Annotated in this window: 174 protein-coding genes and 1 pseudogene (2 of these 175 only partly in view); 98 read left to right on the top strand and 77 right to left on the bottom strand. The window is 50.0% G+C overall.

Features of this window, described 5'->3' with window-relative positions; genetic code table 11:
• Positions 1–671: the 5' portion of a DUF1571 domain-containing protein gene (locus tag ACN0YR_RS04305; RefSeq protein WP_417847958.1), read on the bottom strand. It extends 94 nt beyond the left edge of the window; the window shows 671 of its 765 coding nt (coding positions 1–671); its start codon is at positions 669–671; the stop codon falls past the left edge of the window.
• A gap of 996 nt (positions 672–1,667) precedes the next feature.
• Here ACN0YR_RS04305 and ACN0YR_RS04300 point away from each other — a divergent pair.
• A complete protein-coding gene (locus ACN0YR_RS04300) occupies positions 1,668–4,604 on the top strand; it encodes a hypothetical protein (protein ID WP_417847957.1) in 2,937 nt (978 codons plus the stop codon).
• A 202-nt stretch (positions 4,605–4,806) separates the two neighbouring features.
• Here ACN0YR_RS04300 and ACN0YR_RS04295 read toward each other — a convergent pair whose 3' ends face one another.
• From ACN0YR_RS04295 to ACN0YR_RS04285, 3 genes and pseudogenes are all read right to left on the bottom strand, one after another.
• A complete protein-coding gene (locus tag ACN0YR_RS04295; RefSeq protein WP_417847956.1) occupies positions 4,807–5,031 on the bottom strand; it encodes a hypothetical protein in 225 nt (74 codons plus the stop codon).
• Positions 5,028–5,399 (bottom strand): annotated as a pseudogene (locus tag ACN0YR_RS04290) (DUF6932 family protein); the annotation flags it as partial. The pseudogene ACN0YR_RS04290 and the gene ACN0YR_RS04295, both read right to left, overlap by 4 nt.
• A gap of 248 nt (positions 5,400–5,647) precedes the next feature.
• Complete coding sequence (locus tag ACN0YR_RS04285) at positions 5,648–5,899, bottom strand: hypothetical protein (RefSeq protein WP_417847955.1); 252 nt, start codon at positions 5,897–5,899, stop codon at positions 5,648–5,650.
• A 226-nt stretch (positions 5,900–6,125) separates the two neighbouring features.
• Between ACN0YR_RS04285 and ACN0YR_RS04280 the strand changes: the two genes are divergently transcribed.
• Entirely contained in the window at positions 6,126–7,268 is a 1,143-nt protein-coding gene (locus ACN0YR_RS04280) for a Gfo/Idh/MocA family protein (RefSeq protein WP_417847954.1), read from the top strand.
• A 63-nt stretch (positions 7,269–7,331) separates the two neighbouring features.
• On the opposite strand, the gene lysA is transcribed toward ACN0YR_RS04280, so the two are convergent.
• A complete protein-coding gene (gene lysA / locus ACN0YR_RS04275; RefSeq protein ID WP_417847953.1) occupies positions 7,332–8,603 on the bottom strand; it encodes a diaminopimelate decarboxylase in 1,272 nt (423 codons plus the stop codon).
• Between the two features lie 322 nt (positions 8,604–8,925).
• On the opposite strand from lysA, the gene ACN0YR_RS04270 reads away from it, so the two are divergent.
• The 5 genes from ACN0YR_RS04270 to ACN0YR_RS04250 all read left to right on the top strand — a co-directional run bounded on the left by ACN0YR_RS04270 (position 8,926) and on the right by ACN0YR_RS04250 (position 16,001).
• Positions 8,926–10,674 (top strand): SpoIIE family protein phosphatase, encoded by a 1,749-nt coding sequence (locus tag ACN0YR_RS04270; RefSeq protein ID WP_417847952.1) that lies wholly within the window; start codon positions 8,926–8,928, stop codon positions 10,672–10,674.
• Positions 10,671–12,632, top strand: a complete 1,962-nt coding sequence (locus tag ACN0YR_RS04265; RefSeq protein WP_417847951.1) for an ATP-dependent DNA helicase — start codon at positions 10,671–10,673, stop codon at positions 12,630–12,632. Before ACN0YR_RS04270 ends, ACN0YR_RS04265 begins: the two co-directional genes overlap by 4 nt.
• A gap of 656 nt (positions 12,633–13,288) precedes the next feature.
• Positions 13,289–13,693 (top strand): hypothetical protein, encoded by a 405-nt coding sequence (locus tag ACN0YR_RS04260; protein WP_417847950.1) that lies wholly within the window; start codon positions 13,289–13,291, stop codon positions 13,691–13,693.
• A 245-nt stretch (positions 13,694–13,938) separates the two neighbouring features.
• Entirely contained in the window at positions 13,939–14,841 is a 903-nt protein-coding gene (locus ACN0YR_RS04255) for a hypothetical protein (RefSeq protein WP_417847949.1), read from the top strand.
• Positions 14,838–16,001: a hypothetical protein gene (locus ACN0YR_RS04250; protein ID WP_417847948.1), complete on the top strand. Its 1,164-nt coding sequence runs from the start codon at positions 14,838–14,840 to the stop codon at positions 15,999–16,001. The genes ACN0YR_RS04255 and ACN0YR_RS04250 overlap by 4 nt, the downstream gene beginning before the upstream one ends.
• Positions 16,002–16,013: 12 nt before the next feature.
• Here ACN0YR_RS04250 and ACN0YR_RS04245 read toward each other — a convergent pair whose 3' ends face one another.
• Both ACN0YR_RS04245 and ACN0YR_RS04240 read right to left on the bottom strand, forming a co-directional pair.
• Positions 16,014–17,714 carry a GntP family permease gene (locus ACN0YR_RS04245; RefSeq protein WP_417847947.1) on the bottom strand — a complete coding sequence of 567 codons (1,701 nt, stop codon included), beginning with the start codon at positions 17,712–17,714 and terminating at the stop codon, positions 16,014–16,016.
• Positions 17,715–18,013: 299 nt separating this feature from the next.
• A complete protein-coding gene (locus ACN0YR_RS04240; protein WP_417847946.1) occupies positions 18,014–19,000 on the bottom strand; it encodes a hypothetical protein in 987 nt (328 codons plus the stop codon).
• A 544-nt stretch (positions 19,001–19,544) separates the two neighbouring features.
• On the opposite strand from ACN0YR_RS04240, the gene ACN0YR_RS04235 reads away from it, so the two are divergent.
• The gene (locus ACN0YR_RS04235) at positions 19,545–20,813 is read left to right on the top strand and encodes a PP2C family protein-serine/threonine phosphatase (RefSeq protein ID WP_417847945.1); all 1,269 of its coding nucleotides are present in this window, start codon (positions 19,545–19,547) and stop codon (positions 20,811–20,813) included.
• Positions 20,814–20,979: 166 nt separating this feature from the next.
• On the opposite strand, the gene hemB is transcribed toward ACN0YR_RS04235, so the two are convergent.
• Both hemB and ACN0YR_RS04225 read right to left on the bottom strand, forming a co-directional pair.
• Positions 20,980–21,966, bottom strand: coding sequence for a porphobilinogen synthase (hemB, locus tag ACN0YR_RS04230; protein WP_417847944.1), 987 nt, complete (start codon positions 21,964–21,966; stop codon positions 20,980–20,982).
• Positions 21,967–22,320: 354 nt separating this feature from the next.
• A complete protein-coding gene (locus tag ACN0YR_RS04225) occupies positions 22,321–24,933 on the bottom strand; it encodes a tetratricopeptide repeat protein (RefSeq protein WP_417847943.1) in 2,613 nt (870 codons plus the stop codon).
• Positions 24,934–25,205: 272 nt separating this feature from the next.
• Here ACN0YR_RS04225 and ACN0YR_RS04220 point away from each other — a divergent pair, with 272 nt between their 5' ends.
• From ACN0YR_RS04220 to ACN0YR_RS04195, 6 genes are all read left to right on the top strand, one after another.
• Complete coding sequence (locus ACN0YR_RS04220) at positions 25,206–25,994, top strand: SDR family oxidoreductase (protein ID WP_417847942.1); 789 nt, start codon at positions 25,206–25,208, stop codon at positions 25,992–25,994.
• 1,037 nt (positions 25,995–27,031) lie between these two features.
• Positions 27,032–28,660, top strand: a complete 1,629-nt coding sequence (locus ACN0YR_RS04215; RefSeq protein WP_417847941.1) for a S41 family peptidase — start codon at positions 27,032–27,034, stop codon at positions 28,658–28,660.
• A 3-nt stretch (positions 28,661–28,663) separates the two neighbouring features.
• Positions 28,664–29,578: a hypothetical protein gene (locus ACN0YR_RS04210; protein WP_417847940.1), complete on the top strand. Its 915-nt coding sequence runs from the start codon at positions 28,664–28,666 to the stop codon at positions 29,576–29,578.
• 345 nt (positions 29,579–29,923) lie between these two features.
• On the top strand, positions 29,924–30,856 hold the full coding sequence (locus tag ACN0YR_RS04205; RefSeq protein ID WP_417847939.1) for an alpha/beta hydrolase: 933 nt from the start codon (positions 29,924–29,926) through the stop codon (positions 30,854–30,856).
• A gap of 102 nt (positions 30,857–30,958) precedes the next feature.
• Positions 30,959–31,756 carry a HEAT repeat domain-containing protein gene (locus ACN0YR_RS04200; protein WP_417847938.1) on the top strand — a complete coding sequence of 266 codons (798 nt, stop codon included), beginning with the start codon at positions 30,959–30,961 and terminating at the stop codon, positions 31,754–31,756.
• A gap of 567 nt (positions 31,757–32,323) precedes the next feature.
• Entirely contained in the window at positions 32,324–33,367 is a 1,044-nt protein-coding gene (locus ACN0YR_RS04195; protein ID WP_417847937.1) for a hypothetical protein, read from the top strand.
• Positions 33,368–33,609: 242 nt separating this feature from the next.
• On the opposite strand, the gene ACN0YR_RS04190 is transcribed toward ACN0YR_RS04195, so the two are convergent.
• The 5 genes from ACN0YR_RS04190 to ACN0YR_RS04170 form a co-directional block, all read right to left on the bottom strand.
• Positions 33,610–33,930: a hypothetical protein gene (locus ACN0YR_RS04190; protein ID WP_417847936.1), complete on the bottom strand. Its 321-nt coding sequence runs from the start codon at positions 33,928–33,930 to the stop codon at positions 33,610–33,612.
• Between the two features lie 228 nt (positions 33,931–34,158).
• Complete coding sequence (locus tag ACN0YR_RS04185; RefSeq protein WP_417847935.1) at positions 34,159–34,719, bottom strand: REP-associated tyrosine transposase; 561 nt, start codon at positions 34,717–34,719, stop codon at positions 34,159–34,161.
• A gap of 78 nt (positions 34,720–34,797) precedes the next feature.
• Positions 34,798–36,876, bottom strand: coding sequence for an FAD-dependent oxidoreductase (locus tag ACN0YR_RS04180; protein ID WP_417847934.1), 2,079 nt, complete (start codon positions 36,874–36,876; stop codon positions 34,798–34,800).
• Between the two features lie 420 nt (positions 36,877–37,296).
• Positions 37,297–37,581, bottom strand: coding sequence for a hypothetical protein (locus ACN0YR_RS04175; protein WP_417847933.1), 285 nt, complete (start codon positions 37,579–37,581; stop codon positions 37,297–37,299).
• A gap of 301 nt (positions 37,582–37,882) precedes the next feature.
• On the bottom strand, positions 37,883–39,031 hold the full coding sequence (locus ACN0YR_RS04170) for an N-acetylglucosamine-6-phosphate deacetylase (RefSeq protein WP_417847932.1): 1,149 nt from the start codon (positions 39,029–39,031) through the stop codon (positions 37,883–37,885).
• A 33-nt stretch (positions 39,032–39,064) separates the two neighbouring features.
• Here ACN0YR_RS04170 and ACN0YR_RS04165 point away from each other — a divergent pair, with 33 nt between their 5' ends.
• The 3 genes from ACN0YR_RS04165 (at position 39,065) to ACN0YR_RS04155 (ending at position 42,420) form a co-directional block, all read left to right on the top strand.
• Complete coding sequence (locus tag ACN0YR_RS04165) at positions 39,065–40,258, top strand: DUF1559 domain-containing protein (RefSeq protein WP_417847931.1); 1,194 nt, start codon at positions 39,065–39,067, stop codon at positions 40,256–40,258.
• A gap of 627 nt (positions 40,259–40,885) precedes the next feature.
• Entirely contained in the window at positions 40,886–41,326 is a 441-nt protein-coding gene (gene arfB, locus ACN0YR_RS04160) for an alternative ribosome rescue aminoacyl-tRNA hydrolase ArfB (RefSeq protein WP_417847930.1), read from the top strand.
• Positions 41,327–41,331: 5 nt separating this feature from the next.
• Positions 41,332–42,420: a phosphatidate phosphatase App1 family protein gene (locus ACN0YR_RS04155; protein ID WP_417847929.1), complete on the top strand. Its 1,089-nt coding sequence runs from the start codon at positions 41,332–41,334 to the stop codon at positions 42,418–42,420.
• A 33-nt stretch (positions 42,421–42,453) separates the two neighbouring features.
• On the opposite strand, the gene ACN0YR_RS04150 is transcribed toward ACN0YR_RS04155, so the two are convergent.
• The 5 genes from ACN0YR_RS04150 to ACN0YR_RS04130 all read right to left on the bottom strand — a co-directional run bounded on the left by ACN0YR_RS04150 (position 42,454) and on the right by ACN0YR_RS04130 (position 48,368).
• Complete coding sequence (locus ACN0YR_RS04150; protein WP_417847928.1) at positions 42,454–43,539, bottom strand: hypothetical protein; 1,086 nt, start codon at positions 43,537–43,539, stop codon at positions 42,454–42,456.
• Positions 43,540–43,669: 130 nt separating this feature from the next.
• Positions 43,670–43,906 carry a DNA gyrase inhibitor YacG gene (yacG, locus tag ACN0YR_RS04145; protein ID WP_417847927.1) on the bottom strand — a complete coding sequence of 79 codons (237 nt, stop codon included), beginning with the start codon at positions 43,904–43,906 and terminating at the stop codon, positions 43,670–43,672.
• A gap of 274 nt (positions 43,907–44,180) precedes the next feature.
• Positions 44,181–45,569, bottom strand: a complete 1,389-nt coding sequence (gene asnS / locus ACN0YR_RS04140; protein ID WP_417847926.1) for an asparagine--tRNA ligase — start codon at positions 45,567–45,569, stop codon at positions 44,181–44,183.
• 73 nt (positions 45,570–45,642) lie between these two features.
• Positions 45,643–46,992, bottom strand: coding sequence for a ribosome biogenesis GTPase Der (gene der / locus ACN0YR_RS04135; protein ID WP_417847925.1), 1,350 nt, complete (start codon positions 46,990–46,992; stop codon positions 45,643–45,645).
• A 434-nt stretch (positions 46,993–47,426) separates the two neighbouring features.
• Positions 47,427–48,368, bottom strand: coding sequence for a LysM peptidoglycan-binding domain-containing protein (locus ACN0YR_RS04130; RefSeq protein WP_417847924.1), 942 nt, complete (start codon positions 48,366–48,368; stop codon positions 47,427–47,429).
• A gap of 742 nt (positions 48,369–49,110) precedes the next feature.
• Here ACN0YR_RS04130 and ACN0YR_RS04125 point away from each other — a divergent pair.
• On the top strand, positions 49,111–50,415 hold the full coding sequence (locus ACN0YR_RS04125; RefSeq protein WP_417847923.1) for a sensor histidine kinase: 1,305 nt from the start codon (positions 49,111–49,113) through the stop codon (positions 50,413–50,415).
• Between the two features lie 121 nt (positions 50,416–50,536).
• On the opposite strand, the gene ACN0YR_RS04120 is transcribed toward ACN0YR_RS04125, so the two are convergent.
• The 4 genes from ACN0YR_RS04120 to ACN0YR_RS04105 all read right to left on the bottom strand — a co-directional run bounded on the left by ACN0YR_RS04120 (position 50,537) and on the right by ACN0YR_RS04105 (position 56,187).
• Complete coding sequence (locus ACN0YR_RS04120) at positions 50,537–51,847, bottom strand: beta-ketoacyl-[acyl-carrier-protein] synthase family protein (protein ID WP_417847922.1); 1,311 nt, start codon at positions 51,845–51,847, stop codon at positions 50,537–50,539.
• 278 nt (positions 51,848–52,125) lie between these two features.
• Positions 52,126–53,223, bottom strand: coding sequence for an ABC transporter permease (locus tag ACN0YR_RS04115; protein WP_417847921.1), 1,098 nt, complete (start codon positions 53,221–53,223; stop codon positions 52,126–52,128).
• On the bottom strand, positions 53,220–54,209 hold the full coding sequence (locus tag ACN0YR_RS04110; protein WP_145202025.1) for an ABC transporter permease: 990 nt from the start codon (positions 54,207–54,209) through the stop codon (positions 53,220–53,222). The genes ACN0YR_RS04115 and ACN0YR_RS04110 overlap by 4 nt, the downstream gene beginning before the upstream one ends.
• Positions 54,210–54,264: 55 nt before the next feature.
• Complete coding sequence (locus ACN0YR_RS04105) at positions 54,265–56,187, bottom strand: ABC transporter substrate-binding protein (RefSeq protein ID WP_417847920.1); 1,923 nt, start codon at positions 56,185–56,187, stop codon at positions 54,265–54,267.
• Positions 56,188–56,622: 435 nt separating this feature from the next.
• Here ACN0YR_RS04105 and ACN0YR_RS04100 point away from each other — a divergent pair, with 435 nt between their 5' ends.
• The 4 genes from ACN0YR_RS04100 to ACN0YR_RS04085 all read left to right on the top strand — a co-directional run bounded on the left by ACN0YR_RS04100 (position 56,623) and on the right by ACN0YR_RS04085 (position 61,221).
• The gene (locus ACN0YR_RS04100; protein ID WP_417847919.1) at positions 56,623–58,008 is read left to right on the top strand and encodes a vWA domain-containing protein; all 1,386 of its coding nucleotides are present in this window, start codon (positions 56,623–56,625) and stop codon (positions 58,006–58,008) included.
• A gap of 213 nt (positions 58,009–58,221) precedes the next feature.
• The gene (locus ACN0YR_RS04095; protein WP_417847918.1) at positions 58,222–59,868 is read left to right on the top strand and encodes a sensor histidine kinase; all 1,647 of its coding nucleotides are present in this window, start codon (positions 58,222–58,224) and stop codon (positions 59,866–59,868) included.
• Complete coding sequence (locus ACN0YR_RS04090) at positions 59,865–60,569, top strand: response regulator transcription factor (RefSeq protein WP_417847917.1); 705 nt, start codon at positions 59,865–59,867, stop codon at positions 60,567–60,569. The genes ACN0YR_RS04095 and ACN0YR_RS04090 overlap by 4 nt, the downstream gene beginning before the upstream one ends.
• 169 nt (positions 60,570–60,738) lie before the next feature.
• Complete coding sequence (locus tag ACN0YR_RS04085) at positions 60,739–61,221, top strand: PGPGW domain-containing protein (RefSeq protein ID WP_417847916.1); 483 nt, start codon at positions 60,739–60,741, stop codon at positions 61,219–61,221.
• Here the strand turns inward: ACN0YR_RS04085 and miaB are convergent.
• Positions 61,153–62,733 (bottom strand): tRNA (N6-isopentenyl adenosine(37)-C2)-methylthiotransferase MiaB, encoded by a 1,581-nt coding sequence (gene miaB / locus ACN0YR_RS04080; protein WP_417847915.1) that lies wholly within the window; start codon positions 62,731–62,733, stop codon positions 61,153–61,155. The two genes, ACN0YR_RS04085 and miaB, sit on opposite strands and share 69 nt — an antisense overlap.
• A gap of 609 nt (positions 62,734–63,342) precedes the next feature.
• On the opposite strand from miaB, the gene larB reads away from it, so the two are divergent.
• On the top strand, positions 63,343–64,119 hold the full coding sequence (gene larB, locus ACN0YR_RS04075) for a nickel pincer cofactor biosynthesis protein LarB (RefSeq protein ID WP_417847914.1): 777 nt from the start codon (positions 63,343–63,345) through the stop codon (positions 64,117–64,119).
• A gap of 161 nt (positions 64,120–64,280) precedes the next feature.
• On the opposite strand, the gene ACN0YR_RS04070 is transcribed toward larB, so the two are convergent.
• The 3 genes from ACN0YR_RS04070 to ACN0YR_RS04060 form a co-directional block, all read right to left on the bottom strand.
• Complete coding sequence (locus ACN0YR_RS04070; protein ID WP_417847913.1) at positions 64,281–64,748, bottom strand: carboxypeptidase-like regulatory domain-containing protein; 468 nt, start codon at positions 64,746–64,748, stop codon at positions 64,281–64,283.
• Between the two features lie 408 nt (positions 64,749–65,156).
• Positions 65,157–66,155, bottom strand: a complete 999-nt coding sequence (locus ACN0YR_RS04065; protein WP_417847912.1) for a DUF1559 domain-containing protein — start codon at positions 66,153–66,155, stop codon at positions 65,157–65,159.
• An 873-nt stretch (positions 66,156–67,028) separates the two neighbouring features.
• Positions 67,029–67,196 (bottom strand): hypothetical protein, encoded by a 168-nt coding sequence (locus ACN0YR_RS04060; RefSeq protein ID WP_417847911.1) that lies wholly within the window; start codon positions 67,194–67,196, stop codon positions 67,029–67,031.
• Between ACN0YR_RS04060 and ACN0YR_RS04055 the strand changes: the two genes are divergently transcribed.
• The 5 genes from ACN0YR_RS04055 to ACN0YR_RS04035 all read left to right on the top strand — a co-directional run bounded on the left by ACN0YR_RS04055 (position 67,195) and on the right by ACN0YR_RS04035 (position 78,863).
• Entirely contained in the window at positions 67,195–68,196 is a 1,002-nt protein-coding gene (locus tag ACN0YR_RS04055) for a D-2-hydroxyacid dehydrogenase (protein ID WP_417847910.1), read from the top strand. The genes ACN0YR_RS04060 and ACN0YR_RS04055 overlap by 2 nt on opposite strands.
• Positions 68,197–68,486: 290 nt before the next feature.
• A complete protein-coding gene (locus ACN0YR_RS04050) occupies positions 68,487–70,988 on the top strand; it encodes a DUF1549 and DUF1553 domain-containing protein (RefSeq protein WP_417847909.1) in 2,502 nt (833 codons plus the stop codon).
• Between the two features lie 135 nt (positions 70,989–71,123).
• Positions 71,124–74,870: a hypothetical protein gene (locus ACN0YR_RS04045; RefSeq protein WP_417847908.1), complete on the top strand. Its 3,747-nt coding sequence runs from the start codon at positions 71,124–71,126 to the stop codon at positions 74,868–74,870.
• Positions 74,871–74,940: 70 nt separating this feature from the next.
• The gene (locus ACN0YR_RS04040) at positions 74,941–77,790 is read left to right on the top strand and encodes a c-type cytochrome domain-containing protein (protein WP_417847907.1); all 2,850 of its coding nucleotides are present in this window, start codon (positions 74,941–74,943) and stop codon (positions 77,788–77,790) included.
• Positions 77,790–78,863, top strand: a complete 1,074-nt coding sequence (locus ACN0YR_RS04035) for a mandelate racemase/muconate lactonizing enzyme family protein (protein WP_417847906.1) — start codon at positions 77,790–77,792, stop codon at positions 78,861–78,863. Before ACN0YR_RS04040 ends, ACN0YR_RS04035 begins: the two co-directional genes overlap by 1 nt.
• A gap of 32 nt (positions 78,864–78,895) precedes the next feature.
• Here ACN0YR_RS04035 and ACN0YR_RS04030 read toward each other — a convergent pair whose 3' ends face one another.
• The gene (locus ACN0YR_RS04030) at positions 78,896–79,162 is read right to left on the bottom strand and encodes a hypothetical protein (RefSeq protein WP_417847905.1); all 267 of its coding nucleotides are present in this window, start codon (positions 79,160–79,162) and stop codon (positions 78,896–78,898) included.
• Between the two features lie 38 nt (positions 79,163–79,200).
• Positions 79,201–80,532 carry an FG-GAP repeat domain-containing protein gene (locus tag ACN0YR_RS04025; protein ID WP_417848012.1) on the bottom strand — a complete coding sequence of 444 codons (1,332 nt, stop codon included), beginning with the start codon at positions 80,530–80,532 and terminating at the stop codon, positions 79,201–79,203.
• 408 nt (positions 80,533–80,940) lie between these two features.
• Here ACN0YR_RS04025 and ACN0YR_RS04020 point away from each other — a divergent pair, with 408 nt between their 5' ends.
• The 3 genes from ACN0YR_RS04020 to ACN0YR_RS04010 all read left to right on the top strand — a co-directional run bounded on the left by ACN0YR_RS04020 (position 80,941) and on the right by ACN0YR_RS04010 (position 84,533).
• Positions 80,941–81,150: a hypothetical protein gene (locus ACN0YR_RS04020; RefSeq protein WP_417847904.1), complete on the top strand. Its 210-nt coding sequence runs from the start codon at positions 80,941–80,943 to the stop codon at positions 81,148–81,150.
• Between the two features lie 118 nt (positions 81,151–81,268).
• Positions 81,269–82,699 (top strand): N,N-dimethylformamidase beta subunit family domain-containing protein, encoded by a 1,431-nt coding sequence (locus tag ACN0YR_RS04015; protein WP_417847903.1) that lies wholly within the window; start codon positions 81,269–81,271, stop codon positions 82,697–82,699.
• A gap of 103 nt (positions 82,700–82,802) precedes the next feature.
• On the top strand, positions 82,803–84,533 hold the full coding sequence (locus ACN0YR_RS04010) for an SMP-30/gluconolactonase/LRE family protein (RefSeq protein ID WP_417847902.1): 1,731 nt from the start codon (positions 82,803–82,805) through the stop codon (positions 84,531–84,533).
• A gap of 178 nt (positions 84,534–84,711) precedes the next feature.
• Here ACN0YR_RS04010 and ACN0YR_RS04005 read toward each other — a convergent pair whose 3' ends face one another.
• The 7 genes from ACN0YR_RS04005 to ACN0YR_RS03975 all read right to left on the bottom strand — a co-directional run bounded on the left by ACN0YR_RS04005 (position 84,712) and on the right by ACN0YR_RS03975 (position 91,674).
• Positions 84,712–85,149 (bottom strand): molybdenum cofactor biosynthesis protein MoaE, encoded by a 438-nt coding sequence (locus tag ACN0YR_RS04005; protein ID WP_417847901.1) that lies wholly within the window; start codon positions 85,147–85,149, stop codon positions 84,712–84,714.
• A 97-nt stretch (positions 85,150–85,246) separates the two neighbouring features.
• Complete coding sequence (locus ACN0YR_RS04000) at positions 85,247–85,492, bottom strand: MoaD/ThiS family protein (RefSeq protein WP_417847900.1); 246 nt, start codon at positions 85,490–85,492, stop codon at positions 85,247–85,249.
• Between the two features lie 127 nt (positions 85,493–85,619).
• Positions 85,620–88,610, bottom strand: coding sequence for an anaerobic glycerol-3-phosphate dehydrogenase subunit C (locus ACN0YR_RS03995; protein WP_417847899.1), 2,991 nt, complete (start codon positions 88,608–88,610; stop codon positions 85,620–85,622).
• Positions 88,611–88,746: 136 nt separating this feature from the next.
• On the bottom strand, positions 88,747–89,088 hold the full coding sequence (locus ACN0YR_RS03990; protein ID WP_417847898.1) for a hypothetical protein: 342 nt from the start codon (positions 89,086–89,088) through the stop codon (positions 88,747–88,749).
• A gap of 237 nt (positions 89,089–89,325) precedes the next feature.
• Positions 89,326–90,114, bottom strand: a complete 789-nt coding sequence (locus ACN0YR_RS03985) for a hypothetical protein (protein WP_417847897.1) — start codon at positions 90,112–90,114, stop codon at positions 89,326–89,328.
• Positions 90,111–90,716, bottom strand: a complete 606-nt coding sequence (folE, locus tag ACN0YR_RS03980) for a GTP cyclohydrolase I FolE (RefSeq protein ID WP_417848011.1) — start codon at positions 90,714–90,716, stop codon at positions 90,111–90,113. The genes ACN0YR_RS03985 and folE overlap by 4 nt, the downstream gene beginning before the upstream one ends.
• An 85-nt stretch (positions 90,717–90,801) precedes the next feature.
• Positions 90,802–91,674 carry a DUF4912 domain-containing protein gene (locus ACN0YR_RS03975; RefSeq protein WP_417847896.1) on the bottom strand — a complete coding sequence of 291 codons (873 nt, stop codon included), beginning with the start codon at positions 91,672–91,674 and terminating at the stop codon, positions 90,802–90,804.
• A 325-nt stretch (positions 91,675–91,999) separates the two neighbouring features.
• Here ACN0YR_RS03975 and ACN0YR_RS03970 point away from each other — a divergent pair, with 325 nt between their 5' ends.
• The 12 genes from ACN0YR_RS03970 to ACN0YR_RS03915 all read left to right on the top strand — a co-directional run bounded on the left by ACN0YR_RS03970 (position 92,000) and on the right by ACN0YR_RS03915 (position 101,116).
• Complete coding sequence (locus ACN0YR_RS03970; protein ID WP_417847895.1) at positions 92,000–92,221, top strand: AtpZ/AtpI family protein; 222 nt, start codon at positions 92,000–92,002, stop codon at positions 92,219–92,221.
• A 113-nt stretch (positions 92,222–92,334) separates the two neighbouring features.
• Entirely contained in the window at positions 92,335–92,721 is a 387-nt protein-coding gene (locus tag ACN0YR_RS03965; protein WP_417847894.1) for a hypothetical protein, read from the top strand.
• Positions 92,722–92,749: 28 nt separating this feature from the next.
• Complete coding sequence (gene atpB, locus ACN0YR_RS03960) at positions 92,750–93,649, top strand: F0F1 ATP synthase subunit A (protein WP_417847893.1); 900 nt, start codon at positions 92,750–92,752, stop codon at positions 93,647–93,649.
• A gap of 101 nt (positions 93,650–93,750) precedes the next feature.
• Positions 93,751–94,047, top strand: coding sequence for an ATP synthase F0 subunit C (locus tag ACN0YR_RS03955; RefSeq protein ID WP_417847892.1), 297 nt, complete (start codon positions 93,751–93,753; stop codon positions 94,045–94,047).
• A gap of 56 nt (positions 94,048–94,103) precedes the next feature.
• Entirely contained in the window at positions 94,104–94,754 is a 651-nt protein-coding gene (locus tag ACN0YR_RS03950; RefSeq protein WP_417847891.1) for an ATP synthase F0 subunit B, read from the top strand.
• A gap of 129 nt (positions 94,755–94,883) precedes the next feature.
• Positions 94,884–95,597 carry a hypothetical protein gene (locus tag ACN0YR_RS03945; protein WP_417847890.1) on the top strand — a complete coding sequence of 238 codons (714 nt, stop codon included), beginning with the start codon at positions 94,884–94,886 and terminating at the stop codon, positions 95,595–95,597.
• A gap of 33 nt (positions 95,598–95,630) precedes the next feature.
• Positions 95,631–96,272: an ATP synthase F1 subunit delta gene (gene atpH / locus ACN0YR_RS03940; protein ID WP_417847889.1), complete on the top strand. Its 642-nt coding sequence runs from the start codon at positions 95,631–95,633 to the stop codon at positions 96,270–96,272.
• On the top strand, positions 96,223–97,758 hold the full coding sequence (gene atpA, locus ACN0YR_RS03935) for a F0F1 ATP synthase subunit alpha (protein ID WP_417847888.1): 1,536 nt from the start codon (positions 96,223–96,225) through the stop codon (positions 97,756–97,758). Before atpH ends, atpA begins: the two co-directional genes overlap by 50 nt.
• Positions 97,759–97,843: 85 nt before the next feature.
• Positions 97,844–98,713, top strand: coding sequence for an ATP synthase F1 subunit gamma (gene atpG, locus ACN0YR_RS03930; protein WP_417847887.1), 870 nt, complete (start codon positions 97,844–97,846; stop codon positions 98,711–98,713).
• A gap of 77 nt (positions 98,714–98,790) precedes the next feature.
• A complete protein-coding gene (locus ACN0YR_RS03925; protein WP_417848010.1) occupies positions 98,791–99,117 on the top strand; it encodes a four helix bundle protein in 327 nt (108 codons plus the stop codon).
• Between the two features lie 55 nt (positions 99,118–99,172).
• A complete protein-coding gene (atpD, locus tag ACN0YR_RS03920; protein WP_417847886.1) occupies positions 99,173–100,627 on the top strand; it encodes a F0F1 ATP synthase subunit beta in 1,455 nt (484 codons plus the stop codon).
• An 87-nt stretch (positions 100,628–100,714) separates the two neighbouring features.
• A complete protein-coding gene (locus tag ACN0YR_RS03915) occupies positions 100,715–101,116 on the top strand; it encodes a F0F1 ATP synthase subunit epsilon (protein WP_417847885.1) in 402 nt (133 codons plus the stop codon).
• Between the two features lie 156 nt (positions 101,117–101,272).
• Here the strand turns inward: ACN0YR_RS03915 and ACN0YR_RS03910 are convergent, their stop codons facing one another.
• Positions 101,273–102,523, bottom strand: a complete 1,251-nt coding sequence (locus tag ACN0YR_RS03910) for a lactate racemase domain-containing protein (protein ID WP_417847884.1) — start codon at positions 102,521–102,523, stop codon at positions 101,273–101,275.
• 127 nt (positions 102,524–102,650) lie between these two features.
• On the opposite strand from ACN0YR_RS03910, the gene ACN0YR_RS03905 reads away from it, so the two are divergent.
• The 4 genes from ACN0YR_RS03905 to queG all read left to right on the top strand — a co-directional run bounded on the left by ACN0YR_RS03905 (position 102,651) and on the right by queG (position 107,719).
• A complete protein-coding gene (locus tag ACN0YR_RS03905; protein WP_417847883.1) occupies positions 102,651–103,517 on the top strand; it encodes a fumarylacetoacetate hydrolase family protein in 867 nt (288 codons plus the stop codon).
• A gap of 108 nt (positions 103,518–103,625) precedes the next feature.
• Entirely contained in the window at positions 103,626–105,617 is a 1,992-nt protein-coding gene (locus tag ACN0YR_RS03900) for a carbon starvation protein A (RefSeq protein ID WP_417847882.1), read from the top strand.
• 123 nt (positions 105,618–105,740) lie between these two features.
• Positions 105,741–106,589 (top strand): ABC transporter permease, encoded by an 849-nt coding sequence (locus tag ACN0YR_RS03895; protein ID WP_417847881.1) that lies wholly within the window; start codon positions 105,741–105,743, stop codon positions 106,587–106,589.
• Complete coding sequence (queG, locus tag ACN0YR_RS03890) at positions 106,586–107,719, top strand: tRNA epoxyqueuosine(34) reductase QueG (protein ID WP_417847880.1); 1,134 nt, start codon at positions 106,586–106,588, stop codon at positions 107,717–107,719. The genes ACN0YR_RS03895 and queG overlap by 4 nt, the downstream gene beginning before the upstream one ends.
• Here queG and ACN0YR_RS03885 read toward each other — a convergent pair.
• Complete coding sequence (locus ACN0YR_RS03885) at positions 107,708–107,896, bottom strand: hypothetical protein (RefSeq protein ID WP_417847879.1); 189 nt, start codon at positions 107,894–107,896, stop codon at positions 107,708–107,710. The two genes, queG and ACN0YR_RS03885, sit on opposite strands and share 12 nt — an antisense overlap.
• Before the next feature lie 34 nt (positions 107,897–107,930).
• Here ACN0YR_RS03885 and ACN0YR_RS03880 point away from each other — a divergent pair, with 34 nt between their 5' ends.
• The 17 genes from ACN0YR_RS03880 to ACN0YR_RS03800 all read left to right on the top strand — a co-directional run bounded on the left by ACN0YR_RS03880 (position 107,931) and on the right by ACN0YR_RS03800 (position 129,086).
• Positions 107,931–109,028 (top strand): ubiquinol-cytochrome c reductase iron-sulfur subunit, encoded by a 1,098-nt coding sequence (locus tag ACN0YR_RS03880; RefSeq protein ID WP_417847878.1) that lies wholly within the window; start codon positions 107,931–107,933, stop codon positions 109,026–109,028.
• A gap of 76 nt (positions 109,029–109,104) precedes the next feature.
• Positions 109,105–109,878, top strand: coding sequence for a cytochrome b N-terminal domain-containing protein (locus ACN0YR_RS03875; RefSeq protein WP_145202146.1), 774 nt, complete (start codon positions 109,105–109,107; stop codon positions 109,876–109,878).
• A 64-nt stretch (positions 109,879–109,942) separates the two neighbouring features.
• A complete protein-coding gene (locus ACN0YR_RS03870; protein ID WP_417847877.1) occupies positions 109,943–111,307 on the top strand; it encodes a hypothetical protein in 1,365 nt (454 codons plus the stop codon).
• Positions 111,308–111,413: 106 nt separating this feature from the next.
• A complete protein-coding gene (locus ACN0YR_RS03865; protein WP_417847876.1) occupies positions 111,414–115,538 on the top strand; it encodes a PDZ domain-containing protein in 4,125 nt (1,374 codons plus the stop codon).
• The gene (locus tag ACN0YR_RS03860) at positions 115,535–116,404 is read left to right on the top strand and encodes a cupredoxin domain-containing protein (RefSeq protein WP_417847875.1); all 870 of its coding nucleotides are present in this window, start codon (positions 115,535–115,537) and stop codon (positions 116,402–116,404) included. Before ACN0YR_RS03865 ends, ACN0YR_RS03860 begins: the two co-directional genes overlap by 4 nt.
• Positions 116,405–116,433: 29 nt before the next feature.
• Positions 116,434–117,420 (top strand): carboxypeptidase-like regulatory domain-containing protein, encoded by a 987-nt coding sequence (locus ACN0YR_RS03855; RefSeq protein WP_417847874.1) that lies wholly within the window; start codon positions 116,434–116,436, stop codon positions 117,418–117,420.
• 46 nt (positions 117,421–117,466) lie between these two features.
• Complete coding sequence (locus ACN0YR_RS03850; protein WP_417847873.1) at positions 117,467–118,879, top strand: c-type cytochrome; 1,413 nt, start codon at positions 117,467–117,469, stop codon at positions 118,877–118,879.
• Between the two features lie 47 nt (positions 118,880–118,926).
• Complete coding sequence (locus ACN0YR_RS03845) at positions 118,927–119,805, top strand: cytochrome c oxidase subunit II (RefSeq protein WP_417847872.1); 879 nt, start codon at positions 118,927–118,929, stop codon at positions 119,803–119,805.
• 105 nt (positions 119,806–119,910) lie between these two features.
• Positions 119,911–121,764: a cytochrome c oxidase subunit I gene (locus ACN0YR_RS03840; RefSeq protein WP_417847871.1), complete on the top strand. Its 1,854-nt coding sequence runs from the start codon at positions 119,911–119,913 to the stop codon at positions 121,762–121,764.
• Between the two features lie 143 nt (positions 121,765–121,907).
• Positions 121,908–122,819: a COX15/CtaA family protein gene (locus tag ACN0YR_RS03835; RefSeq protein WP_417847870.1), complete on the top strand. Its 912-nt coding sequence runs from the start codon at positions 121,908–121,910 to the stop codon at positions 122,817–122,819.
• Positions 122,816–123,760, top strand: a complete 945-nt coding sequence (cyoE, locus tag ACN0YR_RS03830) for a heme o synthase (RefSeq protein WP_417847869.1) — start codon at positions 122,816–122,818, stop codon at positions 123,758–123,760. Before ACN0YR_RS03835 ends, cyoE begins: the two co-directional genes overlap by 4 nt.
• 40 nt (positions 123,761–123,800) lie before the next feature.
• Positions 123,801–124,796, top strand: coding sequence for a cytochrome c oxidase subunit 3 (locus ACN0YR_RS03825; protein WP_417847868.1), 996 nt, complete (start codon positions 123,801–123,803; stop codon positions 124,794–124,796).
• Between the two features lie 218 nt (positions 124,797–125,014).
• Positions 125,015–125,449 carry a cytochrome C oxidase subunit IV family protein gene (locus ACN0YR_RS03820; RefSeq protein WP_417847867.1) on the top strand — a complete coding sequence of 145 codons (435 nt, stop codon included), beginning with the start codon at positions 125,015–125,017 and terminating at the stop codon, positions 125,447–125,449.
• Positions 125,450–125,703: 254 nt separating this feature from the next.
• Positions 125,704–126,633, top strand: coding sequence for an ATP-binding cassette domain-containing protein (locus ACN0YR_RS03815; RefSeq protein ID WP_417847866.1), 930 nt, complete (start codon positions 125,704–125,706; stop codon positions 126,631–126,633).
• Positions 126,630–127,472 carry an ABC transporter permease gene (locus ACN0YR_RS03810; RefSeq protein WP_417847865.1) on the top strand — a complete coding sequence of 281 codons (843 nt, stop codon included), beginning with the start codon at positions 126,630–126,632 and terminating at the stop codon, positions 127,470–127,472. Before ACN0YR_RS03815 ends, ACN0YR_RS03810 begins: the two co-directional genes overlap by 4 nt.
• A gap of 29 nt (positions 127,473–127,501) precedes the next feature.
• Positions 127,502–128,731, top strand: a complete 1,230-nt coding sequence (locus ACN0YR_RS03805) for a DUF420 domain-containing protein (protein ID WP_417847864.1) — start codon at positions 127,502–127,504, stop codon at positions 128,729–128,731.
• Positions 128,732–128,768: 37 nt separating this feature from the next.
• Positions 128,769–129,086 (top strand): hypothetical protein, encoded by a 318-nt coding sequence (locus tag ACN0YR_RS03800; protein WP_417847863.1) that lies wholly within the window; start codon positions 128,769–128,771, stop codon positions 129,084–129,086.
• Between the two features lie 178 nt (positions 129,087–129,264).
• Here the strand turns inward: ACN0YR_RS03800 and ACN0YR_RS03795 are convergent, their stop codons facing one another.
• The 3 genes from ACN0YR_RS03795 to ACN0YR_RS03785 all read right to left on the bottom strand — a co-directional run bounded on the left by ACN0YR_RS03795 (position 129,265) and on the right by ACN0YR_RS03785 (position 132,287).
• Positions 129,265–129,420: a hypothetical protein gene (locus tag ACN0YR_RS03795; protein WP_417847862.1), complete on the bottom strand. Its 156-nt coding sequence runs from the start codon at positions 129,418–129,420 to the stop codon at positions 129,265–129,267.
• Between the two features lie 265 nt (positions 129,421–129,685).
• Complete coding sequence (locus tag ACN0YR_RS03790; RefSeq protein ID WP_417847861.1) at positions 129,686–131,032, bottom strand: excinuclease ABC subunit UvrC; 1,347 nt, start codon at positions 131,030–131,032, stop codon at positions 129,686–129,688.
• Positions 131,033–131,108: 76 nt separating this feature from the next.
• Entirely contained in the window at positions 131,109–132,287 is a 1,179-nt protein-coding gene (locus tag ACN0YR_RS03785; RefSeq protein ID WP_417847860.1) for a formylglycine-generating enzyme family protein, read from the bottom strand.
• Positions 132,288–132,666: 379 nt separating this feature from the next.
• Here ACN0YR_RS03785 and ACN0YR_RS03780 point away from each other — a divergent pair, with 379 nt between their 5' ends.
• Positions 132,667–133,386 (top strand): sulfite oxidase-like oxidoreductase, encoded by a 720-nt coding sequence (locus ACN0YR_RS03780; RefSeq protein ID WP_417847859.1) that lies wholly within the window; start codon positions 132,667–132,669, stop codon positions 133,384–133,386.
• A gap of 111 nt (positions 133,387–133,497) precedes the next feature.
• Here the strand turns inward: ACN0YR_RS03780 and ACN0YR_RS03775 are convergent, their stop codons facing one another.
• Together ACN0YR_RS03775 and ACN0YR_RS03770 are read right to left on the bottom strand one after the other, a co-directional pair.
• Complete coding sequence (locus tag ACN0YR_RS03775; protein ID WP_145202201.1) at positions 133,498–133,854, bottom strand: PilZ domain-containing protein; 357 nt, start codon at positions 133,852–133,854, stop codon at positions 133,498–133,500.
• Positions 133,855–134,116: 262 nt separating this feature from the next.
• Entirely contained in the window at positions 134,117–136,654 is a 2,538-nt protein-coding gene (locus ACN0YR_RS03770; RefSeq protein WP_417847858.1) for a tetratricopeptide repeat protein, read from the bottom strand.
• Between the two features lie 270 nt (positions 136,655–136,924).
• Here ACN0YR_RS03770 and recG point away from each other — a divergent pair, with 270 nt between their 5' ends.
• Positions 136,925–138,997 (top strand): ATP-dependent DNA helicase RecG, encoded by a 2,073-nt coding sequence (gene recG, locus ACN0YR_RS03765; protein WP_417847857.1) that lies wholly within the window; start codon positions 136,925–136,927, stop codon positions 138,995–138,997.
• Positions 138,998–139,045: 48 nt separating this feature from the next.
• Here recG and ACN0YR_RS03760 read toward each other — a convergent pair whose 3' ends face one another.
• Positions 139,046–140,089 carry a dihydrodipicolinate synthase family protein gene (locus ACN0YR_RS03760; protein ID WP_417847856.1) on the bottom strand — a complete coding sequence of 348 codons (1,044 nt, stop codon included), beginning with the start codon at positions 140,087–140,089 and terminating at the stop codon, positions 139,046–139,048.
• Between the two features lie 398 nt (positions 140,090–140,487).
• Here ACN0YR_RS03760 and ACN0YR_RS03755 point away from each other — a divergent pair, with 398 nt between their 5' ends.
• Together ACN0YR_RS03755 and deoC are read left to right on the top strand one after the other, a co-directional pair.
• Positions 140,488–141,411, top strand: a complete 924-nt coding sequence (locus tag ACN0YR_RS03755; protein WP_417848009.1) for a sugar phosphate isomerase/epimerase family protein — start codon at positions 140,488–140,490, stop codon at positions 141,409–141,411.
• Positions 141,412–141,461: 50 nt separating this feature from the next.
• Positions 141,462–142,184, top strand: coding sequence for a deoxyribose-phosphate aldolase (gene deoC, locus ACN0YR_RS03750; RefSeq protein WP_417847855.1), 723 nt, complete (start codon positions 141,462–141,464; stop codon positions 142,182–142,184).
• A 27-nt stretch (positions 142,185–142,211) separates the two neighbouring features.
• On the opposite strand, the gene ACN0YR_RS03745 is transcribed toward deoC, so the two are convergent.
• The 5 genes from ACN0YR_RS03745 to hslV form a co-directional block, all read right to left on the bottom strand.
• Positions 142,212–143,585: a DUF1501 domain-containing protein gene (locus ACN0YR_RS03745; RefSeq protein WP_417847854.1), complete on the bottom strand. Its 1,374-nt coding sequence runs from the start codon at positions 143,583–143,585 to the stop codon at positions 142,212–142,214.
• A gap of 181 nt (positions 143,586–143,766) precedes the next feature.
• On the bottom strand, positions 143,767–146,613 hold the full coding sequence (locus tag ACN0YR_RS03740; protein WP_417847853.1) for a DUF1553 domain-containing protein: 2,847 nt from the start codon (positions 146,611–146,613) through the stop codon (positions 143,767–143,769).
• Between the two features lie 500 nt (positions 146,614–147,113).
• Complete coding sequence (locus tag ACN0YR_RS03735; protein ID WP_417847852.1) at positions 147,114–147,425, bottom strand: hypothetical protein; 312 nt, start codon at positions 147,423–147,425, stop codon at positions 147,114–147,116.
• 268 nt (positions 147,426–147,693) lie between these two features.
• Entirely contained in the window at positions 147,694–149,034 is a 1,341-nt protein-coding gene (gene hslU / locus ACN0YR_RS03730; RefSeq protein WP_417847851.1) for an ATP-dependent protease ATPase subunit HslU, read from the bottom strand.
• Entirely contained in the window at positions 149,022–149,576 is a 555-nt protein-coding gene (gene hslV, locus ACN0YR_RS03725; protein WP_417847850.1) for an ATP-dependent protease subunit HslV, read from the bottom strand. The genes hslU and hslV overlap by 13 nt, the downstream gene beginning before the upstream one ends.
• Positions 149,577–150,460: 884 nt before the next feature.
• Here hslV and ACN0YR_RS03720 point away from each other — a divergent pair.
• On the top strand, positions 150,461–151,639 hold the full coding sequence (locus tag ACN0YR_RS03720; RefSeq protein WP_417847849.1) for a PQQ-binding-like beta-propeller repeat protein: 1,179 nt from the start codon (positions 150,461–150,463) through the stop codon (positions 151,637–151,639).
• Positions 151,640–152,003: 364 nt separating this feature from the next.
• On the opposite strand, the gene dnaB is transcribed toward ACN0YR_RS03720, so the two are convergent.
• The 6 genes from dnaB to ACN0YR_RS03690 all read right to left on the bottom strand — a co-directional run bounded on the left by dnaB (position 152,004) and on the right by ACN0YR_RS03690 (position 157,041).
• A complete protein-coding gene (dnaB, locus tag ACN0YR_RS03715) occupies positions 152,004–153,398 on the bottom strand; it encodes a replicative DNA helicase (RefSeq protein ID WP_417847848.1) in 1,395 nt (464 codons plus the stop codon).
• 668 nt (positions 153,399–154,066) lie between these two features.
• The gene (gene rplI, locus ACN0YR_RS03710; protein ID WP_417847847.1) at positions 154,067–154,579 is read right to left on the bottom strand and encodes a 50S ribosomal protein L9; all 513 of its coding nucleotides are present in this window, start codon (positions 154,577–154,579) and stop codon (positions 154,067–154,069) included.
• A gap of 139 nt (positions 154,580–154,718) precedes the next feature.
• The gene (locus ACN0YR_RS03705) at positions 154,719–155,201 is read right to left on the bottom strand and encodes a single-stranded DNA-binding protein (protein ID WP_417847846.1); all 483 of its coding nucleotides are present in this window, start codon (positions 155,199–155,201) and stop codon (positions 154,719–154,721) included.
• A 33-nt stretch (positions 155,202–155,234) separates the two neighbouring features.
• On the bottom strand, positions 155,235–155,828 hold the full coding sequence (gene rpsF / locus ACN0YR_RS03700) for a 30S ribosomal protein S6 (protein ID WP_417847845.1): 594 nt from the start codon (positions 155,826–155,828) through the stop codon (positions 155,235–155,237).
• The gene (pth, locus tag ACN0YR_RS03695; RefSeq protein ID WP_417847844.1) at positions 155,785–156,372 is read right to left on the bottom strand and encodes an aminoacyl-tRNA hydrolase; all 588 of its coding nucleotides are present in this window, start codon (positions 156,370–156,372) and stop codon (positions 155,785–155,787) included. Before pth ends, rpsF begins: the two co-directional genes overlap by 44 nt.
• A 33-nt stretch (positions 156,373–156,405) precedes the next feature.
• Positions 156,406–157,041 (bottom strand): 50S ribosomal protein L25, encoded by a 636-nt coding sequence (locus ACN0YR_RS03690; protein WP_417847843.1) that lies wholly within the window; start codon positions 157,039–157,041, stop codon positions 156,406–156,408.
• Between the two features lie 506 nt (positions 157,042–157,547).
• Between ACN0YR_RS03690 and ACN0YR_RS03685 the strand changes: the two genes are divergently transcribed.
• From ACN0YR_RS03685 to ACN0YR_RS03665, 5 genes are all read left to right on the top strand, one after another.
• Complete coding sequence (locus ACN0YR_RS03685; protein ID WP_417847842.1) at positions 157,548–158,330, top strand: DUF480 domain-containing protein; 783 nt, start codon at positions 157,548–157,550, stop codon at positions 158,328–158,330.
• 1 nt (position 158,331) lies between these two features.
• Positions 158,332–162,546 carry a PQQ-binding-like beta-propeller repeat protein gene (locus ACN0YR_RS03680; protein WP_417847841.1) on the top strand — a complete coding sequence of 1,405 codons (4,215 nt, stop codon included), beginning with the start codon at positions 158,332–158,334 and terminating at the stop codon, positions 162,544–162,546.
• Positions 162,543–163,847: a Trx7/PDZ domain-containing (seleno)protein gene (locus tag ACN0YR_RS03675; RefSeq protein ID WP_417847840.1), complete on the top strand. Its 1,305-nt coding sequence runs from the start codon at positions 162,543–162,545 to the stop codon at positions 163,845–163,847. The genes ACN0YR_RS03680 and ACN0YR_RS03675 overlap by 4 nt, the downstream gene beginning before the upstream one ends.
• Before the next feature lie 357 nt (positions 163,848–164,204).
• Positions 164,205–167,675: a mechanosensitive ion channel domain-containing protein gene (locus ACN0YR_RS03670; RefSeq protein WP_417847839.1), complete on the top strand. Its 3,471-nt coding sequence runs from the start codon at positions 164,205–164,207 to the stop codon at positions 167,673–167,675.
• Between the two features lie 4 nt (positions 167,676–167,679).
• Positions 167,680–168,525, top strand: a complete 846-nt coding sequence (locus ACN0YR_RS03665) for a formylglycine-generating enzyme family protein (RefSeq protein ID WP_417847838.1) — start codon at positions 167,680–167,682, stop codon at positions 168,523–168,525.
• Between the two features lie 142 nt (positions 168,526–168,667).
• Here the strand turns inward: ACN0YR_RS03665 and ACN0YR_RS03660 are convergent, their stop codons facing one another.
• From ACN0YR_RS03660 to ACN0YR_RS03625, 8 genes are all read right to left on the bottom strand, one after another.
• The gene (locus ACN0YR_RS03660; RefSeq protein WP_417847837.1) at positions 168,668–169,282 is read right to left on the bottom strand and encodes a hypothetical protein; all 615 of its coding nucleotides are present in this window, start codon (positions 169,280–169,282) and stop codon (positions 168,668–168,670) included.
• Positions 169,283–169,513: 231 nt separating this feature from the next.
• Positions 169,514–170,575 carry a ComEC/Rec2 family competence protein gene (locus ACN0YR_RS03655; RefSeq protein ID WP_417847836.1) on the bottom strand — a complete coding sequence of 354 codons (1,062 nt, stop codon included), beginning with the start codon at positions 170,573–170,575 and terminating at the stop codon, positions 169,514–169,516.
• A gap of 337 nt (positions 170,576–170,912) precedes the next feature.
• Positions 170,913–171,209 (bottom strand): hypothetical protein, encoded by a 297-nt coding sequence (locus ACN0YR_RS03650; RefSeq protein ID WP_417847835.1) that lies wholly within the window; start codon positions 171,207–171,209, stop codon positions 170,913–170,915.
• A 227-nt stretch (positions 171,210–171,436) separates the two neighbouring features.
• Positions 171,437–172,738 (bottom strand): DUF1501 domain-containing protein, encoded by a 1,302-nt coding sequence (locus ACN0YR_RS03645; protein ID WP_417847834.1) that lies wholly within the window; start codon positions 172,736–172,738, stop codon positions 171,437–171,439.
• Between the two features lie 73 nt (positions 172,739–172,811).
• Positions 172,812–175,490: a DUF1549 and DUF1553 domain-containing protein gene (locus tag ACN0YR_RS03640; RefSeq protein WP_417847833.1), complete on the bottom strand. Its 2,679-nt coding sequence runs from the start codon at positions 175,488–175,490 to the stop codon at positions 172,812–172,814.
• Positions 175,491–175,544: 54 nt separating this feature from the next.
• Entirely contained in the window at positions 175,545–176,261 is a 717-nt protein-coding gene (locus tag ACN0YR_RS03635; RefSeq protein WP_417847832.1) for a hypothetical protein, read from the bottom strand.
• A complete protein-coding gene (locus ACN0YR_RS03630) occupies positions 176,258–176,854 on the bottom strand; it encodes a hypothetical protein (protein ID WP_417847831.1) in 597 nt (198 codons plus the stop codon). The genes ACN0YR_RS03635 and ACN0YR_RS03630 overlap by 4 nt, the downstream gene beginning before the upstream one ends.
• A 50-nt stretch (positions 176,855–176,904) precedes the next feature.
• Entirely contained in the window at positions 176,905–177,453 is a 549-nt protein-coding gene (locus tag ACN0YR_RS03625) for an RNA polymerase sigma factor (RefSeq protein ID WP_417847830.1), read from the bottom strand.
• Between the two features lie 579 nt (positions 177,454–178,032).
• Here ACN0YR_RS03625 and ACN0YR_RS03620 point away from each other — a divergent pair.
• From ACN0YR_RS03620 to ACN0YR_RS03605, 4 genes are all read left to right on the top strand, one after another.
• Positions 178,033–180,375, top strand: a complete 2,343-nt coding sequence (locus tag ACN0YR_RS03620) for an alpha/beta hydrolase-fold protein (RefSeq protein WP_417847829.1) — start codon at positions 178,033–178,035, stop codon at positions 180,373–180,375.
• A gap of 431 nt (positions 180,376–180,806) precedes the next feature.
• Positions 180,807–182,420, top strand: coding sequence for an ArnT family glycosyltransferase (locus ACN0YR_RS03615; RefSeq protein WP_417847828.1), 1,614 nt, complete (start codon positions 180,807–180,809; stop codon positions 182,418–182,420).
• 994 nt (positions 182,421–183,414) lie between these two features.
• Entirely contained in the window at positions 183,415–184,542 is a 1,128-nt protein-coding gene (locus ACN0YR_RS03610; RefSeq protein WP_417847827.1) for an acyltransferase family protein, read from the top strand.
• A 160-nt stretch (positions 184,543–184,702) separates the two neighbouring features.
• On the top strand, positions 184,703–185,257 hold the full coding sequence (locus tag ACN0YR_RS03605; protein WP_417847826.1) for a transposase: 555 nt from the start codon (positions 184,703–184,705) through the stop codon (positions 185,255–185,257).
• A gap of 1,322 nt (positions 185,258–186,579) precedes the next feature.
• Here the strand turns inward: ACN0YR_RS03605 and metK are convergent.
• Together metK and rpsT are read right to left on the bottom strand one after the other, a co-directional pair.
• Positions 186,580–187,722: a methionine adenosyltransferase gene (gene metK, locus ACN0YR_RS03600; RefSeq protein WP_417847825.1), complete on the bottom strand. Its 1,143-nt coding sequence runs from the start codon at positions 187,720–187,722 to the stop codon at positions 186,580–186,582.
• Between the two features lie 377 nt (positions 187,723–188,099).
• Positions 188,100–188,369, bottom strand: coding sequence for a 30S ribosomal protein S20 (gene rpsT, locus ACN0YR_RS03595; RefSeq protein ID WP_145202300.1), 270 nt, complete (start codon positions 188,367–188,369; stop codon positions 188,100–188,102).
• Between the two features lie 222 nt (positions 188,370–188,591).
• Here rpsT and ACN0YR_RS03590 point away from each other — a divergent pair, with 222 nt between their 5' ends.
• The 3 genes from ACN0YR_RS03590 to ACN0YR_RS03580 all read left to right on the top strand — a co-directional run bounded on the left by ACN0YR_RS03590 (position 188,592) and on the right by ACN0YR_RS03580 (position 192,332).
• Entirely contained in the window at positions 188,592–189,503 is a 912-nt protein-coding gene (locus ACN0YR_RS03590; protein WP_417847824.1) for an alpha/beta fold hydrolase, read from the top strand.
• On the top strand, positions 189,500–190,234 hold the full coding sequence (locus ACN0YR_RS03585) for a PIG-L family deacetylase (protein ID WP_417847823.1): 735 nt from the start codon (positions 189,500–189,502) through the stop codon (positions 190,232–190,234). Before ACN0YR_RS03590 ends, ACN0YR_RS03585 begins: the two co-directional genes overlap by 4 nt.
• 139 nt (positions 190,235–190,373) lie before the next feature.
• A complete protein-coding gene (locus tag ACN0YR_RS03580) occupies positions 190,374–192,332 on the top strand; it encodes a redoxin domain-containing protein (protein WP_417847822.1) in 1,959 nt (652 codons plus the stop codon).
• 196 nt (positions 192,333–192,528) lie between these two features.
• Here the strand turns inward: ACN0YR_RS03580 and ACN0YR_RS03575 are convergent, their stop codons facing one another.
• From ACN0YR_RS03575 to mgtE, 4 genes are all read right to left on the bottom strand, one after another.
• On the bottom strand, positions 192,529–193,068 hold the full coding sequence (locus ACN0YR_RS03575; RefSeq protein ID WP_417847821.1) for a hypothetical protein: 540 nt from the start codon (positions 193,066–193,068) through the stop codon (positions 192,529–192,531).
• 79 nt (positions 193,069–193,147) lie between these two features.
• A complete protein-coding gene (locus ACN0YR_RS03570; protein WP_417847820.1) occupies positions 193,148–193,957 on the bottom strand; it encodes a metallophosphoesterase in 810 nt (269 codons plus the stop codon).
• Positions 193,958–194,086: 129 nt separating this feature from the next.
• Positions 194,087–194,770, bottom strand: a complete 684-nt coding sequence (locus ACN0YR_RS03565; RefSeq protein WP_417847819.1) for a tetratricopeptide repeat protein — start codon at positions 194,768–194,770, stop codon at positions 194,087–194,089.
• A gap of 105 nt (positions 194,771–194,875) precedes the next feature.
• On the bottom strand, positions 194,876–196,201 hold the full coding sequence (gene mgtE, locus ACN0YR_RS03560) for a magnesium transporter (RefSeq protein ID WP_417847818.1): 1,326 nt from the start codon (positions 196,199–196,201) through the stop codon (positions 194,876–194,878).
• Positions 196,202–196,785: 584 nt separating this feature from the next.
• Between mgtE and rpsL the strand changes: the two genes are divergently transcribed.
• The 11 genes from rpsL to ACN0YR_RS03505 all read left to right on the top strand — a co-directional run bounded on the left by rpsL (position 196,786) and on the right by ACN0YR_RS03505 (position 211,490).
• Entirely contained in the window at positions 196,786–197,157 is a 372-nt protein-coding gene (gene rpsL / locus ACN0YR_RS03555) for a 30S ribosomal protein S12 (protein WP_145202325.1), read from the top strand.
• 122 nt (positions 197,158–197,279) lie between these two features.
• Entirely contained in the window at positions 197,280–197,753 is a 474-nt protein-coding gene (rpsG, locus tag ACN0YR_RS03550) for a 30S ribosomal protein S7 (RefSeq protein ID WP_417847817.1), read from the top strand.
• A gap of 167 nt (positions 197,754–197,920) precedes the next feature.
• Positions 197,921–199,996 (top strand): elongation factor G, encoded by a 2,076-nt coding sequence (gene fusA / locus ACN0YR_RS03545; RefSeq protein ID WP_417847816.1) that lies wholly within the window; start codon positions 197,921–197,923, stop codon positions 199,994–199,996.
• Between the two features lie 105 nt (positions 199,997–200,101).
• Positions 200,102–201,220 (top strand): tRNA guanosine(34) transglycosylase Tgt, encoded by a 1,119-nt coding sequence (gene tgt / locus ACN0YR_RS03540; protein WP_417847815.1) that lies wholly within the window; start codon positions 200,102–200,104, stop codon positions 201,218–201,220.
• 447 nt (positions 201,221–201,667) lie between these two features.
• Positions 201,668–202,036, top strand: coding sequence for a preprotein translocase subunit YajC (yajC, locus tag ACN0YR_RS03535; RefSeq protein ID WP_417847814.1), 369 nt, complete (start codon positions 201,668–201,670; stop codon positions 202,034–202,036).
• 179 nt (positions 202,037–202,215) lie between these two features.
• Positions 202,216–205,155 (top strand): protein translocase subunit SecD, encoded by a 2,940-nt coding sequence (gene secD / locus ACN0YR_RS03530; RefSeq protein ID WP_417847813.1) that lies wholly within the window; start codon positions 202,216–202,218, stop codon positions 205,153–205,155.
• A gap of 217 nt (positions 205,156–205,372) precedes the next feature.
• Positions 205,373–205,819 (top strand): ASCH domain-containing protein, encoded by a 447-nt coding sequence (locus ACN0YR_RS03525; protein WP_417847812.1) that lies wholly within the window; start codon positions 205,373–205,375, stop codon positions 205,817–205,819.
• Positions 205,794–207,062: a THUMP domain-containing class I SAM-dependent RNA methyltransferase gene (locus tag ACN0YR_RS03520; protein ID WP_417847811.1), complete on the top strand. Its 1,269-nt coding sequence runs from the start codon at positions 205,794–205,796 to the stop codon at positions 207,060–207,062. The genes ACN0YR_RS03525 and ACN0YR_RS03520 overlap by 26 nt, the downstream gene beginning before the upstream one ends.
• 245 nt (positions 207,063–207,307) lie before the next feature.
• Positions 207,308–208,669, top strand: coding sequence for a DUF58 domain-containing protein (locus ACN0YR_RS03515; protein WP_417847810.1), 1,362 nt, complete (start codon positions 207,308–207,310; stop codon positions 208,667–208,669).
• A complete protein-coding gene (locus tag ACN0YR_RS03510; RefSeq protein ID WP_417847809.1) occupies positions 208,666–210,912 on the top strand; it encodes a transglutaminase TgpA family protein in 2,247 nt (748 codons plus the stop codon). Before ACN0YR_RS03515 ends, ACN0YR_RS03510 begins: the two co-directional genes overlap by 4 nt.
• Positions 210,909–211,490: a CPBP family intramembrane glutamic endopeptidase gene (locus ACN0YR_RS03505; protein WP_417847808.1), complete on the top strand. Its 582-nt coding sequence runs from the start codon at positions 210,909–210,911 to the stop codon at positions 211,488–211,490. Before ACN0YR_RS03510 ends, ACN0YR_RS03505 begins: the two co-directional genes overlap by 4 nt.
• 193 nt (positions 211,491–211,683) lie before the next feature.
• Here ACN0YR_RS03505 and ACN0YR_RS03500 read toward each other — a convergent pair whose 3' ends face one another.
• From ACN0YR_RS03500 to ACN0YR_RS03485, 4 genes are all read right to left on the bottom strand, one after another.
• Positions 211,684–212,109: an acyl-CoA thioesterase gene (locus tag ACN0YR_RS03500; RefSeq protein ID WP_417847807.1), complete on the bottom strand. Its 426-nt coding sequence runs from the start codon at positions 212,107–212,109 to the stop codon at positions 211,684–211,686.
• Between the two features lie 437 nt (positions 212,110–212,546).
• Positions 212,547–214,214, bottom strand: coding sequence for a sigma-70 family RNA polymerase sigma factor (locus tag ACN0YR_RS03495; protein WP_417847806.1), 1,668 nt, complete (start codon positions 214,212–214,214; stop codon positions 212,547–212,549).
• Positions 214,215–215,062: 848 nt separating this feature from the next.
• Positions 215,063–217,921, bottom strand: coding sequence for a trypsin-like peptidase domain-containing protein (locus tag ACN0YR_RS03490; RefSeq protein WP_417847805.1), 2,859 nt, complete (start codon positions 217,919–217,921; stop codon positions 215,063–215,065).
• 404 nt (positions 217,922–218,325) lie between these two features.
• Positions 218,326–219,699 carry an anaerobic sulfatase maturase gene (locus tag ACN0YR_RS03485; RefSeq protein ID WP_417847804.1) on the bottom strand — a complete coding sequence of 458 codons (1,374 nt, stop codon included), beginning with the start codon at positions 219,697–219,699 and terminating at the stop codon, positions 218,326–218,328.
• Positions 219,700–220,143: 444 nt separating this feature from the next.
• Here ACN0YR_RS03485 and ACN0YR_RS03480 point away from each other — a divergent pair, with 444 nt between their 5' ends.
• Complete coding sequence (locus ACN0YR_RS03480) at positions 220,144–220,965, top strand: hypothetical protein (protein WP_417847803.1); 822 nt, start codon at positions 220,144–220,146, stop codon at positions 220,963–220,965.
• A 14-nt stretch (positions 220,966–220,979) separates the two neighbouring features.
• Here the strand turns inward: ACN0YR_RS03480 and ACN0YR_RS03475 are convergent, their stop codons facing one another.
• The gene (locus ACN0YR_RS03475; RefSeq protein WP_417848008.1) at positions 220,980–222,290 is read right to left on the bottom strand and encodes a glucose-1-phosphate adenylyltransferase; all 1,311 of its coding nucleotides are present in this window, start codon (positions 222,288–222,290) and stop codon (positions 220,980–220,982) included.
• A 206-nt stretch (positions 222,291–222,496) separates the two neighbouring features.
• Here ACN0YR_RS03475 and ACN0YR_RS03470 point away from each other — a divergent pair, with 206 nt between their 5' ends.
• A complete protein-coding gene (locus ACN0YR_RS03470) occupies positions 222,497–223,921 on the top strand; it encodes a dicarboxylate/amino acid:cation symporter (RefSeq protein WP_417847802.1) in 1,425 nt (474 codons plus the stop codon).
• A gap of 24 nt (positions 223,922–223,945) precedes the next feature.
• The gene (gene opgC / locus ACN0YR_RS03465; RefSeq protein WP_417847801.1) at positions 223,946–225,019 is read left to right on the top strand and encodes an OpgC domain-containing protein; all 1,074 of its coding nucleotides are present in this window, start codon (positions 223,946–223,948) and stop codon (positions 225,017–225,019) included.
• 136 nt (positions 225,020–225,155) lie between these two features.
• On the opposite strand, the gene ACN0YR_RS03460 is transcribed toward opgC, so the two are convergent.
• The gene (locus tag ACN0YR_RS03460) at positions 225,156–225,956 is read right to left on the bottom strand and encodes an alpha/beta fold hydrolase (RefSeq protein WP_417847800.1); all 801 of its coding nucleotides are present in this window, start codon (positions 225,954–225,956) and stop codon (positions 225,156–225,158) included.
• A 152-nt stretch (positions 225,957–226,108) separates the two neighbouring features.
• On the opposite strand from ACN0YR_RS03460, the gene ACN0YR_RS03455 reads away from it, so the two are divergent.
• Together ACN0YR_RS03455 and ACN0YR_RS03450 are read left to right on the top strand one after the other, a co-directional pair.
• Positions 226,109–226,867 (top strand): PP2C family protein-serine/threonine phosphatase, encoded by a 759-nt coding sequence (locus tag ACN0YR_RS03455; RefSeq protein ID WP_417847799.1) that lies wholly within the window; start codon positions 226,109–226,111, stop codon positions 226,865–226,867.
• A 14-nt stretch (positions 226,868–226,881) separates the two neighbouring features.
• Positions 226,882–227,568 carry a Maf family protein gene (locus tag ACN0YR_RS03450; protein WP_417847798.1) on the top strand — a complete coding sequence of 229 codons (687 nt, stop codon included), beginning with the start codon at positions 226,882–226,884 and terminating at the stop codon, positions 227,566–227,568.
• A gap of 8 nt (positions 227,569–227,576) precedes the next feature.
• Here the strand turns inward: ACN0YR_RS03450 and ACN0YR_RS03445 are convergent, their stop codons facing one another.
• Positions 227,577–228,479: a metallophosphoesterase family protein gene (locus ACN0YR_RS03445; RefSeq protein ID WP_417847797.1), complete on the bottom strand. Its 903-nt coding sequence runs from the start codon at positions 228,477–228,479 to the stop codon at positions 227,577–227,579.
• 181 nt (positions 228,480–228,660) lie between these two features.
• Positions 228,661–230,127, bottom strand: coding sequence for a prenyltransferase/squalene oxidase repeat-containing protein (locus tag ACN0YR_RS03440; protein WP_417847796.1), 1,467 nt, complete (start codon positions 230,125–230,127; stop codon positions 228,661–228,663).
• 378 nt (positions 230,128–230,505) lie between these two features.
• On the opposite strand from ACN0YR_RS03440, the gene ACN0YR_RS03435 reads away from it, so the two are divergent.
• Positions 230,506–230,686: the beginning of an NAD+ synthase gene (locus tag ACN0YR_RS03435; protein WP_417847795.1), read on the top strand. It continues 1,487 nt past the right edge of the window; 181 of the gene's 1,668 nt are visible here — the first part of the coding sequence; the start codon lies at positions 230,506–230,508; its stop codon lies off the right edge, out of view.

Genomic DNA, 230,686 nt, shown 5'->3' with positions numbered 1-230,686 from the left:
GGGGCTTTTTGTCCCGGGGCCGCCGGGAATCCATAGTTCTCTACACGAACCGGCAAGCGTGTTGTTTTCTCAAAGAATACACGAGTGAGATGATACGGAAACTGTTTTCTGGGACGCGGGTGTGACACTTCCACCACCTCGCAATCTGCCCCGCCAATCTTCGCGTTCGGGTAAAATTTGACGTCAACCTCACCATATTTGGACTCGAGTTCCCATTGAGCAATGACGAGTTGGATGAGGTTCTTCATCCCCGCTTGAGTAATGGGATGCCGTGTTTCTGCCATCACTTTGGGGCTATTCACCGCAAGTGAAACTGTCCCAACCAGTGACGAAAGCCCACTTGCTTCATGAGCGAGCAGCTTTCCCTGATTCTGCCCAGCGACATATAACACTTCGCGTCCGGGAGCGGGATCAATGAATTTCAAGTACACGCTAAACGGCTGATGCCGCAACCGAAAGACTGTCTGTTGAGTCACAAGTTTATTGTTGACGAACTCACGCCGAGTGAATTGACACTCGTAATCCTGGACACGATTCAGAACGGCGAGAGATTCGTTCGCCATCTTAAGCGCTGGTGCGAGTGGGTGTTCTTTGGATTGCTCCTGCCCGAAAGCAGGGCTGTTCAGAAACAAGCTGCACACAAAAATTGTCTTCAGGCTTGATTGAAGCACGTTGGGCAATCTCCTCATGGTCGCACTCTTTAACGTTTCAGTCATGAAGTCCATGTCATTCAGCTCCAGCGATGCTCTTTCTGTGATCTGTCCTTAATCACACGTAAGTCAGGATCGACTGCTCTTCAGAGCACTTTCAATGTTTGTCGCGCCTATGAAGATCACTTGAATCACTTCACAGACTGCCCGCCACGAGGCATAACACAAAGACCAATACTGGATTTGCTTTAGAGTCCTTGAGAACTTGTCCGCAAACCTGAACTTGGCTTCTCAAACTTGGTTTCTCAAACACCGAGAAAATTCTTCACCATAAAAGTCTCCGGCAAGAAACTCCTTCGCTCTCGCCAAACCTGCTGAATCGATCTCAAACTTCCAGTGAATCAAAGTCGCATCAGGAGTCGTGCAAGGGGTATTTCGAATCCGCTCACACTCTTTCTGAAAGCGCTGTGATTAACTGGAACAACGAGAACTTCGTCAGGTTCAGTTCGACCTCTATGCCTCAGCACTCGATTTGCAGAGACTTTGCTTCAGCCAGAATCTTCATTGGTGCGGTGTATCCTACAGATTTTCGCTCCAAGCGGGAGAGGAATATCGACAATTCGCCCCCTCAATCAGTCTGATCTGAAAGATTATTGGTTCCGTCATCTGTTTAAATCGCATGTCAAGATCTCTTTCAGCCAGAAACCTGGACCGCCACAGAGACTTATTGACTCAATTTTCGAAACCGCCGTATACTCCGCGCCTGTCTTCATGATTCAGAATCGACTCGGCGACCCCTTTGGTTTCCGTATCTTTTTTGAATCCCTCCAGTTACGACGATTCGTCGTGTCCATTTCCCCATCCTGACCTCAACTCGCGAACGGATTCCGAGTGTCCCCCACCCGACCGCATTCCGCTGGATGCGTATTGGTGATGCTTTGCTGCTGGCTAAGCATCTCGGGATCGTTGTCTGCCCAGACATCACCGGCTGGACACTCTCTTGGTTCGCAACCCTCTATGAATTCAGAGGTTCAGCAGATTGGAACATCGAACCCATTACTGGAGCCGATTGAAATTCATGTTTCAATCGCGAGCCAGATTCCCAGTGACAAAGAAAAAATTCTGCTTCTACGTGGTCCCTGTCAAATTACAAAAGGGACGCAAACCTGGTCATCTCCACAAGCAGTCATTTGGCAGATTCCAAACGCCTCGGGAAAAGGGGGGCGGATCATTGCTTATCTCGATCACACTCCCGAAGTCTCACCTGTCATGCAGGAACATGGGCATCGAGAAACACGACCTTCGTTCTTTCTTGAACTCGAAACGGATGTCTCGATTGCTTATTCCGGTCCAAATCCGGTTACTGTTCCGGGAGCGAAAAATGATCCGGTTTATCTGAGAGCGGTTGAGCATCGCAAAAAATCGACTGGATCAATTCAACAAGTGCAGAACACAACCCTGGCTCAAGCTCAGTCGGGGCCTGCATTGCCAATGCTTGGCTCACCATATCGCCGTCGAGTTACAATTGGCCCACGATTCCTTGGTGAACGTTTCCAGGCGAAAGCGGACTTCATTGAGAGTTCGGTTCAGCCAGAATATGTGATCACAGTCACGGGCGGAGTCAATATTGTCATTGACAATGTTCCGTTGACGATCAACGGTCAAACGTTTTTGACACGCATCGACTTGAGCGCAGACCGGGCTGTGGTCTGGACTGACGCCGATCGAATTGGCGACCTTGAAGGCTTTGAGATTGACGAGAACACCCCGTTCGAAGTCTTCCTGGAAGGAGATATTGTTGTTCGCCAGGGGGCGAGTAAAATCAAAGCTTCCCGTGCGTTTTACGACATCAGCCAGCGACGTGGTCTGCTAGTCGATGCGGAAATCCGTACGCAAGTCCCAGAATACGATGGGTCAATCCGTTTGCGAGCAGCGGAAGTTCGCCAATTTTCCGCAATGAATTTCCATGCTCGGAATGCATACTTTACGACAAGCGAGTTCGGACAACCGAAGTACCGTATCGAGTCGAGCGACATCTTCCTCGAAGAACGACCTTCGATCTTTCCGAATGCTATCGACCCGGCAACGGGTCTGCCTGATCCCAGCACGCTCTGGATCACCAGCCACAACAATCGACTCTTCATTGAAAATGTGCCAGTCTTCAATTCTCCATATTTGACTGGACCAGCTGAAGATCCGCGTATCCCGATCACCGAACTCAATTTCGGATACTCCGGTGTGTTTGGAGCCGAACTCGAAACTGCGTGGAACCTTGAAGGACTTCTCGGTCTGGAGTTACCTGAGGGGACCGATCTCAACCTGGAGGTCGATTACTTTTCAGAGCGAGGACCAGCAGCCGGGCTTCAATCAGAGTACGATTCGTATGCAACATTGTTTGGTGCACCCGCGCATCACTCCGGGATGAGTCACTTCTATTACATCAATGATGGTGGAGTCGACAACCTGGGGCTGGGGCGTAGAAGCCTCGCACCTCCAAATGAAAACCGAGGCCGTATTCTGTGGAGAAACGAAACGGAACTGACCCCGTTCACTTCGATCTTCGCTGAGGTGGGGCACGTCTTCAACAACGACAGAAACTTCCAGGAGCAATGGTACGAAGAAGAGTGGGATCGAGACAAAGACCTGGAGAACAAGATTTCTCTGGAACATCAATACGACAATCTCACGACGAGCATCACCGGAGCGATTCGGTCAAATGACTTTGCGAATCAGACCGACTGGCTACCGAGGGCAGACATTACTCTTCTCGGACAACCGATTTTCAATTCTCCGATCAACTGGAGCATGCACTCCGCAATTGGATATGGAAGATTACACCAGGCATCTCCACCCCCAGATCCTGCTGCTGACCCATTCGTTCCTCTGGACTACTTCGCAGATTCCGAAGGACTCGTCGCCCATTCACGTCATGAATTAACCCTGCCCTTCAATGCTGGACCTGTGAAAGTTGTCCCATATGCGTTAGGCGAAGTGGCCCACTGGCAAGAGGATCTCACCGGTCAAGACCTGACGCGCTGGTATGGAAGTGCCGGAGTTCGAGCAAGCATTCAGTTTGCCAAGTACATGCCACACGTGCAAAGCTCAATCCTCGGGCTGAACGGTCTCGCACACAAAGTGACGTATGATCTCGACTACTACTTCGCAGAAGCGTCGGAAGACCTTGATCGAATTCCACAATACAATACGTTCGATGAAAACGCCCAAGAGAGATTCCGGTCTCGCTTCCAGGTACTCGAATTCGGGGGAGTCTTACCAGATGTCTATGATCCCCGATTGTATGCCGTTCGATCAGGTGCAGGACGATCTGTCACTGCCCCCTATAATGAACTCGTCGACGATCAGCATGCATTGCGATTAGGAATGCATCATCGCTGGCAAACTAAAGTTGGTCCACCAGAGAACCCACGGATTGTAGACTGGATGGAACTGGACCTGGGGCTGACTTATTTCCCCGATGCCGAAGAAGATAACTTTGGGGAAGACTTCGGATTACTGACCAGCCGCTACGCCTGGCACGTTGGTCCCCGGACATCTGTTCTGGCAAGTGGAGCGTTTGACTTCTTTGACATGGGTCAGCGAGTTTGGAATGTCGGACTCCTCAGCCAGCGTTCTGAGCGAGGAAGCATTTACTTCGGATACCGAAATCTGGAAGCTGGCCCAGTCGAAAGCCAACTTCTCACAAGTAGTCTTTCTTACGTCATGAGCCCGAATCTCTATGTCGCAACTTTTGGAGCTTCGTATGATATCGCCGAAGGGATTGACCGGGGTCAATCGCTAACGGTCACCCGCATCAGTGAGAACTTTCTGCTCCACTTCGGTCTCGGGTACGATCGCAGTAAAGACAACGTTGGTGTCGCTCTTTCTCTCGAACCAAAGTTCGGAAGTTTCGGTCGAGGATCGATGCAGCTCAACTCCCTGCTCGGGATCGACTAAAGCAACTTGCTCGACAGCGAGCCCTGTCGAACGTGGCTCACCAGCATCCTGGCTGCATCATGAAGCCGCACGAAAACACCAGCATGGGAATTGTTCCCAGAGCATTTCCAACACAGGTCGTACCTGTGATGTTCGCCTCATGACTTCGTAGACCACTCTTCACGAGACAAAACAGAACGTAAAGTTCCGGAAGAGACCAGCGTTATTTTCGCTTCGCTTCAGCCTCATCATCTTTTGCAACGTTGGCGTCGAAGAGACGGGCACACTGGTACTGGAACGCATCGTCATGAAGCAAGGAGAGTTTTTTGTGCGAGTTGATGATGTCGAAGCCATTAGGGCTCTTAGATTCTGTAAGCTCAGTCAATCGCTTCACTTCATCGTGGATTTGCTCGAGGATCGCATCGTACTCAGCATCTGAATTAATCATAGCACCACCTCGACAACTCCTGTGTATTCAACACCTGGAGCGTAAAATCCAATCTCTTTAGGGCGGGAGTAATCGTGAAATGCTCGCCAGAAACTTTTCAAGTTATCCACCAGGAACAGGTGGACTCCCTTTGCTTTCCAATCATTCGAGAAAGAGTAGTCTTCAATCAGGATCCGATTTTCGATGGACTGGTTGATGTGGAAGTCCTGATCAACCAGAACCGTGAGGTCAACGTCGTTTGGTGAGTCTCTGTTTGTAATGAAGCTTCCACCAAGAATGACCCGCTTCGTTTGTGCAGATCGACAGTGATCAAATACTTCTTGGAGTTCCTTCATCAGGTGGCTCCGTCTCGGGGTCCCCTCTCCAAAACGTTCTCGAAACTACTCAATTGAACACTTTAGAGTCGCTGGAAGGTAACCACCCTCCTCAAATTCTGGTAACGAGCCTTCAAAGTCTCTGGGCGATACAAGCGCTGTTCGAATTTCGGAACATGCTTTTTCAATTGACTGCCGTGCGCTCCAGCCTTTGGCCCGAAACTCGGAGATCAGCGACAGAAAAGCATTGTCGATGTCAGTACGCGATTCTGCTAGAGCCCTCTGGTCAAGTTCGTCCATCTTTACGCTGCTTGCCGTTCCTCAGGCTCATTCAGGTCAGCGACATCCTTCTGGGTCATGACATTTAGTTCTCTCAAGAATTCCTGCAAGTCACTGACCTTCAAGTTTGCACAAACTTGCTCGAAGTCAGTGGGTGTGATGTATTCAAGAAGTATTCCAGACTCTGAGATCTTCCCTACAAGCCAAGCTTCAAACCGAACACCAGCCTGTACCAACAACTGTCTCGATTCTTCGGGTAATTTCAAACGTTCCATACTTGACCTGCGTCTTGGTTGTGTGAGGTTCCGTTCACATTAGAAATGATACGTGCAGTGAAGAGGTTCCAGCAAGGTGGATTTCACCCGTGACGTTTCACGTGAAACGGCTGCAATCTTGGGATTCTGTGTCGGGTTTGCTAGAGTCCGGACTGAAAATTTCAGCGAACGGTCGTCGGAAGATGGCATCACAATCTTGGATTAGGCTTCAAAAAGGAGACAAGAGATGGCAACACCTGTGAATGTGGGAATGATTGGCTACGGGTTCATGGGACGTGCCCATACGAACGGCTACAAACGCTGCCCGGACTTCTTTCCCGAATTGGGGCATCAACCTGTCTTAAAAGCAGCTTGTGCTCGAAGCGAAGAAAAGATCCAGGCTTTCGCTGACCAGTGGGGGTATGAGTCCATCGAAACAGACTGGCGAAAGCTCATCGCTCGCGATGACATCGACGCCATCGATATTTGCGTGCCGAACAATCTGCACAAAGAAATTGCCATTGCTTGTGCCGAAGCTGGAAAAATGATCCTTTGCGAAAAGCCACTCGCGATGAACGTCGCTGAGGGTGAAGAAATGTGCAAAGCGGTTGAGAAGGCAGGAGTCGCTCATACCGTATGGTACAACTACCGCCGTGTTCCCGCTGTCACCCTGGCGAAGCAGATCATCGAGTCAGGTGCCTTGGGGCGGGTCTTCCACTACCGGGCAAACTTCCTGCAGGATTGGACAATCTCTGAAGATCTTCCACAGGGAGGGGAAGCACTTTGGCGCCTCGATGCTGAAGCAGCTGGTTCCGGAGTGACAGGCGATTTGCTCGCTCATTGTATTGATACAGCGATCTGGTTAAACGGAACCGTCAGCGATGTTTCCGCGATGACAGAAACATTCATCAAAGAGCGAGTGCATCAGGCAACTGGTGAGAAAACCAAAGTGACCATCGACGATGCCTGTGCCTTCATGTGCCACTTCTCGAATGGGTCATTAGGGCTGTTCGAATCGACCCGATACGCTCGGGGACACAAGGCGTTGTACACGCTTGAAATCAACGGCTCGGAGATGTCGCTTCGCTGGGATCTTGAAGATCTGCACCGTCTGGAAGTCTTTGATCACAAAGACGAAGGAGCACTCCGTGGCTGGAAGAGTGTGCATGTGACTGACCATGGAGGCGAACATCCCTACATGGACAAGTGGTGGGTTCCCGGTTTGCAGATCGGTTACGAACACTCGTTCGTGCATCATGTCGCAGACTTCATGAAGAGTCTCGATGAAGGAAAACCTTGCGGACCGACGTTCCGCGATGCACTCGAAACGCAAAAAGTTTGCGATGCCGTTCTCGCAAGCGCGAAAGCCCGCTCCTGGGAAAACGTGTAGTTCTTGATATTGCCGCTTTGCCTCACACTTCGAAGTGTGAGGCAAATGGCGAAATTGCTTTGATCAGACTCGTTCGTGTGCGATCAAATCTTCATAGGTTTCTTTTCGGCGAATAACTTTGTATTCGCTTCCGTCGACCAGAACTTCAGTCCCGCGGCGACGTGAATTATAGTTACTGCTCATCACGGTCCCGTAAGCTCCGGCACTGAACGTCGCAAGCAAGTCACCACGCTGGACTTCTGGGAACGGTCGAGATTTTGCCAAATAATCGCACGACTCGCAAACCGGACCAACAATATCGGCAGGTGGGCAGCCTTCGAGTTCTGCTTCGAAATCTTCTGGAGGGTCGACGGAGGGTTTGACTGGCCAGATTTTATGGAAGGAATCGTACATCGCCGGACGAACGAGGTCGTTCATCGCAGCATCCTGAATCACAAATCTTTTGCCCCCTTCGTGCTTCACGAAGACCACTTCGCTAACGAGGATTCCCGCGTTCCCAGCGATGGAGCGTCCCGGTTCTAATGCCAGACGACATTCTGCTTCTTGAACAAATGGAACAATGACTTCCGCGTATTCCTGAGCGGTCGCTGCTTCGTCCCCTCGATAATTCAAACCGAATCCGCCTCCCAGGTTAATCCAGTTTGTTTGATGCCCCTTCTTTCGGAGCTCGCGAACGATATTGAGGGCTTTCTCAGCTGACTGCCGGTATGGGTCTGTCGTGTTAATCGGCGAACCGATGTGCATATGAATTCCGCGCAACTCCAGATGAGGGTCGGCAAGGACCTTGTCTGCGAGTTCGTTATGTCGTTCGAAGTCCATCCCGAACTTGTTGCCCTTCTTGCCAGTCGTGGTTTTCGCGTGCGTCTTCCCATCGACATCCGGGTTGAGCCGCAATGCGACAGGGGCCACTTTTCCCATCTCGGCAGCGATTCTTGAGATCGCATCGAGCTCGGGTTCACTCTCTACGTTAAACATGAGAATGTCGTTTTCGAGAGCGAAGCGGATTTCTTCATCCGTCTTCCCGACACCCGCAAAGGCAACCTTGGTTGTATCTGCTCCAGCTTCTCGGACACGAAAGAGTTCGCCACCACTCACGACGTCGAAGCTGCAACCTTCTTCGTTGAGAAGTTTGAGGATGCTGAGATTGGAATTCGCCTTGACGGAATAGCAGATTACGGGGTCAACTGCTGCGAAGGCTTCTTGGATTTGACGGTATTCATTGACCAATTTAGATTTAGAATAAATCCACAATGGGGTTCCAAATTCCTGACTCAAGGCAGAAACTGAAACTTGTTCACAAAAGAGTTCGCCGTTTTGATACTGAAAAGGGTCCATTTTTCTACTTCATTTCGAGAGTTTTGATCTGCCTGCCAGATCATAGCAGTCTGGAGTTTGTCCTCAATGGAGAAGGAATCCCGGATTGAACCGCAGGGGGTTTGACCGCAGAGGATTTGTCTCTGTAAACTTTACTTTTGAACACCTAGAGCAGCTTTCGAATTGGTCTTCAGTGTCAATTTAGCCCCCGGTGAGTCACTGGGTGAGGTAATCGAGCACTCAAGATACAGCGATATGACTGCAGACCAATCATGAATTTCCTCTAAAACCTGCATCAAATTGCTATGATGTGAAATTGGCGAGTCAATTTTAAGGAGACCTCTTGGCTGTCTTACAGCTCATCAGTGACGGAAAAGAGAAAACACAGTACGTGCTCGAAGGCGAGCAAATCGTACTGGGGCGGCATCCCAATTGTGAGATTGTTCTGCAATCCGGAGTTGTGAGCCGTCGGCATGCTCAAATTCTTGTAAGCCATGGAACGTATTACCTCGAAGACTTGCGAAGTCGTAACGGGACCTACGTTAACGAGCAAGTCATCTCTGGCCGACACGAACTGCAGGAAGGAGACCAACTCCGCTTGTGCGACGTTGTTCTCACGTTTGCTTTTACTCCTTCTGCACTCATCACTGCCACAAATCGGGTTGGAGCTGATGGAGTCGGTAAAACATTAGAGGTGAGCAATTCCGAAATTTTGAACCTTTCCAGTTCCGTCGAAGAGAGTCGGATGTACCTCCCTCAAGAAGTGGAGGCCGAAGAAAGCTTCGACAGTTCGACCTCTATTCGCAAAGTGGCTTCGTTCAATAACGAAGAATCTCTGGTTGACCCGAGCGTCAAGCTCCGTGCAATTTTAGAAATCACCCAGGCGATCGGACGCGAACTCAAGGTCGAAAAAGTTCTTCCGAAGATGCTCTCGACGCTGTTTAATATTTTCCCACAGGCTGAGCAGGGATTCGTATTGCTGCGGGACAATGAGTTGAGCAAACTCAAGGTCAAAGCAAGCCGTGCTCGCGGGCAGCAAACTGTCGATAATGTTGCGGTTAGCATGACAGTCGTTCGCCATGCGATGCAAACTCGTGAAGCGATTCTCAGCAAGAATGTCTCGGATGATTCGCGGTTCAAAAAGAGTACCGCACTTTCTCGCATGCAGATTCGTTCGATCATGTGCGTTCCCATGGTCACGCCTGAAGATGAGGGAATTGGCGTCATCCAAATCGTCACTCGCGACGAGCAGCAGGCGTTCTCCGAAGAGGATTTGGACTTGCTTGTCAGTTTGGCATCACAAGCATCTCTGGCTGTTGCCAACGCCAGACTGCACGAAGAAGATCTCGTTCGTCGCGAAATTGAACGTGATATGGAATTCGCCACACAGGTCCAACTTGGGTTTCTCCCCAAGTCACGGCCGAAAGTCGACGGTTACACGTTCAGCGATTTCTATGAAGCAGCGTTGAGTGTGGGGGGTGATTACTTCGACTACATCAAGCTCCCTGACGGGAGGCTTGCGATGGCAATTGGCGATGTCGCCGGGAAAGGTATTCCCGCAGCGTTGTTGATGGCTCGGCTCTATTCTTCGACACGCTTTCAATTGCTGACCTGCCCGACTGTTGCCGATGCCGTCTCTGGATTGAATGAAGAGATTTCTTCGAGCGGGCTGGGGCATCGATTTATCACCTTTTTAATCATGGTGATCAATCCAGAAACTCACACAATGGAAATCGTCAACGCAGGGCATTTGACTCCACTGGTGCGGAGTGCCGATGGGTCAGTCAAAGCGGTGGGCAAAGACGATTCCAACTTGCCTTTGGGGATCGTTCCAGATTTAAAATATACATCCTCCACTCGTTCAATTGCCGTGGGCGAAACTTTAATCGCCTTCACCGATGGGGTGACCGAGGCAATGAACAAGAAAAAGGAAATCTTTGGAACCAAGCGACTTGAAGAACTTTTCAAGACGTTGCCCGAAGAGATTCAACTTGTCATTGATGGTGTCGTCAACGCATCGGAAGCTTTTGCAGATGGCATGAATGCACGTGATGATACCTGCCTGATTGGGGTACACAGGGCTGCTCAATGACACTCTCTGTGAATGATGTGCTCGCTGACGATGGGTACATTTCAAGGCGACTGCCGGGGTACGAACTTCGACAGGAGCAACTGGAAATGTCATCTGCTGTCGCGAATGCGATTCAGAACGGGGAGCATCTTGTCGCCGAGGCGGGTACGGGTGTCGGAAAAAGTTTCGCTTACCTGGTGCCGAGTATTCTCGCAGCCACACAGCGAAAGAAAGATGAACCACGCTGCCGTATCGTTATCAGTACACATACGATCAGCTTGCAAGAGCAACTGTTTCAGCGAGATATCCCGTTTTTAAACGCGATTTTGCCGGTGGAATTCTCAGCGGTTTTAGTCAAAGGGCGAGGGAATTACGTCAGTTTGCGACGTCTCAAGGGCGCCTACGAACGAAGTACGTCGCTGTTCGAAACAGAGGAGATGCAACAGCTTCAACAGATCCATCAATGGTCACAGCATACCGACGATGGATCCCGTTCTGACTTGGGGTTTTCTCCGCTGGCAACCGTTTGGGATGAAGTGCGAAGTGACCATGGAAACTGTCTGGGACGACGTTGCCCGACTTATGATGACTGCCACTACTACAAAGCTCGAAAGCGGATTTGGAATGCCGATATCCTGGTCGTCAATCACGCCCTGTTTTTCTCCGATTTAGCGTTACGACGGGAAGGAGCCAGCCTGCTCCCCGAGTATCAAGTCGCAATTATGGACGAAGCCCACACTCTGGAAGATGTGGCTGCTTCGCACTTGGGATTGGCGGTCACAAATGGACAATTCAGCTATCTGTTTGGCAAGCTTTATAATGACCGTACACAAAAAGGAATTCTACTCGAACACAACTTGATCGAATGCCAGCAGCTTGTCAGTCGTTTGCGATTCCTGGTTGATGACTTATTCGACCGTATCGATGTCTGGAGAAATGAATCGGGCCATTCGAATGGTCGAGTTCGACGACCACTCGAGTTCGAAAACCCCGTCAGCACCGATGCGAGCGAACTCGCAATGATGATTCGTCAATACGCCTCGAAACTGGAATCCGAGGAACAGCGAATCAACCTCACTTCCAATGCCGACCGTCTAGACGGATTGGCAATATCACTTCAGAGTTGGCTCAAACAAACCGAAGACGAAGCTGTCTACTGGGTAGAGACATCGGCCGGTCGGAACCGAAACGTCAAGTTGCTTTCATCGCCGATTCAAGTGGGCGCGACATTGCGAGATGAACTCTTTTCGCAGACGAAATCTGTCATTTTGACGAGTGCGACTCTTTCTGTCGGAAAACAAGACTTCAGTTTCTATCGAGACCGAATCGGGCTCAGCAAAGCGAATGAACTCAAACTGGGATCTCCGTTTAATTACAAGAAGCAAGTCAAGTTGATCCTTGCCGAAAACATGCCTGAGCCGGGAGAGAACCCTGGAAAATATGAGCAGGCAGTTGCCTCGAGAATTCAGCAGCACCTCGAAGAACTCGATGGTGGAGCGTTTGTTCTATTCACCAGTTATCGAATGTTGCGAAGTTGCTCGCAAAAATTGAATCGCTGGATGGTAGAGCAAAATCGCATGTTGCTCTGTCAGGGGGATGGAGTTCCGAGAACAACCTTACTCGAACGATTTCGAAAAGATGGGAATGCGGTTCTATTTGGAACTGAATCATTCTGGCAAGGGGTCGATGTTCCGGGGGATGCGTTGAAAATGGTTATCATCACCAAGTTGCCGTTCAGCGTTCCGGATCATCCTTTGCTCGAAGCACGCGTTGAAAAAATTCGCGAGAATGGCGGGAATCCTTTTACTGAGTATCAGGTTCCAGAAGCAGCGATCAAACTTCGCCAGGGATTTGGACGGTTGATTCGCACAGCCAGCGACTCTGGGACCGTTGTAATTCTGGACCCCAGAATTCGTACTAAAGCATACGGCCGGATCTTTATTGAAAGTCTGCCAGAGTGCGACCTTGTGATTAGCTAGAGCAGATTGCTCAACCGTGTGCCTGTGAAGAACTCAATTCTCTAACGAAAATGCAGTTTGCCACGAGGCAGATCCTGCAAGCCAATTCGAAAGATGCTCTAGCAAGATTGAAGAAGTGGCACAGAGCAGTGACTACAAAGCAATGACTCCAAAGTAATGGGAGCCAGCTCATGCGGATTCGGTCCTTCAAAGAATGATCTTCACGATCTGAACCAGTTCAGCGCCACGATTTCGAAGTGAATTGCTCGGTGTTAATTCAGAGAACATTGAAAAGCAGCTTCGCGATTTTGTTACCCGCAATGAAACAGTACTCTGAAGAACAAACACTTTAGGGTTGATACAAAAAAAGAGAGACCGGAATCCGAAGATTCCGGTCTCTCATAATCTTAGCAGGCGTTTTTGTAACTACTCAACATGGGGACGAAGAGTTCGTCAACTTTGCCTGTTTTGATCATACTTAGTTGCAAGCTCCGAGTGGAGCAGCACAGTTTGGAGCACATGCTGCTGGAGCAGCACAGGCTGGCTCACAAGCTGGTGCACATCCTGTGTGAACAGGTGCACAGCAGCCTTTGTCGCGACGGAGGCAGCTACCGAGGTTGCTGCATCGATCTCGCATGCTCTTTGCCCAGCCCATGATACGTCGTTGACGACGTGGCTTGTTGCACTTTGTTACAGGTGCACAGCAAGCTTCTGGAGCTGGAGCACAGCAAGCTGCAGCGGCAGGTGCTGCACAAGCTGGTGCACATGCAGGAGCACATGCAGGAGCTGCACATGCAGGAGCACATGCATTGCCGCAAGGAGCGGCACAGTTAGGGGCACAGGCGTTGCTGCTTGGTGCAGCACAACCTGGGTCACAAGGGGCTGCACAGCTAGGATTAGCGTCACAGCAGGTTGGAGCTGGAGCACAGCATCCACCACGCCCGAACAGACCGGCATCAGCGACGTTAACGCTGGCAGCGATCAGAAGGGCTGCAGTCAAAGTTGTCCACTTCATCTTGAAATCTCCTCGACTTCGTCCCGGGGTTTTTAAATGTGGATTCCATCGTCCGATTCATACTTAAATCAGCTTTTTTGGAGTCCACCACTCACCATGAATGTTTTGGTCCACTAACCTTTAAATTCGGCTTCCGGAGAATTTCAGACGAGTTGCACTTCAAGAAAAACGGCACTATCCCCCAAGGTGGTTCCGGGAGTATCGATTATGCGGAAGTTAACGGGGGATGAGCTTTGGAGAATGTTTCTAATCCATTATTCTGCATGTGTTTACGCGTCTTTAAGAACAATAAAACCAGGGGACGGTTTCACGTTGAATGACCTCATTGTTTTCGTTTCACTGCTATTATTATGCGGTGCGATTGGTGTTTCCTACACTTCGTTCAGATCAAACTCGATTGCAGTTCTCTCTCCGGCATTTCTTTGGGGGATTTTTGCAATCTTATTCTGGATCATCGCGACCACTTCTTCACTGAGCAGACTTCACGTCGATGCAGCCTGGCAAGACCAGGCATGGTACTGGTCGGCAATACTGGCCTGTTGTCCGTTGATCTCGGTACTGGGCGCCAAGAGACCGACTTCACGAGTTTGGAACTGGTTCATTATCTTACCGCTTATCGCGGTACTGGGTTGGCCAGCCGTGACGGTCCTTGTTCGTTACCCGGATCTGGTCGCCTTAAAGATCCAGGCTCCGGTCTATATTGGATTCGTACTCGTCTTAGTGATGGGAATTGGAAACTACATGGGGTCGAGGTACGGACTGAGCGCGTTCTTTATTGGGGTCGCTGTGATACTCTCATTGTGGCCGATGTCCAATTCCTATTTGGGAGATCACGACTCAGTTACGCGACTTCGGGGTTTTGCATCCCTCTTTTGCGGGTTTGCAGTGCTGCATGGATTTCGACAGTCAATTCGGCCTTCTCTTGATGAATCAAGATTCGATAAGGTGTGGTTTGATTTCCGTGACGCCTTTGGAATAGTTTGGTCGATTCGAATTCAAGACCGCATCAACCAAACTGCTGTCAAAGAGAAATGGTGCGTTCGACTCGGAACAGAAGGATTCGTCTGGGAAGATGAGGCCCCGTCTGATAAACGAGAACATACAGAAGAACGTTTACGCCATACACTATATTGGTTATTGCGACGTTTCGTTGATCCGATCTGGATTGACGAACGACTGAATCAGCAGATCAACACTCTGGATACTTCAGCATGACTGTAAAATCACTCGATCAAAAACTGGCCGCGATCCATCGAGATCCAACTGGCTGTAAAGAATTCATTATCGCTGATGCCAAAGATGCCGACATGGCCTTCGGGATGGCCGCTCCTGGAGAAATCTGCGGGAGTAATGAAGGCGAATGCCGATTCAAAACTCTCGCCGAATATCGCGAGCAAATTCGCCAAGTGATTCGGCAAGGTGTTGTTGACATTGTATTGATGTCTGCCAGCACCAGCGAAAAGCTGTGCCTTGAAGAACGCCTCTTCGAGAATTCACATATTACACCCGCAATTCGCGCGAACGACGCCTCGGACATCTTCGCTTTTCGAGGGAGTAATATCCCTTCTGAGCCAGCTTATCCATTTCGAACAGCCCAGCTTGACCACGCTCAATGCGGGCATCTCGATTGTGAACCGGGCGAGCGGGCGGCAGGAGCCGATCTAGGATTGTACTCGGTGACGTTCAATAATGACCGCACAATCGATCTGACAACCTTGAATGCTTACAACGAGTTTCGTGCAGAAGCTGAGCGAAAAGGCTTTCGACATTTTCTTGAAGTTTTTCACCCGAACATCCAGGATGCTGTCACAGCTGAAACCGTTCCGTACTTTATTAATGATGTCATTGCACGAACGCTCGCTGGGGTTGCAACTGCAGGGCGTCCGATCTTTTTGAAAATCCCCTACCCCGGCCCAGAAGCTCTCGAAGAACTTGTTGCCTATGATCCGCATTTAATTGTCGGAATTCTCGGTGGATCATCGGGGACAACGCGTGATGCATTTCAAATGATTCACGATGCTCACAAGCACGGTGCTCGCGTGGCGCTATATGGTCGCAAAATCAACAACGCCGAGAACCAACTCGCATTCATCGAATTCTTAAGACACATCGTGGATGGGGTCATTTCACCGGAAGAGGCTGTACGGGCATATCATTCGGTTTTAGAGAAACTTTCGATCCGTCCACACCGACCGCTCGATCAAGACATGCAGGAAACTGCGGGTGTGATGAGTTACGGTGGCGACACGCCGACTCCGAGCGGCTCTTCGAACCAGTCAAGTAGTTCGCAAGCTACATCAAACCCGATCGACTTCGCGAAGATGACGAGCGAAGAGCGATTGGCGTATCACATGGACCGACTCAAGAATCTGTGAGACCATCCGTCATCAAAAGACGGGATAGACTGTAACACCGATTAATACGATGACCAAACCGACCAGTCCCATACAGGCTGTCATCGGCGTGATGTATTTCAAACCCTCGGCTTCGGTCATCCCGCTCATTTTGGTAATAACCCAAAATCCGCTGTCGTTCATCCAGGAGATAGGCTTCGATCCACAGCCAATCGCTGCTGCAAGATAAAATGTTTCAAACGGCAAGTTCCCGTCTCTCGCAATCCCGGAAAGAATTCCGGCTGCGGTAATCATGGCGACTGATGCGGAACCTTGTGCGGTTCGGATTGCAGTGGTGATCAGAAATGCGAGAATGCAAATGATTTGTGGGGACGCTTCCGGGAGATTCTGGATCAGCTCGGCGACTCCAGTTTGACGCAGCACCTGCCCAAATGCTCCCCCCGCAGCTGTGATGAGAATAATAACGCCCCCGCTCGCCAATGCAGACTGAACAGAGGTCGACAGTTCAGCGAATGAGCGTTTCTTCTGCCGAATCAAAGTTGCCATCGCAACTATGGCTGAAAGGATCAGGGCGACGTTCTTATCACCCAGCGTCGCAATCGTTCTCTTGACGCCCGGACTCAAGTCGATCGGAAAACCGGAGTAGCTCACAATGGTTTGCAACGAAATCAACACAACTGGCAGCACAATCGGCAAGCACGCGATCCCGAATGATGGGAGTTCGCTCTCATCGATTTGCATCGATTCTTCCAGATCAGCAAGAGAAAAATCTACTGACTCTCGCAACGGGAGTTCCACTCTGCGATTCAATAATGTTGCATAAAGATAGCCAAACCCAGCTGCGAACAGACCAACAATTGCTCCTCCAAGAATCATGACTCCCAGGTCGACACCGAGTTCTTCAGCGACCAGAAGCGGCCCCGGAGTTGGCGGGACGAGCGAATGAGCCATGGTCGCTCCGCACACGATTGTCAGTACGTAAAGGATGTAATTCCCCCCAGTTCGGAGTCGCATCGCTTTCCCTAACGGAATCATCAGATAGAAAACGGTGTCGAAAAAAACAGGAATGCCGAGGAAGAATCCGCTGACCATAAAGGCGGCCGGAGCAGCTCTTTCGCCGAACCAGCTGAGTGTTGTTCGCACAATCCGGTCGGCAGCTCCACTATCAAGCAGGCATTTTCCGATGATCGCAGCCATGGCAATCAAGATTCCGATCTTAACGCAAGTTCCTCCAAACCCGCCGGAAACTCGCGCTCCGATCGTCGCACGGGAAGCTTTTAAGGCCGATTTCATTTCCAGCGAATGAATTGCCCGGTATGTCGCCAGAGTGGGATCTAAAGCGACTTGTCCGTCTATTGAGACAATCTCCGCTTGTGCCCATTGTTCACCGGGGGAGTCTCCATCGATCCACTTCGTTATTCGAAGCTGTCCCACTTGCTGGAAGGATTTTGAATCGGACTCTCTGGAAATTAGAAGATATTGCATGTCCGGCGAGACTCCCTGCTTCTCACCGGCATGGAGAGTCACAGTTTGAGAATCGGCCTGAACGTCAACAGGGAATGAAGCGCTCGTGACATGATATCGCTGAAGTGCAGTTGATGGCGTTAGCAACGCGACAATGAATGCGGCGGAAATTAACGCTAAGAAGGCGTGCAGCCGCATCGCCAATATCGATCCAACAACAACTACGATTCCTGCAAGCAGGATGAAGACCAATCCCCAAGTCGAATCCATACGATGCCGCTCTTTGTGATATCAATGCTTGTTGATAAAGAGGCCATCGTAGCGAGTCACGGTATATTGTAAAACGAGAGAGTCACACTGAGATGAACGAGAGATCATTCTCGGCAGAGGAGATGATTCCTCCGTACGTACGCACGATGAACTCTCGGAAGTCTCACCCTGACTCGGATGTTTCTTCCCTTTGGTTCACAAGAGCTGTTGATACTTGCCCTTAACCCTGATCGCTGGGAACAGCAATCTTCACAGTTTCTCAAGCGTTCCTGACAAGGATCTGCTCGGAACAGGCGTTTCTAACGGACGTGAAAGAATGCGTAGTACATAATTCCAAAGCAGACGAAGAAGATTGAGACTTTCATCCACAATGGGAGTGTTTCCAGTGTCAGTTCAACGGGTTGCGTTTGCGACTGAATTGGCGGAGGGACAGCGACTGGTTGTCCAGCTTGAGCAACCGGTGGCCGATTGATCGCGGGCTGACGCAAATTCTGCACGGCGGCACCATTTCCATGAACAGCATCATTGGAATTTGTGGCATCGGTCATTGCGATCCCAGTCTCGTCGACTGGCATGAAGTCAGATTTATTGACAGGAGAATTGTCCCACAAGACTCCACAGTGAGGACATTCCTGGCCGGACTTGCTTGTCAGTGAAACTTCCTTCATGCAGCTTCCGCAAATGATCGTCACTGTCGGCTCGCCAGCGTTGCTCGGCTTTGCCGGTTGCATCACCATAATTTTTTCATCACCCGCAGGCTCTGATTCCGGCATCGGAGATTTCGGAGTATTCTCCTCGAGGGCGAGATTAAATTGGGTTAAGTTTGCAACTGTGACGTCTTCAGATTTCGAAATCTTGATCATGAATTCGTCAGCGACTTCCCCTTGTCCCCATTTCAAGTTGGCGTCAGGAAGATTCAACGACTCCAGTTTTTCGAATAGATATTCGATCCCCCCAGGATTTCGAAATCGAGATCGATCGGGGACAACCAAGGCGGCGTTAGAGGTCATCGAGAGCATTTGTCCTCGTACGACCACACCCAGCTTGGACTTGAGAATCACGCGGACTGATGGCTCAAACTTTAACGTGGGCAACTCTTTGGCCCCAGGCGTAACCGAGTCCGTCGCAGCCGGTTTTGCGTCAACAAACTGCGCATGAGCCAAGCTGGATAGAGACAGAAAACTGATCACAGCTAATAAGCTGAAGACAGCCTGGAATTTGCAAGCGGTCGAAGCTGATCGCTGTCCCATTGGAAAAGAAGTTAAGCTCTTTATGAAATTGCCCATTCTGGTCTCCCCTAGGCTTCAGTCTCACGAGTTCAGTTCGCGTTCAGTTGTAAGATGTTAACTTCTATTTCAGGAACTTCCTATAGCCTACGACTTTTTTGTCGGACAGTAAATAGGCCAATTCACGATTTTACAAGATCCTGACAGTCATATCTTTATTCGGCAATGGGAAATCGTTCTGAGGTTGTTTATAGTGTCTGCGGCGAAACTTGCCTCAATTTCAGGTTCTTATGAGCAGATTGCAGGGCCTGACAGACGCGTCCGGGGCTTCTGTTTTGTAGAATTTGAATAGATTGTGCCTCGGAGTTTTCCGCAGGCTCGTTGGCCTACTCGCCAAAATGGGCTGAATTGACTCAGCAATAATGAACCAACTGGAGGCGATTTCATTCCCCTTCGGTCTTTGTCATTATTTATTGATGAGTAGAGGACAACGTGTCACTAAAAGTTTCCAGAATCGATGCAGAAATTAAAAAAACGTCCAGAAACATGCAAAGAGAGTCCACCGACTTGGATCGTCTTGCGTCAAATTGAAAGGCTTCCCTGAGTGTTTTGGGAGCAGAAAGTTCAAGTCGCTGTTGAAACCCATATTGGCTTGCGTCGCAAGAACAATGAGGATTCAGCGTGCTTTCAGCTATGCCAGGACGAAGAGCAGTGGCGAAAACGTGGGCATTTATTCGTCGTGGCAGATGGAATGGGAGGCCACGCGGTTGGGGAACTCGCAAGTCGAATCGCTATTGAGACTCTGCCTCACGCGTTCTTCAAAACAACTGAAAAAGACGTTCGCAGCACTCTTCAGGAAGCTGTCACCACTGCCAACGAGGCGATCTATCAGCGTGGCAGCACAAACGAAGACTTTCTCCACATGGGGACGACTTGTACTTCGTTAACCTTGTGTCCTCGGGGAGCAATGATCGCACACGTCGGAGACAGCCGCGCCTACCGGGTTCGAAGAGACCGCATCGACCAGTTAACGTTCGACCACAGTCTGGAATGGGAACTGGAACGGCGAAATCAATCGCTCATCGGTGTGGTGGACATGAGTAAACACCGCAACATTATTACACGGTCACTCGGTCCAGAAGCGAATGTCGAAGTCGACATCGAAGGTCCTTATCCCGTGATCCCGGGTGACACATTTGTTCTCTGCACTGATGGGCTTTCGAATCAAGTCACGGATGAAGAGATCGGTGCGATTGCTCGCGAGCTTTCTCCAAGTCGGGCTGCCAAGTTGCTTATTCATCTTGCGAACGTCCGTGGTGGGCCCGACAATTCAACTGTCATCGTCGCGCGTGTTGGTGATCTCCCCGCAAACGTACAACCGGTTTATGTAGAAGAAGAGATCGATGATACAATCAACCTGGACTGGTCTTGGTTCATTGGATTTTCTGTTGCCGCGCTAGCACTCGTATCAGGCTTGTGGATGCTGTTGTTTAACCATCCAACCAAAGGCGCGATCACCACTGTCATTGCGGTCATCGGTTTTTTGGCCTTAGCGATTGGGGCCTATCGCAAACAGCGTGAACTTCTGGCTTCGACAGCGGATGATTCTCAACTCACCAAATTTTTGAGACCACATCGAACGGCAGTCTGCCTCGATTCGAAAAACTTATGCGAACTTCTCTCCGCCATCGAAATCGATCTGCGTCGCGCGGCTCAAGAAGATGGCTGGTCCGTCAACTGGAAGGAGCACAAAAACGCTCTCGAAGGAGCCGGCCGAGCTGTTCAGGAGAAACGGTACTCGAGAGGCGTCCGAAATTTTGCGAACGCAATCGGGGAAATCATGGACGAACATCCGATCCGCAGCGGGAATTAGAGCAGTTTGCTCCTCCGTGTGCCCTTGAAGAACGCGTTTCATCAATGAAATTGCTGTTCGCCACGAGGCAGAACCTGCACACCAGTTCGAAAGATGCTCAAGCCTCTGACTCAAGGTGAGTAATTCTATGGGGTTACGAAAGTGATCTCTACATGCGAGAAAAATCTTAATCGCTTAACCAACGTGCGGCATCTTTCGAGAAGTAGGTCAGAATCATATCGGCACCGGCTCGCTTCATGCTGGTGAGCATTTCCAGTGCGACCCGTTGTTCGTCGATCCAACCGTTCGCTGCCGCCGCTTTCACCATCGAGTATTCACCACTGACGTTATAGGCTGCCAGTGGCAACTCCGGATGAACTTCTTTGACCCGATGGATAATATCCAGATAACTCAGCGCCGGTTTGACCATTAAGATGTCCGCACCTTCGAGGACATCCAAATCGACTTCGCGTAACGCTTCGTTCCCGTTTGCCGGGTCCATTTGGTAAGTCGCCCGGTCACCGAACTGCGGTGTACTTTCAGCAGCATCGCGAAACGGTCCATAGAAACCGGAACTGTACTTGGCTGCATAACTCATAATTGGAAGATGTGAGAACTCGTTCTCGTCGAGCACCTCTCGCAGGGCTGCGATCATGCCGTCCATCATTCCACTGGGAGCGATCAGATCAGCCCCTGCCTGAGCGTGGCTGAGAGCTTCCTTTTGCAGAATCTCCAGAGTGGCATCGTTATCGACATCCATAACCCCGGTTTTGTCATTGATAATGCCGCAGTGTCCGTGGTCTGTAAATTCGCAAAAACAGACATCGGTGATGACGAGTAAATCTGACCCACTCGCCTTGATCACTCGGACGGCCTGTTGAATGATCCCCTCGTCGGAATAGGCATCTGATCCGACAGCATCTTTATGTTCAGGAATTCCGAACAGAATGACGCCGGGAATTCCCAGGCTTTCAATCTCTTTGATTTCCTGCGGGAGTTTATCGACAGTGAGCTGTCGATGCCCGGGCATCGACGTGATCGGAATTTCTTCGCCTTCACCATGTCGGATGAACAACGGGAGGATCAAGTCATTCGGGGTGAGAGTCGTCTCACGAACGAGGTCTCTTAATTTCGAATGACGGCGAAGCCTCCGCGGACGAACTGTCGGGAACATGATAGTTTGCCTTCTCTCAGTTGAGCGAATGAATCAATCTTCTGGAAAGAGATCCCAAGTCGAACGTTCTTGCACTTCAAGTCAATGAAGAGCTCTGGATGCGGAATCTCTTGAAGTCAGCAGCGATAGAGCAGTTTGCTCTATCGTTTGCCCGTGAAGAACGCATTTCTCTAGTAAAAATACAGTTCGCCACGAGGCAGAACCTGCAAACCAATTCGAAAGATGCTCTAGTTTTCTCAAATCGCTGTTCGCATTCAGTCTCATATCATACTGTCATTTTACTGATGAAACACATGCGACACCGTCAAACTCCAGGTTCAATTGCTAGAGCACACCTTCGGTCTTTTAAGCGACCTAAGCTCCAAACAATTCATCATCGGATTCGTCTTCAGACTCATTGTCTACCAAGTCATCAGTTGTCCAATGCATTCCCTGCCAAACAACACCTGGCCGGTCGATGTAGTCGACTTCGTCGGTGTGGATTTCGACGATTTCTGCTGGCAATTCTTCACAGCGAGACTGGAATGCAAGAACGAAATTCGTCGCAGCCTCTTCGGACTCCGCAAGAACTCCCCATTCTCTCTGGTATTCGGTCCAATCATCCTGTCCGTACAGACATCCCCGGGAATCTTTCCAGGCTTCATTGAGAGGCTGGCGAATCTGGACATTGAAGAAGTTGACAGTTTTTGTCTCTTCGATTTGATCTCGTAATCCATCGAAATAGGTGTCCGGCAAGAATCCGGCAACCAGCAGTTGATGCTCGAGCTTTGTCCGCAACAGGTGATTCGCAGGTAAGTGTTTTGAGTGTTCCCAAATATGACCGAAGAGCCGAACGAGTCCATTTAATGAAAGGTAGTCGATTTCACTGAGTTGCTCATCAAGCACTTCAGTGAAGATGGAATCGATTTGTTCCTGATCTTGCCCTAGTGCGATCATATTACAAAGTTTGATGGCGGAGAGATGGAATGTTCCCGGTGGTTCGAATTCATTTTCCGCTGCAATTGCCAGCAGACTTTCTTCGTGTCGACCGAGTTGCATCAGGGCGACACCACGATAGTAGTGTGCCCAGGTTTGAGGTTCTCCCAAGGCGAAGAATTTATCCATGTAAGTCAGCACCGAATCAAACTGTTCAATCTGCAACGCCGTCATAGCAGCTTCCCAGGCGATGGATTGATCATCAGCTCCTTCTCGCAAACTCAAGTCGAGCACAGCCAGGGCATCACGTGGTCGGTCCGACTGCCGATATACATCCGCCAGTGGAAGAACTACGGACGGTTCGGTTCGCTTCAAACGAAATCCGCGAGAATAGCAGCGTTCAGCTTCTCCCTGATTTCCCTCATCAAGATAGAAATCCCCTGCTCGCGAGAAGTTTTTGGCGTGTGTCACTTTGGGAGATGTCGATCGTTTGAACCAGGCCTCTAATTGCTCAACGGTAATCGACTCGAATGCGCCGGGATCAGCCTGTCGGAAATAGTTTCCAAGCGCTGCGACAACGCTCACTGTGACGGGGTCGTCAAAAAAGGCTTCAAGAATTTGTAGTGCCCAAGGCCAGATTCTGGTTGCGTCTTCGGTCCCTTGAACAACGAATTGGCTCAAGTGAACGAGATAGGCTCCATCGCGGGGATCTTCAATCCGACTTGGCGTGTAGCTGAGAAACTCTTCAAGAACCTGTTCGCGGACAGTCTCATCCTCGGGGGCGAGCATTAGCCGTTGCATGATTCCTGCGAGGGTGTTCCCCAGTGGTGTTTCAGCTTCAGCATCGTCCGAATCATCGCCACTTTCTGCGTTGCCTGAAGTTGATTCCTCCCCGGCTTGGCTGGAAGATTCGACAGTCGGCACACCACTCTCCTGGAGCGCCGCGACCGGTGAGGTCGCAGTTTCGGCATTAAACAGTTGTTCAAGGCGTCTGAGTGTCAGAAAATCTTGTGCTTCGCTGGCACTGGCTTCTAGACCTTTGGTGAGTGCTTCAGCTCGCTTTTGATTATTGCTCAACAAGTAGGCAGCAATGAGGCGTAAGCGGACTTCAAACCAGTCTTTATGACAATTCTGCTCAGTGAGCCGGCGATCCCATTCAGTGAGCGTTTCAATTGCTTTTTCAAAGTCACCAGAGAGAACATTTTCCAGTGCGTCGCACATTGAGCGACGCAGCTCGATAAACAACCATTCTCCTTCTTCGGGTAACTCGCTTTCGACGCTGCTCCAATCAAATCGCGGCTTGCCTGCCAGCATTAAAGCCTCGTCGAGAGTCGCTGCCACCAGGAGTTTTGAACGAGTTTTCAAGTAGACATCTTCAGCGACAGACATCTCAAATGCTTTGTTCAACTCTTGAATCGCCAACTCAAGCCGGCCTTCCAAGATGAACAGCTTTCCTAACTTCTGATGACCGGACCAACGGCGATCCTTATTGTCGGAGCCATCTTTCCGGTACTCGAGCAGGGACTCACACTGATGCCGGACCATTTCAAGGTCATCGGCAGCGAAATAGACGTCCGCAGCGTACTCGCGGAAGCATTTCACACATTCCATTTTCCCGGTTTGCCGACAAACCTGAAGCCCTTCATTGATGCACTCGTGCATCCCCTCAGAGTTGAATCCCGACATCATCCCCGTTGCCTCAGCGAGGTTGTCGTAAGCACAGGTCGACATCCAGGAGCAGAGCCAATGATAGTGACCTTCATCGAGATTCGGCTGGATGCGGCGTGCCTGTTCTTCGTTTTCGAGTAGTAAGACCAACTCGACCGAGGCTTCCCGGGTTGCCTGAGGGTCGAGGAGCCCATGCCCAAACCGCATTTGGTCAAATAAGCCCCGCATATAATGTACTGCGAGTCCGTGGGTTTTCGACAGGCGTGTCGCCTCTTTCGCGATGCGAACCGCGGAGCGGATTTGGCACTTTTGAAAACACTCCTCAGATTTTTTGTCGAGTTCTTCAAGTTGCTGTTCGATTTGATCGAGTTCGTCGGACATCATTTCGCCTGCGGTGTGCTAAATTACGCCTCTCGTTTGCAACAGCCTGACCGATTCGCGATCGTTCTGAGGTGCAAACAGGAGGAAAGTTGCCTTGCATCAGTGAGATATTTGCCCCATCGTCGCGAATTTGAGAATGAGACGCAATCGATCCAATCGTTTCCGGAAAATGATTTCGTTTTTGTGTAGAAGACTGCGAAATCTGAGTCGATTCGCTAGGCTGCGTCTATCTTTCGCCTTGTTACCATATTGTTTTTCGAATCAAGAGATCATCAATGAGTTCAAAGTCCCCGACTGAATACCTGACCCAAATGTTTGGCCTGGAGGGAAAAACCGCTGTCATTGTTGGCGGAACGGGCGTTCTGGGAGGAGCGATTTGCGATGCACTCGCTGGAGCTGGGGCACATATTTTTGTCGTTGGGCGGAATGCTGAAGCAGGGCAAGAAGTTGTCGATCGCTGGTCCGACCGGGCAACGTTTTTTCAGGCAGACGCAACAGATCGGGCGGATCTCGAAAAGCTTGTCGAAGAATTGAAGTCACAGAATCGCCAATGCGATATTCTCGTCAACGGAGCTGGCACGAATTCTGCAACTCCGTTCATGGAGATCACAGATGAAGAATGGGACCGGATTTTCAAAGTGAACCTGACCGGGCTACGCTCTGCGTGCCAGGTTCTTGGGAAATACATGATGGATGCAGGGACTCATGGCTCCATCATCAACGTCGCTTCCCTGACTTCGATTAAGCCACTCTCACGCGTATTCACTTATTCAGCAAGTAAAGCGGCTGTGCTGAACCTCACCGAAAATCTGGCCCGAGAGTTCGCTCCGCACAATATCCGTGTGAATGCCATCTCCCCCGGATTCTTCCCAGCTGAGCAGAATCGAAAAGTTCTGACACCGGACCGCATTGAAAGCATCATGCGGCATACACCAATGAATCGATTTGGAGAGCCCAAAGAGCTTGAAGGAGCGATTTTGCTGATGGCTTCAAATCAAGCCGGTGGATTCCTGACCGGCTCAAACATCGTCGTAGATGGTGGATTCAACGCGATGACGATCTGATCTGATACGACCATTCGCGGCCATGCTGGAAATCACTTTCCAGCATGGTCATTGCTTTTGAGAAGACATCCAGAATCTCAGAGACTCTTTCCGAAGCAGCACTCTGCCATTGGACACTGGAAGCATGCGGGATCGCACTGTGTCCCACGCCACTGTCGGCCTCTGAATTCCGACAGTTAAATAGCAAACAGCTTGTGTATCTCGTCGAGCCCAGCGAATCTCTTGCGGTGAATGCTCTCGGATTTCATCGAAATACCTTGAGGGCCATCCCCGGTCACCATTGAGACACGCTTTCTGCTTCGTCACTCAGCTGGGACAAATCCAATATTGGTCTTTACGTTCTGCCTCGTGGTGAGCAGCAATCTTTATTGACGAAACGCATTCTTCACGGGCACACGGTCGAGCAATTTGCACCAATGGGACACTGAAGTCCTTGATGAAACATCCTCGACGTTTCAATCATTCTGAGGAGTCTTTGGAACGCCGATTGTCACCTCTTCGAGTTGATGAAGACACGAAGGTGTTTGTTGATGTATTTCCGGTTTGCGACACCCATAAACAAAAATAATGAACTTGTTCCACAGAACCGCAGCATCGGTATCAATCAGAAATACCTTCTGACTCGGCAAATCACGTTCTTCGAGAGCTTCGGATTCTCTGATGCAATCGATACTCAGACCGTGAGAATTTGAGGGTTGTCGCGATGGTGCTGCTGATTAAGATGGATTGTGGAGGGTTGTTTTTAGCCTTCTACCGATCGAACTGCTTGTACAGTTTCGCTTGTTTACCTGACTGGGATGAGTTGTAATCTCCCCCATATCAGTATGAACTGATGTAGTTTCGATTTCTCAACAATTCTCGACGGATTGATTCAAGTTCGAGGCTTGAACCTTTTTGCTTGAAAGTGCATTGTGAACTAGGTTGAAGTAACGGTTCTGAGGTCGGAATGTGCTGGCCTCATTTGCGCACGGATGCAATTAAAGTCAGTCGAGTGATTCTCAGCGAAAGTCGAGGTCACGAAAACAAAGGGGGACACGATGGGACTCACCATCGTTCAACGCCGATTTGCATCTCAAGTTCGTCTCTTCACGTTCATTGCGTTACTACTTTCGTTTTGTTCCTCTGCCATTGCTGTCGACGTCACAGTTGTCGACCAGCAAACTGCATTGCAGGACGGAATGAGTCTGGAGCAGGATCGGAATTGGCGGGAAGCCATTCGCGTTTATCGCGCAGCACTCAAAAAGTGGAAAGACGATGAAGCTCTCAAGCTGGGCCTGCGTCGCTCACAATTCCACTACTCCATCGATCGGCGCTATCTCGACGATAGTTTCAAAATGTCACTCAAGCCGATGTCGCTCGATGCGGCACTGAGCCTGTATGACGACGTCATCGTCAATCTTCAGGGATACTATGTCGAGCCGATTAGTGTCAGTACGATTGTGGCCCACGGAACTGAAAGCCTCTGGCTCGCGTTGGGGAATGAAAAATTTGTCGAGGAAAATCTCACCGGAGTCTCCTCAGAACAGGTGGAACACTTAAGACGGAAACTCTATGAAGGCTACTGGAACAAACGTGTTCCACATCGCTTTTCTGCCCAGGAAGTTGTCACCGAAGTTTGCGAGCTCTGTAAGTCGGAAGTCGGACTTGATTGCGGACCTGTGATCATGGAATACGTTTTCGGGGCCTGCAATTGTCTGGATGATTACAGCAGCGTCCTGACACCGACAAAAGACAAAGACCTCACCGGAAATATCGAAGGAAAGTTTGTCGGCATCGGCATAGTCATGGAAGCAGACCTTGGAGCCGGTATGAACCTCGGTCAAGTTCTCCCGGACAGCCCAGCCTTTGAAGCCGGGTTGAAACGTGGTGACGTCATCACGGCTGTCGATGGTGAAGATTGTCGCTACATGTCCACTGAAGAAGCAGCTTCACTATTGTCGGGGACATCCGGAAGCCAGGTGCAATTACAGATTCAACGAGAGAACGCGGCGCCGTTTTCGGTGCGATGCGTCCGACGAGAAGTGAATATCAAAAGCGTCTCCGTTGCGAAAATTATCGATTCGCAAAATGGAATCGGTTACATCCAGATGACGGGATTCCAACAGAACACAACTCAAGAAATGGACGAAGCCCTTCGCAAGTTGAGTGCTCAAGGCATGAAGATGCTGATCTGGGACTTGCGTGAGAATCCAGGTGGGCTGCTGAATGTCGCTGTCGAAGTCGCAGACCGATTCATTTCCGAGGGGGTCATCGTTTCGACTCGAGGACGAGCTGCAAATCAATCTTCCGCTTTCCGAGCACATGCTCCCGGAACCTGGGATATGCCTTTGTTGCTCTTGATCGATGAAAACAGTGCCAGTGCCAGTGAGATCATCGCGGGGACCATTCGTGATCATCATCGGGGAAAGATTGTTGGCCGGACATCCTTTGGAAAGTGGAGTGTCCAAACAATCTTCCGTGCCCGCTTTGGAACAAGTATTCGTCTGACGACTGCCAAGTTCTACTCGCCGAATGGTGACACATGGGGTAAAGTAGGGCTCAAACCAGACATCCTCGTTGAAGTGGGGCCAACGGATCGCCCTTTGGGTGATGTGGACTTGGTGAACGACCCGGATTTGCAAGCAGCCCTGCAATTCTTCACGTCACAGGAATACACGAAGCGTTAAATAATGAATGACTCTGGCGACTCAGCCTCTGCCCCGAATCCGAAATGGTTAAAAGGCAAAGGGTTGGGGCCACAAGTAAAATGGTCCGTCGGGACCGATGGAGCCCTCACCGCTTTGGCGTATGCACGCGAAAGCGGTGATCTTTTTATCACTGACGAATCAAACACGATCACGCGCATCGACCGCCTCGGAAAAATCGCCACGTTGAATCGTGTCCACGATTCAATCTTCGCCCTCGCCTGGAGTGACGACGGTCGATACGGTGCTGCAATCGCAGGCGAAGACAATATTGTTCGCTTCGATCGGGAACTCAAAACGGTCCACAGCATCAATCTTCCCGACATCGGATTGGGAATCGCCATCTCCCCATTTGGTCATCATGTCGCTGTCAGCATGTCGAACGGGAGAAACGTCTTCTTCAATGAACGAAAGCGACGTATCGCGCAGTTCGAAACGATACGCCCTCTCTCCTTCCTACAGTTCTGCGCCAGCGAACCGCTCGTCTTCGGAGCTGCAGAGCATGGACTCATTTGCTGCCACAACTTGTCTGGTGCAGAAATCTGGCAGGAGAAAAACTGGTCGAACGTCGGCGGAATTCAAATCACTGGAGACGGTGATCTCGTTTACCTCGCCAGCTTCGGCCATGGCATTGAGGCCTACGACGGCGATGGTGCCTCGATCGGATCTTATGTCTTGGATGGGACGGTCAATCATATCGCGGTGAGTTATGAACCTCAGCGACTTCTCGCCGGGACCGTCGAACGAAATCTGATCTGGCTCGACGCCGATGGAGAACTCCTTTGGGCCACCACCGTGGAAGATGAAATCGTCGACCTGATTTGCGATCCACTCGGCGAATGGGCGATCGTCGGCTTCCAGAGCCAAGGCGTCTACCGACTCGACTGGGGCGGCGTTTAGAGCAGTTTGCTCTATCGTTTGCCCGTGAAGTACGCATTCCTCTAGTAAAAATGCTGTTCGCCACGAGGCAGAACCTGCAAACCGATTCGAAAGATGCTCTAATCCCAGCGACTCATCTCGTTGGATTGAATCGTTGGATTGATCTAAAGCGACACAGAGCAGCAGCCCTGCTCCTCTACCGTGGTGATTTCCAGACAGTCGAGTCCGCGTTACAATTCATTCAATCAAAGCGGCCACTGGTCCGACTCGGGTCGTTACAATTCAAGACCTTGAGTGCAGCTCAACAGCAAGGGGAGAATGTGCATTCAGGTGATGAGGTCAACGTTTAGCACAGAGCCCAATCTTATGAGATGTCGAACCCAGACTGTTTCAGCAATCGTTTTTGTTTTGCTGTTTGCGTCAGTTGCCTTTGCTCAGCAGACCAAGAAGGCTCCCAAAAAACCTGCGCCATTCAACTGGGTCAACAAGCTGCCGAAGAATGCCTCGAAGGCAATTCAGCACGCAACTTTTCACAGCGATGCGAACGACACAGAGGTCGGGTACTGCATTTTACTTCCGCCGGGCTACAGCCAGAAGAAAAATGACGATCAGCGATACCCGGTTGTGTACTGGCTCCACGGAGGTCGTCCCGGTAGCGAGACCAAGAATATCTCAATGGTGAAATACATTGAGCCGGCGATGAAAGATGCAAAAATCCCGCCGATGATCTACGTCTTCCCCAACGGCGGAAAGCTCAGCCACTATGATCACGCAGAGTTCAAAGGAGAGCAGGCGTTTCTGGAACTCATTAATCACATCGATGCGACTTACCGCACAATTGCAGATCGTAAAGGCCGAGCCATCGAAGGGTTCTCTCAAGGTGGACGCGGAGCAGGTCGCGACATGTTCAAGTATCCAGAGCTGTTCTGCTCAGCAGCTCCTTTGGGTGGTGGCCATCAGCATGAAAAGCGAATCAGCGAAAGTGAAGGAGCCGAAAGCAATAATCTAACGATCTCTCCTCCCTGGAATAACACTTGGGATCTCGCCAAAAAGTACACAGAAAAGAAGAACGCTCCGAAGCTGCGAATTCTGGTCGCTGTCGGAACTGAAGACTTCAATTTTGAGGCCAATCAAGAATGGTCAAAGCACATGAAGAGTTTGGGGATCGACCACGAATTTGTCATCGTTCCTGACATCCCTCACAGTTCACAAAAAATGTACGAGAAGATTGGCGACCACATCCTGAACTTTCATGTTGAAAGCTTCCGTCAAAGCGGCGGGTTGAGTCGCCCTATATAACTAAGTTTGAACTCTGTCTCGTGAAATGCCGTGCTCGATGCGATGCGATGCGATACGCTTTTCACGGATCAATGGTAGAGCAGCTTGCTCGAAATATTTGAAATGAATTTTACACCAGATGAACTCCTCGAAGGCTCGATCGAAGACGTACGCAACCGTCTTAAGCAAATCGATGCTGACGCCGCTGATGACCTGATGGAGAACGTTGTCAGGATTGTCGTTGATCCACAACGTGCAGAAGTTGTTCGCGCAGAAGCAGCCATGACGCTGGGACGTTGCTCAACAGAGGAGTGTCGAAGTCGACTCAAGCAATTCCTCTGCAGCGAAGATCCGATTCTGCGTCGACTGGCGACCGCTGGCCTGGGCGAAGATCGTTCAGAATCCACGATTCTCTGGCTCATCGAGATGCTGGCTGACGACATTAACAAAGTCCGAAACGTTGCTGAGCGTTCGCTGCTGAAGCGTCTTTCTCATCTCGGAACAGCCGGCATCGACGCCCTTCTCGAAACGCTCGCTCATTCCGATCCACTCACTCGCTCTCCCGCAGCCAGGTTGCTTGGTCAATCCCAAAACGAACGCGCACTTGCTCCGCTGTTAGAAATGTTACAGTCTGAAGAATGGCTAGAACGAATGTGGGCTGCCAAAAGCCTCGGAGACTTAGGCAAAGCAGACGCAGTTGAGGCACTCACAGACCGCCTTCACAACGATGAGAAGAATCGCGTCCGAGCAGCTTCCTCGGAAGCTTTGGGATCGCTTCGACCAGAGAACATCCACGAGCTCCTCAAGCACGCAGCTGACAACGACGAAGACGAAGGCGTCCGCAAAACCGCCCACGAAGCACTGCTCGCCCTCAGCTTCGAAGCCGAAGATTCCGAAGTCGATCCTTTCGCAGACGATTGAGTCCCATCCTTCAAGCTCCCAACACAAAACGAACGAGAAAGGAGTGACGAGGTCGCTGCATTACCGTCACTAGAACAGTTTTGATAAAGATATAACAACGGGTGGCTGGGGACAGATTGCTAGAGAAAGGTGAAGTATTTAACAAGGATTAGCACCAGCAATCTGCCCCCAGAAAATTGAGACACCAACTCTCTGGGGGCAATCTGATTGCGTCTCTTTCAGGGTTCGAATATCAAAAAACGCAGATTGTCCCCAGCCACCCGTCGCCCTAAACGGTGATCATAGCTGGTCAAGACAGCCTTCACGTTGCGTCAGGCGAAAAGAGCCTGACCTGCTTCACTAAACCGATTGTGAAACTTCCTCATTCACCGGGAGCACCGACCGCAGGTGCGCGGATTTTCCAGTCCGCATAATCGTTAAAGTCGACAGCGAATTCTGCTCAAATATCGACTTGTGTTCTAGAATTGTCTCATGCCCTGCCGATCTCCCTATGACTTCCCGACTTATCGATACATCCAGTATGTCCGATAATCTCAAAATAAATGGTATAATCCGAGCGGTAAAAATATGAAATCTCCGTTGATGCCAGCCGCCGTATGCATCCTGTGGGTTGTTCTCTCCCCTCGCATTTCGGAAGCGCAAGTTGAATTCACTCTTGAAACCCTTAGGGTCAATCAATGGCCCGAAGTGAAGACAGCACGAGAAGACGTAGCCCATCAAGAAGTCTTTTGGGATTTTGTCGACTCAGTCGGACCTTCTCCAATTGGATTCAGCGACAGCGACCAGCCTATCGGGTCTCTGCTCGACGAGCCATTCCCTCGGTCGGCAAATCTTGGGAACTACGGCGGTCTTATCGTCCGCGGACAATCGCCATCGAGTGGCGGAGGCGCTGGAGCAAACGCAGGGCAACAAGCGCAGAATCCAATCGCCAGTCTTGTTTCGCTTCCTTATCAGAGCAACTGGGCTTTTGGCAACGGACCGGAGGAACGAACTCAGTACTTTGGCCTCCTTCAGCCAGTCCTTCCCCTCTCAATCAGTGAAGAGTTCACGTTGATCACCCGGCCGATCATCCCCTTTGTCAACTCGCCAGTTGGCGCCACTGAAAACGAAAACGGGTTGGGCGACATACAGTGGGAAAATATCCTTGTGCCAAAGCCCCCCGAAGGATCGCCCTGGATGTGGGGCGCGGGTGTGGACATCACTGCACCCACAGCGTCCGATCCAGCATTGGGACGTGGGCTCTGGGCGGTTGGTCCAGCTTTCGTTCTCGTCTATAGCCAGAGCCCGGTTGTGGGTGGGTTCCTCGTTACGCAAAGTTTCTCCGAAGGCGGCGTCTACAAACCTTTCTTCTTCCAGCCCTTTTTCAACTACAACTTCACTGAGGGAATCCTCAAAGAATGGTTCATCAATGTCAGCGGTGAATTTCAGGCCGACTGGGAGGCGCCGAGCGACAGCCGTTGGAACAATGTGCTTGGCGTGGGGCCAGGCAAGAATATGAAGATATTCGGGCAACCGACGCAGCTGAGAACTCGTTTCGGGAGGTATTTGGATTCTCCAACTGACGCGGATTGGCAGTTTCAGTTCCAAATCAATTTTCTATTCCCCAAATAGCAAACTCCAAGAGGCTTCGCGGACGAAGTAGACGAGAAATTGCAGCGGTTGCCCTACCGCCTGCAGTTGGATACCACAGGGTGGCCCAGCCGAACGGCGTTGGGTGCCGCAGGCACAAGATGTTTCACCCTCACCTTTGGTCTTTACATCGGATGTTCCAAAGGTATGTACGCTCATGGCACGAACATCTTGTTGCTTCGCAACCCAACCGACAAAGTCGACGGGTGGCTGGGGACAGATTGCTAGAGAAGGGTGAAGTCTTTAATAAAGATTAGCATCAGCATTCTGGCCCCAGAAAATTGAGAACCCAACTCTCTGGGGGCAATCTGCTTGCGCCTCTTTCTGGGTTCGAATATCAAAAAACGCAGATTGTCCCCAGCCACCCGCCCGGTTGCATCGTAGGTGTAGGATGCCCGAGTGCCGTTAGCGAGTTTTTTGACCGTTCGCCCCCCGCGAGCATCATAGGCAAACGAAGTCCGAGCAGCCTGAGCATTGACAAGCAAATTGAGACGATTCACGTCATCGTAGCTGTAGGTCACCCGTCCGCCATCCGGGTCGATCATGAGTGAGTGTCGTCAAGTTTAACCTGACTCACCTTGCTATTACCGCAGTTGCTAGGATGATTATCCGGCATTCTGGACGAATAGATAAACACGCTACGTGCGATACCGTAAATGATTATCACTGAAGTTCCCCACGGATAGTGGGCGCGGGTTTTGGGTTAGGTAGTTTGTTGGAATTGGACGGGGCTTTTATAGCCCAGGGACAGTAGGGTCCGCTGTGCGGACCGTTTATTCGCCGACGTCTTTGATGGATTTCATCGAAATCGGAGATTGCTCACCACATCCCCAATTCTTCGGATAAACGCCTTTGGCAACCCATTTGTGAAACGAGGAATGTGACCAGTGGCTCGGGCATTTCACGTAACCATGTTTGACTGGATTCCAATGGATGTAGTCGAAGTGAGCTTCATAGTCATTTTCGTCTTCAATGGTATGTTCCCAGAACTTCCGTTGCCAAACACCACGGCGTCGATTTCGTTTTTTTGAAACAGATGTGAATTGTTCTTGACCGCCATTCGCCAAGAACACTTTCGTGAACTCCTTCTTGATCCAGCCCCAACGTTTTGAATAGTCATCGTCACCGGGTGGCAATGTCCAGATCGCGTGTAAATGGTCCGGGAGGAGCACGATCGCATTGATTTCAAAAGGCCAGCGCGTCACTGCTTCACGAATGATGCTTCCAAGTTGAACAACGTGATCGTTGTTCGAGAAAATGGGAGCATTGAGTTCGGTTTTCACCGTGAAGAAGTACGTCCCGCCTGGAACATGTGAACGTCGATAATTGGGCATCTACGAATCATATCAACTCCAAAATGGTCCGCACAGCGGACCCTACTGGCCCTTCAAAATCCTTGCTCTTAACGTGTGTCATTCCTTAAAGATCAATTGTACCGCGTCAGCAATGACGTGGCCGTTTGTGCCTTTGTTGGAAATGGTGATCACTGCCTGCTCTTCGAAGTCGAACGTTCCCAGGGTGGTGAAAAGTTCATCGTGCTCGGCCGGTTTCTTTTGGTTGATAGTGACTGTCACGGGCTTCCCTGTTTCTCGAATGGTGACAGGGACGTTGCTGGCCCGGTTGGAACTGGCAGCGTAGCTGAGGCGGACTTCGTAGCGCCCCGGTTTGGGGAGGTCGACCTTGAATTGAACCTGCAGATTTCCTTTTCTTTCATTGTCGTCATGCAAGTAGCTGCTTCCGACAAATGCTCCAACAGAGGTGCTCGGCTTCCAGCCTTCAAGTTGGTCAAGGTCATCGGTATCGAGAACGATCCCTTTCAGTGTTTTCTTGCTCACACCGTTTCGGTGACCGCCACGAACAGGGCCGTCGTATTCCAGGACTTGACCATCTTTCTCGAGCTGTTTTCGGAGAGTCTCGTAATTGACGTCTTGAACACTCACATTGTTATCGATGGCCTGCGACGCGGCTGTAGCTGCCGATTGACCAAGAATCATGAAGACCGGCTCCATGCGAATTGATCCAAACGCGATATGCGAACTGCTAATACATACAGGCACCAGCAAGTTTTCGCACTGTTCTTCTTTGGGAACCAGTGACCCGTACGAAATTTGATACGGCGGGGTTCCGACGCCGATGTCGCCTTCATTTTGCACGAAGCCATCCGGTTTGACGTATCGCTGCACGTTGTGGGAATCCATCGTATAGGATCCCATTCCGACCGGTTCGGGAGTCGTTCGCTGATGCAGGCAGTCTTGCTCGGTCATCACATATTTGCCGATCATTCTGCGTGCTTCACGAACATAGATTTGATGAGGCCAGTTCCCGTTGTCCTGAAACTCATCTTTCGGCAATCCCCAGGTGGACATTTCCTTCCGAACTTCTTCAGGCACGCGCGGATCATTCGCAAGGAAGTACATCAGCCCTTTCTGGTAAGTTTCGTGCTCTGCGATGATCTCTTTTCGCCGCTCGTAGCTTCCATCCGGATAATCGTAGTTGAACCCGATGTTGTCGGTGCTGAAGGGGCCGTGATTGTTCGTGTCGGTCTTCTTGTTTGGAATGGGATCGAATTTCCGAAAGGTTTCACGCCAGCCTGATTCAAAGACTCGTACTAACAATTCGTACTGCATTTCGTCGTATCCATCCGGCTTGGCAAACGGGATGCGATTCGCCGGGTGATTCGTTAAACACATTCGAAAACAATATGCCTGCACTCGATGGTCCCCTGCTCCTTTGACTCCGGGATCTTCAGCACTGATTCTTGGGAGTAACCCGGAAGAGGGATCGCCTTTGACGACATATGGATCAATCGGTTTCTTGAACCAGTGACCATGATGGAGGACTCCGGTTTGAACGCCGTTCCATTTCTCGCCGTAGGTCTCCGTCGACTCCCGACCGACGTGATAATCGACATTCGCAGTCGCCAACAGGTCCCCCTCGTAGGTGGCATCGATAAACATCTTCCCGCGAAATGTTTTCCCGCTGAGCATCTTGATCGAAGTGATCCGGCCCTCTCTCAGCGTGACACCAGATTCACGATCGAGCCATTCGTCGCGGTGAACTGGGATTTCGTAATCCTTTATGAAATCCTCAAAGACAGCTTCTGCAATGTGCGGTTCAAAAATCCACATCGTCCGCTGCGTTCCGTCGATGGCAGCGGTTCCCTGCCCTTTGTTTCCGTACTCTTCTCGCTTCTGCCATTTCCAGGCATCGTTATTCTGATACTTCTTCCAGACACGATGATAGAACTCGCGCGACAAACCTCCGATGACCGCTTTGTTCCCAGTGTCGGTCCAGCCGAGTCCTCCGGACGAGAGACCACCCAGATGAATATCCGGGCAGACAATCACAACGCTCTTCCCCATCTTCTTCGCTTGAACGGCTGCGGTTACTCCAGCAGAAGTTCCACCATAAACAACGACATCAAAGTCGTTCGCTTGTAAGGAACAGGAGAAAAGCGAGAAGGCAAACAGCGAGAGCAATTTTGTAAGCATGAGCGGTGTCCGTGTCACAAGTCAGCAAATCTATTCTCAGGGAGGTCGATTTATCCCGAGAGCGAAGTTGTCTGATCTTACACAATTCGTCAGCCGCAAAACAGAATCGGAGAACCTCTCCCATGTAGGGGGCGCTGTCGCTCATTCTGAAGTTCGGCCAACCTTCGTGTGGTGAGTCATCACAAAGACGGCACGGTCAAGCAACGTCACTCCTCGTTTTGACTTTCAACGATTGTGGGCGCGGAACTGCTGCATTGCGTGAATGAACACGGGTTAAACACAAATTGTCAGGCAGAAGTTTGGGTCTTGAAAGAGTTCTGAAAGCAATTTGCTCTACTGTGTGCCCGTGATGAACGCGTTTGATCAATAAGATTGCTATTCGCCACGGGGCAGAACCTGCAAACCAATTCGAAAGATGCTCTAAACGGGCCATTCGTGGCCACAGGCGTTGCAACTGAAGCCGACGATTGTGCCAGTCCCGGCGATTTTGGCTCCGTTGCGTCCGTATTGGCTGTCCTCCAACTCGACAGGCTCGACTGTGACCCGTGAGCAACAGGGGCAACTTTGATTTTCTTTACGGAGACGAGCACGCTGTTCGATTCCGCTTGAACGAAAGCTTCTTGATTTCGAAGCGTATTCTTTGAAAGAAAAGATCTGTGGTTCTTCGATGAGATCGGGACCGGCGAAGAGAGAGAGTTGACTCATCCTTGAGTCCTTTCAACTTGGAGAATTGAAGGGGTGTTGTGTACTGACTCAAAACACTGTGTTGCGAAACGTTTAAGAGTGTTGCGAAAAGTTTAGTCGGGGTTTGAAAACTGAATTCGCGTTGATTGAGTCAGCAGTTGATGCATCCAATGCGTCTACGGCAGAATTTACCTATGGATTCTCGCGATATCAACAGTTCATTTTCAGGCCAGCCCGCGTTGAAGAGCAGACCCCACAATATGTTGTGGGGTCTGCTCCGAAGGCTACATGATTATGTTGAAAAATAGCTCTTGTAAAAGTGTCAAAAACTGCCGAAAACGACCTCGCCGTCAGCAACAGTCTGCTGAACGTGCAGCTTCGCGTTCGCCAAATCATGTTCAAACAGCACAAAATCCGCAGGCTTTCCGACTTCGAGTTTTGCACACTCAACGTGTGAAATTCTGGCAGGATTGATGGTCGCCATATCCCAGGCGTCGGCGAGCGAACAGCCGGTCATCTCGATCATCGTGGCAATGCAAACATCAGTCTGAACACCTGAGCCTGCCAGGAATTGACTTTGTCCTGCGATGACGACTTTTCCGCTTTCCAGAACTTCAAATTTTGCTCCGTGGTAGTCATGTACTCCCGGGTCACAGCCTGCCAGTCCAGAGGCGTCACACGTCAGAACAATCCCTTCTTTCCCCTTCGCGAAGTAGAACGAACGGACGACACTTGCAGGGAGATGATGTCCATCGGAAATGATGCTCGCTGTTAACTTCGGTTCGCCAAGTTGATCCCAGATGTAGTTGGGATGTCTGCGAAGTGTTCCGTGAGCGCCATTTCCGAGATGCGTACTGAGAGTAGCTCCGGCTGCGACGGCAGCTTCGATTTGTTCCGTATTCGCAGCGGTATGTCCGATGGAGATTGCGATTCCGTTGTTGACGCAATTCGAGATGAACTGAGGAGCCCCCGGAGACTCAGGAGCGAGTGTCAGCAAGCGGATTCGATTTCCCGAAGCTGCCTGCAATCGCTGAACTTCATCCCAGTCACATGCTCGGACCTGGTCAAGAGGATGGGCTCCTCGTGGACCATCTTCAGTCGCGATGTATGGGCCTTCGAGATGGCAGCCGAGAACCATTCGATTCGCCCAGGTTTCCCTTTCGCAAGCTTTCCGGATTACGGCAAATCCGTTTTCGAGAGCTTCATAGGAGTTTGTAATCAAAGTCGGGAACAGATGCGTGATTCCGTACTGGTAATGTGCCCGGAGGGCTTCCAGACACTTCTCGACCGTCAATTTTTCATCACTAAACCATGTCCCGCCATATCCGTTGATTTGTAGATCGAACAGGCCGGGAGCAATGATTGGGAGTGTTTCTGTACTCTCGATCTCTTTAATTTCTGCAATTTTTCCATCTTCAACGAAAATCTCAACTGGGTGTTGGCTACGGAAGTCTCTCGCTTGAACTCGCATGAAATTGAAACTCTGCTAAAAATTAACAAACGGATGTGTTCAACTTATCGTATTGAAAACGTCCGTCGGCGCACACGCTACCAGTCTGATTTTGCCGGTGAGTATTTATTCGAGTTTGCAAAACCGGACCGACTCCATCCGCACGGCTGCCTGAATCCTCCTGACTTCGATTGTGACATGTTCAAACTCCACAAAATCAGATTCCACAGTCGCCGCGGATTTACTGCCATCGAATTTATCACAGTGATTTCGATCATCTTTTTGCTCATCGCGCTTCTGCTCCCGGCGATTCGAAAGGCTCGCGATTCTGCTAGGTCAGTCCATTGCAAGAACAACATTAAGCAAATTGCGTTGGCGCTACACAACTACCACGATGCTCAAGCAACTTTTCCCCCCGGATACATTTCGATCATGGGAATTCAGGGGACAACGTTGCAGAATGAATGGGGTTGGGGAGCATTTCTCCTGCCGTACATTGAACAAACATCACTCTTCTTGCAAATGGACTTCGAGACGTCCGTGAATATCACCCTGCGCAATCCCAGTGACTCTGGATCTGCTGGAATCGCTTTCACGACTCCAAACGCGTCGCTCGCCGCAACACACATCTACTCCTATTCATGCCCCGTTGACAATATCCATTTCGAGTCAAAAGAGTACGAATCGCTTGTAAAATCGAGGGCATATGCTTATTCAAGCTACTCTGCAATTACAGGCGTGGACTGGATGGACATGCCGTGTGCAACTGTCGTCGCCAGTCTCAGAAACGAAGATGTGGCGCTCACCGAAAAGCCGTGTTTGCCAGCTGATGGGGTCTTTTACCTTAATAGCCGAGTCCGCTTCAAAGACATTCGAGACGGCGGTTCTCAGACATTGCTAATCGGTGAGGCCTCTCTTCGGATGCCAAGTAAATCGTCCATTATCAGCCCTCCGTTTCAGTTTCAGAAACATCAAGTGCAAGACTGGCGATTGAACTGGGCTGGCGTCTCCGCACCTCTCAATCAGGAACAAGTGCTGACTGCAACCATTGAAGGGATCAACCAAAAAACGACCAAAGGAGTCTCCAGTGGTCTGCAAAGTTCGCATACCGGCGGCGCCCATGTCGCTCTGGCAGATGGATCGGTGCAATTCCTCTCAGAAAAAATCGATTCAAGTACGGACGCCCCATATGGAGTGCTCCAGCACCTCTCAACAATTCAAAGCAATGATCTCGTCGATAAATTCTAGAGCATCTTTCGAATTGGTTTGCAGGTTCTGCCTCGTGGCGAACGCATTTCTCCAGTAAAATTTCCTTCGCTGCAAGATTGCACGCGATTTCCAATTCGAAAAACGCAAAAACAGATTCTTAAATTTAACTGTGTCCGTGAAGAACGATCCCGTTGGGGTCGATGCTGCGTTTCACGAGAGAGTCAGCGGGCTGCTATTTCTGGAATTTCTGAAGAGCTGACTAGAAAACTTGATTATTGGCCTCTCATCGACTGAGGTAACCGATCATCATAGAGACTTGCTGGGAAGCCCCAGACGCATCAACCAACTCTTTGGTCAGGCTATCTACTCCATTTTCAGGAGTTTGTGGTTTCGAAGACTTGCGGGTTTTCTGCGTCGGTGGAGAGTGCTTTTCATGTGGCAAATCATGCATATCCACGAGGTTGAGTGTTTAGGTCGTTTTCAAAAAAACTCTCCAAGCAGTCTCAAAACCTATGGATTTGCGACCTTTCTCTGTATCAAAGCAGTGAACAGCAAGTTTTGAGACCAGTTCTAAAATTTCAAGACTCGGAATCGTTTCCCCTTGAGTTTTTGAAGTTCGAGACATTGAATGCTCAGCAGAAATTGAGGATGATAAGAGAGTTCATTATGGAGACTTCCGAAACAGAATTGGTGATCAGTTCTAGTGTTTCGATTCCTTTGGCTGAAATTCACTTTGAATTCGTCAGAAGTTCGGGGCCAGGTGGTCAAAATGTGAACAAGGTCAATTCACAAGCACAGCTTCATTGGAATCTCGAAGAGTCAACCGCACTCTCCGGGCCAGTCAAAGAACGGTTGCGGCTGCGAGAAGCAAATCGAATCAATAAGCTAGGGATCATCCGGATTGATTGCCAAGCCTCACGAGACCGTGAGAAAAATCGTCAGGAATGTTTGAACCGCTTGAAAGAAATGATCGTTCGGGCCATGGAAGTGCCCAAGGCGAGGAAGAAAACGCGAACTCCTCGTTGGGTCAAAGAAAAACGCTTACGTAACAAAAAAGAAAAATCGAAGTTGAAACGATTGCGTCGTCCACCTTCGTTGAATGATTAGTCCATATGGCAGAATCTCGCGAAACATTGGGTCATTCGGAAAACAACAAGGTTGCCGTGCACCCCCGAGAGCAGGTGATTTTCTACCGGAGTGTCGCGCACTACAGTCCGCTGGGCCGCTGCTGGCATCTTGAGGTTCATGGCTCAATCTTCGCCCCCACACGTCGGCATATCCGCAAGCATGTGCTGCTGCATCTCTTTAAGCGAGTGGTCAAGCCTGAGAAAGGCAAGCAGACACACAAACGGTTCAAAGACCGAGCATACCTTTTCCTAAACGTGAACAAACGAAACAAGTCCGTTCCGATTGCGATTGCAGAGAAGGCTTTTGAGCTTCCTCGCTCGTCGCCGGATGGCCAGTTTCACACAACTCTGACTGTGCCGGAATTGGAACTGGAGCCGTCAATTCAGGTCGATGAATTCGGTCGCAGATTTGTCGAGTTTGCTGCTCACCTTCCGGAAGAGGATGAGCGATTGTTCACCGGAGAAATTGAGCTAATTCCGCCGGAAGGGATCTCAATCGTTTCTGATATCGACGATACGATCAAGATTACGAACATCGCTGACCGTAGAGAACTTCTGGCGAACACATTTAGTCGTGAGTTCCAGGCTGTCCCGATGATGGCGAAGATCTACCAGAGTTGGGCCCGCGCCGGTGCCAGTATTCACTACGTCTCTTCCAGCCCCTGGCCGCTCTATCAACCGATGCTCGCGTGGCTCGACAAAGATGAATTTCCACTTGGAAGTGTTCATTTGCGCAACATGAAGTTGAGCGAACTTCGTAAAGACTGGAAACGCCAAATCGCATACGAGTCGAAGCGAAAAACGATTCAAACCTTGATGCGGACCTATCCGTGCAGGCGATTTATCCTGTGTGGGGATTCCGGAGAACGTGACGCCGAACTCTATTCAGAAATTGCTTCCCAGTTTGGCCCTCAGGTTCAACATGTAGCAATTCGGTATATCGAGAAGGGGCATCACAAATATTCACGCGATGTCATTCGTCGCATTCTCTCCAATATCCCGGAAGAGAAACAGACTGTCTTCGACTCTCCCGAGGAGATTCCGACACTGGTTCCGAATGCGATTTCCAGTTGATCGATTCATCTTGCAACTTTGACGTCATCCAGCTCATTTCTTCTGCTGATACGGAATGAATGGTGCAACCCAGATAAAAGGTTTCCCAGCTTCATCGAGCATGATTTTGCTGGTCAACCGAGCTTGTCGCACGACCGACTCCATCACTAGAGACCATGCAGTCTGTTTGGTGGGATACGAGACGTTGACCGTGGCAACATCGATTTCCTTTTGCTGACAAAGTCGAAAGTCGATCAGAATGGGCGTTTTCGTTTGTGATGCAATCGCCTCAAGTACCCGTTGCAGAGAAGCCTCTTCAAAACCGGTTTTCACAAACTCATAAAGCTTCGGAACAATTTGATTTCGAGGGACAGACTGATCGGTCTCCCAACCGACCGGCCAGGCATCCTTCACAGACTCCAATGATTCGATACTCAGTTGGATTGACGCATCGGGCATTCGCTGAGGCCGAAATCCAAACCCGTGTTCTCGCAGCATGACCGCCAAAGCGGTCCCGGCAGAGATTCCTTTGAGCTCCTGCGAGAGTGTCGCTGACTCGACCTTGAAGAATTTCTCTCGGGCATCTGGATGGACGATTAAAGGGTATCTCTTATCGATGGGAAGCGCGTCCAGAATGTCTTTCAGCTGTTCACCATTGACTTCTGTCGGAACTGGAGTACTGAGAGCACTGACGACTGCCTCAAACTGCTCCTGATTCAATCCCCAGAATTTCTTACCATCTGGAGCACCTTGAGCTCCGAAAACCTTGAGTTGATCCAGCCACGCTTCGATCGCAGCGGCATCGCTCATCTGGAATGATTTTCCGGGGAAGTTCAAATTTCCCTTTCGATCAAGTTCGCCAATCACCTTCAGAACCCGAAACGTTCCACGTTTCGTCTCTTTGATTTCCGGCTTATCACTTGGCAAGGGCTGACGTATCTGGACCGACTCACCCATTTTCTCAAACACTCGGCCCCATTGTTGTGCTTGCAAAGGGCTGCCCGTGATCTGGGGAAGCATGATTTCTATGGTCAGAATCGTTTTGTCTGCAGGGTTTTGTGCAGAAGCTGATCGTTGTGACAGAACGACAAGCGTCACGACAGCAACGATGAAAGACGCGAATGAATGATGGCGTCGCATAGAACTGTTCCCGAAGAGAGATATGAATCATCTCTATCCTACGGAGACACGCCAGTTCCTCACAAGAGCTCTTTTGCTGACTCGAAGCTTTGCGATGTAAGCACTCCTTGCAATTGACGAGCTTTGCAACTCAATAAGACTCTCCGGACTCTGGAGGGAGTTCTTCTTGTGTCGCTTCGAGCTGTGAGATTTTTTCGTACACTTCCTCGGGAGTCAGTTTCTCGCTGACAAAATATTCTCCGTTCATCCAACGATAGAGATCGACATTTTTGCAGTTAGGACTGCAAAACGGAAAGATCGTGGAATTCCCATCAATTTCTATGGGGAGCTCTTTATCACAAATCGGGCAAGGAAGTCGGTGAATCATGTGTGACCTGAAGATCGTCTCTGAGAGTCATGAGAACCAGTCCGAAAACCTCTGGAACAACCGCTTTCCACAACGTTTGAGAGAGCAATTTCAAGTTTCGGGATCAGTTCTGAAATATGTATTTCAGTGGGAATCAAAATGAGGAATTCTTACGAAGTCAATTTTTCACACACCTACGAAAGTGTACGCCGCTCTATCGCAGCGACAACGAAACGAGCAGATCATGGAGTCATGTAATCTGTTGCCAACAGACTCGACAAGCATTGAAGATGCTCTAAAACTCAGCGTTATTCGGTGTCCGTGGGAACGGGATGACGTCGCGAATGTTTTGCATTCCGGTCAGGAGCAGGATCATGCGTTCGAGCCCCAGTCCGAAACCGGCATGCGGCACACTTCCGTAACGGCGTAAATCAAGATACCACCAATACTCTTCAGGATCGAGCCCACACTCTTGAAAGCGTGCTTCGAGAACATCCAGACGATGCTCCCGTTGGCTGCCTCCGATAATTTCACCAACACCGGGGACGAGCACGTCCATCGCGCGAACCGTTTTGCCATCCTCATTGCAGTACATGTAAAATGGTTTAATGCTGCGAGGGTAATCAAAGACAATGATGGGCTGTTTGAAGTGTTCTTCGGTGAGCCATTTCTCATGCTCAGCCTGCAAGTTTGCCCCCCAGGAAACGGGGTACTCCCATTCCTTTCCGCTATTCAAAATCAGATCAACCGCTTCTGTGTAAGAGATCCGTTTGAACTCATGCTCCAGAATGTTGTTCATCGTCTCCAGGACAGTCTTGTCGATGCGGTCATTGAAGAACTGCATGTCCTCAGCACATTCATCCAGGCATCGCCTGACGATCGTTTTGATGAAGTCCTCTGCAAGCTGCATGTTTCCATCGAGGTCACAGAAAGGAACTTCCGGCTCAACCATCCAGAATTCAGCCAGGTGCCGAGTCGTGTGAGAATTTTCTGCCCGGAAGGTAGGACCGAAAGTATAAATAGGGCCGACTGCGGTTGCGTAAATTTCACCTTCAAGTTGACCAGAGACAGTCAACGACGCATGCTTCCCGAAGAAGTCCTGTGTGTAATCGACCGGCTTACCATCCGTCGAAGGAGGCAATGTCGTCACAGTGAACATTTCTCCTGCGCCCTCGCAGTCGCTTGTCGTAATGATCGGTGTTTGCACATTGAGAAAACCACGCTCCTGAAAGAAGTCGTGAATGGCGCGGCAAACACAATTACGCACACGTGCAATGGCGCCGAAGGTATTTGTTCTCGGCCTGAGGTGTGCGATTTCTCGTAAAAACTCGAAGCTGTGCCGTTTCTTTTGTAGTGGATACGACTCGGGGTCTGCGGTGCCGAGAACTTCGAGCGTCTTCGCCTGCATCTCAACACGCTGTTTGGCGCCGGGAGACTCTTTCAACTCCCCGGTCACGCGAACACTTGCTCCCGTGGTGACATCTTTGATGGACGCTTCGTAATTAGGAACATCGGCATCGACGATGATCTGCAAGTTTGACATGCAGGACCCGTCGTTGAGTTCGATGAAGGAGAACCCACCTTTGGAATCACGCCTTGATCGGACCCACCCGGAGATATCGACTTGCGTTCCGGGGGCGACTTCGTACAACAAGCTGGCAACACGTGGGTTGACGGCGGTCATCAATTTGCTCCTTCGAATTTCCTACCATTTGCACACTCAAAGCGTACAGCTCAGCGATTTCTTCCGGCAGGGTTTACTCTTCATCCTTGCCTGTTTTGCCCCGAAAATACAGCCGGATCGGGACTTCCTTGAACGGAAGTTTTTCCCGCATGTACCCCATTAAAAACCGTTTCCAGTTCTTGTCAAACAACTTGGGTTCGTTGCACTTCATAACAATGGTCGGCGGCTCTGTGGCAACTTGCGTTGTATAGAAAATTTTACCGCGGCGATTGTTCTTATATCGCGGTGGATTCGCTTTGTACGCTTCTGCGACGACCTTGTTCAATCGCCCGGTTGAGATCCGCACGCGGGACTGTTTGTAAATTGTCTGCGACAGGTTGATAAGTTGCTTGATGTTCCTGCTGTCCTTAGCAGTGATGAACGCAACCGGGACATGCCGAAGCATCGAAAATGTGCTGAAAAGATATTCAGCCCACTTCTCGCTGGTCATGTCTTCTTCGAGACCAAGATCCCATTTATTAACGACAAAGATACAAGGCTTGGCGGACTCGACGATTTTATCCACCAGTTGCTTGTCGACGCGAGAAATCTTCTGGCTTGCATCGAAGAAGACCATCACAACATTCGCACGACGAATACTTTTCTGGGCGCGGACAAGACCATAGAACTCAATGTCGTTCGCAAGGCTTTTCTTTTTTCGAACGCCCGGAGTATCAATCGCGACAAATGACTTGCCGTCAAGTTCGAAGCGAATGTCGACACTGTCTCGAGTGGTGCCAGCGATTTCGCTGACGATCATACGATCGGTTTCTGCCAGGGCATTGATAAATGTACTTTTCCCGACGTTTCGGCGTCCCACAATCGCCAGTTTCAATTCGGGAGACTCTGAATCTTTGTCACCATGAGTCGATTCATCTTCGTCTGCTTCAGGAAGCATTTCGACGGTCAAGTCAAGAAGTTCAGTCCGGTGACGGTTTCCTTTCACGCTGGTCTGAATCATCTCGCAATTGATCAGTCGCTGAAACTGGAACATGTCCGGGTCGAGTTTAGGCGAATCGCACTTGTTGACAACCAGCAGCTTGGGAACCTCAATCTTGCGAAGTCGGTTGGCAACTGATTTATCGAGTGGAGTAATTCCCTGTTGGCCATCGACCACGAATAAAATCAGATCAGCTTCTGCAAGTGCGAAGTCGATTTGATGCTCAATATCTTCGCTGAGATCGTCTGAATCAACAATTCCGATCCCGCCTGTATCGACGAGTTCGAAGTATCGATCCTTGTATTGCATCAGATATTCAACACGATCCCGGGTCACGCCGGCGGTGGGGTCCACGACAGAGACGAACTTACCCGCCTGCCAGTTCATGATTGAACTCTTGCCCACATTCGGGCGACCAACAATTGCAACTTTCGGGATAGCCATGAGATTGATCGGGTGAGTGAGGCGTTTCTGCAGGGATCACTTCAAATCCGGAACAATACCGCGAAACCGCTGCCATTGCTCAGGTGAAGATCACTCATTCAGGGTTAGAGCATTTTCAATATTTGCCGTGCCCATGAAGATCACTTTCATGACTTCATCGGCTGCTCGCCACGAGGCAGAACGTAAAGGCCAATCTTGAATTGACTCTAGTGAGTGCAATGTCCCTTCTCCACATTTTTGGAGCAGACTACAGGAATCGTAAGCATCGAGCGGTTTTAAAGAAAGCGCCGCCGTGACCGCATGTGAAAAATGAGCAGATGTTGTAGTTTCACAACCGAAAATCGCTGATATGAGACGACATCTACCGATGAAAGGGCCTGATCCAGGCAGAATCAGGCCCACTCTTCGTTTCAGGAGCGAATTTCAGGGGTGAATTACGGAATCAGTTTGAGAACAGTTCCCGGTTTCAAACTCCTCGGATCACGAGTTACTTCTGGGTTAGCCCGCCTCAATTGTTCCACGGCGCGAACTGTGCCGAAGTATTGGACTGCGATTCGCTCCAATGAATCTCCCGGCTGCACGACATAGGTTCGAACCTGCCTTTGCTGTATTTGATGAGTCAATTCATCAGTTTTTCGCTCGGAGAGGAACGGAGTTCGTCCCGGGTTGCGAAATTTCGGGAGATTCTCCGGAAGAACTTCTGCGGAGTTTTCGTCCTTGAACACCTCCTCTTTTTCATTATCAACCAGAACTTCAGAAGGTGAAGATGCTGGAGGAGAATCAGTTCCTGGAATACGTAACTCCTGACCAAGACGGAGATCATCAGGGCTGTTCAACTGATCTTTGTTCGCCTCATAAATATCGAGGTAGCGACTGTAACTCCCGAAGGTTTTCATCGAAATTCCCGAAAGCGTATCTCCCGGTTGGACACGATATGTTCGGGCTCCAACATGAGCTTTCGGCTCCGGCTTGCGAGCAGGTGTTGGAACGATTTCCCTGGTTGTGGGTGGTACAGGTTTTTCCGCTGGAAGGATCTCCGCGATTCCCGCATCGGGAGAAATGACGACCGCCTGTGCGTTTTGAGTTCTGCTTGTTTCGATTGCGATCGTGTCACTTTTACGGACGGGCGGCAAAACATTTTTCTTCTGGGAAGGTTGATTCAGCTGCGCCAACGATTTCCGGCTCTCTCGTTGAAGCTCATCCTCTCGCAGCGTGCGGATTTGGACAAAGTCAGCATGTTGATGCTCTTCTTGCTGGGAGTGCAAGTCGCTTCGTGCCGGTGACTGAACAAAACCACCACGCGGAAAGCAGAACGCGATCGCAAACCCAATTACGAGCATTCCTAACGCGAGTCCAAGTTTTGCATCACTTCGCATATCGTGTTGCTTTACCAGTGACAGCCTAAATCAGTGACAGTTATTGCAGCCACACCTCAAATACTCTCGTGCTTTCTGTGTCTGTGTCAGGATGGTTCTATCAGGAAAATCATTGAGCTTCACGAGGCAGATCGCCTGTACGGTTCCCCAAAACAGACTCATTTGATGAATAGGATGTACGCGTTCCGCCTAATGGATCTGTTCGATATGACAGATGAAAAGCCCTCTCCACGTTCACAAGAAACAGTAAAGCGTTCTAGCCATCGTCCTCTGCAGACCAGGTGATTCTCATCGTGCACGCGGAGCCTGTTCTATCTATGAGATCGGCAGCGAGAGCGACTCGGCTCAAGGAACTGGAGAGACTTGAGACCGATTCTGCTATTTGACCAAAGATTGTAACAATTACTCCGGTCTTACATGCGCATTCGTGCTTTCTCTCGAAAGCCAAATGCACGCGAACCCATAAACGTAGATCAAATGTTACGATTATGTCTTACAGATTTTTGCTGGCTGACTCATTGCGAGACTGTTTTCGAAAATCGTATTCACAATCGGCCTGTTAAAGTACGGGTTCTGATTGAAGACAGATGATCTGGTCTTTGAACGAGCAATTTCGCTGGCTTTGCGATATCCTTTTGTCGACAGACAAAACCATTTTTGCCCGATGCCAATTCAGGCGACCGTCGGGCAAACTGCTTAGAAGTTTCTGAGAGCATTTGAAGAGGTCACGAACGAGTCTTCCATGAATAACGAATCTGCTCCATCTGTGAAGTCCAGTCCGATGAATCAGGTGGATCTCGATTGGCAGTTCATGGCGGAATCGATCACGCTCCGCATTCGCTGGTTTGGCTTGATCGTTGGATATTTGCTCGTCAATGTCCTGTCGCCAAACGAGAGTCGACCCTACCTGAACGGAATTCTGAGCCTCGGGGCAGCCTACGCACTTTTCGACCTGACATGGCACAGGAAAGGGAAGGTCTTTCTCAGTCGCGTCCCCATCTTCATTTCCCTGATGGAAGCGGTCTTCATTGGCCTACTCTGCTACTTCGATGATGGAACTGATAGTGCTTTTCGCTTCTACTACTTTCTTTCCTTGCTCATCTGCGCACTGACCTATTCTCCCTCGGTGACGTATTCGACATTTGCGTTGCATGCTGTCAGCTATTCAACCCTGGCGTATATGTCTGAAATCGCATCACGTCCCGAATACAAGTCGCTGGTTCTGATGCTCATATTCATGGGGTGGGTCACGTGGGCCGGAACTTCCATCGCGATTCTTTTGCGCCGGACCGGTCGACGTTTAACGAACCTCAACCTCGAGTTGGAAGATCGCATTGCTCGTCGTACTGGCGAGTTGCAGCAATCGCAGGCAATGCTCATTCAACAGGAAAAGCTGGCAGCCTTCGGACTCCTCGCTGCGGGAATTGCTCACGAAGTCGGAAACCCACTCACCGCAATCAGTTCGCTGGTTCAAATGATGAACCGGAAAAAACATGATGAAAAGACGCATGAGCGACTTGGTCTGATTGATGAACAACTCGGCAGAATCCAGAGAACACTTCGCGAACTCATCGAGTTTTCACGCCCCGGAACAAAGGTGTCGCAGAAGACTGACGTTCACGAGGTCGTGCGAAATGCACTCGATATCGCCAAGTACTACAAACGCAAGAAGGGGAAAACCATAAAAACGGAATTCCCCGAGAACCTTCCCACGATCACTGCCATCCGGGATCAGGTGCTGCAAGTCTTTCTCAACCTGATCCTGAATGGACTGGATGCGACTGAGGAAGGGGGGACGATCGAAATTATCACGCGTGCAGAAAACGGAAAGGTTGAAATCGACTTTTGCGACAATGGTCACGGCATCGACACCGAAAGCCAACACCGGATTTTCGAACCTTACTACACAACCAAAAACAGCGGAACCGGGCTGGGATTGTTTGTGTGTCGAAACATCGTCCGCTCCAGCAAAGGTGAGCTTTCACTTGTGCGATCTTCACGCAAGTTCGGAACGGTCTTCCGGGTGACGTTACCCGCCGACGAATAGAGCAGTTTGCTCTATCGTGTGCCCGTGAAGGACGCATTTCGCAAGTAAAAATGCTGTTCGCCACGAGGCAGATCCTGCACACCAGTTCGAAAGACGTTCTAACCGCGATTGAGCTGTCGCTTTAAGCAACTTCGAGAACGACCGAACTTGCTTGGCCGATCATTGTGAAGTTGACGCTCGCAAACAGCTTGTTCTCGGTTGCCCTCGCCTGACCAGCTACAACCTCGATCCCTAGTGATTCATCCGGTGATGAACAGTTCAGGGTTCCAGGAATCTTCCCTTCGCGGAGGGCCAGGATAGAACCTGCAATCTCCAGAAATCCGCTTCCAGCTCCGGAGTTCCCAAGTTGTCCTTTGAGGGAGGTAATCGGAACGTTGGCATCTTTCAGCAATGTTCGATAAGCCTTGGCTTCTTCCGTATCGCCGATGCTTGTTCCTAATCCGTGAGCGTTGATATGCCCCAAGTCGGCAACGGAAAGACCGGCACGATTGAGAGACGCAGAAATTGTATTGACGACGGCCTGAGCCTGGTCGGTCGTTCCATCTGCTCGGGCGACACATGACGATGCTCCGCTGTGCAATCTTGCATAAATCGTCGCTCCGCGAGCCTTGGCATGCTCTTCTTCTTCAAGAAGCAAGCTTCCTGAGCTTTCAGCGACGACTTGCCCACTTCGATTTTTATCAAAGGGTTTACAGCTCGCAGAGATATCTTCCGCATCGTAACCAAGTTCGTCCCAGAGTCGTGAATGCAATGTGCGCATCGTGTGCAATCGTGTTCCGGTTCCACCCACGACCATCATTTCGGCAGTTCCTCGTTCAATGATGTTGAGAGCTTCTGTCATCGCAACACCAGGAGACGCTTCGTCCAAAGTGATGGAGTTATTCGGACCGCGTGCATCGATGAAAATTCCGATGTGGCACGCAGGCATGTTCGGCAGGTACTTCAGCATCCAGAGAGGTTCCATCGCCTTGAGGCCGTCCGCTCCCCAGCGATTCGAATCAAATTCCCCGCTCTGCTCGTCGACGCAACTCAGGCACGCTTCCGCGAGTGTGACAGGCGGATAGAACATCAGGTTGGCGCCAAAGTCGACTCCGAGTCGCGAGTGATCAATCGCTTCGAGATCGAGCCCAGAGTCTTCGAGTGCCAATAACGCTGCTGCGGCGCCCATCTGGACTTCGCGGCACATGACCTTGATGCTTTTCTTTTGATCTTTGCTTTTGAAATACAGTTTCTTCAGAGACTTCTCATCGAAGTCTTTCACTTCGCCGCCAACGCCATGAAATGCCACATGCCGTGAGGGAGATTCAACTTCGGTGATTCCAGAACGCCCCGCAAGCAGGGCCTCTCCGAAGTCTGCACGATTATTTCCAATCGGGGAAATCATCCCGATGCCAGTCACGACCACACGTCGATTTCGATTAGTTGAACTCATTACAGAATGTGATCTCAAAAAAGATGCCAAACCCCACCATCATAGTCAACGACATCATCGGGACCATGAAACAAATAGACTCAGATTGATGTGTGACCAATCCATCTCAAAATCGACGAAAACATGTCACTTCAGAATCATCGACAGATTATTCAAGCGCATCAACAGAAACGTCCCGCCATCGAATTGCTGGCCTGAAGATTCTACTCCAACCAGCAAAATCGACACAACCACTACAATCTAAACCGAGACCTCAAAGCCTGTCATCGACAAGAGTGTTACTTACCGCCACCTTCACGCAGGCGCGGGTCTGTTGCCTCTTGCAGACCTTCTCCGATGAGATTGTACGCAAGCACGGTAAAGAAAATCGATAGTCCCGGAAAAAGAATCAACCACCAGTTCTGGTAGTTTGATTGTCCCAGACGTAAAAGCTTACCCCAACTAGGGTTGGGTGGAGGCGCCCCGAATCCGAGATAACTGAGCCCAGATTCAATCAAGATCGCCGCAGCGATCCCAAACGTGATCGGGACCAAGACAGGAGCAAGGGCATTTGGAAGCAGATATTTGTACATAATTCGGGAGTTCGGAACCCCCAGAACTCTGGCAGCTGCGACGTATTCCATCTGCTTGAGCTTCAAGAACTCTGCGCGGGTTAGCCTCGCGATCCCGGTCCAGCCGGTCATTCCGATGACTGCCATCATCTGCCAGATATTCGGACTTTCGATGACCGCAATGAGGGCCAGAATCAGAACAAGTGCCGGAATACACATCACGACTTCAATAATTCGGCTGATGATCGTATCGACCCAGCCGCCGAAAAATCCGGCAAGTGCTCCCAGGGTAATCCCAATCGCTGAGGCGATGCCCATCGAGACAAATCCGACCAGTAACGCGGTTCGTGTCCCATGGACCATCTGAGCAAAGACATCGACGCCACGCGTGTCAGTTCCAAAGAAATTGAGCGACGACGGCTCGCCAGCTTGCGGATTTGCGGGGCGACCAGGCCATTCGTCTTCTTCGACCTGCCGAGTCGGATCGTTAAAATTGAGTGGCCAAATGGCCCAGCTTTCAGGGTCTTTTTCTTTGAGCGTGTTGGGATAACGCATCTGAAAATGATCTTTGGTAAAGACAGCTTCCCAACTCGGGCTGAAGTACCCCATCGCAGGGAAATAGATATTCCCTTTGTACTTCGCGATGATCGGCTTCGTTCCGACGATCGCAGGAGAGAAAAATGCAACCAGTGCGAGAAAGAGCACAAAAGCGAGTGCAGTCATTGCCAACTTGCGTTGACGAAACTGCCCCCAGGCTTCCTTCCAGAAGCCCGGAGATTTCTTCAATTTTGCAATTTCAATAGTGATATCAGGTTTAGAATTCATGACTGGCTGTCCAATCGAATTCTTGGATCGACGATCGCATAAAGTACATCTGCCAGCAGCTGAGCTGCCAATGTGAGAACTGCAAACATGAGGGTCAACCCCATCACGGTCGGGTAATCACGGTCGTTAATCGATAAGAAGAACTGCCGACCAATCCCGGGCCAAGTGAAAATCTGCTCGATAATCACAGAACCACTCAAAAGTGAGGGAAGTGTCAGCCCCAAGAGAGTGACTAATGGAATCAGTGTGTTTCGAAATGCGTGGTGCCACAAAACCTTCACGTTTCCCAGCCCTTTTGAGCGGGCCGTACGGATGTAGTCTTGCCGAAGCACTTCCTGAAGGTTTGCTCGAACGAATCGGGAGTAGTAGGCGAGACTGCCGTATGTGTAGACCGTCACAGGCAGAAAAGCGTGCCAAGCTAAGTCTTTGACTTTTTCGAACGTTGAAAGTGATTCGTAATTATCGCTCACCATTCCAAACAACGGAAAGATCTCATACTCGACAGACAGGTACAGCTGGAGAAAGAGAGCCGCAACAAAACTGGGGAATGAGTACAACATATATAAAACTGTACTGATCACCCTTTCGTCGGTTTGTCCATTTCGGGCTGCTGAATAAATTCCGATCGGAATCGACAGGATAAATGTGAGCAACAGGGAAGGAACGGAGAGCAGTAAGGTCGGCCCGATCCGCTCTCCGATCATGTCTGCGACCGGTTTTTTATGGGAGAACGAGCGACCAAGATCACCCTGCAGGACGTTGCCGACCCACAGGACGTACGCTTCCGGCCACGGCTTATCTAAACCGTATGCCGCAGCGAGTTCCTGAAGCCGCTGCTCAGACATTTGCTTGGTCGGATCTTGCTCTGCCATATCCACAGTAAGTGGAGTCCCAGGCATACTGCGAATGAGGCCATAAATCACAAACGTGATTAATAAAAGCGTAAAGGCTCCAATCGCGATCCGTCTCACGATGTAACTTAACATGTCACAGTTTCCACATTCTCGAATCAATCCATTTCATCTTGAAAAGCACGTTGCGTTATTGCTCCGTGTAGATGGAATCAAATCCGGGGCTGTAACTGTAGGGACCGCGTGGACTGAATTTGTACCCGCGCAGATCCTTGCTGAATCCATAGAATGCTGACCGATAGTACAACCATGTGTACGGCTGCGCTTCCCAAAGGATGTCATCGATCTTCCGGTAATACGTTGCCCGCTTGTCGCGTTCCAATTCAAATTTTGCTTTGGCGAATAACTCGTCAACCTCTTTGTTGGAGTACCTGACGTAGTTTCGTTGCTCACCTGTTTTCCAGAGATTTTCCGTCGAGTATGGATCTGCTCCAGTTCCCCACCCGGCGAACTGAGCCTGAAACTTTCCTTCGCGAGCCCTCTCCTGCATGACAGTGAATTCTGTTGGCTGCACGCTGCAAGAAACGCCAATTCGACCGAGGCTTTCTTTGAGCGAGGTACAGATGTCGATTCTCAACTGTTGTGTCGAGCACATGATTGAGAACTCGAATTTGATTTTTTTGCCGTTGATTTCCTTCTCGCGAATTCCGTCACCGTCGTTGTCGATCCAGCCTGCTTCATCGAGAAGTTGCCCCGCTTTTGCAAGATCTTGCTTGTATGGGGTTCGCTGTTTGGTCGGCCCCGCCCAGGAATCTTTGTGATACTCACTCGTCGACTGAGGATACAGGCCGTAGCAGAGGGTGTTGAGAATGTAGTCATAATCAACGGAATACGACATCGCTTTTCGAACTCGTTCATCCTTGAAGAAGGGTGTCTGCATATTCCAGCCAAGATAATAATAAACCCACTGCTCGCCGCGGGCTTTCGTATTCAAATTGTAGAAATCATCATCTGTGGTCTGGTCAATCCATTGCTCAGGCTGAAGCTCCATCTCTTCGATCTTGCCACCTTTGAGTGCCAACAGAGCGGTGTTGGAGTCTTCGATGATCCTGAAGCGAATCGTTTTGAAATGAGGCTTGCTACGTACCTGTTTGCCTTTGTGCATGTACCAGTCTTCGCGCCGTTCAAGAACGATTTCACGTCCCTTAAGACGTTTCACCATTTTGTAGGGTCCGCCGCAAACCGGGTTCTCTTCATATTTCTGGTGATACTCTGAATCCGCCAGCGTCGGGTCTTCATCGATCGATTTTTCGTAAATGTGTTTTGGGACCACAGGGAAGTTAAGATTCCAGACATTGGTCGCCAGCGGGTCTTTGTGGAAATAGACCAGCGTATGGTCGTCGTAAGCTTCGACCCAGCGAATTGTTTCCATCCCTGTCCGCACGGCAGGAACCGGAATCTTTGGGTTCATGATCATCTTGAAAGAGAACTCGACGTCATGAGCTGTGATCGGAGTCCCATCTGACCAGACGAGGTCATCACGAATGACAACTTTGTCATACAATTTATCCTCGCTCGTTTGCCACGAGACAACGACTTCACTTGGTGCAAAGGGATCCATGACCTTGTCGATGCCAAACAGTCCAAAGCCGGTCAGGCCTGTCACCCAGAACTCGTAAGTAGAACTGCCCATCACAGGGTTTGAGGACTTGATGTCGGCAGGAAGCAATCGATTGATTTCAGCATCGTAGTCGATGACGCTATCGGACTTTGGTAACCGTCCCATGGCGCTAAGGATCTTCTCATTCGTCTCGTTCGAAACATTTTTGAGTTTCAGCGCTTCCTCAACTGTTGCTAAAGGTTTTTCCTTCGCCTGCTCCTCAAGCGTTTTCTCCATCGCACTGTAGACCGGACGGTCTTCCCACTTCACCTTCGCTTCCAACTCTTCCAGTTTTGGCGCATCGAAGGGTTCAAGCAGAACTTCTCCTTCCTTGGATTCCCCACCTCCTCCTGTTCCAGGATAGTCGGGTTTCGAGGGGCACCCCGAACACAGAATCACTAATGAAAAGAAAAGTGTCAAAAAGAGAGAGGAACTCGATACGCGGGTCCGCATTGGGAAGGCATCCTTTGCAACTGGTCTTCAATCCGTTTCCGCTGTTGAATTCATCGCCGAATCCAAAAACAGCAGGCTATTCCGAGGTCAGTATGATGGATATTGGCAAACAGGGCGAGTTGCGACAAGAGCGAAAGGGGTTTCAGGCAAAATGAGCCATGAAATTCTTGAGCACGCTCAATGCTTTTCGTCCTCTGTCCGGGACTGAAGAAGCAGAGGAAGAGGCAGATTTTCAACTCTTACAGAATTCTTACATTCGTTTTACGAGTTCCTGACCACTCACTTTCAGTTTTTGCATCTAATAACTGTCATGAACGCTCCGTTCATTTTTCGCGACCCGATAACCTAACGTCGTCAAACTTTTCTGGACTCAGGGGAGTCGACACCAGATTTCGGGATCTGCTTGAAAACGTTCTCTTGAGAAGGAATCGAACGATGAAGATGAATTTCAAAGCAATGATAGTCACTGGTCTGGCAGTCGTCTTGATGAATGCCGGGATGACTCAGGCAGAACAGGTCACGCTAGACGTCTCTCCAGCTTACACTGTTCTCAAGTCAGGAAAAAAGCAGACGACATGGATTCGCGTCGGCGTGACAGGCTTCGAGATGAAAGCAGACAAAGAGCGGGCTCCGGTCAATGTCGCCATTGTTCTCGACAAGTCTGGATCAATGAGTGGCGAGAAGATTGCAAAAGCTCGTGAGGCAGCTATGGGAGCGATTGACCGCCTTGGCCCAAACGACATTGTGAGCGTGGTTACCTACGACACGACCGTCAACGTTTTAGTTCCGGCAACGAAGTTGACGGACAAAGCATACGTTAAAGCTGCCATCGCTGGTGTCAATTCAGGTGGCGGGACAGCGTTGTTCGCAGGTGTCAGCAAAGGGGCTGCGGAAATCCGAAAGTTCCTTGAGAAAGAACGAGTCAACAGAATCATCCTCCTTTCTGATGGACTGGCAAATGAAGGCCCGAGTTCGCCAAGCGAACTCGGAGCCTTGGGAGCCTCATTAAAAAAAGAAGGCATTCCAGTTTCCACACTCGGTCTAGGACTCGACTACAACGAAGATCTGATGGCTCAACTGGCGAGTAAGAGTGGCGGAAATCATGAATTCATTGAACGTGCTACTGAACTCGCAGACATCTTCAATCGAGAATTCGATGACGTCACCTCGGTTGTCGCACAAGAAGTGAGTATCAAAATTGTGGTCCCCGAAGGAATCCGACCGATTCGTGTCCTGGGCAATGATGCCGAGATCGCTGGCCAGAACATTCAGCTCCTGTTCAATCAACTCTATAGCAAACAAAACCGACATGTCGTTCTGGAAGTTGAAGTTCCTCCATCAGAAGATGGTCAAAAATTGTCGCTCGCAAAAGTTTCAGCGAACTATCAAAACATGCAAAGTGGAGAGACTGATAGTTTGAGCGGTGCGGCACCAGTGAAGTTTAGTGACAAAGACCAACTTGTTGAAAAATCGCTGGATAAGAAAGTCATGGAAGATGTTGTTGTCTTCGTTGCAAATGAGCAAAACCGACTGGCGACAGACTTCCTTGATGCAGGCGATCTCTTCAAGTGTGCCCGGACACTTGAAGAGAGCAACATTTTTCTGAAAGAGAACTCTGACAAACTCGGACGAAGCGTGAAACTCGAAGCGATCATCATCTCGAATGGCGCTCAGGTTCAGGCACTTAAAAACCGAGAGGTAAACCGCGCTCGAAAAGACATGCGGTACCTCCAGAATTCCATTGACCTCAACACGCCTGAGATTTCATCGAAGTTGCAAATTCAGGAGCGTGTTCAATCACCCGCTCAAGCGAACCCATAAAAACCTTGAGTCGCGAAGAGCCGCCACACACTTGTTCAGAGCAAAGCGATGCTCTGAACAAGTTTTCTTCTGCGCTCCGACTTCTTGAATTCCCTCGCTGCATCCTTGCGAGCGACCTCAAGACGCCCACGACTTCAGCGATGAGTCGCTCAGGCCGCAATCAAGTTCGCTCTTAATCTTCGTTCATCAGGGACAGCTTGGTACAATTTGAATGTGAATCGTTCGTCCAAATTTCTTCTGTTGCTTCTCGTACTTCTCCCGCTGGGGCTATTCGCATGGGGAGGAGTTCGCCTCGCTGCGCACGAACGTGAACGTGTGCGGGCGAACATTCAACAACTGCTGACCAACCAACTCGCCGAGATCGATCGTTCAATCACTGGACAGTTTGATGCGTTCGCTGCCGACTTACAGCAGCTGACTGCAATCGATGAATACGACGCCAATCGGCTCCGCGACATCGCCCGAAACGATGCCCGCGTATTTCAAATATTCGTGATCAATCCGGATGATGCCCTGATCTACCCATCTCCGCTTGGGCCAGTGACTGCTGTTGAAAGGGACTTCCTTTTGAAAGCGTCCGACCTCATCAATGATCGACAAATTCAACGTTCCCAGCGTACAACTCGAGACGCAAATCGCGACACGAACGACAAGGTGTCTCACCAGAAGCTGAACAAGCAACAGGAAGGTCCCAAACAAACCGGGACGCAGAATTCCGGAGACTGGTTTGTCTGGTACTGGGGGCCGGGGATCAATTTAATTTACTGGCAAAAAAGGCCCAATGGTCACATTGTGGGAGTGGCAGTTGACCGATCTCGCTGGATCGCTGATGTGATCGCTAAACTTCCAGATACACCTGTTCCAGTCATCGATTCGAAGTCGACCTTGTCCCGACATCAAATTGTCGAATCTGGGCGTGAGGTGATATACAAATGGGGAGCATACTCACCGGCGACCAGAGAGTTGCCTGCCGCCGAGTATCGCCTGGCAGCCCCACTTTCTGCGTGGCAACTTCAGACGTATGTTCCTTTGAATCTCATGACAGCTGGGCAAAGCGGGACATTCAACTTGATGGCCGGGCTTGTCTTAAGCGGGCTCGCCTTAATGGGATTGGCCTTTGCAATTGATCGACAATACGGCCACGAATTGCGAGAGGCGGCTCGCCGTGTCAGTTTCGTTAATCAGGTTTCGCACGAATTACGCACACCATTGACCAACATTCGCATGTATGCGGAACTCCTTGAGCACGACTTTGAGACTCTGGAGCCTGCCGCATCCCATTCGCGCAGTCGACTCAACGTGATCCTTTCTGAATCGCAACGACTTACACGGCTGATCGGAAACGTCCTCACATTCGCCCGGCAGGAAAAACAGACCTTACAAGTCTGTCGGAATCAGGTCGTCGTCGATGACATTATCCAGAATGTTGTCGATAGTTTTCGACCTTCTTTAGAACAAAAACAGATCGCAGTTGAGCTCGACTTACAGAGTCCACACCCGGTTTCTCTTGACGCCGATATTCTCGAACAGATCCTTGGAAACCTCATCAGCAATGTCGAGAAATACGCTGCGGATGGAAACTGGATGAAAATTCGCAGCGCTCAATCAGAGAGAGACGTAACCATCAGCGTGACCGATCATGGACCGGGAATTGAGCCTGCGCATTGCAATCAGGTCTTCGAACCTTTCTGGCGAGCGTCGAACGATCTCAGCCAGTCGGCTGGCACTGGAATTGGACTCACGATTGCGCAGTATCTCGCGCGATTACATGGTGGAGATGTCCATTTGAATTCGTCGACGGCACAAACAGAATTCACTGTCACCTTGGGAACGGTCGCCACAGCAGGAGAAACGAAATGAAGATTCTGATCGCTGAGGATGATACCTATACTCGTGATGGTCTCGCAGAAGTGATGAGGGGAGAAGGCTATCAAGTTTTCACAGCCGGTTGCGGACGTACGGCCATGAGGCTGTTTGAGTCCCATCAACCAGACTGTGTCTGTCTGGATATCATGATGCCGGAGCAGAGTGGCTTTGAAGTTTGCCGAAAAATCCGTGCCCAGTCACCCACTCTGCCAATTCTGTTTATCAGCGCTAAGTCAGAAGAAGTGGATCGGCTCGTCGGGTTTGAACTGGGGGCAGACGACTTCATCTCGAAGCCGTTCAGTGTTCGCGAAGTGATTGCCCGGATCCGAGCCGTCACACGCCGTACGATGGGGAGCCAACCAACACCACCTCAACCATTCCTAATGAATGACCTGGAAGTCTTTCCCGCAGAGCTCCGGGCCAAGCGAGGGGAGGCTGTCATCGAGTTAAGCTTGCGTGATGTAAAAATCCTCGAACTCTTACACTCTCGTCCCGGGCAAGCGGTCGACAGACGAACATTGTTCAAGGTTGCCTGGGGGGAAAGATACCTGCCTAGCAGCCGAACGCTCGATCAACACATCTCTCAACTCCGCAAGCGAGTCGAAGTCGACCCCAGACATCCTCTGCTGATTCAGACAGTTCACGGGGTTGGATACCGGTTTGAAGTCCCAGCGGAATCAAGAGCGTCGAGTTGAGCACTGCCACGGCATCACTTTTGCAGGTCATGGAATTCCCATAACATGCGATTCAGTCAGCCGTGTCTCCGGAACCAGTCCGAAAACCTCTGGAATAGTCGCTTTCCTCAATGTTTGAGGGAGCAATTTCACGTTTCAGGACCAGTTCTACAATAAGGTGCTTTACAGGATGCAGGAATTTTTCACGGACTGGGGAGGCTGGATTTTCGGGGCGTCGGTCTTGATGTTTCTGGGAAGCCTATGGTTTGTATCCTGGTTAATCATCCGCCTTCCGTACGATTATTTCCTGACGCATAACGTCGGGATTCGACATGCGAATCAGCTGGTCCATTACTTGTGGCTGCTGGTTCGAAATCTGTTTGGAATCCTGCTGATCGCCTCCGGAGTCGCCATGCTGGTGCTTCCAGGACAGGGGGTAATCACCATCCTGCTTGGACTGTCACTGATGGCGTTCCCGGGGAAAAATCGGATTCTGCGTTGGATTCTTGAACGAAAGAGTGTCCGAAAAACAATGAACTGGATTCGTCGCAAAGCGAAAAAACCGCCGCTGGTCTTCGAACTCGTTCTAGGATACGAGGGTCCCTCAAACGATGATCGGCAACAGTTCGGTCGATCCCGGCTGGACGTGACGGGTAACGATGTCGCCAAGTAAGGTTGTTTGAGTGACATCGTGAATCGCAATTTCTGCGAGAGTTCCAGCGAGACGCTCATTCCCATCGAACACAACAATGCGGTCACACTTTGTGCGGCCGACGAGTTGTTGTTTCGGTGAAATTTCCGGACGAGGCTTGCTCGCAACTCCATCAATTTGAACAAGATCGTTTTCATCGGGATGGCTGGCGGGATAGCCAACTGGTTCTGCTCCACCATGCCAGCCAGGCAAATCTGCTTGCTCAAGAGTTTCAGCCTCTGCCTTCTCTCGATTCAGTTTCACGGCGTGCTTACTCGGGCCTTCGACAAGCACTTCAACTGTCCGTCCGACGAACTCCGCGTTGTCTTCCCCGCTGATCTCATTCTGCAACCGGAGAAGCTCGTTGTTTCGACGTTTCTTCACCTCTTCGGGCACGTCATCTTCGTACAGGCTGAACGCTTTGGTGCCAGGGCGTGGGCTATACTTGAAGATGAAGCTGTTCTTGAAACGGAACTCGCGAACCGCGTCGAGGCACTTCTCGAAGGACTCGTCAGTCTCTTTGCAGAAGCCAACAATGAAATCGCTGGAGACCGCACAACCGGGCAATATTTCGTTGATTCGCCCCATCATTTCACGATAGTCATCCACCGTGTAACCACGTTTCATGAGCTTGAGTTGCTCATCGCAGCCATGCTGCAAAGGCACATGCAGGTACCGGGCAACTTTCGGCAGGTCGCGAATCGCTTCCAGAAGATCGGTCGTCATATCCTTGGGATAATTGGTCACAAACTTGAGCCGTTCAATCCCCGGCGTATCGTGAACGAGTGCGAGCAAATCGCTCAAGCGGCTTTGCTTACCATCTTCGGTATGTTTGTACGAATTGACAGTTTGACCGAGGAACGTGATTTCCTTCACTCCCTGATCAGCGAGCGTTCTCACTTCCGAAGCGATCTCCTTTGGAGACCGTGACTGCTCCGGCCCACGCGTATTCGGGACAACGCAATAAGTGCAAAACTTGTCGCAGCCAATCATGATCCGCACAAACGCCTGCCACGGACTCGGACGCATTGTTGGATCGCGGAGTGGATCGTAACTTTCAAAAGTTCCAGCGACCTGATCACGTGACCCTTCCTTGCGATTCAAGGAGACAGCCAACGTTTTCTTGCGCGTCTTGCGGACTTGGTCAACGAGAGACGGAATTTCTGCCAGTTGTCCTGTCCCGACAACTAGATCGACGTGCGGAGCCTTATCGAAAACCGTTTGCTGATCCTGCTGAGCCATACAGCCGATGACACCAATCACGAGATTCGGACGTTTTCGTTTTCCGTATTTGAAACGACCGACAGAGCTGTACGTTTTGTGTTCAGCATGCTCGCGCACGCTACATGTATTGAACAATACAGTATCTGCTGATTTCGGATCGTCGCACAATTCATAACCTTGCTGCTTCAGAGCAGCCACGACGAGTTCGCTGTCCAGAACATTCATCTGGCAGCCGACAGTCTCGATATAAAGTTTCCCGTTGTGTTCCATGGGACTGATTTCGTTCAGGTTCGAACCGCAATAAATAAGCGTGTGTAGATGAGTCAACAGCCGTTCCGAAGCCATTCCGAGAACGTGCCAGCTCAGTTGTTGGCGCTCATTGTGACTTGTTAACGAGGAATAGGAAAGGCAAACCAAGGCAGACTCCGACCAGGAATTAATGCAGGTCGAGAAAGAGTCGCTGTCGCCACCTGTCCTGCACGGGCTTAGAGAGGAAAGACTCCCTCACCCGGCTCTGGCTGAGAGACCAAAAGCATAAACCTCAAGCGATACGTCTGTTTGAGTCATTACGAATTCACTGGGAATTTGTGATGATTCGCCGTGATTCCCGGAAATCGGTACAGTAGCGTTCTGTCGAGCCTTGAATACCATACAGGTTTAGAGCATCTTTCGGATTGGTTTGCAGGTTCTGCCTCGTGGCGAACAGCATTTTTGCTAGAGAAATGCGTTCTTCACGGGCAAACGGTAGAGCAAACTGCTCTAGCGACCAGGCAGATTTGTGGCACACACCTGAATCAGAGCAACATCATATCTAGACAGAGATGCACCAGTTCTGGAACTGGTTTCTCGCTTCGCTAGTTCATAACTCCCATCTCTATTATGACGATCCACCCGAAAACCCTCACTGATTTACTTGATGAACTCGCAACCGGGGCGCGATCGGTCGACGATGTTCAGAAATCAATACTTCAACAACTTGAATCAACGCCCACTCAAGCGGACGAAACAGTTCGTCTTGATCTCGAACGACTCGACCGCTGCGGTTATCCGGAAGTGATCTACGCTCCGGGAAAAAGTCTCGAAGCGCTCACTGAAGGTTTTCAGGCACTCCTCTCAGCTAATCAAAATTGTCTGGCAACACGATGTTCTGAATCGCAGGGAGAATCTTTGCAAAAACTTTTCCCCGGTGCGATTTACGATCCAGTTGCACAAACAGTGCGCATTCAACTGCGCGATCATCAAGCAGGTCGTGTTGCTATTGTGACTGCTGGAACATCTGATCGTCCCGTTGCATTGGAGGCATTGGAAACACTTCGCTGGATGAACGTCGAAGCGGAACTCTTAATGGATGTCGGCGTCGCAGGTCCTCAACGATTCCTGGGCGTCAAACACAAACTGACAGACTGTGATGCCGTCGTGGTTGTAGCTGGCATGGAGGGAGCCTTGCCCTCTGTTGTCGCGGGCTGGCTCAGTTGCCCGATCATCGCAGTTCCAACTAGCGTTGGTTACGGAGCAGCTTTCGGAGGAGTAGCAGCGTTACTCGGCATGCTCAACAGCTGTGCCTCAAATGTCGCAGTCGTCAACATTGATGCCGGGTTCAAAGCCGCCTATCTGGCCGGGATGATTGCGCAACGCCCCGCGAAGGAACAGTCTTAAAATAAATAAAAAAAGCCCACGATCACTGAATCGTGGGCTTTTAGAACATCTCTCGAATTGGTTTGCAGGTTCTGCCTCGTGGCGAACAGCATTTTTACCGGAGATATGCGTTATTCACGGGCAAATGGTAGAGCAAACTGCTCTAGAATCTTGAGCTTCAATCACTTGGATTTGAGATCGTAGTTCACAGTTTGTGGTTCTGTTGTGACAACCAAAACATGTTTGCCATCAGGTTGTACGTTTGCCAAACGTGGTGGCATCGACTCGACTGCCCCAACATCTGCAGCATCTTTTCCCTCAGGAATCGGGTCACCATTAGGAAGAGTCAACTTCGAAAACGTGACGTCATACGTCCCCGCCTCAAGTCCTGGCTCCATCGAAAAGTGCATTGCTGTAAACTTTCCGCTTGCATCGGTGATAGCGTAACCACCAGTACCAGTCGTTGTTTTTTGTGGAAGAAAGCTCATAGTTCCACCGGGCCACGGAGCACCATCAAGAGTGACGGTTCCATCAATTTGGACCAGCGCCCCTGGCTTCTCGTAGCCCGCTTTCTTTGAACAACCACTCAAAATAGCGGGTACCAGAAGACAGGAAAGAACGAAGCCTGAAATAAGAGATTGACGTTGCATTGCAAAGTTTTCTAGCTTGATGAGTGATGTTGAACTATTTAGAGGGAGTTTTCAAGGAGTGGTGAAATGGCTGAACCAACGTGAGCCCCAGACTCTTTCGAATCTAAAAAAATCTCAGGTTGGTCCATTCCGACTTCCCCATGACCTACATATTCAGGCAATACTGTATCGTTTTTGCGCACTCAGTGTGCGTCAAAATGGGTCACAGCTAAGCTGATAGCTTTTTCTGTAGGACACATTCGTACTTTCTGTGCCCGTGGAGAAGCGGTTCTCTCTTGAACAACGCTGCCCCCACGAGACAGATAACTTATACGATTTCCGTAAAGACTCTAGAAGCAGGCTCAAAACCTATGGAATTGCGACCATTCTCTGTGTCAGAGAAGTGCACAGCAAGTTTTGAGACCAGTTCTAGAACTCGCCGATGACATTTCCGTCGTTAATTCGTGCGAGGTTAACACGAGTGACGGAATCAACATTTTCCGAAAGGAAGCGAACTGAACCGTCTCCCATCAAAATTTGAATTCCACCAACGTGAAGACTTCCAGGCTCGCCCCATTCACCGTTTCGACCAGGCTGGAACTGAAGATTTGGTGGAGATCTCCAGGCACAGCATCGGAAATTGTTAATTCCGCGTGAGGCTGCGAGGTTCACTCCCTGGCCAACGTGCGACGAACAAGCCCAGGATTGAGTCTCACCATCATCAACATCGAGAGTCGTCTCAACGACTGCGACGGTATTTGATGTTCCATCTTTGAGGTCACGAAAACGACTTGAGGAGTTCAAACCGAACATAGCGCGTGTCAGTCGGCTCTCGGCAGCCCACAATGCGCCTCCGTTTCCACGTGCGACGCTGAATCCGTAAGAACTTCTTGCGGAATTGGTCACTCCACACCCGTATGAAGCATTCGCACTCGCGTACGTTTGCGGGCCGTCATCAGAAGGGCAAAGAAGAACGGTTAAAATTTGCTTAGACAGGTTCAAATTCGTATTCACGAGGGGATCTTCTCCACCAACGATCACTCCACCATTCTGATTTCGAATCCCTGTCGCCCAAGTGAATTCGAATTGATTGTAAAGAGGTCCTTGGTCAAGGTATGGCAATAACATCGGCCATCCTGAATGATTCAAAATCTGTGTCCCTGTCGGGGTTCCAGCATTCGACGATGCGTGGGCTGTCGCGTAAGGAAACATCCCAGCTGCATCATGGTAGTTATGCAGGGCGAGTCCAATTTGCTTCATGTTGTTCTTGCACTGAGAACGTCGAGCCGCCTCACGTGCTTGTTGAACTGCCGGAAGTAGCAACGCTACCAGGATCGCAATAATTGCGATCACGACCAACAGTTCAATCAGGGTAAATCCTCGCCGCTTCCGCTGCGAGAATGTTGAGCTCAACCAACCAGTATTCATGCTGCACCTTTACTAAAATAGAAATATGGAAAAAACCAAAAGCTCAATTGACGAATGACTTAATACAAATTTTTTCCGTTGTCGCGAATCGTTCTGAAGCCTCTGAGACAGACCCCCACACCAACCCCCATACCAAGGGCCGCCGGCAATGGTTCCGAAATACTTCTGATTTAAGAGGTTTCGAGATCTTGAGCAAGCTTGTCAGAGCAACAAACACATTTCACTAATGTAAACACCACTTATTACTCATTAGTTTCTGCATGAGTTGGAAAAAAACAGAACATTTTTTCCTAATGCACGAAACGTGCCGAAAACCGATCAAAAATCACCGTTTCGTAGCGAGGGTTGATTCGATCCGCGATCCTGTTCATCGAATTTGTGGTCACTGATATTTAGCCAGAACTATTCGAATAAATACAGTTTAACTAAACGCTCACCACGACCTCTATATAAAACGCTCTTTATCATTACGAATCAACCTGTTTTTCCAAAACTCTAACGCATCAACCCCGCCGCATGTGAACCCGCTAACCAAAGCGAACGGCAGCGACCACTCAAGAAGCCAGGCCAAAACTGCTCACCCTGCACCCTCAGAAGAACGCCTCACCTCGGCCCCCTGCCCCAGCGCCACATTTAACTTTTGAATCAACGACCACACACCTTCTCAGAGCTCCGACAGCCGAATGCAAAGCCGAGAAATCCAGACTCTACAGAGCTGAAACTTCCCGCGAATGTCTTGAGAAATTCCCTGACAGGTTTGTTGATACTACGAAGCTCCAACAATACCGTTGAACATGCCCCGACTGAATCTGTCATTTGGTTTGAACTTCGGCCCCGTTTCGACCACTTACCCTTAGGTTCATCAGAGCAGACTCAACATTGGCCGTTACGTCCTTCCTCGTGGCGATCAACATACAAACCGAGGCAGGAAAGTGACCTCCCCGGGACGGCAAGCACTGAAAACGCTTGAGAGTCGTCGAAACTTCGGTGAGGAAGTTTCCGGACCAGACCTTCTTCAACCTCTGAGGCAAAGGCTTCCATGAAGATCATTCTTTACCCACCCGTCGACGGAGTCCGTCTGGCGAAAATTCGCAACGCAGCAGAGTCAGTCCCGCTGGTGAATTGTCAATCAGAGGAAGAAGCTGCCAGAGAAATCGTCGACGCCACGGGATTCATTGGAAAGATCACGCCGCAGCTCCTGGAACATGCGGAGCAGCTGATTTGGGTACAATCTCCGACAGCGAGCCTCGAGCACTATGTCTTTCCGGAACTGATCGAGCATCCCTGCAAGCTGAGCAATATGCGAGGACTATTTTACGATGTGATTGCCGATCACGTCTTTGGCTACATCTTATGCATCGCTCGAAATCTTCACATCTACCTTCGCCAGCAGAGGGAGCAGCTTTGGAATCCGATCGGCACCGCTCCCGGTCAGAACACGCTCGCGAGTGCAGTTGGAACAGAAAGTGAGATTGATCGTCGACACATGCACCTTTCTGATTGCACAATCGGAGTTGTCGGCGTCGGCAGTATCGGTGCCGAGATCTGCAAGCGAGCGGAAGCGTTCGGAATGACAGTGCTCGGAGTCGACCCCATCGTCAAAAGTGTGCCCGGCATTCTTGAGGATGTTTGGAGCCTGGAAGGTTTGGATCAACTTTTGGCGGAGAGTGATTTCGTTGTGATCGCAGCTCCACAAACACCGGCAACGATCAAGATGTTTCGTACGGAGCAATTTCAGAAAATGAAACCGTCTGCCTGGGTGATCAATATTGGTCGAGGAATGATCATCGATCTTGCGGATCTGACAGAAGCCTTGCAATCGAACGAAATCGCAGGAGCTGCACTCGACGTTTTCGAGATAGAACCGCTGCCATCCGGACATCCGCTGTGGGGGATGGAGAACGTGATTATCACGCCACATGTGGCAGCAGCGTCGACGCATGTCCCTCAAAGACATCTCGAAACCTTACTGGAAAATGTCCGTCGTCATGTCGCAGGCGAACTTCCTGCAACGCTTGTTGACAAGAAAAATTGGTTCTGAAATGCCCCCCAGAGAGTCGCCTGAATTTCAAAAATCGCATCATTCTTTGACTCGCGCTAGCCAGTCTGGTATCAATAAAGTATGATTTGTTGAAGCATCCCAACCTGTTTGAGTCACACGGCTCGCTTACCTGATACGACCCGCAGAACACCCCAAGAACCCCACCCTTCCAGTGATGACCCAGTCAGGAATTCTTGACTCATCGATGGACGTTGTTAATTTCAAACATTGTTTTTGTTCGTCTTCACTTTTTGCAAGACGCAATTCAAGCCTTGATATGAGGTCATGGAATGAAGCTGTTTCAATTCTTTCGTCTCGCCGGTGCCCTCAGTCTATTGGCTTTCGGCCCTTCTCTGAGTCAAACTTCGCTGAGCGCAGATGACTCGGCGGCGTCGCTCAGCCCGGTCGAATCTCTTTCGATTGGTCCGAACCTCGGCTCAGATTTGAAGATCGTCGGAAAGGATGCCCGTGTTCAACTCTTAGTGAACGCCAATCATACAAACGGTCGCATCTCAGATGCGACTCGAACGGCTGAGTTCAAAATTGAGCCGGCCGACATCCTCACGATTGATGAGACAGGGCTGCTGACTCCACTCCAAGATGGAACTGCTCAAGTCACTGCCTCTCTCTCCGGAAAGAGTGTGACCGCTTCTGTCCATGTGGAAGACTTCGCTGGCAATCGTCCGATGAATTTCAAGGATCAGATCGTTCCCGTGTTTACTAAGCTCGGTTGCAACAGTGGTGGTTGCCACGGAAAAGCAAGCGGTCAAAACGGTTTCAAGCTCTCCCTGCTGGGATTCTATCCTGAAGATGACTACGAATTCCTTGTGAAAGAAAGTCGTGGACGCCGAATCTTTCCGCCTGCTCCTGATCGGAGTTTGCTACTCACAAAACCAATCGGTGCCTCACCTCATGGTGGGGGAAAACGAATGGAAAAAGACTCTTACGAGTACCGCATCATTCGCCGCTGGATCGAAAAAGGAACGCCTTACGGTGAAGCGACTGATCCTGTCGTCACCGGAATTCGGTGTTACCCAGAAGGGCGCGTCTTAAGTCAAAACGAAAAACAGCAAGTCACAGTCTACGCCACCTACAGCGATGGACGACTCGAAGATGTGACCCGGATGGCACTGTTCGAACCAAACGATACAGAATTGGCTGAGGTGAATGAATCAGGACTTGTGACCACTCTCGACCTTTCTGGAGAAGTGGCCATCATGGCTCGCTACCAAGGTCAGGTCGCCACATTCCGAGCGACAATTCCGCTCGGTGCAGAAGTCGCCAGTACGCCGCCTGTCAAGAACTTTATCGATGAAGCAGTCTTCAACAAATTGAAATTGCTCGGAATTCCACCATCACCGCTCAGCGATGATTCCACATTCCTGCGCCGGGTTCATCTCGACATCACCGGAACTCTTCCGACTGAAACAGAGGTCAAAGACTTCCTCTCCGACCAAAGTACCGACAAACGCAGCAAGCTGATTGATCGACTCCTCGATAGCCCAGAGTACGCGGACTACTTCGCAAATAAATGGAACATGGTTCTGCGGAACAAGAAGAGACAGGCACAAGACCAGACAGGAACGTACATGTTCCATGACTGGATCTGGAACAGCCTGTACGACAACAAACCGTATGATCAATTTGTGAAAGAGATCGTCACCGCATCCGGTGACCCAACGATGAATCCTCCGGTGATTTGGTATCGTGAAGTCTCCGACGCCAACCAACAGGTGGAGGACGTTGCTCAACTCTTCCTGGGAGTGCGAATTCAATGTGCTCGCTGCCATCACCATCCATTCGAAAAGTGGAGCCAAAACGACTACTACGGATTGGCTGCCTTCTTCAGCCGTGTGGGAAAGAAAAATCTGACCGCAGGAGTCCAAACAAACTTGCGGGATCGACGCATCTTCCATAATGAAGGTGTTGCACAAACGCCAAACCCTCGGAGCGGTGTTCAACTCAAACCGATGGCACTCGGCAGCGATCCATTCGATGTTGCTCCAGATCGTGACCCACGCTTCCGTCTGGCCTCTTGGATGGCACAACCTGACAACGCTTTCTTTGCAAAATCTCTGACAAACCGCTACTGGAAACACTTCTTCAGCCGCGGAATTGTTGAACCTGAAGATGACATGCGAGAAACGAACCCACCATCAAACCCAGAACTGCTCGATGGTCTCGCCAAGCATTTCATTGACTCTGGATTTGACTTGAAAGAACTGGTCCGCACGATTTGTAACTCGTCGACATATCAGCTCAGTGCTTATCCGAACGATTACAATCTGAAAGACAAACAGAACTTCTCACGGTACTACCCAAAACGGCTGACTGCAGAGTCGCTGTATGATGGATTCCATCAGGTCACCGCCACGACTCAAAACTATACTGGCATGCCGCAGGGAACCAGTGCAGTCCAACTTCCAGATGCATCGATCGGTCCATACTTCCTGAAAGTATTCGGACAACCTCAAGCCGACACAGCTTGCGAGTGCGAACGATCACAGGAAGCGAACCTGGCTCAGAGCCTGCATTTGCTGAACAGCAGCGAAGTGCAAAACAAGATCAGTGCAGCCACCGGACGTGCTGCCACACTAGCGACTCAGAAAGAGCGACCTCACGCGGAGCGAATTCAGGAATTGTACCGCTGGGTTTACGCTCGTGAACCTGACGCTGAAGAACTCCAGATTGCCCAAGGGCACATCGACAAGAACAAAGAGAACGAAAAGATTGCCTACGAAGACATTTTGTGGGCCTTGATTAACACCAAGGAATTTTTGTTCAACCACTAATTTTTGTCCCAGCGCCAGACTCATCTGGCATTGGGCGTCGAAGCCTGCTCCCCGTTGAGCAGGCTTTTTAAAAGCGAGTGTGTGTCGCACACCACTTTCTGAATCCTCCACGACTCCTCCCTCCACGGAATAGACATGTCTCTTGCAAACATTTCTCTTGCAGACTTTGGGGCTGTTGTGAATCAGTGGCGACAATACTTTGTATTTTCAGTCTGCCTGCTTGGTCTCCCAGCAATCTCAGTTGCCCAACTTCCACAAACTCGTTTGTACGCGGTTTCACCGCCGGGCGGGCAAATCGGCCAGGACTTTGATGTCGTCGTGACATCAGGGGCTGATCTCGATGAACTGTCGGAGATGGTCTTCTCAAACCCCAAAATCACCGCAAAGCAGAAAACGGTCAACAACGTTCCGGTCAACAACACGTTTGTTGTCCATGTCCCCGATGATGTCGCTCCTGGAGTGTACGAAGTTCGCTGTGGGGGACTTTTTGGGTTCAGTAATCCACGTCGATTCGCTATCGACAACTCCTCAGCTGCATTAGACCCTGCTGACAATAACTCAGCCGAAAAAGCGGCGCCTGTCGAGCTAGGTCAAACGGTCAACGGTCGGCTGGAGTCGGGGAACGACATCGACTGGTTCCGTGTCAGTGCGAAAAAAGGTCAACGCATCACTTTTGATGTGTGGGCAGAGCGGCTTGATTCCAGAATGAAGCCCGTCATCGCAATCTTCGATGGAACAGGACGGTGGCGTCTCAAGTGGTCACAAAATTCTGTCAGTGGAGATCCGGTTCTTGTCTTCGACGTCCCCAGCGATGGTGAATATTGCATCCAGCTTCGAGACATTACCTACCGTAACGGGGCGGAATATTTCTACCGATTGCAAGTCCATACGAATCCATACATTGAGTATGTCTGGCCGCCAGTAGGGACGGCAGGGACCAAGGCTTCAATGACCCTCTTCGGTTACAACCTTCCCGGTGGACAGAAGAATGGTGAACGTCTCAACCAGATTGAGCTCGAGTCATTAGCTGTCGAAATCGACATTCCAGCCCAGGCTGATTTGCTCAAAACCGAATCTCGAATCCGACCACTTTCAGGAGGGATTGACGGTTTTTCGTACCGTCACACTGTGGACGGGAAAGCTTCGAATCCTGTGTTCATTGGAATCACCGATCAAACTGTGATCGCTGAAGTGGAACCGAATGATGACGCCAAACAAGCACAAACAGTAACTGTTCCGGTTGAAATTGGGGGGCAATTCAAAGAGGTTGGAGATAGCGATTCGTATCGCTTCACAGCCAAGGCGGGTGAGGTTTATTACGTTGACGTAAAAGCGGAACGCCTCGACACAACTGCCGATCCATATTTTGTCGTGAATCAAATCACTCCCGGAGCTGACGGCACCGAACAAGTGAAGCGACTCACCGCACAAGACGATGTCGCCACAAATCTGCTGGTAAATGTTTTTGACACCAAAACCGACGACCCAGTTTTCCGTCTCCAAATCCCAGCCGATGGAATGTACGAGGTCGTTCTTCGCGACCGCTACTGGGAATCGCGTGGCGATCCATCGTTACGTTATTCACTGGCAATTCGCAAAGAGAGCCCAGACTTCCGTGTTGTGGCGATTCCTTCAGCACCAACTCCGGGACAAACCTGGCCGTCCGGGATTCGCCGTGGTGACCAGTTCCCAATTTCTGTACTTGTGTTTCGACAAGATGGCTTTAACGGTCCGATCGAAGTCTACGCTGAAAACCTGTCCAAGGGTTTCACTTGCCCTGCGGTCGTGGTAGGTCCGGGAGTCACTTCATCAACACTGATCGTCACAAGTGCAACGGATGTCCAACCAGGGATCCAACACCTCCAACTTAGAGCACGAGCAAAAATCGAAGACCCGGCACTCGCCCGCAGCGTGACAACTGCAACAACCGCCGTGGCGAACGCCTTCAAACCAATCGCCGATCTCCAGAAGAAAGTTGCGGAGACGACTGAGCAAGTGAAAGCCCCAGAAGCCGCATACAACGCCGCACTCAAGGCATCCGAAGCGGCTCCCGATGACGCAAGCCTCAAAGAAAAAGCTGCTGCCGCAAAGAAAATTCTAGATCAGGCTGTGGCTCAAAGAGATGCAGCCACAACAGCTCTGACCAACGCCCAGAACGCCCTCAATACGGCACAGGCTAATCTCGACGCAACAACGCAGGCATTGAAAACAGGCACACTGAATGTCGTACATCCAGTTCGTGCAGGGACAATCGTCTGGGGCAATGCTGCCAATATTCCAGCAATCTCCCGGATCACCGAGACCATGGCAGTGACTATCCTCGATGAACCTGCCCCATTCCAGGTCCGTAGCAATGTTCACCGTTTCACAGTCAATCAGGGACGGCAAATTCTCGTCCCCGTCAAACTGGAAAAACGTGCAGGGTTCGACGACAAAGTCACGTTAACGACTCAAGAACTCCCGAAGACTTCCAACATCGACTTCCCGAACTCCGCTTTCGAAAAAGGCGAAGCAGAAAAGACTCTGCGAATGTTTGTGAACGAAAACTCTCCTCCGGGGATCTATACGGTCTGGATGCAAAGCCAGGGTCAAGTCGGATACCGTCGGAATCCAGCGAAAGCGGAAGAACTCAAGCAAGCCAACGAAGCTGCGAAAGCTACAGCAGCGGCAGCCAAGCAAGCCGAGGCGGCTGCCACTCAAGCAAAAACCGCAGCAACAACTGCTTTCACCCAAGCTCAGCAAAAACTGACGGCATCACAAACCGCTCTCAAAACAGCTGAAGCTGCAGTGACCACTGCCCAGCAAGCTGTTGAAAAGTTGAAAGCAGATTTTGCAGCATTAACAACAAAGCTGAACGAGCAGAAAACTGTAGAGGCGAAACTTACAGCCGAAATCGCTCTCGCCACTAAAGCACTGGAGGCTCAGAAGGCAGAACTCGCAGTCGCAGAAAAGTCACTTGTAGATAGTCAGACCACTTTGAAGCAGGCAAATGAACTTGCTGCTACCGCACAACAGAAGGTTGCTGAACTCACCAAACAAGTCGCAGCTCAACCAGACAATGCGGAATTGAAAACACAGCTCGACGCTGCCAATGCTGATCAAGTCACTCAGAAGCAAGCAGTCGATGCAGCGACAACTGCAGTTCAGGAAAAGACCACAGCCCGTGACACCGTGAAGAAAAAATTTGATGTCACGACAGCTCAACTTAATCAGTCTCAGCAGCAACTCACTGCTGCAAAAACTGCATTGGCCGCCTCAACGAAGGCTGCTGCAACCGCCGAGGCACAAATGAAGGCAGCCGAACAGACTGTTCTTGCTAAACAGGCTGAAGTCAAAGCTGCACAAACAGCAGTCACACAAGCTGATGCCGAGCTCAAAGCAGCGACCAAAGCCAAAACTGATGCCGAAGCGGCAGAGGTTGCAGCCCAAGCACTCGCAAAATCAACGGAAGCAGCACGAGTCGCTGCCGAAAAAGCCTTCACAGCCGCAGACACTGCCGCCAAACCGAAAAATATCAACTTCACACCTCCGACCACCCCGGTTGTCGTTGAAGTTCTCCCCTCTCCTGCAAAACTGGCAGCGACTGTTCCCAATGGAGGAAAGGTCAAAAAGGGTGAAGCGATGGAAGTGACCGTCAAAGTGACACGCCAAAACGGTTTCACTGGTCCAGTGACACTCGCATTAGAATCCCCTGCCGGTGTGACCGGCCTGACCGCAACTCCGGTTGTCGTTCCTGCGGATCAAGCTGAAGGAAAAATCGTCATTCAAACGACAGGAGAAGCCCCGGATGGGAAAGTCGAAAATCTCGTCGTCCGTGGCGGCATGGACTTCAACGGTCGTGCCGAAGTTGACTCACCGGTTGTTCTTGAAGTCACGAAATAACCAACATTTCATCACTCACTTTTTGTTCATCACTGAAAAAATCAACCCTATGGTTGCTAAGGACTTCGCAATGAGAATTGCACTTTGTCTCATCGTTTTACTCACAATTTGCTCCACAAGTTTCGCCGACGAAACGATCACACCAGCTGATCCTAAGTTAGATCGTGCGGTCGACTTCTATAAGGATGTTTATCCCATCCTGCAAAGCAAATGTCTGGCGTGCCATAGCGGTGCACTTAAAGAAAATGATCTCGCATTGGAGAGCGCCGAGTCGATTCTCAAAGGGGGAGCCAGCGGCGAATCAGTCGTCCCAGGAAAACCCGAAGAGAGCTACCTGTATCTCGTAGCGGCTCGGATTGATGAGCCCGTCATGCCTCCGCTTCCAAACAAAGTTCAAGCGAAAGCTCTGACTCCGAAAGAGCTCGGAATCCTTAAGCAGTGGATCACCGAAGGGGCCAAGGCTGGCGAGCGACAGGTTGACAACTCCATCGCCTGGCAACCTGTCCCTGAGTCATACAAAGCCGTTTACAGTCTCGCACTTGGACCAGACAACCGCTTCGTTTACGCCGGACGTGGAAACCGAATTTTCGTCTACGATATCAACACCGGTGAAGAGGTCGCACGAATGAGTGACCCGGGTCTCCTCGCACTGCGAGAGGGAGATCAACCAATCTACGGAGCAGGAGTTGCACACCGAGACTTCGTCCATTCACTGGCGATCAGTCCAAATGGACAAACTCTCGCTTCAGGTGGATATCGAAATGTGAAACTTTGGAATCGAGAAGCTCCAGCACCGCTCGGAAATCTTGATTTGCCAGCGAAGGTCAAAGCAACAGCTGTCGACACGACCGGAAACTGGGCAGCATTTCTGCTTGAAGATAACCGCATTCAGCTTTGGAATCTGGCCAACGGCCAACCCGGTTTAGTAATCGCCGCTGACGATCAGGTGCTTCATGCGATTGCTTTTGGTCCTGAACAAAAATCTATTCTCTCGGGGACAGAGTCTGGAACCATTCGAATTTCCAAAATCGCTGACGGAACAACAACTCTGGGACTTAAAACCCCTTCAGCAATCCACGCGATTGCCTCAATCGGAGAACCAGCACAAATCGTAACTGCCAATCTCGATCACGTCGCACGGATCTGGAACTGGGCTGATGCTCAAAAGCCTGTTGCAGAAGGAGCGGAAGCTCCGAAACCAGCGTTCGAACTTAAAGGACACACTCAGCCGATCACCGCAATCGAAGTTTTTGGTGAAAGGAAAGAGTTAGTTACCGGCAGCAAGGATGCAACTGTTCGTGTCTGGAATCTTGCAGACGGAAAGGAACTCTTCAACCAAAACATCGGCGGACCAGTGACAGCAGTCGCGATGACGTCGGACGGGCAGTTCATCGCGGGAAGTGGCGAGAACAAAATCGCCCGGATCTGGGATCGAAAAGGAACCAAACTCGGCGACGTCCAAGGGACTCAGATTCTTGCCAGAGACCTCCAACAGAAAACGGATGACCAAACGGTCGCCAAAGCTCAATTCGCACTTGCGGACCAAGCTCTGAAGGATGCTGAAAAGGATAAGACACAGCGAGAAGAATCGCTTAAGAGCGCAAATGAACAAAAAGAGAAAGTAACGAAAGAACTCGCTGAAGCTGAGAAAAAAGCGACAGAGGCGAAAGCCAAACTAGACGAAGCCAGCAAGTTGCTCGCCGAAAAGCCAGAAGATGCTGCATTGAAAACTGCAAAAGAAGCTGCAGAGAAGGCCTACCAACCGTTAGAGGATGCTCGCAAGAAAGCGATGGATGCAGTGACCTCGGCAACGCGGGCCATCGAACTTTCAACACAATCGGTTGAGACCGCCAAGAAAACCGTTCAACTGAAGACGCAGGCAAAAACAGAGGCCGATGCAAAACAAAAGGCCGCCGACGCTGAACTCGCCAAAGTGAAAGATCTCGTCGCCAAGGCCAATCAGGTTATTGCATCAGTCCACTTCTCTCCCAATGGAAAAGTTCTTTACACCTCTGGAGTTGGCCAACCGATTCAATTGTGGAACGTCCCTGACGGCAAGGCGATTGGAGTCACAGGAGTCCCGGTTGAACAGGTGACGAAAACCTTACTCACCCCAAACGGTGCGATGATCGTACTGAATGCGGAAAATAAAATTAGTTCATGGGACGTCTCTCCACGTTGGTCATTGGCTGCAACACTTGGTCCTGACCCAGCAAATGCGTTAGACACCAGTAAATCAAAATTTGAGGACCGCGTGACGGCACTTGCATTCAGTCCGGATGGAACTCTCCTCGCAACCGGTGGCGGAGAACCTTCACGAAACGGAGAACTGATGCTTTGGAATGTCGAGTCGCATCAACTCGTTCGTCAAATCCCTGACGCGCACAGCGATACAATTTCAGACATTGAATTCTCGCGCGACGGTCAGTTTATCGTGACCGGAGCGTCAGATAAATTTGTGAAAGTCTTCAAGGTTGCAGATGGTTCCCACCTCCGCTCTTACGAAGGACACACAGACCACGTTCTCGGTGTGGCTTTCAAAGAAGATCAAAGCAGTCTGGCGAGTGCCGGAGCCGACAATGCGATTAAAATCTGGAATGTCGAAACCGGGGAACAACGAAGAACCATCAGCAACTACGGGAAGCAGGTCACTTCGGTCGACTTCGTCGGAGTGACTGACAACATCATCAGCAGTGGTGGCGATAAAGGTGTGAAGTACCACACTGCAGCGAATGGTCGCAACTACCGTTCATTCGCCGGGAACAACGACTTCGTTTACGTCGCACTCTCAACTGGTGATGAAAGTCTCGTCATTGCTGCCGGAGAAGATGGCGTCGTTCGTGTCTGGAACGGTAAAGATGGAAAGCTTCTCGTCAGCTTCGCTGCTCCAGAAGTGAAAACCGAAACTGCACAGCGTTAATGCCGACGATCTGTAATGTTCGTGTATGCCAACCAGTCGATCAGAATTCTCCCGACGATTGGCGCACTTCCATCGGACAAATCCTGGTCGCAATCGATACCGATAACGGTCTCACTGGTTACGGCGTTGGAGGAGGTGGTCGTGCGGGGCTGCACGTTATTGACACAGTCCTGAAGAAGTTGCTGATCGGACGACCTGTCGAAACGGTCGAAGACCACTGGAAAAACCTGAGCAATGCTGTCCTGTCTTTTGGGCCGGAAGGAATTGCGATGATGGCTCTGAGTGGCCTCGATCTTGCACTTTGGGACTTGCGCGGGAAACTTGCAAACCAGCCAATTGCTACTCTTTTAAACCCTGACGTGAACATCTCACAACCGATTCCAATCTATCAAACCGTTTGGGGAACCATCCCCGAGGATGTGGCGATGGGGGACTCGAGTGTCAAGCTGCACCTGGGTGAATCGACCCCCAAAGAGATCTCGACCTCTATGTTGGTCGAAAAACTTGTCGAGACAGTCCACCGAGCAAGAGAAGCCATCGGCCCGACCCGCAAGTTAATGGTCGATGCCTGGATGAAATGGGATCTCGAAACGACATTACGATTCGCTGCTCAAGCAGAACCGTATCGACTGGAGTGGATTGAAGAGCCTCTCCCACTCAACGACCGAGAAGGATATGCGACTCTTTCACGGGAATGTCCAATCCCAATAGCTGGCGGAGAACATGTCTTCACTGCGAATCAATTCCAAAGCATTATCGACCATCGGTTACAGACAATCCTGCAACCGGATGTCTGCTGGGTTGGCGGGCTGACAGAGCTCGTGAAAATTTTCGAAATGGCGAAGCGGCCAGGGTTTCAAGTGATTCCGCACCGTGGTGCAGAACTCTGGAGTTTACATGCAATCGCAGCCTTGAGTGAACAACCGCTTGCGGAATCGGGACGCCCCTGGATGAGTTGGGTTGGGGGACAACCGAGTGTGACTGAAGGAACGATCCAACTTTTAAATCGTCCCGGGTTTGGTGTCGAAATTGATGAAAACGTTTTCACTGCGAAAACAACAATCCAGCTCTGACTGCCATGCCCCCCAACATGCAGGCAACATTCTTAAAACGCAAAGAGCATCGCGAAAATCACGGCTAGAATTCCAAGCAGAGCGGTCCAGATGTACCAGTCAGGCTTTCCCGAAAGAGGATTCGTAGAGCGGATGATGTACTCGTTGCAAATGGGACACATCTCGCAGTCTTCATACACATCCGCACCACAATTGGGACAGGGGACCGAGAACGTCTCGTCAGGATCGGTCTCCCCATAATCTAGTTCGTCGTCATCTTCCCAGTTCATCTTGTTGTGGTACTCCAGATCATAGGACAAACGTTCTCTTCAAAACAAAACTCGTGGACCACGCAATGTCAGGGTGACTTCGCTTCGCGTTTCCCTTCGTTCCACCAGATAGAGATCCATGGAGAGTGGTCGATTTCTCGGGGCTCGAAGTGACCAACTGCGATGTCCAGATCGTTATCGCCGTCGAAATCACCCAGTTCGAGACAGGCGTGCTGAGAGACACCTGACTCAAGATTGTGACGAACAAATTGCTTTCCTTCGACCTGTTCGAGCCAAATCAAAGAATAAAATGGATGCTCAAAACTGAGTGCCATTGAGGAGGCCACAAGATCAATGTCACCATCTCCATCCAGATCGCCCGCTTTCACACAATATGCACCGGGCATCTTGGTGACCACATGATGGACAAATTTCAAATCGTCTGTCTGTTCCAGCCACTGAACTGAGTGGTACGGTTTCAGTAGATTGCTGTCGAGACTGTCTCCATTGGTGTAGATGATATCCCAGTCATCGTCGTTATCGAGATCGACAACATCGATCGAAGAGGACCCATAGCTGGGATCGTCCGCTGTGAAAAGCACTTTGTTCTCGAAATTCCCCGAGCCGTCGTTCAAGTAAACTTCCACAGATTCATATGCCTGAGAGAACAAGACAACGATATCCAAATCACCATCGTCGTCGATATCAATTATCGGAACATGGCTGGCCCCGTGGCGGTCACTCAGGACGTGCTCTTTAAACTGAAGCTCGCCATCTTTGGGCTGGAGTTGCTCCAGCCAGACAAGCTTTCCCGTCTCTCGCCAACCAAAGACAGCTACGGCAATATCCTGATCACCGTCTCCATCAAAATCTGCGGATCGAGCATCGGCCACTCGACCAACGCCATCGTAAATGACAGTCGATTTAATGTCCCCTCCGTCAGTGGGCATTTCCATCCAGCCTAGAAGCCCGTTGCTGTGATCTGCGGCATCGGAACTCCCCAAATCAGAGATGATCCAGTCGCGAATCCCATTCCCGTCCAGATCGCCTGGATGTGCATGCGCCGGATTCGAGAGTCCCCCAACTGTTTCAACTTTCGGTTTCCCATTTTGTAAATAAAACTGAGAAATATGCCCTTGCAACATATCTGTCACCATCAGTTTTCCAGAAGCTTTGTCGGTTCCATAATCTGCATACATGTGAGAGATCCCCGGAAGAGGGGCATCGATACGGTCAAAGCTCGCCTCAACAAAGACAATCGGTCCGGACGGGACGACTTTTTGCGCAAGTGGAATTGGAAAATCTTCAGACGAAAGATTTTCATAGTAAGAGACAACAGCTTCCAGATCTGGAGGAACTAAATCTGTGCGTCCGGACTTCTCGTAAAATTGGTATCCCTGCTCGACTTCTGCTCTCCACATACTCACCGGAAACGTGTCTGGATGAGGAAAAGCATGACAATCGGCACAAAAGCGAACCACCTCTGCATGAGATGCCGGCGGCACTGATTTTTTTTTAGCGGCGGAATCACTTCCTTTTCTAGAACATCCAAAACAACTCACGAGCAGAACCAAGACTAGAAATTTAGTCGCTTTAAAAGAACGAAGCATCAACAAGGACCCCGACAAAGGAGAATACAGGCCGCGCGCATTCGGGGGAAGTATGGCTAACGTCTCACAAAAGCGAAATGCTCACACATAAGATACCTTCGAGAGAACCTCACGAGCGTCAGGGCACTTCCATTGCTTGCCCTGCGCATCAATGACATTATCATCAAAGACTGCCCGCCACGGGACAGAACACATCCATCTTCTCCCGAATGGCTTTAGATGCTTCTTCTGATCTTAATTGCACTCAAATTGTGCTTCGGCATGACGCTTGGAACGAATTTTCCGAAAAGCCTTTCGAACGATGTCCCGACTCCAGCGGGGCGAATCCCCCGGCTTGTTCGTCGCGACGAAGAGCCGGTGACGTTTTGGTTTTCAATTGCGATTCAGATTCTGGTAGGCCTCCTGCTGATTCTTTTTGATTCAGGTTGAAGCCAGTCATCCGGGGAATCTGGCGTCTCCATTTATGATGTTGATCTGCGCTGTGATGGCATCCTTTGCCTCTGCTCTTTAAGATGAGAATGACACTTCTTCAACAGGAAAGTTTTTAATGTTTGCTACACGCCTCGCCGTACTCTCCTCCCTCTGCCTGCCTCTTTTTTGCTCCATTGCATTTGCAGATCAAGCTCCTCGTACAGGGCTGTTTGTTGAGGGTTATTTTGACCAACTCAGTTATGTCGCTGAAGAGAAAGTTGGCTTGCATCTCTCTTCGAGTGCTGAGCAAATTTCGATGACCGTGGAGCGAGTTGGTCCGAAGAACGAGCAAGTCTTCACGCACGATGGAATCATCGGGAAGGTTTACCCGATTCCTGATCGAGCCTCTTCAGATGGCTGTAACTGGCCGGTCGCGTTCGAGTTTCCAGTCTCCAAGGATTGGCGTTCCGGATACTATCAAGTCACTCTCACCGGAAAGAAAGCAGGCGAAGAGAAACCGGCACGGGCGGTGCTATTCTTCGTTGTTCGTTCTTCACATCCTGGTCAAGACACCAAGATTCTACTTCAGCTCTCAACAAACACATACAACGCATACACCAACTGGGGCGGGCACAGTTTATACTCTTACCATGACCGAGACGGGCTTCAAGGTCATCGCGTCTCTTTCAATCGGCCAATCAATTCACAATTCAACAACTGGGAATTGCATTTCGTTCGCTGGGCGGAATCGAACGGTTACACACTCGATTATGCGGCCAACAGCGATCTGGAATTCCATCCGGAAATCCTCAAGCACTACAACTTAGTGTTGAGCGTAGGTCACGATGAATACTGGTCTGCACCAATGCGAGACCATCTGGAAGAGTACATCGCAAAGGGTGGAAATGTCGCTTTCTTCAGTGGAAACACCTGTTGTTGGCAAGTCCGCAGCGAAGAAAATGGTCGCGCACTCACAAGCTGGAAACAGGTCTATCAGCTCGATCCTCTCTATCGTACGAGTGATCATAAACTGCTCAGCACAGCCTGGAGCCATCATCTTGTTCAACGACCGGAGAACGAACTGACTGGCGTCGGATTTCTTTGGGGCGGTTACCATCGCAGCCACGGTCAATTCATGGAGGGTCCAGCTTCATACGAAGTCCATCGGCCAGAACACTGGATCTTCGCCAAGACCGACATCAAAAAGGGAGAACGTTTCGGCGGCAAGGATACGATTGTTGGTTATGAATGTGATGGCTGCGAGATGACCTGGAAAGAAGGTCTTCCATTTCCGACTCATCGTGACGGAACTCCCGAATCGTTTACGATTCTTGGAACGTGTCCGGCTCGCTGGGCACCGGGTGATTCTTACTGGTACGACAAGTTCCCCAAGGACCGCATCGGTGCTTCCGTCCTCGGAACCTATACGCAGGGAGGAAACGTCTTCACTTCCGGGTCCACCGATTGGGCTCACGGTTTACGTGGCAACGACGCAACCGTTGTTCAAATCACCCGGAACATTCTCGACAAACTGTCTCAGGAACGTGGCGAACCAGTCTCGAACTAAGACCTGTGAACTCGCTTGTTAATCGCGAATCGATTTCGCTTTCGATACGATTCCAGGAGAAAACCTGTCTCGATTTGCATCATCCCCAATGGAACTTCCGAGCATGAACTATTTGCTTCGATTGACTCTGCTTTCGACTCTCCTTGTTTGCAATGCAACACTGTTTGCACAAGACAAAGAGACATTGCCCGAAGACTCGAAGTATCATGCTGGAGTCCCAAAGGGGGAGATCATTGGGCCTATCAAATGGGAAAGCAAAATCTTCCCGGGGACGGTTCGCGACTATTGGCTATACATCCCTAAGCAGTACAACAAAGAAAAACCGGCGTGCCTTTTCATCGCTCAGGACGGCTTGAACCGAGCCAAGGGTTGGCACATTCCGGAAATTCTCGACAACCTGATTCACAAGAACGAAGTCCCTGTGCAAATTGGAATTTTCATCAGCCCCGGAGTCGTCCCTGCTGCCAATTCTAATGCACAACCCAGGTTCAACCGTAGTTTCGAATACGATGCATTAGGAGATCGCTACGCTCGTTTTTTAATCGAAGAGATCATCCCTGAAGTCAAAAAGTCTTACAACATTAGTGACGACCCCAATGACCGGGCGATTGCAGGAGCAAGTTCCGGAGCGATTTGCGCCTTCACCGCAGCCTGGGAGCGTCCCGATCAGTTTCGACGTGTACTGAGTACGATTGGGACCTACGTTGGTCTCCGTGGTGGGGATGCTTACCCTGTTTTGATCCGCAAACATGAACCCAAGCCGTTGCGAGTCTTTCTTTCCGATGGAAGAAACGATTTGAATCTATATGGCGGAGAATGGTTTGTTGCCAATCAGGCGATGCTCTCTGCGCTGGAGTTCTCCGGATACGAAGTCGAACATCGTTGGGGCGACGGTGGTCACAACTCGAAACACGCTGTTCAGATCATGCCGGATGCCATGCGATGGCTCTGGAAAAATTATCCGGAACCCATTCAGGCAGGTACAACCGGGAACCGGCGCACCGACCTCTTGATTCCCGGCGAGAAATGGGAAGTCGTAAGCTCCGGGCATCGATTTACCGAAGGTCCGGTCGCGAATGATCTGGGAGAACTTTTCTTTACCGACATTCCAAACGGGTCAATCCACAAGATTTCGGCTGATGGAACAGTTTCGACCTTTGCGGAAAACAGTCCTGGTGTGAACGGTTTAATGTTCGGCCCTGATGGGAAACTCTATGCTTGCCAAAACGGAAACAAACAAATTGTCCGTTACGCGATGAGCGGAGAAATGGAGGTCGTCTGCAAAGGAGTGGAGAGCAACGATCTTGTTGTGCTGCACGACGGCTCAGGGTACTTCACCGACCCGAACAACAAAAAAGTCTGGCGATTCACTCCTGATGGAAAAACGAGCGTCGTTGACACCGGAATTGAACGTCCAAACGGTGTGATCGTCTCACCAGACCAAACGTTACTCACTGTCTCGGATACTGCTGGGCGGTTCACTTATTCATTCCAGATTCAACCAGATGGAAAACTTGCACACAAACAGGCGTATGGTCACCTCCATCTTCCCGACTCGACTGGCAACAGCGGAGCGGATGGGATGACGGTCGACACTGAGGGACGACTCTACGTTACAACCCGGCAGGGATTACAGGTCCTCGATCAACCGGGGCGGGTCCACTTGATCATCGATAAACCACAAGATGGATGGCTTTCGAACGTTGTCTTTGGCGGGAAAAACTTCGACACGCTCTATGTGACCTGTGGAGACAAAGTCTTTAAACGACGGGTCAAAGCGACTGGTGTACAACCCTGGAAAGCTCCGGTGACTCCACCGAAACCACGATTGTAAATCGGAACGGCCTTTAACCTTCGACAACGAATGAGCTCACTCTTGCCTGACATTCTCGTTTCAGGCGAGAGTAACATTCCAGCAATTTTCGAATTCGTGTTCGTGATCTGCCTCGTGGTGAACGGCAGTTTCACTGGCAGTTCGCGTTCTTCACGGGGACATGGTAGAGCAATCTGCTCTACTCGCCGGGATGAACCCATTCGGTTGTGCCATCGTCCCAGTTTTCTTTTTTCCAGACGGGAACTCTTACCTTGAGTTCGTCGATCAGAAACCGCCCCGCTTCAAACGCATCGACGCGATGTGGACAACTTAATGCGATGGCAACGCTCGCCTCAGCGAGTTCGAGATGCCCCGTGCGATGAACGACCGCAACTTTTTGAACAGGCCATTTTTCGCAGGCTTCATCAACCAGTTCATTCATTTTGGCTAATGCCATCTCTGGATAGGCATCGTAATCGAGCGCGACTGTTTTCCGATCACCTGTCAGTTCTCGAACTGTTCCCAGAAACAGAACGACGGCTCCTGACCTCGGTGTGGTTGCAAACTGCGTGAGGGCATTGCTGTCAATCGGTTGATCAGTCAGCTGGACGAGACGGTCGGATTCGGCGATAGACATAGTTCAGTGGGATTGAAACTTAAGACGAATGACTTATGAACCAGTTTCTTGTAGAGAAGACTTCTGAGATGATAGCAAACAGACTTCTCAGGTGGAGCTACCCACCACTGACAGGAGGGAAGCAGGCAACTTCGGCAGACTCCGGGATGAGTTGGTCATCGTTCGCGTACTCCGCGTTGATCGCAACGAAGAGGCTGTCGATGATCGGAAGAAGCTCGGGATGCTGTGTGGCAAGTGCAGACCGGAACTCTCCAACGTTTGCCTCTTCGGAAACCTCGACGACGACTTCCGATCGACCAGCCAGCTGACTCGCTCGGGCAAAAAGTTTCACAGTGATTTGCATTGCTGTTCTACTGCTTGTGTTTTCACGGCTCAAAGTTTTACGAAACAGGAAGACAGGGATGGGCCCCACTCGACCAGCGGGCCTGGCTTCTCTCCTTCCTCATCAACAACTGCTCTCAGCAGTTGCACTACGTAATCAAGGTCCGCTCGCGATGATCGGGAGCCAGCTTTCGTTGAATCGATGGCATAATCCCATATGCCAACGCGAGAATTTTCAGAGGATGCAAAGTCGGCAGTGCTGAATTCTGTTTCATCTGAAACTGGCAACTACTGCACTCGCTCGCTCCAAGCATCAGATCCGGCCTCTGCATTTCCGCGATGAGTCCCGCCCCCATTTGAAGTGACAGCTCAAAGTTTGTCGCGCTCATCCCAAATGCGCCTGCCATTCCCGAACAGCCTTTATCAATCGATTGAACGTTTAAGTTCGGAATGCACTGCATTAACTCAACCCACGGTGGAGATTCGTTGAGAGCCTTTGTGTGACACGGCGTGTGGTATCCGAGAGTCTTTTCCAGCGGATGAAAATCTGTGAGCAGTCGGCCCTGTGCATGGAGCGACTGAAAATAAGCTCCAGCATCAACGGTTTGGTCCGCCACAACCTGAGTATCGGGATGATCAATAAGACGAGGGTACTCCTGCTTCAGACAAACTGCGGCAGTCGGCTCGGTACAGACAATCGTTTTCCCTTCGCGTGCAAATTCACCAAGAATCCCAAGATTGACCTCCGCAAGTTCTCGCGCAGCTTCTAAATCACCAGCAGAAATCATCGCCATTCCAGAGGCGACTTGATGCCGGGGAATCACAACACCAATATTGTTGTGTTCAAGCACTCGCAAAAACGCGTCGCCCAGTTCAGGATCGTGGTAGTTCACATAATGATCCACGAAGTAGACGACTTCGTAATCCTGTTTTTTCTTGCGATCTTCACGATACCGGCCAGCTTGCCAGGTATTCAAAAATTGCCTGTGAGCAAACTTCGGAAGTCGGCGGTATTGAGAAATTCCGAAAAGTTTCTCAACCATCCAACGGCTGATGCGATTTCCGAGCAACCAGTTCGCAAGTGGCGAAATAGCAACTCCGAGCTTCCCAAAGGAATGAGCCCGGGAGAGAAACCAATCCGACCTCGGAAGCCCACTGGCAGCGACGAACTGTGCTTTTGCTTCGATTGCCAGTGCAGGAATATTTACGTTCGAAGGACATTCCAGCTGGCACTGCTTACAGTTGAAACAGGAGTCAGCCAGCTCTTTCGCCTGTTCAGTCGAAAATGCTTTTGGATCAATCGAACTTGTTGCCAATGCTCGAATTAAATTCGCTTTGGATCGTGGAGCGTAAACTTCTGACGTCTCTTCATGAAAGAAGGGACACATCCGGTAAGAGGAGTCAAACTGCACACGACAATTCCCGCAACCGTTGCAGCGCAAGGTCTCTTCTTCCAGCTCACCCTCTTTCCACTGAAGTTGCAACGGAATGAGTTCGCTACGAGTCTGCTCTGGATCGGGATTGACTCTGAAATCGCGAATCGTCAAATGCGGATCGTCACTGACGATCTTGTTTGGATTCAGCAAATTGTGTGGATCGAAAAGCTCTTTAACTCTTTGGAAGACGCGATACAACGGACCGTACTGGCTTCGAATGAATGCAGTGCGTGCGAGTCCATTTCCATGCTCCCCACTGACCGTTCCTCCAAATTCGAAAGCGACTTCGTAAAGGTCTCGCGAGATCTCTTCAATCCTCGAAGCGTTGTCAGAATTCGGAATTGCGAGAAACGGTCGAAAGTGAACTTGTCCAGAGGCAGCATGAGCATAAAGAGACGCTGTCACCCAATGTTTCTGAAAGACCTTCTGAGCTTTGATCAGGAACTGGTGTAGCGATTCAGGCGGAACTGCGATGTCTTCAACGAACGGAAGAGGGCGCGTCTCGCCTCGCAAATTACTGAGTAACGGAATGACCCGGTAAGGTAACGACCAGAGGAACTCAACCCCTTCTTCATCATACGCTTCCATCCCAACGTGGACGGTGGAATCGGCGTTACGGGCGACGTGAATGATATTTTGCAAGCGGTCCTGAACTTGCCGATTTGAATAACCTGTCTGCTCAATCAGAACACCCGCTTCAGCTTGAACCGGAATCAGTTTTGCAAATCGTGGGTCAGCTTCTCTGGCCAGCGACAGCAGTCTTCGGTCCAGCAAATCGCATGCACTCGGCTGCAGTCCGGTCATCACTTCAATGGCATCGATCGCTTTTTCAAGATCGCCAAACAGCAATAAGACGGCGCCACGTCGTGATGGAATTGGCGAGGTATGCAACGTGGCCTCAGTAAATATTCCGAGGCTCCCTTCAGAGCCGACCAACAGGCGAGGCACATGGATCGCTCTCCCGTCCATCACGCCACGAAGCTGATAACCCGAGCAATTCCGAACGAGTGACGGTTGGTGTTTTCGAATTAGATCTGCATTATCATTGAGCAGCATCGCCAGCTGATGAACAAGGTCAGTCTCCCGCCCAGGCTTCGGAATCGAGAGGGCGTCTTCGACTCGCTGAGCTTCAAACTTGAAGCCGTCCGCCAAGACGGTTTCGACACTCTGCACATAATCACGGGTCGAGCCAACTCGAATTGCGTGCGATCCTGCAGCATCAACTGCGATCATACCACCGACAGTGGTCATCGCTGTATTGGAAGGGTCAGGTGGAAAGTATCGGTCGTGCTGCCGCAAATGACGATTGAGTTGATCGCGGATCACTCCAGCTTGAACGCGAACTGTACTTCCATCGACCTGGAGAATGTTCTTCATGTGCCGGGAGAAGTCGACAATAATCCCCCGCCCTAAACACCCTCCTGCGACACCAGTCCCAGAACCTCGCGCAATCAGAGGTATGTCATTTTCATAAGTATAAGCAGCAAGCTTGGAGACATCCTCGGCTGTCTTGGGAAACGCAACACCCAGCGGGAGGATTTGATACAGGCTGCCATCACTGGAATAGAGTTCGCGCGAAATCGCATCGAAGCGAAGTTCCCCGGTGAACTCACCTTTCAAATCATCCAGTATTCTCAGCTGTTGCTCGTCCAAAGTTGCTTCGTTTTGTTGTATCCCTGAGACGAAAACAAATGACACGCTCATTCAGTGTGTCGATTTGTTCAGAACACGAGTTCGTCGTCGAACGCCAGTTGTGAATCCCGAAACCCCAAAAGCATTTCAGGACTGACTCTATTGCTTAACTTGCCCTTAAAGGCCAACTGGACTGGCTGCCTTTCTCTTAAGTGTGCCCTTCTGTATCAACCTGGGTCAGACCTTTCTTTGCCTGCTCCTGCTCTGCCTCTTCCTGTCGAATTTTTTCCTGACGGTATTTCTCTCCGAGTTCGTGATCGAAAGCTGCGTGCTGGCTGACATCGACATCATGATGCTTGGTTCGACAACGATAGCAGACGAGGACATCGGGCATCACGATGTAAAGGACCATGTCCAGTAAGGCGAAGCCCATCAAAATGCCGAGTGCCAGAATCGGCCTGTAGTACATCCAGGCGATACTACTCGTGATGGCTCCTAATGCGACAAACAGAAACCCCAGGCTTTGGGGGAAATTTTTCTGTCGCCACAAATCAGAATTCCCACAGCGAAAACATTCGCTTGGAGCCTGATCGGAACGTTCAAGGTCCTCTGGAATAGGACGCTCCCAGTCACAATGTGAACAATTCAAATTTGTCAATTGAGCGATATCGCCAGTCTGAGTCGTTCGATCACATTTCGGGCAGTGGAATGTCAGATGCATAGTGATACTATCGTATGAGCGTTGTCACAGCAGGGAAAGCCGTCTCATTCAATCGGCACTCAGAATTTACAGCTGAGTAGGGATTGCGTGGGACTGTTCGATCAGGTTGGCTGCCATCTCTCCCATGAAGACCAATGTCGTCGCAGCGTAAAGGACACCTGTCGCGGACTGAGTATTCCGGTATCGTAGGATACGAATGGTGAGAATCGCGATAATAAATGGCCCAATTAACCCTGCCCACCTCAACGTCAACAGCCCCCAACTCGAATCGACGCCAACTCCTTGCGAAGAGTACGAGAAGAGTGTGGCTCCCATCCTCAAAGTCGCTGCCACCAGAAAAATCACATTGTACTGAGTAAATGGTTTAAGTGGCATTCCTGTAGCGGTGAGATACCAGTGCCCGAGGAGCATCGCTGAGGTGACTGAGCCGATTAACCACGCAGCGGAAACAGTGTCAGCGATCGCAGCCAAAGTGGCAGTTGAGACTGTTCTCGGCGTTTCAGTGGAATTTGCGGAGAGAAGCATTGCGACCGTAACCAAAGTGATCATGGAGGATGTCGCGAGTAAGTACGCAAAGATCGTCCCCCCTTTTCGGCGCTCCAGCGTCCAGGCGACCGATCCCGAAAAGGCGAGAAGCCCCAATAAGATCGACGCCCCCACGACCAATTGCGATAACACCTGCTCATTGGCATGAGGAGTTGGAAATTGATTGGACGTCAAGAACAGCAACACGCTCAGCCCGAGCGCAATCAACATCTGAATTCGAAAGAAACCAGAGGTAATTTGAGAACGCGGGGCGATACACCAGACAGTCGAGAGTCCGCAGATCAGCTGTAGTGCGAATTCCGGAATCATTTCTTATTGTTTATCAAGGCCATCGCTTCGGCTCGGCTCGATTCGTTCTTACGGAACAAGCCTCGAACGGCGCTGGTAATGGTCACAGAGCCAGGCTTGCGGATGCCTCGAATCGACATACATGAGTGCTCTGCTTCGAGCACAACAATGACTCCCTTTGGTTCCAGTTCAGTATCCAGGAGGTTCGCCAGCGTTTCCGTCATCCGCTCTTGGACTTGAGGTTTGCGTGAGACCTCATCCACGATGCGAGCGAGTTTACTGAGACCAACAACGTGCCCACGTGGAATGTATCCGATGTGAGCCACGCCAAGAAACGGGAGGAGATGGTGCTCGCACATGCTGTTGAAACTGATGTCCCGTACAAGCACGAGTTCATCGTAAGTCTCCGTGAAGACTTTCTTCAAATGGCGTGCAGGATCGAGATGAAGGCCGCTGAAAAGCTCTTCATACATACGGGCCACACGCGCGGGAGTTTCCAGCAGACCTTCACGGTCCGGGTCTTCGCCGACAGCTGCCAGAATTTCTCGAACTGCTGATTCGATTCGCGGTTTGTCGACAGTTTTGTCGGCACTGATGGGGTGATTTTCTTCAGGCACTTCAATCTCTTCATTATCAAGACATCGTTCACTCTCATTGTAGGAACAATACACGATAATGACTGCCTCAACTGCCCGGGAATCCCAAGTTTCACAGGTCAGAGCTCGTTTTCTCTGCTTCGAGATAATGGATGTTAGTTTCAATCGAGACGACAGCCCGCAATCGCTGATTGCCATACTCTGCAACAATCGGAAGAAAGAGTCGCCCATCGAGTAACGGCGAGCGTCTCTGAAATTGCCCAAGGCGTGAGTGAACTTGCACAGTCTGGTCGTCGACACTGACATTCGCCCCTGGATGAGTGGTCCCATTCACGGAGACCTCTCCTTCAATGGCAAGGAACAACCTGTCTGGCTTGGTGAAGCGAGAAGCGGATCGCGGCTGTGGATCGCTGGCTCCAAGAGGGACGCCGGAATCACCTTTTCGCAAGCTCGCAACCTCGATCGCCGCTGACTGAAGTAGAGAAAAGAATTTCCCCCCCGGGGCAAGGTAACCCAGTTCGATTTTCCAACCACTGGACTGAGTATCGATCTGAACAAACCAGCGCGACGCCTGCTCTGGTATTTCAAGATCTTCAGTATGTTCGCGAGCATGTGGGCCAGAGTCCCCCCAGTCAACACGGTAAATCCGGAGCACTTTTTGCACACGATGCCAGTCTCTCCCGAGAGCTGCTGCTGCCCGCTTCTGAAGCTTCTGGCTGACATGCCATTCGATCCCTAACCAATATGGGCCGAAATTTTCGACTTGCAACCAGTCAGCAGCCTCTTCGTCAGGCCGGCTCTTCTCCGTGCCTCCCACTGCCAGAAGTTCGTTAATCAACTCATTTTTCCGCAAGCGTCCTGCACCTGAGATCTTTTTACTTTTGGCCAATTCGCGAAGCTCTGGAACTGTCAATGAACTCAGATCAGAGATCTGGTCCGGCTTACGCAGTCTTTCCGCTTCTTGCGGGCGTTCCTCATGACTCATGCCATCTCCTCAGACGTATTCTCACCAACAGGAATCAAGTTTCCACGACATCCAGAAACGGGCTTTGTGTTAGAAACTCAAGTATCCATCAGTGAGAAAGGCGTGACTTAGTCAAAATTAACCGACAGCCGCTCATTGTATCACCATTTTTGGGGATTCCGCCAGCAGGTTCAGGCAGGGCTTTGACTTGCCTCTGCCCCAGAACTAGACTCCGCGCGTCTCATGTTGGCCCTGAGTCGAACTTTGCGACAAATTGGATGCCATGAGAAACACGAAGCCATTAGTGCCAGTGAAGGTCCTTTATTGGTCCTCCCAAATCTCCACAATGTCCATCGAATTGGCATTGTGCATCGGTGCGGGATACTGGGTCGACACGAAATGGGGAACGAGCCCCTGGTACTTATTAACTGGATGTCTCTTCGGATTCCTGATCCTCACTTGGCAATTGTTCCGACTGGTTCAATCAATGTCAAAACCGGATGAGTCAGCACCGAAGCCGAAAACGCCAGAACAGAAAAAGAATCAGAACGAGACTCACGAGAAGTAAGCACTCACGGATCAACTCCAGATTGATTTCACCTTGAAACTCTCCGGATGCGAAAACGGCAACAAACCGCCGTTGAGACCAAGGTTGTAACCAGGCAAGATGGGTTAACCTCAATGAGAACACTCACTGCGCGTGCCGTGTTCGTTTTGCTGGTCATCATTGCTGTCGGCGGGCTTTGCAGCCTCGTCACTTACAAACTTGGCACCCTTCAAGAAACACAGGCAGCAATAGCTGGAACCGCAGTCGTTATTCCAGCTGCCTTTTTCACTCTGCTCATCTTGTCTCGATACGGGACAGGCCCGGGCGGAATGATCGCTGTCACTTTAGCCCGACCCGGAATGACGGCCGGACTGGCGAGTTATGTCGCCTGGGAGTTTTCAAATTTGAGAACCCTCCCCTTTTTTTTGACGATAACGGTTGTCTATCTAGCTAGTCTCTTTGTAGAAACTTGGCTGGTTTTGAAAGACTTTCAGCGATCCGGGGTCAACCCTGAGTCGTGACACGCAAACCTTAAAATCATTTTCTCCTATGTTGGCAAGTCACGGTACATTCCATCACGTCTACGACTTCAATGAATTCCACCTTCCATTTGGGATTCATATTGAGTTGCCGGAGATCATGGGTTTCCAGATTACCAAGTACATGGTGCTGCAAGTTTTTGCTGCTGTACTGGTTTTTCTTGTGTTCAGAGGGTTGGCAAATCACGCAAAAAGTGGAAACCCGGTCACAGGATACTTCTGGAACTTCTGGGAAATGCTGGTTCTGAGAATTCGAGATGATGTCGTTCGTCCGGTCATCGGCGATCCACATCACCACGACAAGCACGAACACGCACACGACGAAACAGCAACCTACATCACGGATTCAGTGGGCGACCGTGCCCACGAAGGTGAAATCGGTCATCCGGCTGACAAGTATCTTCCGTTCCTGCTGTCCTGCTTTTTCTATATCTTGTTTTGCAACTTGCTCGGTGCCTTCCCCTGGTTTGGTGCAGCAACAGCAAATATTAACGTAACGGGTGCACTGGCATTCACAGCGTTTATCGCAACGTACTTTTACGGTGCACAAATGCATGGCCCGGTTGGCTTCTGGACCCATATGGTCCCGGCAGTCAATGCACCTGCTCCAATCAAAGTTCTGCTGGTTCCGATGATCTTCGGAATTGAAGCAGGCGGATTGTTCATCAAAAACGGTGTGCTCTGCATTCGTTTGTTTGCCAATATCATGGGTGGTCACACAGTCATGGCAGTCATTTTGGGATTCATTGCCCAGGCTGCCGGAGGAGCTCAATGGTTCCTCGTGATGCCCGGAAGTCTTGCGGGACAAATAGGTGTCGGTTTGCTTGAACTGCTCGTTGCATTTATTCAAGCCTACGTGTTCACCTTCCTGTCCACAATTTTTATTGCCATGTCGCTGCACGAGCACTAAGAGCAAAGCCGGATTCCGGTTCGTGGTGCTAGTCGGTTTTACAGATTCGTTTATGGTCAACCAGTGTGGGTTGAGCCAAATTCCAGTTGAGGAGAGTTGAAGTGTCTCGTGTTTTACAAGTAAGTTGGTGTTTCGTCATTGCACTGTTGTTCTTTGCGACACCTGCTTTGGCAGCCGATGGCCCGATGATTGTTCTTGATCCTGCTATCGGAGCTGGCCTGATCATGCTCGGTGGTGGTTTCGGAATTTCCAAAATCGGTACAGCCGCTGTTGAGAGCATGGCTCGTCAACCAGAAGCAGCCAAAGACATCAGTGGTGCAATGCTTCTCGCAGCAGCCCTGATCGAAGGTGCAACATTCTTCGCTTTGATTGTTTGTATCCTCGTCATCGTTCTTTGATTTGATGCTGGTGACCCGCTCTCCACATCAGGATTCGTTACCGTAGGAACTGTTCCGTGAAGTTATCTTTAATCCATCGACATGTTGTTGTGCTTGCAGTTGCAGCGTTGGTTGCAACAAGCGGGACCAGTCTCATTGCGGAGGATGCAGAGACAGCCGGAACAACTTCTGAAACGGAAGCTTCAACCACTGCTGACTCAGAAAATGCAGCAGCGGAAGAAGAAGTCCATCCGATAGCGAACTTGCTCTTTCCCAAAAAGTTCAACTTCAACTTGCCACCCGTGCAGCCCAACTTGCAAATGTTTCTGTGGACATTCATTTTGTTCGCAGGATACCTCTTTGTCATGAAAAAAGGTGCCTGGGGGCCGTTGATTACTGCTGTGAACCAACGGGAGGCAAGAATCCTGAATGCGGAGCGCGATGCTGAGCTTGCACGACGAGAAGTCGAAAAACTCCGCGTCGAGTCGGAAGCAAGACTGGCAGAAGTCCACGAACAAGTGAAAGCGATCATCGCGGAAGCTCGTTCCCAAGCCGAGGCCGAAAAACGAGAAATCGTTGCCAAAGCGGAGCAGGACGCACAGCGGGTGAAAAGTGAAGCATTGCGAGAACTTGAAGCTGCACACCAGGCAGCAATTCAAAATCTCGACCAAATGGTTGATGAGCAAGTGGCCCTGGCGACAGAACATGTCGTCGGTCGCCGACTCTAAGACCTGTAAACAACGCAATGCTGTAAAGATCATTGCCGTTCATTGAATGTTGACCTTGGTTGGCTTGGTCAATACTTCAGTGTTTATTTGAACTAGTCAGTTGAAATGCGTGAGACAAGAGGCTGTTCGTTGAAATCCCGAAGTCATCACAACTTGTTCGCTGTCCGGCAATTTGCTGCTCAGGCATTGTTCATGACAACGTTCCTGACGTGTCTTGCATTCGTTTCAACAACGAATGCAGTCGCCAAGGAACAGAGTAATGACGGTCACGCTCACGCAGAGGATCATGCCCTCAGCGAGAGTGGTGCAAATGGTGAAGTCCACCATGACGATGCACACGGAGACGACCATGGTGCTCCTCCTTTTCGAGAGGACACAGCCTTTTGGTCAATCATTGCGTTTGCCGGATTATGCTTCGCAGTTGTTAAACTGGGACTGTGGAAAAGCCTGCAAACCAACATGGCTGCCCGGGAGAAAAAAGAGATCACCTTGATCTCAACGGCTGAAGGTCATCTTGCGGAAGCCCAAGAATCACTGAACCAGTATCGTGGACAGTTGGAAGCAATGGATGAAACCGTTGCAGAAACAATTGCCGAGGCTGGACGTGATGCGAATCACACGCAAACAGAGATTATTGAGTTGGCGAAACGCGAGGCAAGTCTGATGCTGCACCGTGCAGAGCATGAAATCAGCCGAAGTCGTGACCAGTCACTCAACAGCCTGTTTGAGCACCTTGCTCATCGTGTGGCCGAGGCAACTGAAGCAAAAGTTCGATCGAACTTGCAGACAGAAGACCAGGACCGGTTGATTGACGACACGCTGAACCAATTGGTTGCGAATTAAAACGGTAAGTGAACAACGAAGTAGATTTCATTCATGTCTGAGACACAAGTACAAACTCGACCATCGCATGTTCTGGAAGACCCCAGTGCAAAAGGTGTGGCGCGTGTCTATTCAACAGCATTGCTCGATGCAGTGAGTGGCGATAAACAGGCAGAACTCCTTGAAGAATTCACATCATTTCACGATGAAGTGCTTCTGAAGAGTGCAGGTTTCGAGCAATTACTCGTTTCGGGACTGACTAGTTACGACGAAAAAGTCGGCTTGATCGAACGAGTTGTTAAACCAAGAGCGTCGCAAACATTTACGAATTTCTTGCTCGTCTTGGCCCGGCACGAACGCCTGGAACTTCTCCCATTGATTCTCGAAGAGTCTCGGGCAGAACATGAAAAACGTGCAGGCAAGAGTCGAGTTCAAATCAGAAGTGCTGTCTCTCTTTCCGAGGAACAGCTTGGTCGAATCAAGAACCGGTTGCAGGATGCGTTGTCGTCCGAGCCGATTTTAATGCCTTCAGTGGATCAGGAACTCCTGGGTGGGTTAGTGATTCAAGTCGGTGATACAGTTTACGATGGATCGTTGCGAACACGCTTGAAAGTGTTACAGCAACGACTCCGCGAGAGGTACCTCAATGAAATTCAAAGCGGACGAGATCGCTTCAGTTCTCCAGAAGGAAATTGAAGACTTTCAAGGTCAGGTTCAAACAGCTGAAGTTGGACGTGTGATCGAGGTCGGTGACGGGATTGCCCGAGCCGTCGGTCTGTCGTCTGCAATGGCTGGGGAAATGGTCGAGTTCTCCAAGGGAACACGTGGATTGTGTTTCAACCTGGAAGAGAACTCCGTCGGTATCATCGTGCTTGGTGACTACCTGACGATCCAGGAAGGTGACGAAGTCAAGACAACCGGAGAGCTGCTCTCCGTGCCTGTCGGGGATGCCATGATTGGTCGAGTGATCGACCCGTTGGGAAATCCACTCGACGGCAAAGGTCCAATCGTCACGACCGAATCACGGCCTGTTGAATACCCGGCTCCGGGTGTGGCAGCCCGTCAACCGGTGAAGCAACCGCTCCAAACCGGGATCAAGGCTGTCGACGCGATGACACCAATCGGTCGTGGTCAGCGTGAATTGATCATTGGTGACAGAAAGACTGGTAAAACAGCAGTCGCAATCGACACAATCCTCGCCCAAAAGGGTGACGACGTCATTTGCATCTACGTCGCCTGTGGTCAACGAGCTGCGAACGTTGCTCAGGTGATCGAAGCACTCGAAGCGAACGGCGCGATGGATTACTCCATCGTGATTTCCGCAACCGCCGCCGACCCTGCTCCATTGCAATACATTGCCCCATACTCAGGTGCTGCACTGGCAGAACACTTCATGTATCAGGGCAAGCACACACTCTGTGTTTATGACGATTTAACCAAACAAGCTCAGGCATATCGCCAACTTTCTCTCCTGATGCGTCGTCCACCAGGACGTGAAGCGTATCCCGGGGACGTCTTCTACTGTCACAGTCGTCTGCTCGAACGGGCAGCAAAACTGAACAACGAACTCGGCGGTGGATCAATGACGGCGTTGCCGATCATTGAAACACTCGAAGGGGAAGTTTCGGCATACATTCCGACCAACGTCATTTCGATTACAGATGGTCAGATCTATCTCGAACCTGACCTCTTCTTCGCTGGTGTTCGACCTGCGATTAACGTTGGTATTTCGGTCTCTCGTGTGGGTGGTAACGCCCAAACGAAAGCGATGAAGAAAATTTCCGGATCATTGCGACTCGACTTGGCTGCCTTCCGTGAACTCGAAGCGTTCGCGCAAATGGGTACGGAACTCGACGCAGCGACTCAACGTCAGTTGGATCGTGGATACCGCATGGTGGAATTGCTTAAGCAACCACAATACGAACCACTCCACTTCGCAGACCAGATTATTTCAATTTACGCCGGTACCAAAGGCTACTTCGACAAAGTTCCTGTCGAGCAAGTTGCCCGGGCGGAAAAAGAACTCCTGCAGTTCATCCGAGAAGAGAAGAGCGAAATTCGAGACGGACTGATTGAAGGCAAAGAACTGACCGACACCATCGAAGAGCAGCTCAAAGCGGCTCTCGTCGAATTCCAGGGTCGTTTTGTTCCTGATGCCGCGCCGGAAACTGTCACGGCGTAATTGAAGTCATCATGTTCTTTAGCTGGACACACAAAGTCTCCAGCTAAAGACTTCATTTTCATCAACATCGAAATCAACGTCGACAATGGGTAACGCACGAGCATTAGTGAAACGACGCAAGTCGATTCGGAACATTCGCAAGATCACGCGGACAATGGAGCTCATTGCCACTTCGCGGTTCAAAAAAGCAATGGACCGGGCGGCAGAAGCAGCTTCGTACACCCAGAAGATCAACGAAATTGTTTCGGACCTGTCACAGTCAGATTTGACGTTCAGTCATCCGCTGTTACTGCAACCGGAAGAGACAAAGAACGTCACCTTGCTGATCCTCACATCCAACCGTGGATTGTGTGGTGGATACAATGGTGGAATTTTGCGATTGGTAAACGCACGATTGCGTGAACTGAGAGCTGAAGGCAAAAACGTCACGGTTGAGGTTTCCGGAAAGCGTGGAATCTCCGCGATGAAATTCGAGGGAAATCCAGTCCACAAAACGTTTACACAGTTTGAGGACAAACCTTCTTTCGAAGAAGTCAACGAGATCGCAAACCGTTATCTCGCAGATTTCACTGGTGGAGAGACACACCGCCTCGAAGTGGCTTACCAAAGTTTTCAATCGGCCGCTCGGCAAAAACCAGTCATCGAGACAATTCTGCCTTTTGGAGATCTCTCAACAGATTCCCAAGAGAGCAGCGGAGTTGATTACGAATTCCTTCCCAGCCCGGAAGAAATTCTAGAAGAAATTGTCCCGGCAGCGTTTCGAGCAAGATTCTTCAAATGCTTCCTCGACGCAGCGGTCGGAGAGCAAATCGCACGAATGATCGCGATGAAGTCAGCAACGGAAAACGCCGACGATATGATTCGCGATATTTCAATGAAATACAACCGCGCAAGACAAACACAGATCACAAGCGAGCTCTCCGAAATCATCGGAGGAGCAGCTGCGCTTGAATAAGTAACAGCGGTTCTGGATTTACCAAAGAGTGGAAAGCTGGTGGCAGGCAGGATTGATAGCCACCATGATTCGATTGCCTGGAAGAATTCAATCAACTAGTGGTCACCTGCTACAGATTGAGACTTAATTTTCCTTCAGATGAACGTTTTAGACTGACTCAACAACTTCACTGGAGTGCTGTTTCAGTCCCTGCAACGATTGCTGAGGGAAAGGGGAAAGGAACTCCGAACAAATTCGCTCATTTTTTGAGTATCGCCAGTAGTTCACTGACTGAAGGTGACACGCACGTCGTCATTGCGAATGAACTTGAATACATTACTAATGAAGAATTGGGAGCAGTTGTGGAAATAGTTGAAGAGGTCGCCAGGATGATTACAGGGTTAAGAAAAACCCTCTCAATTTAAGTTCCTGTCCACTACCAACCATCCACTACCCACTTACCAACCCCAGAGAGTCATCATGTCCACGGACACTACCCCAAAAGCTACTATCGGAAAAATCACCCAGATCATCGGTTCGACCTTTGATGCAGAGTACACTCAGGAAGATTTGCCTGAGATTTACAATGCGGTCAAAGTCGAGCAAGAGGTCAAAGGGGTTAAAATCAACCTGACTGGCGAAGTCCAGCAGCACTTGGGTGGCGGTCGTGTTCGCTGCGTTGCCTTGGGTTCGACTGATGGTCTGGTCCGAGGCATGGACGTGATCAACACCGGCGGGCCGGTTACCGTCCCTGTCGGAAAAGAGACACTCGGTCGCGTCTTCAACGTCATCGGTGAAACGATTGACGGTGAAGGAGACTGTGGAGCCACCGAACGTTGGCCAATTCACCGTCAAGCTCCAAAGCTCGAAGATCTCTCCTCGAAAACGGAAGTTTTCGAAACCGGGATTAAAGTGGTCGACTTGCTGACCCCGTTCGTTCGTGGTGGTAAAGCAGGTCTATTCGGGGGAGCTGGTCTTGGTAAGACTGTGATTCTGACTGAGCTGATCGCTCGTATTGCTCGCGAACATGGTGGTTACTCTGTATTCGCCGGAGTGGGTGAGCGTACTCGTGAAGGAAACGACCTCCTTCTCGAAATGGCAGAAGCTCAAATCGGAGACACCGGACGCTCCGTGCTGTCACAAACATGCATGGTGTTCGGCCAGATGAACGAGCCGCCTGGAGCTCGTTTGCGTGTTGCGTTGACCGGATTGACCATGGCGGAATGGTTCCGTGATCAAACTGGTGCTGACACACTGCTGTTCGTCGATAACATTTTCCGTTTCTCACAAGCTGGTTCAGAAGTTTCCGCGTTGCTGGGACGTATGCCGTCTGCTGTGGGTTACCAGCCGACTCTGGGAACTGAGCTCGGACAGTTGCAGGAACGTATCACTTCGACCAAGAAGGGTGCGATTACATCTGTACAAGCTGTTTATGTTCCTGCGGACGATCCAACCGATCCGGCTCCTGCTGCAGCGTTCAGTCACTTGGATGCGTTCATCTACCTTGAACGTAAGATTGCGGAAAAGGGAATTTATCCAGCGATCGATCCTCTAGCTTCATCGTCTCGTATTCTCGATCCACAAGTGGTCGGGGAACGTCACTACGCGGTCGCTCGACAGGTTCAGCAGATCCTTCAAAGATACCGCGAACTTCAGGATATTATCGCGATTCTCGGTGTCGACGAACTTTCGGAAGTTGACAAACAAGTTGTGGCTCGTGCTCGACGTATTGAACGATTCCTGTCACAGCCGTTCTACGTGGCTGAGGTCTTCACCGGAAAGTCTGGTAAGTTCACCTCACTGGAAGAAACGATCACTTCTTTCGAAGAAATCTGTGCAGGGAAATGGGACCATTTGCCAGAGTCAGCGTTCATGTATGTCGGTGGTGTTCAGGAAGCTGCTGAACAGGCCGAACGCATGGCGAAGGAAGGCTAAAATCAGGAGTTGGGATTTAGCAATTAGCAAAGTGTTTAGCCGGACAATTCACGTGTCCGGCAAATCATTCATCTCAAAGTAAAGACCATGATCGCAGCGACTGAACTTCGACTCGTCCTCGTGACACCAGAAACGACACTTCTTGATCAACCGGTGAACGGTCTCCGTTTTCCGTTATTTGATGGTCAAATCGGCGTCCTGCCTGGTCGCGCTCCATTGGTGGGTCGTTTGGGTACAGGCACACTCAAGTTCGACTCTGCTTCCGGAACGGGAACGTATTTCCTCGAAGGTGGGTTCGTTCAAATCAAAGGATCTGTGGTCACCTTGCTGACGAACAAAGCCATTCTTGCAAGCGACATCGATGCCACAAAAGCCAACGCCGATCTCGAAGAGGCACTGGCACTGAAACCAACTGACGATGCTGGATTTGCAGCCAAAGAACAAGCCTTGATCCGAGCCCGCGCAATGAAGAACCTCGGCGATCGATAACTCACAACCCTTCACCAAAGAACGTAACGCTCTTCGTACTGATAAAGCATCAGGCTAGAGCATCTTTCGAATTGGTTTGCAGGTTCTGCCTCGTGGCGAACAGCATTTTTCCTAGAGAAATGCGTTCTTCACGGGCACACGGTAGAGCAAACTGCTCTAGATGTTCTTGATCGTTCCGCTGTTCATTTCGAATTCATACGGTCCACTCATAATTTCAAATGAGTGGGCCGTTTTGTTTTTCAAGTATGCTTCGCTGATCTCCAGTTCTGCTAAATGGAGCGTGTCCTGAATGTGCATCACCCTGGCGTCTTCGGGTTCAGTCAGTCCGATGGTTTGCAAAGCGTCAGTGATCGCGTCTCGGTCATTTTGGTAAACGCACGGGATCATCGCCCCGGTCGGGTGACTGCTGGTGATGCAGTTAATTCGTGTTGATTCCGTGTTGATCTGATCGACACAGCTTTGAAGCACAAATTCCGCGATGCCGATTCCGGTTGCGTTGCCTTTGGTTTCTTCTGTGAGGCTGCGAACGAAGATCCGTTTAACGTTTGCGTTGTCTTTTTCAGTGGCGACATGGTCGTTGTATTTTCGGCCAATGATGTTCGTATCCATCCCGGTTCCGCTGATGTTTTTTCCAATTCGGTCTATGATCAGCAGATCCGCTTCTGGAAACGGAAGCTTCGGCATCCAGGCAAGGGCCTGTTTGAGGAGTTCTTTTTCGCGGTCATAAAACTGGCTGGGGGGGATTGCTTCTATCAGAGCAGTCTCGTCGTAAGCATTTTCGACGATCGCCACACCCGCCAGGACTTTGCACTTTTCGAGGACAATCTCGGCGACCGAGCGTATAATCTCACCGAAGCTGTAATTTTTGATAGCCCGGTGATACATCAGTGCCCCCGCATGTTTCCCGAGGCCAATGAGCATCATTTTGTGCAAGCCTGATTCGATCTCGCCCACAAATCCAGTATGCGGTTTGATGCGTCCCATGATGATGAGATGATCGGCAGCGTAAGCATTTTTGTCAAAATGGACCGGGATTCCCTGGGATGTTTCGGCGACAATGACTGTTTCCATCGACGAGCGAATCTCGCATCCGAGGAAGTCTTCAGTCACTCCGAAACCTTCAATCAGCTTCTTTTGGCCTTCGGCGGTCGCTCCTCCGTGACTCCCCATGGCAGGGATAATTAACGGAATTCCGCCCAGCGATTTGATGTGCTCGACGACAGCCTTGGTCATTGTCGCAATGTTCGCAATCCCGCGACTTCCGACCGTGATTGCAACTGTTTGACCACCTTGAATTTGCGAACCCAGACTCAGTCGAGAAAGTTGATAGGTCGTCTCTTGCGCGACATCTTCAATCCGGGGGCGCTCGAACTGTTGACGAATACGAAGCATTCGAGGAAAAGACATCACCGACCCCTTGGTAGAACTGAATGTTACGGGACAAATCCACTAAACTGATGCAGCTTGCTGGTTCTCAATTATTGCGAGAATGGCAGGACAATGCACTTAAGAACGATTCCGGAAAGGGACTGAAATGAAATTGGCGACATTGAATACAAACTCGGGAATCCGCATTGTCGGTGTGGATCACTCTGGCGAAACTCCCGAATACGTTTCGCTGTCTCACTTCGATCCATCGATTCCGAATTCTATCCGGGAAATGCTGCAACACCCATTTGGATTGGAGAAGTGCCAAGCTGCGTTTGACAGAGGAGTTCAAACCGCACTCCGAGTTGAAGGTCAACTCCTTGCTCCCATCCCAGACCCGCAAAAAGTCTTGTGCATCGGACTGAACTATCGCGACCACGCAGCGGAATCGAACATGGAGATCCCGACAGAACCAATCTGTTTTGGAAAATTTGGAAACACAATCATTGGCCCCAAAGCGGACATACGCCTGCCAAAGGTCTCATCTCAAGTTGACTATGAGGCAGAGATGGTGATTGTAATCGGAAAAAGAGGCTATGAAATTCCGCAAGAGAAGGCGTATGAGTATGTCGCTGGATATTGCAACGGAAACGATGTTTCAGCGCGGGACTGGCAAATTGGCAAGCCGGGCAAGCAATGGATGCTGGGAAAAACTCCTGACACATTCGCTCCGATCGGACCATGGTTAGTGACCAGCGATGAAGTTGGTGACCCACATGCACTGGATGTGAAGCTTCGCCTCAACGGAGAAGAGATGCAGTCTGGAAACACCAGGGAGTTCATCTTTGGTGTTGATGAAATCGTGTCGTACATCTCTCAGATCGTGACGCTACTCCCTGGGGATGTCATTTTCACCGGGACGCCAGCAGGTGTCGGAATGGGACGTGACCCACAAGTCTGGCTGAAGAATGGTGATTCGGTGGAAGTTGAAATTGCTGGACTAGGGGTCCTGCAAAACAATGTCGTCGGATAGCTCTCGACGACGTTTTGCCTGAGACTTAAAATGTATCGCTCAGAAAGCATATGATCGGGTGTCGAGCTTGCACACTCTTCCACACAGATTCACACGGATCAATTTCACATGATGACCCTCCTCGTAGCAATCGGTTCCTTTTTCGGGTTCATCATCGCTTACCACACCTACGGACGTTGGTTAGCGACGAAGATTTTCAATCTCGACTCGACTGCGGAAGTTCCGAGTAAACAATTGCGTGACGATATTGACTTCGTCCCAACGAAAAAGAATGTGATCTTTGGTCACCACTTCACAAGTATCGCCGGAACTGGCCCCATTGTCGGGCCAGCAATTGCGGTCTTCTGGGGTTGGTTGCCAGCATTGTTGTGGGTCGTGCTTGGTTCGATCTTCATTGGTGCGGTCCACGACTTCGGCGCATTGATTGTTTCGATGAGAAACCGAGGACAAACAGTCGGTGAAGTGGCTGGTCGACTGATCAACCCACGTGCGAGGATTCTGTTTTTGATCGTCCTGTTTTTTGCACTGACGATTGTGCTCGCGATTTTCGGACTGGTGATCGCCATCATCTTTAAGCTCTATCCTGAATCGGTATTGTCGGTCTGGATAGCGATGCCAATCGCGATGATGATTGGATACTGGACATTCAAGAAAGGAGGCGCACTGCTCGGCCCTTCATTGATTGCGTTGTTCCTGCTGTACGGAGCAATTTACGTCGGTGTGGAGTACCTGCCGATTTCGTTCATCGAAGTGACCGAGCCGGTTGTGGCATCGGCAGAAATCACGGCAGAAGCCGGGACAACAGTCGCTGGCGTTGAAGCCAGTGAGCTGGTGGAACGCCCGACCAACTTTGTCCGATTCCAGCTGGGACAACTCACGATTCCGGTTGACCTTCCGCTCGTCAATCCGACTGTTGCGTGGACGGTCATCCTCATGGCTTATTGCTTTCTCGCATCGGTCTTACCCGTGTGGCTTTTGCTGCAGCCTCGGGATTACGTCAACAGTCACCAGTTATTTGTCGCCCTTTCGTTATTGGTTGGCGGCTTGTGTCTCGCAGGATTTTCGGGCAAAGCTGACCTCGTAGCGAGCACACCTGCGGTGATTGCGAAGAGTGATCTTCCTGCGAACGCACCACCCATCTTCCCGTTTTTGTTTATCACAATTGCTTGCGGTGCATGCAGTGGATTTCACTGCCTTGTGAGCAGCGGAACCAGCAGCAAGCAGGTTGAGAGTGAATGCGACGCCCAGTATGTCGCGTACGGTTCAATGCTTCTTGAAGGAGCACTCGCAGTGATTGTGATTCTCGCCTGCACTGCGGGTGTGGGAATGGGACGATTTGCTAAACAAGCTGATGGAACTTTCACGCAGCAAGTGGCCGCTGACGGCGTGGCACTCACCGGACATGATGCCTGGGCGTCGCGGTATAGCCCCAAAGGTGACTGGACAAAGTTCAAACTGCCAGACACCGTTGGAGCCTTTGTCGAGGGGGGAGCGAACTTCCTTTCTGCAATTGGAATTCCGCTTCGGTTTGGAATTGGAATCATCGCGACTCTTGTTGCCTGTTTCGCTGCAACGACATTGGATTCAGCGACGAGGTTACAGCGATACGTGATTCAGGAACTCGGAGGAACGTTTTCACTGCCTCCGCTTCAAAACAAATATGGAGCAACCGGTACAGCTGTCGTCCTGGGACTGGCAGTCGCCATGCTTCCCGGACCGAGTGGTGTTCCTGGAACAGGGGGCCTGATATTGTGGCCGCTGTTCGGTGCAACAAATCAATTGCTCGCTGGCTTGGCATTCATGGTGACGGTTTTCTACTTGTGGCGGCGCAGCAAACCAATCCTGTTCGCATTGCTTCCCATGCTAATGATGCTCCTCATGCCAGCGCTGGCATTGATCTGGCAAATGCAAGGTTGGCTCACAGCGGAAGAGCCGAATTACGTGTTATTCGGTTTTGGAGCGTTAATTCTGGGGCTGCAAATTTGGATGGTCATCGAAGGCTACCTGATGTGGCCGAAAGCCAAGGGGGAACTCGAGCGTCAGCTCCCTCCGCTGGCAGAGAAACCGACCGTTGCGACAGTTGGTAGTCCAAATTGCTGAATGGTTTTACCTAGAGCAGTTTGCTCAACCGTGTGCCCGTGAAGAACGCATTTCTCTAGTAAAAATGCTGTTCGCCACGAGGCTGAACCTGCAAACCAATTCGAAAGATGCTCTAAGCCTCACATGTCTAATGATCAAACACAAAACGTCCAATCCTTTCGCCCCAACTACTTTCGGGTTTGGGCCATGTTTTTTCGGAACTCCCTCATTCGTGAGATGACGTTTCGTGGCAACTTTCTGATTGAGTTAGTCACCCGGGCATTCTGGTTTGCTGCGCAACTGGTTCTGTTCGATCTGATTTATCGACACGTCCCGACAATTCAGGATTGGTCACGCGAGGAATACTTTGGATTCATGGCAACGGGAATGCTCATCAACGCATTTGTTGAAGCTTTCTTCATGCCCAACTGTGCGAACTTCAGCGAGTTGATCCGCACAGGCGATCTTGATTTCGTTCTCCTCAAACCGATTGACACACAGTTTTTGATCTCGTTTCAAAAAGTCAACTTCGCCATGGTCAACCAGCTACTACTGGCGGGGGCCTTACTCTGGTATGCAATCGCCCAAGCTGGGGTCACAGTAACCTTGGGGACTGCGTTCGTGTTTGCGATGCTTGTCGCCGTAGGGGTGGCATTTTTCTACAGCTTAATGATCGCGCTGGCAGCGACGTCTGTCTGGTTCGGTCGCAATCAAGGGTTGTACGACTTCTGGTTTTACATCACCATTTTTGCTCGCTACCCGCAGGGGTTTTATCGCCAATCATTTGGCGGAGAAATGCTCTGGTTTGGCTTCTCCTTCATTATTCCTATCCTCCTGGTTGTGACAGTCCCGTCTCGATACCTGCTTGGAAAAGTGCTCACGCCAAACTGGACAGTGTTACTCATCGCCCCAGGTGCCACACTCATTCTGCTGTTGATTTCGCGCCGAGTCTTTAACTGGTCGCTGTCCAATTACCGGAGCGCGAGCAGTTGACCAACGCTGAAGAAACTGCCTCAGCGGAGATTGCATCGCGAATCAAACGCGAGGCGAAGGCAGCAGGCTTTTCATTAGTCGGAATCGCACCGGCAGCCCGACCGGACACTCTGGAGTTTCTCCATCAATGGCTTGCAGAGGGGAAGCATGGTGAGATGGGTTACATGTCGCGTCGCAAAGATGCGTATACTCATCCGGATGGTGTTTTGCCCGATGTTTGCAGCTTGATCCTGCTCGGAATGAATTACTTCAATGAGCCCGACTCTAGCGAAAAGGTTGGGAAGATTGCGAAGTATGCATCCGGCTCGCGGGACTATCACGATTTACTCCGCAAGAAGCTAAAACAACTTTCAAAAGTCCTGCATGAGCTCTCGCCCGGCTGCAAAAGTCGCTGCGTCGTTGACACCGCTCCGCTCCTGGAGAGAGACTTCGCTCGCATGGCAGGACTGGGCTGGTTCGGTAAGAACACGATGCTCATCAACAAACAGAAAGGAAGTTTTTTCTTTCTCGGAGGCATCTTGTCAGATGTCACGCTGCCTGCGGATCAGCCACACGAAACAAGCCACTGCGGGACTTGCACCCGCTGCCTTGAAGCTTGCCCCACCGATGCATTCAACGGACCGTATGACCTCGATGCGAGAAAATGTATCTCGTACCTGACGATTGAACTCCGCGGACAACCGATCCCAAATGCACTTCGACCTCAGATGGAAGACTGGCTGTTTGGTTGCGATGTCTGCCAGGATGTATGCCCATGGAACCGCAAATCAGAAGTCACTCATGAAGCAGATCTGATTCCAGATCTCTCTTCTCCGCGCGATGCCATCTCGTTCTTGATGATCTCTGAAGAAGAATTTCAACTGCGATTTCGGAAGACTCCGTTCTCACGAACCGGTCGTGACGGGATGGCGCGGAATGCAGCGATTGTACTGGGAAATGCAAAGCTTGAGGAATCGATCTTTGCATTAGAAGCAGGCATCGAGGATAATTCTGAGATTGTTCGCGGAGCATGCGCGTGGGCGCTAGGTCAATTTTCGAATACTCAAACTAGAGAAATTCTGGCCCGCCGAAAGAGTCAGGAAAGGGACCGAATTGTCCTCAATGAGATCGATCTTGCGTTAGGTTTTTAAGGAATTCATGGGACGAAACGATTCACGTCCCAGCGCCGGGAAGTTGATCCACTTGGGATTTCCTTCTTCTGAGAAATCGTTTGTAACCGAAGATGAAACGGTTGCTGGTCTTACAGCGACATGCCATGATTCTTCGAAGTACGTGTTCAGGGCGTCATATTTACGCTTCTGCGTCATCAATCTAGTTCTTCAAACGTCACCAACAGTCGTTATGGCGGAAAAAAAGAAACTTACCACCGAAGAAATCATCGCTCTTGCTCGTCAGCAAAAAAGCGACGGTGATGATGCGTCTGCAAAGTCAAAAGTTGACTCTGACAGCGGAAGCGGAACTGAGACAACTCCCCCTGCTGAAGAAAAAACAGCAGAGGCGAAGAAGCCAGCCGCCACACCAAAGTCGACTGCAGACATTCTGGCAGCTGCCAGAGCCCAAGCTGCTGGTGGCAAAAAGCCTGCTGAGAAACCAAGCTCAACGGCGGACATTCTTGCTGCTGCAAGAGCACAAGCTGGTGGAGCAAAGCCTGCAGCTGCCCCTAAGTCAACTTCAGACATCCTTGCAGCTGCACGAGCTCAAGGTGGTGGTGCCGCAAAAGCGAGCCCGGCAAAACCAGCAGCTGCTGAAAAACCGGCTGCAAAGAAAGCGGCACCAGTCGCCGGTGATCGCCCTGCTCTGAAAGACATGGTTGCCGCGGTTAAGGAAGCTCACGAAACAGGAGCTCCTGCAAAGCCGAAGTTGCCAGCTGGAAGACCAGCTCCGATGAAGCCAAAGTTTCCGAAGAGATCGGAAAAAGTTCAACGCCGTGGCTTCGTTGCAATTCTGGCAGCGATTGCAATCACTCCCTTCGCATTGGCATGGTCAGCGATGGGTGCAATTGGTGCGATCTGGTCTTTGGACATCGCTCGCTACATGATGCCAAACATGGTTCTCGAGTTGCCTTCACGATTCAAAGTGGGGCCTCCTTCTGATTATCCGCCAGGTGTCGTCTCTGCCAAATTCAAGGCAAGCCGTGGCGTCTGGATTATCAACAGCGATGAATATAACGGACGCGGAATCATTTACGCTTTAGCTTCAATTTGCACCCACTTGGGATGTACTCCCAACTGGCTTGAAGGGGAGCAGAAGTTTAAATGCCCGTGTCACGGTTCAGGATTTTATATCACTGGAATCAACTTCGAAGGTCCAGCGCCACGCCCTCTCGAGCGTGTCGGGATTCGTGTCTCAGAAGATGGGTCACTGGAAGTTGACAAGAGTATGAAGTTTCAGGAAGAACTCGGTCAGTGGTCGGACATGAAATCCTACGTGGATGCGTAGTCGTCGCGGTGATGTGAGTTGTTGCTGTTTTAGCAATTGTAGAGTTTCATTCAAGTAGTGTCCGTCAGGTAGTTGTATGTCGGTTACGGAATACATTCGGAAGTCGCAAATCTGGCGAAGTATCTTTCGCCACCCCGCTCCGTATGATCGTCGAAATCGTGCGGTCGTCGTGCTGACGAACTTCTTTCTTCACCTTCATCCAGTTTCTGCAAAGAAGGGTGGAATTGCACTTTCTTACACTTGGTGTATGGGTGGGATTACATTCTTCCTGTTTCTGGTTGAGGCGCTGACGGGCGTCTTGTTGATGTTCTACTATCGCCCGACACTCGAATGGGCATTTACAGACATTCGAGCTCTGCGAGATGTGAATACACTTGGAATCATGCGTGAAATTCACCGCTGGGGTGCTCACGCGATGGTGATTACAGTGTGGCTGCATATGTACCGTGTCTTCTTGACGGGAAGCTATAAGCCTCCCCGGGAATTCAACTGGGTCATCGGCGTGCTACTACTGGTCCTGACACTTCTGTTATCGTTCACTGGCTATCTTCTGCCATGGGATCAGCTAGCGATCTGGGCGATCACCGTCGGTTCAAACATGGCGAAAGCGACACCATTCCTGGGCCTTGAAGGGCCTGGATATCAGTTGCTCAATGTGGGCGGTTACGACCTGATTACAAATGCCAGTGACGCAAAGTTTTTGCTGCTCGGAGCCCGGACTGTGGGTGAAGAGACTCTGAATCGCTTTTACATTTTACACTGTGTAGCGATTCCGATTGTGGTCTCCGGACTCATTGCAGTCCACTTCTGGCGTGTGCGAAAAGATGGTGGCATCAGCCAGCCTTTGTAACACACACTGAAATTGTGGTCGTTTTTATTATTCATACGTTGGTAGTATGCGGTATTAAGGAATTATGAATCCTCATCCCGATTTAACGGTTGGCGTGATTCAAGGTCTTGGCTGGCTTTACTTGCTGCTGTTCTTCGCGAACGCGGCTTGGACGGTATACAGTTTCAAGAACGATGGATACTACGAAAAACTCTTTGGCATCAAGCACCTCCCCAAGGCGGTGATGTGGGCATCCTACACTGGTGGGTTGCTAGCTCTTGCTATTACACACCTGACTGTTGGTGCGAATGCAAGTGAGTTCACTCTAAAGTTGCCGGGATGGTTCAAGAATGCCGCAGACACGGTGATCGCAGACCCGAAGAGCTTCTTTGGTCTGTCAATTGCTATTTACGTGGCAATCATTCTGCTTCGTGACTGGTGGGTGAAACCAACCATCGCATGGACCCTCTTCAACCTGAGCGTACTCTTTATCGCAGTCAGTATGACGGACTTCGACTTCCGTCAGATTGTCGGGAAACCCGATAACGTTCCCATTCTGGGAATGCTTTATCTCGTGGGCTTCACGACATGGCTCTACTTCTACAAATCGAAGGATAACGACAAGCGCATTGCAGAAGGTCGTCCTTTACGAGAGAAAGAGCTGTCTGACCAAGTTCTTGTATGGCCTGACCTGGTCTACACAGAAATGATCTGCATGATTCTGCTCACAGCACTCCTCATTGTCTGGGGTGTTGTCTTGCAGGCTCCGCTTGAAGAACCAGCCTCAGCTGTCAAAACGCCAAACCCATCGAAAGCTCCCTGGTACTTCCTGGGACTTCAGGAGATGTTGGTTTACTTTGACCCCTGGATGGCAGGCGTTGTTTTACCAAGTGTCATTCTTGGTGGATTGATGGCGATCCCCTATATCGATTTCAATACTAAAGGGAACGGATACTACACCTTCAATGAACGGAAGTTTGCAGTCTCAACCTTCCTCTTCGGCTTCTTGCCGCTCTGGGTTGGAATGATTGTGCTCGGGACGTTCATTCGAGGCCCCAACTGGAACATGTTCGGTCTCTACGAATACTGGGACTCACATAAGCTGGAAGTTCTGAACAACGTTAACGTCTCCGATTACTTCTGGTTGACCTTACTGGAACTTCCACTGCCAAAGCCGGACCCACAAGCTGGATTCGTCTCCCAGGCAGCAACCATTCTCTTAAGAGAATGGGTCGGAATCCTTCTGGTCTTGTTCTACCTATTGGCGATCCCTCCCCTTTTGGCAGTGACCGTCTTCAAGAACTTTTTCGTAAAAATGGGATTCATCCGTTTTATGGTGATGGCCAACCTGTTCCTTCTGATGGCCTCGTTACCATTGAAAATGCTTCTACGGTGGGTCTTCAATTTAAAATATATCGTTTCGATTCCTGAATGGGTTCTCAATATTTAATTTGAGTTCGTTTCAATCCCACAGGTCTATTCGGCTTTTCGACAGAACAGAGCAACGTTGAATTACAATGCCAGCAAGTGAACAATATTGGCGAAGTCTTCCGCAAATGCACAAAGTATTTGCAGCGAGTGCAGTATTGCTACTCGGTACGACTTTGTTGATGATGTACAAAGATGAATCCCGGTCCTGGAAAAAATACCAGAAGCAGGGAGAGGTCTATCGTTATCAGCGTATTGAAGAAGAACTCGAAAAATACGACGATGCTGAGTACCAAAAAAACATCGAGTTGCTGACTCAGCAGATTTCTGAGTACAAGGAACAGTGGGCTGACCGTTCTGACGATGTGAAAGAACTTGAGTCGAAACTAACTCGACTTGAGGGACAGGTCGAGATCCTCAAAACGACATCTAAATCAAAGAATGCGTTCCGAGACAAGGCTCGTGCAGACTACGATATCGCAGTACGCGATAACGCATCAGCCACTGCTCTCAACAATGCTCTCATGGCCTTTGAAGAAGCCAAGCAAGCTGCGCAAGAAAGTTCACTCGCTTTTCAGCAGGCAGTCGCTAATCACGACGCTGTAAAAAGTGAACTCGACTCAAAGCGTAGTCAACTCACAGAAGCCGAAGCTGCACTCACTAAAGCACAGCAATCACAGGTTGCACTTCAGGAACAAAAGCAACTGCTTAAGCCAGATTCAGCTTTCCGATCATTCAAACGTTGGATGAAAGAATTGCCAATCATCGAAGGCTTCAATCCTCACTTGAAGATTCAATACGACTGGCCATCCGGACTGGAACAGCAATTGGGAATGGTCAGTGTCGGACGGGTAGATCGATGCCGAACATGCCACGTCAATATCGACGACTTTAGCGTGACTCGCAAAGATGGAGAAGTCATCTCGACTGACCAGACTTATGTCGCTGAAGATTATCCGCAGCCATTTGTCTCACACCCAAATCCAGAACTCTTCCTGGCTTCAACAAGCCCACACCCGGTGAACAGTTTCGGGTGTACAGTTTGCCATGCTGGTGACGGATCAGGAACAAGTTTCCAGAACGCTGAGCATACTCCATCCGATCCAGCGATCGCTGAGAAATGGGCTTCCAAACATGATTGGCACTCCAATCACTTCTGGGAAGCTCCGATGTACCCGAATCAATTCATCGAGTCGACCTGTTTGAAATGTCACCACGATGTTGTCGAATTAGGTGAAAACGAAAAATACGGCGCGACAGCTCCAAAGGTTGTCAAAGGTTGGGAAACAATTCGTGACTACGGATGTTTCGGATGCCATGAGATCAACGGCTATGATGGAACAACCCCAATCGGCCCTGACTTACGACTCGAGCCGAATACACCGGAAGAATTAGCAGTCATCGAAGCAGACCCTAACATGGTTGCAGGTGACATGCGGAAAGTCGGCCCATCGCTGCGTCACATTGACAGCAAACTAACTCCTGAATTTGTTGCCTATTGGACAGAAGAGCCTAAGCGGTTCCGTCCAACCACGCGGATGCCACAGTTCTTCGATCTAACCAATCAGCATGATGAAATGGCAGCCCTGCTGCAGCCTATGGAACTGCTGGGGATCGCTAAGTACCTGGAAGCAAAGTCACAAGAATTTGACATCCAAAGTCCAAAAGACGATTACAAGCCTGACGCAAAACGTGGGGAAGATCTCTTCGCGAAACGTGGCTGCCTTGCCTGCCACAGCAAACAGGACGAAGCCTTTGATGGTGTCACTGCTGACTTTGGCCCCGACCTGTCAAAAATTCATGAGAAAATCAAGCCGGGTAAAGAAGGGTTCGACTGGTTGTACACCTGGATCAAAGAACCATCTCTCTATCACACTCGAACAAAGATGCCGGACCTGTATCTCGACAGTTACACTGAAGGTGAAACGACTATTGATCCAGCCGCAGATATCACAGCTTACCTTCTCGAAGGTGGAGCAAAGGAATTCCCAGCACTTCCGAAACCTGAAAACGATTTAGGTTTAGTATTCGACCATGACTTCTCAAAAGAGAAAGCTAAATCACTTGGACTCGGTGAGGACGGCTTCCGCGGACTATTGATCCAGGAAGTGATTCAAGGATCGGCAGCTCAACGTGCTCAAGTTCAAATCGGCGAGAACTGGGAAGAACGACCATTGGTACCCGGTGATATCGTTATCGCGATCAATGGTACGAAATTGAAGTCGACAGAAGAACTCAAGAAAATCGTACACGACGCAAAAGTTGGTGAAGAAGTTAAGCTCCTTATTCTTCGAAATCGACAGGAGATCACGACTCGATTGTTTGTCTCGACTCCTGCAGATGACCTGGTTCTTCTATACCTAGGAAAGTCACTCGACAAGCTTGGGGTGGAGAAGACACTGGAACAACGCCGGTTCCCAGTGACTAGCGATATGTTCGAAGATGGTAAAACACCTGCCAACTTCATCAAAGGGGATGAAGTAGAGCTCGCCCCATTAAGCATGGACGAAGAAGTCAGCCCAGAAGAGTGGGAAAAGAGAAAACTCGTCTACATTGGACGCCGAACAATCGCACGCTACGGTTGTTATGGATGTCACGACATTCCAGGATTTGAAACAGCACGCCCAATCGGAACTGCACTACAGGACTGGGGCCACAAAGATACTTCGAAACTGGCCTTCGAGCATATTCATGAATTCCTGCACCATCACGGTGAGATCAGTGATCCTGCCGACGCAGACGATGCTCACGCAGATGATCATCACGGCCCAGCGGCATTGGGAACAAGTACTGCTGCTCGAATGGAAAAAATTGTTAAGGATTCCAAAGCAGGTGATCCAAATGTCTCCGATCAAGACTTGACTGAAGCGATGCTTTACAAAAGTGCGATCAGTCACGGACGTGCTGGATTCTTGTGGCAAAAACTTCGCCAGCCCAGAAGCTACGACTACAAGAAAACTGAAACAAAGAATTGGGATGAACGACTTCGAATGCCGAAGTTCCCATTCGATCCTGAGCAGATTGAAGCGGTATCAACATTCGTACTTGGCCTAGTTGCTCAACCTCCAGCACCAGAATTCCAGTTCCAACCCAACAAGGAACAAGAAGCAATTTTTGGTGGAGAGCGACTCCTGGCGAAGTTCAATTGTACTGGCTGTCACGTCTTAGAGATGGACTCCGTAGAATTCGAATACGATCCGAAAGTCCTTGCCATTAAAGGACAGGATATATCTGAAGCTGATATGCCTGCATTTGACTTGCTCCAACACATCAAGCCTCTAGGCAGTGGTGGACAAGGTGCAACTGGTGAAGTAACTGAAGATGGATCTGTGGTTTACAACGCACGTGGCTTCATTCAGGGAATTCCAGATCCCGAAGAGGAAGATCCTGAATTCAGGTTTTACTCTTATCGATTCTGGGATGGGTTCCAGCTTGATGACGGGAAGTTCATTCTTCCTAGTGAAGCTGTCCAAATCGGAGAAAGCCAGATTCGAAAATTCGTCGATGGCCGTGGTGGTGAATTCGGAAAATGGCTGGTCAACAGACTTGCTCCAGAATTAAGCAAAACCCCAGGTGGCAATGACTTTAATGCTGCCTGGCAGGCTTCTGTTCCACCACTCACATCCGAGGGGTACAAAGTCCAGACTCCGTGGTTGTATAAGTTCTTGAAGAACCCGGAACCGATACGCCGGTCTACTGTACTACGGATGCCTCGCTTCAACATGAGTGATCAAGAAGCACAGACATTAGCGAACTACTTCGCTGCAAAAGATGGGGTTCCATTCCCATATCAGACAATTCCGCAGAACCAACTCGACTACCAGGCACAACAGGCGAATACTTATCACGAGCAGTTCCCAGATGCAGAGATTGACTACTTGAGTGCATCGTGGAACGTGCTGAATGGTCCGCTCTGTCGAAAATGCCACAATGTCGGTGGAAACGTTGTCAACGACCCGAAACAGATTAAGGGTCCAAATCTACAACGCGTAGAGAGTCGCTTACGACCAGAGTGGACACAACTCTGGGTTTACAAACCAATGTGGGTTTATCCATACACAGCGATGCCTGAAAACTTCCCTTCAGATAAACCTGCAGAAATGAAAAAGATGTTCGGCGGTCAAAACCCACGTCAAGCTCAGTCAGTGATTGACGCGTTGTTTAACTACTCAGACCTCATCGAGGTTCATGGGGAAACAACTTACAACCCCGAATCTGCAACGCCTCCAGAACAACCAGGGGGTGCGGAATGATGATTCGCATGCAAACACAACAGACATTTTTTGCTGTCCTTTTATTGTCAGTCGTGACGATGACTGGTTGCGATCCTTCAGTTCGTCGTGAAGGCGTCGGTGGTGGAGCTCGCAGTCCAGTTCACATGACACTGCTGACTGAAGGTGGACTAGGTGATTCACAAGAAGAAGCGGCCCAAACTGCTGGTCCGAAAATCACAGAGTTCGGAACAGTGCGCGGAAAAATTTCAGTAGACGGAGCACTGCCCAGTTTTGCACCGTTACTTGCACAGGGCGAATCAACTAAAGATGCGATCTGCAGCGAAATGGTAGTACCGAATCAATCGGCAGTTGGCGAAAACGGTGGACTTGGGAACGTTTTCATTTACTTGAAACGAGTCCCGAATGTCGATGTCCCTGCACCACCAACTGAGCAGATCGACTTCGATCAGCAAGGCTGTATTTTCATTCCACACGCACAAGTTGTTCAGGTTGGACAACCGGTCTTGTTGAAAAACTCAGATCCAGTTGCTCACAACGTGAACGTTAAGGGGCAAGCGAATACTTTCAATTCGACGATCACTCCTTTGAACGCTGCGAATGTGAATTATCAGTTTGAATTTGCAGAATCTAAACCGGCATTAGTGATCTGTGACTTCCATGTCTGGATGTCATCGTACGTGATGCCTGTCGACCATCCTTGGGCCGCTGTCACAAACCTGGATGGCACATTTGAAATTCCAAATGCACCAGCGACAAACTTAGAATTTGTTATCTGGCATGAAAAACTTGGTTATATTGAACGCTCATTGTCGGTTGATGTCCCCGCGAACGGAGAAGCGACTCCCATTGAGATCACAGTCAGTGCCGACAAGCTGGCAAAATAGAACCATCAACTAAGGCGCGGATTCTTACCATGTTAAATCGCAAGCACAATCAGATTTTGATCTTGCTTTCGCTCGTGATTGTCACGGGTTGTGCTCCAAAAGCAGATCGTGAATCAACAAATGTTAAACCTGCCTCAGAAGTCGACATCTCAGTAGGTGAAGTCGCTGTCGAGGAAGAAGAAACTCCGACGCCGAGTGAGCCGGCAACTGCACCGAGCAGCACAGAGACAGCTACTGCGACTCCTAAAGAATCCGCACCTGCTGAAGCTGCTCCAAAGAAAGAAATGGCTAAACCTGCGGCGACACCAGTGGCTGCTGAAGCGCCAGCTTCGAAAGCAGCGGCTAATCACACAGGTCCAGCGAAATTTTTCGGCAGAGTCTCAGTGAAAGGGACTGCTCCAAGCCTGCCGCCACTATTAGAAAAAGGTGCTGAAACGAAAGATGCCATCTGTGCTGAAACGGCTGTCCCAAATGAAAAAGCAGTCGTCTCTAAAGATGGTGGACTTGCGAATGTCTTTGTCTATATGAAAAGAGCTCCGAAGACAGGTATTCCTGCTCCGAAAGAGGATGAGGTTGTCGAGATCGACCAAAAAGGTTGTGTCTTCCTCCCGCACGCTAAGATTGTTCGTGTTGGTCAACCCGTATTATTGAAGAACTCTGATCCAGTTGCTCACAACGTCAACGTTAAAGGTTTTCAGAACTCATACAACAACGTTGTCACAGCCAATGGCAGTACAGAACACACATTCGAATTTGTAGAAGGGACTCCGGCCCTGACCGGCTGTGACTTCCACACCTTCATGACTGCATACATCCTTCCTTTGGACCATCCTTGGGGAGCTGTTACAGATGAAAATGGAAACTTTGAGATCACCGATCTCCCTGATGGAACCTGGACCTTTGTTTTGTGGCATGAAGCGGTCGGATACGTCGAACGCTCCGTAAAAGTTGAAGCTGCCCAAAACACTGCCGTTGAAATGAAATTTGAAGTCAATGCGTCAAAATTGTCGCAGTAACCTCCAAGAGTATCGAGGTTTTCCTGTGAGAACCATTTGCACACTAATGTTGATCTGTCTGACCTCCGGATGTGGTGGAAAACTTGAGTTTTCTAACCGCGAGGAGTACCAGACCCTTTCGCCCTATGCGCAGGATTATCTGGACAAGGTCCTCCTGACGTACTTCGGTGAACCGACCGAAATGGTCGCTTGGGATAAACTTCCCTTGAAGATGCACTACGCACAAGGGACAGTTCAGGAAGGATCTGGACGTCAATTGTCACTAGAACTCACCGATCCGCATACTGCGATTCCAGAGGGGACTGAAGTCCTTTGGATGGGTGGGAACCTGGCGGGACAACCGAGTTCGTGGATCAAAACCTGGAATGAAGAAAAGCATCAAGCGACTCTTGAGATGCCGCTTGCTTCTAATCCTGATGAAGGAACACCGGTCATCCTGGGTCCTGGTGAAATTCTGGCCAATGGACGCATGCTGTACGCCGAACATTGTCAGCATTGCCATGGCGTCACTGGAGATGGAATGGGGCCGACAGCTCCGTACCTGAACCCAAAACCTCGTGATTACCGTAGAGGGATTTTCAAGTTCACAACAACGCAAAGCTCGAAAAAAGCAAGTCGTCATGACCTTAAGAACGTCATTGAAAATGGGGTTCCTGGGACTTACATGCCTTCCTTTAAGCTTCTCACCGAAGAAGAATCGACAGCCATCACAGAATATGTAATGTGGCTAGCGATGCGTGGAGAAGTCGAATACCAGTTAATTCGTTTGCTCGGTGATGGGTACTCCCTTCAAGCTATTGCAGATAGAACTGAAGATGGTTCTGAATCAGCAGTTGAGATTCAAAACGAATTTCTTGAATCAGTAAATGATCCTGATTCGTTACCAGCTGAAGTCGATTCGATTGTCACTCGCCTGGCAAACGACTGGGAATCCTCACAGGAGGAGTCTGCCGAAGTTCGACCTTTGACTCCCCGCGTTCCATATTCGAAAGAATCCATCGCCAAAGGACGTGCACTGTACCTGAAAGACAGCTTGAAATGTGCCCAGTGCCATGGTGAAGCTGGATTTGGAGATGGCTCACAGACACTAGCAGTTTCAAAGGATGAAGCTGGTCAGGATAATGTTGGTCTCGGCCTGTACGACACTTGGGGTCATCCCGTGAAACCAAGAAACCTGCATACCGGCATTTATCGTGGTGGTCGACGTCCTATCGATTTGTATTCTCGATTGTATGCTGGAATTAAGGGAACCCCTATGCCAGCATTCTCGACGACGTTACTTCGTCGATCAAATCCTGAAGATCCAAATTCAGAAATGACAGATGAAGATATCTGGCACCTTGTCAACTACATCTACAGCGTCCCGTTTGAAGATGTTCAAGCTGGCTCGGAATCTCAAACGGTTGATCCCGCACCTGCGAGTGAAGAACCGGTTGAGAACGAGGTTGCAGCGAAGTAGTCTGAATCTTTCAGTTTTGAAGCTTATGACCCGATGAGGTTATTCCCGTGAAGTGGTTTTGGTGTTTATTCTTTGCATTCTGGCCAACTCTAACAGTCGCACTCTGTTTAGCGTCGCCAGGTTTTGGGTGGTGGTTTCCTGGTGAAGCTGCTTCGCCCCTGGGGCAGCGTATTGACGACCTGTTCTATCTGATTCTCATCATTTGCACGATTGCATTTATTGGAACTCAAGCTGGTCTTGCATACGTGTTGTTCCGAGGTGCGTATGATACAGAACCAGAAGCTGTCACCAAGAAAGCCTGGCACTCTCATGGGAGTCATGAACTGGAAGTGATCTGGAGTGTTATCCCAGCGATCGTCCTGCTGTTTATTGCATTTTATCAAATGGACGTTTGGGCTGAATATCGTGTGAAAAGCGCCTTCCCTCGTGATAAGATGGAAACGGCCCTGAAACGAGTGAATCAAAAACGAACAACAAAAGACAGTTTGGCACTTGCAGAAGTCACTGCTCGACAATTCGAATGGCTCATTCGGTATCCCGGCTTCAACGAAGACGGAACCCTGAAGCCACTCATGAAAGACCCTCAGCCAACAGATCTTTACGCTGTTAACGATTTGCACTTGCCAGCAAGTGCTCCTGTAATGATCAACCTGAGAACAATGGATGTTCAGCATTCATTCTTCTTGCCAGAACTACGTATTAAGCAAGATGCAGTTCCGGGATTAACGATTCCGATCTGGCTTGAAGCAAACAAGCAGCAGACATATCAGCTCCTCTGTGCCGAATTGTGCGGATGGGGTCACTACAAAATGAAAGCCCGATTCGTGGCAGAATCGGATGAAAACTTTATTGAATACCTTCGTCAACTGGAGCGTGAACAAAATGAAGATCGCGTTGACGATGAACCAGAATCCAGTGACGAGTAGTTGTCGGAATCCTGCAGAGTAAACATGTCCTCTACGACCATGTTACTTTTTGTGATTTTGCAAACATATTACTTATCATGTGAATAATTTTATTGGAGTGAGGCGGTGAGTTCAGTCGCAGCCACAGCAGATTCAGCCGGACACGATCACGACCATGGGCATCACGCGCATGGAGATGATCATCTTGCTTTGTTAAAAGCCGTTCCTTTCTGGTCTACAGATCACAAGGTTATCGGTATCCAGTTCCTTCTTACCACCTTAGTGATGATGATGGTGGGAGGAGCATTGGCCTTGGGTGTGCGCTGGCAACTTGCATTCCCTTGGGAAAATATGCCCATAATTGGTGCCTTTTTCCCTGCCTCTGCAGGTGGACAGGTCACTCCCGAATTTTACACCATGCTGTTCACTATGCATGCAACAGTGATGATCTTCCTGGTGATCATTCCTGTTCTTGCAGGTGCGTTTGGTAACTTCCTGATCCCACTGATGATCGGTGCGGACGACATGGCGTTTCCGCTGCTGAATGCATTGAGCTTTTGGGTCATGTTACCCGCGATTTTCTTCTTCGGAATGAGTTTCGTCTGGAATGATGGATGGGGACCTAATGCTGGTCCTGGAGCTGGTTGGACTTCGTACCCAGCACTCTCCGCACTTCAGGCAGCTGCACCAGGCTCAGGCTGGGCACAGTTCTGGTGGTTGATGGGTGTGACATGTGTCGGGTTCTCATCGATGATGGGTTCAATCAACTATATGACAACAATCATCAATATGCGTGCTCCTGGAATGACTTTACTCAGGATGCCACTGACCATCTGGGGCATGTTCATTACCGCAGTACTACAGGCATTTGCTCTGCCTGTTTTAACTGCTGCTGGATTTATGCTCGTTGCAGATCGAAGCATGGGAACCTGTTTCTTTATCCCATCCGGATTGGTCGTGAACAATGCCGTTCCGACCGTTGGTGGCGGACAGACACTTCTTTGGCAGCACCTGTTCTGGTTCTATTCACACCCAGCTGTGTACATCATGGTTCTACCCGCGATGGGAATGGTTTCAGATATGCTCGCTTGCATGTCCCGCAAACCTATCTTCGGATACAAGCCGATGGTTTACTCACTGGCAGCCATTGCTGGACTCGGATTTATCGTGTGGGGTCACCACATGTTTATCTCGGGAATGAATCCAGCACTCGGAATGACTTTCATGATTTCAACAATCATGATTGCTCTTCCATCAGCAGTGAAGGTGTTCAACTGGATCGGTACGATCTGGGGTGGAAAGCCCGAGTTTAATGTCATCTTTTTGAATTGTGTCGCCTTCGTCTCAATGTTTATCGTCGGTGGACTCTCCGGAATTTTCATGGCAGCAGTCCCTGTCGACATCTACATCCACGACACCTACTTCATTGTAGCTCACTTCCACTATGTCCTCTTCGGATCAACATTGTTTGCAGTCTTCGGGGCGATTCATTTCTGGTACCCGAAAATGTTCGGTCGCTTCATGAGTGAAGGCTGGGGGAAGCTTCACTTCTTCCTGACATTCATTGGTTTCAACGGAACGTTCTTCCCAATGCACCTGCTGGGTGTCGCTGGAATGCCGCGACGTTATGCAGACCCTTACCTGTACCCTTATCTTGAACATCTCCTCCCGCTGAATCAATTCATGACGGTTTGTGCAGCCATTATGGGATTTGCACAGTTCATCCTGATCGGAAACTTCATCTTCAGCCTGTTTTCTAGTCGCAAGGCTGGTCGAAATCCATGGAATGCGAATGGACTCGAATGGCACGCACCGTCGCCTCCTGGACATGGAAACTTCGATATTCCAGCAGTTGTTTATCGTGGCCCATACGAATACTCCAGCCCTGAACATGATTCTGACTATTGGCCGCAAGCCGAGGCTCCAAGACCGGTTGTTGACCACGATTCAGAAGCATCACCGAAAATTGCTCCAGCCTAACTCTGTATGAATCATCAGTCCGTTCCCGCAGTCCAAAATCACTCCGGAAACCGAAAACGTGAAGTTGCCGATAAGTTCTCATGTCCCAAATCGATCAGACAAACTGGTTTCGCCGCCTCGCCGTTACGGCGGTAGGTCTGACGATGATCACACTGATCTTCGGGGCATTGACGACATCGAAAAACGCTGGGATGGCCTTTCGAGATTGGCCGACTTCTGACGGGCATATGATGATCACCTATCCCTGGCTGAGCGACTTCGCAAAAGACTGGGATAAATTTTTGGAGCATGGTCACCGTTTAGCTGGAATGGTGATTGGAATCTGGTCAATCATTCTTGTTGTTTTTGCATTCATGACAAAACAACGACGCACGCTGAAAGTCCTTTCTGTTTGCGCGTTGCTTGGTGTCATATTACAGGGCTTGCTGGGCGGCTTCCGTGTTCAACTTGATGAACGTGGTCTGGCCATGGTCCATGGGGCGTTTGCGGCTCTTGTCTTTTCAATTATGGGGGCACTTATTGTGCTCTCAGGAAAGCAGTGGGAAGCACCTGAAGCTGAAACGGAACGCTCCACAATGACCATCATGAAGGTCTTGTCGGTGCTGCTGCTGACGATTCTGGTCATCCAGTATCTGTTTGGCGGAATGATTCGTCACCGCGGATCAGGGTTACACGAACACCTTGCATTGGGATTTGTTTCACTCGGATTGATTTTTGTCAATTTCACCTTTTGTAGTTTTTCAAACGTTTCCTGGTTAAGAAAATCTGGCCTTCTGCTCCTTCTTATTGGTATCGGCCAGGTCGGTCTCGGATTAGGTGCATGGGTTTTGAAGTTTGGATTTACACCGACTGGATTTGTTGCCATCAGTGATTCAATTCAACAGGTTACGTTACGTACGGCACACACTGTCTGGGGAATTGTTACTTTCCAGACTGCCTTTGTGCATTTATTAAAAGTTTACCGTGTCGGCACTGTTTCAAAATTTTCGGATACCAAGCCGATGACGGCCCGAAGTTCCAAACAGGTTTTCGCTGTTGAAGGGGGGCAGGAATGAGTACATCTGTTATGAATCCTGTGCGTTCCAATTCTGCAGTGAAAGAACTGGAACAACGCTCCTCAATCGCTACCCGTCTGGCCTGCTACGCAGAGATGGCAAAGCCACGTATCGCTTTGATGGTGCTGCTCTCAATGGGAGTTGGCTACCTGCTCGGTTCAGAAGGTGTGTGGAGATTAACACCGCTGCTGAATGCCAGCATTGGAGTCGTCCTTGCAGTCTTTTCAGCGAGTGCGTTGAATCAAGTTTACGAACGACACACAGACGCCAAGATGGCGAGGACAGAGAATCGTCCACTCCCTTCCGGGAAATTGACAACTTCTGAAGTGTTGCTGTTTGCGATTGCTTGCTCAATCGTCTCGTTCATCTATCTTTTGCTGACGGTGAATCCACTGACAGCGGTACTCACTGCAACGACTACAGTTTTGTATGCTGGTGTCTACACACCGTTAAAGCGTCACACTACATTTTGCACTGCAGTCGGGGCAATTCCTGGTGCTGCTCCGCCAGTTTTAGGATGGGTTGCAGCGGGGGGCTCACTCGACATTGTCGCGTTTTCGCTGTTCGCCATTTTATTTGTCTGGCAGTTTCCACACTTTTTGGCGATTGCCTGGATGTATCATGATCAATACGCTGGAGCTGGCCTGAAAATGGTGCCGGGGGCAGGTCGCCCTAAGGTTATCGGCGCGATTTCGCTGGGCTATGCACTGGTTCTGTTACCTGTCAGTTTACTACCAACTCACTTTGGGTTGGCTGGTGATTTTTATGCGGTCGTAGCAATTCTGTTGGGGATTGTGTACGCAGTCGCTGCATTTGGTTTTTATCGAGACGAATCGCGTCAACAAGCGAGACGATTACTGTTTGCTTCGCTGATCTACCTTCCCGGTGTGTTGCTGGCGATGACATTCGATCACTTACGATTATTGAACGAAATCCTTTAGGTTTGACTCGCGGTTTTTCCGCAATAGAGGTTGTATTTCCATGTCGCATTCACACCATCCTCCCGCCATGAAGATGGGTTTGCCGATTACCGATGCCAAGCTTGGTATGTGGTTGTTTCTCGGCACGGAGATCATGTTTTTCACAGCATTCATCGGTTCGTACATTGTGCTGTATTTCGGATCGGTCGATGCCACCGGAAAATCCGCCTGGCCGGTCGATACGGACGTCACCCATATCAAGATTTGGGCTGGTGGTTTAAATACATTCATCCTGCTGGCTTCGAGCTACTTTGTCGTTGTCGCACATGAATCGATGGGAAAGCGAGATTACGCTAAAGCTCGAAAATTCCTGGGGCTGACTTTCTTGTTTGCCTGTGTGTTTATGGGAATTAAAGGATACGAATACTACGGTAAGTTTTCTCACGAAATCGTCCCTGGAAAAATCCCTGAAACAGAAATGCAGGCGATTCAGAAGATGGAATCTGATATCGAAGCCAGATTCCATTCTCGGCTTGATGCACTCGTTCCGAACTCAGCGATCGTCAATTCAGAAGGCGAGATGCCTGCGACCCAAGCGATGGTTTACTACCGCAAAGCTGCGGTTCTTCCGCAAGAGATTGAAGCATCTGAAGGCGAAAAGAAAAAGAATCTCCAAGCCGTTTCTGCCTTGAATACCGAAGTCAGTCAGCTCAAAGAGAAGATCTCCGCAAACTCTCTGACGTACGAACAAGCGGACACTCTCCTGCATCATATGGAAAAGGATGAGCAGTACGGCTCTCTGTTAAAGGGGCTGCACCTGTCACATCCGATCGTCTATGGAAACCTGTTTGCCTCGACATACTTTCTAATTACCGGATTCCACGCCATCCACGTGATTGTTGGAATGATCTTGTTTGGCACCGCACTCGCTCAAGGAAGTAAACTCAACGAACGTTGGTCAAACTGGGTTGAGAACAGTGGCCTGTACTGGCACTTTGTCGACTTAGTCTGGATTTTCGTGTTTCCGTTGCTATATATCATTCCCGGCAACATTTAGAACATTGCGAATATTGGTCGTGCCCGTGATCATCACATTCACGACTTCACAGGCCGTTCGGCACGAAGCTGAACGAGAAGACCAACATTTGATTTACGCTACTGTTGACATTCCTTCAGACTGAACGCAGACGTATTTTCATCGATCTTCGGATCGGTTCAACCTGAATCACGTTTCGCTGAGCGTTTCGACGTTACAGCACTTAGAAATAAGGCCCAATGATGGACCAGTCACACGCTCAATCACAACATCACGTGAACTACTTTTTGGTTTTCATGGGTCTGTGTGTTTGCACTGCGTTGTCTGTGATATTTGATGTTGTTGAGATGTCACCAACCTTGGTTGTGGTTGCCGTGTTAGCTGTAGCGGTGGCCAAAGCATCCTTCGTGTTAAGATACTTCATGCACTTGAAGTTTGAAGGACGCTGGAAATTCGTCATCCTGATGCCGACAGTCATTTTGTCAGTTGGGCTGATGATTGGCCTCGCTCCCGACGTCGCGATGCACTACTACGATTACAACGCCATGCAGACGAGCCTAACCGCGCATCACAACGAAGAGGGATACGGAGAAGGACATAACGACCATAATGGTGAGACCGCCACTGAAGCTGAAGCGAAGCCAAAAGCGAAAGCGCAGCCAGCTGGTCATTGATCGCTATACAAGAAAATCGTGAGCACTACTTAAAACGAGGCGCATTATTGTGTCTCCGTGAAGATCATTGATCTCATCGCATTTGTGAGTGTCTCGAGAGCAAAACCAATATGAGTTATCACGACCTGCCTCGTAGCAAGCAGTTTGTGAATTCGTGAAAGTGATCATCACGGCCACGGCAAGCGGTGAAAGAGGCTCTCATATCTTCTACCGGTTTCAAAATTGAAGCCTGTTTCTGACGTACAGGATGGTTCATGCCAGCCGTTGAAGTCGAACAACTTGTGTTTCGATATGGAGATCGCGTTGCTCTGAATGACGTTGGGTTTACAGTTCCGGCCGGGGATGTCTTCGGTCTGCTGGGACCAAACGGAGGAGGAAAGTCCACGCTGTTTCGCGTCCTCTCAACTCTTCTTCCTATTCAAGAAGGGAACGCCCGGGTTTGTGGGCATTCCGTGTCAGCTGAGCCCGACGCAGTCCGCCGCTGCATTGGTGTGACGTTTCAATCTCCCAGCCTGGATCTCAAGTTAACTGTTGCTGAAAATCTGAAACATCAAGGGCATCTCTACGGTCTATACGGAGCAGAGCTTCGAACACGATGCCAAACGGTCATGGCACAACTGGGCGTCGAGGACCGAGCGAAAGATTATGCTGAGAAGCTTTCTGGTGGTTTGAAACGCAGAGTCGAAATCGCAAAGTCGCTATTGCACTCTCCGGAACTCTTATTGCTTGACGAGCCAAGTACCGGTCTCGATCCCAGAGCGCGTCATGATTTGTGGGAAACCTTGTTGAATCTGCAAAAGGAATCCGAAGTCACAATTCTTGTCACGACACACCTGATGGAAGAAGCTGCCCGATGTGGCCGACTCGGAATTCTCGATGAGGGAAAATTGATTGCTTTAGGGACACCTGATGAACTTCAGGCGATGGTCGGTGGTGACAGCCTCACCATCCAGGCAGAAAACCAAGACCAACTTGCCGCTCAGCTTCGTGATCAATTGCATGTTGACGTTCAGAAGATCGGAGAGACGCTGCGGATTGAACAAGAGAATGGTCACGAACTTCTCGTCCAAATTGCGACGCAATTCCTTGGGCAGTTTCAGAACCTGACGCTTGGAAAGCCAACTCTTGAGGATGTATTTATCAAATTGACCGGGCGGCGTTTAGACGAAGGTGAAGCAGCATGAGCAGCACCACACAGGCTCAACGTTCCCCGTTATGGACAGCGACCTGGACACTGGCTGTCCGTGAGGTCGTCCGATTTTTGCGACAACGATCACGCGTGATTGGTGCTGTCGGTCAACCGGTTGTCTTCTGGATTCTCTTTGGGGCTGGATTGCATGGATCTTTTGCAATGCCTGGGACCGAGGGTGAGAACGCCCTTTCGTTTCAGGAGTATTTTCTTCCGGGCGTGGCCGTCCTGATTGTCCTGTTCACGTCGATCTTTTCTTCAATCTCGGTCATTCAAGACCGAAACGAAGGGTTCATGCAAGGAGTGTTGGTCGCTCCTGTTCCACGTTCTGCGATCGTACTAGGCAAAGTTCTCGGCGGAACAGCTTTGGCATTGTTTCAGGCGTTCTTGTTCCTCATCGTGGCTCCTCTGTTACAATTTGTGAATCTTGCGCCCGAAATGAGTTTTGCATTCTCACTGTCGAGCATGATTCAGGCAGCTTTGTTCTTATTTTGGATATCTCTAGGTCTGACAGCCTTGGGATATCTCTTTGCCTGGAAAATTGATTCCGTTCAGGGATACCATGGAGTAATGAGCGTTGTCTTATTGCCGATGTGGTTGTTATCGGGAGCGTTCTTTCCCGGTTCAGGTTCTGTCTGGATGAGCTGGATCATGCGATTGAACCCGTTGACCTACGGGGTTGCAGGTTTGAGGCGAACGCTCGTCGAGAACCAGGCACTGCTGACGGATTCTCCATCGAAAGCAACATGTATCATAGTGACAGTTGGATTCGCGATGGTCTGCCTGCTCATTGATGTTTGGATCACACGCCGAGACCCAGCGGTGGCCTCATGATTGGATTCTATTACGAAAATCGATGCATTATGAATTCTTCTCGATGGCAGGTGCTGTCATTGTGCCTTGTCGCGTATTGTTTGCTTGCCTGCATGACGTGCGGGGAACTCTTCGCGGATGATGAAGCTCCTGCAGAAATCCCAGAAAATCAGGTTCTGGAACCGGGAGAAACTCTGCCCCTGACCTATCGACGCAGCGCGTACGATCAACCTCAAGTCTGGAATCCGGACGAAGTTGACGACTTCACACTGGTTGATCAGACAGGAGAAGAATTCACGAAAGAAGATTTGCTCGGCAAACCATGGATCGTGAACTTCATCTTCGCTCAGTGTCCGCATCAGTGTCCAATGACATCTCGGATGATGATGGAATTCGATAAAACGGTCTCCGATGTCGATATGCGCATGGTGACAATTACCGTCAATCCCGAAGAAGATACCGTCGAGATCATGCGAAAGTATGCCGACATCTGGGAAGCTGACCCCAAGCGATGGTTGTTTGCAACCGGAGATCCCGTACAAGTCTGGAAGCTGATTCGCGAAGGTTTTAAAGTGACCGCGTGGGAAAACGTGGGGACTGCACGCCAACCGGGAATGGAGTTTGCGCACGACAACAACATCATTCATGTCGATGCTGCCGGAAAAATTCTCGGTCGTTACAACTCCATCGACCCGAAAGAGATGTCGGTGTTGCGCCGCGTCCTGAAAGGGGACATTGAAACCCCGGACGAGTATCGTCCCGTCGTCATCGAAGCGCGTGAAGCACAGCAAGCTTCCGTTCTGGAATATATGAAAACGGTCAAGGTCGACCCTCTCGCAAAGCTTCCCTACTGGGCGAATCGGTTGCCTGCCACGAACGCAATGCTCAACGCACTCGCCACACTCTTGCTGATGCTCGGATATACAGCGATCAAAGCGAAGCTCACCGGTTTGCATAAAAAACTAATGCTGTATGCATTCGGCGTCTCCTGTGTGTTTTTGATTTCCTACCTGGCCTACCATTTTGCCCTGCACCATTACGCTGGTGTCCGTGGGAAACCGTTTGAGCAGACTGGAACGATTCGAACTGTCTATTTCTCAATATTGATCAGCCATGTTATCCTAGCTGCAATGGTTCCCGTTTTAGCGTTAGTTACGATCACCAAAGGACTTCGGCAGAACTGGGAGTCACATCGAAAGTGGGCAAAAGTCACTTTCCCAATCTGGCTGTACGTGTCGATCACAGGTGTTATCATTTACTGGATGTTGTACAAGCTTTAACCAAGCCTTGACCAACTCAACAAAACAGGTCGATTCAATGTTTAAGCAAATTCGAATTTTACTCGTCGCACTCGTTCTCTCGAGTGGTTTCTTCATGACCAGCCCATCTCAGGCATGCCCGATGTGTGCTGTGGCGAATGAAGATGCGCAAGATGATGTCACACTAGCTCGACCTCGCGCTTACATGTACAGCATCCTGTTCATGTTGGCGATGCCAGCCACCATGTTCACTGCGTTTGGGATCTCTTTCTACCGACTCTCTCAAAAAAGAACTGCCATGCATGAAGAAATGCTGACGACGGGTCATTCCGACTCAGAAGGTTCTATTAACCCATCAGCATCCGCTGAGGATTGATCAATGTCACATTGATCGATGTCGTATTGATCAGTGTCGTGTGGCAGGCTTTAGATATCCCCGGAGCATGCCCGCGAAGTCTTTTAGCTGGTTAAAATGACGTTTAGGAGATCCGCCACTGCCGGTTGATTTTCACAACAGCACACGACAGCAATTGTGCCCGCATCGGAATCGATTATTAGCGAGCCGATTTCATCATCAGGTAGCCAAGTACAAAGACTACGACGAGAACCATCCCGTACTGTGCCGGTGACAGGTGCTCCCAAAAATCAAATGCGTAACGCTTATAGGTACGCATATAATGGTAGAATGACATTGCCAAGAAGGGCGACATGGGATGTACCTCGAACGGTCCGCTTTGAAGGGGGAATCTCTTCAAAACCCTACGTCATGAAGGTGTCGAGGCAACTCAGTTTCACAGAAACTGCTTACGAATGATCAGGACAATCATTTCAATCGCTTTATTACGCTTGTCCGATACTCCTCTCACGTAACGACTGTGCTTCTCCATGTGTCGTGCCATCCCGAAGAGAGGGGCCCGTAGCGACATCAGAGCGGCATTCACAGAATGCAGCGTGGCCCAAAAAACTCGAAGCGCTCTATTCGAAAGTTGCTTTTCTGCGGAGCGTGTGGTGATACGACTGCGCGAAGCGGTGTGATTCATCGCGTACATATTGCAACAGCCGCAGAGCGTAAGAATGCCGGCTAAGGCGTTTTGGTTCCGACTCTCCGGGAACGAAGATTTCTTCCTCGCGTTTCGCTAGCGAGATCGTAAAGGGAGGATCGATTTCGAGAACGCGCATCGCCTCCATGGCTGCGCTGAGTTGCCCCTTCCCGCCATCGATCAACAGAATGTCGGGGTAGGCTCCCCCCTCTTGTGAAAGTCGCCTCAGTCGACGGCCGACAACTTCTCGTATTGAAGCAAAGTCGTCGACTCCCTCGACGGTGCGGATTTTGTAACGCTTATAGCCATGCTTGAATGGAAGCCCATCGATGAACTGGACGAGGCTGGCAACGGTTTCGCCTCCTTGTAGATGAGCGATATCGACCCCCTCAATCACACGTGGAACTTTATCAAGATTGAAGACTTGCTTGAGACCGCGCAGCCCTTTTTTCGGGTCGATATAAAAGACCTCCGGCTGAACATGATCTTCCAGATTTCCACGCAAATTCAAACTATCAAGAGCTTTGATTTCATCCCGTATTCTTGCAGCTTTTTCGAATTTGAGTTCCTTGGATGCCAGCTGCATATCCTTCTTCAGTTCTCTCAGAAGTTTGACCTTCTTGCCGTCCAGAAACATCCTCAATCGGCGGATGTCTTCTCGGTATTCCTCTTTGCTGATTCGCAAATTACAGGGGGCTGTGCATTGGTCGATGCTGGCAAGCAAACAGGGACGAAACCACTTCCAACGTTCGTCCTCTTCCTCGATTTCTAGCGGGCACGTTCGAAACTTAAAGATCTTTTGAAGGACAGAGATCGTCCCACGCAGTTTTTTGGCTGAAGTGAACGGGCCATAAAGCTTCACCCCTTTCGTTTCCGGCTTTCTGGTGAATTCGACTCGCGGAAACTCTTCGTTGATTCTAATTTGCAAGTACGGGAACGTTTTGTCGTCTTTGAGTTCCTGGTTGAATTTCGGCTGAATATCTTTGATCAATCGCGATTCGAGAAGCAGCGCGTCGACCTCAGATTCTGTCTTGATGAAATCGATATCTGCAATCTCAGTAACCAGACTCGCCGTGCGCTGATCGACAGTTGCAGCGGAAGTGAAGTAACTGGAAGCGCGACTACGGAGTTGAAGTGCTTTCCCGATGTAGATGACACGCCCCAGGTTGTCTTTCATCAAGTAGACGCCCGGAGTCTGTGGAAATGTTTTGACTTTCTCCTCCGGTGGGACCGCAGGAGTGGTTGGAGATTGAGTTTCCAGGTTGTCTACAGACTCATCCATGACGCAGCTTTATATCGTGTTGATTCGACGAGAGATTCTGAAGCCGCTCGACTGGACGACTGCAAAAGAAATACTTCTACTGTTTGGCTACGACAGGATTGGATTTCCAGGCAGTGATCTTATCTTGAGCGAACTGGTACTCTTCAATCATTGTTGTATCGAGGACACAACGGAATCCGTTGTGAAAACTACTCGACATCACTTCCCCTGCCATTCGTGCTCCGGTGCGGTATCCCGTACAACTATTTGTGTTGCACAAAAACGAGCCCCCTCGTTGGACACGTTTGACGATCCCCGGTTCTCGGGGATCGAAACTTTCTGCTGGACCTTTTGGATTTCGTTTGGGTGAAACTGCGTAGTAGTCGTGGTGATAGTAGTCCGCGCACCATTCCCAAACATTACCTGCCATATCGTAAAGCCCAAGTTCATTCGCAGGAAACGATTTCACGGGTGAGGTCCCCAAGTAGCCATCTTCATTTTCCCGACGAGTTGGAAATTCTCCCTGCCAGTAGTTCGCCATGAATTTTCCATCGGGGTCCCGTTCTTCGCCCCAGAAATACTTGGAATTCTTGCCACCATTTCGGTTCGCGTATTCAAACTCAGCTTCGGTGGGTAATCTCATCCCAGCCCAGTCACAGTATGCCACTGCATCTTCCCAGGTGAGATGGACCACCGGATGATCCATCCGGTCTTCAATTGATGAATCTGGACCATTGGGATGCTTCCAGTCGGCGCCATCGACAATTGCCCAGACTTGGTACTCCCATCCGGGGCCTTCGGTGACGAGACTCGCACGGTCGAATTTGTCATTAAAACACATCGATCCGGGCTTCAGTGCCTCTTCCGGAATCGCCATGGGATCGACCCCACTCTTCGCAAAGTCTTCTCGCGTCGGAACTTTCTCGGCAAAGGTGACGTATCCCGTCATTTGCACGAATTCCTGAAACTGCTGATTCGTGACCGGAGTCTCACTCATCCAAAAACCGTCAAGCTCAACCGTATGTGCAGGTGACTCATCAGGCTTAATGCGATCTGGATTTGGGTCTTGTGGAGAGGGTTGATAATCCGTTCCCATCACGAAACTCCCACCCGGAACCCAAACGAACCCTTCCGGAGAAATGTGAGATGGAGGTTTGATCACCAAACCGTCCGCGTTTGTTTTCGCCGAGGTCGAACTCACCGGGAGGAGAATCGCTGCAAAAAGGAGGCCCCCCAGCAAACAACTTCCAAGCACGAGCAGGTAGATTTTCTTCATGGGGATCGAATTGTAATTAAACAGAACGGACGAAACGTTTTGCGCGTGCGAAGTTGAATCTTGAACTCTCAACTTCCCTCACGAGTAGGGCATCTTCACTCTTTGATGTCTCCCTGAAGCCCACCTTCATGGCTTTACAGATTGCTCGCGAGGAGACTGAACGTACAGAATCATGTTGGATTTGCTCAAGAAAATTCTGTACAAGTGGTCGCAAATCGGGCGAATGACAACCTATTCAACAGTATAATGTGCGCTCTTAATATCATACGCATTCAGTTGTCAAATGTCTCCACTCTTTATGAGAGAGGCTGTTCTGAAGGTGTCAAAGAAGATCGTCGGACAGTGAAAATCGCTGACGAGAGAATTCCGGAGAATTGAGATGACCGTGAATGACGACCCCAAGTACCAGGCTGGCAACCCTTCGACAGCGGAGGAGCATCTGTCTGACGACGTGATCATCAGCCCTGACACACAGCGAGACAATCGCATTCCCGCCGGACAGTCAAGAACCAGAAAGTGGCCTGTCCTGCACTATGGAACCGTCCCGACAATCAACCATGACCTGTGGCGGCTCCAAATCGGCGGACTCGTGGAGCGGCCACTCAAACTGACCTTGGATGAGTTCCGAGCGTTGCCGCATGTGAAAGTTTATTCCGACTTTCATTGCGTCACCAAGTGGTCTCGCTTGGGAAACGTTTGGGGAGGCGTTTCGGTACAAGAAATCATGCAGCGAGTCGGAGTGAAGGCAGAAGCAAAGTTCGTGATCGCTGAAGGCTTTGATTCGGGCTGGACGACAAATATTCCAATCGAAGACTTCAATGTCTCTGATGCCTTGCTCGTCGAGACGCATGATGGAGAACCGCTCGATGCCGATCATGGTGGGCCGGTAAGATTGGTCGTCCCACAACTTTATGCCTGGAAGAGTGCAAAATGGCTTCGCAAACTGACGTTTGTCGCTGAAGACTCACCCGGCTACTGGGAGCAACTCGGCTACCACATGCACGGAGATCCCTGGGTCATCAACGAAATGAACCCCGACGGAGAAAGATTTCGCGATGACCCCGACTGGAAAGGCCCGCGCCCGCCGGAGTCCTACTAGAACATTTTAGAATCGGAGTTCGCGCTCTTCTGTCAGGAACCCGAACTATCGCGAACAGCAATGATGCGAGTGCAACACGTTCTTCACAGGCACATCGTATAGCAAACGGCTCTAAAAAGTCGTCGTTTTCTGGCTGAGGAAGCGGCCACCGCTGAGATACATGCCGTCGTCACAAGGTCGGCACCATTCAATCAAAACTCGGTATTCAAATTCACGAGTATCGCTAGCCATCCGCACAGTCACTTCACCGGGTGAGATCATCCCTTTGTGGAGGAGCCCAATGCCTGTACGGCTGATCTCACGCGTCATCGCAGAAATTGTGTTTCCACGAAGAGTCGTCATTTCCGCTGGAACTGAAAGCTCCAATCGCTCAGAATTCCGATTATGGTCTTCATCAGACTTCCCGATACTTTCCAAAATCGAGCGCAAGTCATTGAGTTCCGGGCGATTCCAAGGGTCGCTCAACATAACAATCTATCTCCGACGTGATTATTTCTGTGACCACATCGAGACGACACACACAAAAGGAGAGCCATGATCGATGTGAACAAATTTCATTGTGTTGAAATGTAGACCACATCTGATCTGCGAGCGGAATGCCTTTGAGATTCCGTCAAAATCTGAAAAGAGAGACTCCGCAATACCGGTATAACCCGCACGCATTCATCATCATCGATTCAAAGATGATATCGCCGCGAACAATCCGCTTAAGGACGCCAGAGTCGACAACTTAATCGTTGGAGTCGACAAGCCCTTGAAGCAGGACCAAAGCTTCTCTGTAGCGAGGAGCTTCTTCGAGGGCCTGGAGAGTACTTCTTCGAGCTGATTCGTCTTCGCCGAGTTTCTGCTGCTGTATTGCCTTGCGGTAATATAGATCTGCACGGTCAGCCGGTTCCAATGCGAGTAATGAGTCGAGCGCATCGATCGCGACTTCTGATTCTCCAAGATGTTCGCTGGCGGTGGCTAGGGCAGCGTGCGGTTGTGCGATTAACGGTTTGACAGCTAAAAGTTTCGACGCGAACTGTTTGACCGCTTCCCAATCTTTCTCGTCGTTGGCAATTTCCATTAACCGAAAAAATGCAGCCACGGCATCGTCGTCGATCTTTACCAGCTTCAGGAGTGCCTGCTTCTCTTTGTCATTCTCTCCCTGTTCTTGATACAGCTTCGCCAATGTCAAGAGTGGGCTTGCAGTTCCTGGTTCGCTCGGAAAGAGTTCAACGGCCTTTTCATAAAGTTGGATCGCAGTCTTCGAGTCACCTTTCTCAACGAGAATTCGCCCCCAGGCTTTCAAACCTAAATAGTGTTTCGGGTTCTCATCCGCCCAGGCGAGTGCATCCTTCGCAGGTTCCGAGCTTTGGATAAACGCTGCGATTTCTGGTTCGCTCCATTCCACGTTTTTACCGTATTCAGTCGCGAGTCCCGTCGCGTACTTAACAAGTTCTTCGTCGAGCTGTTTTAGCGGAGCGGTGTGACGCGGGAGCGATTCATTAATGTTCATTCCCACAGCTAGATCATCCAGAACCTTGAGCAATGAATCAAACCCATACTTCTCGATGATATGTTCGACGATCAGAGAGCTTTGATAGTAGGCGAACTGAACATGAACCGGTGACTTGGGTGAGAGAAACATTTCACTCATCTCGCCGATCGGAGAGAGTTCGCCGCCGAGAATCATCTTGCGATAGGTCACATTCAGATGCTCTCCCCAAGAGGCATCACGTTGCCGTTCTTCGTAAACCGAAATCCCTTCGCTGAGCCAGCGCGGCATGCGGTTGTTCGTTTTATTCAAGGTGACCACATGAGCAAACTCATGCCACAGGACTGACTCCAGATTCACCGGGTTGGCATCTTGCGAAGCCGGGCTGTTTGCGGTGATCACATCACCAAAGCAAACTCCGAGATAACCGACAATCCCCGGCATCCCGAATGTGCGAACTTCAAAGTCTGCCGGGCGTGGAAAGATTTCGACGAGAATCGTTTCGGGCAGTTCCTGTTTGTACTTCTGAGTGAGCACCTCGCGTGCTTCGGTCAGTAGCTGGACCACTCGATTGCCGTAGATCTTCGCTTCATCTTTCGACATCCGGATCAGAAATCCGCTCGCTTCGAGAGTTTCAAAGTTTTGAAGTTCATCCCGCAGCGTGACCAAGTTATAGATCGCCACGTCGTACGGGTCCTTCTCGTGAACTTCGTCGGCAAGTTTCCAACCTTCCTCTTCCCGCCCCAACCGTAGCAAGTCTTGAATCAATTGTTTTTTAGCGGGCGTAAAGTTTGGATCAAACTCAAGAGCCTGTTCCTGATATGTGGCCCCTTGTTCAAAACGGTATTTTTGTGACAGCTTCCTTCCGATGGTGTGATCGACTAGTGGATTCTTTTTCCACGTGCTGAGCGCAAGACTGCGAGCCTTCGTCCATGCGTCGGTTTCCTCTTGAAGCAGCGCGATGACAGACTGGTACGCCAAAGCCTCCGGATGATGCGGATTCACTTTCAGGGTCCGCTCGACCAATGCACTTGCCTCTTCATATTGTTCGGCATCGATGAAATGATCAACTTGAAACAGCAGTGCCGGAATGTGATTTGAATTCTTTTCCAGCGTCACCTGTAAATAACCGTTTGAAACTTCTCGGTCCGAGCCCGCGAACGCGAGTGCCAGGCCGAATGTGATGTCCGGATCGTCAGGATGATCTTCAAGTGCCGGACCGAACATTTCTGCAGCCAGCTGAAAATCCCGTTTTTCCAATGCCAGATGACCGAGCGCCAACGCAGGCGAACGATGCAAAGGATTGTTGCGTCGCGAACGAGTGAAAAACGCATCCTGTGCCGCCTTGACGTCTGCTCCCTGCTCAATCACAAAGTGCCCCAGCGTTACCAGATTTTCGGCGTCTGTGTATCTCCAGGGAGAAGCCTGAACCATCTGAGCAATCTCTTCGGTATACTTCAGTACCAGTTCGTCCTGATTCAAATACGGAACTACCTGCATCGCCAACCACCGCAGGCGAATGCTCCACCCGTAACGTTCAAGAGCTGATTGAATTGTCTTCAGCGACTCCTCATATTTCCCCGTCTTGAACTCCGCTTCCGCTTTCACCAGATGCCAGGACTCTCCGTAAACTCCCTGCTCGATCGCCTCAGCTGTCGTGGTAATACATTTCTCGTACTCCCCGTACAACAACAGCTCCCGACACTGATCGATATCCGCTGCGAAGCAGACAGTTCCGGTCCATAGACAGAAAACGAAACCAGACAGAAATAGACGTCGAACAGATTCCATGAAATCCTCCAGAGTCCGGAACAGTTGCCAGAATTCTACGATAAATCAAAGCCTCCCGCAGCTAAGTGGCTTAATTCACAAATGAGAAGGTTGGGTGATTCGACGTTAAGCATGTCCTTGAAAGACAAAACTATTCAACGTGTAAAAGAACGAACTTCCCGAAGGTGACTTGGGTTCGTCGCTGAAGTAGGATGTGCGGCAGTTTAGATTTTGAGTTTTCATTCACCGGCGCGCCTCCATCGGAGCCTTCGCCTTCGCCCCTTTCACCACATGCCCGAGCTGACGCTCAATACTGATGTTCAGTTCCTTCCGGGAGTCGGTCCCAGATGGGCAGAGCTGCTACGGAAGTTGAATGTCGAGACGATTGAGGATCTCCTCTGGACCCTTCCGCGTGACATTCTCGATTTCTCACATGTTTGTCCGCCCGAAGAACTTAAAGCTGACAAACCACAAACGGTTCGGGGAAAAGTGGTCGACGTCGACGCGCGTCTCTTGCGAAACAACCGTACGATGACAGCTGCGCTGCTCGATTGTTCAAGTGACTTCGTGCGCGGAGTCTGGTTCAATCAACCATGGATGCGAAACCGACTCGTTGAAGGACAGTCGGTGATTTTCTCCGGGAAACCAAAATTCAATCAGGGACGCTGGGAGTTCTCCCATCCGAATGTGCAATGGCTGGACGAGGACGACAGTGAAACCGGTGGGGTGATTCTCACACGCTACCGCCTGACTGATGGCCTGAAGGTCCACAAATTACGGCAAATCATCGGAAGCGGAATTGAATCAGTCATCGATCAAATTCCTGATCCGCTCCCGGAATCATTTCGGGCACGATTGAAGATGCCAAGTTTAAGCAAGGCGATCCAATCTGTTCATCAGCCATCTTCAAAAGACGAATACGACGCGGCTCGACGCCGAATTGTGTTCGACGATCTCTTCGAATTTCAACTCGGCTTGGCACTTCGACGACGTCAATGGCGTGCTCGTCAGAACGCGCCGAAGTTTGAAACGACAGCTAAAATTGATGCCCGCATCCGCCGACTTTTTCCATTTCAATTAACCGATGGTCAAAACCTTGCCATAAAAGATTTGTCCAACGATCTCCGATCCGGGTACGCAATGCACCGGCTCATCCAGGCAGATGTTGGAGCGGGGAAAACGGTAGTCGCAATTTATGCCTTGCTGGTCGCCATCGCCCATGGTTACCAGGGAGCGCTGATGGCTCCGACGGAACTGCTCGCCAATCAGCATTGGGAGACGCTCTCTGAACTCCTTGGAGAAAGCCGAATCGAGAAAGAACTTCTCACCGGAAGCCTGACTCCCAAAGAACGCCAACGCGTTCTCGATGGGCTTGCCTCTGGAAGTATTCAACTGGTCGTGGGAACTCAAGCACTGATTCAAAAGGGCGTTTCGTTTGAGAAGCTGGGGATGGTCATCATCGACGAGCAACACAAATTTGGTGTCGCACAGCGGGCACAATTCTCGAACGATTCCGGTCCACCTCCTCATATTCTAGTGATGACGGCGACACCGATCCCTCGCACGCTCTGCCTGACGCAGTTCGGCGATCTCGACATCACCATTGTCAAAGATCGACCGAAAGGACGACAACCTGTCGTCACCAGCCGGATTTCAACCAGCCCTCAGAAGCGGAAAGCGTGGGAGTTTTTGAAAGAGAAGTTGCGATCCGGCAGGCAGATGTACATCGTTTGCCCGCTCGTCGACACGAGTTCCAAAATGGAAGCCGCCTCAGCAGAGGAGACCTTCCTGAAGATGAAAGCGAGCTTGCCTGATTTCAAGCTGGGCCTGGTACATGGGCGGATTGATCGTGAAGAACGAAACGAAACAATGGCTGCCTTTCGAGACCACGAGATCGACGTCCTCGTCTCTACGACTGTCATCGAAGTCGGCGTTGATGTTCCGAATGCAACACTCATGGTCATTCTCGACGCGGAACGATTCGGGCTTTCTCAGCTGCATCAGTTGCGGGGGCGCATCGCTCGCGGAAAACATCGCGGATACTGTTTCCTCGTTTCAAGTTCAGACTCTCCTGAATCCAACGCACGGTTAGCAGCGTTAGAAAATTCCTCAGATGGTTTTGTCGTCGCGGAGCAGGATTTTGAACTCCGTGGCCCCGGAGATGTGTTGGGCACGCGGCAGCATGGTGCTCTCCCGTTGCGATTTGCCGATTTCCTCAAAGACGAAAAAGTGCTCGAACAGGCCCGCAAGGAAGCCTTTCACCTGGTCCGCTCAGGAGACTTCGACTCACCCGAGTTCGCAAAGCTCAAAGAAAAAGTGCTCGACCGCTTCTCAAAGCTTCTCGACCTTCCAAGAAGCGGTTAGAACATCTTTCGAATTGGTTTGCAGGATCTGCCTCGTGGCGAAGAGTTATTAAGTCAGCCATTCATCGAGATGTTCTTTCACAAAATCATCATCAGTCAGGTGAGGGTATGATCGGTAAAGCCGATCGATCTCTTCACTCTGGCCGGGACTTAAGACTTCCTTTTCATCCAGGCACCATGTCCCCTCCAGCAACCCTTGTCGACGAAGAACCTCTGACAAACCGGGAATGCAACCGCGGAAGGAATTGGATGCATCGAAAAGGACAGCGTTCGCGTCGGTCGTTTCATTGTTGATGACCATCATCTCTTGCGAAGCTGGGCCGTTTGCTTTCTCTGCCTTCGCTCGCTCAAGAAGTTCAACAGACTTTTTCGTCCAGACCGCCCAATGCCCGAGCAGGCCACCGGAAAATTGCTTTTCGATCGTTTTCTCACCAACCTTGAATCGATACGTCGTCAGCAAATCCTGGATAATGTTGTCATCGTTTCCGGTGTAGAGTGCAACATCTTCACGTTCGGATTCTGCGAGAGCCCGGATGACATCAATTGTTTTATAACGATCAAAGGCCGCAATCTTGATCGCAACCACGTTTTCAATTTCAACAAACTTCCGCCAGAAAGAATACGGTAAATCCATCCCGCCGACGCTTTCCTGAAGATAAAAACCGAACAGCGGGATGACATCCGCAACTGCCTTGCAGTGAGCGATCAACTCGTCTTCGCTTGACCCTTTCATCGCCGAGACACTTAATAACGCAGCATCGTAACCAGCTTCGCGGGCGATTCCGGCTTCACGGACAGCTTGTTCTGTCTTGCCAATCACACCCGCAATTCGTACGAGGGGACGGTCGCTTACGCGATTCATTTCTTCTGCTGCAAGTTGAAGGACCGGTTCGTAGAGCCCCCCCGGTTCATGAATCGCAAATTGAGTCGTATGAACCCCAACCGCCAGTCCCCCTGCTCCGGCAGCCAGATAATACCGGCTGAGTGCCCGTTGTCGCCGTTCGTCGAATTTCCGGGATGCATCCAAAACGAGTGGATGGGCTGGAATTGCGATTCCGTCAAGGAGAATTTTGCGGAGCTGTTCGTGTGTCATTTCTATTCTTCGTTGAATGTTCGAGAAGAATGAATCGTAATTCGAATCGATACGAAGTTGCAATTCACCGATCTCGCCCAGATTGGCTCTTCAGAGTTTCATCGTTTTTTCAGATAGCAGCTGTACAAACAATTCAGCATCGACAAGGTGAATCAACTGCGGAGTTGTTGTGGTAAAGTCTCAGGAATCTAAATTTCTGAGGGTTCACCCAGAACAATCTCATCGGAAGCATTTGATTCTCTTTCGAAATGGTCTTCGCACACTGCCCGAGAACTTCCATCTCCTCAGGAATCTTTTTCCCAGCAGGTCAAGAGTCTACGCCTCACGCAGAAGACTTACTAAAATCCACCCACTCAATCACAGAAAACATGTACGTCCCATGCAGGAGAACTTCAATGATGCAACTCGGATTCGCTAGCGCCATCCTCCCAGACCAGACTCTGGAAGAAGTTTTTGCAATCGCGTCCCAGCTGAACTATGACTGCGTGGAAGTCATGTGCTGGCCTCCCGGGAAAGCAGAGCGGCGTTACGCCGGAGTGACGCACATCGATGTGACCGGTTTGAATGACAACTCGATTCGCGAGATTCAGGAACTCTCCGACAGATATGGAGTCTCCATCAGTGCGCTGGGGTATTACCCGAATCCACTCTCTCCAGATCAACAAGAATCGCAGACCGCGATCGAACATCTTCGTCGACTGATCGAAGCAGCTCCACAACTTGGACTGAACCGAGTGAACTCTTTCATCGGTCGAGATTGGTCAAAATCAATCGATGACAACTGGCCTCGCTTTCTTGATCTCTGGAGCCCCTTGGTCGAACTGGCTGAGCAACATTCAGTTCGTATCGGTATCGAAAACTGCCCGATGTTCTTTTCAAATGATGAATGGCCCGGCGGCAAAAACCTCGCGATCAGCCCAGCGATTTGGCGTCGCATGTTCAGCGACATCCCCAGCCCGAACTTCGGACTGAACTACGATCCGTCACACATGGTCTGGCAACACATGGATTATTTAGAGCCACTCAAAGAGTTTGCAGACCGAATCTTCCATGTCCATGCCAAAGATGTTCGCATTGACCGTGACCGATTGAATAGTGTTGGAATTCTGGCGAACCCGATGGAGCATCACACTCCCAAACTGCCAGGGATGGGGGATGTCAACTGGGGACAATTCTTCTCAATTCTCGGTGACTCAGGTTACGACGGTCCGGTTTGTGTTGAGGTAGAAGATCGAGTCTACGAGGGATCGTTGACGACTCGCTTCCAGTCTCTTCAGCAAAGTTGTACATACCTGCGAAACTACATTCCGAACATCGAGTAGTTCGACGCCGCATTGATCGTATCTGTTGAAACCGAAACACGAGCACAAACATGGACGACTCTTACTCCGATCTTTCAAAAATGATTGATCATTCGCTTCTCAGCCCAACGCTCAATGCAGCGGATCTCGAATCGGGAATCGAACTTGCTTTGGCCTACGATGTTGCTTCAGTCTGCATCATGCCTTTTGCATTAAAGCAATGTGCTGAGAAGCTCAAAGGCAGCACTGTCAAAGCATCGACCACAATCGGTTTCCCGCACGGTGGGCACACGTCTACCATCAAACATGCTGAAGCCAAACAGGCCATTGCTGATGGCTGCGAAGAACTCGACATGGTCGTGAACATCTCCAAAGTTCTCAGCGGTGACTGGGAATATGTTCGCGAAGAAGTCAGGTCTGTTGTCGAGGTCACCCACAGCGCAGGGCAGAAATTAAAAGTCATCTTCGAGAACTGCTACCTCAACGATGACCAGAAAATTCGACTGTGCGAGATTTGCAGCGAGCTCAATGTCGACTGGGTCAAAACATCCACCGGTTATGGAACCGGCGGCGCGACGCATGAAGATCTCATCTTTATGCGAAAGCACGCTGCGGAACATGTGCAGGTAAAAGCTGCCGGTGGTGTTCGCGATTTCGACGGGCTGCTGGCTGTCAAAGCACTCGGAGTCTCTCGCTGTGGTGCGAGTCGGACCAAGGACATTCTCGACGAATGCCGGAAACGACTGGGACTCGAACCGATCAATATTACTGCCTCTGGAGAGGCGTCGTATTAAGGCACTCAGCGTTTCACGACCGTTTTATCAGGCGATAATTTCGTCAACGACTCTGCCAGCGACATCCGTCAATCTGAAATCTCGTCCGGCGAAGCGATAAGTCAGTTCCTCGTGATTGATTCCCAGCAAGTGCAGGATTGTCGCATGCAAGTCGTGCATGTGAACGCGGTCCACAGCTGCGTGATAACCGAAATCGTCGGTTTGTCCAAACGAGAAGCCGCTCTTCACTCCGCCCCCAGCAAGCCAGCTGCAGAATCCTTGTGGGTTATGATCGCGCCCGTTACTCCCTTGAACTGTCGGAGTTCGGCCAAACTCTCCTGTCCAGACGACGAGTGTGTCTTCCAGGAGACCTCGCGATTCCAAATCAGTCAGTAATCCGGCAATCGGTTGATCGGTCGCAAGTGCGTTTTTCTCATGCCCTGCCTTGAGTCCACCATGTTGATCCCAGACATTTCCCGTTGAGAGTTCAACAAAACGGACTCCCGCTTCGAGGAGCCGACGGCCGAGCAGACATTGCCGTCCGAAGTTGTCGGTCTCTTTCGTGCCGATTCCATACAATGCCTGGGTTTCCGGAGACTCTTTGGAAAGGTCCAGAACTTCCGGAGCGGATCGCTGCATCCGGCTGGCGAGATCGTACGCCTCGATCATTCCGGAAATTCGCTTATCCGGACCGAGCCGATCCAGGTGAGATTGATTCAAGGACTGAATGAGAGAAAGCCGCCGCTTGTCTCGCTGAGGAGACTTGCTGTCCGCCATCAGATGTTCAATTTTTGCGTTGCCGATTTTGCCTTGCCGACCAATCGTCGTCGCTTGATGCTCAGCCGGCAGAAACGCCGAACCATAGTTACGTGGACCGCCATGCCCACTCGATGGTCCTATCGAAACAAAGGATGGCAAGTTGCTGTTCTCTGTTCCCAGCCCATACGACACCCATGCTCCCAACGAAGGGCGTACAAGGTTATCACTTCCAGTATGCAACATGGAAACGGCTTGTCCGTGCGACTGACCTTTGCTGTGCATAGACAGAATGAGACTCAAATCGTCAACCTTTTTGGCAGTGTGTGGCAAGAGTTCTGAAACCCATTGACCGCATTCACCATACTGCTTGAAGCTCCAGGGAGACTTCATTAGCACTCGTTTCGCGTCGATGTTCGACGGTGTTTCAAATGGCAACTCACCACCATCTCGCTTCTGCAACTCCGGCTTATAATCGAACAGGTCGACATGGCTCGGGCCTCCATGCATGAACAGAAAGATGACCCGCTTTGCCTTGGGGGTATGATGAGTGAATTGCGTCTGGACTGTCGAAGCCTCCAGCGTTTGCCCCGTCAATCCGGCCATTGACAGGCCAACCGATCCAGCAAGCATCTGCTTCAGATGGTCTCGTCGTGTATGAAACATTGCGTGTTCTCGCGTCAATCTAATGTTCGTCTTCAAGTTCTGCTTCGTGGTAAGCAGTTTACGGAGTCGTGAAAGTGATCTTCCCAGGCACATGGTTGAGCAAACTGGTCTAGCTGATGAATTTCATTCAATCACATTCCGAATCCGATCTTGCATTATCAATCTTTTGGAAGCTCGCTGATTAATCCAGCATGCGAAATGCGGAAGATGCAAACAAGGCATGTGCCAAGTCAGTCCAGGCCTCATTGGTTTCGACTTCTTTTGAACTCAGGAATTTGAGGGAGACTTCCGTTTCCTGTTCGCTCGGCGGTCGGCCGAGAATCACAACATATAATTGTTCGAGTTTTTCACTGTCTGTCGATAATTCCTGCTGATTCAAACGCTCAGCGACCTTCGCTGATTGTTCGGCGATAAATGGACCGTTGAGCATCCACAATGCCTGTGTCGGAACAGTTGTGTGTGCACGTTGACCAGAAACAAAATCGGGATCAGCAAAATCAAAAACTCGCAGCAACGAGGAAAGTTCATTCCGAATCACCGGCTGGTAGACCGTCCTGATGTTCGTAGAATCGAGCTTCACCCCCTTGTCGTTTGGAGTGTTTTGAGTGACTAGCGTGCCGAGATTAGCAACGGGCGGTCCCCCAGGCGAGAAGTCCAGTTCTTCAGTCGCCAACAGCATCGAGTCACGAATCGATTCTGCCGGAAGCGGCTTTCGATGGGCTCGCCAAAGCAACCGGTTCTCAGGATCAGCCTGCCAGCGCTGTTCATCATACTGGCTTGATAATTGGTAGGTTCGGCTGGTCAGAATTTCTCTGACAAGCCATTTCGTCGACCAGTTATGTTCAATGAATTTGACAGCGAGTTGATCGAGCAACAGAGGGTGCGTCGGTCGTTCTCCCAAATGCCCAAAGTTATCGACACTTCGAACCAGTCCCGCTCCCAGTAAGTGATGCCAAACCCTGTTGACGTACACGCGGGCGGTTAAAGGATGTCGGGCATCTCCAAGCCATTTCGCTAAGGCTAGCCGCCCACTTTGGCCATCTTCAATTTCTGGGGCTCCTTCGAAACTCGCAACCTTTAAGAATCCACGAGTCACTTTCGGTCCCAGGTTTCGATGTTCTCCTCGGATGCAAACAAAATAATCTCCTTGCTCTTTTTCCTCCAAAACCGCCAATGCTTTCGGAGCGGGGGGAGGAGCATTCGCGTCGACGTCTTTGAGTTCCGCTTTGAGTTGACTCAGCTGTTTTTGAAGCGATTCGATTTCGGCAAGCAAGCCGGTGTCATCCTCCTCGGTGAGTTGGTTCAGTTCCTCCACGGAAACGAGTTGAATCGCGTCGACAAGCACATATCCATTCGCATCCTGATTCGAAATTTCTACGACAACCGGTTTCTCTTTCAAGAATTGAAAGCGCCCGAGTGGTTTCAGCATCGTCAGAATCGGTGCCTGCTTGGACTGGTCGACCTTAAATGACTCCTCACCCTGAGCATGTCGGATTGTCACAGGCACGTTTGTCGCTCGCCCATTCGTCCCGGCAAATGCGAAGCGGACTTCATATTCTCCATCTTTAGGAACATCGATTGTGAAGATCGCCTTCTTCTGTCCCCGATCTTTTTGGTCATCGTGGATGTACCCTTTGCCGATGAAGTTTTTGGAATAGGTTGATTTTTTCCAATCGCCTACAAGCTCAGCTTCCGAATCATCCACCAGGATTCCTTGCTTCAGAATCTTTGAATGAGAAGAGTTTGCTTCGGTCGACTTCAGTTTTGCCTCAACATCTTTGATTGACTTTTTCAATCGACCTGATGTTTCATTGTACGCCGCCAGAGAGGCTTCATGTTCCGGCGTCATGGGGAGCGGTTGACGCGTCCAGTTCGAGACGTATTTCTGAATTTCCCCATCAAGCGTTTGTGTGCTTCTCAGAATGCCTGCGATCGCATAGTAGTCAGCTGTTGGAATCGGATCGAACTTATGATCATGACAGCGAGCACAGCCAAGTGTCATTCCCATAAAGCCCTTGCCTATCGCAGTGACTTGCTCATCGACGACATCCATTCGTAATTTTTCTTTATCACGTTCGGAAAGCATCTTCGCACCGAACATCAAGAATCCGGTCGCCACAATTTGTCGTGTCCGCTCCTCAACAGAGTTAGCATCGAGCAAATCTCCGGCAACCTGTTCGATCACAAATTCGTTGTAAGGTCGATCGTGATTGAAAGTGTCGATCACATAGTTGCGGTATCGCCAAGCGTTGTGAAACGTCGCGTTGAAATCTCCACCATTCGAATCTGCATAACGTGCAACGTCGAGCCAATGTCGGCCCCAGTGCTCTCCAAATTGCGGAGAGTTCAACAAACGATCGATGTATTCGTCGATCGCATTTTTATCATCCGAATAAAGCAAACTTTCGACATCATTCGGCGAAGGGGGAAGACCGGTCAGGTCATAAGCAATTCTGCGAAGAAGAGTCTCTCGCTCAGCATCAGCCACTGGGGTCAGCGATTCCTCTTCAAGGCGATGCAAGATAAATTGATCAATCCAGTTTCTGGGCCAATCGACTTGTTGAACATCAGGAACCACATGCTCCTCTGGAAGCTGAAACGCCCAGAACTGCCTTCCTGCTTCGAGATCAATCCCCTTTGCCGACTGAGCATGCGTAATCATTTCTGTGCGAGGGTCAGGAGCCCCCATTGCGATCCATCTCTCGAAATCTGCGATCACTTCGTCGGGAAGTTTTCCAGCCGGGGGCATCTCAAACGATTCAAATTTCAACGCTTCAAGAAGCAGGCTCTCATCAGGTTTTCCTTGAACCAAAGATGGTCCAGAGTCTCCCCCCTTCAGTAATCCGGGAGATGAGTCCACCAACAACCCACCCTTAAGTGCCTCACTGTCGGCAGAGTGACACTCGTAACAATGCTTCACCAGCACTGGACGGATTTTCTTCTCAAAGAAGTCCAGACCATCCCGATCATTTGCTAAACAGGAGATGAAGGGGAAAAACAGAAAAATAATCGCAGTACAAGTTCGCACGGAGCACTCTCAGGCAAGAATGGAAACGCAAATAAGACTTCTGAACTCGCTGTGATTCACAGGGACCGTGGCCACACAACTAGCTTTGTCAGAGCGAATAAATCCACACCTATTTATACAACATCAATCGTCATGCGCAAACCAGAGAACGGAGAATTGAACCGCAAGCAGCCATTTTTTCAGTACATCGAGATCGCACGACCCGCAAAGGCGGGCTCGGACTCAAGTATTCACAGAAATTTCTCATGCACGCTGAATTTATGAAGGCTGAAATTCAGTGATTGGAAATGTGACTGAAACTGAGATCGCCCAACTGGTTCACGTCCACTGACTCCGGGTTTTGAGAGCTTGTGCGAAACAACGGCAGTTCCCTTCTGGGTGAGTGGAACAAAAAAAATCCCGGCTCTTCAAGACGAAGAGCCGGGACAGAAATATTGCGAACTCAGAAGTTCGCGTTTTAAAGTTCGAACTCACCCGAAGATGGTTCGGTCACAACTGGATTAAAATCCAATCGAGAAATAAGGTGTGTGGATATAACCACGATCGTTTCCGCGGTAGCCTCGATATCCCCGATACCCGTTGTAATAACGACCTCGATAAGGGCTGTAATAGCGGTTGTCCCACCGTCGACCAAGACGGTCATATTGACGGTTTATCTGCCTGTAATCCCTTTGGATTTCACGAGATCGACGAATGATTCGATTCGCACGAGGTGTTCGCCACGTAGCGGCTTCAGCTGTTTCGACAGTTCCAAGGCCACCAAAACTCATCATTGCGAAAGCACATCCTGCGAGCATGATCTTCTTAAACATATCAAATCCTCCTGTTATCAGTTCTTGTTGCTTTCTTTCTTGTTGTGTTAGAGAAGATAAGCAAGCTGCGTGCCATTTGCTCGTTTTCAGGACACAAACACATGCTTGCATGTAAAGTGTGGCGTGACACGCAGTTAAGAACCTCTAGAAAATGATACGAACTTCGAGTCAGCGTAATCCCTCTAATAAACTGACCGGTCATCGAACATGTCGAAGGCTGAGACCACAGTCTCAGACTCTCACGCCATAAGGTGTGAGAAACTTCAGATTAGAGGATAAACTTGCTCATATCCTCGGATTTCATCACAGAAGCGAGTTTCTGATTCACATAATTCGCATCGATTTTGATTGTTTGGCCTTTAAGGTCGGGAGCTTCAAAACTGACCTCTTCCAGCAAATGCTCCAACACGGTATGCAATCGTCGGGCTCCAATATTTTGCGACGACTGATTGAGTTGGAAGGCGATGTCAGCCAGCGACTGCAAACCTTCCTTTTCGAACTCTACAGTGACGCCTTCAGTTTCCAGGAGTGACACATATTGCTGAGTGAGAGAGCTTGCAGGTTCGGTCAAAATTTTCAGGAAGTCTTCCTGAGTGAGATCGTGAAGTTCAACACGAATTGGAAAGCGTCCCTGAAGTTCGGGCATTAAATCCGAGGGACGTGTACGATGAAATGCTCCAGCTGCGATAAAGAGCATGTGATCCGTTTTGACGTTCCCATATCGAGTTTGAACCGTCGTCCCCTCCACGATCGGCAGCAAATCTCGTTGCACACCTTGCCGACTCACATCGGCGCTCTTTGAACCTTCTGCCCCACCGGCGATTTTGTCGATCTCATCAATAAAGATCATTCCGGTCTCTTCAGAAAGCTCAATCGCTTCCGCATGAATCGCATCCGGGTCCATCAGACCTTCAACTTCCTGTTCGAGCAACAAGCCGCGCGCCTCCTCAACTGTCACCTTGCGATGACTCCGCTGCTTGGGCATGATCTTCTCGAACATGTTTTGCAGATTCGTATCCATCTGCTCGACACCCATGTTCGAAAAGATTTGCATGGGTGTATGTCGCTGTTCGATGCTGATATCGATTTCGCGTGTTTCGAGTTCCTTAGCTGCGAGCATTTCACGAAACTTCTCGCGAGTTCGCTGATGGCGCGCCTCAGCTTCCGGGTCCTCCTCTTGAGTCCATGTCGATTCCGTCGGAACGAGTAGATCGAGAATGCGTTCTTCGACACGTTGCTTTGCTTTCGGCAACACCTCATCCCGTTTGGTGGCTTTAACAATTTGAATCGCTGCCTCGACCAGATCGCGGACCATACTTTCAACATCGCGTCCGTAATATCCGACCTCGGTATATTTGGAAGCTTCAACCTTGATGAACGGAGCCCCAGTCAGGCGAGCCAGCCGACGACTGATCTCTGTCTTTCCAACTCCGGTCGGTCCGATCATCATCATATTTTTCGGTGTGACCTCTTTACGCATTTCTTCTGGAAGCTGCTTCCAGCGCCAGCGATTACGCAACGCAATCGCAGCTGCGCGTTTGGCATCATGCTGACCAATAATATGTTCGTCCAACTTGGCAACGACTTCTTTAGGTGTTAGTTCCGACACGTGATTTCCTCGACAATGATGTTCTCGTTTGTGTAGACGTCAATTTCTGATGCAATCATCAATGCTTCGCGAACGATCTCGCCAGCTGCTAATTCAGAATGACGCAAGAGCGCGCGAGCAGCAGAAACCGCATACGGCCCACCCGATCCGATTCCAATCACCCCATCTGTCGGAACAACGACATCTCCCTGCCCGGTAATCAGCATCTGATGCTCGTCGTTGATCACAATGAGCATCGCTTCAAGCTTTCGCAACATTCGATCTGTTCGCCAGTCCCGTGCAAGTTCAGTCGCTGCGCGAGGAAGATTCCCCGGGAAGTCTTTCGCCTTCTCTTCGAACCGCTCCAGCAATGCAAACGCGTCAGCCGTCGATCCAGCAAATCCGACGACGACAGAATCGTTCAAAATTTTGCGAATCTTGCGGGTATCCTGCTTCAAGACCATATCGCCATAGGTCACTTGCCCATCACCCCCAATGGCAATTTTGCCATTATGTTTGACTGCAATAATCGTCGTTGAATGTGTTACTATTTTTTTGCTCATTCTTCTTTGCTCTAAATAAATCTGAACAACGGAGCTTCATACAAGTAAAAAGGTATCAATCCCGGAAGTCTGTTGAGTGTTTTTAGAATCTGTCCGAAAACCTCTGAAATAGCCACTTTTCTCAATGCTTGAGAGAGAAAATTCAAGATTCAGGGTCAGTTCTAGAACATCCCCGGACATGATGTAATCGTTCTATCTCGTGATGTACAGGATTTTCTCTGATGAAAGACTCGCTTCACAGCCCCGAGAAACTCTAATGAATCTCATTTCCTGAAATCATATACGCGTGCTGTCTCGCGGCTACAGTATTTTCCTCGATGAAAGAGGCTCTTCACGTTCACCAGAAGCACGAATGCGTGCGAAGTCTTTGAAATGGCAAATCGACCTCTTCATGATTCGCTCAACTCAACCGACTCTTAGCTGCATGTTAACGAAAGCCGATGAAAAATGAGCCAAGCCAGCCAACACATCAATCGGGATTGACCTGTATCGCAATTACTTCGAGAGTGCATCATGGACACCCTGAAACGTCACACCCCAAACGCAAGACTTCATAAGCGATTCTCATGCTAGAGCATCTTTCGAATTGGTTTGCAGGTTCTGCCTCGTGGCGAACAGCATTTTTACTAGAGAAATGCGTTCTTCACGGGCACACGGTAGAGCAAACTGCTCTAGAGCAAAACCAAAATTGGTCTTCGCGTCCTCCCTGGAGGCAAGCAGCCTGTCGAGTGGTGAAAGCGATGTTCACGGGCGCGAAAAGCATTCAGCATGCTCCAGGCAAGTTTCACGTAAACAGAGAACACCTTTCGAGCAAAGCCTTCTTATGCATCTTGGGCATATTAATCTCCAGTGCATTCACCGCGCCGGTTTCTGCCCAAATCAAAGTGTGGCCGCAGTTTCGTGGACCAGGTGGACAGGGAATCATCGAGAACGTTTCGCTACCCATCGAATGGAGCGAGAAAGAAAATGTCCGCTGGAAGTGCGAAATCCCGGGCCTTGGTCACTCGTCACCAGTTCACGATGGCGAAACCTGCTGGCTGACGACCGCCACTTCCGACGGAAAGATCCTCGGCGTCGTTTCAGTTAATCTCTCAAACGGAAAGCTCGACAAAAATCTTACGGTTTTCGAACCTCAATATCTCGAAAAAATTCATCACGACAACAGCTACGCCTCTCCGACGCCGGTTCTCAAGGACAAACGATTGTATGTCCACTTCGGAACATACGGAACAGCCTGCATAGATTGTGAATCGGGGCGTATCCTCTGGAAGAACAACGACTTTCCAGTAGAGCATCAGGGTGGTCCCGGCAGTTCGCCTGTCATCTATGAGGACATGTTGATTCTGACTTTAGATGGTGCACAACAACAAAGAGTCGTCGCTCTCGATCTCAAAGATGGCTCTCTCCGCTGGGAAAGAAAACGCTCCGCGCCGCTGCGACCGAATCCGATTACTCACCGAGCATTTTCAACACCGCTTCTGTACGAATACAAGGGAGCCACTCAACTCCTCAGCCCAGGTGCAGATCAGATTCACGCGTACGATCCCGCAACAGGAAACGAAATCTGGCATGCCCGTTACGTTGGGTTTTCGACGGTCCCCTGCCCGACCGCTCAAGGGAACATCGCAGTCTTTTGTACCGGTTACTTTCAACCAGAACTTTGGGCAGTCACTCTCGACGGTTCAGGCGACATCACAGAATCGCATCGAAAGTGGAAGTTCCGCGGCCCGATACCGGATATTCCCTCGCCGATCATTATTGATGATCAAGTGGTTATCATCTCGAACAAGGGTGTCGCAACGGGACTCGACTTACAATCCGGGAAACGGAAATGGGTGCTCCGCGTCGGCGGGAATTTCTCCGCATCACCGATCTATGCCAGCGGCCTGATCTATCTCTGCAGCGAAGAGGGCGTCACAAAGATCATCGATCCGCACACAAAAAAACCTCGCGTCAACCACGCCAATCGGTTGGAAGACGGCATTAAAGCCACCCCCGCAATCGTCGAGAACGACCTGCTGATTCGAACAACGACTGCGCTCTACCGCATTGGAACAGATTAGAGCATCTTTCGAATTGCTTGCAGGTTCTGCCTCGTGGCTCAGCATTTTTACTAGAACCAGTCCGAAAACCTCTGAAATAGATGCTTTCCTCAACGTTTGAGAGAGCAATTTCAAGTTTCAGGATCAGTTCTAAAGAAATGCGTTCTTCACGGGCAAACGGTAGAGCAACTGCCCTAGAGAAAAACACTCGTCCTGAGAATCAACAAACCGAATCCACCTGCGCCAGTGCAAAAATATGTGATGTTTTTCAAGGGCTACTGCGCCTATTGTTTCATCATTGAATTGTCCGGGACAATGGTCCCGGACTACGATGAAGTTTGCTTCACTTACGATGGCGTTTGCTTCACTGCAGTTGTTGAGTGAATTAAAAGTCCATTCCTTCGGGGAGGGTCATCGGGCTCTTGTCGCCGAATTTGAGCATTTCTCGCAGCCAGGTGAGCTCGACAGTTCCAATGGGACCATGGCGGTTTTTCGCTATGATGAGATCGGCCTCACCGGGGCGATCTTCTGGATCGTAGGCCTCTGGACGATGCAAGAACATCACGATATCGGCGTCTTGTTCAATGGCTCCACTTTCTCGCAAGTCGGAGAGACGTGGGCGTTTATCTTCTCGCTGTTCAACTCCACGATTCAACTGTGCGAGAGCAATCACAGGGATGTCGAGGTCTTTAGCCAGGAACTTCAACCGCCGCGTAATCGAAGAAATCTGCTGCTCTCGCGGCATGTTCTTATCTTCAGTTTCGATGAGCTGCAAATAATCGATAATGACGATGTCCAACACTGACCGCCGTTTCAAGCGACGAGCGATTGCCGAAATTTGCGACATCGTTCGACCGGCGGTGTCATCGATGAACATGTGGAATTTGCGCATCTCATTGGAAGCCTCCATGAGCATACTTTGCTCGAACTCATCGAGTTCTCCCTGGCGAAGTTTATGCCCGCTGATCTTTGCCTGAATACAGAGCAAACGCTCTGCAAGTTCAATCTTGGATTGCTCCAGACTGAAGAGCAAAACTCCCCGCTCCGCCTTGGAGACAGCCATCGCAAAGTTACAGACAAGTGCCGTTTTCCCCATACTGGGACGAGCGGCAAGGACGATCAACTCCGAGGGCTGAAACCCACTTGTGAAGTCGTCAAGCCCGTTGAATCCAGTATGAAGTCCACTGACGGTTCCTTCCTGGTCCATCCGCTCATAGATGCGCTGGAAAGTGGAATCAAGAATGTCGGAGATATCAATTTTATCGATGTTCTCCTGCTGCTCGACAATCCCGAAAACTCGCTTTTCCGCTTTGGCGAGGATCTCTTCAACATCCTCGTTGCCGTGATAAGCTTCGCGCAAAGAATCGGTACAGGCTTCGATCAGACTCCGTTGCAACCAGGTATCTCGCACGATTTTTGCGTAATACTCTGCATGGGCGGCGTGAGGGACTGCTCCCATGACTTCGTTGAGATAAACCGCTCCGCCGATGTCCTCGAATTCATCACGCTTTTCGAGTTCGTGCTTGAGGGTAATGACGTCGAGAGCCCGAACGCCCTTTTCGTACATATCGTGAATGCACTGAAATATCTTGCGATGAGCATCGGTATAAAAACAGCGAGACTGAATGTGCTGGATGACTTCGTCAAACGCTTCGCTGGAAAAGAGTAGGCTTCCGAGAACGGATTTTTCTGCTTCGAGGTCTTGTGGTGGAACCTTTCCAAGGAAATCCGTAGCAGTGTTCCCTGAGTCCTTCACCTTTCCCTTGGCCTTGGCCATCATATTCCTTTCAGTAGCAGAAAAATTGAGCTGTCTGGTCAGTTTTGAATCAGGCGAGAGGGAAGAAATGAATCCCCTGCCAGAGCAAATCTAACATTGGTCTTCAAGTTCTGCATCGTGGTGAGCAACTGATGAAGTCGGGAAACCGAGCTTCTTGAGCACGACAAACACGAAAGCATCCTAAGCAAGACCATTGTCTCGTCTGATTCCTTTGGAGCAATCGTTCAGTGGCTCTAATCAGAGAATTTTAGATCAAATCCAGTATCGGTCTTTAAGTTCAACCTCGCGCCGAGAAGCTTATGAAGTCTTAAAAAGTGAACCTCATACTCACGACTATGAGCAGCTTTCGAATTGGTGTGCAGGTTCTGCCTCGTAGCGAACTGTAATTTTATGGATGAAACGCGTACTTCACAGGCAAACGGTCGAGCGAACTGCTCCAGGAGAGTAACTCTCCAGGCATCCCGTCTCAGAACCCCGACTGACATCAACAAGTGCGTCAAAGTCAGCAGCATCCGAGATGAACTGAAATTCCTTCTGTGGACATGCAAACATCCCGCCAGAAAACTGACGGGATGTTATTGAATTCGCACGCCACAAGTAGCAGACGAAAGATTGAGATACAAAGAACGCAATCTTTCTGCCGACTAACTATGCCGACCTGACTGCCGAGATTACTTGATCGAAGCTGTTGGAACGACCCAAACCTTGACTTCTGTTTTCACATCATGGTCCAAGATGATTGGAATGGTGTACATTCCAAGCGACTTGATCGGACCTTCCATTTGGACGTGTGATGCTTCGACTTCGTAATTTGCACTTTTGAGTGCTTTACTCACATCACTGGCAACAATCGAACCGTACAATTGACCTTCGTCAGTGGCATTGGCTTCGAGAGTCACGCTGTAATTCTTGATCTTATCGCCCAAAGCTTTGATCGACTTACGGCGAGCAATCTGAGCTTCTTCCTGACGTTTACGATGGCTTTCAACCATCATTTTATTCGCAGGTGTTGCAACTGTGGCCAGCCCCATTGGGATGAGGTAGTTACGAGCAAAACCGGGTTTCACGCGGATGATTTCCCCCTGGTTACCCAGTTTCGGAACATCTTCTGCCAGCATGAGCTCGACTCCGCCTTTTCGATCGGCGGAACGAATGCGTTGTCCTCGTTTGCGTTGAACGACCATGGCTTCACTCCTGGACCAGCTCGAAAGCTGTCTCTCTGATAAACGAATGATTCTTGGAATTAATGATCTTTAACAATATCTGAATCAGAGATCGTCACTTCAGTAGATGATAACGATTTCAGCAGTCTTGTTAGTGTTTCTAAAACGGAACGTCATCATCAGAGACGTTTGACGATGGCCCAGATTCATAAAAGGAATCGACGGCATCGTTTGGAGATCCGCTCGGTCCTGAACTTTGCTGTCCCTGATTGGATGGGCCACGAGAAGGAGCTCCGCCTCCATCTCCACGACCTCCCAGCATTGTCATGTTTTCACCAATCACTCGAAGCTTGGATCGTTTTTTTCCGGTTTCACGATCATCCCAGCTATCGAGTTGCAAACGACCTTCGATCAGGACAGAACGTCCTTTAGAAAGATACTCGCCTGCGACTTCCGCTTGCCGGCCCCACAATGTGACATCGACAAAGGTAGTTTCTTCACGTCTTTGATTTTGTTGCTTGTCGAACCAGGTTCGGTTGACTGCCAAGCCGAGATCTGTCACGGCTGTTCCGTTGTTGATGTATTTGACCTCTGGATCACGGGTCACATTTCCAACAAGGATGACTTTATTAAAACTAGCCATGACACTCCCTTACGAGTTGCAAACAATGACGAATTACTCGTCGTCTTCCGTACTGTCGGCATCATCAGTACCGCTATTTTGTGCACCGGCGCCAACGGCAACGGGCTCTTCTTCACTGTCTTCAGATTCTGGCGGTTGAACCTGTTGAGTCAACAATGAGAACAACTTCTCATCGTGATCCAACAGCAGCTGCCGAATCACAACCTCATTGAGTTTGCAAATTCGGGTAAACGCAGTGACTTGCGAAGCATCCATCTTAAAATAAGTCAGATAGTGCAAGCCTTTGCGATGACCATCGATTTCGTAGGCAAGTTTGCCTTCCTGCCATGGTGTTGAAACAACGAGTTCTGCTTCGCATCGTTCCAGAATCTCTTGAACGATTTTCTCAGTTCCTTGCGGGTCCTGTGCGTAGCGACCGCTATCCAGCAGGAACATACATTCATAAAGTCGCTCAGCCAATGTCTTCCCCTTGATTTCTTCTTGATCCAGACTGTCCCGGAATGACAGCTTTGCAGTTGGTGTTTGAACTTGTTGAAAAAATGATCTTAAAGTCTTTGTCGAGCTTTCTGCAGGCTTTGTGAAATCACAAAGATTCACCATCTTCTGGTGCTGTTTGATTGAACTCATTCATGGCTTTTTCAACGCCATCCTGAACCCAGCATTCAACAGCAGATGCTGCTCGTTCGACACAGTGTTCCATTTTGGAAAACTCGGACTTACTAAACTTTTGCAAAACGTAGTTGGCTGCGTCCATTTTTCCAGGTGGACGTCCGACTCCAACTCTGAGTCTAGCAAAATCTGAAGTCCCAAGTTGGTCGATTGTATTTTGCAATCCTTTCTGGCCTCCTGCAGATCCAGTTCCCCGGAGACGCAAGCGACCAGTTGGCAGATTCATATCGTCATGAACGAGTAACAATTCGCTGTGTGAAACTTTATAAAAATTCACAACTGCACGAACGCTACGACCACTGAGATTCATGAAGGTTTGAGGAGCGACAAGTACCACTCGCTCGGAACCAATTTGAATTTCAGTCACCTCTGCCTCAAAACTTGATTTCCAGCGATCCGCTGAAAACCTCTGGGCTAATACAGCCAGAACATCAAAACCGATGTTATGCCGTGTTCCCACGTACTTTTTCCCTGGATTACCAAGGCCGACGACGATTTTCACGGCTTCGAACCTGCCAGAGCCTGACTATCAATACTATTCTTTAGCAGGTGCTTCATCACCCTCAGCTGCTCCCTCTTCACCTGCCGCTTCATCGTCTGCAGCCGGTTCAGCCTCTTCTTTAACAGCTTCAGCAACTTGAACAACAACTGAATCTTCAGGGCTGATGACTTTGACTCCACGTGGTAAATCTTGAAGATCACCGACGTGAATTGCATCCCCGATGTTGAGGCTTCCGATTCGAACCTGAATTGAATCGGGGATCTCAACTGCCAGACATTCAATTTCCAAAGCGTGCATTTGATGGTCAAGAAGACCTCCTGCCAGTACGCCTGGAGAAGTTCCACGTAGAATCACGGGAATTTCAACCTGAATCCGCTCGTTAGGATCCACGCGAAGAAAATCGACGTGCAGAATGTGTTTACTGAATGTGTCCCACTGGACATCACGAAGCAAAGCGGTTTCTGCTTCCCCATCGACTTCGAGGTCTACGACCTTTGAACCGTCTTTGATCAAGGCATGTACAACATCACCTTGCAACTGGATGCAGACCGCACCTTTTTTATGCCCATACAAACTTCCGGGAACAATCCCTTCAGTTCGAAGACGGCGACTCGCTGTCGTACCTTGGACAGTACGAGTTTGTGCTTCAATTTTCTCGATCGTAGACATAACTGTTTGTTTTCAGAAGAGTTACTTCAAAAAGCGTATCACCAAACAACCCGAACACGGCAATCTTCACGTGTACACAGGTATACAATACGTCTCTCTAATTTCCACCCGGAGTGGAAAGTCCCGCACAATAGTGTCTCTATTGTACGAATTCAAGACTTCCGTCTCATGCTTTTAACACCTATTCCAAAACCTCTGAAATGAGCCGAACTCCTGAGACTCGTCATAACAGATTCAGGAGGACTCCGCGGATTCCGGAAGGTCTTGGACCAATGACACTCTTTTTGCCTGCTCGAGGGAAGTGTCGGCACGCGATTCTCGACTTTGGGTCTCAATTTCACAATCGATTTTGATTCCAAAGCTCAGAACTGGTATTTTCTCTCCCAGAGAAATCTCTACAACTGCTGCGGAAATTTGATTTTGGACTTTTGTTCGCAGAGAAAGTCCTCGGCCGCGGAGTTTTGAGAGAGAAGACAGGGAATCTGTCATCACCGCATAATCATTGGATGGTTAAAACAAATATGAGCGGATCGTACGAAAATCGGTTTGACGAAGAAGCCCCATTAGTTCGCCAGCTGACAAAAGGGCAACGGAGAGTCCTGGGAGTCCTGATCGAAAAGGGGCTGACGACTCCGGATCAATATCCGCTGACTCTGAAAGCTTCCACCACTGGAGCGAACCAGAAGAGTAATCGTGACCCCGTAACGAATTACACAGAAGGGGCTGTCTGGGATCTCTTCGACGAACTCCGAGAGTTAGGCCTGATCGCAGTCGTCCATCCAGAGTCCGGTCGAACGGAACGATTTCGACATTACATGCGCAGGCGATTCCCATTCAACGAGCCACAACTCGCGATCATGGCGGAATTATTCCTGCGAGGAAAACAACAACTGGGAGAACTCCGGTCACGAGCAAGTCGAATGGTTCCCATTGAGAGCTTGACCGAACTTCGCAACGAACTCAGTTCATTACTGGAACAAGGGTTCATCCAGGCGAGTGGAGACCTCGAACGCCGCGGAATCGAAGTCGATCACAATATGTACCTCGAGTCTGAGGGCCAGCAACTCGAGACGATGCAGGCCATGCCCACTGAAGCTGCTGCACCAATTCAACGTCCTGCAGGCGCTCAGGTGGCGCAGCAACCGGTTGCGACGTCACCTTCATCTAACGAACTGAATCATGTACGCGACGAAACAGCCAGCCTTCGCTCTGAGGTTGAGTCACTTCGACAAATAGTCAACGACATGCGGGATGACCTCGACGAACTCAAGCGGAGTTTAGGAGTTTGATTTGAATAGACCGTCAGCCGGGATCGTCCATCCTGGTTCTTATAACTTCCCCGACAGTCGACAATTTTGGCTGCGAGTCGCGTTGTGCATGTTCACAATCGCTACCCTCAGCCCAGATGCTCCCTCTCAACAGACTCCGACTCCTCAACAATCGAAAGTATCCGAAACCCGACCAGAGAAAGTCCCTAAACCGGATCAATCGACCGAGCCACTCAACTTTTCTTTCTCTGCTTCGGTTCCAAGAAATCGAGAATTAGAACGAACGATTCAATCCATCCCGGCAGAGCTTCACTCCAATAACGATGCTCGAATTGCCGAACTGATCAAGAAAGTCCTCAAAGAAGAAAAGCCGGGGCTTGTCCTCTACCAAGGCAGTTTGCACCAACCTCGCGCGCTCTCCCGAGCCTTGCTGCTCGAACAGCCGAGTTCGGTTCTGGAAGCTTATCGAAGACATGCCGAACCGGAAGCGCATGAGCAACTTCAAGCCGCGAAAGAGTCGAATGATCTTCAACTCCTGAAAGTTGTTGCCTCGACATACCCACTGACAACTTCGGGAGAGTTCGCTCGCAAGCTCTGGAATGCAGCACAATGGGATCAGGGTCAACTTCCGAGCAGTGGTAGCTCGACTCATCAGCGCGAACCTGAAAAACAACTCCTCGATAAAGGTTTTCGCCCTTCGATCATTCCCGCCTGGACGACTGACTACAAACTCTCTGAAGGAGCAATTCAAACAATTCAGGCAGGGCAGCGAGACCTTCGTGAAAACGGGCTGTCACCCTTCTCGCCCTGGGAAGCAATCTTCCACAATGATTTGCTTATCACTGTCACTCCAATCCAAATCGAAGCTCGCCGAATCAACGATGGCACACTCGTATGGAGTCGCCCACTCGATCAGTACGGAGCAAGGATTCTCAAAAAACTCAGTAAAGTTGAGAGCCCGCTCCGCTCCTGGAATCTCACTCGATCCACTCTCTTTCGCATTTTTGGTGAATCGCTCTATTCCAAAATGGCGAGTGACGGGACACATCTTTTCCTCACGGAAGCGAATGCAGAGGGTAGCCAATTCGATGCCAAGAAGAAAAACCGAAAAACAGCAAACCGCCTGACCTGTCTGGATCTTGCAACGGGAGAAGAAGTTTGGACGAACGGTTCGTTGGCAAAATCCCGAGCCTTCCTTTGCGGTCCCCCTATCGTCTTCGGCGAAGAGCTACTTGTTCTGGCGGAGTTCAGACATACATCTCAAATCAATTTACTGGCACTTGATAAAAGCACCGGAAAATTGATACGACGGTTAATGCTCGCTGAGGTCTCTCGCTCGATTGAAAGTACCACGCTCGAGAAACGTGACGACCGCCGACAGTCCATTGCCTGTACGATTCAAATCTCTGATGGAAAGGCGTATTGCCCAACATCGGCTGGCTTGCTTGCGGTGGTGAATCTCGTCGATTGGAGCGTGGATTGGGCGTATCGATATCCCAGACACGACGTCCCAAAATCTGGGACCGGACTTCTTCACCCCAAGCTCGGCCTCACTGGCTTTCAATGGTGGTCCGAATGGCATGAAATTCAAACGCTCATATTTGAAGACTATGTTGCATTCGCCAGCCCCGAAGGTCAGCAACTGACACTGTTCCATCGGCAGACAGGGAATGTTCTCTGGACCGTTGATCGAGAGGACGCGCTGTACATTGCGACCGCAAGTTCTCAGCATGGTGTTCTGCTCATCGGAGCCAACTCGGCTCGATGCCTGGATGTTCAAACTGGCAAACTTTTGTGGGAAACACCTCTCAATGTCCCTGCTGGCCGAGGCGTCTCATCAGCAACAGACTATCTTCTTCCTGACAGCGAACAGGGTTGGACGTCTATCAATCTGGAGTCGGGCGAAGCAGAGCATTCCCGTTTCAACCTGCTTTCGAAATGGGTTCCATACAACGTCACCGATTTGCAGCGACCAAGAAATTTCCTCACCCATGATGGAGCCTTGTTCGAAGCCAGCTTTTCAGAAATGCGAAAGCTGCAACGTATTGGTCATGCTGCCGTCGATCACGAACAACTCTCACCGACCCTACGGGTCTTGGCAGAACTTGAGGCAAACGAGGCCGCAGAACTTACGAACTTGGACATCACAGTTCACAACGGAGACCAAGCGAAACACGCAGCGCCGCAAGTTGCGGATGGACATCGCGAAAACGAGTTGCAACTGACTCAGGAATTCATTCGACAATCTGTCACGAATGATTCGAACTCAATTCAGACTGAATCGACGTCGACTCCTTCAGAACAGATCCACAAGCCGGAGTTCATCCGGTCCTGGTTCAGGGCAAATCTTGAGCTGGCCCTGAAAACTCAGCAGTGGGAACGAGTCGCTGTACTTCTCGGGAAAGAGTTCACCCGCCCGATCGCTGAAGGTTTTGCAACCGAGAGGATGCGGCGTTTTCGAATAGATCGTTGGGTCGCTGCCCAACTGGCGAAAGCGGCGAAGTCGCTGTCTGACGAGGACCGAGAACGCATCAGAGTTTCACTCCGCTCAGCCTTCCAGCATCGACTGCTGGACAGCCCTGAGGAAAGCGAGTTTCTCGCACAGATTCTTTCTTCGACACCCTGGTCTCTCGAAGTTGAAAAGGTCGAGAATGACCAGCCAGAGAGTCTGCAATCAGCCCTGAGCCAACGACTTCTCGATTACAAGCAGGTCGCGGCGAAATCGATTTTCCTTCCTGAACCTCAATCCAACTCAGATCCATCAAGCTGGCCTGTTAAGGAGCCAACTATTCAACAGACGGCTCGTGGTTCGAGCAATCTTTACTTCGATCCAATTACGATTCGGAACATTGACGGAACCCCCCATGTGGGCCTTAACATCGATATTGAATTCCCGGGGCACCGAGCTGTCAGGTTTTCAGGAAAGCGATGGGAACGCCCCTGGCCTGCTTATTTACCTCGAAGTGACCGCGTCTTGCGTCTGGAACACGAACTCGTCAAAGCATGGAACGTGAACGGGTTTATCGTTGCTCAAATCGGTTCTGAAGTTTATGGAATCAGCCCACTCAATGCAGATGGCCATCGGGGTGCGAAGCTGCTGTGGCCTCCACGCGGAGCAACGATTGACACACTCGGAGACCGCACGAATCACATGCTCTCATTTCAATCTCGCGAAGTTCCGGAAAGGCGAAGTTCCCCCAGGCCTCCCGCTGAGCGAATGAACGAGTTTGGGCATTTTGCAACGATCGTCGGACCGGTCCGCGCAGGATATTTCTGCATTCAACAAAAAGGAATGCTCGTTGCATATGAAACAGCAACCGGAGAGGAACTTTGGAGACGCTATGACCTGCCGCAACAGGCACTCTGTTTTGGTGATGAAAAGACAGTATGCGTCCTCAGCGAGAAAACGGGCCGGCTGCAAAGTTATTCCGCCTTGGATGGAAGCGTAATCGAACAACGAGATGCTCCCATCAGTCTGGACTCAATCCTCTTCTCTTCCGGCACACATCTTCTCATCGAAGAAGGAGACGTCCCGAGTCTGAAAGAGCTCAAGGCAAGCCAAACCCCATTGAAGCTCACATGGCTGAACCTTGCCTCCGGGCAGGTCGTCTGGAGTCGAGAATGGAAAGCGGGATCAATTCCATTCGAGCTAGACGGACGCTGGACAGGAGTTTTGGGAGCGGACCGAAGTCTTGAAATCGTGGAGACTCAAAGTGGAAAAACTGTCGCGACACACGAACTTGAATTGCCTGACCCTATCTCGAAGATTGTCAGCAGCGTGGGAGAAGAAGACATTCTGATTGTTCTCTCCGGAACGATTGAAGACGAACGGCTATTGAATGCCAGCCAGCAGCACGATGGATATCGGCGGGTGATGGTCAATGGCCCGATCATCTCTATCAGTCGGAATGATGGAAGCTTGCGTTGGGAATCGAATCTCGAAAACTCCGCATTCTCCGTGGATCAACCTGTCGACTTGCCTGTTTTTGTCACTGCAGAAACACGCTTCCCTGAAGAGGCGATGGACGACCAAATTCCCGGAAGCCGTATTCAACTCTTCAATCGCCAAACAGGAAAATTGCTGTACAAAGCGGAATCATTGAGCCCAGTTGTGAAATACAGCGTGAGCGGAAATATCGAGTCCGGAGTCGTGACGCTGGTGACGCGAACTGCTATCGTCAACGTTGATTTTTCTCAAAGTTCCCCTAGCTCTCAAGATCAGGATGTTGCGAAATGAAGTTTATTATCAATCTCTTCGTTTTGTTCGCTTGGGCTTCACCAATCCTCGCTGCTGACAAACTCCCGCAGCTTCTGGAAGCCATCAACGATGACCACGCTCGAGAAGTAACGGATCTCTGGACCTACAACGACATTCCAAGTGCGCTCGCTCAGGCTCGAGAAGAAAACAAGCCACTGTTCGTGACCTTCCGTTGCGTCCCGTGTCGTGACTGCAAAGGATTCGATGCGGAGGTCGCAAACGGAAGCGACACCATCGCAAACATGGCGAAGAAACATTTCATTCCAGTTCGACAAGTTGAAATGAAAGCTGTCGATCTGGATCAGTTTCAATTTGACCATGATCTCAACTGGGCAGCCATGTTCATCAACGCAGACGGGACTGTTTATGCTCGCTACGGAACTCAAAGTGCTGAAGGCGCCGACGCCTACAACTCCATCACGGGACTCAAAAACACGATGGAACGAGTGCTGGAGTTGCACAAAAATTACCCCAATAACAAAGAGAGCCTTGCACAAAAACGAGGACCTAAAAAGGAAATCCGCTCGGCTCTTGAACTCCCCGGAATGGCGAACGCAGCCTCGCTCGAAGGACTGACCACTCGCAAAAACTGCATACATTGCCACATGATTCACGATGCAGAAAATCGCATCGCTCAGGAAAGAGGGACGTTTACGAACGACAATTTTTATCGCTACCCCTTACCCCAGAACATCGGTCTCGAAATCGTCCGCGACCACGGCACCAAAATTGAATCGATTGACCCTCAGGGACCAGCCTCGCACTCTGGGTTAAAAGTTGGCGAAGAACTCAAGTCAGTCAACGGACAGGCCATTGCTTCGATTGCAGACATCCAATTTGTTCTGCACCATCTCCCGAACGATGATGTGTCGCTGAAGATCACCGGAAGCCAAACCGGAGCGCACGAAATTCCGTTAAAGAAAGGCTGGAAAGTCACTGATGCATCCTGGAGGGGTTCGAACTGGTCCGTAACACCAAACTTGAATACCTGGGCTCCACCTGTTGACGAGAAAAAACGAAAATCGCTGAACATCCCCGAATCTCAGGGAGCTTTGGAAGTCAAATATATTAACGGATCAAAAGCCCCCGGGCAGGCTGTTAAGAAAGCCGGGATCCGCGTTGGAGATGTCTTGATCGAGATGGACGGGAAGCCGATCGCGATGACGAATCAGCAGTGGAATCTTGATATCAAGATGAACTACAAAATTGGAGACAGGCTTCCGTTAACGTATATTCGAAATGGGAAACGCCATACAGTGGAAGTCGAACTCGTTAAGTGATCGCCAGACGCAGGTGATCTGCTGAAGTAGCATCGCATCGCGACATACCAATCCGACCATTTGGAAAGAGCACCATAGCAAGCGGAGACGCTACAAAGCGTTTGGCTCACGAGGGGAAGTTCGTGGTTTCAGTTGATACACTTGCTAGAACCAGTCCGAAAACCTCCGGAATAGATGCTTTCCTCAACGTTTGAGAGAGCAATTTCAAGTTTCAGGATCAGTTCTAATTATGTCGCCCCCTGACCAGCGACCTCATTCGCACTCAACTCTCAGATTTGCCTTCCGCTTTGGCTGCAAACGGCAGTTCGCGAAGCCCTGAGATTTTCCTTTTTCATGGATGATAATCGAAACAATATTATGCGTTTGACATCCCTTTTTCCGCTGCTTTCGTGTCTTTTTCTGAGCTCACTCTCCCTTCAGACTGCGTATGCGCAACTTCCAGTCATCGAGCAATCTCCCACTGAGAATGAATTATCGCGCGACCAGTCTGTGACACGCGAAGGAGTTGACTCACTGAAGTCACAAATCGAGTCTTCCGCGGATCTGAAAGACGAAGAGAAACAAGCAGCACTCAGTTTTATTCAGAACGCCATTGTTGAGTTATCAATGGCTTCTGAATTTACGAATCGGGAACAGTCAGCAAAGATCGATCTTTCGAAAGTTGATGACAACCGAAATCAGATTCAAACCGAGCTCGCCGACCTCAAGAAGAAGAAACCCGAAACCCCATCCAGTGATGAAGATCTCGTCAAACTCGGACAGGATCTTGCCGTCAAGAAGTCAGAACTGACGCAGGCTCAAACCACTCTCACTAGCCTCGAAACGCGTATCGATGGTCGAACCGAGCGACAGCGTACCAAGAAAGAACGTCTCGCTGCGATTCCTGTAGAACTTGAAGCAGCCAAGAAGAAACTTGCACAACTTCCTTCAGCGGAAGAAAGTACGCTGATCACAAAAGCAGAACAGGCCTCGTTACTCGCGACAAAAAAACGGCTAGAGCTCGAACCGACGATGCTGCAAACCGAGCTCTCATTGAGCAGAGCCAAAGAAGCTGCTGCACTTTCACAAATGGAACTGGAACTCGCGAACCTTCGCGTTGAACGCCTTAAGCAAGAAGTTCAGACCTACACGGATGCGGTCAATACAGCGAGACGGGAAAACGCGAAGACGCTCAAGGAAGATATCACACAAGAGGCCGAGCGGGCTCGAGAATCGGGAGAGCCCTGGAAGAAAGAACTTGCCGGGATTCTCACAGAGACAACGAAAATCATTGACGTCGAACTCGACGTGCAAAACAAACTGCAAGCCCTGCAAAAACAAATTTCCGAATCGAGGGAAGAACGAGAATCGCTCGCCGAATCACTCTCACAGGTCAAAAGCCGTGAAAGCCGCATCGGTTCAAGTCGATCATTCGGAATTCGCTTACGACAACAACGCTCAAATCTCCCAGACGTTGACGTTCTGACCAACCAAATTCGCAGTCGTTCTCAAACGTACGAACAGACGCAAATTCACTATTTCGAAAAACGCGAGGAAAGAAAAAAACTCGACAATATCGAAGACGAAATCGCTGAGGTTTTGCCACGATCGAACAATGACATCGAGATCTCTGACGAGGATGCACACAAGGCTGATCCGATTGAACTTCGACTCAGAGAGGCACTGACCCAACAGAGAGAAGCGCTTGATCGTGTCATTTTGATCTATGATCAGTACGCGGAAGAACTCGACAACTACGATGCAGAACAAGCTTTTCTCATTCAGCTCAGCGATGAATTCACAAACTACATCGATCGCCGCGTCCTCTGGATTCGCAGCCACGATCCATTGTCGTTTCAAACGCTGACAGTTGATGTCAGCAGCATACGGCTCCTGGTTGATTCCGACATCTGGCGAAGACTCATTGGGCTATTGTTCACCGATTTTTGGTCGCACCTGTTCGTCTATTCGCTCATGATCGTGATCTGGGGATTCTTAATTTCCACTCAGTCCCGGCAAACAAGACAGATTCAGCAAACGGGCAAAAAAGCAACGAGTCGGCTCAATACATCAATGAAACCGACCGTCCAGGCCATGCTGATGACTTTCAGCAAGTCAATAATTTTGCCGCTGCCAATTTTATTTGTTGGCTGGAGGTTGAGTGTCGCTTCCAACCTCCTTGACCCCAACCTTCCGCACTTTCCACACTTCCTGAATCTCTCATCAAATTTACTCATTGTGGCAGCTGGGCTGTTCTGCATCGATTTCATACGCAACGTACACCGTCCACAAGGTTTGGCTCAGTCACACTTCAGTTGGCCGAAACATTCTTGTGAAGTCGTCACGAAACAAACGCAATCGTTTCTTTTTTACGTGACACCACTCGTTGTCTTGATCGCCATTCTCACTGCATGGAATTCAGAGGGGGAACCGGAATCACTCTCACGCATATTTTCCATTGGCATTTACCTGATCCTGGCATCGGTGCTTCACCAACTTGTCGATAACGAAAAAGGGGCGATCAGCCCCTGGGTCAGCGCAAGTCGAAATGGCTGGACCGACCGGTTAGCAACGATCTTATATTTTCTCTCCATTGCCGTTCCGGTAATGCTCGCTGTACTGACAGCTTCTGGATTTACGTACGCTTCTGACCGGCTTGCCTTGAAACTTGCCGAAACGATCATGCTCATCTTTGGCGTACTTTTCGTCCGGGCACTCTTTCTTCGCTGGCTGACTTTTCGCCACCGACGTTTAGCTATTTCCGAAGCACGCGAAGCACGAGCTGCACTTGCGAAAATCAGCAAGGATAATGAAACTTCCAGGAAGCAAACAACGACCGAACTACAGGAAAGCAAGTCGATTCTTGCGGAGGTCAGCGCTCAATCACGAAGACTTCTCAACACAAGTGTTGTCGTTTTCCTGCTTGTCGGTGTTTGGTTTATCTGGACCGATGTTCTGCCTGCACTCCATTACTTCGATGACTTCACCCTGCCAGGAACTGAGCTCCGGCTTCCCAATCTCCTTGTCGCAATTGTCATGGCGATTCTCACGGCAACAGCCGCTCGAAACATCCCCGGGCTCCTGCAGATCACACTGCTCGAATGGTTGCCTATCGAAAAATCGAGCCGATATGCGATCGGCGCATTGATTCAATATGGAATCGCAGTCGTCGGAATTCTGGCAATCAGCGAACCATTGAATATTGGATGGGATAAAGTTCAATGGTTAGCAGCTGCCTTGACCTTTGGACTCGGCTTTGGTCTGCAAGAAATCTTCGCCAACTTTGTGTCTGGTCTAATCATTCTGTTTGAGCAACCGGTCCGTATCGGTGATGTCGTGACCATTGACGGAGTCTCCGGCAGCGTCAACAGGATTCGAATTCGCTCGACGACAATCATTGACTGGGACCGTAAAGAATACATTGTCCCCAATCGCGAGTTCATCACCGGAAAGTTACTCAACTGGACACTCTCTGACAGCACAACTCGCATCGTCCTTCAGGTTGGAGTGGCCTACGGAACAGATCCCGAAATTGTTCGAGAAATGTTGTTGAAAATCATCCGTGAGCAACCACACGTCATGAGAGACCCTTCACCTGCGGTCACATTCGACACGTTTGGTGACAGCTCTCTTAATTTCACACTGCGGGCATTTCTTCCTAACCTGGATAATCGAATAGAAACGATTCACCAACTGAACGTGGAAATCAATCGACGGTTCAATGAAGCTGGAATCGAGATCCCGTTTCCTCAGCGTGATCTGCATGTTCGGTCATCGATACATTTACCCATCACACACGAAGCCTCCGAAACTCATATAGTATCGCCACATAGCGACTCTGAAGGATAATCTGATGTTGCAATTCTTACGGCTTACGGAGTCCCGATTTTACATCGCATCGCTCGTGATCATGTTGGTTCCGTTGAAATCATTTGCTGAAGAAGAAAACTCTCCTGGAACTCTGGATATCCTGAAAACTTTTCGTAGCGAGTTCATTGAGATCACTCCCGGAGAGGGCAAGTTTCCAAAAGCTGTCTCGATTGGTTCCACCTTTGGTCCCGAATCCGAACGTCCAGTTCACGAAGTCGAGTTCACAAAAAAAATCTTGGTTTCCAAATACGAGGTGTATCAAAACCTGTATGAAACCGTCATGGGCAGCAACCCGAGTCGCTGGAAGGGGCCACGAAATTCCGCCGAACGAATGACCTTCGCAGAGGCTGAACAGTTCTGCACGAAAGTCACCAATCTACTCGTCCAACACAAATTGATTGAACCAAAACAAGTCGTTCGATTGCCCACTGAGCGGGAATGGGAATACTTCACACGTGCAGGCTCAACATCAGCATACAGCTTTGGAGAGAAGGCTCAACTTCCTGAAGATGCCGGAAACAAAGCCACCCTGCTTGATCCATACGCTTGGCACACCGGGAATGCAGCTGGCAACGACCCAGAAGTGGGCGTCCTCAAACCCAATCCCTGGGGACTCTACGATGTTCATGGATACTTATGGGAATACTGCTCGGATGACTGGAAGCCCAACTACTCCGAGAACACAAAGAGTGACGAGAACTTCGCCACGATTCGTGGTGGTTCCTGGAAAGACCCAGCTTCTCGCTTAACATCCTCCACTCGCTTGCCTTTCCCCAAATCGGGTCGAGACGATGCCGTTGGATTCCGTTGCGTACTGAGTCAGGAATAACGCATCGCGGCCCCTGAAACGACATCCAGAATCACGAAGTCGATTTCGATCGCTGCTTTCATCCGAATCACACACGAAAAAAGGCGGCACGCAAGGGGAATGCGTACCGCCAAAACAACTTATTTTGATCGACCTTATTACATCAGGATTCAATCTTGATCTCGACGACACGTCCCATGATCAGTCGAACATAGCGTTCCACCTTCTTTTCTGTTCCGTCGGGATTCTTCACTTTCGCCTGAATTCGGTAGATTTGATCGAGCCCTGGATAGAGGGGCTTGGTTTCAAAGTGCCAGATGTTAGGGTCCTCTGCATCTCGAAATCCATCAATGGTCGCTTCAGTTCGCATCGGATTCATATCATGAACGACAACATCCTTGGCGTCAGAAATTCGAACATCAATCATCCCCACGCGAGGATGCTTCTCAACTGGGACAGGCCTTGAAGGCAGGATGAATGTTTGCCCGATCGTTCCTGGAGGAGGGGCGGGTTGCGACATATTCACCGCAGGAGCAGAGACCTGAGGAGCATACTGCTGAGAATATTGTTGCGAAGACTGAAACGATCCGTAGCCGTACCCGTAATTGGAATAGACACCTCCATAAGGAGCCGGTGCATAATAGCTCGAGCCACCATGCTTGATATGCTTCCCATGTTTCACAACATGATATGGATCGCTCGCTTCCGATGAGTCTCCACAATACAGACTCATAAGCGAAACAAAGCAGACCGTGCAAATTGTTTTCGTCGAAAACATCCCAAACCTCTTGAATGAAAAATGAGGTCGCTGCGACGGAAAAAACCGTCGCAGCGAAAACACTCATGATTTTCGCAATTACGATTTGACTTGTCATTGCGAAGGGTGGTGGACCCACTTCAAACTTACCACACCCTGCGACGCAGGCATCTTTTCTTTAAGGCTTCAAAAAAAAAGCCCGCTCTTTCTCGAGCGGGCTTCGGCAAAGTTTTTGGAATTGGAAACAAGGGTTCAATGCTTGGAACTGCGAGACTCGTATTCGTTTCGCGTGCCTGCCTGACCAATCTGAACCGTATAACTGGTTCCATCGGCAGCGACTGTCGCCTTGACGCCGATTCCCTCACAGTTCACGGTCGGCTCTGAATTGGCGATGAACTCCGCAGGTGTCTGTTCATCTGCTCCTAGAGTGACATTTCGATGAAGTTGATATAAGTGCTTCAAGGACTTGCACGCTTTCAAAGTTGCGATCGTTTCGGCATGTCCCCCTTTCGTTGGCCCATTACACATCACAGCCACAACAGGATCAATCGCTTTGACAAACACCGGGTTATTGCTTGCCGACAGCCCATGATGCGTCACCATAAACAAGTCAACTTGTCCGATCGGGTTATTCGGAGTGACTAACTTTGCCTCGATATTCCAGGTCAGGTCACCACAGCACAAGAAACGGAAATCTCCGAACTCTAAGAGAAACCCCACACTGCTGGCATTGTCGGACTTGTCGACTGGTTTCGGTTTGTGCTCACTCGCAAATGGATTCGGCTTCCCTGTATTCTCGATCACCTCTCTGCTCGCTGAGACAATGGTGATTTTCAATGGCGTGCCATTTGAATCAAAATCAAACGTCTCACCAGCACGGAGTGTTTTAGATTTGTTCTGCGAAGCCGCACGGTAATTCGCGATGCGTTCGTCGAACTTTTTATCTTCCTGAAGAGCATCAGGAATTCCACGATCCCAGAAGTTGTGAATTGGAATCAATGCGGCCAAGGCTGCATGGTTTCCGTAATGATCGAGATGCCAATGCGTTACAACGGCATGATCAATATGGTCCAGTCCCGCCTGATCTTTGAGAGTTTCCAGGATGCGGTCTCGGTCGCGACCGTTATAGTCCGGGTAGCCTGAATCGATCAGAATGGATTCGCCGACTGGAGTCACAATCAACGTGGCAGCGCCCCCTTCAACATCAATGAAGTAGATGTCCAGAGTTCCATCTTTTCCCTCAGCTTGCAGAGAGAGCGGAAAGCTTCCGCCGACCAAGAGAATCAGCGAAAGAGTTTGAATCCAACGACGCATGTGAGTAATCCTTATAGCATTTTTCGAATTGGTGCTCGCTTTCAGTCTCGTAGCAAACAGCAATTTTACTGGTGAATGCGGTCGACACAGGCACACGGTAGAGCAAACTGCTCATGAAAACATGGCGATGACCAACGGGCATAGCGTCGCCGATTCCCTATGAATTTTCAATTCACGCAGCCGATTTCACCAACCAACTGATATGGCTGACGAAAGCAATCATAACAAAAAAGCGGGACCATCCTTTAAGGACGATCCCGCTGCTTCGAAAACCTGTTTATGACTTCATAGGCTGCTCGCCTTGAAGCAGAACGTGAAGTCCAATGTTGGAATTGTTTTAGTTGTCAGTCTTTGGTTTTGGCTTGCGCTCTCCTCGCTCTTTGAATTCTTTGAGCGAGAGTTTTTCGTTCTTGTCTTTGTCGAGTCGCGCGAAGGCTTTCTTTGCTTTTTCTTCGTCTCGTTTGCCTTTGAACTCTTCCAGTGTCAAGTCGCCGCTTTTGTCCTTGTCAAGTTTTTTGAAAACCGCTTCGAGGTCGGGTTTCTTTTCACCCTTAGGTTTTTCTTCAGCATTTGCTGAGAGAGCAGTCACTGCCACGCCCAACGCAAGGCACATCGTAAAGAGCACTTTTTTCATTGAAATTCTTCCAAGAGAAGGAAAGGGAAAGTGGACACCACTTGAAACCGAAAGATGCTGAAAAAGTTCCGAGAATTGAATTGTCGGAAAAGAAATTCCGCACAAGATCATTCTCTTCAAGCAAAACGATGTTGGCGCAGTTCGCCAGAGCACCGCTCTCAAATGAGCGGTGCTAATCCATGCACAGAGTCAGTGCACATAATAAGAACTCAAGTGAAAGTGATCTGTTAAGCGAACAGCTCTTCGATCACGTTTCCTTCGCGAACGATCATCACAGGTCGACCAGTATTGGTGCTGTACTCTTTGGTGTGATCAATCCCCAGGTTGTGGTAGAACGAAGCCGCGACATCGTCTGGAGAGAATCCATCGTTGAGCGGTTCCGTTGCATTCGCATCGGATTCACCAAGCACTCGTCCACCAGAAATTCCACCACCCGCCATCAGCATAAACATGCAGCGAGGATAGTGATCGCGACCACCACGTTCGGTGTTAATCTTAGGTGTTCGTCCGAATTCGCCAGTCACGTAAACAGCGGTCGATTCGAGCAAACCTTTTTCATGCAGCCCGTTGAGGAGTGCTGAAAGACCTTCATCGAAACTCGGCAAGAGTGTTGTTTTGAGCTTATTCCAGTTATCGCGATGAGTATCCCATCCACCAGTGGAAACTGTCACAAAGCGAACGCCGGACTCAACAAGTCGGGTTGCAAGCAAACAGCTTTGGCCGAATGCTCCTTCACCATATTGAGCAGCGAACTGTTTGTTCTCTTGATTCACATCAAAGGCATCCCGAGCACGCTTGGATGTGATCATCGAATAGGCTTGCTCAGAGAAACGATCCAGACCTTCGAGAAGCTGATTCTCTTTCTCAAATCCAGCGAAAGCTGTATCCAGATTGTTAAGAAGTCCCTGTCGTTTTTCGACATCAGTCACAGTCAGACCATTCCCGAGAGTAATCCCTCGGACTGAAAATGGACGACCAGGGCTAGGAGTTGCATTGGTATGCAACGGAGCGTATTTCACACCCAGATAGCCCGGAGTTTGTGACGACCGGGGAATAGAGACAAACTGTGGTAAGTCTGCCGGACCACTCATTTCTTTGGTGACGACTGAACCGTAACTCGGAAACGAGAGAGAAGGGAGCGGTCGGTTCCCACAGTTGACGTATTCTGATCCCAGACGGTGAGCAGCCAACGTATGGCTGACTCCACGTAAGATGACGAACTTGTCCATCGCAGAGGCGAGCTTTGGCAGGTGCTCAGAAATTTCAATCCCTGGAACTTTCGTTTGAATCGGATTGAACTCTCCGCGATACTCTTCGCTCGCGTTCGGTTTCAGATCAAACATATCGCTGTGCGCCGGACCACCGGGCAGGTCGATGAAGATTGCCGACTTCGCTTTGGCGGCCGAGTTGACTTGCCCTGCTTCGCTCATCTTGAGAAACGAGCCCAATGAAAGCGACGAAGCGCCAACTGCTCCCACCTTGAGGAAGTCACGCCGTGCCAGGCCATCACAGGTTTTATGTAAAGCCATTTTAGAATTCCTTGAAAAGTGTCTGTATGAAAATGAGTTGTGTTCGATGAATACTTTGTCTTGAAGTCGCGAATTAGTGGTTGACCATGAACTCTTTCGTGTTGATCAACGCCCACATCAAATCTTTGAGCCCTGCTCCCGGATCTTCCGAACCAGTGACATAACTCAATGCAATCTCCCGTTCCTGCTCAGTCGGAAAGCGGCTGACGGTGCGGAGATACGCCTCTTCCACTGCCTGGTCTGCGACAAAGTCAGCTGACTTCTTCGCTTCCGGCTCATCTTTGGGGAGCTTGTCAAGCTGTCGTTCGACATTCGCAATTCGTTTTTCTAACAAAGCGATTCGCTCGGTCTCCTTGGCTTTCTTAGCTTTCACCAGTTGCCGCATGAGATTCTTAAACTGCTGTTCGCCCGCTTGTCGACGATTATCCTGTCGATTGTTGGAAGCATTATTTGTATTAGGTTTCCGACCGGTCAATTGCGCGACCCAACTCCCTCGACCATCGAGCATCTCCAGCGTCTCCCGGTCGTTACGGACAAACAGAGTTTGCAGCAGACTTGCTTCAGATGAGCGGTCACAATCGCAGTTACTTTCGCGACTTGAACGTCCAAAGACCGCCAGTGCATAGTCGGCTCCAGAATTTGCATTTCGTGGAGGTGATGTCCGTGTCAGGGCACGACCTTTCAAATCGCTGGAGAACGTTTTTGCACGTGCATCGTTGGTTGTCGCCATCGTGAGGGCATCGAACGCCACTTCTGCAGGGAGACGTCGCGGGACAGAACGGCTGAAGTTTCGCTCGTCCTGAATGTTTGTTTCATTCGGTTTCCATGATCGCTGATAGGTGTCGGATAGACAGATCTGTTTGTGAACCCATTTCATGTCGTATCCACTGTCGATGAATCCTTGTGCAAGGTAATTGAGTAACGCTTCGTTACTCGGAGGATTCCCCAGTGAGAGATCGTCAGTCGGTTCGACGATGCCTTTGTTGAAGTAGTTGGCCCACACGCGATTAACGAACGCTTTCGCAAAGAGTTGTGTTGGGCTTTGGCGAAGCCAGTCCATCAGAGCAGTTCGTGGATCATCAACGTTATCAACATCGACGACCTGCTCTCCCAGAAGCTTGGCAGATTTCCCAGGCATCGCCACGTTGCGACCTTTCGCTTTTGCGGCTTGCTGTTTTTTCCTGGCGGCCGGGCTGATACGAGGTTTGTTGATCACAAGTTCCGGAAATGGAATCGTCTTCCCTTCATTGAGTGCTTTTTCAACCGCTCGTCGCTGATCGTTTCCACGCAGACCTTCCAGTCCGAGTTCCTTAATCATTTTGTTGTACTCCGCGCGGTCAGACCCATTCCTGGCGAAATTTACCCGGGCAAAGAACTGTTCAAATTCCTGAAAATCAGTCTGCGTCCAAACATCAAATGGATGTTTGTGACATTGGGCACACTGAATTCGTGTTGCCATAAAGGTGTAAGCAAACCCAATGGCGCGGTCTTCAGTTTGGCGGAATGTGTTTCGCCCCCAGAAATAGATGAGCCCTTCCTGGTCCGCGAAGGACGCGTCTTTGTCAGCAGCATAATGACTCATGCGCTCGGAATACTCACGATAATTTTCACCGGGTTGACGACTTTTGGCGACGACAATATTTTCTACGATCTCGTCGTAGGCGACATTTTCATTGACCCGTTTGTAAATCCAGTCGTACCAATCTTGACTACCACGTTGACGCGAAGCTGGGTTGACATTATTCAAAGAGGCATCTGAACAGCCTGTCCAGTCGCTCAACTGAACTGTCCACCAGGCAGCGTAAGCAGGAGTTTCAAGGAGTTCGTCAATCTTCTGTTCTCGCTTGTTCGGAGAACTGTCAGCCAAAAATGCACGAACCTGGCTCGGAGTCGGCAGCGTGCCGGTCATGTCGAGACTGACCCGTCGCAAGAACTCCGTATCATCGCATACATCTGATGGAACAATGCCCATCTTTCGCAGTTTTGCAATCACATGCTGATCGATGTCAGTCCGTCCAGCGATTTGCGGATACCGATCTCCCGTTTGATCTGAAACGGGTCGTAGTACAGGAACCGGGACGACAGCTTTATCGTAAGCGACCACAACGTGTGAATCCCCAACTTCTCCCGACGACACAACTCCATCTTCATTGATCGAACAAATCATGTCGTCATTGGTGGTATAGCGACACATGACGGTCACATCTTCTTGAGTTCCGTCTTTCCAAACGGCAATGACTTTCAAAGGTTCTGTTTGCCCTTTCCCAGAAAAGACAACTTCTTTGGGAGTCACCACAAGTTCGACAAGTTCAATCGGGCTCTCGACTGGTTTCGCTCCGCCCTTAATCCAGTTCAAGAAGATATTGTATTCCCAACTCCCCACATCCATTCGCTTCCCACCTTCGTGGGTCTCTGTGAGAGTCGCCTTCTGGAGTGCGTAACTTTCACTCGGCTTATCCAAGTCGATTCGCTCGCCCATCCCTTCATGATCCATTTTGAAGTCATAGCCGAACAGAGAGAGGCGAAAGCCACCTTGTCCCTGAAACGATCCATGACATGCACGACCATTGCACCCGAGGCGCCCCATCATTGGGACCACGTGCTTTTGGAAGTCAGGGATTTCTTCAACGTTTTGACCTTCAAATCGCTGACGAACACTTTCGATCGTTTCCGCAGCATCGATCGACTGCAACGTCGAGGCGGCAAAAACCGCGAAAACCGGGATCAGGAGAGAGAGTTTCATGGAGTTCATTGAAAACCTTTTCAATTGACGAAGATCAGCGAAACGAATCTTTGTCGATTCAATTTATTCTGGTGGGGACTTTTGACTCGAAGCAGATTTCTTTTTTTGCGAAGCTTCTTTCTGGGTCGGCCCCTTTTGTCTCGCGTTCGTTTGCGATTTCGAGTTGACCGTTTTCTTACGCGTGATCGATCGCGAACGAACCGATTTCATTAAGCGATCAAGATCGCGATCTGCTATCGATTCACTTTCAGCTTCCAGTTGAGCAACTTGTTCTTCTAATCGATTGAGACGTTCCTGAAGTTTTCTTTGCTCGGCTTGATAGAGTGTTTTTCGAAGCCGGTTTCGTTCCATCAGCAATTTCTTCACCTGGTCGCGTGTCTCTTCTTCCATTCCACTGGCAGAACGGGCTACCAACAAACGGACGCGTGAATCGATCTTCCAGAGTTCCAGTTCCATGCTGTAACGCTCAGGCAATCGGTCTTTGTATCGCGACAAGCGTTCACTGGTGCGGAAGAGTTCCGAGATCGCTGACTCATACTTTCCGGGAGACATCTCTTTGAGTTGTGACAACAGGGAAGAAAGCTCGCCGTGATGCTCCTTCGCAAAAGCCAGCGCCGCTGCTTCGCGCTCTGGCGTCATCGAGACACGTTCTGAAACTTTCTGCTGGGCGAAAAGAGACTCAACACTCACCTGCGTCAACAGCACAGTTACCAACAGGCCAGCAGCAAACAAGCCAGTGAATCTTCTCGTGCAAATTTGAAGAAGACGAGGCAAAATCATAAGGTCTCTCCATCTTCTTCATGATCCATGAAATCCAGATCGCCTTCGAGGCTGGATGCTTCAACAGCTGCAAACATCCAATCAGGAACATCGAGTTCCATCGCAGCGAGTGTTGAATTCGACTCTTCATTTGACTCCGCAGACAGATGCTGGTCAGTGCTCATCAGCGTCCACAATGCCATCGCTTCGAGGTCTTTTGATTGATTCTCTGAACTGACCTCAGCGACATTTTGCGAAGTTGAAGTCGATGCTTGATCCATCAGACCAATCACGACAACAACGAATAAAGCCAGGGATGTCGTCAACAGTGCTGCGATTCGAACAATGTTTCGCCGGGCATGCGGAGCAGACTGCTCACCTGAAACAGTTCGCAGGTTCGAAACAGCATTCGTGTGCGAAGAGGTGACAGAGGTCTTGGTCTCACTCAACTGCAGGCTTTGCTGAATCAAAACGACATCCGCCAAGGCTTCCTGGGCAGCGAGGTTAGAACTGAGTCCTGCCTCAAATTTTGCACGCTCAATTGCGGGCATTTCATCGGTGAAATAGCGATGTGCCTGAAGCAACAGTTCGGAATTGTGGTTGGTCTCGGACATGATTCTTCTATCAGTATCACTTTGCTGATCCCGGTCAGTTGGAATCGCACTTATTGATCGAGATCGCGTTTCAAAACGACCTGAAGTTTTTGTAATGCCGAACGCATTCGCGTCAGGACGGTTCCCAAAGGGAGCTTTAATTCATCAGCAATTTGCTGAAATGTTTTCTCTTCGTAGATTCTCAGGGAGACAACTTGTTGTAAATTTCCCGGCAGTTCATCCAGAGCGGCGCGAACTTCTTTGGCGGTTTCCGACTGGAGAAGATTTTCATCAGGCCTCGATTTTGAATGACTTCCTGAATTCTCAGTCGCCCTCAGCTGATTCTCTACTCGACTGACGGCTCGCTTATGAATTCCGGCCTTGCGACGAACAGCCATCGCTTCGTGATACGCAACCTGAAACAACCAGGCTTTCTCCGAACCCGGCTGAACATTTCCTCCAGATAACAACGCTTTCGTAAAAGTCGTTTGGACAGTCTCTTCAACCAGCGAGTGGTTACGTAACAGGCCAAACAAAAAAGCGGACAATTGAGAGAAGTATTCATTGTGCCACTTCGTCAAACGAGCAGGATCAAGCTGTTTTGACTCATCAGGTTCCACGAAATACTTCCCCTCACCTGCTATTAAGATGCATCGGAGCTCATTTTTATTTTGATAAAGTTCATCAAAATCCGCGAGGAGGCAGTCACAAAATCCGTAACCCCATTCCAAAAAAGAACTTATGCCTCAAACGCAACTTTTCTTTGCTTGCACCAGAGAGCAAATCGTGAAGCGAGAACCCGAACCTCTTCCCTAAACTTCCTGTTTGTTACGAAGCGGAGAGTTCCGCTGTTCAACGAAATCCGGCAGAACGTTGCGAAGGGTATAAAACTCCTGGCAATTCGGCATCATCTCGCGAATGATGAAGACGATAGATTGAAGGGGACTCCATACCTTCTCACCAGATTCGGCGTGCCTGGAGGATCTTTCGAATTGGTGTACAGGTTCAGCCTCGTGGCGAACAGCGATTTTATTGATGAAACGCGTTCTTCGCGGGCACACGATAGAGCAAACTGCCCTAAATGGTGTCGATGTGTGATGCACGCCAAGATCATAAGCAACCACTGATTGGTGGCAACTCTCCTCAATAACAATGTATGCTGAAGATGTTCTTACCTGATGAATCTTGGAACAACTGAAATGCTGACCCTTCAGAACGTCCAAAAGAAACACCTCGTCACCTTTGGTTTGCGAGAACTCACCCTGCTGAGCGTCTGTCTCTTCCTGATGAGCCAACTCGCTTCAGCCGATGAGGTTTTACTGAAAGATGGAACTCTGCTCGACGGAACTGCTGTCAAAGTTCCGGGACTCACTGCATCAATGGTCAACCGAAACGTCAAAGGGAACGTCCGCATTGATCAATTTTGGATGGTTGACGACGACGTACGCCGATATTTTGTCAATCGATTACTTGTTGAGGATGTTCTAGAAAGCGATGACCTCGCAAGACAGATCACATTTGACTTGAAACATCAGCGTTCCAGCCGCAAAGCGGGACCATCGACTGTCGGTGGCTTTTCACAAGTCGAACCATTTGACCAGTTTGGCAGGCGGACGGTTTTCCTGACTGTCAATCAGGAACGAACCCCAATCATTCAGGGAATTACGGAACTCCGTCCCAACTCGTTCAAAGTCGATTCTCTCACTCACCAGTGGGAATACTATCTCGACACCAACACGCTGCAGCCTGAGGTTCTGCTGTCCCTCATCGAGCAAGCTTCTAATCGCTCAGATCCAAACGAGCGAAAAGCTGCGGTTGTTTTCTTTGTTCAGGCCAAAATGCTCAGACAGGCTGAAGCGGAACTCGATCGAATCTCGGAAGAGTTTCCCGAATTAAAAAGCTGGGCAGAGGAATACCGGAGCCAAATCTATGAAGCTCGCGCTCGAGAAAGTTTTCACGAAATCGATTCTCGTCGCAAAGCCGGACAACACCAACTCGCGATGACTTTTGCCAAAGCAACTCCCATTGATAAGGTGAGCGGAACGCTTTACAGAACGTCGCGAGAAATACTCGCCGAGTACGAGGAAGCATTACAGAAACGAGACGAGGTGGTCCTCATGCTCGATATGCTGCAGGCAAAGATCGATGAGAAGCAGGCCGACAAACTTCGTTCGTTGCGAGCAAAGCTTCTTGCTGAACTGACAATCGATTCAATTGATCGGCTCAATCCATTCCTGCGATCTAAAGTTGATGATTCACTCACTCCCGACCAAAAGCTGGCGCTGGCCTATAGCGGGTGGGTCTTGGGTGAAGCAAATGCCATCCTTGACCTGAACGAAGCGATACTTCTTTGGGAAGCTCGCTTTCTGACTCTGGAATATCTACGCAATGCCGAGGACCCACTCCAAGACGACGCGTTAATCAAACAACTGACCGGACTGGAATTTATCGGAATGGAACGTATCGTTCAGATGATTCCCCTGCTTCCGCCGCCACTTCTGGGGCCCTTCCTTCCCCCCGGTCAAATCGATCAGCGAGTCGTCCCTGTCAGCGCAGACGAAGCTCCAACAAGTTATTCGATCATGCTTCCTCCCGGCTATTCACCCTACCGCGAGTACCCGCTGCTGGTCGTGTTGCGTGCAGGCGGCCGTACAGAGAACGAAACCCTTAACTGGTGGGGAGGGAATCAACAAAAACAAGGCTGGTCACAGCGACGAGGTTATATCGTCATCGCTCCGAATTACTGCGACGAGAACGCCACTTCGTATGGAGGAAACACAACCGCGCATGAAGTCGTGACGAAGTCCATTCAGGACGTTAGAAAACGCTATCGGATTGATTCAGACCGTGTGTACCTTGCTGGCCATGGAATGGGAGGAGACGCCTGCCTCGATATCGGAATGTCTCGACCAGACTGGTTCGCCGGGGTGATTCCGATCACTGGCGTATGCGGAAAAATTTGCAATTACTACTGGGAAAACGGGCCAGATCTCAGCTGGTATCTCGTAAATGGAGATCGCGATCGAACCACACTCGATACAAACGCAAACGTCCTGAACACGATGATGAAACATCGCCAGAATGTCATCCTGTGCGTCTACAAAAGTCGTGGCTATGAGTCCTACTACGAGGAGCAGGAAAAAATCTTTGCATGGATGCAACTGCAGCAACGTCCATCACTTTCCGAAGTCAAAGAGTTTGAAGCTGGAACAATGCGGCGATCGGAAAACAGCTTCAACTGGATCGACGCCAAAGGACTCCGAGATGACCTCTTCCCAGCAGACATCTATTCACAGCGCAAGGCGAAGCCAATCTTTGGGAAGGCATCACCAGGAAATGTGGTCTACGTCCAGGTCCCAGGCAGCGGAGCAACAGTCTGGCTGGCACCGGAACTGGTCGACTTCGACGAACGGATTGAGGTGCGTTTCAACATGAAACGCGGCCCGAACGAATTCATTCAACCTTCGATCAAAACCTTACTCACCCGCCTCAGAGAAACCGGCGACCGAAAACGCCTCTACTGGGCAAAGGTCGACCTGTAAGAGAGACTCGACCAACTCACCGACATGCTGCCCCGCTTCCTGCCAGCCTCATAAAATTCGCTCTCACATCGTCGAATATTGTTCGGCACAGTGGTCGCCAGGCATAGCTCAGAGTTGCTGAGACAACTGTCCAAACTTTTCATGAAGCCTGTGCATCCCTCAGAACTCCGCTAGTCCCGAGTCATATCGCGCAGCTCACCCCCTTTCTTCATTGAAGCTTTCTAAATCTTTGCTTGACCATTCTGCCCTGGTCATGCACAATTTCTGGGACACTTTCGTGCTTCTTCAGCCAATGCAAAATTGGTCATGATGCCTGCTTCGTGAAGAGCAGACTAAGAAGTCATGGAAGTGAACGTCACGGGCACGACGCGCATCGAAAATGCTCTCGTACCTGCGGTACTCCACCGGGCCAACGAGACAGAGGGCAAACTGTGAATACTTGTCAGGACAAGTGGCTCTTATCTCTGATCTGTCTTGCGTTTCTTGCTCTCCGCATCCCCATCATGTATTTGCAACCCGGGGGACAAGATGAAGACTGCTACGCCGTCCCGGGGTTCACAATACTGAATAGCGGTATCCCAAAACTCCCCCACGTTCCCGCACGCAACTCAAAATCTGTGTACTACCACGCCGACGAAGCTCTGTACTCGGAACCCCCACTCTACTTCTATTATCAAGCCCCTTTCTACCTGATTTTCCCCGCAGTTTACGGAACGGCTCGATTGGCATCCGCCTTCGCGGGAGTCGTCTTGCTGGGGCTGGTCTACCGTCTGTGCCGCGAAATCGGTGTTTCCTCAATCGCCTCGCTCTGGACGGTCGCGATCTTTTCAATTTCGCGGTGGTTTTACTTTCCCGCCACCACGGCACGACCAGACATCCTGTGCGCGACATTTGGGATCGCTGTCATTCTCATACTGTTGAAATGGCAACAGACAAGAAATGTGAAGAGTCTTTTCCTGGCAGGTCTCGGCATCGGACTGGGTGGTCTGACCCATCCGTTTGCCATTGTCTACGCGATTCAAGCTGCAGCGTGGGTTGCGATTTGCTCACGTGGCTGGCAGCGTCTAAGAAATCCTCTCATTCTTGGAGCGGTTGCAGGACTCGTTTGCTCTCTTTGGATTCCGCTCATCGCCATGCATCCGGAAGTCTTTCGCGTACAATTCACCAATCAGTTCCTCAGCGACTACGGCTCTCCACTTTGGGAGCGCGCGATCTTTCCGCTGGAATCGATGGAGTACCACGCCCGGCATCTTTGGGCACACATTGGAACCCCACAAGCGATTGTCGTGCTGGTCGGCTTGGCAATGACGAGCCTGCATGCCATTCGGTCCGCGAAGACTCACCTGCTCGCCGTTTGTCTGTGCGCGTGGTCATCCATTTACATCCTTTCTGTCGCCGTCGGTACACATCATCCGACGCTGGGATACTGGGTCTACTTCGCGGCTCTTACTTTTCCGAGTGTCGGAGTGGCCATCGAACAGCTGTTCAATTTACTGGATAGAGTCACAAGCCAAAGAATTGCTCCCAACTTGGCAACGCCGGACCACAGCCATGAACTCACAAGTGCCACGAAGAATGAAGAGACACCTCACCCGAGTGCTCGTCCAGAAATGGAAGGAAGTAACAGTTGGCCGTTCTATTTCGCGGTTGTCAGCGTATGTGCTTTTGTATTCCTGCCTGGGTCAGGTCTGCGCACACTTGCTGTCCACCTGACCCATCTGGACGACCCGAATTATAATTCACCCCGATTTGCACGAGACCTTATCCAGAGCATGCCTGCTCAAAGCGTATATGCCGTAGACACACAATTTGCATTTGACTTCGTCGCTTCAGGTCGAACCACACTTCTGGCACAAATCATGCCGCAATACTTCCAACTCCAGGATGCTCACTATGATTATCTCATCCTCAGCCGTTACGGCGATCAAAGCGAACTCGAAAGTCACCTCAACGTGAAGTTCATCGAAGCATACGGCCTCAAAGAAGACAAGTGGGCCTGCTACGCCGAACTGTACTCAAACAAGAGCCCCGTAACACAACCGTAGAAAACCATCAAAGCAGTGCTCCACAACCTTTAAAGGTGCCACTGAAGACGCAATCATTGAGGAAAAGTGTAAAGACCAATATTGGATTTGCGATACAACATCTTGCGGATTGGTGTTCGGCTCCTGCCTTGTGACGAACTACAAGCCCACAAGTGAGAAGCACTTTCCACGAACACAAGAAACACGAAAAGATTTTAGTGAAGACAAGGTGGTGTTGACGAAAACCCTACTCACTTGCTCGGGAATCCCGGGAACGCGATATGCATCCCAAATTTAAAAAGAAAGTACTCTACTGTGATCCCCTAAAACACCTATTGCACCTCGACGATCCTTACAAACAGAGAGGTCATAATGCGGGTGAGGTCTTTGTTTCCGCTGAATGAGCTAAAGCGGTTCAATTATGTCTTGCGGGCGAAGCAAATGCAAATTGCGATCTTGACAATGAAAAGAAAGGTTGGAAAGCTTCAGCGAACGCTATGGCGGTGGGGCTTTCGGGGCGAGTCTCACAGCAATGGATTACTCGGTACAATGCTGAAAGTTTTGCCGGTTAGAAGAACCGTAGAGGTCAGTCAAAATCCGGAATTTCCACTTACCCGCCGAGCAAGCCAAAACCTTGCATGAACGAGTCACTACTGAAGTATCCGTGCTTACCAGGATTATCACAAGATAGAAGACGTAGGTATAAAAATCTGCCAGCAAGCGGCCCTGAACGAAGACATCAAGAGGTCTATCAGCTCCGCGTCTACAACGAAAGCGATGATTCAGGTTGAATGCGTACAAATCAATATTCAAATAGGGAAAATTACATGAACATGGCCGTTTCCTCTTTATTTCACATGGAATATGATTCGTTAATTCGCATCGAGTTACAAGCAACTTTCATTATGAGAAATCTGACACTGGACCTTGGCTGCTGAACGACAAGTATCTCAGCGTTCATGTACGAAGTGATGTGTGATTGTGTTAACGAGTTATCTTCGAGAAAGCCCCTCCCATGCGATTCTTTCTACTCGATCCGCTTCGTGGACTTGCCGCTTTGTGGGTCTTCGCGTTCCATTTCCACTTCTCTGAGAGTTTCCAAGAGGCCTGGCCACACCTTCACAATTTTTTTAAACGTGGTGATCTTGGAGTCCCGATGTTCTTCGTCATCTCGGGATTTTGTATCACTGCGTCAGCGAGAAGCACAATCCGGAAAAGTGAAGGTACCGCAAATTTTCTGTGGAGACGATTTAGACGCATCTACCCACCTTTCTGGTTTTCAATTGCCGTTGTTGCCGCCCTCCCTTTCTGCATAGAAATTTTAAGTGCGTTAAAGACAGGAATTTACCATGCCCCTACATCAAAAAACAACATTAACTATGGCTTCTTGAAATACGACATCTTTGAATGGATGCGTTTAGCTACTCTCACCCAAGCTTTATGGCCGGTAGAAAACGTAAGAAGCCTCCAAGAAAAGTTCACAAGTATTAATGCGGTTTATTGGACTTTAGCTATCGAAGTTCAATTTTACTGTATCGTCGCGATTGCATTAAATTTGTCTCGAAAGCGGTTCTATTGGACATTGGCTTTCATTACAGCAATATGTCTTCCATTTTCAATAATGGATCTACTGCTTGCGTCTGGACTGTTTATCCCATTCTGGCCAATGTTCGCAGTAGGGGGCTTTCTTTTTTTTGTGCTAGACCGAGGATGGTCGCTGGATAACGACAATTTCAGACCCTCGAAGTTTGCGTCAGTGATCGCCGTTTTCATCCTTATCACTGGGATCATGTCTTTCATGATTGCGGCATCAAGAGGCTTTAACCCATCTTGGTTGTCTTTTTCTGCATTCTTCGCAATTTGCATGTGGTTGGTTAAACCTCAAGACAAGTGGTTTAATCACATGGTAGACAATAGACATTTAAAGTACTTCATAATACCATTCATCACGCTAGGAGCGATGTCATACAGCGCTTACCTTCTTCACGGAAAACTTCAATTCCTAACAGCCCAACTCGCAAGGCAAGTATTAGAAGTCGACAGTATAAAATACGACGTATCTGTGATTGTATCAACTCTTATTTTATGCTATCCTTTCTACGTCTATTGTGAATCACCTTTCTTTAAATCTAAACCTTCGTAGACACGACATCACACCTCTCACGTTCAACCGGTTCGCCTGGCTGTGGAGGTGATTTGCGAAGCGGATATCTCCGAAAGGAGATATTATTGAAAGTTGACGGGGCGGCAAAAATCCGGATGGTTGGGGTCGCGTGGATTTATTTCCGCTCTAAACTCGCAGCATGCTAACTCTACGCGACCATCACAGCGGCGATCTGTTCGATCCTCAGGAATACCTCGGGCTCAAGCGAAGGCGTCTTCCTGATAGGAGTTGGTCCGGAGTTTTTAAGGACTATTTGCTGAAGCAGCTTCCCGTCCGCAAACTTGCTACCAAATTTCACGATAATTTTGGGCGTCCGACGAAGGATCTCCACGTCGCGCTGGGTGCGTTGATTCTTCAGCAACTCCATGATTTCACCGATCAGCAAACCACCGAAGCAATCACGTTGAATATCGTCTGGAATTATGCTTTGGATACCAGACAAGACTCTGATGCCTACCTCTGCGAACGAACGCTTCGCAACTATCGCAAGAAAGTGCTGAATGCTGGCCTTGATCAAGTTCTTTTCCGTACGCTGACAGACAAACTCATTGAGGAGATCGGCGTCGACATAAGCAAGCAACGTCTTGATTCCACAGCGGTGCGATCAGCCATTCGTGGATTAACGAGACTGGAAATTTTGGTCCAGGCAACGACTAAGTTTCTTCGAGAACTCAAACGAATGCATCCTGAGTAATATTTATTGGTCGAGCAAGAAGTCATTCGCAAGCATGTCACGCGAACAGGTAACGGTTGCTTTGGCGACACACGGCCGAGAGAGTCAAGAAAGCGGATCATGAAAGCTGCCGAAGATGTCTTTAAGCTCATCGGGCTCTTTCAAAAAGCGGAATGTTCGAATTTGGAAAGCTTCCAGTTGTTGCTGCAACTCTTTCACGAGCAGTCTGAGGTTTCTGGTTCCGGTGAAGCGCCCGCCACTGTACGACCACCAATTAAGACGGAATGTGATGGCGTGATCATCCCGCTGATCCTGATGCTCGCTACAACAAACATCGTGACACAGGCTATCTCGTGCAGATCATGGAAACGTACGAAGAAGATTCAGAGAAACCGGACGCCTCAAACACGCCAAACCTGATCTAATCACTCACCTGGCTGTCGATCCGTTAACGATGCATGAAAAAGCCGCTCTGTCTCCTGCATTCGATGACACTGAGCAAAGTGGTATCAAGCCGTAGAAACTTCTTGCCACTCGCACTATGGATCGACCGAGTGCATCGAAAACGGACGTGAGCGCGATGTTGAAACCGTCTCTCCGGCGCAGACGCCCAAGGGAAAGCTGCAGGGCAAGTTCACACTTGAAGACTTTGAGGCCGATAACAACGGATGCACCAGCTGCTGTCCCACTGGACAGCAGCCATCAGAGACAAGCGCCACTGGAGTTCGTCTCCAGGTGATTTTTTCGAAGGAGATATATGAACGCTGTCCTCACAAGGATCGGCGCCCAGCATCATCAGTAGGACGTAGTTCAGCACGCTACCAATACACACACGACCGCATCCGTCTTCGACTACGCAGATTAAGGGGAAGAGGGAACGAATTTCGCGACCGCTATCGATGGTGGGCTGGAGTCGAAGCAACCATGTCACGATTCAAATACCAGATGGGCATGGCCCGATTGTGAGTTCGACGAATGGGGAACATCACCTATGTGGCAACCTTGCGCGCTCTCGGTCTGAACATCCGTCGTGTTGCCACCTATCGCTCGGCGGCTGGGTAGAATAGGTCGTTTGCGCGAGCATCCGCCAGCTACACAGTCTCATCACGCTTCTCAGCGTCCAACTGTGCAACGATGGAGTCGAAAATCGCGTGAGAGAAATCCGCAGCCAAAAGATTTCCACACAAGCCAAGACTTCCTTTTTGCCGTCCCGTCAACTTTTGACAAACACTCTCCTGAAGTCAGAGAATTTTCTTTGGGCACTGAATGGGCTGCGCGTAAAAAAACAGCGCACTTTTGAGAGTGTGCTGTTTTGAAACTTAATGGCGTCCGGTGTTCTGAGATTAACCGACTGCGCTTTTGAGAGCTTCTGCCTTGTCGGTGTTTTCCCAAGTGAAGGCGTCTCCGGTTCGACCGAAGTGGCCGCCGTGGGCGGTTTCGCGGAAGATAGGGCGGCGGAGCTGAAGGTGTTCGATGATTCCCTTTGGATTGAGCGGGAAGACTTCGCGAACGGCTGCTTCCAGCTTGGATTCATCGACGGTTGATGTCCCGTTGGTATCAACTCGAATACTCACAGGATCAGCGACACCAATTGCGTAGGCAAGCTGAACTTCACATTCGCTGGCCAATCCGGAAGCGACGATGTTCTTGGCAACATAGCGAGCCATGTAAGCTGCTGATCGGTCGACTTTGGTCGAGTCTTTCCCACTGAAAGCACCTCCACCGTGTCGTCCCCAGCCGCCGTAAGTATCGACGATAATTTTTCGTCCGGTCAATCCGCAGTCGCCATGAGGGCCACCGATGATAAACTGACCGGTTGGGTTCACGTGGTATTGCGTCTTGTCGCTGAGAAGCTCAGCTGGAACGGTCGCTGACAGGACGTTCTCGCGAACATATTCTTCGATCTGTTTTTGATTCACTGTATCACGGTGCTGTGTTGACAAAACAACAGCTGTGATGCCGACAGGCTTACCGTTTTCGTATTGAATTGAGACCTGACTTTTGCTGTCGGGGAGCAACCAGTCAACGTCGTTTTTCAATCGTAAATCTGCAAGGTGATTTAAAATTCGGTGCGAAATAGCAATTGGTAACGGCATAAGCTCTTCGGTTTGATCGCAGGCGTAACCGAACATCAAACCTTGGTCACCGGCACCGTCAGTATCGACACCCATCGCGATATCGGCACTTTGCTGATGCAGTCGAACAGAAACTTCGCAGGTATCGGCATTGAAGCCGATGTCGTCGCTGGTATAACCGATTTCGCGAACAGCTTTGCGAGCGACTGCTTCGTAATCAACGTCGGCACTGGTGCGAATTTCACCCGCCAGCATCAGAAAGTCGGTTGTGCAGAGAGTTTCGCAGGCACAGCGAGAATTGGGATCCTGCTCGAGCAATGCATCTAGCACGCCATCGGAAACCTGATCCGAAACTTTGTCCGGATGCCCCATGCTGACCGATTCGCTAGTGAAGATGAAATTATTTGCCATGGGTCGAAGATCCTTTTGAAGTCCAAATGTCCTTTGGGGAATATCAGCTTGGTTCGCCCTCCTCGACGTGAGACAGTGCCACTTGGGAGGGAGAATCCTGTCCGTTCACAATGACGGTGACAGGGGGGATAGATTCGCAATTCAAATGATTTCGCGAAGTAAAACCTCGAGAACACTGCGATATTAACCACGTCGAAACGGGAAAACTACCCTGTTGAATTCAATAGCATCGGCGAACGAGCAATTGAAGCAGGGTGAGAGATTTCCCGACGATTGGGAAACGAAAAAGACGACTCTGAGAGAGTCGTCTTTCGATAACAATAGATCATCACGATCACTGAGCGGGTTACCACTGCGGGATCATACCACTGAGTGGACTATGACGATTGACTCTTCTTCTTCAGCGAAGAGAGTCGTGATTTCGTGCGAGCTGCAACGTTTTTGTGAATCAGCCCTTTAGAAGCTGCCTGATCGAGCTTCTTTACCGCGAGGCGAAATGCGGACTCCGCAGCAGCCTGATCATCAGCGGTCACTGCTTCGCGAGCCTTTTTGAGGACAGTCCGTAACGCAGCGCGTTGCGGCTTTTTAGCAAGACGACGTTTCTCGCTTTGGCGAAGAGCTTTTTTTGCGTTGGGTGAGTTCGGCATAATTGATTTAGTAGAAGTACAAACTCAATGAGTGGCAATCCTGATGCAGTTCCACCGCAGTTCAGGCCAAACAGGCATCATAGCGACAGGAATCGACTCCTTCCAGAGAAAATCGACTCCCGATTGCGAAATTTCTGATTCCGAGGCTTCCCACTCATTGTTTTTGATTACAATAACAGACAACTATCCAATTGCCTGAGAATTTTGCCTGTCGCATTTCACATGTCAGACCAACCATCAAGCGAAGTTGCTCCCATAGAGGAACAGCGGGAACCGTGCCCTACTCCGCTCGAATCTCAAGATATCGTCCGTTCCTTCCAGGAAGAAATGCGACAAGGGCCGGTTGCTTTTGAAGGGGGAACAATCACTGCGACCCAATTCGGGAGCGGGCCACCTCTGATCTTTCTTCCCGGAACTCTCGGAACACCAAGGCTTTACGCACTCACTGCCTGGCTACTTAGAAATGATCGACAATGCTGGCTGCTCGATCACCCAAATTTCGACAAAAATCCGCCCGAGAGTAAGTTGGTCGCCAAAACGGCATTCGCTTATGCGAGTGTCTTAACAGAGCTGTTTGGTGGGCCTGTCGACATTTATGCATCAACATTCACAGTTCCAATTTGTCTGCGAATGATGTCTTCGACTCCGAATGTCGTCAAGAAGGCAGCCTTACAAAGTGGTTGGATGGAAGGGACCTTAACAACTGCGGAGCGACTCCTGCTGAAAATCGGGAAACGTCTCCCCGTAACAATGCGGCGAGTTCCGGGCTGGGTTTCGACGCAAATCCAGAATCACCGTCCCTGGTTTCCACCCTTTGATAAGACAAGATTCAGCTTCCTGCTTGGTGAGACGTACCAGACGAACGTTTCCGATGCCTCACGAAGAATGCTGGCATCAACGCATACCGATCTACGAGATCGCGTCAAAGAGATCCCACACGAGATCCTCATCCTGAGAACCGAGGGCGACGGACAATATATTACAGACCAACAAGAGTGGCTGGAAAAGCAGTTGCCCAACTCCCAAGTCTCCTGGATGCACACCTCTGGACATTACCCCTACTTGACTCACCCACACCGCCTGGTGAAATCGCTGCGTGAGTTCTTTGAGATCCCGAAATCAGAAACAGTATGACCGATCAAGAATTGCCAGAACCATTGGATGTCATCGCAGTAGGTGCCCATCCTGATGATGTTGAAATCGCGATTGGCGGGACACTTGCCAGCCTCGTCAAGCAGGGTTACCGCGTTGGAATTGTCGACTTAACTGATGGTGAACCGACTCCGTTGAGCCCCGGCCCGGAGGTTCGAGCGCAGGAAGCCCTGGCTGCGGCAGAAATTCTGGGCGTACAAGTTCGCGAACAACTGGATCTCCCTAATCGCCGCCTATTTGATAATTACGAATCACGAGTGGCACTCGCCAAAGTGTTTCGACGCTATCGCCCATCGGTTGTCTTGGGAATCGCTGACAAAACTCCAATGGCCTCGCCTGATCACTGGCAAGCCATGCAAATCACCGACGCCGGGGTCTTTTACTCCCGCCTGACGAAGTGGGACGACGAATTCGACAATCTGCCGGTTCACACTGTAAAACAATTATTGTGGTATCCGCTCGGCTTTGGATCACTGAAATCTGCGGACCAACCGGGGGCCTTTGTGACAGACATTTCTGGTTGTCTGGAGCAAAAAATGGCAGCGATTCGAGCTTACAAAACTCAGTTTCCGCCTGAAAAGAAACGTGTTTTCACTCTCGTCGAGAGTCAAGCCCGCTTATTGGGACAAACCCACAATATTGAGGCAGGCGAACTTCTGATTTCACCGAAGCCAAATGTCGTCAAGGACCTGGTTCAAACATTCGGTCTTTGAGAGCTTTGAGAAACGTGACGACTCCGGGGAAAACGTGAGTCACAAGAGTTGAAACCTGTTCGCGAGAAACGGGGTACATAGCCGTAAACCACTGGTGCTAACGAAGGTGCTTACTGAGATGCGTGAAAAACTGTCACGAATGTCCTTTTCGACAATCCTTGCCACAATTACGGCTTACTGCATCATGACCTGCAGCCCAGCATTAGCAGGGGTGGGCGATGTCATCAGCGAATTTGAACTCAATGATTTCCAGGGCAAGAAATACGCTCTCTCCGACTTTGACGAGTCGCAACTCGTGGTTCTCGCATTCATCGGAACGGATTGCCCTTTGGCAAAACTGTATGCCGGTCGACTGGAGCAACTTTCGCAACAATACGACAAAGACCAACTCACCATCATCGCGGTTGATTCACTCATCCAAGATTCCATATCGGAAATCGCTGCGTGGGCAAGAGAGCATAAGCTCACCTATCCAGTCCTTAAAGATCCGGCTCAAACCCTCGCCGATGCAGCCGGAGCACAGCGAACTCCACAGGTCTTCCTGCTTGATCAAAGCCGAGCCATCCGGTACGAGGGGCGCATCGATGATCAATACGTCATCGGCATTGTCCGCGACAAACCGACTCGTACCGACTTGAAAATTGCGATTGATGAGCTACTCGCCGGGAAGCAGGTTTCCGTCAAGCAAACTCAACCACTGGGTTGTTTAATTGCTCGAGCAGAGAAACCAAACGAAAACAGCTCGGTCACTTACTCAAATCAGATCGTGAGAATCTTTCAGAAAAATTGCGTGAGTTGTCACCGTGAAGGTGAAGTTGCCCCGTTCTCACTTGAGACTTACGAAGATGTCCTCGGCTGGGGACCGATGATTGAAGAAGTCGTCCGCGAAAAACGAATGCCTCCCTGGCACGCAGATCCGAAACATGGAAAGTTTGCCAACGACACCAGCTTGACGACACAAGAAAAAAAACTCATCTACGAATGGGTCAAGAACGGATCTCCACAAGGAAACCCAGCTTACTTGCCGAAACCAGTTGAGTATGTGACTGGCTGGCAACTTCCGAAAGAACCGGACGTTGTCTTTGAAATGGCAGACAAGCCATTCAAGGTCGCTGCCGATGCGGGTCCCCGAGGAATTCCGTATCAGCGCTTCTGGGTCGACCCGAAGTTCACAGAAGACAAATGGGTTGTCGCCGCTGAAGCCAAACCGGGCAACAGTTCTGTCGTCCATCATATTATTGTTTATGTCCACCCGAAGGGGATGAACACTCGTGAGCACGAATTCTTCTGTGCTTACGTCCCGGGGTTAAGAATAGAAAACTACCAAGAAGGAATTGCCAAGAAAATCCCAGCCGGCTCAGCCTTACGTTTCGAGATGCACTACACACCCGTGGGGACCGAGCAGGAAGACATCAGCACTGTCGGTTTCATATTCACAGAGCCGGAAAAAGTGACTCACAAGATTGTCACAATGCACGCGGGGAATGCTTCCTTCGAACTGAAACCATTCAAGTCTGATCAGGTGGTCACAGCACGTTCAGGTGAGAGCCCCGGAAACTTGAAGCTGCTTTCAATGTCTCCACACATGCACCTGCGAGGACAGTCCTTCAAGTATGAAGCTCTGTTCCCGGACGGCACACGTGAAGTCCTGCTAGACGTACCAAATTATGACTTCAACTGGCAAACACTTTACATCCTCGATGAGCCTCGCGAGATGCCGAAAGGAACACGACTACTCTGCACCGCCAAGTTCGACAACAGCGAAGACAACCTCGCCAACCCTGACCCATCTGCCACAGTTCGCTGGGGTGATCAGTCATGGGACGAGATGATGTTGGGCTATTACGATGTCCTTTTGCCCGTAGTCCCCGAAGAGGAAGAGGATGCAAAAAACGTCCCGGCAAACTTGCTCAATGTTGATGTCATTTTGAAACTTGTCGACAAAGATGGTGACAAAAGTATCTCCCCTAAAGAGGCTGAATCCCACCCGCTGATCAACAAGTCTTTCAAGAAAATGGATCTCAACCAGGATGGAGCAATCTCAGAAGACGAGCTGGATAAAGTGATTCAGCACCTGAAGCAGCAGCGAAAAAGCTGAGCCGAATCCATTTTCAATCCCGCAATCATCGCGTAACGATGAAGTTCTGCCTCGTGGCGAACACCATTTTTCTTGGAGAAATGCGTTCTTCACGGGCACATGGTAGAGCAAACTACTCTAGAACCAGTCCGGAAACTTGTGGAATGGTGGCTTTTCTCAGTGTTTGAGAGCACAAGTTCAGGTTTCAGGATCAGTTCTAGAAAAAGAAGAAGTAGACCCAGGGCCAAATCACAGCGATGACGAAGAGCATGAACAGTGAGAAGATTGCGGGAACGCTGTCGTGCAGTCCAACCATGCAGTTCGTAAAGATTCCAAGTGCGATTATCGCAGCAAGGAGTGACACACCCATTCCAACAATGCTTTTAAAGAATCGGTCCCCCCACCACATTGCTCCATTCGAAAAAGCGATCTCTCGCTTCGCCCTTTCTCGATCTGTTCGGTCAAGCAGTTGCTCTGGTCTGGTTGCCTGTACTTGTTCCGGCTGAGGTGCGTTAGATTCTTGCAGAGGCTGGCGTGAATTCTGTTGAGCAATGTCAGGAGAGCCGGAACCTTCTTCGGGCACGATATTCTCTTCCGAGACCGAACTTCCGAAGTTGACGTAAACATACTTTACGGCAGAGTAAAATCCGTAGCCGACTCCCCCAATCACCAGCATCACGAGGAGAACCACGAGAGGGTTCGGCTCATCAGACCGCTTGGGAAGCATCTCGTACGGTATTTGTCGAAGCTCGGTCATTGACCCCACCCTGATGTGAGATATTGCGAAAATCCCGGAAACCTACTTTCGCTCACATCAGCACGAACTGCAAGAGTTGCTACCTGCGGTGTATTGGCGAAAGGTTCAGATCGCTCATCATGCTGTTCGGTTTCCAAAGCGGCTCATTCGCTTCTTCTGGATTTGAGAAAATAATCTGATTCTCCGGAAGCAGCACGCAACTCATGCTTCCGCCTGTTCCACCAGTGGTGTCGACAAGAATCCTTGAGCGTGCGAACACGACCTGCGGGACGTAAGCATGTCCAGAAACGACAACCTGATGGCAATCCTCAGGAGGATCCTGAAACGGAAGTCGTTTCGAGCAAAGCCAACTCGGACGATTCAATGAGAAATCACGAGCTGCCAGAATTCGCCTTTGAGTTTCAAACGGTGATTTCGTTTCGAGACCTGAGTGGACAAAATAGTACTCGGGGTGTTCTACGGCCCAGGGAAGATTTTCGAGCAACGCTAAGTGCTCATCTGGCATCGCCTCACGGAGCTTCTCGATTTCCCCAAATGGAACATGATAGCTTTCGAAGGTTTGATGCGAACCGTAGTGATCCAGCCAGCGACTCGCCCAATTGTTTTCATCGGCAGCTTCATGAATCCCCAGCGAACCACTCATTGCGAGTTCGTGGTTCCCTGAAATCACAACCGTTTGCGGGTGCTCTGCAATATTCGACAAGACGAGATCGATCACCCCTTTGGTATCGGGACCTCGATCGACAAGATCGCCAATAAAGACGATCCAACGACGCTGATAGTCTTCGCGCTTCCGCAATCGATCCAGAATTCGCTTCAGCTTCTCGACCTGGCCATGGACGTCACCAATCACCGCAACCGGACCACTGATGCTCGTTTCAAACTTCACAATCTTCTTTCTTTGAATGCAATTTCGACACGGACCGCGAGCAGGAACACCGCTGGCTGGGACTCGTCATAACAAGTCTCGCGGAAGGTCGCTTCAAGCACTGGAGAGTCATCAACTCTGAGCGAAACTTTACGGACGAGTAATGTTGCCGCTCAGTTTGACTTTGATTTTCCCGGTACATTTGGCTTGAGGAGGAGTATTGACTCGCACAAACAGAATACCGCTTTCAGATGGCTTCAGCTCTTTCGCATCACCAAGTAGAAACGGGACTGGCGGTTTCTGATTCCGCTTTCGCGTCGCAGGGGCGATCATTCCAATGAGCGCTCCTGTAGGAACGCTGGAAATGAGATCTTGAGCCGCATCCTTTTGTACGTACCCCTTGGGGCCAAGTTCTTCGTTAACCATCAGTCGATAAGAACCTGTCGCTTCGACACGGATGGGCTGATCCTTCGTGACCATCACTCCGGCATTCGTCCAGCCACGTGAAACATCCAGGTCAATCGTTGTCGACTTTCTGTCAAAGACTTCGTTCTCAAACTCTGTCAACTTCGACTTCACACTTTCGGAATTCGGTTTGATTTTCAGAATGGACTGCAACATCTCCTTGGCCCGCTCAACATCGCCAGCCTTTTCATAGTCGGTGGCGAGTTCGACCAGACTCTTCAAGAAGTCCTGTTCAACTTTTGCAGCCTTGGAATCAAGAGACTTAATCTCCGCCGGAGAGGGTCGAGTACCTTGAGCCCATAACGGAGTTGCTGTTGCAGCGATCACGAGCAGGCTTACAAACCCGTTTTGAATTCGAGTGCGAAACATAAGAAACTCCCATCCCTTGAGGCATTGATTTCGGTCATGACATTTCAACTGAGCCAATTCGATTCAACTGAAAACGATACAATAAGTCTAGTGGCTTCTTCAATTTTAGAAAATCAGATGAACCGCAAAGCTCGCTGTCGTGTAGTAAATCACCACTCCAAACATATCACTTAAGGCGGCGATGAGGGGGGTCGACATAAACGCCGGATCGAGCCCCAAGCGTTTCAGCCCCAAGGGGAGCATGGCCCCCGTGATGGTCCCCACCGACACGACACAAAACACCGTCAACATCACCACGACTGAAGCTTGAGTCCCGACCATTAACTGTGCAAGGAATAATGAGAGAATCGCCAGCACAGAACCGAGCAAGGCTCCGATGCGAATTTCTCTCCAGGCGATCCACGGGACTCGTCCTTTTGTCTCATCGAGCGCAAGAGCACGAATGACCAATGTCGCAGACTGTGACCCGGCATTCCCCCCACTTGCGAGAACCATCGGAAGAAACAAAACCATCCATGAGTCAGACTCTGACGGTCCGACTAATTGCAAAACTCTCGCAGTCAGAGAAGCTGCTCCAAGCAGAATAATGAGCCAGACCCCCCGTTTTCTGGCAAGTTCAAAGAATGGAGTAGCAACATACCCATCTTCGAGTGGCTGAACCGCACCCAGCATGTGTGCATCTTCAGTGGCTTCCTCTTCCATGACGTCGGCCGCGTCATCGTGAGTGACGATCCCGACGAGACGGTTCTGGTTGTCGACAACGGGAATCGCGATGAAGTCGTACCGGGCAATCTCCTGAGCAACGACTTCTTGATCCTCATCGACACGCACCGAGATGACATCTCGCTGCATGATGTCCCCGAGTTTTGTATTCGGCTTTTCGAGGATCAATTTCCGGAGCGAAAGAAAGCCTTGCAGGTGCCGACCTTCATCTGTGACATAGACGTAGTAGATCGTCTCTCGACTCGGCGCCTGAACACGTAATCGATCAAGAGCCTCTTTGACAGTAATCTCTACCGGGAGCGAAGCATACTCCGTAGTCATGATCGATCCGGCACTGTCTTCCGGATAAGAAAGCAACTTGCGAATGTCGCTCCGCTCCGCCTGGGCGACTAACCGCAGCACACTCTCGACATGTTCAGGATCGAGCCGCTCCAACAAGTCGACACGGTCATCGGGCGACATATCCTCGATGATTTGTGAGAGGGCCTGAGTGCCGATCAGGTCAACAAGCTGGACTTGAAAGTGGATCGAGAAGAAAGGAAAAACTTCGGCCTGAATTTCTGGCGGTGCATGCTTCAGGACTTCCCAGGCTTCTGAGGCTCCCAGCTCATCGAGCATTTCTGCAACAACACCGGGAAAGAGTGCTTCGCAGAACTCGCGCAACCCTTGCTCGTCCTTCTCCTGAATCATCTGGAGCAGGTCAGGCATTAATAACGAGTGAAATATCGATGAAACCATGCTCATTCGAATGAATTGAGGTTCAAGATGTGTGAGAAAAGCGAGCACAAAGCCAGTTTTGAGAGATTTTAGCAGAGTGAGACGGAATCAGCGATGTGACAACCGATGAAACAACGCAGAGCACCAGGAGTGAGCCACATGAGACAGATTCTGAATGAAGGGACCTGTAATATTGGCAAGGAGCGTGATCGCATCCGTTCCAGACCTCCAAAGATCTAGTGGAACTCTGGAGAAGAGGATTCGTGTCGACTTGACCATTGGAATCCTGCTAGTTAAAGTTCGCGATTCCACTGACGCAGGGACTTTTGCGCAGATGTCATTATTGGCAACGTCGATCTTCCAAGATTGACGGAACCCGTTTGAAGCAAAGCAATTGGGAACATTGAAAGCGATTCGTGATGATACACGATCACTTTCATGGGAACGGTTATTGTTCGTTGCTGTTCCAAAAAAACAGATGAAATACTGAAGTGTCAGCGAGTATTTTTGAGATTTTCGTTACCAAGCACGGGTAACGGCTCAGCGTTATGAAATTCAAAACTGCGAATTGATTCATGCCTACAATTAATCAGTTAGTTCGAAAACCGCGGAAAAAACTGACTTCCAAGTCGAAAACCCCTTTGCTTGAGGGCTCCCCTCAGCGACGTGGTGTCTGTTTGCATGTGCGAACAATGACACCTAAGAAGCCGAACTCTGCTCTGCGAAAAATCGCACGTGTTCGTCTTTCGAACGGGAAAGAACTGACAGCTTACATCCCCGGGGAAGGTCACAACCTTCAAGAGCACTCCATTGTTCTTGTACGTGGTGGTCGTGTTCGCGACTTGCCGGGTGTTCGTTACAAAGTGATCCGTGGTGTCCTGGATACATTGGCAGTAAATGGTCGTAAGCAGGCACGTAGTCGCTACGGAGCGAAACGTCCTAAGTAAACTTCGGTTGTGTCGAACAACGACGAAGTTTGCCCCCAAAGACAATACCGAAAACATTGTTCATTCAAGACAATTGTTGATTACATATATTGTTGGAAATTGAGAAGTAGGTTCAGGATTCCATGGCTAAGCGGTTTACAGCGAGTCGAGATCAACTGATCGGAGACCCTAAATTCAATTCGAAACTTGTTTCGAAATTTGTCAATTGCCTCATGCGTGACGGCAAGAAGAGCATCGCTCTACGAGTGTTCTACGATGCCATGGACGAAGTGGCCAAACGCATCACTGAAGATGAGCCATTGGACGTCTTCACTCAGGCTGTCGACAACGTCAAGCCACAAATCGAAGTTCGCTCTAAACGAGTTGGTGGAGCCACCTATCAGGTTCCGACTCCAGTGAGCTCAAAACGACAACAAACACTGTCCATCCGCTGGATGCTGGAAGCTGTCCGTGGCCGCAAAGGCCGACCGACCGCTCTCTCACTGGCTGATGAAATCGTTGCTGCCTACAAAAAAGAAGGCATCTCCGTCACCAAACGCGAAAACGTGCATCGTATGGCTGACGCGAACAAAGCGTTTGCCCACTTCGCCTGGTAACACGCTCGAAGAAATCACGCCTGTCGTCCTGCAACGGATGGACAGGCTTTTTTTTTGAACTGAGTTCGAAGTCAGTTCGTTTCCAAGACGACAGAACCTCTCAAAATACCCATTTTTTAGTCCGAGAGTTGCATCACTGAACTCTCAACCTAACCAGATGATCCAAAATGCCTGGACCTATTGAAAAGCTACGAAATATCGGAATCGTCGCGCACATCGATGCAGGCAAAACGACGACCACGGAACGCATCCTTTACTACACTGGTGCGATTCACCGTATGGGGAACGTCGATGATGGAAACACTGAGACCGACTTCGACGAAGAAGAAGCAAAACGTGGGATCACAATCTACTCGGCGGCAGTGACGTGCAAATGGAAAGACTGCACAATCAACTTGATCGACACACCGGGTCACGTCGACTTCACAGCTGAAGTACAGAGAAGTTTACGAGTTCTCGATGGAGCAGTCGTCATCTTCAGTGCAGTGGAAGGTGTCGAGGCTCAATCGGAAACTGTTTGGCGGCAGGCTGACGAATACAATACTCCGCGAATGTGCTTCATCAACAAGATGGATCGCATCGGTGCTAATTTTGAACATGTCCTCGGGCAAATCCGCAAGCGTCTGCATGGCAACCCACTCCCATTATTCCTCCCAATTGGTGCCGAACACGACTTCGCAGGGATCATCGATTTAGTCAGGAACAAGGCTCTGTATTTTGACCCCGAATCACAGGGACAAAGTATTGAAGAAAAAGAAATCCCAGAAGAACTGCAGGAGATGGCTGCGGAGTATCGCCAAAAGCTGATCGAAACCGTCGCGGAACGTGACGAAGCAGCCATGGAAGAATACTTCGAGAACGGCGACCTGCCAGAGGAAACCATTCACCGACTGATTCGAGAAGCGACCCTGGCTGGCGAATTGCAACCAACATTCACAGGCTCGTCACTCGATTATATTGGCGTTCAACCGATCTTGGACGGCGTCAACCGCTACCTGCCCAGCCCGCTTGATATCCCGCCAGTTAAAGGAATTAACCCTAATCCAAAAAAAAACGAGAGCACAGAACTCGTTCGCCACGCCAAAAACGACGAACCGTTAGCGGCACTCATTTTCAAAATCGTCGCTGACAAACACGCCGACCTTTGCTTTGTTCGGGTTTACTCTGGCGTGTTGAAATCAGGGTCACGACTCCTGAACCCGCGCACAGGCAAGAAAGAGTTTTGCAGCCAAATCTGGCACATCCAAGCCGACTCACGAGAGAAGGTCGAGACCGATCTCGTCGAGGCGGGTGACATCTGCGGCATCATCGGTCCAAAAGATGTCGCCACCGGTGACACCCTTTGCCCGCAGCAACACCCCATCTTGCTGGAGTCAATTATATTTCCGGAAACGGTCATCTCGATGGCTGTTGAACCGGACACCAGCGGCGACAAGAAAAAGCTCGAAGATGCACTCGTTCGATTGAGCCGCCAAGACCCGACATTCAAAACACAAATCAGCGAAGAAACAGGCCAGACAATCATCAGCGGAATGGGCGAGTTGCACCTTGAAGTCCTCAAGGAGCGCATGCAGCGAGACTTCAACCTCAATGTCCGTGTCCACAAACCTCGCGTCTCTTACCGAGAAACCGTCACCGCAGTTGGAGAGGCTGAGGAAGAGTTCAACCGTTCGAGTCAGGGAGATACACACTTCGCCAGCGTGAAAGTCCGCATCGAACCGGGAGCAGAAGACACAAGCATTGTTGTGACATCCGAAGTCCCTCCGGGGTCCCTTCCGGGTGAGATCGACAAAATTGTTCGCGAAGCTGTTTTCGAATCAGCCCAGTCGGGCGGACTTGTTGGTTTCCCCTTGATGAAAGTTCGCATCACGATTCTCAATGTCGGATATCGAGACGGGGAAACAAACGAAGAGGCTCTTCGTTCAGCATCGGCACACGCTGTTCAGTCAGCATTGAACAACGCGACGATTTCGTTGCTTGAGCCTGTCATGAAGCTGGAAGTGGTCACCCCTTCTGAATTCGTCGGCAATATTCAGGCAGACTTGAATCAGCGTATGGCAAAGATCTTCGCCAGCGAAATCCGCGGGCACTTGACCGCCTTGCAAGCCGAAGTCTCACTCGCAAACATGTTCGGCTACTCCTCGCATGTACGTAGCTTGTCACAAGGCCGAGCATCGTTTTCAATGCAACCACTTAAGTACGACTTGGCTCCCCCGTCGGTCATGAAAGAATTCCTCGGTTAAGAACACCCGAACAGAATTGCGTTTCGCTCCAAGCTGAAAGCTTGCCTCGAAAGAGTTCTTTCTTCTGCCTGACTTCCAGTTCCTGATTTTACTCCTCTGCTCTGTATGTCTCATTTCCAGTTTCATCTCGATCACACCGATGCCAACTCGATGGCACGAGTGGGTCGCTGGGACACGCCGCACGGAACCGTCGAGACACCGGCCTTCATGCCAGTAGGGACACGTGGAAGCGTAAAAGGAGTCTGGCCTCATCAATTGCGGGAAGTTGGCGCTCAGATGATTCTGGCGAACACCTATCATCTGGCACTCCGACCGGGCGAAAAGGTTGTCAAAGAACTGGGCGGCTTGCATCGATTCATGAATTGGGATGGGCCAATCCTCACAGACAGCGGCGGATTCCAGATCTTCAGCCTCGCGGAACTTCGACAACTTGACAACGACAAGGTTGTATTCAAGTCGCATGTCGACGGAAGTTTATTGGAACTCACCCCCGCGCGAGCAATGCAGATCCAGGAAGATCTTGGAGCTGACTGCATCATGTGTCTTGATGAGTGTCCCCCACACGATGCACCTGTCTCTCGTCTTGAAGAAGCAGTTGACCGGACAACACGCTGGGCGCAACTCTGCCGTGATTCACACCAACGAGACGATCAAGCGTTATTTGGAATTGTACAAGGGGCGACGAACCCGAAACTTCGTGAACGATCCGCCGAAGGATTGCTCCCTCTCGAGTTTCCAGGCTATGCAGTCGGCGGCTTAAGTGTTGGAGAAGCTCCCGAAGAGATGTACACGACCCTTGATGTCACCACACCAATGCTTCCGGAAAACAAGCCACGCTACTTAATGGGAGTCGGTCGACCGATTGACATCATTGAAGGAGTTCTCCGCGGAATTGATCTGTTCGACTGCGTCATGCCGACTCGAAACGCTCGGAACGCAACGGCCTTTACGAGTCAGGGCAAGATCAAGATGCGGAACCTGAAGCATCAAACAGATACCGGTCCCTTGGACCCGGAATGCGATTGCCCCACTTGCACTGATTACAGCCGTGGCTTCATGCGTCATCTCTTCACAGTCGGAGAGATGCTTGGCCCCATGTTGCTCTCAGTCCATAACCTGGCCTTCTACCAAAAAGTCGTACGGGAACTGAAAACAGCGATCATGGCGAACGCGGGGATGGAATATCGAGCTGAGTTTCTTGCTCGAACCTCAGGGTCAAGTTAAAAAACCAAGAATTCGCTTGCACGAAGCGATCATGAGGAGACTCCAAACGTGCTGAATTCAATTAGGCAGCAATAAAGAGATAAAGAGGCGGTCAGACCGAACAGACCAACGGCAGCACTAAAGAGGTGGAGCGAAGTACAGATTCGAGTAGCTTCCAGGTTTCTTACTCCACAAAAAAGTGATCAAACGAACAGACATTGATTCAATTGTGATACCAAATAGATTCCTACTGGACTGAAAAGGTGATCAGTTCCCAATTCCTAAATGCAATTAAGTCGAACTCTGACCAAGAGTTTCGGCATGCACATCTTGTCGGGATTGGGAGTGATCCCTAAACTGTCGACTTGCTGAGGTCCGCCAGCGGTGTGCGCAGAGTGCGTTTTGGACTTCAATCCAGAGGAAAAACGTAATCAAAAGTGGCGTGATTCCAGAGAAATGATGAGTTTTATGACGATTTTACTGTCTCAATTTCTGTTGTTGGCTGAAGAAGTCACGGAGAAAGACGCCGAAGGCGGGGGAAGCATGATGTCCATGCTGATCCTGTTTGGTCCTCCACTTTTGCTTCTTTTTGTGATGCAAACCTTATTTGGCCGGTCAGATGCCAAAGATAAGGCTCGCCGTAACGAAATGACTGCAAACCTCAAGAAGAACGACCCCATTATCACCATCGGTGGAATTATGGGAACCGTCGTTTCAGTTTCAGAGGATAAATCGACAGTGACCATCAGAGTTGATGACAACACACGGATCAAACTTCAGGCATCCGCGATTCGAGAAGTGGTTTCCACTGAGAAGAAGGAAGCCGAGAAATCGTAGTAGCTGAAAGTAAAGAGAGTTCTAAACCCAGGTGTTCAAGCACGGTGAATCACAGTCGTTTTGTCAGTCGAAGTCGACCTCAACAGAACTCATTGACCGTGGCCTTTTCAAATTAGTCGTTCAGCTGGCAGGATTGTCAGCATAATGAGTGAGACGGAGCGAACGGGATGAATCCGTTGATGATGAACTTTGCAATATTTGCTCAACAGAGCATTTCGGACGCTGAAGAAGTTGCCGAAGCCAGTTCCGGATCAGGATGGGGAACTTTCTTCCTCGTCGTCGGAACTCTGGTGCTCCCATTTGTTTTGGGGAGCCTGATCGCCAACGCTCTGAAGATGAAGGACCTGGCGACCCGCCTGAGCCTTGTACTCTTGGCACTCACCATGGCGCTGTCACCATTTGTGATGACAGTTTCCAAAAACGAAAGCATTCTGAGTGCTATCGACTTGGGAATCGACCTTGCCGGCGGAACCAACATGGTTTTCGAAGTCGATAAGGAAGCAGCGAAAGCCGAAGACAAACAGATCACACCTGACCTGATGAACAAGATGGTCGAGAAGGTCAAGCTGAGAGTCAACCCGACCGGAACTGAAGAGGTCACCGTTCGTCGCGTTGGAGCAGACCGAATTGAAGTGATCATCCCCGGTGCCGATGCAGAGCGTGTCAAAAAGGTGAAAGACCAGATTGTCTCCTTGGGAAATCTGGAATTTGCAATCCTCGCCAACACCGTGTTGCACCAGGAACAAATTGCTCTGGCAAACGATCCTGGCAATGTGCGGGACAACAACGTTTATCTCGGACAAGACGTCGTCGCGATGTGGCGACGTTCTGCATTAGATCCAGATGGCGATCCCAAAATCAGCCCCGGCAGCGTTGATTCAACTGTCTATACTCGACAAGTCGAAGAAGATGGCAAATCAATCACAGAATTCCTGGTCGTCGTTCGTAAACAGCGCATCACTGGTCGTTACCTGATCGGCGTTCGCGAAACCATCACCGATCAAGGACTCGCTGTTGGATTCACATTCAACGAGCGTGGCGGATACCTGTTTGGTCAAGTGACTGGCGAATACCAGAAGCGAGACGGTGCTGGGTACAGCAACCACCTCGCAGTCCTTCTCGATGGAACGATTCACTCGGCTCCTACTGTCAAAGGCGTGATCACAACGACCGGTGTGATTGAAGGAAACTTCTCTCAAACGGAAATTGACACACTCGTTGGTGTTTTGAGTGCTGGGGCATTGGATGTGCCACTTGTCGAAGAACCGGTCACCGAGTTCACGATCAGTGCACTACTAGGTGAAGAAGTTCAGCGTAAAGGATTTACGGCGATTGCACTCGCATTGGCCGGTGTTTTCCTCTTCACATTGGTCTACTACCGAAAAGCAGGCCTTATTGCAGACATCTGTCTAGCCCTGAACATCATTCTCGTGATGGGAGCGATGTCACTGATCGATGCGACATTCACACTTCCCGGGTTGGCAGGTCTTGTGCTGACGATCGGTATGGCGGTCGATGCCAACGTGCTGATCTTTGAGCGTATGCGAGAAGAGCAAGCCCGTGGATCGAGCATTCGCATGTCGATCAAAAATGGATTCGAAAAAGCTTTCTCAACCATTTTTGATGCCAATATCACCACCCTCCTTACTGCGATTGTTCTTTATTACATTGGAACCGATCAGGTGAAGGGCTTCGCGGTCACGCTGTTCATCGGTATTTTGACCAGTATGTTCAGCGCCTTGTTTATCGGCCGATTGATCTTTGAAATTGCTGAGCGAAAACATCTCTTCAAAGATCTGAAGATGATGAGCTTGATCAATCCTGAAGGGATCGACTTCCTGGGCAAAAAGAAAATTGCTGCGATGACCTCAATCACTGTCATTGTGATTGGATTAATTGCGGTCGGTATGCGTGGAAGTGAAAACCTCGATATCGATTTCAGGGGTGGTTCGATGGTCACGTTCCGCTTTATTGGCGACGCTCCTGAAGTTTCTGAGGTTCGAGAAGCATTGGAACCGAAATTTGGTAACGACATCACACTGGAACAACTGATCGTTGTCGAAGATGGTGTCTCTAACAAGCTCTTCCGCTTGCGAACTGTGGTCGACAATACTGCACAAGTCTCAGCAAACATCAAGGAAGCTTTTGCCGAGGGACCATACGAGCTTGTTCAGCAACACGTTACCTTTGGAGAAGTCAAAGAGGTTGCTGCTCCAGTTGATGAAACGAAGCCCAAGGTTGAGCCAGAAGCAGAAGTCGCTGCCGCTGCGTTGAACCGCTCTGTCGAAGTAACCCTTTCTCAAGAGATGACACCTGCTGCACTCGCAGATCAAGCAGCTGGTCTTCTTCGAAAGATGAATTATGTGGATCCAGAAACTCTCGTCACCGGTGAAACAGCTGATAACGAAAGTGTGAAAGTCAGCCAGGTCACATTGACCTTTGACTCATTCATTCCGGCAAACGACGTTGATCGAGTCCTTGCTGACTTGAAAGTTGACTTGGAAAAAGATCCACACTTCGAAGAAATTAACACGTTCGATCAATCGGTCACCGGAGACGCGAAGCTGGCGGCAATCACCGCGATGGGCTTCAGCTTGCTGGCAATCGTCGCTTACCTGTGGGTGCGATTCCAACGTGTCACATTCGGACTTGCAGCCTGTGCGGCACTGATTCACGATGTCCTGATCGTGTTGGGATTAGTCGCCCTTGGATCATACCTGAGTGGAACGCCACTCAAAGCGATCTTCATGCTGGAAGACTTCAAAATCAACTTGCCGATCATTGCAGCTTTCTTGACAATTGTCGGTTACTCCCTGAACGATACCATTGTTGTCTTCGATCGTATTCGTGAAGTTCGAGGCCGAAATCCTGCACTGACAGAAGCGATGGTCAATACAAGTTTGAACCAAACATTGTCACGAACCATTTTGACTTCGTTAACGACATTGATCGTGGTCTTGATTCTGTACGTCCTGGGTGGTGAAGGAATTCACGGATTCGCCTACTGTTTGACCCTCGGAATTGTCGTCGGAACATATAGTTCGATTTACGTCGCCAGCCCAACTTTGGTCTGGTTGATGAATCGCGAACAGAAAAAAGTTGCTTCAACAACCACGTAATTTCGACTGAACCTTTCACGGTTGAAGCAGAACGTCACTGGACGTTCCATTCACCGGAAGCGGTAAAAACATCAGGTGAGGTGGTGGCTGACACGACCTCACCTTTTTTTAAGAGCATTTTTAATGCTTGTCATGCCCGAGATCGTCATTTTCATGACTGCACAGGCTGCTCACCGCGAGGCAGAACGTTAAGACCAATTTTTGATTTGCTCTAGCAATGCAACATCCCATACAAGATCGGATTGCGTTGGGAGTCCAACAGCCTTGGGCAGAACTGATCCTGCAAGGAATCAAAACTGTCGAAGTCCGAAATGTCCCTGTTGGAATGCGGACCACAATTTACCTGTACAGTTCGCGAAAACGTTCCAAACTCCCTGATGCAGACGTTGCTGTGAAGTCGAATGGCATCGACCTTCAAACTCTTGCATATGGTCGAATTGTCGGTTCCGTCGACATTGTTGACTGTCAGCCCTGTTCCCCTGAAGATGCCGTTGCCGCATGTGTTTCCTGGGAACTCATGCAAGGCCGATACAGTTGGAAATTGGAAAGCCCAGTTCGCTGTCCCTTACCGATCGAACCGCGATACATTCCATATGGGATGTGGTTCTACCCCTTCAAACCACGAGTGATCACTTCCCGTGACCGACGAAACAAACTCTCCTGATCTGCACCTTGTTGCCACCGCTGCCTTCGGGCTGGAAGCCATCGTTGTTCGCGAACTCGCGGACCTGGGCTATCATGAAACCCGGGTTGAAGATGGTCGCGTCCACTTTCACGCCCCTCTTTCTGCGATCTGCCGAACCAATATCTGGCTACGCTGTGCAGAACGAGTCCAGGTCGTCATCGGAGAATTCCCGGCAAAGGACTTCGATGAACTCTTCGACAATGTAAAAATTTTACCGTGGGAAGAGTGGTTACCAGTCGATGCCAAATTCCCGGTTCATGCAAATTGCGTTCGTTCAGAAATCAACAGTCCCATGAACGTTCAGCGAATGGTCAAACGTTCCGTCGTGGAACGAATGCGGCAAATCTATTCGCGACATCGATTTGCGGAAGACGGAAACGAATACTCGATCGACGTGAACATCATGCGCGACAATGTGTTGCTCACGCTGGACACCAGCGGTGATGGTCTTCACAAACGAGGATATCGCCAACTGGTCGGGCTTGCCCCCCTGCGTGAAACAATCGCTGCAGCTTTGGTCAAACTGAGTTACTGGAAAGAGAATCGACTGCTGGTCGATCCGTTTTGCGGATCAGGCACAATTCCGATTGAAGCAGCGATGATCGGACGCAATATCGCTCCCGGTCACAACCGAAGTTTCTCTGCAGAGAACTGGCCGCAAGTCCCAGCGACCTTGTGGACACAAGCTCGCCAAGAAGCACGCGACCTTGTTAATCCACCTCTCTCAATGCAGATCATCGCACGTGATCGCGACCCCAAAATGACGAAGATTGCGAAGGTCAACGCTCGAGGATCGGGTGTCTTCTCTGAGATTCTTTTCGAGACGAAAGACTTCGTCGCCTTTCCAACAAATCGGGATCATGGCTGCACGATCTGCAACCCTCCCTATGGAGAGCGAATCGGCGAACGCGATGAAGTCCGCCAGTTGCATCAGGACATGGGCGAGTTACTTCGGCCTTTAGACACTTGGTCTCATTACATTTTCACCGGAGCCGAAAACTTCGAGCGAGAGTTCGGACAACATGCAGACCGCCGAAGAAAAATCTTCAATGCCCGCATCCCTTGCACCTACTTTCAATATCTCGGGCCGAGACCACCTGAAGGCTTCGATGAAATCGATCCAGTTGAGTCACAAGAGCCAGCAGCTTCGCAAGAACCACCCGGGACGCAAGGATTGACCGGGACTCCGTCACCTTTGGATGTTCCAGAAGAGAAGGATTGAGATCTTGCTCACGGTCTCACGCAGCTGAAGAGTGGATACATTTCGTTGATTCAACGCTCTGAGGTAGCGGGATACGTATGAAGTTTTACGCTCATGACTTGTCTTATCGAGCCAAAGGACCACAATAAACGAACACAGGTAAATTGTTTCTGCCGACAAGTACGCTCATGACGAAACCGTCTGGGCCAGCTTGAGCCGAATCAGTCTTATCGCTATCGCAAGGAACTCATTGGCAGGCCATTTGTATGCGATCCCCACTCCGACAAGGTCAAATCTCATTGCCGGGGATAGCGTTTATGCTCATCGGGCTGACCCTGGTGATCTTTGAGATGCAAACGGGGTTTCTGCTGGACCGGATTGGCATGACCGGTCGGTTCATTGTTTTCTTCTGCGGCACAGGGTTTTCTGTCTGGGGCTTGAAAGAGGTCATCGCAGGCTTCCTTCCCGGGCTGTCAAAGAAAGGCTACAGCTTCAAGCTGCCGCTCGTCGGGATCGTTTATCTTGTCATCATGTGCATTCTCTTTATCGGGTCACTTGTTGGCCGGAACAATCTGCTGCTCATGGTCTTTGCGTGCATGGCCGGTCCGTTTGTCATGAACGGCTGGATTACATTTACGATGCTCAGGCTTCTCAATGTTTCTCGTGTCTTGCCTGAACGGGTAATGGCTGGAGAAACATTTACGACATCGATCTTTTTTGAAAACCGCAAAACCTGGCTTACTGTCTGGCTGATGACTGTTCACGACGCAGTCACCAAAGGGGATGGCTGGATGTCTCCAGAAGTCCTGTTTGTCCGTGTCCCTGCCGGGTCGCAGCGGCAAGGGCACTATCAAATCAAGGTGCGAGATCGCGGACGATATCAGTTCGGCCCAGTGAGAGTGACAACGCAATTCCCACTCGGATTGGTAGAACGCGGTAATCGACTTGATGAATTTGAAGAACTACTTGTCTATCCCCGGATTGGACATTTAAAAACAGAATGGCGAAGACTACTGCAAAATTCGACGGAGCTCGTCAGCGATGTGCGAACAATGGGCGGCCCTTTCAACGATGAGATGAGTCAGCTTCGGGAGTATCGACAGGGTGACGACCCTCGCATGATTCACTGGCGAACCTCGGCACGTGTCGATGAACTCATTGTGTGTGAATATGATGAAAGCCGAGACCGAAACCTGCTGCTGATCATCGATGGCTGGATTGAAGAGAATGCCGACAAAGCAAACTTCGAAAGAGGACTTCGATTTGCGACAACGGTCTGTATGGATCACTTGAGAAATAGCCGGGAATCTTCACTCGCTGTGAAGCTGGCAGCCCAAGAAAGATTCTTCTGGCGGGGCGATCAGGGTGAAGGACAAATCGACAACTTGCTCGATGCCTTCGCCGTCGCACAGCCCACTTCAAAAATGACGACCGATCAACTCCTGGACGGTCTCGTTGAGGGCGCAACGTCGAATCGACGAGTTGTAATTGTCACTTCTCGTTCTGGAGAGATTCGAGAAGCCATTCAGCGATCCTCGGATGTTCGGCTTCATGAAGCACAAATTTACGGAACATCTCGCAAGGAACTCTCTGCTATATTTGAAGAAGCGGAGGAGACTTTCGCGTGAAAAACATCCTCCATATCAGCTTGACCGTTTTACTTTCGCTGTCTGGCATTACCTTCGCGATTGCCGAAGGAAGCCCACTGGCTGGGCTCTCGTTGGTCATCGCACTGGCGACCCTGTTCTTTGTTGATCTCGAAGAAATCTTTTCGGTTCCAGCTTGGATTGCGAACAGTCTGGGACTGTTGGCGTTTATTTTCGCTGGCCAAGAGTTCTTCAGTGGAGAACTTGAAGCAAGGCTGCTCGCGGGTGGTCACCTCATTGTTTATTTAACCTGGGTTTTTCTTATCCAGAAGAAGAAGGTGCGCCACTTCTGGTGGCTTTGTGCGCTCAGCATCTTACAAATCGCGACAGCATCTGTACTGACCGACGACATCTGGTTTGGATTCGCACTGGTTCTGTATTCCTTCGTGGCAACATGGACGCTTTCCGTGTTCCTGCTTTATCGTTCAACACTCCTCAATCATTCAGACTCCGAGCAAGATTCCGACCTCGGTTCAACGTTTATTGTGGGCGATACCTGGAAGGGTATTTCGCGAGATGCCGATCATCGGTTGCTCAACTGGCGATTCATTACAATCAACGGCACAATGACCTGTCTGGGGCTCTTCCTCAGTTTTCTGTTTTTTGTTTTCACGCCGCGAATCTGGATCGGTCAGTTCTCGTTTCTTTCCGATGAAGCTATGTCAAGACAGGCTCTCACCGGGTTTACCGAAGAGGTAAGCCTGGGAGACATGGGCGAGATCATGGAGAGTGACGAAGTTGTCGTGGAGCTGCAGTTGGTCCACCCAACTTCCAATCGTGCTTTCACTCCCAAAGAATATGATGCTTATCTTGGTGCTGAGCCACTGTTTCGTGGAACGGTGATGGAGATTTACGATAAAGGTCGGTGGAAACAATTCCCGGGCCGGAACTCGCAACGATTCTATTCCTCGTCGCGCGATCAAGGGGTCATTCAAAAATTCAAAGTCCATGCGATCGGGTCCGACGCTCTCTTTTCATTTGGAAATGCATACTACGCCAGGGCGTTCGGTCCCAAGGAACGAGTCATTCGAGAACGTTTCTCAAATGAGTTAAAACGTGGTTCAGAGACCCCTTTGACTCACTCATTTGAATATGAGATCCAAGCCAGCCAAGGGCCATACACGCCGCAGTCTCTGTATTACTATCGATTCTACATGAGGGACCTGGACAGAATCCCAGCCAACATGTCGCGAACCGCTGAACTCGCTGAGTCCCTCGTTGTCTCTGCCAAGACTGATTTGGAGAAAGCAAATCTGCTTCAGAACTACTTCATGAACGCAGATGAATTCAGCTACTCACTCAACTTAAGTATTCAAGATGCAAGCATCGATCCGATTGAAGATTTTTTGTTCAATCGAAAAAGTGGACATTGCGAGTATTACGCATCTTCCATGGCCATGATGCTCCGTGCTGTCGGGATTCCATCTCGCGTTGCCGGCGGATTCAAGGGAGGAAAATACGACAAGTCGACCAAGTCGTATTTGATCCAGCAATTCCATGCTCATAGTTGGGTTGAGGCTTACATAGATGAGCAGTGGTACACATTCGACCCGACACCTGCGACACGCAGCCTGTCTGTTCAGGAACAAGAAAATTCGTCGGCTTCTTTCCTGAAAGGAATCAAAGCGAAAGCTCTCAATATCTGGTCAACCGGAGCAACACTTTCCCAACGCCAGCAGCGAGCGATGATCTATGACCCCATCAAAGAAGTCGGCATGGAGACTTGGGGACACGCCAAAAACATTATTCAAGGACGAACCTCAAGTCTGAAAGGACTTCTCGAATTTCTAAAGTCTCCAGAGGAGTGGTTCAGTTTGCAGGGTGGGTTATTTGCATTTGTCCTGATGTTACTCGCTAGCGGGTTTGTCTGGTTGACGAAGCGAGTTTTACCAGTGATCAAAAAATTTCGGGCAAAGTCACTCGCTGTCTCTCGCAGACGGGAGCAAGTTGAATTTTATGATCGTTTTCTAAAAATCCTCAGCCGTCACGGGATTCAACAAAGCCCGACTCAAACTGCTCGCGAATTTGTGAACAGCTCTCTTTTGGAATTAAAGCCGAAACTCCAAAGCCAGGGGCTTGAAGGTTGGCCAACTGAACTTGTCTCCGCTTTCTACGATGTTCGCTTCGGAGGTCTCGAACTGCCCGAGCCCCTCGCAAGTGAAATCGACCAGAGACTCACACTGCTAGAGAGCTGTTTACAAGAACAGAAAGAGAAGCCCAAGTGACGCTGAATACTAGAGAAGATTTCCTGACGTTCACGGGTCTTTTCCTGTTCATCATGCTGAGTATCACATTGCTCGTTGCACACTGGGCTCAAGTCCCTATAACCACTCAAGTGCATTGGTCGACGCGTGATTTTGGCATCGGATGTGTCGCAGCGCTCGGAATGTTCCTCTCATTCAGCTGGCTCAGTTCGCTCCGGGATCTGGCCGGAGAAGCTCTCGGGAAATCACTGGCTCAATGCCGTTTGTACGATTTAGTTTTGATGGCAATCCTGGTCGGGATCGTGGAAGAATTCCTGTTTCGAGGACTTCTCGAGCAATGGATTGCCCGCTGGAGCCCGATCGGTTCCTTCATCATCACTAATGTTATCTTTGGATTACTACATGCGGTTTCACCGCTGTACGCGATCATGGCAGGAATTTTAGGCGGCATTTTGAGCCTGCTCACCTGGTGGGTCGGCGACTTCAATCTGCTTCGTCCGATTGTCGCTCACGCGCTCTATGATCTCGTTGGTTTTGTGTTGATCGCAGAGGAGTATCGCAAAAAGCAAAGCGATGCAGAAACCACGGACATGCTTTAACTTCAATAGAGAAGCAATCCCTCAGATGGAAGTCACACCAGACTCTCCCGTCGGGAGAGTCCACTCACCATCGAGAAATTGAAAACTCCCACAGTTCCTGTTCCAAAGAAGCGTAGAAAACAGGGAGCATGCCCACCTCGTCCGGGAACATCTTTGAGACAACGTTGAAACGATTCAAATTGCTGCCGCAGCCTTATTTTTCTCGCTTAGTTTCTTCGATCAAGTCCAGATATCTCTGCGGGATAGGGATCGACTCGAGTCCTGATTCAAGACCGCAAATGCAACAGGCTGTTTTCATTCGTCCGTAGGCGAGGCGTTTACCACGGCAGAAAAACTCGGCAAAGAAGGTCAACGACTTCAGACCGATACGTTCAACCTGCAGGTGAATATCGAGGATATCCTCGTGATACGCAGGAGCTTCAAAATGGCAGGATGCGGAGACGCGAGGCCAACCGATGTATGAACCGTCCTCTTGCTTCTCCATGATGTTCAAGCCCAGAGAGCGAAAATATTCGTGCTCTGCTTCCTCAAACCAGCGATAAAAACTGACGTAGTGAACAATCCCAGCCATATCCGTATTGGCAAACTCAACCCGACGTTGAGTGACGAACTTTGCCATGCTGATTCCCTTGCGACGAAGTGATAAAAAAAGCCCAACGACGGTTTTCGGCCTCTGGGCGAGAGTCAGGATCTACAGTACCAAAATCTCCAGTGCAGGAAAGTAGACTTTCCCCGATTGAATGTCCACAACAGGAATTGAATGCCAATGTCATGAGTTGGAATAAAAAAACGTTTCGCAGCTTACCTGGCTGGCAGGCTGCGAAACGTTGGGACTCAGGTTGAGTTTCAATAAGTCAGCTTTGGATTCGCTTGGACTCAGGTTGAAGTCGCCTTTCCGCTGAAGAAGTCATTCGCCCCGATGTCAACGACTTCCTACGCGTGTCGGTCTATTCAACTCTCACGCATCCAAGCCTGGCTTGACGTCCGTGCCTCGTGGCGAGCAGTCTATGAAATCATCAGACTGACCATCACGGGCACGACACGCTTTGGAGGCCTCTATATTCCAGGGATCTCGAGCTTCTCTTCATTGGCGATTTTGCGAATTTTCTGCATCGCCCGAGCCTCAATCTGGCGAATCCGTTCTTTGGTTACGCCGAAACGAGTTCCGACCTGTTCGAGTGTCTCAGGTTCGGACCCTTTTTCGAGTCCGTAACGATGCAGGATAATTCTTTTTTCACGATCATCGAGATGTTCGAGGATCGACATAATCACTTCATGTTGTCGAGAGTTCGTGATCTCATCTTTGAACTGGCTTCCGCGAGAATCTTCAGAGAAGAAAAACACTTCTTCATTACCAGTTCTGAATCGATCAAGAACCTTGTTTTCTGCCGGGATTGAACGAGCATAGTTTTTCATGATCGCCCAGGTGGCGTACGTCGAAAACTTGTTCCCTTGCGTATAGTCAAATTTCTCGATGGCACGCATCAGGGACATATTCCCGTCGCTGACCATTTCGAAGAAGTTCACGCTGGGCTTCATGTGCCGTTTGGCAATGGAAACAACCAGCCTCAGGTTACTTCGAATCAGGAAATTTTTAACGATAATCGCTTCTTCGATCAAAGCTTCCAATTGATCCAACTCGCGGCTTTTGGGGCTTTGCGGATCAATTTTTTCCTGAAGCTCTGCTGCTTTAAACTTCAAGTAGTTCATCTTTCGGAACCAGTACCCCTCCTGCTCTCTTGTCAAAAGAGGAACGGTGTACAGGCTCGCGAGATACGGCGGAAGCCCCGGAGGTGCTTTGACCGCTCTCGTTTTCGTTTCGGACTCAGGAGGTGCCCCCAGAATCACTTTTTCTGCATTCTTCTCGTGGAATTCCGGACTGTCCATGTACGCCACCGGGTTGTCCAGCAACATTTGTGCTCGGACTTCCGTGATGATTCGATAGACACTCGTTTTTGTCCGACAGAATTCCTCTGCGAGCAACTCTGCAGACATTCCGTTGACGTATCGCTGATAGATTTCCATCTTGCGATCATCAGTCAATGGTGATGTCGAATTAGGGAATACTGCGTTTCCGGGATTCTCCTCGTCGTATTGCTTCAAGGTATAACGAATGGTCTCTTGCGATCGACCAAACACTCGCGAAAGTCGTCGCCCCACTTCAGCGGGGCAAGCTCCGTGGATTGCAAGTCGTCGAGCTTTCGAAATCATTTCCTGCTTCTCCGAATCGGTGATCTGCGAGAAGCGAGAACTTCGGTGAATTTCCGTTTCGTGTTCATTCACGAAGCGGTCGACCGACGATCTCAGGAAACCAACACGTGATCGATTTCCAAACAGGAAGCGTCGACTGACTAACCCACGTTTCCGCCAGCGATCAATTGTCTTTGTAGAGACGTTATATTTTTCGCTCAAATCGTCGACAGTGAAGACCTGCTCGCCAGCTTGTTCCACTGGGATTTTGGTACTCACTGAAAGTTGTTCGACGAACAGCCTCAGGTCATGCAGAAGGTCGTCACCATCGATGACGAGATCCGGATATTTTTCAGGGCGGTAGCCTGTCAGTTGCTCACACAACTCCTGATATCGATAAACCTCATCAGGTTGAATTTGCGCCAGCAACTTTTCAGCTCGGTCCATTTGCTCGAGCTTCTTTTCCGCTGGAATAAATTGGGATTGTTGTTCAGTGAGCTGTTTCAACACAGGATGTTTGAATCGTTTACTCATGGTGAACCTTCCTATTGCCTCTTATTCCTTCCAACCGTCTTGGGGAAGGTCGAGGTATGTGAAGCGACGTCTCTCGGAGTCATTCTTGTCGCTGATTCATTTTGTACTGATCCGAAAACTGATGTACTGAGTAACTCTCACAAGGTTTGAAAGGTTCAGTCCAGATTTTGGATCTGTTCTCAAAGTCACGGCTTGCTAGTATTGTTGCCGCATATATGTATGTACGAATGAAAAGACGCTTAGATTACGAAAAAAGTTCGCATACGAACCATTTTTTACAAAAAACCACACAATTCACTGACAGCTGTACACTGCATAGATTGTGCCAACGACTCAGTAGCATCATTACGATTTATCCGTAACACAATACTTACCAAGCGGTTACGACATATAAACCAGATGTAAATACTCCGTGAGCAAGAAAAATCCTGCATGAACCTGACGCGAGAACCGAGTTCTCTGTCGTCATTCGGACCACTTTAATAGTGCAGCGTTCGCATGAATTCGGGGCTGAAACCGATTTTTTAGACTGATCCGAGAGCCCCGAATTCGGACTCTCCAGGTTTCAGCACTCAATCTCAGAGTGAGCTAAAGGCTTAAGAGACAGCCTTTTGAGAGCATTTCGAGAACATTTTCGATGCCTGAGCCTGCTGGGCGTGACCTGAAGCATGTTTTCATTAGATCTTCGGTGTCCCATTTAGCCCCGGTGAGTAATAAAGGGGCTAAATCACATACAACGCAGCAATACGACTGCAGAATTTCCGTGAGCAGTCTCAAAATGGTATCCGCTACGAGTGTCGCAAGTGGCAACCCGAGTTGTTCGTGGAAACTTGAGTTGACTATCGACCTTAATTTTCAGCAGATTCACGGACACGAAAAATCCACAGGTCCTGACCAGCGGCGCTGGGGTAACAGGCAATCAGTTCGCCGTTTGGTGAAATTTCGATCGGTTTGACGTACATGATGCTCTCGCCCAGGATAATTTGCCCGTCTCGCTTTTGCTCTTGAACATCCCATTGCACAAGATGTCCTCTCCCACCAGCAAGAATTTTTTGACTGTCTAAGGTGAACTCCGCATCCCAGAGGACCTCTTTCCCCTTTAATTCAGCGAGCGGAGCCCCGTCAGATGTGGCCCAACGTTTCAGAGCATAACCGTCGGTTAAAGCCAGTGTTTTTCCGTCTGGCGAAAAGAAGACATTGTTCGCGGAGCCCGACGTGCGCAGCTCAATCTCTTCCAAGACCTCTCCTTCGTCGAGTTTCACTTTCACCAATTTACGGCCATCTGAAATGAAGGCCCGGTTCTCGTCGCCAAAATGCACGTCGAGCTTGGTGTACTCCAGCTGACTGAGAACAAACTCTTCCTTCTGAGTTTTCAGATCCCAACAACGAATCCTTTTCTCCGCCCCACCTGAGAGGACTCGCTGGTTGTCCGGAGAGACTTGAATCATCGAGACATCTCGAGAGTGCCCGACGAATTTCCCGAACGGTGTGAGTTGCCCTTCGTCGCTGAACTCCCAAATGTGCACTTCACCCTTGAATCCTCCAGCGAGCAGGTATTTCCCATCAGGACTGAAAGTCAGAGATGAAATATTCCCGAGCTCACGGAGCCGATCAGACTTGAAGACTTTCCCACCCTCTTCAACGTTGAACACTTCGATATATTCATCAGATTTTCCAGCCACGAGATATTGACCTTCCGGGCTGAACACCAGTTGCTGAATTCCCCAACCCATCTCCGGTATTCGCAGATGAACCTGACGTTCCAGACGAGGAGCAGTCCCCATTGAATTGACCGCAGCGGGTTTTGCGGCATCAAGTTCTTTTTGCTGTTCGACTCGGGCTTGCTCTGCTTCAATGTCCTGTTTGGAAAGGAGAGATGCAGTCACCTTAAGTGGAACCTTGAGGGTCACCTGCTCGGATTCGACCAGGTAGGTTCCTTTAAAGTCATACTTGGAAGTGAATCCCCTGAGTTTGTCGAAGGTGATCGTCCCCTCGCCGACCATCCGGATAATTTGCCCGTTGTCGCTTTGAGTCGTTCGAAATTCATATTTCTCTTTGAGTACCAGGCTGTCTTTGTCATCACTCTCTACGGTGTATGTTTTTGTTTCAACAGCTGGAAGAACTTTGACGACTTCCGAATTCCGCCGTCGACCGAAAGGATCGCGATATCGGGGAAGTGGAATCCCCGAGGCGGTTGTTGCCTGTTTTTCCTGAATCAAGCTTGTTTCATTTTTAACAGTCCAGCTACTTCGGTTCCCTTTATGAAATGCAAAGATGAGCAATTCGGAAGGTGGGCCGACTAAGAACGGAAGTTGCTCTTCATCAGTTGTGCGAACAATTTCTCCACGATGAGTGAGCAACATTGTTCCGCGTCCCATTCCAAGTCGGCTTCCTCGCATTCTGAATGATGGGACCATATGGCCGCGTGTGTCTTTGGTTGTTTTATTGAACGATCCACTGAAGTTGAGTTCCGTATGTTTTGCTAGTGGATCCGGACCAGATCTCACTTTGACATACGCCACTGCGGGAGCCACTGATGCAACAAGTTCAGGGCCCTTCAGGTCTTCTGTGACTTGGGAATCTTCAATCGTTGCGCCAGACCCCTTCAGAAATTCGCGGACGGCGTTCGCAGGAATACAAAACCCGACGCGATTGACATCAACGCCTGAAAGCTTGGCACTTGTCACGCCGATCATCTCTCCTTTGGAGTTCACCACAGGGCCGCCGCTGTTCCCTGGATTGACAGCTGCATCAATTTGCAATTGTGTTCGACCGTTTCGTTTTGTCATTCCCGAAACAGTTCCGCGAGTGACTTTTACATCGGTCCCCAACACATCCGAAAGCGGAAAGCCAACCGCCCGTACGTCCATGCCCAACTGCACAGTTTCTGAATCTGCGACTGGAACAACTGGCAAGTTCTCTGCTTCAATTTTCAGAATCGCCAAATCAGATTCTGAATCGAGCTTCAAGACCTCAGCTGAATAAGTCTTTCCAGAAATCTGGATCTCAATTTCATCAGCATCGTCAACCACATGCGCACAGGTCACCAGAATTCCATTTGACGCGACAACAAATGCAGTCCCCGCCCCTTCCTGAGAAGTCATGGCAGCATTCTGTTGTTTGTCTCGTCCATTGACTGTGAATGTACATCTCCCCGTTGTCACCTCTGTTCGATTATCGAACTCGGCAGAGACTTCGTATCGAAACTGATAATTGTCGCCGTCTAAAAAATTGAACCCGGTATTCTTGGAGAGCTTTCGGGACTTCTTGCGAGCAATTGGTTCTATCCCCTCGTTCGAATCCGGTTCCTTACTTGAAACCATTGAAACATCAGGAGTCGCAACGGGAGCTGAATCGGTCGACCGTTCCGGAGCGGAAACTTGCTCTACCTCCTCAATGTGAGCCACGGGATTCTGTTTATTGCTCAGCAAAAAGAAACCAACCCCAATGACGAAGACTGCTGAACAGACAGCCCCCACAAGCAGACTGAGCACAAGACCTGACCTGTCAGTCTCTAGAGTAGAAATGTGATCTTCATCATCGAAGGAGGACTCATCGGGTTCAAAGAGATCTTCTGATTGAATCGACATTTCTTGAGCGAGGTACTCACCGCACTCCGGGCAGGTCGCATCGCTCCTCAATGTCCGATTGGGATCCTTACGAAGTTGCCGTCCACAGTTCCAACAATCAACGACCATTTTGGACATCGTGACGACTCCTGCTCTGTCGAGCTTTGAATGTCTGACGTCATCAGCAAATGGCTCGCTCGCTGGCGAGCAACGTACTCGAATTCGAAAGACATTTGTGAGAGATGAACCACTCCTGCGATCAACAAGAAATTAGATCAATTCTCGATCACGCAGAGATGTCTTATAAATGTACGCACACAAGTCATTCACTTGCAAGTCTAAAATCTCTCGAAATCAAATTATCGGCCAGCTTGTGAACGGGTGCAGTCCATCCAGGATGCCAGATCCGCTCGCCTCACGTGAGAACAATTTTGAACCAGTCCGAAAACTCTGGAATCACCGTTTTTCTCAATGCTTGAGAGAGCAATTTCAGGTTTCAGGATCAGTTCTATTCTTCGTGGAGGAACTCTCCTCGCAGCAACTTAACCAATGCCGCAACACTTTTTGAACTTCCTGCCTGAACCGCACGGGCAAGGATCGTTTCGACCGACCTGACGGAGAGGAGTCCTAGCACTGGGTGATCGACCTGCAGGTGTAGCCTTCGGAGCAGGAGTTTTCTTTTTTCGAAACTGTTGCATGACGTTGGCTGCTGGACGATTGGCCTTCAGCTCGATTGCCATCTGCTTCATAAGGGGATCGATATGATTGAAAAACATGCGATATCCAGCACAAAGATAGTTGAGACCGGACTCTCCAATGGGTGTGTCGATAAAGCGGTTCTTGGGACACTCTCCGTTACAGGCAAAGCGGACTTCACAGTCGAGGCAATATTGCGGGAGCGTTGTTTCTTTGTCGCGACCAAAGTCGAGTTGGCGTTGAGAGTTGGCAAGCTCAATGATGGGGAGTTCGTGAATGTTTCCAAGTTTGTATTCAGGTTCGACAAAATGATCGCAAGAGTACAGGTCTCCATTATGTTCTATCGCGAGTGCTCGACCACACTGTTTGCGAAAGACACACAGGCTTGGCTCAAGGTCGAGCCAGGCTGCCAGTGCCTGATCAAAAATTTGCACGAAGACTTTGCCGACATCACGTTTGACCCATTCATCAAAAATTTCGCACAGAAAACGACCGTATTGTTCTGGTACAACACTCCGTGAACTGACGAGATGATCCCATGCGTGAACTTTCTCCTTCCCATCGAGTTCGTCTTCCGGATGAACACCGATCCCCCGGCGTTCAACGATCGGAATGAACTGCATAAACTCGATTCCATTGTCGCGCAAATAGGAATAAACACGGCGACCATGCAGGCTATTCTCTCGATTGACGACGACTAAGGCATTGAACTCGACTTGATGCTGCTGGAGCAGCTTCATCGCCTTGAGCACTGCATCAAAAGTTCCGTTCCCTTTTTTGTCGTATCGATATCGATCATGGAGTTCCGCTGGTCCATCGATGGAAAGCCCGATTAAAAACCGTTCCTTCTTAAAGAACTCCACCCATTCCTCATCGAGCAGAACCCCATTCGTCTGGAGAGCGTTCGCGATCTTCTGACCGGGACGAGCATGCTTCTTTTCGAGATCGACGATTCGCTTAAAAAAATCGAGCCCCAGTAATGTCGGTTCGCCTCCTTGCCAGGCGAAAGTCACTTCTTCAGGACCAGCAGGTTGGGCCTCAATGTATTGCTGAATGTAGGTCTCTAAAGTCTCTGGCGTCATCCGCCAGCTTTTGTTCTTCGGATAGAGATCTTCCTTGTGCAGGTAATAGCAGTATTCACAATCCAGGTTGCAGATCGGTCCAATCGGCTTCGCCATCACATGCAGCATTTGAGCAGTGAGAGTATCAGGCGTCGTCATGTGAGAGATCATCGTTGAAGTGAGATTCGATTGGACATTTCATCGCAACATTTCATTGCAACTTTAGAGTGCCCGCCGGGAGCCGATCGATGATATACAATCTCCATACCACATGACACAACTCCCCGAAGTCGCTTTCAGACTCAAAGCAGGCCGCAAGGAACAGAATCCCTCTACTGAGTTCACTCAACCGAGGACTCATTCCGACATACAAACCGCAGCGAAATTCGTCTTGTACTAGAACTGTGTTTCGAGGTAGCCTGCCGATCCCTTCACTTCTAGAGCAAATCCAACCGTGATCTTTACGTTCAGCCTCGTGGCAAACAGTCTATGAAGTCCTGAAAGTGACCTTCACGGACGCCACAAACATTGGAAATGCTCTAAAGCCCCTCAAAAAGTCCTTCCCCCCTCCATCCTTTCACATGTTTGCGACAGGAGGTCGCTGTGACGATGCGCAATTTCCTCGCTCTTCTACTCACGACATCTTGCCTGCAAGTGGTCGATCTTCAATCAGCGAACGCACAGAATTTGCGTGTATATACGAATGTCACTGACATTTCGGACGCTGAGAACCCCAGGCCACTCTCACACAGTCTCACACTCTTTCATGGGGGACGTGTTTACGATTACATGCCGGAAGTCGGCGAAGTTGTCATCTTTGAACCGATCCATAATCGCTTCATCATCTTAGGCAAGAACTACGCTGCGACAGAAGTTTCGTTCGCTGAAATCAATCATTTTCTGGAAACGGCACAAACCAAGGCGGTGCAATATATTGATGAATTGGCAACATCGCCCGATGCCGACTCAGCGGCGAAAGCGGCAGCCATGCGGTTTCAACTGACGCCAGAATTCCAAGAGACTTTCGATGAAGCCTCCAATCGTTTGACGCTCAGCGGGACTGAGATCGAATACAGCGTCGTGACTCAACCAGTCGAAGCCACAAATGCGGTCAACCGATATCTGGAGTACGCAGATTGGACAAAACGGTTGAATTTTGTTTTGCATCGTCACGACTCGCTGCCTCAGGCACGATTGAAAGTCAATCAGAAATTACGAGACAGAAACGTTCTCCCACGTGTTGTCGAGCTAACCATGCATTTGCATCCACCCGTGAAGTTCCGCGCAGAGCACAGATTTTCTGATTCTTTCCAGTCCGCAGACCGCAGGCTCATCAGCCAATGGGAGCAAACTTTAGAGTCAGACAACATTCGCTGGATGACATTCCGCAAATACCAGCAAAATCTGCTGGTCAGAGCTGATTGAATCTTTCCGTCACATCAGAAATCACAAGCTTCGGGATTTTTCAATTCCCAGCCATCTTCCAGAACTGTCCCTCGTGGAACAACGATCACTCCATCACGAATGATCACATCTCCACAACGGGCGTCGTCCGGGCAGTTTTCAGGCTTAACGATTTTTACGTTCCTGCCGATGCAGCAGTTTTTATCAACGATGGCCCCTTCGATGTGAGTTCCGGCACCAATCCCCAAAAGTGGAACGCCTGAAACTTCTTGATTTGCACGACGGTCGCTGCGATAGTAATCCGCCCCCATCAAGACAACCCCACTGAGAACTGCCCCTTCGCCGACATGGCTGCGAAGTCCAATCAAACTGCGGGTGATGCTCACATTCTTTTCGATGACGCATCCATCGGCAACAAGACTTTGTTTCACTTTGGCATCGTCGAGACGAGTCGATGGCAAGAAACGTGGTCGTGTATAGATCGGCAGGTCAGCGTTGTGCATTTCGAACGGCGGATTCGGAAGTGTCATCTCCAGCTGAGATTCATAGAACGCCTTGATCGTCCCGATGTCTTCCCAGTATCCGTCGAACAGAAATGATTGCACACGTTTTGCACGGATGGCCGCTGGGAAAATTTCTTTTCCGAAATCCTGATAGTCAGTCTTCTCCAGCAAGTCTACGAGAGTGTTGCGATTGAACAGGTAGATCCCCATGCTCGCCAGGTATTCTCGCCCTTTGCTTTCGATGCCTTGCTCATCAATCCATTCAGGGCTTGTCCGAACATGTGCCAGTTCAGAATCTGACTCTGGTTTCTCCAGGAATCCGACCACACGACCGCTATCGTCCAGCTTTGTGATTCCGAATGCAGAGGCAGCTTCTTTATCAATCGGAAGAGTCGCAATGGTCACATCAGCACGAGCATCCTGATGGACTTTCAGCATCTTTGCAAAGTCCATTCGATACAGTTGATCACCCGAGAGGATCAACACATAATCGATGCCGGGTTGCTGAATATAGCGAAGCTGCTTTCGAACGGCGTCTGCGGTTCCCTGATACCAGTCAGCACCATCGTTATTCGTTTGCTGAGCTGCGAGGATTTCTACAAACCCACCATTGAATGGATCAAAGTTATAGGTTTGCCGAAGATGGCGATGCAGGCTCACGGAATTAAACTGCGTGAGCAAATAGTTCCGACGAATCCCACTATTGATACAGTTTGAAATGGGAATGTCGATCAACCGATATTTCCCGCCAATCGGGACTGCCGGCTTTGACCGCTCCGAGGTGAGTGGTTGTAACCGGGTTCCCTTCCCTCCGCCGAGTACGAAGCAGACGACGTTGTTCATAACTTCCTCAATAGGTTCATTTTCATGATCGGGCTTCTTTGATTGTGCCGAAATCGGATCCGAAACGCGAGTCCCGCATACAACGGATTTCTCAAACATTCCTCTTTTGATATGCTTGCCTGCCCGCGTCACGCACGTACCGTAAGATCGTTAAACTCCGACGCTTCTTTTGACTCACATCACCTTCAGAATCGAATCGCATAAACATGGCAACGAAACGAGGCGACCACAGGCTCACAATTCAAATCGCAGTTGCCATCGTTCTTGCGATTTTAACCGCACTGCTGCTCCCTTCTGTGGTCGCGATTGGACAAGACACAACTGCTGAGTCCAGCAGTGACCAACTTGTCGCCCGAGCGAACTACGTTCTTGTTCCGCTCCGCCTGGGTGGCGAGGTCTTCCTGCGACTCCTCAAGATGCTGGTTGTCCCACTTGTGATTGTCTCCGTGATGTCCGGGATACTCGGATTGGGCGATGTAAGAAAACTGGGTAAACCGGGTTTAGCTGCCGTCTCTTATTACCTCATAACGACTGTTCTGGCAGTCTTCGTGGGGATCATTCTCGTCAACCTGATGAACCCCGGTGGTCAGGCGATCGACGAAGACACGAAAGCTGAACTGGCGAATTCGGAAGCCTCCGTCAAAGAGAAAGTCTACTTAGCCGTTGCCGAACATTCCGGAACCACTGACGACAATGTCGCCAGCATTTTCGGAGACGATGAATACACCGAGCGTAAAAACCCCGGAGTTTCACGAGTGTTGGAAAACCTCGTGCTCATGATGTTTACCGACAACCTGTTTCGCTCGGCAGCGAATATGGAACTGCTGCCGCTTATTTTCTTTTCAATCTTCTTTGCTGGCCTGCTCACAACATTGGGCTCGAAGGTTGATTTGATCGTCAAATTCACTCACCAAGTGAACGAGGCACTCATGAGCTTCATTTTGCTCATCATGAGATTTGCTCCACTCGGTATCTTCTGCCTCGTGGCTGCAAGGTTTGGTCAGGCAAATGTTCTTGGAGACTTCTTTGACGAACTTCGTAAAACAGGAAGCTACTCACTGACAGTTCTCGCAGGACTTGCAGTTCATGCGTTCATCACACTGCCAGCGATCCTGTATTTCTTCACTCATAGAAACCCGTACAAGTTCATGTTCCAGATGTCACAGGCATTACTGACCGCCTTTTCCACTGGAAGTTCGTCTGCCACTCTCCCAGTCACAATGGAATCCGCCGTCGACGAGGCGAATGTTTCGAAGAAATCGGTCGACTTCGTTCTTCCTCTGGGAGCGACCATTAACATGGACGGAACGGCTCTGTATGAAGCGGTCGCCGCCATCTTCATCGCTCAGGTTGTCGGTGCCGATCTCAGCCTGTCGCAACAACTCATTGTCGCGGTCACCGCCACACTCGCCGCGATCGGAGCCGCCGGAATTCCCGAAGCGGGACTGGTCACAATGGTGATTGTCTTGACTGCTGTCGGCTTGCCGATCGAGTACATGAGCCTGATTCTCTCCGTGGATTGGCTCCTCGACCGCTTCCGCACAACCGTCAATGTCTTCGGAGATGCCTGCGGGGCAGCGATCGTTGAAAAAACATTCCCTGCTGAAGAACTCATTGCGGACTCGGTGTAAAAAATTACTGATGTAACAAATCGCGTGAGTCAGGAATTTCTGCCACTCACACATGGCTCAAATCGTGACTTACGAATTGATCTCGTGCGTGGCATCGCCCTATTGATTCTGGTGTCCGACCACCTTCCTGGAAATCCGTTACGAACCATCATGCCCGTTTCGTGGGGACTCGCGGACATGGCGGAGGTCTTTGTGTTGCTCTCCGGCTATGTTTTTGGACTTGGAATACTGAAGCGACAATCAATCTCACCGATTCGCAAGCGGCTGGTAAAACGTGCTCTGGTTATTTTTGTCGCTTATCTCACAACAGCTTTTATTGCCCTACTCATGGTGAGGACATTCCAGATCACCACTGTTGCCAACATGCTCCCCGCTCACCTGATCGCAAACTCATGGGGGAGTGTGACGCTTGACTTGATCTCACTCGATGGGCGAGTTTCACATTTGTGCATTTTGCTTCTTTACTGTTGGCTCCTACTGGGTGTCGCTTCTTTACCCCGCAAAGTTTGGAACCATCCCGGGCTGCTGATTGCATGCTCATTCGCTCTCTGGAGTTCAGTGCAATTGCCTCCTCGACTCGCGTTTCCTGAACCGGTCCAAACAACAACCTATTACAACCCGTTCGCCTGGGAATTCCTGTTTCTTTCAGCGACCAGCTACGCCCTGTTCCCGGTGGAGCGACGACAGCAACTTCTCAACCATCGCGGAGTTTTTCCGATCCTGTTGATCGTGCACGGGTCGCTTTACTTGTTGATCGGATTCGACGTTAAACTCCCCCGGTTCCTCCTCGACAAGCCAACACTAGGCCTGCTCCGCTACCTCCACGTCGTGACTGCCGCACTCTTGGTAAGAGCCGTTCTCCCGGAGCAATTCAGTCCGGCTTGGCGAAAATTTTTGCGACCACTGACGCTCTGCAGCGAGCAATCACTCTGGGTCTACTGCGGAGGTTCACTCGTTGCGATCTCGATGGCAAACTGGATGTCCTCTTCAGACAGCACTTGGGAACCAATACTCATGAACCTCATCGCCTGGGCTGCGTGCTTCGGAATTGCCTGGGGCACTGAGAGTACGAAAGTTTCCTGGAATCTTCGTACATGAGAAGTTTCAAGCAATCGTTGCACCACAAGACCTCATAAGAAGTCACCGCCACTCCAGAGAATCGCGGCGTCGCCAACAGTCTACTTGGCGATCCCGCTTCTTGGCGATCCCGTCCTTTGAGAGCGAGACTTGTCTGCTACGACAGTGAACGCAAAAAGTCCTCGATCGCTTGATTGACAAACTTTGGTTGTTCAAGCGGGGACATGTGCCCGGCCTGTTGAACCTCAACGAACTGAGCGTTGGAAATCCCCTTCGCCATTTCTTTCATGACATCTGGTGTCGTTAATTGATCGTCTTCCCCAACAATTGCCAGAGTCGGAACATCGATACTCTTCAAGACGACGTCCATATCAGCACGAACGGCCATGCCGCGAAGAGCGGCGGCGATACTGTTTGGGTTGGTTGAGCGAATGAGACTTTGAGTTCGTTTCACTACGTCGGGATTCTCCGCGATTGTGTGTGGAGAAAATAATTTCTCAGCCATCGCAATTGCCAGGAACTCCGGGCCTTCCGCAAGAACTCGCTGAGCGGTCTGCTCTCGATTTGCTTTGGCCTCTTCTGAATCTGGCGACGCTTTGGTGTCACAAAGAATCAGGCTCTTCACTTTTCCCGGATGCCTCTGAACGAACTCCCAGGCGATGTAGCCCCCCATAGAAAGTCCGCAAAAATGGACCGGTTTTTTGATTTCAAGTGCATCCAGAATGCCAGCGAGATCGTCCGCGAAATCCTTCATCTCTACAGTCCCCTCAGCAGGCGAACTCTCTCCAAAACCTCTTAAATCTGGAGCAATGACCTGCAGTGATTTCGAGAAGTGATCGATCTGGTGGTTCCACATCGTCTGATCGAGTGGAAACCCGTGTACAAAGAGAATCGGTTCTCCAGCACCCTCGATTCGGATGTTGAAAGATCGTCCGTCAACACGTTTAGTGAGAAGCATCGTCTGTTCCTTTGCAAGGGAATTCACCAAAATGACTGTCGGAATTGGGTCGCTTTCTGGGTGGAAATCCGCAATGATAACGTATTCAGAACAGACTCACGATAAACGAATCGATCACACACAATTTGCATCAGGCCACAAGGGTTTACTCAATGTCGGATAGCGTTGAATTCAAATGGGGTTCCGTCTCTATTACGGGGAACTTCCGTGAGAATAACGAAGACAACTATTGCGTCGACTCCACCGCCCGCTACTTTCTGGTAGCAGACGGGATGGGAGGCCAAAGCGCTGGCGAGAAGGCCAGTGAGCTCGCAATAGAGATTGTCTCCAAACGACTTGATCAATCTCTGGGCAACGCAACCTCCTCTCCTGAGCAAGAAGTGACTCGACAGATTGACCAAGCTGTCGAACAGGCAAACTCAGAGATTATGGCACTGGGTGAGATTGAGCCGAACTTCAAAAACATGGGAACAACGATCACTTTTATTGTTGTTGTCGATAGCGATCTGTACATAGGCGGCGTCGGGGACAGCCGGGCCTATCAGCTGCGAAATGGAACTCTCGAACAGTTAACTGAAGACCATTCATTAACGCAAGCACTCGTCAACGCCGGAACAATTTCGCCTGAAGACGCCAAAACACATCGCTACAAAAATGTTTTGTATCGCTATCTCGGGTCGAAAGATGGTGGAACAGGGACCGAAGCGAAACGGATCAAACCGCAAGTTGGAGACCGATACGTTCTGTGCTCCGATGGAGTTTCCGACGGTGCCAACGACGAGACAATTCATCAAGTACTGGCAGAACACGATGACCCACAAGAAGCGGCCGAGGCACTCGTCAAAGCGGCTCAGGATGGTGGATCGAAAGACAACATTACTTGCGTCATTGTTCACGTTGTTCAGAAGTGACATTCAAGCCGTCCATGAATTCGCCAACCACGATTATTCTCGGATCGCAATCACCGCAACGTCGATTTCTGCTGCAAACACTTCTTCCTGAGGATCGAATTAAGATTGTTCCCCCGTTGCAATCTCAAGAGGCGGGGTTTGATGGTCTCACGCATATTGACGAAATCAGAGAACGTCTTCGGGAAATCGTTGCGACAAAGAATGCTGATGTCCTGCAACAATGCGAGCGTCAAGAATGCGAGCGTCAAGAATGCGAGCGTCAAGAATGCGAGCGTCAAGAATGGGGAACCGTGTTGACCGCAGATACCGTTGTCGTCGCCAATGATGCAGACTCTTCGTTCGTGCTTGGGAAGCCAGATGGCCCCGATTGGCAAGCGACAGTCCAAAACTGGTTCACAAAATTCTATTCGTCGAAATCCCATCAAGTCCTGACGGCTGTCTCCTTCAGCTTTCAGGATGGAACCAACGAGACACTTCTCGCTTCGACGACTGTCCACTTCCGAGAGGTTTGCCCAAAGTTGCTGGACTGGTACATTCGAACTGAAGAGCCGCTCGGAAAAGCGGGAGGATACGGCATTCAGTCAGGTGGGAGCCTGTTCGTCGAGTCAATTGCAGGAAGCCTCAGCAACGTCATCGGGCTGCCTCTCGAAGAAGTTTGGAGCGTGCTTGATGCTCACCAGCTTATGGAAATTTCCAAATAAAGAACGATTTACTTCAGCGCATAGTCTGCCTGCTTGCGGAAGCCATGAATTTGAATGGGGGATTCGTGGCTGAGTTCCAACACTGAATATCCACTATTCTCTTCACCGGAACCTTCTACCATTGCAACCATTGTGCAGTAGTGAATGCCGGCAATTTCTTTATGGTCATTCTTGTGACTATGTCCCTGGAAAACGAGTTCCACTTTGCCGGACTCCTCCAGAAGTTGCCGCACTTCAGGAGCGTTTTTGACGCCATGATTGTCACTGACATCCAACCGTTGATGTGCAAAGACGACAACTCTCTTCTCAGTTTGCTTGAGATCGGCTGCCAGCCATTCCAGCTCTTCCTGAGGAACGTTTGGGTCAGTCCATTTGAAATTCTTGCGCTGATACGGAGTCCCATCACCACGGAAGCAGGAGTCGAGGACAATAAAATGGTATCCACCTTTGTCGAATGAGTAGTACGACTTCTCTTGCTCCACTGCTCCTAAAAACTCCTCCTTGGTCAGCGTGTCAACGCAGTGATTCCCGAGGACATAGTGACGCTCTTTGGCGATTTGGGAGAACTCTTTATTGATGGTCTTCAGATAGCCCAGTTCGGTCTCGACAGAATCAGCAGCATCGATGATGTCTCCCAGTTCGACTACGCAATCAAGAGGCTTTTTCTGAAACTCAGCACCAGCTTCACTGAGTTTGTCCAGGCTCTCCCGGTAGTAGCGACTCCCTCTTGGAGATTTATCCGCGTAGTGCATGTCCGTCACCAGGCCGAGACGTAACAGCTTCTTTTCATCCGCTCCGAAAAGTTTTGCAGTCCCAGCGGCCCCCACCGTTGAGGCTGTCACCAGAAACAACGTTCCATTCTGGAGAAATGCACGTCGGCCAATTTGAATCTGTGTTGAGTCCGTCGACATGGGAGTTCTTTTTGAATTCGAGTTTTTCACGACACTACGTACGCACTCCGCGTACATGGCGATCAAGGATCTGAGACATTCTCGCGAATGAGGTTTAGAACCAGTCCGAAAACCTCTGGAATAGCCGCTTCTCTCAACGTTTGAGAGAGCAATTTCAAGTTTCAGGATCAGTTCTAGGCAATCAAAATTCTGTTTGCGTCATCCGTCGTTGGTAAAGTGGAAGATGGCGATAATAGACTTCCAATGTCAAGATTGATAAACAAGTCGAATACAATCGCCCACCGCTTCGGCTGTGAGGATCACGCGGTGCCCAACTTCCGGCAGCGTGCCCTGTTTTCACTTGCGTGGTGACGAGTTGCTCTCGCATCACATTGTTCCACTTCTTCCATTTCGGCCCTCCCCAGTGGTGAAGGACCTGTGTCGCATAGTAATTGAAGTATTGATTGTCGTTAGCTGGCCCCAACCGCTCCAGATACTCCACTCCGACTTTCATCGCCGGTTTGCTCGCGTCCCATCCGTAATACATTCGGCACAGCAGGCCGATGCTGGTTGTCGATGCTTTCTTCTCGGGACGTACGTAGCCGTAATAGGCTCCTTCTTCGAGTTGAACGGAATCTAGAAATCGTTCTGCTCGAACTTTCGCGCGGCCAGGAACCGTCAAGCCAGCCATGCGAGCACTCGTCAGCGCCATCACCTGCCAGCCGACCACAGAGGTATCTCCATCAGGTTGCTGCAAACGGTATCGCCATCCTCCGTTCTCAGGATGTTGAGCTTCCAGAATGAAGTCCACGCACTCTTGAGCCACCTTGCGAAATTTGCGATCTCGCGTCAGTCCGTAAACTTCGCACAGTAAAATTGTGGCGATCCCCTGCACATACATCCCTGAATTTCCGCTCGCCCCGCGCATGTCTCCCTGGACATCGGCCTCCAGGTATTTCTGATTCAGGAACGCCAGCCCGGCTTGAACCTGTTCTTGATAGTCACCCTTTTCGTGAGTATTGCCAGCTCCGACAAAACATAACAGAGCAAGCGAAGTCGCTCCCACGGTGTTACTGGAGAGCGTCCCGGGAGAAGTGCAGGAGTCCCCACATTCCGGATGGATATGATTGAAGTTCCAGCTACCATCTTCATTCTGATGATTCTTCAGCCACTTGAGCCCGCTGTTGACTGCTGCTTCACTCGTCGCCGTCCCGCCAAACGCTTTCAGCATAATCGAACGAGCTTCCTCAGTTCGCCCAGAGAGGTCGCCATGTTTTCGGTGGCTGCCGATGTACTCAATCGCTTCGAGTTCCCACTGCAACTCTTCCTGCTCGGTATCCACGGACATTGGGCTGGGTTGATGAGAAAGAACATTCGTCGCCAGATCCATCGATGCCGAATTGTTTGCACTGCTGTCGATGAGCTTGTCTGGAGTCAGCTTGAGATTCTCGACTGTTTCTAACGCGGGGTTTTCAATGACCTCAGTTCTGACAGTCAGATAGTTTGTGAGATCATAAGACTCTCCCGGAATGACAATCATCGCCAGCATCGCCAGCAAAGCAATATGCACTGCCATGCTACAGAATGTGACCCCAAGAGACTCTCGGTGTTGTTCCCACCAGGTTTTTTCATCGTGGTCTGGAGTCTCATTCAATTTCGAGTTCGCCAACGAAAATCACCTCAGTCCAACAGATCGAATTGGAAAATCAGGGAAACATGGATATTCAACTCGTGGCTCAGGTGCTGAACAGCGATACGCAAGAACAAATGTCAACCTATTGATAGAATACGTCAACAGCTCACTCAATTTCAACTAAAATTCTCCAGCGAGAAGCTGACGTATTGTTCATGACAGGCGCTTTTGGAATCGACCTCGGGTGGCTAAACTTCGAAACATCACATAACCAGAAGGTTCATTTGAAGAAACGAACGTGTTCGAAAGCGATTCACAGCTTGGGAGCGGCTCTGCGATACGCCGGCTTCTCAACAACTCAGCATTCCCGTAACCGCCACCAAAACTGATTCCGTCATCAATACTGATCCTGATATGAAAATTGCCATTGCTCAGTTGAACCCTACCATCGGAGACCTGCGGGGGAATGCCGAGAAAATCAGACAAGCAGCCATCAGCGCCAGGCAACAGGGAGCCGAACTTCTGGTGACTCCTGAGCTAAGCATTTCAGGGTATCCACCAAAGGATTTATTGCATCGCAACGGTTTCGTTGAGG

The sequence above is a fragment of the Thalassoglobus sp. genome (genome assembly GCF_048270125.1).
In the GTDB taxonomy this organism is placed as follows: domain Bacteria; phylum Planctomycetota; class Planctomycetia; order Planctomycetales; family Planctomycetaceae; genus Thalassoglobus.
This window is presented reverse-complemented; position numbering and strand designations above follow the sequence as displayed.

Bases quoted from the DNA above. Each gene is read 5' to 3' on its own strand.
- ACN0YR_RS03470 (WP_417847802.1), top strand. From the start codon at position 222,497: ATGGCAACGAAACGAGGCGACCACAGGCTCACAATTCAAATCGCAGTT.
- rplI (WP_417847847.1), bottom strand. From the start codon at position 154,579: ATGGTCGTTCAACGCAAACGAGGACAACGCATTCGTTCCGCCGATCGA.
- ACN0YR_RS03645 (WP_417847834.1), bottom strand. From the start codon at position 172,738: ATGGCTTTACATAAAACCTGTGATGGCCTGGCACGGCGTGACTTCCTC.
- hslV (WP_417847850.1), bottom strand. From the start codon at position 149,576: ATGAGCAAAAAAATAGTAACACATTCAACGACGATTATTGCAGTCAAA.
- ACN0YR_RS04185 (WP_417847935.1), bottom strand. From the start codon at position 34,719: ATGCCCAATTATCGACGTTCACATGTTCCAGGCGGGACGTACTTCTTC.
- ACN0YR_RS04180 (WP_417847934.1), bottom strand. From the start codon at position 36,876: ATGCTTACAAAATTGCTCTCGCTGTTTGCCTTCTCGCTTTTCTCCTGT.
- ACN0YR_RS04170 (WP_417847932.1), bottom strand. From the start codon at position 39,031: ATGCGAGTTCAAGCGAGAGACTTCCGTAGCCAACACCCAGTTGAGATT.
- ACN0YR_RS03975 (WP_417847896.1), bottom strand. From the start codon at position 91,674: ATGAGTCATGAGGAACGCCCGCAAGAAGCGGAAAGACTGCGTAAGCCG.
- ACN0YR_RS04100 (WP_417847919.1), top strand. From the start codon at position 56,623: ATGAAGATGAATTTCAAAGCAATGATAGTCACTGGTCTGGCAGTCGTC.
- ACN0YR_RS03605 (WP_417847826.1), top strand. From the start codon at position 184,703: ATGCTAACTCTACGCGACCATCACAGCGGCGATCTGTTCGATCCTCAG.
- ACN0YR_RS03855 (WP_417847874.1), top strand. From the start codon at position 116,434: ATGTTAAATCGCAAGCACAATCAGATTTTGATCTTGCTTTCGCTCGTG.
- ACN0YR_RS03800 (WP_417847863.1), top strand. From the start codon at position 128,769: ATGTTTAAGCAAATTCGAATTTTACTCGTCGCACTCGTTCTCTCGAGT.
- ACN0YR_RS03445 (WP_417847797.1), bottom strand. From the start codon at position 228,479: ATGTCGACGGACTCAACACAGATTCAAATTGGCCGACGTGCATTTCTC.
- metK (WP_417847825.1), bottom strand. From the start codon at position 187,722: ATGGCAAATAATTTCATCTTCACTAGCGAATCGGTCAGCATGGGGCAT.
- ACN0YR_RS03705 (WP_417847846.1), bottom strand. From the start codon at position 155,201: ATGGCTAGTTTTAATAAAGTCATCCTTGTTGGAAATGTGACCCGTGAT.
- lysA (WP_417847953.1), bottom strand. From the start codon at position 8,603: ATGGACCCTTTTCAGTATCAAAACGGCGAACTCTTTTGTGAACAAGTT.
- ACN0YR_RS04070 (WP_417847913.1), bottom strand. From the start codon at position 64,748: ATGCAACGTCAATCTCTTATTTCAGGCTTCGTTCTTTCCTGTCTTCTG.
- deoC (WP_417847855.1), top strand. From the start codon at position 141,462: ATGGACGACTCTTACTCCGATCTTTCAAAAATGATTGATCATTCGCTT.
- mgtE (WP_417847818.1), bottom strand. From the start codon at position 196,201: ATGCCTGACCTGCTCCAGATGATTCAGGAGAAGGACGAGCAAGGGTTG.
- ACN0YR_RS03635 (WP_417847832.1), bottom strand. From the start codon at position 176,261: ATGATTTTGCCTCGTCTTCTTCAAATTTGCACGAGAAGATTCACTGGC.
- ACN0YR_RS03640 (WP_417847833.1), bottom strand. From the start codon at position 175,490: ATGAACTCCATGAAACTCTCTCTCCTGATCCCGGTTTTCGCGGTTTTT.
- atpH (WP_417847889.1), top strand. From the start codon at position 95,631: ATGTCTGAGACACAAGTACAAACTCGACCATCGCATGTTCTGGAAGAC.
- ACN0YR_RS04035 (WP_417847906.1), top strand. From the start codon at position 77,790: ATGCCGACGATCTGTAATGTTCGTGTATGCCAACCAGTCGATCAGAAT.
- ACN0YR_RS04005 (WP_417847901.1), bottom strand. From the start codon at position 85,149: ATGTCTATCGCCGAATCCGACCGTCTCGTCCAGCTGACTGATCAACCG.
- ACN0YR_RS03675 (WP_417847840.1), top strand. From the start codon at position 162,543: ATGAAGTTTATTATCAATCTCTTCGTTTTGTTCGCTTGGGCTTCACCA.
- ACN0YR_RS03575 (WP_417847821.1), bottom strand. From the start codon at position 193,068: ATGACCGAGCTTCGACAAATACCGTACGAGATGCTTCCCAAGCGGTCT.
- ACN0YR_RS03850 (WP_417847873.1), top strand. From the start codon at position 117,467: ATGTTGATCTGTCTGACCTCCGGATGTGGTGGAAAACTTGAGTTTTCT.
- atpA (WP_417847888.1), top strand. From the start codon at position 96,223: ATGAAATTCAAAGCGGACGAGATCGCTTCAGTTCTCCAGAAGGAAATT.
- asnS (WP_417847926.1), bottom strand. From the start codon at position 45,569: ATGACCGCCGTCAACCCACGTGTTGCCAGCTTGTTGTACGAAGTCGCC.
- ACN0YR_RS04040 (WP_417847907.1), top strand. From the start codon at position 74,941: ATGAGAATTGCACTTTGTCTCATCGTTTTACTCACAATTTGCTCCACA.
- ACN0YR_RS03745 (WP_417847854.1), bottom strand. From the start codon at position 143,585: ATGTTTCATACACGACGAGACCATCTGAAGCAGATGCTTGCTGGATCG.
- ACN0YR_RS04000 (WP_417847900.1), bottom strand. From the start codon at position 85,492: ATGCAAATCACTGTGAAACTTTTTGCCCGAGCGAGTCAGCTGGCTGGT.
- rpsL (WP_145202325.1), top strand. From the start codon at position 196,786: ATGCCTACAATTAATCAGTTAGTTCGAAAACCGCGGAAAAAACTGACT.
- ACN0YR_RS03515 (WP_417847810.1), top strand. From the start codon at position 207,308: ATGCGATCCCCACTCCGACAAGGTCAAATCTCATTGCCGGGGATAGCG.
- ACN0YR_RS04090 (WP_417847917.1), top strand. From the start codon at position 59,865: ATGAAGATTCTGATCGCTGAGGATGATACCTATACTCGTGATGGTCTC.
- hemB (WP_417847944.1), bottom strand. From the start codon at position 21,966: ATGTTCCCGACAGTTCGTCCGCGGAGGCTTCGCCGTCATTCGAAATTA.
- ACN0YR_RS03580 (WP_417847822.1), top strand. From the start codon at position 190,374: ATGTCCTTTTCGACAATCCTTGCCACAATTACGGCTTACTGCATCATG.
- ACN0YR_RS03500 (WP_417847807.1), bottom strand. From the start codon at position 212,109: ATGGCAAAGTTCGTCACTCAACGTCGGGTTGAGTTTGCCAATACGGAT.
- secD (WP_417847813.1), top strand. From the start codon at position 202,216: ATGATGAACTTTGCAATATTTGCTCAACAGAGCATTTCGGACGCTGAA.
- ACN0YR_RS04220 (WP_417847942.1), top strand. From the start codon at position 25,206: ATGAGTTCAAAGTCCCCGACTGAATACCTGACCCAAATGTTTGGCCTG.
- ACN0YR_RS03885 (WP_417847879.1), bottom strand. From the start codon at position 107,896: ATGACGCAGAAGCGTAAATATGACGCCCTGAACACGTACTTCGAAGAA.
- atpG (WP_417847887.1), top strand. From the start codon at position 97,844: ATGGGTAACGCACGAGCATTAGTGAAACGACGCAAGTCGATTCGGAAC.
- yajC (WP_417847814.1), top strand. From the start codon at position 201,668: ATGACGATTTTACTGTCTCAATTTCTGTTGTTGGCTGAAGAAGTCACG.
- rpsG (WP_417847817.1), top strand. From the start codon at position 197,280: ATGGCTAAGCGGTTTACAGCGAGTCGAGATCAACTGATCGGAGACCCT.
- ACN0YR_RS04285 (WP_417847955.1), bottom strand. From the start codon at position 5,899: ATGGAACGTTTGAAATTACCCGAAGAATCGAGACAGTTGTTGGTACAG.
- ACN0YR_RS03900 (WP_417847882.1), top strand. From the start codon at position 103,626: ATGATGACCCTCCTCGTAGCAATCGGTTCCTTTTTCGGGTTCATCATC.
- cyoE (WP_417847869.1), top strand. From the start codon at position 122,816: ATGAGTACATCTGTTATGAATCCTGTGCGTTCCAATTCTGCAGTGAAA.
- ACN0YR_RS03820 (WP_417847867.1), top strand. From the start codon at position 125,015: ATGATGGACCAGTCACACGCTCAATCACAACATCACGTGAACTACTTT.
- ACN0YR_RS03970 (WP_417847895.1), top strand. From the start codon at position 92,000: ATGTCCATCGAATTGGCATTGTGCATCGGTGCGGGATACTGGGTCGAC.
- ACN0YR_RS04300 (WP_417847957.1), top strand. From the start codon at position 1,668: ATGAATTCAGAGGTTCAGCAGATTGGAACATCGAACCCATTACTGGAG.
- ACN0YR_RS03590 (WP_417847824.1), top strand. From the start codon at position 188,592: ATGTCAGACCAACCATCAAGCGAAGTTGCTCCCATAGAGGAACAGCGG.
- ACN0YR_RS03755 (WP_417848009.1), top strand. From the start codon at position 140,488: ATGCAACTCGGATTCGCTAGCGCCATCCTCCCAGACCAGACTCTGGAA.
- ACN0YR_RS04165 (WP_417847931.1), top strand. From the start codon at position 39,065: ATGTGTTCAACTTATCGTATTGAAAACGTCCGTCGGCGCACACGCTAC.
- fusA (WP_417847816.1), top strand. From the start codon at position 197,921: ATGCCTGGACCTATTGAAAAGCTACGAAATATCGGAATCGTCGCGCAC.
- ACN0YR_RS04120 (WP_417847922.1), bottom strand. From the start codon at position 51,847: ATGAGTTCAACTAATCGAAATCGACGTGTGGTCGTGACTGGCATCGGG.
- ACN0YR_RS04155 (WP_417847929.1), top strand. From the start codon at position 41,332: ATGGCAGAATCTCGCGAAACATTGGGTCATTCGGAAAACAACAAGGTT.
- ACN0YR_RS04205 (WP_417847939.1), top strand. From the start codon at position 29,924: ATGAGATGTCGAACCCAGACTGTTTCAGCAATCGTTTTTGTTTTGCTG.
- ACN0YR_RS04125 (WP_417847923.1), top strand. From the start codon at position 49,111: ATGAATAACGAATCTGCTCCATCTGTGAAGTCCAGTCCGATGAATCAG.
- ACN0YR_RS04115 (WP_417847921.1), bottom strand. From the start codon at position 53,223: ATGAATTCTAAACCTGATATCACTATTGAAATTGCAAAATTGAAGAAA.
- ACN0YR_RS03495 (WP_417847806.1), bottom strand. From the start codon at position 214,214: ATGAGTAAACGATTCAAACATCCTGTGTTGAAACAGCTCACTGAACAA.
- ACN0YR_RS04025 (WP_417848012.1), bottom strand. From the start codon at position 80,532: ATGTGGAGAGCAGAAGTCGAGCAGGGATACCAATTTTACGAGAAGTCC.
- ACN0YR_RS04045 (WP_417847908.1), top strand. From the start codon at position 71,124: ATGTCTCTTGCAAACATTTCTCTTGCAGACTTTGGGGCTGTTGTGAAT.
- yacG (WP_417847927.1), bottom strand. From the start codon at position 43,906: ATGATTCACCGACTTCCTTGCCCGATTTGTGATAAAGAGCTCCCCATA.
- ACN0YR_RS03460 (WP_417847800.1), bottom strand. From the start codon at position 225,956: ATGCTTCTCACTAAACGTGTTGACGGACGATCTTTCAACATCCGAATC.
- ACN0YR_RS04110 (WP_145202025.1), bottom strand. From the start codon at position 54,209: ATGTTAAGTTACATCGTGAGACGGATCGCGATTGGAGCCTTTACGCTT.
- ACN0YR_RS03760 (WP_417847856.1), bottom strand. From the start codon at position 140,089: ATGACACACGAACAGCTCCGCAAAATTCTCCTTGACGGAATCGCAATT.
- ACN0YR_RS04055 (WP_417847910.1), top strand. From the start codon at position 67,195: ATGAAGATCATTCTTTACCCACCCGTCGACGGAGTCCGTCTGGCGAAA.
- miaB (WP_417847915.1), bottom strand. From the start codon at position 62,733: ATGGAACACAACGGGAAACTTTATATCGAGACTGTCGGCTGCCAGATG.
- ACN0YR_RS03650 (WP_417847835.1), bottom strand. From the start codon at position 171,209: ATGAAAAAAGTGCTCTTTACGATGTGCCTTGCGTTGGGCGTGGCAGTG.
- dnaB (WP_417847848.1), bottom strand. From the start codon at position 153,398: ATGATGGCCAAGGCCAAGGGAAAGGTGAAGGACTCAGGGAACACTGCT.
- ACN0YR_RS03690 (WP_417847843.1), bottom strand. From the start codon at position 157,041: ATGTCTACGATCGAGAAAATTGAAGCACAAACTCGTACTGTCCAAGGT.
- ACN0YR_RS03485 (WP_417847804.1), bottom strand. From the start codon at position 219,699: ATGACGACGCCTGATACTCTCACTGCTCAAATGCTGCATGTGATGGCG.
- ACN0YR_RS04050 (WP_417847909.1), top strand. From the start codon at position 68,487: ATGAAGCTGTTTCAATTCTTTCGTCTCGCCGGTGCCCTCAGTCTATTG.
- rpsT (WP_145202300.1), bottom strand. From the start codon at position 188,369: ATGCCGAACTCACCCAACGCAAAAAAAGCTCTTCGCCAAAGCGAGAAA.
- ACN0YR_RS04265 (WP_417847951.1), top strand. From the start codon at position 10,671: ATGACACTCTCTGTGAATGATGTGCTCGCTGACGATGGGTACATTTCA.
- ACN0YR_RS03585 (WP_417847823.1), top strand. From the start codon at position 189,500: ATGACCGATCAAGAATTGCCAGAACCATTGGATGTCATCGCAGTAGGT.
- ACN0YR_RS03895 (WP_417847881.1), top strand. From the start codon at position 105,741: ATGTCTAATGATCAAACACAAAACGTCCAATCCTTTCGCCCCAACTAC.
- ACN0YR_RS04130 (WP_417847924.1), bottom strand. From the start codon at position 48,368: ATGCGAAGTGATGCAAAACTTGGACTCGCGTTAGGAATGCTCGTAATT.
- ACN0YR_RS03455 (WP_417847799.1), top strand. From the start codon at position 226,109: ATGTCGGATAGCGTTGAATTCAAATGGGGTTCCGTCTCTATTACGGGG.
- ACN0YR_RS04150 (WP_417847928.1), bottom strand. From the start codon at position 43,539: ATGCGACGCCATCATTCATTCGCGTCTTTCATCGTTGCTGTCGTGACG.
- ACN0YR_RS04175 (WP_417847933.1), bottom strand. From the start codon at position 37,581: ATGAGTCAACTCTCTCTCTTCGCCGGTCCCGATCTCATCGAAGAACCA.
- ACN0YR_RS03860 (WP_417847875.1), top strand. From the start codon at position 115,535: ATGATGATTCGCATGCAAACACAACAGACATTTTTTGCTGTCCTTTTA.
- ACN0YR_RS03905 (WP_417847883.1), top strand. From the start codon at position 102,651: ATGAAATTGGCGACATTGAATACAAACTCGGGAATCCGCATTGTCGGT.
- ACN0YR_RS04240 (WP_417847946.1), bottom strand. From the start codon at position 19,000: ATGGGCAATTTCATAAAGAGCTTAACTTCTTTTCCAATGGGACAGCGA.
- ACN0YR_RS03490 (WP_417847805.1), bottom strand. From the start codon at position 217,921: ATGTCCAAAATGGTCGTTGATTGTTGGAACTGTGGACGGCAACTTCGT.
- ACN0YR_RS04200 (WP_417847938.1), top strand. From the start codon at position 30,959: ATGAATTTTACACCAGATGAACTCCTCGAAGGCTCGATCGAAGACGTA.
- ACN0YR_RS03835 (WP_417847870.1), top strand. From the start codon at position 121,908: ATGATCACACTGATCTTCGGGGCATTGACGACATCGAAAAACGCTGGG.
- ACN0YR_RS03795 (WP_417847862.1), bottom strand. From the start codon at position 129,420: ATGTCGCCCTTCTTGGCAATGTCATTCTACCATTATATGCGTACCTAT.
- ACN0YR_RS03610 (WP_417847827.1), top strand. From the start codon at position 183,415: ATGCGATTCTTTCTACTCGATCCGCTTCGTGGACTTGCCGCTTTGTGG.
- larB (WP_417847914.1), top strand. From the start codon at position 63,343: ATGACGATCCACCCGAAAACCCTCACTGATTTACTTGATGAACTCGCA.
- ACN0YR_RS03450 (WP_417847798.1), top strand. From the start codon at position 226,882: ATGAATTCGCCAACCACGATTATTCTCGGATCGCAATCACCGCAACGT.
- ACN0YR_RS03665 (WP_417847838.1), top strand. From the start codon at position 167,680: ATGTTGCAATTCTTACGGCTTACGGAGTCCCGATTTTACATCGCATCG.
- ACN0YR_RS04215 (WP_417847941.1), top strand. From the start codon at position 27,032: ATGGGACTCACCATCGTTCAACGCCGATTTGCATCTCAAGTTCGTCTC.
- ACN0YR_RS03825 (WP_417847868.1), top strand. From the start codon at position 123,801: ATGTCGCATTCACACCATCCTCCCGCCATGAAGATGGGTTTGCCGATT.
- ACN0YR_RS03735 (WP_417847852.1), bottom strand. From the start codon at position 147,425: ATGTTTAAGAAGATCATGCTCGCAGGATGTGCTTTCGCAATGATGAGT.
- ACN0YR_RS03620 (WP_417847829.1), top strand. From the start codon at position 178,033: ATGCTGACCCTTCAGAACGTCCAAAAGAAACACCTCGTCACCTTTGGT.
- ACN0YR_RS03995 (WP_417847899.1), bottom strand. From the start codon at position 88,610: ATGAGCGTGTCATTTGTTTTCGTCTCAGGGATACAACAAAACGAAGCA.
- ACN0YR_RS03815 (WP_417847866.1), top strand. From the start codon at position 125,704: ATGCCAGCCGTTGAAGTCGAACAACTTGTGTTTCGATATGGAGATCGC.
- ACN0YR_RS03910 (WP_417847884.1), bottom strand. From the start codon at position 102,523: ATGTCTTTTCCTCGAATGCTTCGTATTCGTCAACAGTTCGAGCGCCCC.
- atpB (WP_417847893.1), top strand. From the start codon at position 92,750: ATGTTGGCAAGTCACGGTACATTCCATCACGTCTACGACTTCAATGAA.
- ACN0YR_RS03965 (WP_417847894.1), top strand. From the start codon at position 92,335: ATGAGAACACTCACTGCGCGTGCCGTGTTCGTTTTGCTGGTCATCATT.
- ACN0YR_RS04195 (WP_417847937.1), top strand. From the start codon at position 32,324: ATGAAATCTCCGTTGATGCCAGCCGCCGTATGCATCCTGTGGGTTGTT.
- ACN0YR_RS04085 (WP_417847916.1), top strand. From the start codon at position 60,739: ATGCAGGAATTTTTCACGGACTGGGGAGGCTGGATTTTCGGGGCGTCG.
- ACN0YR_RS03775 (WP_145202201.1), bottom strand. From the start codon at position 133,854: ATGTTGAGCGACCCTTGGAATCGCCCGGAACTCAATGACTTGCGCTCG.
- ACN0YR_RS04010 (WP_417847902.1), top strand. From the start codon at position 82,803: ATGAACTATTTGCTTCGATTGACTCTGCTTTCGACTCTCCTTGTTTGC.
- ACN0YR_RS03875 (WP_145202146.1), top strand. From the start codon at position 109,105: ATGTCGGTTACGGAATACATTCGGAAGTCGCAAATCTGGCGAAGTATC.
- ACN0YR_RS04015 (WP_417847903.1), top strand. From the start codon at position 81,269: ATGTTTGCTACACGCCTCGCCGTACTCTCCTCCCTCTGCCTGCCTCTT.
- ACN0YR_RS03865 (WP_417847876.1), top strand. From the start codon at position 111,414: ATGCACAAAGTATTTGCAGCGAGTGCAGTATTGCTACTCGGTACGACT.
- ACN0YR_RS03790 (WP_417847861.1), bottom strand. From the start codon at position 131,032: ATGGATGAGTCTGTAGACAACCTGGAAACTCAATCTCCAACCACTCCT.
- recG (WP_417847857.1), top strand. From the start codon at position 136,925: ATGCCCGAGCTGACGCTCAATACTGATGTTCAGTTCCTTCCGGGAGTC.
- ACN0YR_RS04190 (WP_417847936.1), bottom strand. From the start codon at position 33,930: ATGATCGACCCGGATGGCGGACGGGTGACCTACAGCTACGATGACGTG.
- ACN0YR_RS03475 (WP_417848008.1), bottom strand. From the start codon at position 222,290: ATGAACAACGTCGTCTGCTTCGTACTCGGCGGAGGGAAGGGAACCCGG.
- ACN0YR_RS04250 (WP_417847948.1), top strand. From the start codon at position 14,838: ATGACTGTAAAATCACTCGATCAAAAACTGGCCGCGATCCATCGAGAT.
- ACN0YR_RS04105 (WP_417847920.1), bottom strand. From the start codon at position 56,187: ATGCGGACCCGCGTATCGAGTTCCTCTCTCTTTTTGACACTTTTCTTT.
- ACN0YR_RS03685 (WP_417847842.1), top strand. From the start codon at position 157,548: ATGGTTAAAACAAATATGAGCGGATCGTACGAAAATCGGTTTGACGAA.
- ACN0YR_RS04210 (WP_417847940.1), top strand. From the start codon at position 28,664: ATGAATGACTCTGGCGACTCAGCCTCTGCCCCGAATCCGAAATGGTTA.
- ACN0YR_RS04295 (WP_417847956.1), bottom strand. From the start codon at position 5,031: ATGATTAATTCAGATGCTGAGTACGATGCGATCCTCGAGCAAATCCAC.
- ACN0YR_RS04065 (WP_417847912.1), bottom strand. From the start codon at position 66,155: ATGAATACTGGTTGGTTGAGCTCAACATTCTCGCAGCGGAAGCGGCGA.
- ACN0YR_RS03870 (WP_417847877.1), top strand. From the start codon at position 109,943: ATGAATCCTCATCCCGATTTAACGGTTGGCGTGATTCAAGGTCTTGGC.
- ACN0YR_RS04280 (WP_417847954.1), top strand. From the start codon at position 6,126: ATGGCAACACCTGTGAATGTGGGAATGATTGGCTACGGGTTCATGGGA.
- ACN0YR_RS04060 (WP_417847911.1), bottom strand. From the start codon at position 67,196: ATGGAAGCCTTTGCCTCAGAGGTTGAAGAAGGTCTGGTCCGGAAACTT.
- ACN0YR_RS03670 (WP_417847839.1), top strand. From the start codon at position 164,205: ATGCGTTTGACATCCCTTTTTCCGCTGCTTTCGTGTCTTTTTCTGAGC.
- tgt (WP_417847815.1), top strand. From the start codon at position 200,102: ATGTCTCATTTCCAGTTTCATCTCGATCACACCGATGCCAACTCGATG.
- ACN0YR_RS03660 (WP_417847837.1), bottom strand. From the start codon at position 169,282: ATGTTTTCGACGAAAACAATTTGCACGGTCTGCTTTGTTTCGCTTATG.
- der (WP_417847925.1), bottom strand. From the start codon at position 46,992: ATGGCTATCCCGAAAGTTGCAATTGTTGGTCGCCCGAATGTGGGCAAG.
- ACN0YR_RS03805 (WP_417847864.1), top strand. From the start codon at position 127,502: ATGAATTCTTCTCGATGGCAGGTGCTGTCATTGTGCCTTGTCGCGTAT.
- ACN0YR_RS03630 (WP_417847831.1), bottom strand. From the start codon at position 176,854: ATGTCCGAGACCAACCACAATTCCGAACTGTTGCTTCAGGCACATCGC.
- ACN0YR_RS03770 (WP_417847858.1), bottom strand. From the start codon at position 136,654: ATGGAATCTGTTCGACGTCTATTTCTGTCTGGTTTCGTTTTCTGTCTA.
- ACN0YR_RS04245 (WP_417847947.1), bottom strand. From the start codon at position 17,714: ATGGATTCGACTTGGGGATTGGTCTTCATCCTGCTTGCAGGAATCGTA.
- ACN0YR_RS03880 (WP_417847878.1), top strand. From the start codon at position 107,931: ATGGCGGAAAAAAAGAAACTTACCACCGAAGAAATCATCGCTCTTGCT.
- ACN0YR_RS03915 (WP_417847885.1), top strand. From the start codon at position 100,715: ATGATCGCAGCGACTGAACTTCGACTCGTCCTCGTGACACCAGAAACG.
- ACN0YR_RS03785 (WP_417847860.1), bottom strand. From the start codon at position 132,287: ATGAAGAAAATCTACCTGCTCGTGCTTGGAAGTTGTTTGCTGGGGGGC.
- ACN0YR_RS04020 (WP_417847904.1), top strand. From the start codon at position 80,941: ATGCTTCTTCTGATCTTAATTGCACTCAAATTGTGCTTCGGCATGACG.
- ACN0YR_RS03810 (WP_417847865.1), top strand. From the start codon at position 126,630: ATGAGCAGCACCACACAGGCTCAACGTTCCCCGTTATGGACAGCGACC.
- ACN0YR_RS03655 (WP_417847836.1), bottom strand. From the start codon at position 170,575: ATGCGTCGTTGGATTCAAACTCTTTCGCTGATTCTCTTGGTCGGCGGA.
- rpsF (WP_417847845.1), bottom strand. From the start codon at position 155,828: ATGAGTTCAATCAAACAGCACCAGAAGATGGTGAATCTTTGTGATTTC.
- arfB (WP_417847930.1), top strand. From the start codon at position 40,886: ATGGAGACTTCCGAAACAGAATTGGTGATCAGTTCTAGTGTTTCGATT.
- ACN0YR_RS03525 (WP_417847812.1), top strand. From the start codon at position 205,373: ATGCAACATCCCATACAAGATCGGATTGCGTTGGGAGTCCAACAGCCT.
- ACN0YR_RS03985 (WP_417847897.1), bottom strand. From the start codon at position 90,114: ATGATTCCGGAATTCGCACTACAGCTGATCTGCGGACTCTCGACTGTC.
- atpD (WP_417847886.1), top strand. From the start codon at position 99,173: ATGTCCACGGACACTACCCCAAAAGCTACTATCGGAAAAATCACCCAG.
- ACN0YR_RS04225 (WP_417847943.1), bottom strand. From the start codon at position 24,933: ATGATGTCCGACGAACTCGATCAAATCGAACAGCAACTTGAAGAACTC.
- ACN0YR_RS03565 (WP_417847819.1), bottom strand. From the start codon at position 194,770: ATGTTTCGCACTCGAATTCAAAACGGGTTTGTAAGCCTGCTCGTGATC.
- ACN0YR_RS03780 (WP_417847859.1), top strand. From the start codon at position 132,667: ATGACCGTGAATGACGACCCCAAGTACCAGGCTGGCAACCCTTCGACA.